This window comes from Bradyrhizobium sp. CSA112 (assembly GCF_029051645.1).
Lineage (GTDB): Bacteria > Pseudomonadota > Alphaproteobacteria > Rhizobiales > Xanthobacteraceae > Bradyrhizobium.
The window spans coordinates 1-162338 of sequence record NZ_JAACFS010000014.1 but is presented as its reverse complement, the minus strand read 5'-3'; the positions used below and the strand labels follow the sequence as shown (position 1 = coordinate 162338).

General features: G+C 62.7%; 162 protein-coding genes, 1 tRNA gene and 5 pseudogenes. 84 read left to right on the top strand and 84 right to left on the bottom strand.

The window, feature by feature from the left end; genetic code table 11:
- Positions 1-1349: 1349 nt before the first annotated feature.
- The 12 genes and pseudogenes from GWE18_RS23145 to GWE18_RS23085 all read right to left on the bottom strand — a co-directional run bounded on the left by GWE18_RS23145 (position 1350) and on the right by GWE18_RS23085 (position 12257).
- Positions 1350-2192, bottom strand: a pseudogene (locus GWE18_RS23145) (sigma-70 family RNA polymerase sigma factor).
- A gap of 56 nt (positions 2193-2248) precedes the next feature.
- A complete protein-coding gene (locus GWE18_RS23140; RefSeq protein ID WP_275188009.1) occupies positions 2249-2719 on the bottom strand; it encodes a carboxymuconolactone decarboxylase family protein in 471 nt (156 codons plus the stop codon).
- Between the two features lie 560 nt (positions 2720-3279).
- Entirely contained in the window at positions 3280-3468 is a 189-nt protein-coding gene (locus tag GWE18_RS23135) for a nucleotidyl transferase AbiEii/AbiGii toxin family protein (RefSeq protein WP_275188008.1), read from the bottom strand.
- A 141-nt stretch (positions 3469-3609) separates the two neighbouring features.
- A complete protein-coding gene (merB, locus tag GWE18_RS23130; protein WP_275188016.1) occupies positions 3610-4173 on the bottom strand; it encodes an organomercurial lyase MerB in 564 nt (187 codons plus the stop codon).
- Between the two features lie 296 nt (positions 4174-4469).
- A complete protein-coding gene (locus GWE18_RS23125; protein WP_275188007.1) occupies positions 4470-5129 on the bottom strand; it encodes a DUF3859 domain-containing protein in 660 nt (219 codons plus the stop codon).
- A gap of 207 nt (positions 5130-5336) precedes the next feature.
- Positions 5337-6542 carry an OpgC domain-containing protein gene (locus tag GWE18_RS23120; protein ID WP_275188006.1) on the bottom strand — a complete coding sequence of 402 codons (1206 nt, stop codon included), beginning with the start codon at positions 6540-6542 and terminating at the stop codon, positions 5337-5339.
- A gap of 79 nt (positions 6543-6621) precedes the next feature.
- A complete protein-coding gene (locus GWE18_RS23115; protein WP_275188005.1) occupies positions 6622-7608 on the bottom strand; it encodes an FkbM family methyltransferase in 987 nt (328 codons plus the stop codon).
- 77 nt (positions 7609-7685) lie between these two features.
- Entirely contained in the window at positions 7686-7988 is a 303-nt protein-coding gene (locus GWE18_RS23110) for a copper-binding protein (protein ID WP_275188004.1), read from the bottom strand.
- Positions 7989-8024: 36 nt separating this feature from the next.
- The gene (locus GWE18_RS23105; protein ID WP_275188003.1) at positions 8025-8516 is read right to left on the bottom strand and encodes a cupredoxin family protein; all 492 of its coding nucleotides are present in this window, start codon (positions 8514-8516) and stop codon (positions 8025-8027) included.
- 39 nt (positions 8517-8555) lie between these two features.
- A complete protein-coding gene (locus GWE18_RS23100; protein ID WP_275188002.1) occupies positions 8556-9935 on the bottom strand; it encodes a copper oxidase in 1380 nt (459 codons plus the stop codon).
- 12 nt (positions 9936-9947) lie between these two features.
- Positions 9948-11351: a TolC family protein gene (locus GWE18_RS23095; protein ID WP_275188001.1), complete on the bottom strand. Its 1404-nt coding sequence runs from the start codon at positions 11349-11351 to the stop codon at positions 9948-9950.
- Positions 11352-11798: 447 nt separating this feature from the next.
- Positions 11799-12257 (bottom strand): hypothetical protein, encoded by a 459-nt coding sequence (locus GWE18_RS23085; RefSeq protein ID WP_275187999.1) that lies wholly within the window; start codon positions 12255-12257, stop codon positions 11799-11801.
- 475 nt (positions 12258-12732) lie between these two features.
- Here GWE18_RS23085 and GWE18_RS23080 point away from each other — a divergent pair, with 475 nt between their 5' ends.
- A complete protein-coding gene (locus GWE18_RS23080; RefSeq protein ID WP_275187998.1) occupies positions 12733-13080 on the top strand; it encodes a hypothetical protein in 348 nt (115 codons plus the stop codon).
- A gap of 79 nt (positions 13081-13159) precedes the next feature.
- Here GWE18_RS23080 and GWE18_RS23075 read toward each other — a convergent pair whose 3' ends face one another.
- Positions 13160-13645: a pyridoxamine 5'-phosphate oxidase family protein gene (locus GWE18_RS23075; RefSeq protein WP_275187997.1), complete on the bottom strand. Its 486-nt coding sequence runs from the start codon at positions 13643-13645 to the stop codon at positions 13160-13162.
- Between the two features lie 215 nt (positions 13646-13860).
- Here GWE18_RS23075 and GWE18_RS23070 point away from each other — a divergent pair, with 215 nt between their 5' ends.
- From GWE18_RS23070 to GWE18_RS23060, 3 genes are all read left to right on the top strand, one after another.
- Positions 13861-14472 carry a class I SAM-dependent methyltransferase gene (locus tag GWE18_RS23070; RefSeq protein ID WP_275187996.1) on the top strand — a complete coding sequence of 204 codons (612 nt, stop codon included), beginning with the start codon at positions 13861-13863 and terminating at the stop codon, positions 14470-14472.
- A 210-nt stretch (positions 14473-14682) separates the two neighbouring features.
- On the top strand, positions 14683-15447 hold the full coding sequence (locus GWE18_RS23065; protein ID WP_275187995.1) for a DUF899 family protein: 765 nt from the start codon (positions 14683-14685) through the stop codon (positions 15445-15447).
- A gap of 652 nt (positions 15448-16099) precedes the next feature.
- Positions 16100-16279, top strand: a complete 180-nt coding sequence (locus tag GWE18_RS23060) for a hypothetical protein (RefSeq protein ID WP_275187994.1) — start codon at positions 16100-16102, stop codon at positions 16277-16279.
- Positions 16280-16932: 653 nt separating this feature from the next.
- Here the strand turns inward: GWE18_RS23060 and GWE18_RS23055 are convergent.
- Together GWE18_RS23055 and GWE18_RS23050 are read right to left on the bottom strand one after the other, a co-directional pair.
- On the bottom strand, positions 16933-17142 hold the full coding sequence (locus tag GWE18_RS23055) for a PRC-barrel domain-containing protein (RefSeq protein WP_275187993.1): 210 nt from the start codon (positions 17140-17142) through the stop codon (positions 16933-16935).
- A 45-nt stretch (positions 17143-17187) separates the two neighbouring features.
- Positions 17188-17388, bottom strand: coding sequence for a hypothetical protein (locus GWE18_RS23050; protein WP_275187992.1), 201 nt, complete (start codon positions 17386-17388; stop codon positions 17188-17190).
- 801 nt (positions 17389-18189) lie between these two features.
- Between GWE18_RS23050 and GWE18_RS23045 the strand changes: the two genes are divergently transcribed.
- Both GWE18_RS23045 and GWE18_RS23040 read left to right on the top strand, forming a co-directional pair.
- Positions 18190-18645: a DUF3237 family protein gene (locus GWE18_RS23045; protein ID WP_275187991.1), complete on the top strand. Its 456-nt coding sequence runs from the start codon at positions 18190-18192 to the stop codon at positions 18643-18645.
- 345 nt (positions 18646-18990) lie between these two features.
- A pseudogene (locus tag GWE18_RS23040) lies at positions 18991-19371 on the top strand (tyrosine-type recombinase/integrase); the annotation flags it as partial.
- Between the two features lie 67 nt (positions 19372-19438).
- On the opposite strand, the pseudogene GWE18_RS23035 reads toward GWE18_RS23040, so the two are convergent.
- Positions 19439-19735, bottom strand: a pseudogene (locus GWE18_RS23035) (DUF2285 domain-containing protein).
- 512 nt (positions 19736-20247) lie between these two features.
- On the opposite strand from GWE18_RS23035, the gene GWE18_RS23030 reads away from it, so the two are divergent.
- The 8 genes and pseudogenes from GWE18_RS23030 to GWE18_RS22995 all read left to right on the top strand — a co-directional run bounded on the left by GWE18_RS23030 (position 20248) and on the right by GWE18_RS22995 (position 28432).
- Entirely contained in the window at positions 20248-20445 is a 198-nt protein-coding gene (locus GWE18_RS23030; protein ID WP_057852832.1) for a hypothetical protein, read from the top strand.
- A gap of 30 nt (positions 20446-20475) precedes the next feature.
- Positions 20476-21187: pseudogene (locus GWE18_RS23025) on the top strand (SOS response-associated peptidase family protein).
- Complete coding sequence (gene dinB / locus GWE18_RS23020; protein WP_275187990.1) at positions 21184-22284, top strand: DNA polymerase IV; 1101 nt, start codon at positions 21184-21186, stop codon at positions 22282-22284. Before GWE18_RS23025 ends, dinB begins: the two are co-directional and overlap by 4 nt.
- A 297-nt stretch (positions 22285-22581) precedes the next feature.
- Positions 22582-23649: an ABC transporter ATP-binding protein gene (locus tag GWE18_RS23015; protein ID WP_275187989.1), complete on the top strand. Its 1068-nt coding sequence runs from the start codon at positions 22582-22584 to the stop codon at positions 23647-23649.
- A gap of 116 nt (positions 23650-23765) precedes the next feature.
- Positions 23766-24743: an oligopeptide/dipeptide ABC transporter ATP-binding protein gene (locus GWE18_RS23010; RefSeq protein ID WP_275188015.1), complete on the top strand. Its 978-nt coding sequence runs from the start codon at positions 23766-23768 to the stop codon at positions 24741-24743.
- A gap of 90 nt (positions 24744-24833) precedes the next feature.
- Positions 24834-26447: an ABC transporter substrate-binding protein gene (locus tag GWE18_RS23005; RefSeq protein ID WP_275187988.1), complete on the top strand. Its 1614-nt coding sequence runs from the start codon at positions 24834-24836 to the stop codon at positions 26445-26447.
- Between the two features lie 94 nt (positions 26448-26541).
- The gene (locus GWE18_RS23000; RefSeq protein WP_247836593.1) at positions 26542-27513 is read left to right on the top strand and encodes an ABC transporter permease; all 972 of its coding nucleotides are present in this window, start codon (positions 26542-26544) and stop codon (positions 27511-27513) included.
- Between the two features lie 16 nt (positions 27514-27529).
- Positions 27530-28432 carry an ABC transporter permease gene (locus GWE18_RS22995; RefSeq protein ID WP_275187987.1) on the top strand — a complete coding sequence of 301 codons (903 nt, stop codon included), beginning with the start codon at positions 27530-27532 and terminating at the stop codon, positions 28430-28432.
- 12 nt (positions 28433-28444) lie between these two features.
- On the opposite strand, the gene GWE18_RS22990 is transcribed toward GWE18_RS22995, so the two are convergent.
- Positions 28445-29332: an isocitrate lyase/PEP mutase family protein gene (locus tag GWE18_RS22990; protein ID WP_275187986.1), complete on the bottom strand. Its 888-nt coding sequence runs from the start codon at positions 29330-29332 to the stop codon at positions 28445-28447.
- Positions 29333-29457: 125 nt separating this feature from the next.
- Here GWE18_RS22990 and GWE18_RS42330 point away from each other — a divergent pair.
- The 4 genes and pseudogenes from GWE18_RS42330 to GWE18_RS22975 form a co-directional block, all read left to right on the top strand.
- Positions 29458-29565: pseudogene (locus tag GWE18_RS42330) on the top strand (JAB domain-containing protein); the annotation flags it as partial.
- 829 nt (positions 29566-30394) lie between these two features.
- On the top strand, positions 30395-30610 hold the full coding sequence (locus GWE18_RS22985; RefSeq protein WP_275187985.1) for a ribbon-helix-helix protein, CopG family: 216 nt from the start codon (positions 30395-30397) through the stop codon (positions 30608-30610).
- The gene (locus tag GWE18_RS22980; protein WP_275187984.1) at positions 30604-30969 is read left to right on the top strand and encodes a type II toxin-antitoxin system VapC family toxin; all 366 of its coding nucleotides are present in this window, start codon (positions 30604-30606) and stop codon (positions 30967-30969) included. Before GWE18_RS22985 ends, GWE18_RS22980 begins: the two co-directional genes overlap by 7 nt.
- A gap of 444 nt (positions 30970-31413) precedes the next feature.
- Positions 31414-32661, top strand: coding sequence for a tyrosine-type recombinase/integrase (locus GWE18_RS22975; protein WP_275187983.1), 1248 nt, complete (start codon positions 31414-31416; stop codon positions 32659-32661).
- A gap of 8 nt (positions 32662-32669) precedes the next feature.
- Here GWE18_RS22975 and GWE18_RS22970 read toward each other — a convergent pair.
- Positions 32670-32746: transfer RNA gene (locus GWE18_RS22970), tRNA-Pro, on the bottom strand.
- A gap of 69 nt (positions 32747-32815) precedes the next feature.
- Between GWE18_RS22970 and GWE18_RS22965 the strand changes: the two genes are divergently transcribed.
- The 4 genes from GWE18_RS22965 to GWE18_RS22950 are packed head-to-tail and all read left to right on the top strand — an operon-like array spanning position 32816 to position 36360.
- Positions 32816-33808: an L-threonylcarbamoyladenylate synthase gene (locus GWE18_RS22965; RefSeq protein WP_275187982.1), complete on the top strand. Its 993-nt coding sequence runs from the start codon at positions 32816-32818 to the stop codon at positions 33806-33808.
- Between the two features lie 28 nt (positions 33809-33836).
- Complete coding sequence (locus tag GWE18_RS22960) at positions 33837-35288, top strand: FAD-binding oxidoreductase (protein WP_275187981.1); 1452 nt, start codon at positions 33837-33839, stop codon at positions 35286-35288.
- Positions 35285-35749 carry a GNAT family acetyltransferase gene (locus tag GWE18_RS22955; protein ID WP_275187980.1) on the top strand — a complete coding sequence of 155 codons (465 nt, stop codon included), beginning with the start codon at positions 35285-35287 and terminating at the stop codon, positions 35747-35749. Before GWE18_RS22960 ends, GWE18_RS22955 begins: the two co-directional genes overlap by 4 nt.
- 29 nt (positions 35750-35778) lie before the next feature.
- Positions 35779-36360 (top strand): NUDIX domain-containing protein, encoded by a 582-nt coding sequence (locus GWE18_RS22950; RefSeq protein WP_275187979.1) that lies wholly within the window; start codon positions 35779-35781, stop codon positions 36358-36360.
- Between the two features lie 287 nt (positions 36361-36647).
- Here the strand turns inward: GWE18_RS22950 and GWE18_RS22945 are convergent, their stop codons facing one another.
- Complete coding sequence (locus GWE18_RS22945; RefSeq protein ID WP_275187978.1) at positions 36648-37415, bottom strand: SOS response-associated peptidase; 768 nt, start codon at positions 37413-37415, stop codon at positions 36648-36650.
- Positions 37416-37519: 104 nt separating this feature from the next.
- Between GWE18_RS22945 and GWE18_RS22940 the strand changes: the two genes are divergently transcribed.
- The 5 genes from GWE18_RS22940 (at position 37520) to GWE18_RS22920 (ending at position 40010) form a co-directional block, all read left to right on the top strand.
- Positions 37520-37990, top strand: coding sequence for a hypothetical protein (locus tag GWE18_RS22940; protein WP_275188014.1), 471 nt, complete (start codon positions 37520-37522; stop codon positions 37988-37990).
- A 98-nt stretch (positions 37991-38088) separates the two neighbouring features.
- On the top strand, positions 38089-38508 hold the full coding sequence (locus tag GWE18_RS22935) for an NUDIX hydrolase (protein ID WP_275187977.1): 420 nt from the start codon (positions 38089-38091) through the stop codon (positions 38506-38508).
- Positions 38509-38569: 61 nt separating this feature from the next.
- Positions 38570-38947, top strand: coding sequence for a TIGR02301 family protein (locus GWE18_RS22930; protein WP_057849523.1), 378 nt, complete (start codon positions 38570-38572; stop codon positions 38945-38947).
- Positions 38948-38953: 6 nt separating this feature from the next.
- Complete coding sequence (locus GWE18_RS22925; RefSeq protein ID WP_275187976.1) at positions 38954-39592, top strand: HAD family hydrolase; 639 nt, start codon at positions 38954-38956, stop codon at positions 39590-39592.
- Between the two features lie 151 nt (positions 39593-39743).
- Positions 39744-40010 carry a hypothetical protein gene (locus GWE18_RS22920; protein WP_275187975.1) on the top strand — a complete coding sequence of 89 codons (267 nt, stop codon included), beginning with the start codon at positions 39744-39746 and terminating at the stop codon, positions 40008-40010.
- A gap of 159 nt (positions 40011-40169) precedes the next feature.
- Here the strand turns inward: GWE18_RS22920 and GWE18_RS22915 are convergent, their stop codons facing one another.
- Positions 40170-41504: a dihydroorotase gene (locus GWE18_RS22915; RefSeq protein WP_275187974.1), complete on the bottom strand. Its 1335-nt coding sequence runs from the start codon at positions 41502-41504 to the stop codon at positions 40170-40172.
- A 137-nt stretch (positions 41505-41641) separates the two neighbouring features.
- On the opposite strand from GWE18_RS22915, the gene GWE18_RS22910 reads away from it, so the two are divergent.
- From GWE18_RS22910 to GWE18_RS22890, 5 genes are all read left to right on the top strand, one after another.
- The gene (locus GWE18_RS22910; protein WP_275187973.1) at positions 41642-42523 is read left to right on the top strand and encodes a folate-binding protein; all 882 of its coding nucleotides are present in this window, start codon (positions 41642-41644) and stop codon (positions 42521-42523) included.
- On the top strand, positions 42520-43146 hold the full coding sequence (locus GWE18_RS22905) for a DNA-3-methyladenine glycosylase I (protein ID WP_275187972.1): 627 nt from the start codon (positions 42520-42522) through the stop codon (positions 43144-43146). The genes GWE18_RS22910 and GWE18_RS22905 overlap by 4 nt, the downstream gene beginning before the upstream one ends.
- A complete protein-coding gene (locus tag GWE18_RS22900; RefSeq protein ID WP_275187971.1) occupies positions 43143-43754 on the top strand; it encodes an HD family hydrolase in 612 nt (203 codons plus the stop codon). The genes GWE18_RS22905 and GWE18_RS22900 overlap by 4 nt, the downstream gene beginning before the upstream one ends.
- Before the next feature lie 149 nt (positions 43755-43903).
- Positions 43904-44410 carry a protein-tyrosine phosphatase family protein gene (locus GWE18_RS22895; protein WP_275187970.1) on the top strand — a complete coding sequence of 169 codons (507 nt, stop codon included), beginning with the start codon at positions 43904-43906 and terminating at the stop codon, positions 44408-44410.
- A gap of 248 nt (positions 44411-44658) precedes the next feature.
- Complete coding sequence (locus tag GWE18_RS22890) at positions 44659-47370, top strand: DUF2339 domain-containing protein (protein ID WP_275187969.1); 2712 nt, start codon at positions 44659-44661, stop codon at positions 47368-47370.
- Between the two features lie 16 nt (positions 47371-47386).
- Here GWE18_RS22890 and GWE18_RS22885 read toward each other — a convergent pair whose 3' ends face one another.
- From GWE18_RS22885 to GWE18_RS22855, 7 genes are all read right to left on the bottom strand, one after another.
- Positions 47387-47620, bottom strand: coding sequence for a hypothetical protein (locus GWE18_RS22885; RefSeq protein WP_057849533.1), 234 nt, complete (start codon positions 47618-47620; stop codon positions 47387-47389).
- 231 nt (positions 47621-47851) lie between these two features.
- Entirely contained in the window at positions 47852-48469 is a 618-nt protein-coding gene (locus tag GWE18_RS22880; RefSeq protein WP_275187968.1) for a hypothetical protein, read from the bottom strand.
- A 162-nt stretch (positions 48470-48631) separates the two neighbouring features.
- Complete coding sequence (locus GWE18_RS22875) at positions 48632-49618, bottom strand: MDR family oxidoreductase (RefSeq protein ID WP_275187967.1); 987 nt, start codon at positions 49616-49618, stop codon at positions 48632-48634.
- Between the two features lie 149 nt (positions 49619-49767).
- Positions 49768-51027 carry an MFS transporter gene (locus tag GWE18_RS22870; protein WP_275187966.1) on the bottom strand — a complete coding sequence of 420 codons (1260 nt, stop codon included), beginning with the start codon at positions 51025-51027 and terminating at the stop codon, positions 49768-49770.
- A 348-nt stretch (positions 51028-51375) separates the two neighbouring features.
- Positions 51376-52812, bottom strand: coding sequence for a cell wall hydrolase (locus GWE18_RS22865; protein WP_275187965.1), 1437 nt, complete (start codon positions 52810-52812; stop codon positions 51376-51378).
- 435 nt (positions 52813-53247) lie between these two features.
- Positions 53248-56118: a pyruvate, phosphate dikinase gene (ppdK, locus tag GWE18_RS22860; protein WP_275187964.1), complete on the bottom strand. Its 2871-nt coding sequence runs from the start codon at positions 56116-56118 to the stop codon at positions 53248-53250.
- A 92-nt stretch (positions 56119-56210) separates the two neighbouring features.
- Positions 56211-56366, bottom strand: coding sequence for a DUF3096 domain-containing protein (locus GWE18_RS22855; RefSeq protein WP_275187963.1), 156 nt, complete (start codon positions 56364-56366; stop codon positions 56211-56213).
- Between the two features lie 231 nt (positions 56367-56597).
- On the opposite strand from GWE18_RS22855, the gene GWE18_RS22850 reads away from it, so the two are divergent.
- Positions 56598-56954 carry a DUF1236 domain-containing protein gene (locus tag GWE18_RS22850; RefSeq protein ID WP_275187962.1) on the top strand — a complete coding sequence of 119 codons (357 nt, stop codon included), beginning with the start codon at positions 56598-56600 and terminating at the stop codon, positions 56952-56954.
- 225 nt (positions 56955-57179) lie between these two features.
- Here the strand turns inward: GWE18_RS22850 and GWE18_RS22845 are convergent, their stop codons facing one another.
- From GWE18_RS22845 to GWE18_RS22815, 7 genes are all read right to left on the bottom strand, one after another.
- The gene (locus GWE18_RS22845) at positions 57180-57782 is read right to left on the bottom strand and encodes a class I SAM-dependent methyltransferase (protein WP_275187961.1); all 603 of its coding nucleotides are present in this window, start codon (positions 57780-57782) and stop codon (positions 57180-57182) included.
- 3 nt (positions 57783-57785) lie between these two features.
- The gene (gene glyS, locus GWE18_RS22840; protein WP_275187960.1) at positions 57786-60029 is read right to left on the bottom strand and encodes a glycine--tRNA ligase subunit beta; all 2244 of its coding nucleotides are present in this window, start codon (positions 60027-60029) and stop codon (positions 57786-57788) included.
- A complete protein-coding gene (locus GWE18_RS22835) occupies positions 60029-60964 on the bottom strand; it encodes a glycine--tRNA ligase subunit alpha (protein ID WP_275187959.1) in 936 nt (311 codons plus the stop codon). Before GWE18_RS22835 ends, glyS begins: the two co-directional genes overlap by 1 nt.
- Positions 60965-61189: 225 nt before the next feature.
- The gene (locus GWE18_RS22830; protein ID WP_057849531.1) at positions 61190-61381 is read right to left on the bottom strand and encodes a hypothetical protein; all 192 of its coding nucleotides are present in this window, start codon (positions 61379-61381) and stop codon (positions 61190-61192) included.
- A 120-nt stretch (positions 61382-61501) separates the two neighbouring features.
- The gene (locus tag GWE18_RS22825; RefSeq protein WP_275187958.1) at positions 61502-62413 is read right to left on the bottom strand and encodes a S49 family peptidase; all 912 of its coding nucleotides are present in this window, start codon (positions 62411-62413) and stop codon (positions 61502-61504) included.
- A gap of 258 nt (positions 62414-62671) precedes the next feature.
- Positions 62672-63439, bottom strand: coding sequence for a methyltransferase (locus GWE18_RS22820; protein WP_275187957.1), 768 nt, complete (start codon positions 63437-63439; stop codon positions 62672-62674).
- On the bottom strand, positions 63432-63659 hold the full coding sequence (locus GWE18_RS22815) for a DUF2007 domain-containing protein (protein ID WP_057849503.1): 228 nt from the start codon (positions 63657-63659) through the stop codon (positions 63432-63434). The genes GWE18_RS22820 and GWE18_RS22815 overlap by 8 nt, the downstream gene beginning before the upstream one ends.
- A gap of 141 nt (positions 63660-63800) precedes the next feature.
- Here GWE18_RS22815 and GWE18_RS22810 point away from each other — a divergent pair, with 141 nt between their 5' ends.
- Together GWE18_RS22810 and GWE18_RS22805 are read left to right on the top strand one after the other, a co-directional pair.
- Positions 63801-64808 (top strand): polyprenyl synthetase family protein, encoded by a 1008-nt coding sequence (locus tag GWE18_RS22810; protein ID WP_057849530.1) that lies wholly within the window; start codon positions 63801-63803, stop codon positions 64806-64808.
- A gap of 143 nt (positions 64809-64951) precedes the next feature.
- Positions 64952-65581 carry a LysE family translocator gene (locus tag GWE18_RS22805; RefSeq protein ID WP_275187956.1) on the top strand — a complete coding sequence of 210 codons (630 nt, stop codon included), beginning with the start codon at positions 64952-64954 and terminating at the stop codon, positions 65579-65581.
- 106 nt (positions 65582-65687) lie between these two features.
- Here the strand turns inward: GWE18_RS22805 and GWE18_RS22800 are convergent, their stop codons facing one another.
- The 3 genes from GWE18_RS22800 to GWE18_RS22790 form a co-directional block, all read right to left on the bottom strand.
- Positions 65688-66572, bottom strand: a complete 885-nt coding sequence (locus GWE18_RS22800) for a 4-(cytidine 5'-diphospho)-2-C-methyl-D-erythritol kinase (protein ID WP_275187955.1) — start codon at positions 66570-66572, stop codon at positions 65688-65690.
- Between the two features lie 27 nt (positions 66573-66599).
- Complete coding sequence (locus tag GWE18_RS22795) at positions 66600-68381, bottom strand: tetratricopeptide repeat protein (RefSeq protein WP_275187954.1); 1782 nt, start codon at positions 68379-68381, stop codon at positions 66600-66602.
- A gap of 280 nt (positions 68382-68661) precedes the next feature.
- Positions 68662-70320, bottom strand: a complete 1659-nt coding sequence (locus tag GWE18_RS22790; protein WP_275187953.1) for an electron transfer flavoprotein-ubiquinone oxidoreductase — start codon at positions 70318-70320, stop codon at positions 68662-68664.
- Positions 70321-70453: 133 nt separating this feature from the next.
- Here GWE18_RS22790 and GWE18_RS22785 point away from each other — a divergent pair, with 133 nt between their 5' ends.
- Positions 70454-71275, top strand: a complete 822-nt coding sequence (locus GWE18_RS22785; protein WP_275188013.1) for a uracil-DNA glycosylase — start codon at positions 70454-70456, stop codon at positions 71273-71275.
- A gap of 123 nt (positions 71276-71398) precedes the next feature.
- Here GWE18_RS22785 and GWE18_RS22780 read toward each other — a convergent pair whose 3' ends face one another.
- From GWE18_RS22780 to GWE18_RS22760, 5 genes are all read right to left on the bottom strand, one after another.
- Positions 71399-72907 carry a glycosyltransferase family 39 protein gene (locus GWE18_RS22780; RefSeq protein WP_275187952.1) on the bottom strand — a complete coding sequence of 503 codons (1509 nt, stop codon included), beginning with the start codon at positions 72905-72907 and terminating at the stop codon, positions 71399-71401.
- A gap of 79 nt (positions 72908-72986) precedes the next feature.
- Positions 72987-73766, bottom strand: coding sequence for a ribonuclease HII (locus GWE18_RS22775; RefSeq protein ID WP_275187951.1), 780 nt, complete (start codon positions 73764-73766; stop codon positions 72987-72989).
- Between the two features lie 58 nt (positions 73767-73824).
- Positions 73825-74493 carry a GNAT family N-acetyltransferase gene (locus GWE18_RS22770; protein WP_275187950.1) on the bottom strand — a complete coding sequence of 223 codons (669 nt, stop codon included), beginning with the start codon at positions 74491-74493 and terminating at the stop codon, positions 73825-73827.
- Complete coding sequence (locus GWE18_RS22765) at positions 74462-74914, bottom strand: VOC family protein (protein WP_275187949.1); 453 nt, start codon at positions 74912-74914, stop codon at positions 74462-74464. The genes GWE18_RS22770 and GWE18_RS22765 overlap by 32 nt, the downstream gene beginning before the upstream one ends.
- Positions 74915-75033: 119 nt before the next feature.
- Positions 75034-76194, bottom strand: a complete 1161-nt coding sequence (locus GWE18_RS22760; protein ID WP_275187948.1) for a PA0069 family radical SAM protein — start codon at positions 76192-76194, stop codon at positions 75034-75036.
- Positions 76195-76384: 190 nt separating this feature from the next.
- On the opposite strand from GWE18_RS22760, the gene GWE18_RS22755 reads away from it, so the two are divergent.
- The 3 genes from GWE18_RS22755 (at position 76385) to GWE18_RS22745 (ending at position 78255) form a co-directional block, all read left to right on the top strand.
- Positions 76385-76957, top strand: coding sequence for a glycosyl transferase (locus GWE18_RS22755; protein WP_275187947.1), 573 nt, complete (start codon positions 76385-76387; stop codon positions 76955-76957).
- Between the two features lie 216 nt (positions 76958-77173).
- The gene (locus GWE18_RS22750) at positions 77174-78103 is read left to right on the top strand and encodes a helix-turn-helix domain-containing GNAT family N-acetyltransferase (protein WP_275187946.1); all 930 of its coding nucleotides are present in this window, start codon (positions 77174-77176) and stop codon (positions 78101-78103) included.
- Positions 78100-78255, top strand: coding sequence for a hypothetical protein (locus GWE18_RS22745; RefSeq protein ID WP_275187945.1), 156 nt, complete (start codon positions 78100-78102; stop codon positions 78253-78255). Before GWE18_RS22750 ends, GWE18_RS22745 begins: the two co-directional genes overlap by 4 nt.
- On the opposite strand, the gene moaB is transcribed toward GWE18_RS22745, so the two are convergent.
- Positions 78230-78793 carry a molybdenum cofactor biosynthesis protein B gene (gene moaB / locus GWE18_RS22740; RefSeq protein WP_275187944.1) on the bottom strand — a complete coding sequence of 188 codons (564 nt, stop codon included), beginning with the start codon at positions 78791-78793 and terminating at the stop codon, positions 78230-78232. The two genes, GWE18_RS22745 and moaB, sit on opposite strands and share 26 nt — an antisense overlap.
- A gap of 125 nt (positions 78794-78918) precedes the next feature.
- Positions 78919-79851 (bottom strand): neutral zinc metallopeptidase, encoded by a 933-nt coding sequence (locus GWE18_RS22735; protein ID WP_275187943.1) that lies wholly within the window; start codon positions 79849-79851, stop codon positions 78919-78921.
- Positions 79852-80129: 278 nt separating this feature from the next.
- Here GWE18_RS22735 and GWE18_RS22730 point away from each other — a divergent pair, with 278 nt between their 5' ends.
- The 3 genes from GWE18_RS22730 to GWE18_RS22720 all read left to right on the top strand — a co-directional run bounded on the left by GWE18_RS22730 (position 80130) and on the right by GWE18_RS22720 (position 82674).
- The gene (locus GWE18_RS22730) at positions 80130-81263 is read left to right on the top strand and encodes a site-specific DNA-methyltransferase (protein ID WP_275187942.1); all 1134 of its coding nucleotides are present in this window, start codon (positions 80130-80132) and stop codon (positions 81261-81263) included.
- 275 nt (positions 81264-81538) lie between these two features.
- Positions 81539-81835: a hypothetical protein gene (locus GWE18_RS22725; RefSeq protein ID WP_245310926.1), complete on the top strand. Its 297-nt coding sequence runs from the start codon at positions 81539-81541 to the stop codon at positions 81833-81835.
- A 152-nt stretch (positions 81836-81987) separates the two neighbouring features.
- Complete coding sequence (locus GWE18_RS22720; protein ID WP_275187940.1) at positions 81988-82674, top strand: glutathione S-transferase N-terminal domain-containing protein; 687 nt, start codon at positions 81988-81990, stop codon at positions 82672-82674.
- Positions 82675-82844: 170 nt separating this feature from the next.
- On the opposite strand, the gene GWE18_RS22715 is transcribed toward GWE18_RS22720, so the two are convergent.
- Positions 82845-83279 carry a nuclear transport factor 2 family protein gene (locus tag GWE18_RS22715; protein WP_275187939.1) on the bottom strand — a complete coding sequence of 145 codons (435 nt, stop codon included), beginning with the start codon at positions 83277-83279 and terminating at the stop codon, positions 82845-82847.
- A gap of 52 nt (positions 83280-83331) precedes the next feature.
- A complete protein-coding gene (locus GWE18_RS22710) occupies positions 83332-83889 on the bottom strand; it encodes a carboxymuconolactone decarboxylase family protein (RefSeq protein WP_275187938.1) in 558 nt (185 codons plus the stop codon).
- 92 nt (positions 83890-83981) lie between these two features.
- Here GWE18_RS22710 and GWE18_RS22705 point away from each other — a divergent pair, with 92 nt between their 5' ends.
- The gene (locus tag GWE18_RS22705) at positions 83982-84902 is read left to right on the top strand and encodes a LysR family transcriptional regulator (RefSeq protein ID WP_275187936.1); all 921 of its coding nucleotides are present in this window, start codon (positions 83982-83984) and stop codon (positions 84900-84902) included.
- A gap of 91 nt (positions 84903-84993) precedes the next feature.
- On the opposite strand, the gene GWE18_RS22700 is transcribed toward GWE18_RS22705, so the two are convergent.
- The 3 genes from GWE18_RS22700 to GWE18_RS22690 all read right to left on the bottom strand — a co-directional run bounded on the left by GWE18_RS22700 (position 84994) and on the right by GWE18_RS22690 (position 87002).
- Positions 84994-85611, bottom strand: a complete 618-nt coding sequence (locus GWE18_RS22700; protein ID WP_275187934.1) for a glutathione S-transferase family protein — start codon at positions 85609-85611, stop codon at positions 84994-84996.
- A gap of 85 nt (positions 85612-85696) precedes the next feature.
- Positions 85697-86173 (bottom strand): nuclear transport factor 2 family protein, encoded by a 477-nt coding sequence (locus GWE18_RS22695; protein WP_275187933.1) that lies wholly within the window; start codon positions 86171-86173, stop codon positions 85697-85699.
- Positions 86151-87002 (bottom strand): helix-turn-helix transcriptional regulator, encoded by an 852-nt coding sequence (locus GWE18_RS22690; protein WP_275187932.1) that lies wholly within the window; start codon positions 87000-87002, stop codon positions 86151-86153. The genes GWE18_RS22695 and GWE18_RS22690 overlap by 23 nt, the downstream gene beginning before the upstream one ends.
- Before the next feature lie 129 nt (positions 87003-87131).
- Here GWE18_RS22690 and GWE18_RS22685 point away from each other — a divergent pair, with 129 nt between their 5' ends.
- Complete coding sequence (locus GWE18_RS22685) at positions 87132-87524, top strand: nuclear transport factor 2 family protein (protein ID WP_275187930.1); 393 nt, start codon at positions 87132-87134, stop codon at positions 87522-87524.
- Between the two features lie 93 nt (positions 87525-87617).
- Positions 87618-88904 (top strand): flavin-dependent oxidoreductase, encoded by a 1287-nt coding sequence (locus tag GWE18_RS22680; RefSeq protein ID WP_275187928.1) that lies wholly within the window; start codon positions 87618-87620, stop codon positions 88902-88904.
- On the opposite strand, the gene GWE18_RS22675 is transcribed toward GWE18_RS22680, so the two are convergent.
- Positions 88873-89328 (bottom strand): PaaI family thioesterase, encoded by a 456-nt coding sequence (locus GWE18_RS22675; protein WP_275187927.1) that lies wholly within the window; start codon positions 89326-89328, stop codon positions 88873-88875. The genes GWE18_RS22680 and GWE18_RS22675 overlap by 32 nt on opposite strands.
- A 276-nt stretch (positions 89329-89604) precedes the next feature.
- Between GWE18_RS22675 and GWE18_RS22670 the strand changes: the two genes are divergently transcribed.
- Positions 89605-89874 carry a DUF2798 domain-containing protein gene (locus tag GWE18_RS22670; RefSeq protein ID WP_275187926.1) on the top strand — a complete coding sequence of 90 codons (270 nt, stop codon included), beginning with the start codon at positions 89605-89607 and terminating at the stop codon, positions 89872-89874.
- A 38-nt stretch (positions 89875-89912) separates the two neighbouring features.
- On the opposite strand, the gene GWE18_RS22665 is transcribed toward GWE18_RS22670, so the two are convergent.
- On the bottom strand, positions 89913-91037 hold the full coding sequence (locus GWE18_RS22665; protein ID WP_275187925.1) for an A/G-specific adenine glycosylase: 1125 nt from the start codon (positions 91035-91037) through the stop codon (positions 89913-89915).
- Positions 91038-91241: 204 nt separating this feature from the next.
- On the opposite strand from GWE18_RS22665, the gene GWE18_RS22660 reads away from it, so the two are divergent.
- The 9 genes from GWE18_RS22660 to GWE18_RS22620 all read left to right on the top strand — a co-directional run bounded on the left by GWE18_RS22660 (position 91242) and on the right by GWE18_RS22620 (position 101530).
- Positions 91242-91721, top strand: coding sequence for a DciA family protein (locus tag GWE18_RS22660; protein ID WP_275187924.1), 480 nt, complete (start codon positions 91242-91244; stop codon positions 91719-91721).
- 117 nt (positions 91722-91838) lie between these two features.
- Positions 91839-92495, top strand: a complete 657-nt coding sequence (locus GWE18_RS22655; RefSeq protein WP_275187923.1) for a DsbA family protein — start codon at positions 91839-91841, stop codon at positions 92493-92495.
- Between the two features lie 239 nt (positions 92496-92734).
- The gene (smc, locus tag GWE18_RS22650) at positions 92735-96199 is read left to right on the top strand and encodes a chromosome segregation protein SMC (RefSeq protein WP_275187922.1); all 3465 of its coding nucleotides are present in this window, start codon (positions 92735-92737) and stop codon (positions 96197-96199) included.
- A 167-nt stretch (positions 96200-96366) separates the two neighbouring features.
- Positions 96367-97338, top strand: a complete 972-nt coding sequence (locus GWE18_RS22645; RefSeq protein ID WP_275187921.1) for a small ribosomal subunit Rsm22 family protein — start codon at positions 96367-96369, stop codon at positions 97336-97338.
- Between the two features lie 229 nt (positions 97339-97567).
- On the top strand, positions 97568-98128 hold the full coding sequence (locus GWE18_RS22640) for a LemA family protein (RefSeq protein ID WP_275187920.1): 561 nt from the start codon (positions 97568-97570) through the stop codon (positions 98126-98128).
- Positions 98129-98252: 124 nt separating this feature from the next.
- A complete protein-coding gene (locus GWE18_RS22635; RefSeq protein ID WP_275187919.1) occupies positions 98253-99449 on the top strand; it encodes a M48 family metalloprotease in 1197 nt (398 codons plus the stop codon).
- Positions 99450-99619: 170 nt separating this feature from the next.
- Positions 99620-100372: a hypothetical protein gene (locus GWE18_RS22630; protein WP_057850561.1), complete on the top strand. Its 753-nt coding sequence runs from the start codon at positions 99620-99622 to the stop codon at positions 100370-100372.
- A gap of 59 nt (positions 100373-100431) precedes the next feature.
- Positions 100432-101100 carry a hypothetical protein gene (locus GWE18_RS22625; protein WP_275187918.1) on the top strand — a complete coding sequence of 223 codons (669 nt, stop codon included), beginning with the start codon at positions 100432-100434 and terminating at the stop codon, positions 101098-101100.
- A gap of 97 nt (positions 101101-101197) precedes the next feature.
- Positions 101198-101530 carry a GIY-YIG nuclease family protein gene (locus GWE18_RS22620; RefSeq protein WP_275187917.1) on the top strand — a complete coding sequence of 111 codons (333 nt, stop codon included), beginning with the start codon at positions 101198-101200 and terminating at the stop codon, positions 101528-101530.
- Between the two features lie 150 nt (positions 101531-101680).
- Here the strand turns inward: GWE18_RS22620 and GWE18_RS22615 are convergent, their stop codons facing one another.
- The gene (locus tag GWE18_RS22615; RefSeq protein ID WP_057841738.1) at positions 101681-102220 is read right to left on the bottom strand and encodes an adenine phosphoribosyltransferase; all 540 of its coding nucleotides are present in this window, start codon (positions 102218-102220) and stop codon (positions 101681-101683) included.
- A gap of 16 nt (positions 102221-102236) precedes the next feature.
- A complete protein-coding gene (locus GWE18_RS22610) occupies positions 102237-104402 on the bottom strand; it encodes an anthranilate synthase component I (RefSeq protein ID WP_275187916.1) in 2166 nt (721 codons plus the stop codon).
- Between the two features lie 336 nt (positions 104403-104738).
- Here GWE18_RS22610 and GWE18_RS22605 point away from each other — a divergent pair, with 336 nt between their 5' ends.
- Complete coding sequence (locus GWE18_RS22605; protein ID WP_275187915.1) at positions 104739-105740, top strand: VOC family protein; 1002 nt, start codon at positions 104739-104741, stop codon at positions 105738-105740.
- A 140-nt stretch (positions 105741-105880) separates the two neighbouring features.
- On the opposite strand, the gene GWE18_RS22600 is transcribed toward GWE18_RS22605, so the two are convergent.
- The 5 genes from GWE18_RS22600 to GWE18_RS22580 form a co-directional block, all read right to left on the bottom strand.
- Positions 105881-106780, bottom strand: a complete 900-nt coding sequence (locus GWE18_RS22600) for an NAD-dependent epimerase/dehydratase family protein (RefSeq protein WP_275187914.1) — start codon at positions 106778-106780, stop codon at positions 105881-105883.
- Positions 106781-106881: 101 nt separating this feature from the next.
- Complete coding sequence (locus tag GWE18_RS22595) at positions 106882-107556, bottom strand: dienelactone hydrolase family protein (RefSeq protein WP_275187913.1); 675 nt, start codon at positions 107554-107556, stop codon at positions 106882-106884.
- 212 nt (positions 107557-107768) lie between these two features.
- Entirely contained in the window at positions 107769-109838 is a 2070-nt protein-coding gene (locus tag GWE18_RS22590; RefSeq protein ID WP_275187911.1) for a cytochrome c1, read from the bottom strand.
- Between the two features lie 65 nt (positions 109839-109903).
- On the bottom strand, positions 109904-110434 hold the full coding sequence (petA, locus tag GWE18_RS22585) for a ubiquinol-cytochrome c reductase iron-sulfur subunit (protein WP_057850568.1): 531 nt from the start codon (positions 110432-110434) through the stop codon (positions 109904-109906).
- A gap of 190 nt (positions 110435-110624) precedes the next feature.
- Entirely contained in the window at positions 110625-110885 is a 261-nt protein-coding gene (locus tag GWE18_RS22580; RefSeq protein ID WP_275188017.1) for a hypothetical protein, read from the bottom strand.
- On the opposite strand from GWE18_RS22580, the gene GWE18_RS22575 reads away from it, so the two are divergent.
- From GWE18_RS22575 to GWE18_RS22545, 7 genes are all read left to right on the top strand, one after another.
- Entirely contained in the window at positions 110784-111212 is a 429-nt protein-coding gene (locus tag GWE18_RS22575; protein ID WP_275188012.1) for a TrmH family RNA methyltransferase, read from the top strand. The two genes, GWE18_RS22580 and GWE18_RS22575, sit on opposite strands and share 102 nt — an antisense overlap.
- Entirely contained in the window at positions 111209-111841 is a 633-nt protein-coding gene (gene queE, locus GWE18_RS22570) for a 7-carboxy-7-deazaguanine synthase (protein ID WP_275187910.1), read from the top strand. Before GWE18_RS22575 ends, queE begins: the two co-directional genes overlap by 4 nt.
- A 15-nt stretch (positions 111842-111856) precedes the next feature.
- A complete protein-coding gene (locus GWE18_RS22565; RefSeq protein WP_275187909.1) occupies positions 111857-112222 on the top strand; it encodes a 6-carboxytetrahydropterin synthase in 366 nt (121 codons plus the stop codon).
- A 190-nt stretch (positions 112223-112412) separates the two neighbouring features.
- Positions 112413-113300 carry an oxygen-dependent coproporphyrinogen oxidase gene (gene hemF, locus GWE18_RS22560; RefSeq protein ID WP_275187908.1) on the top strand — a complete coding sequence of 296 codons (888 nt, stop codon included), beginning with the start codon at positions 112413-112415 and terminating at the stop codon, positions 113298-113300.
- A 69-nt stretch (positions 113301-113369) separates the two neighbouring features.
- A complete protein-coding gene (locus tag GWE18_RS22555; RefSeq protein WP_275187907.1) occupies positions 113370-113624 on the top strand; it encodes a DUF2158 domain-containing protein in 255 nt (84 codons plus the stop codon).
- Positions 113625-113768: 144 nt separating this feature from the next.
- Positions 113769-114497: an HAD family hydrolase gene (locus GWE18_RS22550; RefSeq protein WP_275187906.1), complete on the top strand. Its 729-nt coding sequence runs from the start codon at positions 113769-113771 to the stop codon at positions 114495-114497.
- Between the two features lie 138 nt (positions 114498-114635).
- Positions 114636-115703 (top strand): hypothetical protein, encoded by a 1068-nt coding sequence (locus GWE18_RS22545; protein ID WP_275187905.1) that lies wholly within the window; start codon positions 114636-114638, stop codon positions 115701-115703.
- Positions 115704-115708: 5 nt separating this feature from the next.
- Here GWE18_RS22545 and GWE18_RS22540 read toward each other — a convergent pair whose 3' ends face one another.
- From GWE18_RS22540 to GWE18_RS22520, 5 genes are read right to left on the bottom strand one after another with little or no spacing between them, the layout of a single operon-like run.
- Positions 115709-116470, bottom strand: a complete 762-nt coding sequence (locus tag GWE18_RS22540; protein WP_275187904.1) for a TSUP family transporter — start codon at positions 116468-116470, stop codon at positions 115709-115711.
- A complete protein-coding gene (locus GWE18_RS22535) occupies positions 116467-117726 on the bottom strand; it encodes a CCA tRNA nucleotidyltransferase (RefSeq protein ID WP_275187903.1) in 1260 nt (419 codons plus the stop codon). Before GWE18_RS22535 ends, GWE18_RS22540 begins: the two co-directional genes overlap by 4 nt.
- Positions 117723-117986, bottom strand: coding sequence for a DUF6111 family protein (locus tag GWE18_RS22530; RefSeq protein ID WP_275187902.1), 264 nt, complete (start codon positions 117984-117986; stop codon positions 117723-117725). The genes GWE18_RS22535 and GWE18_RS22530 overlap by 4 nt, the downstream gene beginning before the upstream one ends.
- Positions 117983-118657, bottom strand: coding sequence for a CoA pyrophosphatase (locus GWE18_RS22525; protein ID WP_275187900.1), 675 nt, complete (start codon positions 118655-118657; stop codon positions 117983-117985). The genes GWE18_RS22530 and GWE18_RS22525 overlap by 4 nt, the downstream gene beginning before the upstream one ends.
- Positions 118654-119265: a DUF1285 domain-containing protein gene (locus tag GWE18_RS22520; protein ID WP_275187898.1), complete on the bottom strand. Its 612-nt coding sequence runs from the start codon at positions 119263-119265 to the stop codon at positions 118654-118656. The genes GWE18_RS22525 and GWE18_RS22520 overlap by 4 nt, the downstream gene beginning before the upstream one ends.
- A 259-nt stretch (positions 119266-119524) precedes the next feature.
- Between GWE18_RS22520 and GWE18_RS22515 the strand changes: the two genes are divergently transcribed.
- The 4 genes from GWE18_RS22515 to GWE18_RS22500 are packed head-to-tail and all read left to right on the top strand — an operon-like array spanning position 119525 to position 126347.
- The gene (locus GWE18_RS22515; protein WP_275187896.1) at positions 119525-120526 is read left to right on the top strand and encodes a MoxR family ATPase; all 1002 of its coding nucleotides are present in this window, start codon (positions 119525-119527) and stop codon (positions 120524-120526) included.
- On the top strand, positions 120526-121470 hold the full coding sequence (locus GWE18_RS22510) for a DUF58 domain-containing protein (protein WP_057901175.1): 945 nt from the start codon (positions 120526-120528) through the stop codon (positions 121468-121470). Before GWE18_RS22515 ends, GWE18_RS22510 begins: the two co-directional genes overlap by 1 nt.
- Complete coding sequence (locus GWE18_RS22505; RefSeq protein ID WP_275188011.1) at positions 121470-124280, top strand: DUF4159 domain-containing protein; 2811 nt, start codon at positions 121470-121472, stop codon at positions 124278-124280. The genes GWE18_RS22510 and GWE18_RS22505 overlap by 1 nt, the downstream gene beginning before the upstream one ends.
- 3 nt (positions 124281-124283) lie before the next feature.
- Positions 124284-126347, top strand: coding sequence for a hypothetical protein (locus GWE18_RS22500; protein ID WP_275187895.1), 2064 nt, complete (start codon positions 124284-124286; stop codon positions 126345-126347).
- 29 nt (positions 126348-126376) lie between these two features.
- On the opposite strand, the gene zigA is transcribed toward GWE18_RS22500, so the two are convergent.
- Positions 126377-127585 (bottom strand): zinc metallochaperone GTPase ZigA, encoded by a 1209-nt coding sequence (gene zigA / locus GWE18_RS22495; RefSeq protein ID WP_275187893.1) that lies wholly within the window; start codon positions 127583-127585, stop codon positions 126377-126379.
- 483 nt (positions 127586-128068) lie between these two features.
- On the opposite strand from zigA, the gene GWE18_RS22490 reads away from it, so the two are divergent.
- The 3 genes from GWE18_RS22490 to GWE18_RS22480 all read left to right on the top strand — a co-directional run bounded on the left by GWE18_RS22490 (position 128069) and on the right by GWE18_RS22480 (position 132893).
- Positions 128069-128464: a DUF2946 family protein gene (locus GWE18_RS22490; protein WP_275187892.1), complete on the top strand. Its 396-nt coding sequence runs from the start codon at positions 128069-128071 to the stop codon at positions 128462-128464.
- A 106-nt stretch (positions 128465-128570) separates the two neighbouring features.
- Positions 128571-130961, top strand: a complete 2391-nt coding sequence (locus GWE18_RS22485; protein WP_275187891.1) for a TonB-dependent receptor — start codon at positions 128571-128573, stop codon at positions 130959-130961.
- A 132-nt stretch (positions 130962-131093) separates the two neighbouring features.
- On the top strand, positions 131094-132893 hold the full coding sequence (locus GWE18_RS22480) for a cation:proton antiporter (protein ID WP_275187890.1): 1800 nt from the start codon (positions 131094-131096) through the stop codon (positions 132891-132893).
- 36 nt (positions 132894-132929) lie between these two features.
- Here GWE18_RS22480 and GWE18_RS22475 read toward each other — a convergent pair whose 3' ends face one another.
- The 4 genes from GWE18_RS22475 to GWE18_RS22460 all read right to left on the bottom strand — a co-directional run bounded on the left by GWE18_RS22475 (position 132930) and on the right by GWE18_RS22460 (position 136178).
- A complete protein-coding gene (locus GWE18_RS22475; protein WP_275187889.1) occupies positions 132930-133442 on the bottom strand; it encodes an N-acetyltransferase in 513 nt (170 codons plus the stop codon).
- A gap of 68 nt (positions 133443-133510) precedes the next feature.
- Positions 133511-134446 (bottom strand): glycosyltransferase family 2 protein, encoded by a 936-nt coding sequence (locus GWE18_RS22470; RefSeq protein WP_275187888.1) that lies wholly within the window; start codon positions 134444-134446, stop codon positions 133511-133513.
- Between the two features lie 46 nt (positions 134447-134492).
- Complete coding sequence (locus tag GWE18_RS22465; RefSeq protein ID WP_275187887.1) at positions 134493-135626, bottom strand: hypothetical protein; 1134 nt, start codon at positions 135624-135626, stop codon at positions 134493-134495.
- Between the two features lie 63 nt (positions 135627-135689).
- Positions 135690-136178 (bottom strand): NUDIX domain-containing protein, encoded by a 489-nt coding sequence (locus GWE18_RS22460; protein ID WP_275187886.1) that lies wholly within the window; start codon positions 136176-136178, stop codon positions 135690-135692.
- Between the two features lie 95 nt (positions 136179-136273).
- Here GWE18_RS22460 and GWE18_RS22455 point away from each other — a divergent pair, with 95 nt between their 5' ends.
- Positions 136274-137164 (top strand): metallophosphoesterase, encoded by an 891-nt coding sequence (locus GWE18_RS22455; RefSeq protein WP_275187884.1) that lies wholly within the window; start codon positions 136274-136276, stop codon positions 137162-137164.
- A 3-nt stretch (positions 137165-137167) separates the two neighbouring features.
- Here the strand turns inward: GWE18_RS22455 and GWE18_RS22450 are convergent, their stop codons facing one another.
- From GWE18_RS22450 to GWE18_RS22435, 4 genes are all read right to left on the bottom strand, one after another.
- Positions 137168-137866 carry a hypothetical protein gene (locus GWE18_RS22450; protein WP_275187883.1) on the bottom strand — a complete coding sequence of 233 codons (699 nt, stop codon included), beginning with the start codon at positions 137864-137866 and terminating at the stop codon, positions 137168-137170.
- Between the two features lie 33 nt (positions 137867-137899).
- Positions 137900-138454, bottom strand: coding sequence for a hypothetical protein (locus GWE18_RS22445; RefSeq protein ID WP_275187882.1), 555 nt, complete (start codon positions 138452-138454; stop codon positions 137900-137902).
- 285 nt (positions 138455-138739) lie between these two features.
- The gene (locus GWE18_RS22440; RefSeq protein WP_057850593.1) at positions 138740-138949 is read right to left on the bottom strand and encodes a hypothetical protein; all 210 of its coding nucleotides are present in this window, start codon (positions 138947-138949) and stop codon (positions 138740-138742) included.
- 19 nt (positions 138950-138968) lie between these two features.
- Entirely contained in the window at positions 138969-140606 is a 1638-nt protein-coding gene (locus GWE18_RS22435) for an isocitrate lyase (protein WP_275187881.1), read from the bottom strand.
- A gap of 372 nt (positions 140607-140978) precedes the next feature.
- On the opposite strand from GWE18_RS22435, the gene GWE18_RS22430 reads away from it, so the two are divergent.
- The 3 genes from GWE18_RS22430 to GWE18_RS22420 all read left to right on the top strand — a co-directional run bounded on the left by GWE18_RS22430 (position 140979) and on the right by GWE18_RS22420 (position 143451).
- Positions 140979-142424: an XRE family transcriptional regulator gene (locus tag GWE18_RS22430; protein WP_275188010.1), complete on the top strand. Its 1446-nt coding sequence runs from the start codon at positions 140979-140981 to the stop codon at positions 142422-142424.
- A gap of 267 nt (positions 142425-142691) precedes the next feature.
- A complete protein-coding gene (locus tag GWE18_RS22425; RefSeq protein ID WP_275187880.1) occupies positions 142692-142940 on the top strand; it encodes a hypothetical protein in 249 nt (82 codons plus the stop codon).
- Positions 142941-143160: 220 nt separating this feature from the next.
- A complete protein-coding gene (locus GWE18_RS22420) occupies positions 143161-143451 on the top strand; it encodes a hypothetical protein (protein WP_275187879.1) in 291 nt (96 codons plus the stop codon).
- 179 nt (positions 143452-143630) lie between these two features.
- Here the strand turns inward: GWE18_RS22420 and GWE18_RS22415 are convergent, their stop codons facing one another.
- Entirely contained in the window at positions 143631-144044 is a 414-nt protein-coding gene (locus GWE18_RS22415) for a VOC family protein (protein ID WP_275187878.1), read from the bottom strand.
- Positions 144045-144215: 171 nt separating this feature from the next.
- Here GWE18_RS22415 and GWE18_RS22410 point away from each other — a divergent pair, with 171 nt between their 5' ends.
- Positions 144216-144428: a hypothetical protein gene (locus tag GWE18_RS22410; protein WP_275187877.1), complete on the top strand. Its 213-nt coding sequence runs from the start codon at positions 144216-144218 to the stop codon at positions 144426-144428.
- 97 nt (positions 144429-144525) lie between these two features.
- Here GWE18_RS22410 and GWE18_RS22405 read toward each other — a convergent pair whose 3' ends face one another.
- From GWE18_RS22405 to GWE18_RS22390, 4 genes are all read right to left on the bottom strand, one after another.
- Entirely contained in the window at positions 144526-145086 is a 561-nt protein-coding gene (locus GWE18_RS22405; RefSeq protein WP_275187876.1) for a DinB family protein, read from the bottom strand.
- A gap of 115 nt (positions 145087-145201) precedes the next feature.
- Positions 145202-147475: a xanthine dehydrogenase family protein molybdopterin-binding subunit gene (locus GWE18_RS22400; protein ID WP_275187875.1), complete on the bottom strand. Its 2274-nt coding sequence runs from the start codon at positions 147473-147475 to the stop codon at positions 145202-145204.
- An 18-nt stretch (positions 147476-147493) separates the two neighbouring features.
- Positions 147494-147970, bottom strand: a complete 477-nt coding sequence (locus GWE18_RS22395; protein ID WP_275187874.1) for a (2Fe-2S)-binding protein — start codon at positions 147968-147970, stop codon at positions 147494-147496.
- A 17-nt stretch (positions 147971-147987) separates the two neighbouring features.
- On the bottom strand, positions 147988-148860 hold the full coding sequence (locus GWE18_RS22390; RefSeq protein WP_275187873.1) for a xanthine dehydrogenase family protein subunit M: 873 nt from the start codon (positions 148858-148860) through the stop codon (positions 147988-147990).
- 356 nt (positions 148861-149216) lie between these two features.
- Here GWE18_RS22390 and GWE18_RS22385 point away from each other — a divergent pair, with 356 nt between their 5' ends.
- Positions 149217-150575 carry a lytic murein transglycosylase gene (locus tag GWE18_RS22385; protein WP_275187872.1) on the top strand — a complete coding sequence of 453 codons (1359 nt, stop codon included), beginning with the start codon at positions 149217-149219 and terminating at the stop codon, positions 150573-150575.
- A gap of 232 nt (positions 150576-150807) precedes the next feature.
- On the top strand, positions 150808-151311 hold the full coding sequence (locus tag GWE18_RS22380; protein ID WP_275187871.1) for a DUF1993 domain-containing protein: 504 nt from the start codon (positions 150808-150810) through the stop codon (positions 151309-151311).
- Positions 151312-151413: 102 nt separating this feature from the next.
- Here GWE18_RS22380 and GWE18_RS22375 read toward each other — a convergent pair whose 3' ends face one another.
- Positions 151414-151854, bottom strand: a complete 441-nt coding sequence (locus GWE18_RS22375) for a hypothetical protein (protein WP_057854415.1) — start codon at positions 151852-151854, stop codon at positions 151414-151416.
- A 415-nt stretch (positions 151855-152269) separates the two neighbouring features.
- On the opposite strand from GWE18_RS22375, the gene GWE18_RS22370 reads away from it, so the two are divergent.
- Positions 152270-152659, top strand: coding sequence for a RidA family protein (locus tag GWE18_RS22370; RefSeq protein WP_275187870.1), 390 nt, complete (start codon positions 152270-152272; stop codon positions 152657-152659).
- 113 nt (positions 152660-152772) lie between these two features.
- Here the strand turns inward: GWE18_RS22370 and GWE18_RS22365 are convergent, their stop codons facing one another.
- Positions 152773-153321 (bottom strand): DUF2380 domain-containing protein, encoded by a 549-nt coding sequence (locus GWE18_RS22365; RefSeq protein WP_275187869.1) that lies wholly within the window; start codon positions 153319-153321, stop codon positions 152773-152775.
- A 230-nt stretch (positions 153322-153551) separates the two neighbouring features.
- Here GWE18_RS22365 and GWE18_RS22360 point away from each other — a divergent pair, with 230 nt between their 5' ends.
- Both GWE18_RS22360 and GWE18_RS22355 read left to right on the top strand, forming a co-directional pair.
- Positions 153552-154319 (top strand): SDR family oxidoreductase, encoded by a 768-nt coding sequence (locus tag GWE18_RS22360; protein WP_275187868.1) that lies wholly within the window; start codon positions 153552-153554, stop codon positions 154317-154319.
- A 139-nt stretch (positions 154320-154458) separates the two neighbouring features.
- Positions 154459-155631 carry a cytochrome P450 gene (locus GWE18_RS22355; RefSeq protein WP_275187867.1) on the top strand — a complete coding sequence of 391 codons (1173 nt, stop codon included), beginning with the start codon at positions 154459-154461 and terminating at the stop codon, positions 155629-155631.
- Positions 155632-155941: 310 nt separating this feature from the next.
- On the opposite strand, the gene GWE18_RS22350 is transcribed toward GWE18_RS22355, so the two are convergent.
- From GWE18_RS22350 to GWE18_RS22330, 5 genes are all read right to left on the bottom strand, one after another.
- Positions 155942-156154 (bottom strand): hypothetical protein, encoded by a 213-nt coding sequence (locus GWE18_RS22350; RefSeq protein WP_275187866.1) that lies wholly within the window; start codon positions 156152-156154, stop codon positions 155942-155944.
- A 312-nt stretch (positions 156155-156466) separates the two neighbouring features.
- Positions 156467-156694, bottom strand: coding sequence for a hypothetical protein (locus GWE18_RS22345; protein ID WP_275187865.1), 228 nt, complete (start codon positions 156692-156694; stop codon positions 156467-156469).
- 99 nt (positions 156695-156793) lie between these two features.
- Entirely contained in the window at positions 156794-157843 is a 1050-nt protein-coding gene (locus GWE18_RS22340) for a tetratricopeptide repeat protein (protein ID WP_275187864.1), read from the bottom strand.
- Between the two features lie 452 nt (positions 157844-158295).
- A complete protein-coding gene (locus tag GWE18_RS22335) occupies positions 158296-158850 on the bottom strand; it encodes a hypothetical protein (RefSeq protein ID WP_275187863.1) in 555 nt (184 codons plus the stop codon).
- A 274-nt stretch (positions 158851-159124) separates the two neighbouring features.
- A complete protein-coding gene (locus GWE18_RS22330) occupies positions 159125-159391 on the bottom strand; it encodes a DUF2277 domain-containing protein (protein WP_275187862.1) in 267 nt (88 codons plus the stop codon).
- Between the two features lie 130 nt (positions 159392-159521).
- On the opposite strand from GWE18_RS22330, the gene GWE18_RS22325 reads away from it, so the two are divergent.
- The 4 genes from GWE18_RS22325 (at position 159522) to GWE18_RS22310 (ending at position 162273) form a co-directional block, all read left to right on the top strand.
- Positions 159522-159761: a DUF2188 domain-containing protein gene (locus GWE18_RS22325; protein WP_275187861.1), complete on the top strand. Its 240-nt coding sequence runs from the start codon at positions 159522-159524 to the stop codon at positions 159759-159761.
- Positions 159762-159855: 94 nt separating this feature from the next.
- Positions 159856-160917 carry an alpha/beta fold hydrolase gene (locus tag GWE18_RS22320; protein WP_275187860.1) on the top strand — a complete coding sequence of 354 codons (1062 nt, stop codon included), beginning with the start codon at positions 159856-159858 and terminating at the stop codon, positions 160915-160917.
- Between the two features lie 184 nt (positions 160918-161101).
- Positions 161102-161455, top strand: a complete 354-nt coding sequence (locus tag GWE18_RS22315) for a hypothetical protein (protein WP_275187859.1) — start codon at positions 161102-161104, stop codon at positions 161453-161455.
- Positions 161456-161676: 221 nt separating this feature from the next.
- Positions 161677-162273, top strand: coding sequence for an MSMEG_1061 family FMN-dependent PPOX-type flavoprotein (locus tag GWE18_RS22310; protein ID WP_275187858.1), 597 nt, complete (start codon positions 161677-161679; stop codon positions 162271-162273).
- Positions 162274-162338: the final 65 nt, after the last annotated feature.

Here is a 162338-nt window from a genome sequence, read left to right as displayed (position 1 = left end):
CGTCCAATGTCACCCGAAAGAGGGCGGTCGCATTTTCACTACATCGACGACCCCGCCAACCACTCAATGCAGTTTTGACCAAAGCATGGCGGCACGATGGTGCCGCGTGGCAACGTTCGGAACTCGGTGCCTCGGGCAGCACCATTGACCTAATAGCGGAGGTACAGGAAGAGACGAAAGAGTGCACGGCGCCACCCGAAAACACGAACAGGTCCGATCCCGCTGTATACGATGAGATTATCAGCAATCATTTTCTCTGGTAATGCAAGGGATCAGCTTTCGCTGCCGCTCTAATGACAGCTTTGGGTCAACAGGCGACATTCGAAAAAGATGGGCACCCGCAACTGAGGCAGGCCTTACTGCTCTAGTTCAAAGCGTTCTATGAAGCGGTCGGCTTGCCAAAGCTCAATGGCGTGGCCATCAAGGGCGACCTTTCGAGCCGCCGCGCCTCTTTCTCGTCAGAGCAGCGGATATCGACCCGATTGATAATGTGGCCGTCCGGCCCGATAACATGGGCCCGGTATTCTTCCATCAAACGCTCTATCGTTGATCCGCCTGAACCTGCAGCCCTAACGTTAAATGGGCCTGATGACCCGGTGTCCCAGAGAAGCCCGCTGGCCAGTCATCCGGTCCGGAGGCCTCAAGAAGGAAGCGCGGGAGCCGGACCACCGCACAGGCGGCGCGTGTAACCGCCCGCTGGACGGCTGGGTTTTGGCTATTAGTATATGTGCGGGAAAACGAGGGGAAGCCAATGGTGTTCAAGAGATTTCGACGGGCCGTTGAACCTAGTCCCAGCTAATGGAGGCGAATTGAAGAAACGCCTATTCCGTTGAGCCTCGGTCGGATTTGGCTCGTTGATAAAGATGGCAGTATCACGCGCGCGATGGCATTTACTTGGCCGATCCTCAAACGCCGCGAGCCGCGCAAATATCGGTTTTGGATGTCTCGCGAGCCTCACGCACGAGAACCTGCGGCTGAGGCTATTGCGGCTCTCAGAGCGCTTAGAGCCAAATAGGCCGGAGCCCGCATCCTATTGGCTAAAACGAGTGCGTGATAAGGGAAGGGCAAGTCTGGAGCTGGATTCGCGTGCGCCACATCTTCGATCGTCACGATAAAGTCAAATAGCTTATTAAGTCCGGATGTCTGAGTTGGAAGTCCCGCGTGTTGAGGGCCACGTCTGGCTTGCCGCAATGAGCGGACATGTCAGCTCGACCCGTTACTTCGACAAGTGCCAGGTTCCGGACTTGTGCAACGTTGCAGGCGCTTCGAATGACGGCGACCGCCCCCTAAGATTCCAAACTGCAATGGAGTGCCATGGCGTGCCCTTTGCGGTCGTTCGTAGGGGCTGCTTAGTGCAGATGTCTCAGCTTATCGGGGTTCCCAACTACGTAGATTGCGGCGATTTTCCCGTCCTCGAATTCGAGCGCAGTCGTCAAGAGTTCACCATCGGCCTCGAGCGAGACGAACCCGGGCAATCCGTTGATGAAACCGGTACGAACAAGTTTCGAATTATTGTTCCGGACGAGAGTCGCCAGAAATTCATGAACCGGGTCGCGACCAGCAACGGCCGCTTCACGCCCGCCGCCTTGACCGCCTGAACAGCATCGAAACCGAGGATCGGCTCTATGGCCGCGGGACGTTTGCCGCCGCCGTCGGAATAATAGCTGACATCGGCCGCCAACATCGCACCAAGCCTCTTCATATCTCCGCTGCGTGAGGCGGCAAAAAATGCCTCGGCAAATTCGAGTCCGCGCTGTTTTTCTACCAAGAACCGTGGCCTGGCCTCGCGGACATTGGCGCGCGCGCCTTGCTAGTTGGCGACAGGTTGCGGAGTCGCGCTGGATTGTCTCTGCGACTTCCGCGAATCCCAACCCGAAGACGTCGTGCAGTAAGAAGGCCGCCCGTTCAAGCGGCGACAACCTTTCGAGCGCAAGCATCAGCGGCAATGTGACGTCTACTTGTTCCTCTTCCACAACAGGATCTGGAAGCCAGGGACCAACGTAAGTCTCTCGCTGCCGCCGCACCATCTTCAGTCTATCGAGACACAGGCGCGTGACCGTTCGGCGCAAGAACGCGGCCGGCTCGCGCACCTCGTTGCGGTCAGTGCTCATCCAGCGGAGGAAGCCATCCTGGACCATGTCCTCGGCGTCAGCCACCGACCCCAGCATCCGGTACGCGACGCGGACAAGCATCGGACGCAGCGGCTCGAATACGGCCGCTGCATCCTCGGATGCTGGTTGGGGGGAGGTCAAGCGACGACGGCCTTAGATTTCACAGACGCCGGTTCAGTCCAACCGCCGAAGCCAACGGCAACGCGGTTCCACCCGTTGATGACATTGATCGTCAGCGTCAGGGCGACCTGCTCTTCCTCGTTGAACTCCGATTTCAGCGCCTCATAAGCGCTTTCAAGCCCGGGTCCTTCGGAGAGCCGCGTGAGAGCTTCGGTCCAGCCGAGCGCAGCGCGCTCACGATCGCTGTAACACGGCGCCTCTCGCCACACGGGAAGCAGGTAGACACGCTGCTCCGTTTCACCATGGTCGCGAGCGAACGTCGAATGCATGTTAGTGCAGACCGCGCAGCCGTTGACCTGGGAAGCCCGCGTTTTCACGAGTTCGACGAGCTTCGGATCAAGGCTCTTGGAAATGGCAATGGCAGCGTCGAACCAGAGCTTCATCAGCGCGGGAGCTGCGACGGCCGGATTGAGTCGGGGAGCTGTCATGAGGGACTTCCTTTCTGGTGGAGACAGCGTCATGACGATCCAGAATCCCCCAATGTGACCTACACGCCAGATTTTTGATGCACACGTCTCTGATCTCGAAAGCTCAGGCCGAGGGGTCACCGATCTCTTGATTGAGCTCGCCCGTGAGCCTCCGCCGAGAGGCCTCTGAACAGGCCGTTCAAACCGGCCGGCTCGCAGAAAAAGTCGCGCCAAATACTTCAATGGTTTGAGAGACTTCCAAAATCGAGTCGCTCTCAAAACGAAAAAGAGGGTGATCGAGTCGTTCTTAAAGTCAAAATCGAGTCGTTTTCAAAATGGCGGACTCAGGAGATTCAAGCACTTAGCCGAATCGTTCTTTCGTGGTCCCCACATGCGGACAACGAAAGAACGACTCGCTTTCACTTTAAGAACGACTCGATCTGCACCTCTAAGAACGACTCGATTTCTCCACCCCATTGAATCCGCGATGAAATTCGCTCCAGATTCGGTGCATCTGGATTTGTGCTGCGAAAAAATTCGAGGGGTATTTTTCCCATGCTGTCGACGTCCTAGGCTGAATTTCAGACCTCAATAATCGTCGCCGAAAACGGAAGCGATCTTGAGCGCCAAGTCGTTGGCAACGATTCCGTCCGCCGAAGGACCACGAAATCCAGGTCGGTCGACAGGCGGCCTGCCTGCCCGAAGATCATCTTCCGCAGCATCGTTCCGCCCTTGAAGACCAGATGGCCAATCAAGCCCGCCTCGCTCATCCGCTGAGTGAGCCCGCTCCTGCCGCCCCATCATCGCCGACTCTCCTGGCGCCTCTGAAGCAGGAATCACTGTTCGCTCGGCTTCTCAAGCCCCCTTTTTCGACAGCATCGACCCAACACCGATCTTCAGCGATCTCCGGATCATTCTAAACCGTGTTGAAGTGGCGGAGCGCTGTCATCGAGAAGCATCTCGCTGAGGGGGCTGCTCGCTCGGTGGGCATCGACCACGCTGAGCACGTCCATTCCTGGATACTTGCGTTGCCAGGCGCGCGCTGCATCGGGCGTGGCAAAGAAGCGGCCGGGGTTGCAGAAGGCGGTGCGGACGGAGCTCACCTGTTCCGGCGTGACAATCGAGACGACGGCAGTGGGCGGGTCGAGCGCGCTGACGCCGGATGTCGGATCGACCGTGAGCTTGATGGGAATGCCGGTGGCCGCGCAGGGAGATTCGATACGCGCCGGACGGCCAATCACGGCCGGGAAGAACAGGGTGTCCAGCGCACACCACGTATACAAGTGCGCGCCGTCGACGCTGAAGCTGTGCGGAGTGGGACGCAGGGTCAGGCCCCAGCCAACGATGCGGCCTTGCCGATCGTATTCGGTGTCGTTCCAGCCAGCTACCCCGCGTTGCACGACATCGGAGGGGTGTCCTGCGGCAGCCGCAAGTTCGGCGATGATGACAGGCTCACCATGGGAGAGGAGCCGCAGCAGTGCTCCGCCTTGAGTTCCGTTTCGCTGGTCGTCACCCGGCGTCTCCCCAGTTGTTCGCTGCCGGAGCGGTTTCGGTTACAGGGCGCCCGCCCCTTGGTAAAAAATCATACCGCCTCACGCCGACGTGGCATCTGGATGACGGATGCGCGAGATCCCCTCCGGCGACTCAATGCCCGAGCCATCGCTATCGTATCCTGTACGTCGTGCATCATGATGCCGTAGCGCCGATCGGTCGGCGTGATTTCGAGTTTTGGAACTGCGCTTCTGTCGGCGTCGTCATCTGATGCGCAAATTCAACTGCCCACTTCCTCACAGCCGGAGGCGAGGCGGCGCTGTTCGTTCGGGCCGAAGACGCAGAACGCTTCCTCGGCGACCTTCCTTCCCTCAATCCAGAACTCGAACACCCACTTGCCCGGGACAAACTCTTCATCCTCGATGAACTGGAAGTCGCGGTAGACGACTACGCCCGTGGTGATTTCAAGCCTATGACTGCTTTGCAGACGGTGCTCGCCGGTTGCGCGATCCAGTATTCCCGGCGATGGGTACCGTGTGACCAACTCGACGGGCACACTATGCCGCCCGCCGCTGCCCGCAATCAAGTATCGCAGACCGAACCGTAGGTTGCGGCGCAGCGGAATGTTCGAGGTCGCTTTCACCAGCCTTGGGTTCTGCACGCGCCAGATGCCGCTGACTGGTGCGTGCGAGACGACTTGTGCATCGAAAATTCCTTTCTGCAAGATCTGATGCTTGTAGCTTTTATGAGGCTGAGCAAACGCTGTGCCGCCTGCGACCAGCGCAGCGAGCAACGGGATCGACATTCTTCGAAAACCCATGACCAGCCAGCAGCAATATTTGGTACCCGTCGCCTTCTTGGAAGGTAACATCCGGACGAAGAACGCGGCCGCTCTCTGGTCAAGCCAACGTATTCGCTTTCGCCGGATGGTAGACGTCATGCTCGTCCGTCGAGGCAGACGAGAAAAGTCGTCAGAGCATCCAGCGGGAAAATTTCGCACCATCAGTTACCGTGGTTCGAGTTCGTCGATATTGCGGGGCCCCCGCGAAGCGGCAGGCCCGATTGCGGTCCTCTTTCAACGCCGTCGCGCGGTTCAGTACCGTTCTCGCTGTCCGATGCCCCACGTCCCATTTCGTATTGTGAGCCTTCAGCTGCCGCGATCTGGCGAGCGCTGCCATCTCCGTCGCGCACCGCCAGTTGGCTCCAGCGAAGAGGATCTCGGCACCGGCGGACTCGGCCGTTTGTCCAGTTTCTTCGACCAGGATCGATAATAGGCAACGGCCGTCATCAGTCCAATTCCGGCAATACTGACAAGGATTTGCGTGAAAAGTGTCTCGGAGACCACATCGAGCAGGAAGTGGCCGACGAACGAAAGCAACAAGCCGACGCAGAATACTTCAAGCGAGCGCTGGCCACAGACAACCAACGGCCGAAGCCAGCGCGATTGCAGACCGGGCCAATCGATGGGCAGAAACCGGATGACGAAGGCCGCGATGACCATAAAATGCACGACCCGGTAAGGCGCGAGGTTCGTCTTGTCGTTCGGATTGAACACGCGCACAAGCCATTCAGGAAAGAGCTGCCCGAGCGCCTCAAAATGACCCGCCAGTGTCATCAACAGCGCGAAAATCAGGTATGCAGTTCCGATGACGACGACCGCCGGTGACCGGATGATCGTCCGCATCCTCGTGGCGCCACCGAGTGCGCTCCAGGCGCCTAACATGAAGAGAAATTGCCATGTAAAAGGATTGAAATACCAGACGCCCGACGGATAGGCGGGAAGATTCCACTCGAACTGTCGGGCTGCGAAGTAAAGTACGAGCGACCCAGCGATCGTAACGTCAGGTCGTCGGAGCATCAGCCACAATGCCGGCGGACAGGCCGCCAACACCACGATGTAGAGCGGAAGAATATCGAAGTTGAAGGGTTTGTATTTCAGCAGTAATCCCTGCGTTAGCGTGTGGACCGGATCATCGGTAAGCCCCGCCACGTTAAATTCACCCAGAAGATGCGGCTCGTTGTAAGTTTGTGCGGCCCAGTTGATCACCGCCAGGTTGATGACGAGCAATACCACGTGAGCAACGTATAATTGCCAGGCTCGCTCCAACAAGCGGGTCGTTCCGGCAGTGAACCCTTGCGTCACCATGCTTTTGGCATAGACGATGGCCGCCGCGTAGCCCGCAATGAACACAAAGAGCTCCGCGGCATCGCTAAAGCCGTAACTTCTCGTGGTGATCCACATCACGGCGTTGTTCGGGATGTGGTTGATAAAGATTGCCCAGTTCGCAACACCACGAAAAAGGTCGAGGCGTAAATCACGTCCTTCGGCAGGAAGAATTGCACGAATAGTCATGAGATTGCTGACAAGCTTTCTAGTAATTTTCTTGGAGGTCTGGAAGGAATGCTTATGCCAAGCGCGGCGATCGATCTCATCATCGGTGCTTCCAGGTCGCCGACAGCAATCGTTCCTCCCATAAGGCGCTCGACGTAGCGGAGACGTTGTACCCGACCCACGCGTGCTTCTTGATCCGGTCTAGCCTCTCGATGCCATCGAGCCGGATGAACCGGCACCGGAAAGGATCAAACACGAAAACACTGAGAGATAGTTCGGTGGCCAGGTGGCGCGTGATGCCATGCGTGCGGTCGGACCCGTGCTCTTCACAGATGACCACACAGTCCCGCTGCATCAGCCCTTTGGCACCACTCAACGCTTCGATTTCGACGCCTTCCACGTCGAGCTTGATTACGACCGGCATCGTTGCGTCAATGAGCCCCTCGGCGGCAAGGCTATCCAAAGACACGATGGGCACGGCGTCAGGCTCGTTCTGTGTCAGGGCCAGCGTTTCCATGGCTTCGTGTCTTGCGCCCGTGATGCGCGCGAATCCACCCGACTTGCCTCCGATGGCGGCATTGAGCCAGCGGAAACGCTCGCCATTCAAGAGAGCATTGGTCCCCAGCCGTTTAGCATTTTCCGAGGACGCTTCGATTGCTAGGGTCTGCTGTCGGCCGCACGGCCTGCTTGAAGCGAGGACGGACCAGTACCCGAAATTTGCTCCGCAATCGATGAACGAGTATCTGTGGTCTGCTGCATTCCTCAAGAAGGCCTCGATCTCTTCTTCATAGTCGTATCGCGGGTTGAGCATTCTGCTCCAATATCCGTCGCAGAAGGGAAACGCGAAGGCGGCATCCTCGTTCAATTTGATGGTAATGTCGCGCTCCGCGACGGCGGTCGCAACTAGCTTGCAACCCAGCCTGTAGCCGCGATGTCCGTACGGCCGCGTGAGGACGGACCCCGCCTGCAAAGCCAGCACTGCGATGCGGTCGATCACGCTGGATCCAGTCAGCATCCCGCTTCCACGATCGAAAGTGAGCACTCGTTGGGCCGCAACTCCGTCAGCCTGGCGCAACGACGTCTCCATCCGTTTTCCTCTGCCCCATTTGCTTCGCGATCGGCGCCACCAGCACGTCAAGTGAGGCGGCGCCGATCGTTTTCCGCTTACTTGCCCTTCTGAATCTTGGTGACGGTGATGCCCGCTGGGGCTCTTTCCGCGTCGAACTTCACCCTGTCGCCGACTTTCACCTGCTTGAGCATCGCAGGATCCTGCACCCGAAATACCATCGTCATTTCCTCTTCCATATCGAGGCTCTTGATGGGACCGTGTTTCAGCGTGATTTTTCCCGCAGCTTCGTCGATCTTCTTGACCTCGCCGTTGGCCATCGCCGCTTGCGCGAATGCGCTGGCGCTCGACAAAATGAGCGACAGCGCGAGGGCAGCGGCTGCGACTTTACTAGCATTCATGTTCAACTCCCTTCCTTCGATTGATCCTGACTCACGTCACTTGACTGTAACCGTGCCGACCATCCCGGCTTCGCGATGTCCGGGGATCAGGCACGAATATTCGAACTCGCCGGCCTTGGTGAATTTCCAGACCATCTCGTCCGTCTTCTTCGGGGCAAGCCGCTTGCCGTTCGGGTCGTCATGCTCCATGTCGGGATTCTTCTTCATCGCCTCGCCGTGCTTGAGATTTTCCGCCGTCGTCGCGAGGATGAATTCGTGGTCCAGTTCGCCATTGTTACGGAGCATGAACTTCACCTGTTCGCCCTTCTTCACCTGGATTTTCTCCGGCATAAAGATCATCTTGCCGTCCGTCTCGCTCATCGTTACCTGCACGATCCTGGCCGGCTTCTTTGGATCGCCCGGCACGCCGGCGGAAAACGCCTCGTCATGGCTGTGACTGTGTCCTGCAGGGCCCGCTCCGGCCCAGGCCGAGGCGGAGAGAAGCAATGTTGCGACGAGCGCGATGCCGGTTCGATTGAGAGTCTTCATAGTCGGTTCCTTGCTGTTGGGTTTGGATTGATGGTTTCGTTAGTGTGACATGCCCTTCATGCCTTTCATTCCCTTCACCGCCTTCATCTCGGTCGGCTTTGCCGACTCCTTCTTGTTCTCCCGCGGTGCTTCCGTCTTCGGTGTATCGACCTCCCAGGCGACCGTGCCCTTCGGAAACTTGTACGGACCCGGATCCTTGTAATCGTCACGCGCAAGCCCTTCGCGGATCTTCATGACCGTAAACATGCCGCCCATTTCGATCGGGCCGAACTGCCCGGTCCCGGTCATCATCGGCAGCGTGTTGTCGGGGGCCGGCATTTCCATGTCGCCCATCGCCATGCCGCGCTCTCCCATGACCATGGTATCGGGCGCCAACTTGCCGACCGCTTTGGCCAATTCCTTTCTCGATACGCCGATAAGGTTTCTCACGTCGTGACCCATCGCGTTCATGGTGTGATGCGACTTGTGGCAGTGAAACGCCCAGTCACCGGGATTGTCCGCGAGAACGTCGAAGGCACGAATGGAGCCGACGGGAACGTCGATCGTGGTTTCCGGCCATTGCGCGGTTTCGGGGACCCATCCGCCGTCGGTGCAGCTCACGGCGAAATTATGCCCGTGCAGATGAATCGGATGATTGGTCATGGTGAGATTGCCGATGCGGACACGCACGCGGTCGCCAAGCCGAACCGACAGCGGATCGATGCCAGGAAACACGCGGCTGTTCCAGGTCCACATGTTGAAATCGGTCATCTCGTTGACCTTCGGCAGATAGGTGCCGGGGTCGATCAGGTACGAACTCATGATGAAGACGAAATCGCGGTCGACCGGACGGAATTTGGGATCGCGTGGATGCACCACGATCATTCCCATCATGCCCATCGCCATCTGGACCATTTCGTCCGAATGCGGGTGGTACATGAACGTCCCGCTATGCTTCATCTCGAACTCATAGACAAACGTCTTGCCCGGCTGAATATGCGGCTGCGTGACTCCACCGACGCCGTCCATGCCGCTTGGCAGGAGCACCCCGTGCCAATGCACGGTCGTATGTTCGGGCAGCTTGTTGGTGACGAAGATGCGGAGCTTGTCACCCTCGACCGCCTCAATGGTCGGACCCGGCGACTGGCCGTTGTAGCCCCACAGATGGACCTTCATGCCTTCCGCAAATTCGCGCACCACCGGTTCTGCAACGAGATGGAATTCCTTCCAGTCGCCGTTCACGCGCCACGGCAGCGTCCAGCCGTTGAGCGTTACGGCGGGCCGGTACTCCGGCCCGCTCGAGGGGTAGAGCGGCGGCTGCATCGTCGCCTTCTCCATCATCGGCGCTTCCGGGATATTTGCCGCCTGCACGCGGCCGCTGATCGCCGTTGCGCTTGCGAGTGCCGTTGCCGTGCCAAGGAAACTTCGTCGGGATAACATGGCTTTCTCCATTCAGTGTCCGGCGCCGCCTGCTTGGGCGGTGGCCGATGCACGGGGTTCTGGTTGACTTTCGCTGCCGCCGCCCCCGCCGTAGATGGCTGTCTTCAATTCGGACTCTGCCAGCCAGAAGCCCCGCTTGGCTTCGATGGCCGCACGCAACGCCGCTATCCTCTGCCTCGCTTCCGTCAGCAAAGCGAACACATCGACCTGCATGCTGCTGAAACGCAGTTTCATCTCGTCGGAGATGATCTCGCGGAGCGGAAGGACCTCGCGCTGGTAATGACCGGCGATGTCATACCTGGAGCGGTAGACCCGGAATGCATCGCGCGCTTCCGAACGCACGTCCACCGCCTTTTCGGTCAGACGATTGAATGCCTGATTGTAGGTTTCCGCGGCCTGCCGGACGCGCACCTCGCCGCCGTCGAAGATCGGAATCTGGAACGCAATGTCGAAACCCCGTTCCCGGAATGGAGCACCTTCCGGCTCGCGGGTTTTCTTGTCGATCCCCGCAAGATCGAGAAGCGTGACGAATCGTGTTGCCTCCGTGAGCTTGAGCGACTTCGCAAGAAGACCCAACTCGATGCGGGCCATCTGCAGATCGATACGATGTGCGACGGCATCCACCTCGATGCGCGGCAGCGACAGCGGCCGGCGCGGCAAGGCCGGCAATTTCTGTGGCAGCCGAAAGTCGAGGTCGCGGTCCCACAATCCGAGCAGGCGGATCAGGCGCTCGCGGGAACTTGTGGCATCCTGACGAAGCGTCGCAAGGTCGGCCGTGATCTCCGCGTAGAAGACTTGTTCGCGGGCCTGGTCGAGCTTGTTCAGCGATCCGGTCTCTCCGAGCTTCAAGGCAAGCTGCGCCGTGGATTCCGCTGTGGACTTTGCATCGGTAAGCAAGACGACGAGTTCGTTGGCCCCGACCGCACGATAATAGGCGCGCCTGACCTCGGCCGCGAGCCGCAGCGTCTCCTCTGCCGCACGCAACTGAGCCTTTTGGAAGCGCTGCCGGGCGATCTCCGAGCGGAACGGCAGGGTGGCCAGCGCCAGAATGTCGCCGACAACCTGACGCTCGATCTCGTACCCGCCGTTGCCTGTGACGCGAGAAATCGCAAAGGTCGGATTGGGCGGCAGGCTTTCACCGACAAACTCGGCTTCGGCCAAGGCCAATTCGTTGTACGCCGCCTGCAGGCCGCGATTGTTGAGGAGCGCGATCTGGACGGCGGTGCCCACCGTCAGGGCTCGACGAAGAAGGCCTTGGACGGCGTCTCTCGCCCGTCCTGCGTCGTCGGTCGTGCGAATGGATACCACGTCTTTATTAATGGTCTCACTGGCAACGGTGGCGACGACGTTCATTCCGCCATCTGGCGAGAAGGACGCGCATCCCGTCAAAGCAACAGTTGAAAGAAGCGCAGCCATGTACGCAGGCTTCAATCGAAGCCGATCTGCTGGGAACAGAGCGATCCGAAAATTTCGACTCATTGTTCGCGCTCCTATCGGCCAGACTTGGGCGCCGGAGCGACGCGTTCGTTCTGCTGGCGCCACGGGGCTGGAGCGGTTGGGCGAAGGCTGGCGTAAGGAGCAATTGTCGAACGATAGCCCGCTCCGGCTACCTTGGCGCCGGGGTCCGCGGGATCGGCGCCAATTAGCGCAACAGTCGCCGGCATGCATCCTCCCAGGGTGACGGCCGCGACGGCCACTCCCGCGAGGAGGATTCCGGATCTACGTCTATTGAATTGTCCCACCACCGAATGAACGGCGGCGAAGTTCGCCCCAAACTGCGCAAGCATGGCTTTTCCCTGAACTGCCGATGGATCACAGGCGCGCGTGCCCTTAATGGGCGCGGCACCACGTCGTTCCGTCAGGTCAGGAAATGGGAGGGCGGTAATGTCGTGGGGGAGTGTTATCGGCGGCGCTTCGATAATTCTCGGAAGCACAGATAGAGGTCGGCGCCGAAGGCTTGACGATGTCAACAATAGTGGCGGGCAACCCACTCAAGCATACCACGCCGCAGCATTGCGCTCCCGAGGTCTGATGCGGTCCGCTGGAAGGAGCCGGCGCTTCGTCGGCGACGTACGCTACATCCTTGTGGCCGTCATGCGCATGACTGGCGGAATGTTCGTGCACATGCCCGCCTTGGTGGGCGTGTTGCGCCGAAGCCTCGCTAAGCTCATGAACATGCACGACGCCCAGACCGTGGGCCGTCGCCCGCAACCCGTCCGAAAACGCGAAGGAGATGCCCGGCGCAAGCACGCAAAGCATATAGACCAGGGCGAGCAGCCACCCTGCCTTCAATCGCTTCGCTCTGGTCAAACGCACGAACATTCAGTTCTAAATCTCGCAAATCAGAACACGCGGCGCAGGCAGCCTACGCGGAAACGCTTTCACCGCCAAGTGCGAACATTCCCCTCTCTGGAAAAGTTCCGGGGCGCAGGTCAGCGGTCTGCGCGGCCGACGGCCGCCATCAGTCCCGCAATCTTTTTCCTTGGTCCGATTTGTCGCCGCTTGCTGCCGGTCCTCATAGGCATGCTGCATATCCTTGCAGGGAAGGGAAAAAGCTTGCGGTGCGCGGAAGAATTCTTACGGCGGCGAGATCCTCTGCACTGCCCGCCGGATTAATGAACAAACGATGAATTGATCCGCCATGCCTTGTTCAGAGTCGCGCTGCGACAATCAGACATAATGCAAAGCGCGGCCGAAACATAGGTTGGACCTGCCGTTCTGGCGTGGTTGCGCTGAAGCGCCAAACGGCTCGAAGTAACGGGCTCTAGGAGAGTCTTCGGCCCAAGAGGAAGAAAAAATGCGTCGTTTGATTTTGGCAGCTACAGCTGTGGCGGCACTCGCCGGCGCAGGATCGCTCGTCAGCACGCGGGCAGACGCGATGCCGGCAAATGGTGGATTGGGCGCATCTGTTGCACGTGAGCTTACCGAACCGGTGGCTCTGGTATGTGAGCGAAGATGGAACGGCTATCGCTGGGCCCGAGCCTGCTATGAAACGGGCCCTGACTACTATTACGGCGGACCGAGCATTGTCTTCGGGTTTGGTGGCGGAGGACTCCACCATCATCATGGTCATCATGGCCACCACTTCGGCCATCACGGCCATCACTTCGGCCATCATGGCGGGCATCACGGCGGCCGTCACTAACGCCACGTGCGGCGGGGTGGAGCACAACCACCCCAGCCGCGGGACCGAAGAGCCTCCGTGTTTGGCAGCGTAAGCCGCGCTAACTCCCTTCGCGGCGGAAATGAACTGACTTGGATTCGTCGATTTCGTCCGGAGACGGACTCTGTCCTGTTAGCCTGGTCCTCACGTAGGCGAAAGCATAGGTGACGATGGAAGCCGGGTCCGCCCAATAGTCCGCCTTCTCGACTTCAATTGCGAGAAGTGCAAGTTCGGGGTCGTCAGGCCCTTTTGGAAACCAAACGCGCAACCCCTCGAACCAAAGCTCTTTCAATTTCTGTTGGTCCTCGACGATTCTCGCCCGGCCCGAAATCGCGACATATTCGTATTTCTCGGGTTTGACGTAAGCGACGAGTACATGGTCGTCATCGCGGATTTGGCGAAGCTTCGATGAGTGGCGGAACGTGAGGAACCAGAGGGTGTGCCGTCGAACTGCTTTTGAAGGCAGCCCATCGGCCGCGCCCGGAGCGCGCCATCCTCCTCGACGGTTATAAGCAGCGCAGTATGAGCGTCCTTGATGAGGTCCCATACCTTGGCTTGGTCACTTTGAGACGATGTATGCTCCATGTCCCGACGCGCTCGCGACGTCCGCAAACTGTCGCTTTGATCAACTGCTGACCGCCGGCGCCGTCGCGTCCGGCGAATGGCCGTTAGCAAACGGTTTTCGCACCGCTTGCTGGCCTATCGGACGCTACTAAATTGAAGGTTCGTCCCTTGGGAGGAAGAACCGTGAGGAGCTCTATGATGGCGGTCGCACACCACGACTTTATTCCAGCGGCGGGGCGCCGCTGGCTGCTGCCGCTTTATGACCCGATGATCGCTCTGCTGACACGCGAGCGGCGCTGGCGCGGCGAAATTCTCAAGTCGCTGGACCTCGAGCCCGGCGACATCGTTGTCGATGTCGGCTGCGGTACCGGCACGCTTGCGATCATGGCGAAGGAACAGGTGCCGCAGGCGCAGGTCGTCGGCGTCGATCCCGATCCTGACGCCCTGGGGCGCGCGCAGAAGAAGGCGGCTCGCAAGGGAATCGGCGTCACCTTTTATCGCGGATTCGGCAACGAGACCGCGAAACTCATAGGCGCCGCGCGCGCGACAAAGCTGGTGTCCTCGCTTGCCTTCCACCATATGCCGCGCGAGATGCAGGCCGAGACGCTGGCTTCCATGCATGCGGCGCTGGCGCCCGGCGGAGCGTTGCGGATCGCGGATTTCGTCGGCGGACATTTCGGCGGACCCGGCGAAGGAATGTTGGCCCGCGACTTGACGGCGGCGGGCTTCGAGAATGCGCGCACAATTGGCCAGTTTCGCTTGGCCTTCGGCAAGGTCACCCTTGTCGGCGGGGAAAGGCCCCGCGCCTGATCAGGGCCGGCGCCGCAGACCGACCGATCACGAGGTGAGCGGGAACTGGGCGAGCCGGCAAGGCGTGCCATTCAACACATGGCGCGGCAGGGATCTCGCACCTGGCCGATCTAGGTGGGCCGGCTGAGCTGCTGCGAACGTTCCCATGGTGCGGATGGGCTCAGGTTCGCTGGAGTCGTGCTATACTTAGTCGCCTCGACGGAGTCGTCCATGGGCGTGACCTTTCCAAATGAAAGTCCGGCGTATCGCGCCGCTCGGAACAGGCTGCTGCAGCGCGAGGTAGCACTCAGGCGCGAAATGGAGGCAGTGGCCGCGGAGATTCGAGCACTCCCGCCGGGTGGCGCCGTTCCCGAGGATTACGAATTTGACCACATTGACTCAAAGGGGGCACCAGCGAAGGTGCGGCTATCCGAACTGTTCCGGCCCGCTACCGATACTTTGATCCTCTATCATTACATGTTCCCCCGGCACCGCGGCGACAACCGGCGGGGACCGAGCAGTGGGCCAATGGCAGAGCTTCCGGTTGAGGAGGGGCCGTGCCCCTCTTGCACTGCTTTGCTCGACAACTGGGAGGGAGCGGTGCCGCACGTTGAGGGGCTGGGAGCAAACATCGCGGCCGTGGCCAAGGCACCGATCCAGCGGGTCGCGGCTTGTGCAGCGCATCGCGGCTGGCGCAATTTGAAGGTGCTTTCAGCCGCCAACAACAGCTTCAAGCGCGACTATCATGGCGAGGATGAGGAGGGACAGCAGGTGCCGATGCTCACCGTATTCCACAAGGGCGCCGATGGGTTGATTAGGCTGAGCTGGGCCTCCGAACTGTTGTTCTTGCCGACCGAACCGGGGCAGGATCCACGACATGTCGGCACGGTCGAGCCGATGTGGACCCTCTTGGACCTCACTCCTGGAGGGCGGCCCGACGCGTACGAACAAATCGAATACGAATGCTGTCGGCCCGAAGCGCCAGCGAGTACTTAGCGAGTATACAGCAACTTCGAAATCGCGCGCTCGTGCTTCAGAACAGTGGCTTTGCCGACGCCTGTGCAGAGTTGCCAGGGTCTGAAAAGAGTCGACTCTAACCGTAGCCCGAATGGGCGCTCTGGAGAGCCCCGCGAATGTCTGGAACTCCCCGATAGTGTTGAAAACGTCTCGTTGGGGTGATGACCAACACCAAGCCGCCGTCGCGGCTATCGTGGCGCTTGCGAAGACACAATGATTGTTGTCGAAGTGCAAAAAGAAAATGCTAGTTTCCGTCGCGACTATCGACGTGGGCACTTTGCTCTGGCCTCTTTGACGCCTGATCACGCGCTGTCTGCGTTGTGGTCATATCGTCGTAATTGTCCGCAAGACGCAACAGCCGTCCTTTGATCAATGGGTCTGCCTCCGTCGCAAGTTCCCGGAGGACGCGCGCTCTATTCCTGTAAAATCTGTCGTCCATGCTAGGTCGTCCCCTCGAAAAGAGAGGTACATGCCCGCTTTCTCCGACCAATAACAGTAATGTAGATCACATATCTCGTTTTTCACGTAGCGAGGTCGCATTCACATTCTCGCAATGGAAGTTTGGTCTTGCTCGCCAACGCAGACAGTCATGATAGAAGCCCGGCACTGCCCAATATGATTCGGAGTAAGAATGGCAAAAGCTAAGAAAGTAGTTCGCCGCGCCTGGACAAAAGACGATGTTCGGACAATGAAGACGATGGCAAAATCCAAGTCAGGCGTCGCCAAGATCTCAAAGGCGTTGAAGCGAACTCCCGGTGCCATCAGCGTCATGGCTGCAAAGCTTGGTGTGTCTCTTTCAACGCGCGTTTAACCCACAGTGCGATGGGGCCGGGGTACGGTCTGTCCCAATTTTCACAATTCTTTCGTCCGCAAATAGATCGAGCCACGCGGCTGCACGATTCCTGACGCGACCGCGTGGCCGAATTTGTCGAGCGATTTACTGTTGGTCACGCTGCGCGCGGATTGACTACGGTGTAGCCTCGCAGTGAGCGCGCGTGAATTCTCGTTGCGCGGCCGCCCGAGTTAGCATCATACGCCATCCAGGCGTCACCTTCGCCGCCGCGCTGCGCCAACAGACGATCACCTGCCCGTTGCGGGTGGGCGCAGACAGAGCCAATAGCGTTGCATCACCGCTCATTACGCGAACGGCCGCTTTGCGCCAGAAGCGGTCGTTCGCCAGAGGGCAGCTTTTGACCCTACGCGGACTTCGCCTTAGGCCGCCTCGGATGCGGCACGCTCGCATCTCGCGTCGTCTGCGTTTGGAAACATTTTCTAGCCTGAATGATTTACTCCCGAGGGCTTTGCAAGATGCGAGGCATTCATGAACCCTCTCTCGGCGAGCGACGTGTTCCTTACGGTCGCGATCATGAGCGCCACTTTCCTGACCGAGGTCGGGCTTTTCATTTTGATTGGAATGCTTTGAGAGGAGCGCTGGATCTGGGCAACGCGTAGCTGATGCGAGGTCTAGGACTCCGCAAGCTTAATGGTTGAGACTGGCCACCTTCCATCATGACCTTCGATGGAAATCCGAAGCCCGTGCAATTCATCCAGCCAAACGTTCTCGACCCTACCTGCCTTTCCGTCGGTAAGCACGACGGCTTTGCCGATCAATTCGGATTGGGCCGCACCGTACTCATTCAAAATCTTTGACGCGCGGCGCTTCACCGACGGCATTGCTCGTCCATGTTCGGCCGAGCCGTCTGTGCTGTCCAAAGCGGCTCAACGCCGAAGTTTGTTCCAGCGCTCAGCACTGGGAATGATTGATGGTGACTGCTCGTCCAATTCGCGCAGCCGGTCGATTTGCGTTCTAAGGCTTCCCGGCAATTCCGGCTCTTCTTTTAGGAACGCGCGTAGCCTCTCACCGATCTCTTGAACGATTGCTCGGCTGTGTTTGGGGTCTATGTCAATGCGGTTGCGCATAACGAAGCCTCGTTCGGGGAAGAAGGCGCCAGCATCAGCGACCCAGCGCCTGCGCCACCTACCCCTCCCGCAGCTTTCCCGCTTGCGAGCACGGCTGGCAATTCTGAACGGAACCGAAGACCGCCGCTTTTGGCTATCTGCGCGAGCGCTTTGAGAACAGCGGGCCCCGCAGTAGGAACCTTTGGCTATCCGCGACATGCGCCATGTAGTTAACGGCGAGCGACGGTCTCGTGGTTTTAAAGTCTTGACCGGAGCTTTCGTTCCCTGACTTCTGATCGTGACGCCGTTCGGAACGAAAGGGGAAGCAATTGGAGCGCCGGGCCGACGCATTGAGGAACTTGCCGCGCGCTCTGGAACCATTTCAGAGAATGTCCGGTTAGTCCTGTGGAGCCGATGGAGGAACCATCGCCATGAGGATCGAATATCTTGCTGCAATCGCAATAGCTGCCGTTGCCGCTGGTACTGGACTGGCGGTCCATTCTGTCGGCTCGCTGCCGCCCGAAAAGCAGTCCACGCCTGCCGCCGCCCAATTGGCGGCCCTGTTAGCTGAGTCCGTGGATCCGTTTTTGCTTCGGTCCGGTCGGCCGACGCCCGCGCGCGACGATACTTAGCGCCTCGTCCGGCAAGGAACGCTGTAACGCCTTTGCCTCACATCCCATGGCGCTCGCATCCATACGTCCGTTCCTCGTATGTCGGATTGAACGCGAGAATAGTTCCGCTGCTTCAGCCTACGCCGCAACGTCGTCGGCGCGCCGATTCACTTCGCAGCACATGGCGGATGCCAGTCATCAGGAGGCCTCCATGCCGGAGATCAACACCAGGTTTCTGTTCACGCTCGCTCTCGAAATTCAAGTATCCAGTCTCGGCGATACTCCATACGGCCGCCGACGCATGTTTCATTTTGATGGCGGCAGCTTCGACGGGCCGAAGCTTAAGGGCAAGGTGTTGCCAGGCGGCGGGGGTTGGTCGCTGATCCGCCGCGACGACGTGATGGAGGTGGACGCGCAGTTGATCCTCGAAACCAACGACAACCATCAAATCTACGCGGCCTGGAAGGGACTTCGCCATGGTCCGAAAGAGGTCATGGATCGCCTTTATCAAGGCGAGATTGTCGACCCGGGAGCCTACTATTTCCGCACCACGCCATACTTCGAGACGAGTTCAGAAAAGTACAGTTGGATGAACTGCATCTGCTCGATCGCCAGCGGCTCGCTTTCTACGAATGCACGAACGCTGGATGTTTTTCAAGTGTTGTAGTCGATGCATCAGACGTCCGCTGCTGGCAGATATTGTTGCAAAAGGCTATTTGGGGTGGCGATCGAAATTTTTCAGGACCACTGATGCGTTTCGCTCGAGGCGATATGATAGACCACATCGTTTCGCACCAAAACGACCAGGGAGCTTCGTATCGGCGTTACGGAATATTGCAGTGGCCACGTCGGCCAAAAATCAACTTTTGCGAGATTTTTGACGTCGTTCGATTTTCGACTTTTGCAACAATATCCTTCCAACAACAGACATCCCCGGGTCGGACGTGCCAACCCTGTACGATTGCCTCTGCCGATTACTATCCAACGTCCTGATGAGCTTCAGGAGGTTCACGTGTCATTGGGAAAACAGGCTAAAACACTGACCAAGGGGCAAATCGATGCCGCCTTAGGCTCAATCGTAAGAACGAGATATCCGACCAGAAGTCGTGTCATCCTCCTGCTGTCCGTGAGAGCCGGACTCAGAGCGAAAGAAATTGCCTCGCTCACGTGGGCCATGGTCACGGATGCCGAAAGTCAAATAGGCCGGTCCATCTACCTCCATGACAATGCCAGCAAGGGTCAGTCCGGAAGAATAATTCCGATGCACACGGAGCTTCGATCAGCGCTCGCCGATTTGCGCAACGCGTCACAGCCTAGTTCGAACGACTTCGTCATAGGAACCGAGCGATCAAAGCGAACGTCGCCGCAAGTAATCGTGAATTTGTTTGCTCGCTGGAGCGCCGGGACAACTCCTAGGGCAACGTCTAGATCGCGCGTGTCAGAGGCAGGCGTCGCGATGATCAGGCGCCGATTCGCAACAGATGGCGATAACCTTGCTCGCTCATCCATCTTGCACGCGATACATGGCTTTCGAATGCGATTCGCGCGCGGTCGGCCTCGGTGTCTGGGTCAATGTGCAGGACGATACGAGAGACATCACGCCAATCGGCGCCTTGTTGATCAGCATCAAGCACCCGCATGTACGTGATGATGTGCTCCTCGTCATACTCAGTGAGGGCTGGTCCGGTTGGCGCTACGTCAGCGAGCGCCTCAAGCTATGTGCCGCTGAGAACTACTCGAATGCCTGAAGAAGGCATCAAGGCTCACAGGTTCGCCGCTGTCTTGCCAAAGCAGCTTTTGACCGAGGCTAGCTGCCACCGCGATGCGGTGGTGCCCGCCGACCAACGTGCCGTCATGCGTTGTCCTTGGCGAGGATCTCACCGGTCTCGTTCACGATGTTTCTCATAGCCGAATAGCCCTGTCAGGATCGACTTCTGCCATTCAGTGATCAACTTACGGCTTTCATGTCTGTTCCTATGCCCGCGATAGTGCGCAGCGGGTCATGCCTTGTGCCGAGCGGCTGCGCATTGCAAAGCACGTCATGCGCCCATGGCAGAGGGCTATAAGCTCGTCCATCACCAACGTCCCGACCAATCCAACTCGCCGCGCTTATAGTGAGGTATTAGAATAGCCGTTGATCCGCGCGCCTCTGCCGTGCGCACTCTTGCTGGTGGTAAATCGCGAGCGCACAATAGGGCTCGGTGTTGCACTTTGGTAACCCATTATTTTGCTCGCAAGCGATACGTTCATCGCTTTGGGAGAGAGGCATATGGACGTGTATTTCAACACCAAACGTGATCTGCTCGTTGTGAAGACGGGATATCCAATGCCGCCCGCTGCGGCGCAGGGAAAATGGCGTAAAAGCAAAAAGAGGGTCACAAAAGTCAGCGACGAGATCAGCTCCGCGCTCCAGAGGCAGGGCTACTACATGCGAAAGCTAAGGGACCTGCATAGTAATAGAGACTAGCGCAAGAATGATCCTTCGCGGCGGCCTTCGATGTGCAATCTCTATTCGATCACGACAAACCGGGCCGCCATCATCGCGCTGTTTCGCGTCGTGAACCAATACGTTGGCAATCTGGCGCCGATGCCCGGGGTTTTTCCGGACTACAAGGCACCGATCGTGCGCACCGGGGCCGAGGGCCGCGAACTCGCTACGGCGCGGTGGGGAATGCCGTCGTCGCAGCACGCCCTGATGGAAGCAACCAAGAAGCGTGCCGCAAAGCTCGAAGCGAAAGGTAAACCCGTCGATTTCAAGGAACTGCTGCGGATGGAGCCGGACGGCCGCACGACTAACATCCGCAACGTAAGAGCAAGCACTGGACGCCGAAAACCGCTGCGTGGTGCCGTTCAACTCCTTCAGCGAATTCAACAAGGCCGAGGGCGGTGATATCTGGTTCGCGCTCGATGAGACCCGTCCCCTCGCCTGCTTCGCCGGCATCTGGACCAACTGGACGTCCGTCCGGAAGGTCAAGGAAGGTGAGACGACCAACGACATCTTCGCGATCCTCACGACGGAGGCGAATGCCGAGGTTGGCGCTATCCACCCGAAGGCGATGCCGGTGATCCTGACAATGCCAGACGAAGTCGAGACCTTGATGAGGGCCCCTCCGGACGATGCCCTGAAACTCCAGCGGCCGCTGCCGGACGAGGCACTTCGGATCGTCGCCCGCGGCGTCAAGGAAGATCCGGCCGGGCCAGCAACGTGACGATCGAGGACGACGACCAGGCGAGGCCCTCGCCCCGTCAGCGCAAGATTATCCACATCGACATGGATGCGTTCTACGCATCGGTCGAGCAACGTGACAATCCGGATCTCCGCGGCAAGCCGGTAGCCGTCGGCGGATCCCGCGAGCGAGGCGTCGTTGCGGCAGCCAGCTATGAAGCAAGGACATTCGGGGTGCGCTCGGCCATGCCGTCCGTCACGGCAAAACGGCAATGCCCCGATCTGATCTTCGTGAAGCCGCGCTTCGAGGTCTACAAGGCGGTCTCGCAGCAGATCCGCGAAATCTTCGCCGAGCACACACTGATCATCGAACCGTTGTCACTGGACGAGGCCTACCTCGACGCCACGGAAAACCTGCTGGGGATTCCGCTGGCGCGCGACATCGCGCTCGCTATCCGTGCCAAGATCAAGGCCGAGACCGACCTCAACGCGTCGGCCGGCATCTCCTACAACAAGTTTCTGGCGAAGCTCGCCTCCGACTACCGCAAACCAAACGGCCAGTACATCATCACACCGGAGATGGGACCGGCGTTCGTAGAAAACCTGCCGGTCGGCAAGTTTCATGGCATTGGGCCCGCGACCAGCGCCAAGATGAATTCGCTCGGTTTGTACACTGGCCTCGACATGCGCAATCAGTCGCTCGAATTCATGCAATCCAATTTCGGCAAGGCCGGACTCTACTATTATTGGATCTCGAGAGGCGTCGATAACCGAGAGGTACGCGCCGACCGGATTCGAAAATCTATCGGAGCTGAAAACACCTTCTTGAGCGACCTCTCCGAGTTCGAGGCGATGCTTTCTGAACTGCAGCCGCTGATCGACAAGGTCTGGCGACATTGCGAAGACAAAGGCAGGCGGGGCCGGACAGTGACTCTGAAGGTGAAGTTTGCCGATTTTGAACTGATCACGCGGAGCCGAACGGTGGCCGGCACGGTCGGCAGCCGCAGCGAGTTGGAGGGTCCGTCGGCCGAACTATTGAAGGCCCTCTTCCCGATGAAGAAGGCGGTCAGGTTGCTGGGAGTTTCGATTTCCGGGTTTCTCGGTGAAAACGTAGCGTCGCCGCAAATGCCGCTTTTCTGAAGCCGTTAGAGTATCTCCCTATGCAGCATATGTGCTCCGCTTGCTCTCGGGTTGATCGTTCGCAAATGCAGCAATGCTCAACCGGGACGTCGTAGAACGCCAAGAGAGCGTCGCGATCCTTGATCGGGCAATCGACGGCCTTCCGGCAGCCCTCCGGCGTCGCGCCAGTGATGACGAGGATGCATTGCGGCTGGTCGCCAGCCGGGCCGATGCATTCAAGACTTTGGTCTAAATTGTCGCAGTACCATAGGATTGGGTTTGACTTGCGGCCGATAGGCTCGAAAGATCAAGACGTAAATGGAGGCGGGTCAGGTCAAACGGCTGAAGGGCATCTGTACAGTGACGGATGACGAGAGGCGCGAGGTGTCCAGGCTTCTCGAGATAGACAGGTTGCAAACCTATTTCTTCTCGGCGGCCGGTGTGGTCAAGGCCGTCGACGGCATCAGCTTTGATATCAATCAGGGCGAGACGATCGCCATCGTAGGCGAGTCCGGATGCGGCAAGTCCGTCAGCGCGCTCTCGATCCTGCGGCTGGTCGCCGATCCGCCTGGCCGCATCATCGGTGGCAGCATTCGCTTCCAGAACAGAGACCTGCTCAAGCTGAGCGATGAGGAAATCCGGGAGGTCCGGGGCAAGGACATTGCCATGGTGTTTCAGGAGCCGATGACCTCGCTCAATCCAGTCCTGACGATCGGCCGACAGCTTACCGAGACCATGGAGCAGCATCGCGACATGAGCCACGACCAGGCGGTCGCGCGTGCGATCGAGCTGTTGGGCATGGTGGGGATTTCGGATCCTGAGCGTCGACTGAGGCAGTACCCGCACCACTTCAGCGGCGGCATGCGCCAACGCGTGATGATCGCCATGGCCTTGTGCTGTGAGCCCAAGCTGATCATCGCCGACGAGCCTACAACCGCGCTCGACGTGACGGTTCAGGCGCAGATTCTCGAGCTGATGAAGAATCTGACGCGACGCATGGGCGTGGCGCTGATTATCATCACCCATAATCTCGGTATCGTCGCGCGCTATGCCGACAGGGTCAACGTCATGTACGCGGGCAAGATCATCGAGAGCGCACCCGCGCACGATATTTATCACCGTCCCCGCCATCCCTACACGCTGGCGCTGCTGCGTTCAGTGCCGCGGATGGATCAGCCGCGCCGGGCACGGCTCGATCCGGTGCAGGGCCAGCCGCCCGACCTTTCGCGCCTCGGCGCGGGCTGCTCGTTCCAACCGCGCTGCGGCTTTGCCGTTGCGCGCTGCGCCAGCGAGTCGCCTCCGTTGGAGCGGGTCGATGGCGGCGATCATCTCGCGGCATGCTGGGAGGCAAACACAGTAGCCAGATCTCTCACGAGGTCGTCATGACCCCCATCGAACCAACCGGCGCGGCACGGCAGAGCGCCCAGGCAGCGGTACGGGTATCGCCCGTCGCGCAGGACGTCGCGCTCGAGCATAGGCGCCAATCCGAAAGGCGCGTCCACCTGGCGCCGGAGTTGGTCACGATCCGCGACCTGAAGATGCATTTTCCGGTGACCGAGGGCGCTCTCTTCTCCAGACAGGTCGCCCAGGTGAGAGCTGTCGACGGCATCAGCTTCACCATCCGCAAGGGTGAGACGCTCGGATTGGTCGGCGAGTCGGGGTGCGGCAAGACCACCACCGGTCGGTGCATCCTGCGGCTCGAGCGTCCGACCGCAGGCGAGATCCTGTTCGACGGCAAGAACCTGGTCGACCTCGATCAGAAATCGATGCGCGCGCTGCGGCAGAAGATCCAGGTGATCTTTCAGGATCCTTATAGCTCCCTCAATCCGCGGATGAAGATCGGCGAGATCATTTCCGAGCCGATGATGGTGCACCGGACCGAGCCGAACAAGGCAGCGCGTGATGCGCGGGTCATGGAATTGCTCCGCCTGTGTGGCTTGGATCCCAGGTTTGCCGACCGCTACCCCCACGAGATGAGCGGCGGCCAGCGCCAGCGTGTCGGCATCGCGCGTGCCCTGTCGGTGCGTCCGGAGTTCATTATCTGCGACGAGGCCATCTCGGCACTGGACGTGTCAATTCAGGCGCAGATCATCAATCTGCTCGAAGATCTGCGGGAACAGTTCGGTTTGACCTATCTGTTCATCGCGCACGATCTCAGTGTCGTCCGCCACCTGTGCCATCGAGTCGCAGTCATGTATCTCGGCAAGATCGTTGAACTGGCCGATTGTGACGAGTTGTACGGTAATCCGCTGCACCCCTATACGCAGGCGCTTCTCGGAGCCGTGCCGGTGCCGGACCCCGACATGGAGAAGGCCCGCGCCTACCGGATCGTGAAAGGCGAGGTGCCGAGCCCGATGAATCCGCCGCGGGGATGCGTGTTTCATCCGCGCTGTCCGCTTGCGATCGACAGCTGCGCCAAGAACGTTCCGGAGCTTCGGGAGCTGCGACCCGGCCATTGGGTCGCTTGCTCCGTCATTTGAAAGCCCCGTGCGAGGGGCGATCGGACCTTAAGGGCGCAAGACCCTCGGTCGTTTGAAAAAGGAGAATGCGTTTTCAGAGGAGGAGAGATCATGAAACTGTCGAGATATCTCAGACCTGTGTCAATCGCGGCGGTCACAGCGGCCGTCGCCATCGGCTTCTCGGGGCCTCCGGTTCAGGCCGCACCCAAGCAGGGTGGTACCCTGAATTTTGTGGTACCGGACGAGCCGCCGAGCTGGGACGGTCACCGCGAGACGACGTTCGCGCTGATCCATCCTTTTGCGCCGTTCTACAGCCTGCTCATCAAGGTCAATCCGGAAAATCCCTCCTCACCGACGGACTTCGTGTGCGACCTGTGTACGGGGATGCCGACGCCGGCCGATGGCGGCAAGACCTACACATTCGAGATCAAGCAGGGCGTGAAATTCCACGACGGTACGCCTTTGACGGCGCACGACATCGTCGCGTCATTCAACAAGATCATCTTCCCGCCGGAAGGCACGACCAGCGCGCGCATCGCCTATTTCGTCATGGTCGAGAGTGTGAGCGCGCCGGACGATCACACCGTCGTGTTCAAGCTCAAGTATCCATCGGGCGCGTTCATCCCGGCGCTGGCCACACCCTTCAACTTCATCTACTCGAAGGCAAAGCTCGACCAGGACATCCGCTGGTACGAGAAGAACGTCATGGGCTCGGGACCCTTCAAGTTCGCCGGACGCGAGGCCGGCGCCTACGTGCGGGGCGAGCGCAACAAGGACTTCCACGTTGCCGGGCAGCCCTATCTCGACGGCTTCGAAGCGATCTTCTCCAACAAGCAGGCGGTGCAGGTGCAAGCGATCCGCGGCGACCGGGCCGCAATCCAATTCCGCGGCTTCCCGCCGAAGAGCACCGAGGACCTCGTCAACGCGCTCGGAAAGGACATCACGGTTCAGGAGAGTGACTGGAACTGCGTGCTGCTGTTTACCCCCAACCACAAGAAGAAGCCGTTCGACGATGTCCGCGTTCGCCGCGCGCTGACGCTGGCGGTCGATCGCTGGGGCGGATCGCAGAACCTTTCACGCATCGCGATCGTCAAGGCGGTCGGTGGTGTCGCGTTCCCGGGTCATCCGCTGGCGGCGACAAAGACGGAGCTCGAGCAGCTTCCCGGCTACTGGCCCGACATCAACAAGTCGCGTGCCGAGGCCAAGCGGCTGTTGCAGGAGGCCGGAGTCCCGGGCCTGAAGTTCGAATTGTCCAACCGCGCCGTCGACCAGCCCTATACGATCGTGGGCACGTGGCTGATCGACCAGTGGCGGCAGATCGGGGTGACGGTCGAGCAAAAGATGGAGCCGACCGGTCCATTCTACGCGCGGCTCAGGTCGGCTGATTTCGACGTGACGGTGGACTTCAACTGCCAGTCGGTCATCAACCCGCTGCTCGACATCGGCAAGTTCCTGTCGGAGGACATCGGCAACGAAAGCTACGGCGCATACGTCGATCGCGACCTCGACAAGATGTTCGAGGCGATGAACCGCACGTCCGACGAAGCCGAGCAGCGCAAGCTGATGCGGCAGTTCGAGAAGCGTGTGCTCGATGAGCAGGGGCATTCGTTCGTCACGCTGTGGTGGAACCGGATCATCCCGCACCGGTCCTACGTGAAGGGCTGGAAGATCAGTCCGAGCCACTACCTCAATCAGGACCTCGCCAACGTATGGCTCGACAAGTAAGCGCCCGACGGCGGTCGTTTCCGTGTCCCCTGCCATAGCAAGGTAGTGAACGGGAAACGGCCGCGGGGCGGGCAAGAGTGGTGCAGGAACGATCATGTACCAGTACGTCCTAAAGCGACTCCTGTTGATGATCCCGACGCTGCTCGGCGCCGCGCTGCTTGTCTTCCTGCTGCTGCGGCTGGTGCCGGGCGACGTCTGTGTGCTGCGCATGACGGGCGGGGCTGGATACGTCGATCCCAAGGCGATTGCTCTCTGTCGCTCCGAGCTTGGTCTTGATCGTTCCTATGTCGTGCAGTTCCTGACCTTCATCTGGGACTTCGTCCGGTTCGACTTCGGAAAGTCGATGTGGACCGGACGTCCGATCACGGAAGAGGTCGGGCTCCGCTTCGAGCTCTCGCTGCAGATCGCGATCATGGCCACGATCACCGCCATCATGCTCGCGATCCCGCTCGGAACGATATCCGCGGTCAAGCAGAACACCTGGATCGACTACGTGGTGCGCGGCTTCAGCATCGCCGGGATCGCAATGCCTTCGTTCTGGCTCGGCATCCTGATCATCCTCGGCCTGCTGATCACCACGAAGTCGGTGTTCGGAAGCCCGTGGATGCCACCGATCAAGTATGTGCCGATCTGGGTCGACCCGTTGTACAACCTGAGCATGACCATCTTCCCGGCGCTCGCGACCGGCTACCGCTATTCCGCCGTCGCGACACGCATGACGCGTTCGGCGCTGCTTGAAGTGCTGCGCGAGGACTACGTCCGCACGGCGCGCGCCAAGGGGCTCGTCCAGAAGCTCATCATCCGGCGGCATGCGCTCAGAAACGCGCTGCTTCCGGTGGTCACCATCATCGGCATCGAATTCGCATTCCTGATGGGCGGCCTGGTGGTCACCGAGCAGGTGTTCAATCTCAACGGGCTCGGCAAGCTGTTTGTCGCGTCCGTGAGCAATCACGATTACACGATGACACAAGCGCTGGTCATGCTGGTGGTGACGATCTTCGTCGTCACCAACTTCGTGGTGGACATCATCTACGCGTGGCTCGACCCGCGGATCCGGTACAAATGACGGCGAGAGGCTTTGCATGACTATCGCGACCGACCTCGGAACGAGCATCGAGCTGACGGATGAGCGCAAGCCGCGGAGCCGGCTTGCGGCGACCGTCCGGTTCGCACGCCGCAACCCGCTGGGCGCCGCCGGCGCCGCAGTCATCATCGTCATGGTGGTGGTTGCCGCGTTTGCCGACTTCATCGCCCCGTACAACCCGGTCGCCAACGCCTTCGACCGCATGCACGAACCGCCGAGCCTCGAGAACTGGCTCGGCACGGATCAATACGGACGCGACGTGTTCTCGCGCATCGTCTATGGATCGCGCACGGCCCTGCTGGTCGGCTTTGCGTCGTCGTTCGTCGGCGCCACCCTCGGCCTCGTGCTCGGCGTAGCGAGCGCCTACTTCGGCGGCAAGATCGATTTGATCTTTCAGCGTATCCTTGATGTATTCATGGCGTTCCCGCTGATCATCCTGGCACTCTCCGTGATCGCAATCTTCGGAACGGGAGCGGAGAACGTGATCATCGCAATCACTATACCGTTCATTCCGCGCTGCGCCCGCGTCGTGCGTTCAAGTGCGCTGGCGATCCGCGAACTCCCCTACATCGACGCCGCCCGCGCCAATGGCTTTAGCCATGCCCGCATCATTCTGCGGCATATGGTTCCGAACGTCATGGCGCCGTTTCTCATTATGATCACCGCCTTCGTAGGTCAGGCGATCCTGCTCGAGGCATCCCTTTCCTATCTCGGTCTCGGAGTGCAGGAGCCAACGCCGGCATGGGGCCTGATGCTTCAGGGCGGCGCCGAGGAATACGCCGAGAGCGCTCCCTGGATAGCGATCTTTCCGGGGATCGCCATCAGTCTTGCGGTGTTCGGTTTCAGCCTGTTCGGCGATGCGCTACGAGACGAACTAGACCCCAGGCTGAGGTCCCAGTAAGGCGACACTGCTTCAAGCCTCACCCGTCTTGGCCACAGCATTCGAGACGTCGCGGTAGCGGTCCCGCAATGAATCCCATTCGCGAGCGCGGAAGCGAGCAAAAGCCTCTTTAAGCGAGAGGTCCCTGGGCGGCGTCGGAAAGATGCCGGTCTTGAGCTCCGTCAGGAGCTCCTCACAGCAACCGATGACACCCTGGAATAGCAGGGTCGGCAGGATGGCGAGCTTGTAACCCATCGCCTCGGCGGCACTCAGTTCGATCGGCGGACCCTTTCCGCCGCGCACGACGTTGAGGAGACACGGCCCCCCGACCAGTTTGGGAACTGTCTTGACCTCGTCGATCGTCTGCGGCGCCTCGACGAAGGCCATGTCCGCGCCGGCTGCGAGCGCAGCATTGGCGCGTTTGATTGCTTCCTCGAAGTCCACGACTGCTCGCGCATCGGTGCGTGCGATGATCAGGAAATCGAGACTACGCCTTGCGTCCACGGCCGCCCGGATCTTGGCGATGTAGTCGTCGAACGAAATGATCTCCTTGTCGTCCAGGTGCCCGCACTTCTTCGGGAAGACCTGGTCCTCGATGTGAATAGCGGCAACACCGCTCCGTTCGAATTCGCGCACGGCGCGGACCACGTTGAGCTCATTGCCGTATCCCGTGTCGGCATCGGCGACAACGGGGACGTCGACCGCAGCGGCGATCCGCGCTGCATTTTCGACCATTTCGCTCATGGTCAGCAGCCCATAGTCGGGATAACCGTGGCTCGCCGCGGTGCCGGCTCCGGTCATATAGACGGCCGGAAATCCTGTCTGCGCGATCAGTGTTGCCGTGATGCAATCGTATGCACCCGGCGCGATGGTCACGCCGTCCTGCCGCAGCAGGCTCCGCAAATGCTTGGCTTTGCTCATGTCGCTCTCCACCGTCTCCAGCAGTCCGCGTTCAGGCAGCTCGACGCGATAGCTGAGGGGCCGCGTCCGCGGGCGTGGATATCCTATCCCGCCTCGTCAGCCGCAGTCATCGCGCCGCCTGCCGGTCGACCGCCGACATCCAGACGACAAGGTAGATCGCCGGGATCATCGGCACCCCCGGCATTTCCGTGCGCGATCATATCATCGTCGGTAAGAACGGCCACGCCAGCATGACCAATCGGGATGATCACGAACGGGCATCACCAACCACCCCCAATTACAGCCATCACCTAACTGGTGACGACTGCAGACTCCTTTGATTTCAAAGTCGTAGAACAGCACGTGGGTTCATGCACAACCATCCCTCGGGCGATCCAACGCCATCGCTCGCGGCTACGCGAAGACGCACGTCCGTGCGGTCGTGGGCGCTTGTAACTACCTCTGAATACTGACCGACCACCGCAGTGCCAAGCGGCGTATAAGCTGATGTTCGTTGAGGGCAACAAGAACGCGCGTACCGCACCAGTTTTGCACCAGAAACAATCGAAATGAGGTGCAACGAACGATACTAAACACAACGAGAATGCTGGAAAAATCAACGGCAGCGTCTTCTATCCGCCCGCTCATAACGGTCTGATTGCAGGTTGGAGTTGTGCCGGGCCAGTAATTTCGATGTCCTCTGCTGAGGAACGGGTGGGCCTGCGCAAATCGGTTATGGAGGATCTATGCGCCCGCGGGTAAACGTCCCTTCGATCACAATTGAGCCATTGCGTCTCGCCCGCGCCCCGCCGATTTCTGCGACTTTCCTCCTGCCGCTTCCACGAACCAAATTTGGGGCCAAAATTCGGACAGCAAAAGCCCTCGAAAATGGCGCGTTTTCAAGGGCTTAAAACTTGGTTGCGGGATCGGATTTGAACCTATGACCTTCAGGTTATGAGGCCGAACATTGTCGGTAGAGCCGTCGCCCAGATGAGCCATCGCTCTTCGCAGATAGCGCGATTGGGTTGGCGTTTTCGGCGGTTAGATATATAATATCGATATCATATATCAGGAGCCCTAACCATGCGAACGCTGGTTGATCTCGGCGATGGCCAAATCCAAGCGCTGGACGAACTGTCGAAGAAAGACAAGCAGTCGCGCGCGGCGCTTATTCGTCAGGCGATCGACGACTACCTCGCGAAGCGGCATAGCAAGCAAGAAGGTGATGCGTTTGGGCTCTGGGGTAAACGCAAGGTGGACGGCTTGGCCTATCAGGAGAAGGTGCGTCGCGAATGGTGAAGGCACTGTTCGACACCAATATTCTGGTCGACTACCTCAATGCTGTTCCCGAAGCCCGCACAGAACTTCAGCGCTATACGGAAAAAGCAGTCAGTATCATAACGTGGATGGAGGTCATGGTTGGTGCCGATCATGAGCTTGAAGCCGCGACTCGCAGCTTCCTGAGCGGCTTCAATGTCGTCGCAGTCGATGAACTGGTCGCGGAACGCGCCGTTAATCTTCGTCGAAGCCATCGGATCAAGTTACCAGATGCGGTGATCTGGGCGACAGCACAGGTGCATGCCATGTTGCTCGTCACGCGCAACATCAAGGATTTCCCGGATGGCGATCCCGGTGTCCGCGCACCTTACAAGCTATGAAGATAGCGATCGAGATATCCAATGTTGAGAGTGTCTGTGAAACACGCAAGTAATTCTGCTACGCTACGCTTTGCTGACTCAGATTTCTCTGCGAGCGGGCTCGCAAGACTACGCTGGCGTGCGACGCGGGTTACTCAATCTGCACCGAGAGCGTCGTTTTCTTTGGTCGCGAGAACAGGCAACATCGCTGGGATGCACAACTGGCTGCGCAACGTCGAGGAAATCCAGCGAGTCTGCGACCATGGGCGCACCAACAAACCGTCGAAGCGAAATTGCTCCCAACGATCCAATTCGACTATCCACCGCAGCTTCGCTGGCATTTCCCGATGGGTCGATGACGAGTTCTGGGCTTCGCAAGGAAGCCTTGCGCGGTCGCCTCATCATCGAGCGCATCGCCGGTAAGGATTTTACGACGCTGGCACATATCGAGCGCATGAGGGAGCTATGCCGCGTATCAGCAAAGGCCCGAGACTCTACAAACGCAAGGCCAAGAGAAGAAATGGACGTCTCATCGCCAACGCCGTCTGGACCATCCGCGATGGAGACCGCGAGGTTGCCACAGGAGTCTTTGCGAGCGAGGCTGAGCGAAAGCCGCCGAAGGCCGCCGAAGACGCCCTAGTAAAGTATATCACCTCGAAGTACCGTCCCCCGCGTCGCGTCCGCGACATTGAAGACATCGATGTCGCCGATGTGCTGGCAATCTATCACGCCCATCGCGAGGCGACTTACCTCGAACGAGGCTCCCCTCAGTCTGAAATATCCGAGTTCGCCGACCGGATCGGTCGCCTGAACGATTTCTTCGGCGGCAAAATGCTGGCTGAGGTGAATGCGCAGACATGCGGGCAGTATGTGAAGGCCCGCGGGCGATCCGGGGGAGCCCGGCGCGATCTGGAAGATCTGCGTGCAGCAATCAATCATCATGCGCGGGAAGGTCTGCACCGCGGGTTGGTTCGCGTCGCGCTTCCTGCAAAAGGACCAGGTCGTGATCGATGGCTGAGCCGCAGCGAAGCGGCCGCGTTGTTATGGGCGTGCTGGCGGTACCGCGAAGTCCAGACACGCCATCGCGGACCTCTCAAGAATCAAAAGATTGAAACCGGCAAGCGCCCGCTTCGCCATATCGCGCGCTTTATTCTGATTGGCCTCTATACCGGCACCCGGGCCGGCGCTATCGCGTCAGCGTCGCCGTACCGTGACACGGGCCGATCGTATGTCGATCTTGAAAACGGCATCTTTTATCGGCTCGCCCAGGGACGGCGCCCGACCAAAAAGCGGCAGCCGCCGGCGCCAATTCCTGACCGGTTGCTCGCCCATATGCGCCGCTGGGTCAGGACGGGCGCGATCATCTCGCACTTTGTCGAGTTCAACGGCGCGGCGATCAAATCCGTCAAGTCGGGTTTCCGAAGCGCTGTTGGACTCGCCAAACTATCCACCGAAGCAGGCAAGGTCACTCCGCATACCTTGAGGCACACGGCCGCGACCTGGCTGATGCAGCGGGGAGCAGACCCGTGGAAAGCGTCAGGGTTTCTTGGAATGTCGGTGGAGGTGTTGCTTGATACCTATGGCCACCACCACCCGGAGTTCTTGCGCGAAGCGGCCGCGGCGATCACGACGAAACCAAGCAAGAACATCGTATCTGGGGTTGATCGCGGGGTTGACTTGGCCGCCTATCGTGAAAGAAGACGAAAAGCGTAAGAAAATCATGGTCGGAGTGGCAGGATTCGAACCTGCGACCCCTGCGTCCCGAACGCAGTGCTCTACCGGGCTGAGCCACACTCCGACTTGGAACGCGGCTTATAGCCTTGGGTTTCGGCAACCGCAAGCAGCCGGATTAAGGAAATTAATCACAGTGAATGTTGGCCTGAAAACCCAGATTTTGCCCGCCGGCGAGGCCGCCGTGGCGGCCGCAGCGCGTGCGCTGGCTGAAGGCGGGCTGGTCGCGTTCCCGACCGAGACCGTCTACGGCCTCGGCGCGGATGCCACCAACCCGGGTGCGATCGCCCGCCTCTACCAGGCCAAGGGCCGGCCGGCCTTCAATCCGCTGATCGCCCATGTCGGCGATATCGCCGCCGCCCGGGCGATCGCGCGCTTTGACGTGCCGGCGATGGCGCTCGCCGAGGCGTTCTGGCCCGGCCCGCTGACGCTGGTGCTGCGGAAAACGCCGGATTGCGCGGTGGCCGACCTCGCCACCGCTGGCCTCGACACGGTCGCGATCCGGATACCCGCGCACAGGATCGCGCGCGACATCCTGCGCGTGTTCGGCGGCCCGGTGGTGGCGCCGTCGGCAAACATCTCGGGTCATGTCTCGCCGACCACGGCGGCCCATGTGGAGAGCGACCTCTCGGGCCGGATCGACCTGATCGTCGACGGCGGCGCGGTCGACGTCGGCGTTGAATCGACCATCGTCGGCTGCTTTGACGAACCGATCCTGCTGCGCCCCGGCGGCCTGCCGCGCGCGGAGATCGAACGCGTGCTGGGCCGCGCGCTGGTGCAGCCGCCGGCAGATACCGAGAGCGACAGCGGGCAACCGCTGGCGCCGGGCATGCTGGCGTCCCATTACGCACCGCGCGCGCGCGTGCGCCTCAACGCCGAGCGGCTCGAGCCCGGCGAAGCATTGCTCGCCTTTGGCCTCGGAGCAATTTCGGGAATTGACGCCGCGTCCACGGTGATGAATCTGTCGGAGCGCGGCGATCTTGCAGAGGCCGCCGCCAATCTGTTCGGCCATCTTCGCGCACTCGACGGCAAAGGCGTGCACACCATTGCGGTGATGCCCATTCCGGACGAGGGATTGGGCGAAGCCATCAACGACCGGCTGCGCCGCGCAGCCATGGGGCGAGAATGAACGGGCGGGAATGAAAGAGAACAAGAAAATGAATATCGTCCAAGAATCCGTTCAAGGGTCTTCGCAAGCTTCCGTGCCGCCGCTTCCCGCCGAGTTGATCGCAAAATTTCGCGCTATTGTCGGCGACAAATACGCGGTGACCGACGCGGCCGATATCGCGCCTTATGTCACCGAGGAGCGCGATCTGTTCCACGGCCGTTCGCCGCTGGTGTTGCGGCCCGGCTCCACGGCGGAAGTGTCCGCGATCTGCAAGCTCGCCAGCGAACACAAGATCGCGCTGGTGCCGCAGGGCGGCAATACCGGCCTGGTCGGCGGCCAGACCCCGCATAATGGCGAAGTGGTCGTCTCGATGCGGCGGCTGGACAAGATCCGCGAGATCGATCCCGCCTCCAACACCATGACCTGCGAGGCCGGCGTGGTGCTGCAGATCGCACAGCAGCGTGCGGCCGAAGCCGGTCGTCTGTTCCCGCTATCGCTCGGCGCGGAAGGAAGCTGCACCATCGGCGGCAACCTCTCCACCAATGCCGGCGGCACGGCGGCGCTGGCCTATGGCGTGGCGCGCGAGATGGCGCTCGGGCTCGAGGTCGTGCTCGCCGACGGCCGGATCCTGAACGGGCTGTCGAAGCTGAAGAAGGACAACACCGGCTACGACCTGCGCAATCTCTTCATCGGCGCCGAAGGCACGCTCGGCATCATCACCGCGGCGACGCTAAAACTGTTTCCGAAGCCGCATGCGGTGGAGACCGCCTATGTCGGTCTCAAATCGCCGGCAGAAGCGCTGAAACTGCTGTCGATCGCGCAGAACGAGGCGGCCGGCAGCCTCACCAGCTTCGAACTGCTCGCCGACATCGCGGTCGATTTCAGCCTGCGCCACGGCATCGACATCCGCGATCCCCTGACATCAAAGCATCCCTGGTACGTGCTGATGGAATTGTCGTCTCCACGCGACGATGCCCGCGGCGCGCTGGAATCCATCCTCGCCAAGGGCATGGAGGAAGGCATCGTCGACGACGCCGTGATCGCGGCAAATCTCTCCCAGCGCGCCGGGTTCTGGAAATTGCGCGACGAGATGTCGGCGGCGCAGAAGCCGGAAGGCGGCTCGATCAAGCACGATATATCCGTGCCGGTTGCGGCCGTGCCCGCCTTCATCGAGGAGGCCAATGCGGCGGTGGTGAAGCTGATTCCGGGCTCGCGGCCGGTGCCGTTCGGCCATCTCGGCGACGGCAACATCCACTACAATGTCAGCCAGCCGATCGGCGGCGACACCGCCGACTTCATGTCACGCTGGCATGAGGTGAACGAGGTGGTGTTTGCGATCGTGCTGCGGATGGGCGGATCGATTTCGGCCGAGCACGGCATCGGCGTGCTCAAGCGCGACGAACTGCCCGACGTCAAGGACAAGGTCGCGATCGAACTGATGCGCGGTATCAAGGCGATGCTCGATCCCCTCGGCATCATGAATCCCGGGAAAGTGCTGTGAATATTCCTCCTCCTGCTACGACCGTCGACGGACTTATCATCACGACGATTGAAGACCGCGATATCGCTGAGGTGATCGCGCTGTGGCAGCGTTGCGGTTCGACGCGACCATGGAACGATCCGGCCAGCGACATCGCTTTGGCGCGTAAGGAAACCAACTCAACCGTGCTGTTGGGCCGCAACAACGGAGCGCTTGTCGCGTCGGTGATGGTCGGCCATGACGGCCATCGCGGCTGGGTCTACTATGTCACTGTCGATCCGGATCGGCGCTATGAAGGCTACGGTCGAGTAATCATGAACGCCGCCGAAGAATGGCTTCGTGCTTGCGGCATCTTGAAGCTTCAACTTATGGTTCGCAAAGACAATGCGCAGGTCCACGCGTTCTACCAGTCGCTCGGCTATTACAACCAGCAGACCGTGACGTTCGCCAAATGGCTCGACGGCCGCGAGCCGACGCCTTAGCCATCACGATCACGACCAGGCAAACAAATATGACCATCTCCGATCGTGTCCGCGTCAAGAACGTCAGCGTGCTCTCCGACCGGCACTATCGGTTGAACGAAGTCGAGTTCGACTATCGCCGCGGCAACGGCGAATGGCAGACGCAGAAGCGGGAAGTTTTCGACCGTGGTCATGCCGCGACGCTGTTGCCGTATAATGTCGCAAGCCGCACCGTCGTGCTGACGCGACAGTTCCGCCTGCCGGCCTACCTTGCCGGTCATGACGATCTCCTGATCGAGGCCGCCGCCGGCCTGCTCGACGACGAGACTCCCGAGAAGCGGATTCGCGCGGAGGCGGAAGAGGAAATCGGCTATCGGCTTCACGATGTGCGCAAAGTGTTCGAGGCCTTCATGAGCCCGGGCTCGGTCACGGAGAAGCTGCACTTTTTCGTCGCCGAATACGAAGCTGCGATGCGCATCAATAGCGGCGGCGGCATTGCCGAGGAAGGCGAAGACATCGAAGTGCTGAAGCTGCCGATCGAGCAGGCGCTCGCGATGATATCAGACGGCCGCATCGTCGATGCCAAGACCATCATGCTGCTGCAATACGCGGCGCTGCATATTTTTCGGTGAGGAATTATTGAACCCTCATGGTGAGGAGGCGCCAACGGGTCCGCGCGTAGCGCGTCCCGATGACAGGGCTCCGCGCCGTCTCGAACCACGAGGCCCCGCTAGTGCCATTCATCCTTCGAGACGCGCGAAGACGCGCTCCTCAGGATGAGGTCTGGCAGGGGATTGCGAAGACTGTAGGGTGGGCAAAGCGCAGCGTGCCCACCATTGCGAGCGGGATCGCGTGGTGAAAATGGTGGGCACGCTTCGCTTTGCCCACCCTACGAGAGAACGACGAGATTGAATCCCCGTCAAAACAACGAGCCCTGCCCGTCATCCTCAGGCACCACCGATGCCGCCTTGCGCGGCGCGGCCTTCCTCACAGGCTTCGGCTCCTCCGCCGCGCGCTCCTCGTCCGTGATCGGCAACAGCAGTTGCGCGTCGTCATTGACCACGCGATTGACGCGGGTGGAAATCTCGTGCCAGGCGAACTCGCCCTCAGTCGGCCCGCGCAGCAGCGGCATCACATCCTCGGCGTCGTGGGTGCGGCCGTCGAGCCAGCGCTCGAATTCCTCAGGCGCGATCGTCACCGGCACGCGGTCATGCAGCGTGGCAAGGTCGCGGCTGGCCGGTGCGGTGACGATGGCGACGCTGTCGGTCTCCTCGCCGTTCGGCCCCATCCAGGTCTCCGCGAGCGCGGCAAAGCCGACCGGCCGGCCGTCGCGGCGATGGATGAAGAACGGCCGCCTGCGGCCGCCGGCATCCTGCCACTCGTAATATCCGTCCGCCGGAATCAGGCAGCGCCGCCGCTTGATGGCATTTTTGAAGGCAGGCTTATCGAGAACCGTCTCGGAACGCGCATTGATCAGGAGCGTAAATTTACGGGGATCCTTCACCCACGAGGGCACCAGTCCCCAGCGCATCAGCCGGAAGTGGCGACCGCCATTTTCCAGGATGACAACCGGAACCGGCTGAGTCGGCGCGATATTATACCGCGGCGGGAAATTGGGCTGCTCGATATAGCCGAAGATCTGCCGAAGCGCCGCCGGCGGCGAGGTAATGACGAAACGTCCGCACATTATCTGACCAAGATAAGCCGCCGTTTAATGGCTGTTAACCCCAGATGTTAACAGTGGAACAGATGACCTGTACGGCCGCCACCGAATTGCGATCCGATCTTCCGATGCCGCCACCGACGGGCCGTATAGACGAGGCCCGCGCGGAGCAGTTGCGCGCCGCCAATATCAATCCGCGCACCGGGCTCGCCACCGACTACCTGAATCATTTCAACGAAGCCATCATGCTGCTCGAAATGGTTCCGGACATGCCGGAATGCGCGGAGGATTTCCTCACCTGGACTCCGCTGTCCTACGCCGAGCATTTTTGGGCCTCCAACTTCAAGGCCCGCGACCTCGCGATCGAGGCCTATGAATGCGCCGATCCCAAGGTCCGCGCCAATTTCGACCATCTCACTGCGACCATGACCTCGATCCTGACCGCGGTGGGCAAGGCGATGCGCGAAGCCCAGCAGGACAGGACGCGCGCCACGCTGGCCGAGCAGGCCACCGCCTGGGTCAAGCCGCTGGTGGCGCTGGCCGGCGGCATCATCAACGGTAACGCCGAGGCCGACGTCGAAGCGGTGATGTCGAACTAGCCGCCTCCCGCTTGACGCCACGCTGCCGCATTAGACCTGCGCGGACCGATCGGGCATGATCGCTTCCACCGCAAGTTCCCTGCTTACCCGGATCACCCTTGGCTTCCCCAGTTCAGCCGACCCGCCCCCAGCTCGCCGTCAGCGGCGCGATCTTCCGCGACGGCAAGGTCCTCCTGGTCCGCCGCGCCCGCTCGCCGGGCAAGGGTTTTTACTCGTTCCCCGGCGGCCGGGTCGAATTCGGCGAATCCCTGCACAGCGCGCTCCACCGCGAGGTGGACGAGGAAACGGGCCTAAGAATCGAGATTTTGGGCCTGGCAGGCTGGCGCGAAGTGCTGCCCGGCGCCTCTGGCGGCGGGCATTACGTGATCATGTCGTTCGCGGCGCGCTGGGCGGCCGGGGAGCCGGTCCTGAACGACGAGCACGATGATTACAAATGGCTGTCGCCGGATGGGCTTGGCGATCTCAAGGTCACCGGCGGCCTTCTGGAGGTCATCGAGGCCGCCCGGAAGCTGGTCTAGGCGGGGCCCCTCAGCGCCTCACGCCTTGCCTCGGGCGTCTTGAGGGGGCATATCGGCCCCAATGCTCAAGCACGCCCTCGCCGCCCTCATCCTTATCTCGGCATGCCATGTGGCCCCCGTGCGGGCCCAGGATGCCGCCGCGCCGTTTGACGGCGAACTGCAGCGGCTGGCCGAGATTCTCGGCACCCTCCACTACCTCCGGGGCATTTGCGGTGCCAATGAAGGGGCGAAATGGCGCAACGAAATGCAGGCGCTGATCGACGCCGAAACCCCTTCCGGCGACCGCCGCGCCCGCATGATCGCAGGCTTCAACCGCGGCTATAACGGCTTTCAGCAGACCTACCGGACCTGCACGCCCGCAGCTTCGGTCGCGATTCGCCGATATATCGAGGAAGGCTCAAAGATCTCGCGCGACCTCACCGCGCGCTACGCGAACTAGGCAACCATGGACGCGATCTATTTCGACCTCGACGGAACGCTGACGGACCCCAAGCTGGGCATCACCCGCTCGATCCAATACGCGCTGCAAAAGCTCGATCATCATACAATTCCGACCGCGGACGAGCTGACCTGGTGCATCGGCCCGCCGCTGCGCACGAGCTTTGTGAGGTTGCTCGGCGGCGATCACACCGCCGATCGCGCGGTGGCGCTCTACCGCGAGCGATTTTCCGAAATCGGCCTGTATGAGAACAGCGTCTACGACGGCATCGGCGAGGTGCTGGCGTCGCTATGCGCTTCCGGCCACCGGCTGTTCGTCGCCACAAGCAAGGCGCACGTGTTCGCCGACCGCATTATCGACCATTTCGGCCTGCGCAGCCATTTCGAGCGCGTGTTCGGTGCCGAGCTCGACGGCACGCGCGCGGACAAGTCGCATCTGCTGGAATACGCGCTGAAGGAGACGTCAGTCGATCCGGTCAAAACCCTGATGATCGGCGACCGTAGCCACGACATGGTCGGTGCGAAAAACAACGGCATGAAGGGCATCGGCGTGCTGTACGGCTACGGCAGCCGGGACGAGTTGCTGGAGGCCGGCGCGCACCATGTTTGCGCTACTCCGGGCGCGATCCTCGGTTGCATTACGTGAAACGAGCGGGAACTTTTGTCACCGCCTGAAATTCGGCAGCGCCGTTAACCTTTCTTAAAGATGTGGCCTAGGCGGGCTCGCACCGCATGCTACAGCTTATCGCGTTAGGATGCGATCCGCCCTGGTTCGCGCGCAGATTTCGTTGAGCTTCATGAGCCGCCCAGCCTCCTTCTCGATCGCCCGCGAGCCGCTTCCCGATCACGAACAGAAGCAGACTGCCCTGTGCTACCTGAACGAGGCCTGGGCGGAAGCGCGGCACGAAGGCGTCGATGGCGACTGCCTCGCACAGGCGAGCCTGTTCACGGCGCTGGCCGAACTGGTCTCGACCTATGGCGAGGACGCGGTGGCGAAATTCGTCGAGGGTCTCTCGGTTCGCGTGCGCAACGGCGAGTTTTCGCTGTCGCTGGCGAAGCAGTAGATTTACTCCGCTGTCATCGCCCGCGAAGGCGGGCGATCCAGTACGCCGAAGCCTCTCGATTCAATCGCTATCGTCTCTGGAATACTGGATCACCCGCCTTCGCGGGTGACGACGACTGTGATGGGGCACGACGCCGCGCCTCTCGCACAGCAGAAACTCTCACGCCGTCAACGTCTCCAAGAACCGCACCGGCTCGCCGGTGGAAGGCGCCGTTACCTCACCCTGCCACATCACACGCTTGCCGCGCACGAAGGTGCCGACGGGCCAACCCGTGACACGCATGCCGTCATAGGGCGTCCAGCCGGCGCGCGAGGCTACCCATTTGTTGGTGATGGTCTCGGAGCGCTTCAGATCGACGATGGTGAAATCGGCGTCATAGCCTGCTGCAATGCGGCCCTTGCAGGCGATGTTGTAGAGACGCGCAGGGCCCGCGCTCGTCAGATCGACGAAGCGTGCCAGCGACAGCCGCCCCGCATTGACGTGGTCGAGCATCAAGGGCACGAGCGTCTGCACTCCGGTCATGCCCGAGGGCGAGGCCGGATAGGTTTTCGCCTTTTCCTCCAGCGTATGCGGAGCGTGGTCGGAACCAAGCACATCGATGATGCCTTGCTCGATGCCGTACCAGATACCGTCGCGGTGATCGGCCGAGCGCACCGGCGGGTTCATCTGCGCGCGGGTGCCGAGCCGCTCGTAGCATTCGGGTGCGGCCATGGTGAGATGATGCGGCGTCGCCTCGCAGGAGGCGACATCCTTGTGGTCGCGCAGATAGTCGATTTCCTGCTTGGTCGAGATGTGCAGGACGTGGATGCGTTTTCCCGTTTCGCGCGCAAGATTGACCAGCCGCTGGGTCGCCATCAGCGCCGCGGTCTCGTCGCGCCATACCGGATGCGAGCGCGGATCGCCCTCGACGCGGAGCGGCTTGCGCTCGTTGAGGCGGTATTCATCCTCGGCGTGAAAGGCAGCGCGGCGGCGGATCACCTGGAAGATGCGGCGCAGGCTCTCGTCATCCTCGACCAGCAGCGCACCGGTGGAGGAGCCGATAAATACCTTCACGCCGGCGCAGCCCGGTGCGCGTTCGAGTTCAGGTAAATCCTGAACATTCTCGCGCGTGCCACCGATGAAGAAAGCAAAGTCGCAATGCATGCGGTGACGGCCGCGCTTCACCTTGTCGGTGAAGTTGGCTTCCGTGACGGTCAGCGGATCGGTGTTCGGCATTTCGAACACAGCCGTGACGCCACCCATCGCGGCACTGCGCGAACCGGTTTCAAGATCTTCCTTATGCGTCTGGCCCGGCTCGCGGAAATGCACCTGCGTGTCCATCACGCCCGGCAGGATGTGCAGGCCCTTGCAGTCGATTGTCTCGGCGGCGGAGGCTTGTCCCAGCCCGCCGATCGCGGCGATCCGGCCGTTGGAAATGCCGATGTCGCGGATGCCCTCGCCGTCCTGATTGACCACGGTGCCGGATTTTAGAATGGTATCAAATCGTTGATTCATCGGTCCTCGACGCCCGCGTCAGGCTTTCGCACAGGCCTTGTTGGCGGCACCTTAGCGCCTTAACTTCGCATGGGATATCCGTCACCTGCGTTTTCTCCGGAACTTCAAAAACACGTCAAAAGAGGCCGATTTAGCTTATGAAAGCAGCGTTTCTTCCGGACCGGGGCGTGGTCAAGGTCAGCGGCGAGGATGCCCGCAGCTTCCTCAACGGCCTCGTCACCACAGACATCACGCTGCTCGAGCCCGGCCTTGGCCGGTTCGGCGCGCTGCTGACGCCGCAGGGCAAGATCACGGCCGACTTCCTGATCACGGAAGCCCCGGCCGGCCATGGCGGAGGCTTCCTGATCGATGCGCCCCGCGCGCTGGCGCAGAACCTCGCCGACAAGCTCGGCTTCTACAAGCTGCGCGCCAAGGTCGCGGTGGAAAATATCTCGGGCAGCATGGGCGTGCTGGCAGCGTGGGACGGCGAGCCTGCGATGAAGCCCGATCTGGCGTTTGCCGATCCGCGGCAAGAGGCGCTGGGCTGGCGCATCCTCGTGCCCGAAGAGCTCAAGCAGAAGGTGGCCGATCTGATCGGCGCCGATCTCGTCGACAGCGAGGCCTATGAGGCCCATCGCATCGCCATGGGCGTGCCGCGCGGCGGGCTCGATTTCATGTACAGCGACGCGTTTCCGCACGAGACGAATATGGATCGCCTGCACGGCGTCGACTTCGACAAGGGCTGTTATGTCGGCCAGGAAGTGGTGTCGCGGATGCAGCATCGCGGCACCGCGCGCACACGGATCGTGCGGATTACGCTCGAAGACCTTTCGCCGGAGACGGGCGCTGCCGTTCTCGGCGGCGACAAGCAGGTCGGCACCATGGGATCGACCGCCGGTGGCCATGGCCTCGCGTTGGTCCGGATCGACCGCGTTGCAGACGCGCTCGATGCCGGACATGCGTTGACGGCCGGCGGCCTTGCGATCCGGCTGACCGACCCGAACGATGTTCGCACCCCACCGAAGCAGACCGTCGCATGAGCAAATCTGCGCGCCTGCACCCCGACGGCAAGATACGGTGCCCGTGGCCCGGCGAAGACCCGTTCTACATGGCCTATCACGACACCGAGTGGGGCGTGCCAGAATATGACGACCGGGCGCTCTATGAAAAGCTGATCCTCGACGGCTTCCAGGCCGGGCTGTCGTGGATCACGATTTTGCGCAAGCGCGAAAATTTTCGCAAAGCCTTCGACGACTTCCAGCCGGAGAAGATCGCGCGTTACAACGCCAAAAAGATTCACGCCCTGATGAACGATGCCGGCATCGTGCGCAACCGCGCCAAGATCGAAGGCGCCGTCAACAGCGCCAAGGCCTATCTGAAGATCATGGAAGAAGGTGCGGGCTTCTCCAAATTCCTGTGGGACTTCGTCGACGGCAAGCCCCTCGTCAACCAGTTCAAGACCACGGCCAGCGTGCCGGTCTCAACGCCGGTCTCGATCAAGATTTCAAAGGAGCTCGGCGCGCGCGGTTTCAAATTCGTCGGCCCGACCATCGTCTACGCCTTCATGCAGGCCACCGGCATGGTCAACGACCATCTGGTCACGTGCTTCTGCCACGAGGCCTGCTGCGGCAAACTTCGCAAGCCCCGCCTCAAGGCCAAATGACGACGCGAAAATCGTCCAGCATCGCCAACCGCGCCTGGCAGCGGATGCTGTCGGGGCGGCGGCTCGACCTGCTGGACCCCTCCCCGCTCGATATCGAGATAGCCGACATCGCCCATGGCCTGGCGCGCGTTGCGCGCTGGAACGGGCAGACCAGCGGCGCGCATATTTTCTCGGTGGCGCAGCATACGCTGCTGGTGGAAACCGTGATGCGCGAGCAGATGCCGCGCGTCGACGTCAGCTTCCGGCTCGCTGCGCTGCTGCACGACGCACCGGAATATGTCATCGGCGACATGATCTCGCCGTTCAAGGCGGTGCTCGGCGGCGACTACAAGGTGGTGGAAAAGCGCCTGCTGGCGGCGATCCATATTCGCTTCGGCCTGCCGCCAACTCTCGCCGATGAAATCACCAAAGCCATCAAGGCGGCCGATCGCGGCGCGGCCTATCTCGAAGCCACCCATCTGGCAGGATTTTCACAGGCCGAGGCGAAGCGCCTGTTCGGCAGAGATCCCGGCCTGCCCGAGGCCACGGTGCGTGATTATCTGACGCCGTGGACTGCGGCCCGGGCCGAGAAGCAGTTTTTGGCCCGATTCAAGCTGCTGCTTGGTTGAATGGAGGCCGTTGTAGGGTGGGCAAAGCGCAAGCGTGCCCACCATTATTTCCCTCGGAAACAAGATGGTGGGCACCGGCGCAAACGCGCCTTTGCCCACCCTACAAGCAGCAGCTATAATCTCGGCAACCAGGAATACCAGGGATCGCCATGCTTCACGTCTGTTCGCTTGCCGCACTTCCCGAGATCGTCAAAGCCACTGGCGCCAGCCACATTCTCACCGTAATGGCCAATGTCGATCAGGTGCTCCGCCCGGCATCGGTGCTCGAGGCCAACCATCTGAAAGTGTCGATGGACGACATCACCGAGCACATGGACGGTTTTGTCGCGCCGGCAGATCATCATATCGAAAGGGTGCTGAATTTCGTCCGTAGCTGGGACCGCAACGCGCCGATGGTGGTGCATTGCTATGCCGGCATCAGCCGCTCCACCGCGAGCGCCTTTGCGGCCGCCTGCGCGCTCAATCCGCACCGCGACGAGATCGAGATAGCGAGGCAGATTCGCGCCCGCTCCCCGATCGCCTCCCCCAACCGGCTGATCGTCAGTCTCGCCGACAAGGCTCTGGGACGCGAGGGGCGGATGCTGCGCGCACTCGACGAAATGGGCCCCGGCAGCATGACCGTCGAAGGCCGGCCGTTCCGCGTCGATTTGGAATGACGCGATGTTCCCCGGATGCTGCGCATCACGCCGCGCTTGCGGCGTGATGCGCTGCTGATCCGGGGCCCAAGCGATCATGGGTCCCGGCTCTGCGGAGCAGCGCTGCGCGCCGCACCGCGTCCGGGACACGATGACTGCTGATGGCGAATGCCCCATTTGAACTTTTAGCGGACAAAGGCGCACACAGGATTGCAACCGGGCTGCCGACGTGGCCGGTTAACGGTCTGACGCGGCCGCCTGGAGGCTCCATGTTCGACGACCCCTTCTTCTTCTTCGCGCCGCTCGCGATCGCGATCGTTGCTCTGATCTTCGCGCGGAAAGCCATGAATGAAGTGGCGGAGTTGCGCCAGCGCCTGGAGGCCATCCAGGCGTCACCGGCGACCGCGGCTGGGCCCGTGCCCCCGCCGCTCACGCCATTTGAAGCCTTCGAGCAGACCCTGCCGCCGGCCTCGGCCGGAGCCGCGCCAACACCACCGCCCATCGTCCCCGACGTAGAACCCGCCGCGCCCGTTGCGCCCTCCGAGACTCCAGAGCAGGCCGCAGGCGGTGCGCCGCCACCGCCACCACCGCAGCCCGATCGCGGCTTCGAGGAGACGATCGGCACCCGCTGGGTGGTGTGGGTCGGCGGGCTGACGCTTGCGCTCGGCGGATTCTTCATGGTTCGATACTCGATCGAGGCTGGCCTGCTAGGTCCAGGCGTGCGCACCATGCTGGGCGGGTTGTTTGCGGCGGCCCTTCTGCTGGCTGGTGAATGGACCCGCCGCAAGGAGAGCGTGTCTTCCATTGCGACCCTGCCGATTGCCAACATTCCGGCCATTCTGACTGCTGCCGGAACAGCAGTGGCGTTTGCTACGGTGTACGCCGCCTATGCGCTGTATGGCTTCCTGGTGCCCGCGACTGCGTTCATCCTGCTCGGGCTGGTGGCGCTCGGCACGCTGGCCGCAGCGCTGCTGCATGGCCCGGCGCTCGCCGGCCTTGGCGTCGTCGGCGCCTTCGTAACCCCGATCCTGGTCTCATCCGACAAGCCGGACTTCTGGGCGCTCTACATCTATCTCGCGATCGTCACCGCAGCCGCCTTCGGTCTGGCGCGCGTCAGGCTGTGGCGCTGGCTCGCAGTCACCGCGATTGCGTTCGCGCTGCTATGGACGTTCCCCTGCCTGCAATGCGGCCCATCGATGGTCGGCCCGCATGCGTTCCACGTGCTCGCCGGTTTCATTCTCGCCGCCCTGCTCGTGGTGTGCGGTTTCATGTTCGGCCCGCCCGCCGACGAGGGGCAGGTCGAGCCGATCTCATCCGGCTCGCTTGCGGCCTATCTGCTCGGCGCGACCTTGATCGTGCTGAACAGCTTCCATGCCGACACTGCGATGATCGTGTTCGGCCTGCTGGTGGCCGGCAGCCTGCTTGTCGCCTGGCGCAGCGACGCCGCCGCCGGCGCTGTCGGAGCCGCCGCCGCGTTGGTCTTTGTGGTGTTCGCCGAATGGGCCGTTCGCGCCAATCCCGATATGCTGGTGCTGCCCGGTGGCCCGTTGTCAGACATCGGGCCGCGTGCCACCGACGGATCGGTGTCGCTGCACCTGATCTCGGCTGCGATCTTCGCCGTGGGCTTCGGCGTGGCGGGATTCCTGGCGCAGGGCCGCTTCGCGGGGCCGGTCATACCGGTGATCTGGTCGGCCGCGGCGGTCTTCACGCCGCTGGCGCTTCTGGTCGCGCTCTACGCCCGCATCGCGCATCTCGACCGCTCGATTCCGTTTGCGATTCTCGCGGTGATGCTGGCCGCGGCCTATGCCGCCGCAACCGAGATCCTCAGCAAGCGCGATGACCGACCGGGATTGCAGACCTCGATCGCGTTGTTCGCGACCGGCGCGCTCGCAGCGCTGGCGCTCGCGCTGACCTTTGCGCTGGAAAAAGGCTGGCTGACAATCGCGCTGGCTTTGATGTCGGCAGGCACGGCGTGGATTTCGACGCAGCGGCCGATCCCGTTCCTGCGCGCGCTCGCTGCCATCCTTGCCGGCATCGTGGTGCTGCGGATCGGCTACGAGCCGCGCATCGTAGGCAGCGCCGTCGGCACCACGCCGATCTTCAACTGGCTGTTGTGGGGCTACGGCATTCCCGCTCTCTCGTTCTGGGCCGGCAGCATCTTCCTGCGCCGTGGCGGCGATGACGCACCGCTGCGGACGGTGGAGGCGGCAGCAATCCTGTTCACGGTGCTGCTCGCGTTCATGGAGATCCGTCATGCCGTCAATAATGGCGACGTCTATCGCCAGAGTGCCGGCCTGACCGAGGTCGCGCTGCAGGTCTGCGTGGCGCTGGCGATGGCGATCGGACTGGAGCGCCTCCGCATCCGCACCGGCAGCGTTATCCACAATGCCGGCGCGATCCTGCTGACGGCGTTCGCCGGCCTCGCGGCGCTGTTCGGGCTGTTGCTGCTGGAAAACCCGATTCTCTGGCACATCGACGTCGGCGGCATCGTCATCAACCTCCTGCTGCTTGGCTACGCCCTGCCCGCGGTACTCGCGCTGCTATTGTCCTATGCCGTGGCAGGCCGCCGACCGGTCGCCTACGCCAACACGATCGCGGCGGGCGCGCTCGTTCTCGCGCTTGCTTACGTGACGTTTGAGATCCGGCGAATCTATCACGGCCCGGTCTTGTCCGTCGGTCCGACCACCGGCGCCGAGCAATACACCTACTCGATCGCGTATCTGGCGTTCGGCGTCGTACTGCTCGGCATCGGCATTCTCTTCAACTCGCAGCGCGCGCGGCTGGCGTCCGCGATCGTCATCGCACTAACGATCCTGAAAGCCTTCCTGATCGACATGTCGACACTGACCGGCGTCTACCGCGCGCTGTCGTTCATGTGTCTCGGCCTGGTGTTGGTGGCGATCGGCTGGCTTTACCAGCGGATCCTGTTCCGCAGGCAAGCGGCCGCGCCGGCCGCGCCCGCCGCACCGACAGGGAGTTGATCTCTCAGATGGAGCGTCAACTAACGGATTCCGCGACAAGGCGAATCCTGAACACCGGCTTCTTGGCTTCGTCGAGAAGCTCCATCTGCCATTCGGCGTTCTGTTTCAGGCTGCGCGAAAGGCTGCCGAGGAGGTTGCCGCAAACCTTGGTCATCTCGGTCCAGGCGGCCTCGCGGCTTTCGAATTCGGATCCTTGATCGGACGCGCCTGCGTAGCGACCGTGGCTGATCCGAAAAAAATACAGCGGCATGATTGATCTCATGTGTTGGGCCGCCTCCCGGCCTGCTCTGCCGGTCACCACTTGGAATGAGATTCGCTGCCAGCGCGTGAATCCGCTAGCCCGTATGACTACGGGATCGGGTATGCCGGATGAGGCTGGATGCGGGATGATTCAGCGGCCGCGTGATGGCTCTCGGACCGGCCGCACGCCCATTCGATCTCGAGCTTATTTGCCGTCCTGGCCCAGGCGCCGTTTCCGCGATCAATCGGTCGAGCGGCGCAGCTCCGGGGCGCTCTCGGCCTTAGCCGGTTCAGACTTGGCCTGCTCCGCCTTCGGCTCGGATTTCACCGGCTCGAGCTTGGCGCTTTCGACCGCCGGTGTTTCGACCCGCGTCGTTACCTCGGCACGTGCGTCAGCCGCCGCGCGCGACGGCTCCTCCCGACGATGCAGCGAACGCGGTCGTGCCACAGAGCGCGCCATCAGCATCTGCGAGGCGCCCTGATGGCGGAAATCGCAATAGGCAAAGCCCATGCCCGAGACGGAGCCGCGGAACGAGCGATCGTCGCGCTTGTCGAGATTGAAGCACGGCTCGAACGGAAGACCCTTGATCGAAGCGCAAACGGCCTGGCCGCGAATCTGCAGCGTGTTGCCGGGCAGGCGCACATGACGGATCGGGCCCGAGCCGCTGAATTGGATAGAACCGGCTGCACCGAGATCATCGAGGATGCGGCCGGCGCCACGGGTGCCGTCGAAACAGGTAAAGGCGAAAACCTTGCCGCTCACAAACCTGCGCGCCTCGTCGGCATTCATGCTCCCGGCCAGCGCAGGAACGATCATCGCACTGGCCGTGACGGCCCCCAGAACCAAACGCGCAAGCATGCAGCTACTCCAACTTAACAAGAGCGCGGGCGCCCGCCTTGGCTTGAGCATGAAAACCGGGACCCCAATCTACCGGATCATGCTGCAGGCCTCTTTACCCGCTGCTTACCATATCAACAGTGGCAACATTGGAGCAGCTTAGTTGGCAAAGTCTGAACGCCGTTAGACAATTTTTACCACGATTCGACCGCGGACCTGTCCAGCGAGAATTTGCGCGCCCGCCCCGATGACCTGGTCAAGGCCAATTTCGTGAGTAATTTCAGCGAGTTTACCCTTATCCAAATCGCTGGCAAGGCGGTTCCATGCAAGCTTGCGCTGGGGCAACGGACACATCACGGAATCGATGCCCAGAAGGCACACTCCACGCAAAATAAACGGCGCGACCGAGGACGGCAGATCCATGCCTGCGGCAAGGCCGCAGGCCGCGATGGCACCGCCATATTTCGTCATCGAGAGCAGGTTGGCGAGTGTGGTCGATCCGACGCTGTCGACGCCGCCCGCCCAGCGCTCCTTGGCCAACGGCTTGGCGGGTCCTGCGAGCTCGGCACGGTCGATCACCTCGGCCGCGCCGAGGCCTTTGAGATAATCGGCTTCCGACGTCCGCCCGGTGGACGCGATGACGTGGTAGCCGAGCTTGGAGAGCACAGCGGTAGCGACCGAACCGACGCCGCCGGCGGCGCCGGTCACCACGACCGCGCCGCTCGCAGGCGTCAGGCCGTGTTTCTCCAGCGCCAGCACCGACAGCATCGCGGTGTAGCCGGCGGTGCCGATCGCCATCGCCTCACGCGTCGAAATTCCATCGGGCAGCCGCACCAGCCAGTCACCCCTGACGCGCGCCTTCTCGGCGTAGGCGCCGAGATGGGTCTCGCCCATGCCCCAGCCGTTGCAGACGACCTTGTCGCCCGCCTTCCACTCCGGATGCGAGGATTGTTCGACGGTGCCTGCGAAGTCGATGCCGGCGATCATCGGGAAGCGCCGCACCACTGGGGCCTTCCCGGTGACGGCGAGACCATCCTTGTAGTTCAGCGTCGACCATTCGACCGCAACGGTGACGTCGCCTTCCATCAACTCGGCTTCGTCGAACTGCATCAGCGCGGCGGTGGTGCCCTTGTCCGCCTTGTCGATCCTGATGGCCTTGAACGTTCCCATGGCAACCTCCCGGACTTGACCACCCACGCGTCATCGCCGGGCTTGTCCCGGCCATCCACGTTCTTGGTTACCGCTGACAGTAAAGACGTGGATGCCCGGGACAAGCCCGGGCATGACGAAAAGTTGCTTCTTGGAAGTCGTTTACCGCATCAGGCGGGTTGTGCAACCGGGCGCGCGACCGGCTGCTCGACGATCGGCAGGTTGATCAGCGCCGACAGCACACCAAACAAGATCGAGAGCCACCAGATCGCCGTGTAGGAGCCGAACTGCTCGAACACGATGCCGCCGAGCCAGACGCCAAGGAAACCGCCGACCTGATGGCTGACGAAGGCAAAGCCATAGAGCGTTGCGAACCAGCGGGTACCGAACATCAGCGCCACCAGCGCCGAAGTCGGCGGCACTGTCGAGAGCCAGGTCAGTCCGCTGATGGCGCCGAACGCAATGGCCGAGAAGGTGGTGATCGGGAACGAGATGAAGGCGATGATGGCGAGCGCGCGCGTCAAATAGATCAGCGACAGGATATAGCGCTTCGGATACAGATTCTGCAGCCAGCCGACGCCGAGCGAGCCGATGATGTTGAAGAGGCCGATGGCCGCGACCACCCAGCCGCCGGTCTGCGCCGAGACGCCGCGATCGGCAAGATACGCCGGAAGATGCACGGTGATGAAGGCGAGCTGGAAGCCGCAGGTGAAGAAGCCCAGCACCAGCAATACATAGGAGCGATGGCCGAACGCCTCCGCCAGCGCCGTCTTGAACGATTGCTGGTCCGCGGCAGGAACGTTCGACGACGATGACGTCGGTGCCGGTGGCGTCGCGATCGCAAGCGACAGCGGTATTATCAAGAGCATCAGCAAGGCGAACACCGTCAGCGCCGCCTGCCAGCCGAAATTGTCGATCATCGCGACGCCGAACGGCGCGAACAGGAATTGCCCGAACGAGCCGGCCGCGGTGCCGGCGCCGAGCGCAAAACCGCGCCGCTCGGGCGGCAGCAGCTTGCTGAATGCCGACAGCACCAGGTTGAACGAACAGCCTGATAGACCGAAGCCGATCAGGACGCCGGCGCCGAGATCGAGCGAAAGCGGCGCCGTGGAATAACGCATCAGGAGCAGACCGCCGGCATAGAGCAGCGCGCCGACGATCATCACTCGCAGGATGCCGAAGCGATCGGCGATGGCACCCGCGATCGGCTGGCCGAGGCCCCACAACAGATTCTGCAGCGCCAGCGCGAGGCCGAAAACGTCGCGCCCCCAGGCGAACTCGCGGCTCATCGGCTGGACGAAAAAGCCGAGGCTCGAGCGCGGCCCGAAGCTCAGCAGCGCGATCGCGCAGCCGCAGATGATGATGACAAGCGGGGTGCGCCAGGTACCAAGGCCGGAGGATGGACGAAGCTCGCCGCTGGTAACAGCCATCTATTTCCCCCTGGACAATCCGCGCCCGGAACCGCCAGGCGAAACGTTACGCTGAGTTAATGCAGATGCATGAAAAGCCCAAGGGGGCGCCATAGAAAAATTTTCCGCTGCAGGGCAGCTCTGCAAAATTGGCGAGGGCAATGAGTACAATTTTGCAGGGGCGACGGTTCGCCATGATGTCGTCCCTGCGAACGCAAAGGACCCATACGCCGCGGCCGCCGGAATGGGCAGGAGGGGAGACGGCTTTACAAGCTATGGCGGTGAGTTGGCTGACGCAGAGCGTCTGCCATCGCGCTTCATCGAAAGATCACGCGGTATGGGTCCCTGCGTTCGCAGGGACGACAGACGTCACCGTTTCGCGCTGGCCTGCTCGGCCGAGCTTTGTGCGGCTTCGGCGAGCTTGGCGGAGATCGCCGCGGTCTCGGCGGCCGTGCCCCAGCTCGGCGCATCGCTGCCGTTGCCCCAGGCGCGCGGTCGGTAGAACGTGTGCACGCCGAACTTGGACATCTTCTTCATTTCATTGACCCAGGACGGGCGCACCCAATAGGCGTGATAGTGCGTCGACTTGTCGACTTCCGGCAGCCAGAGCTGGCCGTCGAGTATCGCTTTCGCGATTCTTTGCGCGCGCTCCCACATCTCGGGCTCGCGAATGACGTCCTTGTTGTTGTCGCAGGCAAAGGTGAACTGGCACGCCAAATGACGGTGCTTGTTCTGGTAGACCACGCCGCACACGGTTTCGGGATATTTGCCGGAGAAGGCACGGTTCAGCACCACCTGCGCCACCGCGATCTGGCCCCGCACCGCTTCGCCGCGGGCTTCGAAGTAGACGGCTTCAGCCAGGCACTTCTCCGACTTGGCGCGCGACTTTTCGTCGAACAGGCCGAGACGCTCGGCCGGCGTCTTGGCGCGCTGGTTGTCGGCGTTGACTTCGCCCTTCGGCGCGACGCTCTCGCCCATGTCGCCGGCCCGCACCGGACCGTCGGCGTCGACCGGCAGCGAGGCCATCACCTTCATGTCGGGATCGGAACGCGCGGTCGGCATCACGATGACAGGCTCTTCGCCGGGCTGCCATCGCTCGATGCTTTCGGGCGAGCCGAGCGACGAGCCAAAGAACAGGCTCGAGGTTTTGAAGGAGAAACCATCGCGCGGTGGCTCGGCGGCCTTCGGCGCGACCTTGAAGTCATCATGCGGTTTGGTTTCGAGTGAGAGCGACATATCATATTGTTCAAGCGGCGGCGCGCTGAGCGCGGCCTGCAACTCGGGATCGAGCGGCGCGCGCTCGATCGACGGCATCGTTTCGGCGGTCTTGGCGCCCTTGACCGAGGCATTTGATGTCGCGGGATCCTCGGTCACCGGCGCGCGCTCGGCAGGGACTGCCGTTTCCGCAGGCGGTGGCGGCGTCACGATGAGCCGATCACCCTTCAGCGTGCGATCGACCTTGGGAAAATCGGCGGCGTGATAACGCGGCGGCGGAGCGACGAGCGGGTTGCGCGTCACAGATCCCGTGATGTCGATGCCTTGATTGTCGAGGCGGGCCAGTCGGTAGGTCGCAGTTTGCGGCGAGAAGGTTCCGATCGGACGGCCGAAACTGAACGTTGCGACCTGGATAGTACCGGCGGACGAGAACACCCGCTTCTGCCAGCGCTCGGCGACGCCGGGCTGGCGCGCCAGCAGCGAGGCAATATCCTGATATCCGATCTCGGTCGGCATCAATGCGAAGACGCAGAGACCGAGACCGAAGGACGCAAACCGCGCGCCCTTCGGCTGGTTACGCAACACAAACATCGGTACGCTCACGCAACGCTTACAAAGGGTCGAATGTCAGTACATCCGTGCAATTCGACCTTTATTGTTGGTATCGAATTTAGGTTGCCGGGGAGTTAATCGGCGTGGCCTGCGCGTTACACGCAAGACATCGCGCGGGTTTCGCCTGACGCATGAGAAGGGTTGGTAAACAGGCGCGTGATGAAAGTGGTAAACATCTCGTCAACGAAGATGATGAAGAAAATCGGCGCGTCCGTGTGACGACTGGAACTCATGATCGCGACCGTCATTCCGGGGCGATGCGAAGCATCGAACTAAGGTGCGCAATTGCGCACCTGAGAATCTCGAGATTCCGGGTCTGGTCCTTCGGACCATCCCGGAATGACGCCTCGCATTATGTGCAAAAGAAAATGGCCGGGAAAATCCCGGCCACTCCAATCTCTCTGGCTGCGAAGCTTACGCTTGGCTTGCGACCGTCTTGCCGAGCGCGGCCTGCGCGGCGGCGAGGCGTGCGATCGGCACGCGATAGGGCGAGCACGAGACGTAGTCGAGACCGATCTCGTGGCAGAACGCCACCGATGCGGGATCGCCGCCATGCTCGCCGCAAATGCCGACCTTGAGGCCGGGCCGGACTTTACGGCCGCGGGTGACGCCGATCTTCACGAGTTCACCGACGCCATCGCGATCGACCGAGATGAACGGATCGATTTCCAGGATTCCCTTGCTGACATAGGTGCCGAGGAAGCTTGCGGCGTCGTCGCGGCTGATGCCGTAGGTGGTCTGGGTCAGGTCGTTGGTGCCGAACGAGAAGAACTCCGCGGTCTGCGCGACGTCGCCGGCCATCAGGCAGGCGCGCGGCAACTCGATCATGGTGCCGACCTGGTAGGCCAGCTTCTTGCCGGTCTCCTTCATCACCGACTGCGCGGTGGCGTCGATCCGCGCCTTGACCAGGTCGAACTCGGCCTTGGTCGCGATCAGCGGCACCATCACCTCGAGGCCTACCGCCTTGCCGGTGCGCTTCTCGGCTTCGACCGCCGCCTCGAAGAGCGCGCGCGACTGCATCTCGGCGATTTCGGGATAGGCAATGGCGAGGCGGCAGCCGCGGAAGCCCAGCATCGGGTTGAACTCGGCGAGATCGCGGGCGCGATCGGCGAGCCTCCGCGGATCGGTGTTCATCGCGCGCGCGACTTCCTCGATCTCGGCCTGGGTATGCGGCAGGAACTCGTGCAGCGGCGGATCGAGCAGGCGGATCGTGACGGGTAGTCCCTTCATGATCTCGAACAGCTCGACGAAATCCGCGCGCTGCATCGGCAGCAGCTTCGACAGCGCGGCACGGCGCGACTGCTCGTCCTCGGAAAGGATCATCTCGCGCACGGTGCGAATGCGGGTTTCCTCGAAGAACATGTGCTCGGTGCGGCACAGGCCGATGCCCTCGCCGCCGAATTTTATCGCAGTTCGCGCATCTTCCGGCGTGTCTGCGTTGACGCGAACGCCGAGCTTGCGAACCTGATCGGCCCAGCCCATCAGCGTGCCGAATTCGCCCGACAGTTTCGGCTCGATCATCGGCATCCGGCCGGCCAAGACCTGGCCGAGCGAACCATCGATGGTGATGACGTCGCCGGTCTTGAAGGTGCGGGAGCCGACGCTCATCGTGCCGCGGCCGTAGTCGACGCGAATGGCGCCGCAGCCGGAGACGCAGGGCTTGCCCATGCCGCGCGCGACCACAGCGGCGTGCGAGGTCATGCCGCCACGGGTGGTCAAAATGCCTTCGGCGGCGTGCATGCCGTGAATGTCTTCCGGGCTGGTCTCGACCCGCACCAGAATGACGTTGCGGCCGTCGGCCTGCAGCTTGGCCGCTTCATCCGACGAGAACACGATCTCGCCCGATGCGGCCCCCGGCGAGGCCGGCAGGCCCGTCGCGATCACGTCGCGCTTGGCGGCGGGATCGATGGTCGGATGCAGCAATTGATCCAGCGACGCCGGATCGATCCGCATCACCGCATCCTTCTTCGAGATCAGGCCTTCATTGGCGAGCTCGACCGCGATGCGCAGCGCCGCTTTCGCCGTGCGCTTGCCGCCGCGGGTCTGCAGCATCCACAACTTGCCCTGCTCGACCGTGAACTCCATGTCCTGCATGTCGCGGTAGTGCTTTTCGAGCAGTGTGTAGAACCGCGTTAGTTCCTTGAACGCCTCCGGCATCGCGCTTTCCATCGACGGCTTGTCGGAGCCGGATTCCTGGCGCGCTTCCTCGGTAATGTCCTGCGGCGTGCGAATGCCCGCCACCACGTCCTCACCCTGCGCGTTGATCAGGAATTCGCCGTAGAGCTTGCTCTCGCCGGTCGAGGGATTGCGGGTGAACGCGACACCGGTCGCGGACGTCTCGCCCATATTGCCGAACACCATGGCCTGCACGTTGACCGCGGTGCCCCATGACTCCGGGATATCGTGCAGGCGGCGGTAGGTCACCGCGCGCGTATTCATCCAGGATGAGAACACCGCGCCGATCGCGCCCCACAATTGCTCGTGCGGATCCTGCGGAAAATCCTTGCCGGTCTCGCGCGCCACCGCTTCCTTGTACTTGCCGACCAGTTCAACCCAGTCGTCGCCGGTGAGATCGGTGTCGAGCGTATAGCCCTGACCGTCCTTGAAGGTGTCGAGGATGTCCTCGAAGTGATGATGCTCGAAGCCGAGCACCACGTCCGAATACATCGTGATGAAGCGGCGATAGCTGTCATAGGCAAAGCGACGATCGCCGGATAATTCGGCGAGCGCTTCGACCGTGCGATCGTTGAGGCCGAGATTGAGCACGGTGTCCATCATGCCCGGCATCGAGGCGCGGCCGCCGGAGCGGACCGACACCAGAAGCGGATTCTTCGAATCGCCGAACGCCTTGCCGGTCAGCTTGCCGACGTGATCGAGCGCCTTCTCGACCTGCACCTTCAATGCGGGCGGATAGGATTTGTCGTGCGCGTAGAAGTATGTGCAAACCGAGGTCGGAATGGTGAAGCCGGGAGGCACCGGCAGGCCGAGATTGGCCATTTCGGCGAGGTTGGCGCCCTTGCCGCCGAGCAGGTCGCGCAGGCCCGCTTTGCCCTCCGCCTTGCCGTCTCCGAAGGTATAGACCCACTTTCCGGATTTTAGCGCCTCGGCGACGGGCTTACCGACCGCGGGCTTCTTGGCGGGCTTGGCCTTGGCGACCGGCTTGGCCGGCGCCTTCTTCAGCGCCTTGCGGGCGGAAGGAGAAGCAGCGGCTTTTCGGGCCGATGGCTTTGATTTTGCTACAGATTTCGCTGCAGCCTTCTTGGACTTCGCGACGGCTTTGGCCATGGATTCCAACTATCCGAAAAAGGGGAGAAAGATGCGCGCCTTACACCATTTTGAGGGGTTCCGCGCAAGCTGCGAAACCCTGCTTTCCTGCGCTAGAACCGAAACATCTTGAGCACGCCGAGACCGACCAGGCCTACGAAGATCAGGTAGATAGCGACGATGTAATTGAGTAGCCGCGGCATGATGAGGATAAAAATTCCCGCAACAAGGGCGACAATAGCGGGAACGTTCGCGGCGGTGATGGTCATTGAAATCTCCGGCTGATGGGGAATCGAATCGAGGGGAGCAACTTAACCGCTGGCGCGGTTCCGGAATAGCAAGACGCTTACCGCTTCAATGGGTTCCAGCCTCCGCAACAATTCCCCAGAAATGCCTCGGATGAGGCCGCGGTTTTCAGGAACAATGCAGGCACGGGATGAATTGGCCCGCATTGTATGCGCTGGCGGAAGCCGGCGCCTCTTCCCGCGAAGGAGTTGACCATGCGGAACAGACTGTTTGCCATTGCGGCGATCGCCGGCGCAATGGCTGCCCCGATCGCGGCTCAGGCGCAGACCACCACCGGTACCGTCGGCCGCAGCACGACCGTCATCGGTGAACACGAAGGCATCACTGCCGACCAGCGTCCGGCCTTCCGCGAATACGTCGTGCGTGAACGCGTACCGAACTACACGATTTCCGAGCGTGTGACGGTTGGCGCCGTGCTGCCGGAAGCCGGCGTGACCTATTACGACGTGCCGCAATCGTTTAGCATGACGCCCTATCGCTACACCGTGGTGAACGGCCAGACGATACTGGTCGAACCGCGCTCACGTCGTATCGTTCAGGTGGTCGATTGACCTTCAGTAGCCTGAACGATTGGTCCGGGCGCCGCGCAAGCGGATGTGCGCGAGATACGACCGGACAAAGACCCCGCCCGGCGTCCCCTCCGGGCGGGGTTTTGTTTGTGTACGCGGCCGCAGCTGTAGGGTGGGCAAAGGCGCTCTTCGCGCCGTGCCCACCATTCCATCGGCATGCTTCTCGGGACCCTTGGTGGGCACGCTTCGCTTTGCCCACCCTACAATTTATTCCCTGATCTCCAGTCCCGGCTTCTTCACCACGAGCCGGTGGGTCTTCTTTCCCGATGAGGCGCTGACCGCCTCTTCATCGAGCAGCACCGTTACCGTCTTCAGTTCCGCCAGCACCAGGGCGGCATCGAACGCCACGTAAAGCCGTCCCTGTGCATCGCGTTGATCGGCGCCCTCGGTGACGCGCCAGCTCAGATAGAGAATGCCGCTGGGCTTGACGATATCGAGCAGACGGCGAACCGATGCCGCAATCTGCTTGCGGTCGAGATGCATGATCACGGTTTCGCACAGGACGTTGTCGAACGTGCCGACGCCGCGCAGGTCGGGCAATTCGGCATGCGCGAACTTGAGCGAAGGATATCGCCGGCGTGCTTCGTTGAGCAGGCCTTCCGAGGCATCGAAGCCCACGGCCGAAAAACCATTCGCGTGGAGCCAGGCGACCTCACGGCCGCAGCCGCAGCCGATATCGGCCGAGGTGCCGCCGCGCACGAAAAACCGCTCGACGATTTCCTGCAGGTCGACGGGCGCCGGCTGATCGACCCAGTCCTTCGCGAACGCTGCCGCATCCAAGTCATAAGCGGCGAGCGTCTGACGATCCATGATCTAGCCTTCGATCTTCGAAAAATCCGCAACCGCACGGGTCGCCGCGCGGATTTCATTCAGAAGCTTTAGTCGGTTCTCGCGCACCTTGGGTTCATCGTCATTGACCTTGACCTTGTCGAAGAACGCATCGACTGCCGGACGCAGCTTTGCCATCGCGCTCATCGCGGTGGCAAAATCTTCCCTGGCAACGGCGCCGCCAGCTTCGCTCTTGACCTGGTCGATCGCCTGAGCCAGCGCCTTTTCCTCAGGCAAATTGTACAGCCCGGCATCCGGCGCGCCGTCGAACGTGCGTTTGTCCCGCTTCTCCTCGATCGAGAGGATGTTACTCGCACGCTTGGTCCCTGCAAGCAGGTTCTTGCCGTCGTCGGTGTCGAGGAACTTGCCGAGCGCCTCGACGCGGCGGACGATCGTCAGGAGATCGTCTTCGAGCAGCACCGAAAATGCAGCCTTAACTAGATCGTGTCGTGCACCGACAGCACGAAGCTGTATCTCCAAGCGATCTACGAGAAAGTCCAGCAGATCGAAGACCCTATCCTTTGCAGTCTTTGCCTCTTCCTCGACAACCGCATCAGCAAAAGTCTTGTCGACAAGCCGGTGCCAAAGACGTTCGACATTTCCTTGCGATAGTCCGCCTTGTTCTTCGAGTCGCACAAGCGCAAGTCTTGGCCCTTCAAGCCTTGCGCTCTTGATATCCAAGAAATTCTCGATGTCTGAGGTTGTAAAGATGTCAACCAATGGAAGATGAATTTGGTTCTCAAGGATAATGCGTATGACGCCCAGCGCGGCGCGTCTCAGTGCATATGGATCCTTACTGCCCGTCGGCTTTTCGTTAATCCCCCAAAACCCGACCAACATGTCGATCTTATCGGCGAGAGCCACGGCAATGCTCACCGGATTAGTCGGCAAACCATCGGACTGCCCCTGAGGCTTGTAGTGCTCTTCGCTCGCCGCTGCGACAGAGGGGTCCTCGCCTTGTGCCAGCGCGTAGTATTTTCCCATTAAGCCCTGAAGTTCGGGAAACTCACCGACCACTTCACTGAGCCGATCAGCTCGTGCAAGCCGGGCCGCGCGCCTAACCGTTTCCTTGTCGGCCCCTACCAATGGGGCGATTTCGACCGCAAGATGCTCAACGCGCCTTATGTGTTGGCCCTCTGATCCGAGCTTCTCGTGAAACACGATCTGCTCGAACTTCGGCAAGCGAGATTCGAGCTTCGTCTTCAGGTCGGTCTCATAGAAGAATTTCGCATCGCTCAGCCGCGCGCGGATCACGCGCTCGTTGCCGCCAATGATGGTCTTGCCGCCGTCCGTAGCCTCGATGTTGGCGGTGAGGATGAACTTGTTGGTGAGCTTGCCCGTCTTGGGATCGCTGACCACAAAACATTTCTGGTTGTTGCGGATGGTGGCGCGGATCACTTCATCCGGGATCGTGAGATACTCCTCGTCGAAAGACCCCATCAGCGCGATCGGCCATTCGACGAGGCCTGCGACCTCGTCCGCCAGTGCTGGATCCTCGACCAGCTCAAAGCCTTGCGCGAACGCCAATTGCTTGGCGTCGGCGAGGATAATGTCCCTGCGCGCCTGCGGATCGAGCACGACCTTGGCGGCCTTCAGCTTCGCTTCATAGTCCGCAAAGCGGCGCACGGAGATTGCAGCGGGCGCCATGAACCGGTGGCCGAACGTGGTCTGGCCGGCCTCGATGCCGTCGACGGAAAACTTCACCACGTCGGGCTCTTCGGTCTCGGGCCCAAAGGTCGCGATGATCGAATGCAGCGGCCGCACCCAGGAGAGCGAACCCGATTTGACAGAGCGTTCGCCCCAGCGCATCGATTTCGGCCACGGGAAAGTTCTGATGATGACCGGCAATATCTCGGCGAGCACGTCGATCGTTGCGCGACCGGGCTTTTCGATCAGCGCGATGTAGAAGTCGCCCTTCTTCGGGTCGGTTTGAATTTTGGCGTCTTCGATCCGGGCAAGCCCGGTCGCTTTCAAGAATCCCTGGATCGCGGCATCGGGGCCGCCGACGCGCGGGCCGCGGCGTTCTTCCTTCAGGTCGGATTGCCGTATCGGGATGCCGTGCACGGTCAGCGCCAGCCGCCGCGGCGTCGCGAACGCTTTGGCGCCTTCATAGACGAGGCCCTCAGCGACGAGCTTGTCGGTCACCACGCGGCGCAGATCGTCCGCCGCCTTCGCCTGCATGCGCGCGGGGATTTCCTCGGAGAATAGCTCCAGCAGAAGATCAGGCATCAGACCGCCCTGCCCGCTTCGGTGTGAACCCAGGCATCGCCGCAGGCCTTTGCCAGTTCGCGCACCCGCATGATGTAGCTCTGCCGCTCCGTCACCGAGATCACGCCGCGGGCGTCGAGCAGGTTGAACACGTGGCTCGCCTTGATGCACTGGTCATAGGCCGGCAGCGCCATCAGATGTTCTTTCCGATTGCTTCCTTCTTTCCATCCCGCGGCCAGATATTTCCGGCAGGCTTCTTCCGCCATCGTGAACTGCTTGAACAGCATCTCGGAATCGGAATGCTCGAAATTGTGCCGGGAATATTCCTGTTCGGCCTGCAGGAACACGTCGCCGTAAGTCACTTTATCGGCACCCTCTCGACCATTGAAATTGAGATCGTAGACGCGGTCGACGCCCTGCACATACATCGCCAGGCGCTCCAGCCCGTACGTCAGTTCACCCGCAACAGTCGCGCATTCAACGCCCGCGACCTGCTGAAAGTAGGTGAACTGGCTGACTTCCATGCCGTCGCACCAGCATTCCCAGCCCAGTCCCCATGCGCCGAGCGTCGGGCTTTCCCAATCGTCCTCGACAAAGCGGATGTCGTGCAGGCTCGAATCGATGCCGATCGCGGCCAGCGACTTCAGGTACAGATCCTGAAGGTTCGGCGGCGACGGCTTCATGATCACCTGAAACTGATAATAGTGCTGCAGCCGGTTGGGATTTTCGCCGTAGCGGCCGTCCTTCGGCCGGCGCGAGGGCTGAACATAGGCCGCGTTCCAGCGCTTGGGCCCGAGCGCGCGCAGCGTCGTCGCGGGATGGAACGTGCCAGCGCCCATTTCCATGTCGTAGGGCTGCAGGATCACGCAGCCCTGCTCCGCCCAGAACCGCTGGAGAGCAAGGATGAAGCCCTGGAACGAACGTTCCGGGCGCATATGGGCAGGCAGAGCGTCCATCGGCAGAATCGGTCTCGCAAAGGGGGATTTAAGAGCGCGGGACCGTATCGACGCGGAGGCAGGGAATCAAGGCGATCGGGCCTTGTATTCCTCGTGGTGAGGAGCGCGGCAGCGCCGCGCGTCCGGACGATGCCAGCATCGCCGAGCGAACCATGAGGCCCCGAACGGGTGGCCATTCTTCGAGACGCGGGCTTACGCCCGCTCCTCAGGATGAGGGCCGGCGGGCTAACCCGGCCGATAAGCTCCCGTGACGGGGTCGCGGCGCAGCGTCGGAATATCGGCCGTCTGGGCCGCCTCGGTGACGCGCGCCAGGCGCGCCTCCTCCAGTTCCCTGTTGATGCGGACGGCGGTCTTGTAGGCCCAGCGGACCACGGCAAGCCCACCCAGGGCACCCGCAAATGCGATCAGCGGCGGCATCGGTCGATCCTTGTCGTTCACGTGTCAGCCCCCAATGCCCACATTGTCGCCCAAGCCAGCCTGCGCCGCAATTCCGCTTTTGGGACTAAATGGCACGGCTCGTTGACCTCCAGTTGATCGCTAGAACCCGAATTTGGCCCAAATTGCCCGGGTTTCGAGCGCCGAAATCAGTTCATCCGGCAATCCCCCGATACCATCAAAGGCGGCCAACGCGCCCGCCCCCGGCGACTTCCGGCCCAACAGCCCGGCCAGCATCCCGCTTGCGGGCGCGATGACGGGCGTCAGCACCTTCTCGCCATAGCGCTCACGGAGCGTCGAGCGGAGATCGCCGATCTTGTCCGCAAGGCCCAGCGACACGGACCTCTCGCCCGCCCAGTACTCGCCGGTGAACAAGACGTCGTCGGTGTCCTTGAGGCGCGCACCGCGGCTGCCTTTGACCAGGGCGATGAAGATAGCGTGGATCTCGCGCTGAAGCGCCTTCAGACGTGCGACATCATCGGGGTCTTCCGGCAGGAACGGATCGAGCATCGCCTTGTGCTCGCCTGCCGTGTAGAGGCGCCGCTCCACTCCAATTCGCTTGAGCAGGTCCTGAAAACCGAAACTGCCGCCGACCACGCCGATCGAGCCGAGGATCGAGGACGGATCGCAGAATATCTCGTCACCGGCGCAGGCGATCATGTAGCCGCCGGATGCCGCGACGTCCTCGACGAACACCAGCACCGGCAATTTCTTTTCTGCGGCAAGCTGCCTGATCCGCAAATAGATCTGGCGCGATTGCACCGGCGAGCCGCCGGGAGAATTGATCACCAACGCCACCGCCTTGGCGTGTCTGGTGGCGAATGCGCGTTCGAGCGTCCTGGCGACGCCCGCCAGCGTCAGGCCCGGCCGCAACGGCGTCACCGCACCGATGACACCCGACAGGCGCACCACCGGAACAACTACGGCGTCGCGCCGGAATCTTGCCGGGATGAATTGCTTCACCCTGTCAATAAGGTTCGGCAATCCCGTGCGATCACTTGTTTGTTGAGTCATGCCGTTACCTCGAATTAACCATTTTTTATCGCACCACTGTCATGCAAAGGCCGAAACGCCTTTTGGGCCGGAACGCCTTTTGCCTTGCAGACGTTAAAGCTGCAATGGCGCAGCGGAGACTGACATGAAAATCTACCTGCTGATCATGCTCATCGGCAGCCTTCTGGCCGCGATCCACTTTACATCGGCGCCCAAGCAACAGTCAGAGACGCTTCCGCAATAGCGTCCTGTTCCAGGAATTGAGCGTGCGAGCCACCTTTACGGGTTCGCGAGCAGTAAGCTCCCCTTCCCGGCCAGAACCTCCTGCACCCTTTTGTTGGGTACCCCTTGCTCATCATTGAGCATCAGGGCGGGAAGGATTTGCGTCGGCGCCCGCCCACCCTTGGTGGCGCGAATCAGAATGCGGTTGGCAGGCCCCTGTGCGTCGCCATGGACCGCCAGGACCTGCAAGCTCCCGAAACCGTGATCGAGCGCCGAGAACACCTCGGCGATTCCGTCGGCGCGCCAGAGCAGCGTCAGCGTTCCCCTCGACCTGAGAATGCGCCGCGCCGCGTGAACCCATTTTGAGAGCGTCGTTGCGGTCGCCATATGCGCGGTCCCGCGCGCCGTGTCCGGCGAGATGCGATGCCGCACGGGATCGTTGAAGGGCGGGTTCATCAGCACCGCATCGACGCTATCAGGACCAAGTCCGGCCGCGGCATAGGCTGTGGCATCAGCTTCCACATCGAGGACGATCACGTCGGCTTGAATCGCATTCGCATCCGCGTTGGTGCGCGCAAGGCCCGCCAGCGCCGCATCGATCTCGACCAGGACCAGGTCGATGCCGGCCACGCGCCGGGCAACCGCCAGGCCAGCAACCCCGACGCCGGCGCCGAGATCGACGACGCGGTCGCCTGAACGGGCTGCGGTCGCCGCCGCCAGCAGCACCGCATCGTGACCGGCGCGGTGTCCCGATTTCAGTTGCATCAAACGCAATTGCCCCCCGAGAAACGCATCCTCGGTGAGGTCGAGTATGGGGTCAGTCATCGGCGCGTAATTCGTGAGCCAGGCCCGCCTCGGTCAGTAGCTGGCGCGCCGCGCGATTGTCGTCCTCATGGACCAGGATGCGGCGCGGCAGGATGCCGATCGATCCCTCGATGACGCTCATGTTCTGGTCCAGCACCAGATGATGGATATTGGCACCGTCGAGCAGCGCACCGACCGCGGAAACCAGCACGATATCGTTGGTCCTGACCAATTCCCGCAATTTGCGCTCTCCTTGTCCTGGCTGGAGGGCAATGCGGCTCCTGTCAACCGCTATGTGCCCTCTACGTGCCCTTGCCGCCATTGCCCGCACTTTCTATTGTAGATTAAGGATAGTGCGAATTGGCGAAATTTGGAGACCCGCGTGGCGGTTATTGTACCTTTCGAGAGCCCGAACGCTTCGATAGATGCGCTGGTCGGGCTCGTCGCCGCCGACATGGAGCGGGTCAACGCCACGATCCTGTCGCGGACGGGGTCGGAAGTCACCATGATTCCGGAGGTCGCCAACCACCTGATCTCTTCCGGTGGCAAACGTCTCCGCCCGATGCTGACGCTGGCGATGGCAAGCCTCACCGGCTATTCCGGCGATGGTCATATCAAGCTCGCCGCCTCCGTCGAGTTCATGCACACCGCAACGCTGTTGCATGACGACGTGGTCGACGAGAGCGAACTGCGCCGCGGCAAGCTGTCGGCGCGGATGCTGTGGGGTAATGAGGCGAGCGTGCTGGTCGGCGACTTCCTGCTCGGCCAGGCCTTCCGCATGATGGTCGAGGTCGGCTCGCTGCGCGCGCTGGACATCCTCTCCTCGGCAGCCGCCACCATCGCCGAAGGCGAAGTGATGCAGCTTGCGGCAGCCAAGAACACAGCGACCACCGAGGACGAGTACCTTGCGGTCATCAGGGGCAAGACGGCCGAACTGTTCGCCGCCGCCTGCGAGGTCGGACCGGTGATCGCCAACCGGCCGAAGGCCGAGCAGACCGCATGCCGCTCGGTCGGCATGAATCTCGGCATCGCATTCCAGCTCGTCGACGACGTGCTGGACTATGGCGGCAAGGCCGCAAAACTCGGCAAGAACATCGGCGACGATTTCCGCGAGGGCAAGATCACGCTGCCGGTGGTGCTGGCATTCCGCCGCGGCAATGACAGCGAGCGCAAGTTCTGGATCAAGGCATTGGAGCGCGGCGAGATCGGCGACAGCGATCTCGATCATGCAATCGGCCTGATGACCAAGCACCGCGCGCTGGAAGATACGATCAGCCGCGCCCAGCATTACGGCGCGATGGCCGTCGACGCGCTGGCGCTGTTCCCGGCCTCGCCCATGAAAACCGCGCTCGAACAGGTCGTGGCGTTCTGTCTGGCAAGGTCGCATTGATTCCGCTTCCGTCATACCCCGCGAAGGCGGGGTATCCAGTACGCCGCGGCCTATCGATTCAATCACTGATGTCTCTGGAATACTAGATCACCCGCCTTCGCGGGTGATGACAGCGCTCTGCCCATCCTACGAAAGAGATCGCATTGATCAGCACTAACTTCACATTGTTTCTCCTGGCCGCGCTCATTGTTGCCGCCGTTCCCGGTCCTGGAATCCTTTACGTCGCGGCACGGACGCTATCGGGCGGCAAGAGCGCCGGCTTCGCCTCGACATTTGGAACGGCGCTCGGCGGGCTCGTGCATGTGGTCGCGGGCGCGCTTGGAGTCTCGGCGATCATCCTTGCCAGCGCCGAGCTGTTCACCGCGCTCAAATTCGCAGGCGCGCTCTATCTGATCTGGCTTGGCCTCAAAACGTTTCGCGAGGCACGCGATCTGCTGTCGCAACCGGCGGTCGCTGTCGGTACCCAACGGGCGTTTCGGGAGGGCGTGCTGGTCGAAGCGCTGAACCCGAAGACCGCGGCGTTCTTTCTGGCCTTCATTCCGCAATTCCTCGACCCGGCCGGCAGCCACCCTGCGCTGCAGTTCATCGCATTCGGCCTGATTTCGGTGGCGCTCAATACACTGGTTGACGTCGTCGTTGTGATGATGGCCGCCACGGCGCGCACCGGTCTCACGCGCAATCCGAATTTGCTTCAACGATTGCGACAGGGCTCGGGGCTGTTCATCGCCGGGCTCGGTATTTCGCTGGCGCTGGCGCGGCGGCCGGCGAGCTAAGCCGTAGGGTGGGCAAAGGCGCATTTGCGCCGTGCCCACCAACTTCACCTATTTTGAGGACAGGCTTTGGTGGGCACGCTTCGCTTTGCCCACCCTACCAGATGCCTCAGCTCAGCGTTCCCGCATGCACCCACCACCCCGGGTGATCGCGCCGGATTTTCTCCGCCGCACGGCCGGCCTCGGCGGTGTTCTCATAGATCGCAAAACAGGTGGCGCCCGATCCGGACATCCGCGCCAGCCAGGCGCCATCGGTGGCGTTGAGCGCCGAGATGACCTCACCGATCACGGGCTGGACGCGCATGGCGGGCGCCTCCAGATCGTTCGAACTGGCGGCAAGCGCCTCAACCCAATCTTCGAGCGATGCCTTCTCGTCAGGCCACCGGTCCTGCAACAGCACGTCGGTGGCGCCGACCAATAGTTCGCCATTGCGCAAGCCGAGCGCATTGAAGACGTCGCGGGTCGCGACGGGAACGCCGGGATTGACCATCACGCAGGGCATTTTCGGCATGCTGAGCGGCTGCAGCGTCTCGCCGACGCCGGTCATGACGCAGCCGCGCGACTTGACGCAGACCGGCACGTCCGCGCCGGTCAGCTGCGCAACCTCGATGATGCGGGGGTCGTCGAGCGCGAGCCCGTTCAACTGCGAAAGCAGCCGTAGCGCCGCCGCGGCGTCAGCCGAACCTCCGCCGATCCCGGCGGCAACCGGCAAGACCTTGTCGAGCGAGAAACTGCCGGCCTTCATGTTCGGTACGCGCTCGGCCAACAGACGCGCGGCCTTGAGCACCAGATTGTCCGACGTCTCGCCGCAAGCCTGCGCCAGCGGCCCGGACATTTTCAGATCAAGATCGGGACCGGGCGTCAGCGTCAGCCGGTCGGCGCAATCGGCGAACGCCACCACGCTTTCGAGATCATGATAGCCGTCCGCACGACGACCATTCACCTGCAAGGTCAGGTTGACCTTGGCGCGCCCTTCATCACTCAGTCGCGGCATTGCCGAACAGCCCCCAAAGTCCTTGCCTTAGCCGCCCCTGCCGTCTTCTTTCTTCTTGTCGGCGGAAGCCGCAGAAGACGTGTCTTCGGGCAGACCGTTGGCAATCTTCGCCTCGATCTTCGGCAACTCCTCTGCCTCGGGCTTGAGGTCGCGGGCATGGGCCCACTGGAATTTGGCTTCCAGCGTCCGCCCGACGCGCCAATAGGCATCGCCGAGGTGGTCGTTGATGGTCGGATCCTCGGGCTTGAGATCGATTGCGCGCTCGAGATTCTTCACCGCGTCTTCAAAGTTACCGATCCGGTAAAACGCCCAGCCCAGCGAATCCACGATGTAGCCGTCGTCCGGGCGCTGGTCGACGGCGCGCCTGATCATCTTCATGCCTTCATCGAGATTGATGCCCTGGTCGATCCAGGAATAGCCGAGATAGTTCAGGACATGCGGCTGCTCGGGCTGCAGCTCCAGCGCCTTGCGCATGTCGGCCTCGGCCTTGCTCCACTGCTTGGAACGCTCCTCGCATATGCCGCGATAATAGTAGGTGACCCAGGTGTTCTTGTCCGTCACGCCGGGCATCGCGTCGATCGCCAGCGTATAGGTGTTGGCGCAATCGTTGAATTTCTTTCGGCCGCGCTCGATGTTGCCGAGCGCCATGATGGCCTCGATATCCTTCGGCGCCTCGGCGGTGACGCCCTTCAGGATCTTGATCGCCTCGTCGCTGCGGTCGGCGGCGTCGAGATTGGTGGCAAGCTGGATCTGCGCGTTGCGCTTGAGCGGCGAACTCGCCGGCATGCGCTCGTAGACCTTGATCGCCATCTGCGGCTTCTTCACGGACTCGTAGAGATCGGCGAGCGACAGCAGCGCCAACGGATGATTGGGCTGCAGGTAGAGCGCGAGCTGCAAATAGACCAGCGCCAGATCCTCGCCGCCGCGGCGGGTCAGCGTAGCGCCGATCCCGTAGAGCGCCTCGGCCGCGCCGGCTTGCGCCGAATCGACCAGCGCCGGCAGCTTCTTGCCGGCCCGGGTGTCGCGCAGGCCTTCCAGCACCAGCGGATGCCGCGGCAGCTTCTTGTCGAACGCCTCGTAAATGCCGGCCGCCGCCGCTCCATCCTTGTTGCGCGACAACCAGCGCGCATAGGCGTCGGACACGCGCAGCATCGAATCGTCGAGCTTGTAGGCGCGCTCGAACCGCGCGCCGGCATCCTTGTCCTTGCCCGAGATCTCGAGGATCATGCCGGTGTGGAGATCCTTGAAGATCGGATACCATTCGGGGCCGGTCAGCTTGTCGATATTGGCGACCGCCGCCTTGGCATCGCCCGCGCCGTAGCTCGCCCATCCCGACAGCAGCGTCGCCACGAGGTCGGTGATCGGTCCGCGGATCGACTGGTTGATGTTGAGCTGCGCGGCCGCATACTTCTTCTGCTTGAGATCGCGGACGCCGACCACCAGCCGCGCGACCCGGTTCGCCTTGTCCATCGTCAGGATGCGATCGGCGAGCTTGACCGCTTCATCGATGTCGCCATCGGCGAGCGAGGAGATGAAGGCGCGGTCCAGCAGTTCGTTGTTCTTCGGATCGGTGCGCAGCGCGGAGCGATAGAACGCCGCCGCCGAAGCCGCATCGCGCTCGACGCTGGCATGGCGCGCGGCCAGATAGCTGCCGGACGTCGTCAGCGATTTCAGATCGGACTTGGTGGGGAATTGCGCGGCGTTATCGGCCGTGTGTTCAGGCGTCTGCGCCGAAACCGCGGCCGGCGCGGCCAGTGCGGCGAAGGTAATTGCGGCGAAGGTCCAACGATTCATACGAGTGGAAAGCATCACGGTTCGCCTAGCTCCAGGATGTATGGCAGGATCTTTACGATCAGTTGCGCGATCGGTCTCGAATGCAAACCCAAGCGGCGGCATCTCGGGCAGCGACAATGCCGCTTTTGGCCCTCAACCGCAAGGATACGGGTTGGCGAATCGATTGGCAGATTAGGCCCTTAGGGCTCCGATTTAGCCAGCCCAACCCGGAAACGCTTTTACTGTGGCGGTATCGTGGCCGAAGGCGGTATCAGCCTCCTCCAGCTCACGCAATCGTGGTCAATACAGCCTCTCTCTACATACCTTGATAGTTGGGTCCGCCGCCCCCCTCCGGAGGAACCCAGGTGATGTTGCCGTTCGGGTCCTTCACGTCGCAGGTTTTGCAGTGGACGCAGTTCTGGGCGTTGATCTGGAAGCGCGGGCCTGCGGCCTCCTCGACCCACTCATAAACGCCGGCCGGGCAATAACGGTTCGAGGGCCCGGCATAGACATCGTACTCGGACGCCTTTTGCAGGTTCATGTCGGCGACCTTGAGGTGAACCGGCTGGTCCTCTTCATGGTTGGTGTTGGAGAGGAACACCGAGGACAGCTTGTCGAAGGTCAGCTTGCCGTCCGGCTTGGGATAGGCGATCGGGGTGTGCGCCTTCGCCGCATCCAGCGTCTTGCGGTCGGGCTTGGCGTGCGACTGGGTTCCGAACAGCGAGAAGCCCAGCGTGTTGCACCACATGTCGAAGCCGCCCAGCGCCACGCCGATGATGGTGCCGAATTTCGACCATAGCGGCTTGACGTTGCGGACCCGGTACAGGTCCTTACCCACGGCGGAGTCCCGCCAGGCGTTTTCGTATTCGACTAGCTCGTCATTGGCGCGGCCGGCGCCGAGCGCTGCGGCGACATGTTCCGCCGCGAGCATGCCGCTGCCCATCGCGTTATGCACGCCCTTGATGCGCGGCACGTTGACGAAACCCGCTGCGCAGCCGATCAGCGCGCCGCCCGGGAAACTCAGACGCGGCACCGACTGATAACCGCCCTCGGTGATGGCGCGCGCGCCATACCCGATCCGCCTGCCGCCTTCGAACACGGTCCGAATCGAGGGATGCGTCTTGAAGCGCTGGAATTCGTCGAACGGCGACAGATAAGGATCGTCGTAATTGAGATGCACGACGAAGCCGACCGCCACCTTGTTGTCGTCGTAGTGGTAGAGGAACGAGCCGCCGCCGGTCGAATTGTTGAGCGGCCAGCCGAACGAGTGCTGGATCAGGCCCTTCTGGTGCTTGGACGGATCGATCTCCCAGACTTCCTTCAACCCGATGCCGAATTTCGCCGGCTCGCTGTTGGCATCGAGCGAATATTTCGCGATCAACTGCTTGCTCAGGCTACCGCGCGCGCCTTCGGCGAACAGTGTGTATTTGCCGAGCAGTTCCATGCCGCGCGTGAAAGAATCCTTGAGACTGCCATCCCTGGCGATGCCCATGTCGCCGGTCGCGATACCCCGCACCGCGCCGTTGTCGTCGTACAGCACTTCGGCCGCGGCAAAGCCCGGATAGATTTCGACGCCGAGCGCCTCCGCCTTCGGCCCCAGCCAGCGGCAGACATCGCCGAGCGAGCCGATATAGCAGTGATGGTTGTTCATCAGCGGCGGCATGGCGAAGTTGGGCAGCCGGATCGCGCTGGTCGCCGTGGTCCAGTAGAAACGGTCGTCCTTCACCTGGGTCTTCAGCGGGCAATCAGCGTCCTCGCGCCAATCGGGGATCAGCTTGTCGAGGGAGACCGGATCGATCACTGCGCCCGACAAAATATGCGCGCCGACCTCGGAACCCTTCTCCACCACGACGATGCTGAGGTCGGCATTGAGCTGCTTCAGCCGGATCGCTGCAGCCAGGCCTGACGGTCCGGCGCCGACGATCACGACGTCGAATTCCATGGATTCGCGGGGAGGAAGCTCTTCTGCGCTCATGATCTGATCTCAGCCCAATTGAGAACGGCTCTAAAGGCTCGTTGTTTCCGATTTTTGCGGGGAGGACAACCATGGAAATGCAATGCGAGGCGTTTCACGCCGGCGCGATCCATATTAGATTGGCATAATGGATTTGATCCCCGAACCCGCGCCTAATATCCGGCAATTGCTGGCCTTTTATCTGGAGGCCGGGGTCGATTGCGCGTTGGCGGAGGAGCCGGTCGATCGGCTTACCGAGCCCGACATCCCTGCCGCCCCTACCCCGGCCCGCGAGGCTGCGCCAACCCGCCCGGCGAGGGAAATGCCCGCAGCGATGCCGACGGTTCCGCGTAGCGAAATAGCGCCGGCGCCGGAAGCGGCCATCGCCATCGCGCGTGAAGCGGCAAGAACGGCCCCGACGCTGGAAGCGCTGCGCGCGCTGCTCGAAAATTTCGAGGGCTGCGCGCTCCGAACCACCGCGACGCGGCTGGTGTTTGCCGACGGCAATCCGCAAGCCCGCATCATGTTCGTCGGCGAAGCGCCCGGGCGCGACGAAGACATCGAGGGCCTGCCGTTTGTCGGACGTTCCGGCAAGTTGCTTGACCGGATGATCGCCGCGATCGGGCTCGACCGCAGCAAGGCCTACATCGCCAACGTAATCCCCTGGCGGCCGCCCGGGAACCGGACGCCAACGCCGCACGAGACGCAAATCTGCCTGCCGTTCATCCAGCGGCAAATCGAGCTTGTGAACCCAGATGTGCTGGTGACGCTGGGCAACCCCTCGACACAAACGCTGCTATCGACCCGCGAGGGCATCATGAAGACGCGCGGGAAATGGTTCGACTACGACACCGGCACACGCACCATCCGCGCCATGGCGACGTTCCACCCGGCCTACTTGTTGCGCTCTCCGTCCTACAAGCGAATGTCGTGGCAGGATCTGCGCGCGATCGCGAAGGCGCTGGAGGCTTCGTAGGGTGGGCAAAGGCGCGAACGCGCCGTGCCCACCATCCTGTCCGTGCTCGTGATGGTGGGCACGCTTCGCTTTTGCCCACCCTACAGATTCGGCGCGGCGCCTCGGCGATGCACCGCAGAAACGTTATGGCGCCTTCGGCCGCACGATGGCCCAGCCGATGCGCAATAGCGGCTGACGGCCGTTCACCATCCATTCGAAGGCGCGCGGCACTTCCGGTACGAGGCCCGGAAACCGCTGCGCGATATCGGGCGGTGGCGCCCCTGATGTGTCGGAGGCGCGCCAGACCACGACGCCGCCGGTCTGGTTGAATTTTGCCACCGACAGCCACGGCGTTCGTTCCGGCGTAGCATCGAGCAACAGATGCGGGCGCCCGGCGCTCATCGCGATGAAACTCGCCAGTTGCGGATCGCCGGCCACGGCGCGCAGCCGCTGATTGGTTCGCCGTTCGAAATTGTCGCCGAAGAAATGCGCAATCGCTTTCGCCGGCAGCGAGGTCGGCACTTCGGCCGCGCCGGTCCACGGCAGAAGAAGCGTGGTTGCAATCACCACAAGGGCGGGAACGGCGACCGCCGCTGCCCAGACCGTGCGCAACACGCGCTGACGCCGCAGGTGGATCAGATCGCCGGTCGCCACGATCACGGCAAGCCCGGACATCAGCAATGCAACGCCCGCGCCGCCCACGACGTGGTCGAGATTGAACAACCCGGCCAGCAAACTTCCAAGCAGCGCCGGAGCGATGGCGAAGAAGAAGACGAAGTCGCGCGCCAGCGGATCGACCGGCGGCCGGTAGATGATCGGCGCTTCCCCGGCATGGCTGGCGAACCAGCCGGAATTGAGGATCACCAGCAGCACGATGGCGGATGTTGCAAGCACCAGCCCGACGAGCAGCCAGCCCCATTGCAGGGCGCGCGCGCCGAGATCGGAGATCGCCGGCCACGGCGGCATCGCCAGTGCATCGGCGCGGAGCAGCCAGATCAGATAGGGCAGCACCAGGACGGCGATCACGAGCAGCGCATAGAGCGGATCGAGCGACATCAGCACCCGCCGTCCCCGCGCAGTGGCAACGGCAAATCCGGCGAGCAGCAACAGTAGCCCGGGCGCGGCCGACGTCGTCAGCAACAAAAGTCCCGCCTCGATCGACCAGGCGAACCACGCGTTGCGCCGGTTCTGGCCGATCAATTGCCAGGAATGCAGCAAAAGCAGCGCCCATAACGGGCGTGCCAGCACCAGCGGGCCGAACTCGACGCCGGGCGAGCTGAAGGCCACCACCGTCATCGAGAGCAGTACCGCGAGCACCGCCTGCTGCCCGCCGACAATCGCGCGGGCAAGTTGATAGTAGATCCAGAAGGTGGCGACCGCGCAGACCTGGGCCAGCAGGTAGACGCCGAACATGTTGTTGCCGGCGGCGCGGAAGGCGATGTCGGCGAGCCAGAACGCCAGCGGCGGACCGAGCCAGGTGCCGACCTGGTATTCCCGGCCGAAGGCCAGCACGATCGCAAGGTCACCGGGTGGGCTCGGATAGAGCAGCAACGGCAGGACCAGCCACAGTCCGGCCTGGACCAGCACCACGATCCAGACCACCAGCCGCGGCCGGGCGCGGATCAGTTCGACAACGAGCGAGGTGAAGCGCATGAAACGTCCGAATGCCCGGGCCGAGCAGCCCTTCCCCAGGACGTTTGATAGAGGGCACGAGCCGCCGAGGCAACCGGCCTCAGATCGCGGCGGAGATATCGGAAGTGACCTCCTCGTCCACGGCGAAGAGATCAGGTTCGATCGTCTCTTCGACCGTCTCGGGATAATGTTTCAACCGCGCGGCAATGACGGGTGCGAAAAAGCGGCGGTGGTGGATACTCGGGCCTAACCGGTCCAGCGCCTCGCGGTGTTCCGGCACGGCATAGCCCTTGTGGCTTTCGAAGCCGTAGCCCGGGCAATCCAGCGCCAATGCGCTCATCAGGCGGTCGCGCGTCACCTTGGCGATGATCGAGGCGGCCGCGATCGACACGACAAGTCCGTCGCCGCCGATCACCGCATCGCAGTCGCAAGGCGCATCGATCCTGTCGCGGCCGTCGACAAACACATGTTTCGGCATTTCGGGCAGCGCACGGACCGCGCGCGCCAGCGCCCAGAGCGAGGCGCGCAAGATATTGTCGCGATCGATCCGCGCCGGCGAGGCAAAGGCGACCGCAAAGGACGATGTCGCGCAGATCTTCTCGAATAGTTCCTCGCGGCGCTCCGCCGTCAGCCGCTTGGAATCGTCGATGCCTTTGGGGATTCGCTTGGGATCGAGCACGACGGCGGCTGCGACCACCGGCCCCGCCAGCGGACCGCGCCCGGCCTCGTCGCAGCCGGCCACCGGCCAGACGCCGCGTTTGATCAGCGCCCGCTCGCGGCGAAAGCTCGGCGGCGCGACCGCGATAACGCCCTTGGGCGGCTCGGCCTGTTCCTTGCCGGCCTTCTTGTCAATTTTCTTGGCGGACCTGTCCCGAATCATGCGGGGATCCTGCGAAAGCGCGCGCCCGGGCGCAACCGGGAACCTAGCACAATTCCCGTTATTCAGCGTGGCGCCGTCGCCAATCCCCGGCCCCGATCACATAAATGCTCCGGTTTCCGCGCTTGGGCTCCGCAATCGTCTCCAGATAACGCATTCCGAGTTTCTCGAGCGCATGAATGGACGGTGCATTTCGCGGATCGACCAGCCCCAGCAATCTGCTGCATTTGAGTTGGTCGAATCCAAAAGCGAGTTGCGCCTCGCCGATTTCGGTTGCAATCCCCTTGCCCCATGCCCATCGAGCAAGGACAAACCCGATCTCAAAATCGTCGGCTTTCAGCGCGTGGCATGGAGACAAGCCCGCAAAGCCGATCGCTTCGCCCGCGGGCTTTTCGGACAGAACCGCCATCCGCGTGAGGCTTTCGCCGAAGGTGAACGATCTCCGGATGAAATCCTCGGCGGCGTCCTTTGCCATCGGTGCTCCGGCAAACGCAAAGCGCATTACTTCGCTATCGCCGAAAATCAGATTCTGCAGAATCGATATATCCTCTTCGACCGCAGCGCGCAGAATCAGGCGCGACGTCGTCAAAATGACGAGCGGCTGCTCTTTTGATGCTGGCGCGGGCTTCTGGTTCATCATGCCTGAATACGGCAATTCACCAGCAGATAGAAGTGGCACGGCCCCACTATCAAGGGTTCTAGTCCGGCAGGTGAACCCGCCGGTCGTCACCGACCTCGATGCCGGGCGCGACCACGACTTCCCAGGGGTGGTTGTCGGGATCGCCGAAATAGCCGGAGTAACCGCCGTAGTCGGTCCTGTGTGCGGGCTTCAATAGCGACGCGCCGCAGGAGATTGCGAAATCCAGCACCGTATCGACCTCCTCGACCGAGCTGCAATTCCAGGCGAGCGTCGATCCGCGAAAGGTTTTCGGCCGCGGCTGATCCGGCAGCGTGGCGTCGCCGGCGAGTTGATCCCACGGGAACAGCGCGATGACCGTGCCGCCGGTGTCGAAGAAGGCGACGGCCTCGCCGGTTGCGCGCATTTTTCGGGCAAAACCGAGCGCTTCATAAAAGGCGATACTGGCGTGCATGTCGCTGACGCCGAGCGTGATGACCGTGAAGCGGGGGACAGGTTTTGGCTTCTTACTCATTTCGCTCCCTCCCCGTCATTGCGAGCGAAGCGAAGCAATCCATAGCACAGCATAACGGATGGATGGATTGCTTCGTCGCTATCGCTCCTCGCAATGACGACCACAAAGATCGGTTCGACCTAGAACAAACTAAGCTGCTGTCCGCTTCGCTTCGGCTTGACGAAATGATCGGTCGTCAGTTTCGGGCGGCGCTTGTTAAGGCCGAGCTTTTCGCAGGCGATCTCGAACCGCCTTCCGATCATCCAGGCCATCGGGCCAGTTCCCTTCATCCGCGTTCCCCATTGCGAGTCGTAATCGCGCCCGCCGCGCATGTCGCGGATCAGAGTGAAGACGTGGCGGTAGCGGTCGGGATAGTTCGCCATCAGCCATTCGCGAAACAAGTCGCGAACTTCCAGCGGCAGCCGCAACAGCACATAGCTTGCTTCCTTTACGCCGGCATGAGTAGCGGCATCGAGAATGCGTTCGATCTCGGAATCGTTCAGCGCGGGGATGATGGGTGCGACCATTACGGTCGCGGGAATGCCGGCCGCCGACAATTGCCGCAGCGCCTCCAGCCGCTTCGGCGGCGTCGAAGCGCGCGGCTCCATGGTGCGCGCGAGCTTGGGATCGAGCGTGGTCACCGATATCGCGACCTTGGCCAAATTGCGCTTCGCCATCCGCTGGAGAATATCGATGTCGCGCGTCACCAGCGCCGACTTGGTAACGATGCCGACGGGATGGCCGGCTCTATCAAGCACTTCGAGAATGCCGCGCATGATTTTGTATTCGCGCTCGATCGGCTGATAGGGATCGGTGTTGGTGCCGATCGCGATCATGCGCGGCTCGTAACCGGGCGCCGCCAATTCCTTCTCGAGCAGTTCGGGCGCGTCCGGCTTTGCCAGCAGCTTGGATTCGAAATCGAGCCCGGGTGACAGACCAAGAAAAGCATGCGTCGGCCGCGCGAAGCAGTAGACGCAGCCATGCTCACAGCCGCGATAGGGATTGATCGAACGGTCGAACCCGATGTCGGGCGAGTCGTTGCGGGTGATGACCTTGCGCGAGGTATCCAGCGATACCGTCGTCTTGAACGACGGCAGGTCGTCCAGGCTCTGCCAGCCATCGTCGAACGCGACCCGCGCCTCGGCCTCGAACCGGCCGCTGTCATTGGACTGCGCGCCGCGGCCGCGCCGCCGCTGCCGTTCGATGGCGACCTCAAGCTCGGGAAAAGGTGTCGCACCCGCCGGCTCGGAGGGCGCCGTGACCGGCGGGTGCTTGAGGGCATGAGAGGATGCTCGGCTCATGAAGCGAACATAGCACGTCAAAAGAACAAATCAAGAACATCATCGACAACAATTCACAACGAAGCACACACCTCGGAAAAGGAGCCGGCGCCGCGTGCCGAAAAAAGCTGCACGCACACGGCTGCTTTGATTGTGACAAGGTGATAACAGTGCGGCGTTTTTCACCGTCTGAGCCACCGAAGCCTCATTCATGCTGAGCGTAATCATCCCGACCGAAGGAAAAGAACAGCCCGCGGTCGCAACATTGGCGGCGCTGGTGCCGGGAGCCGCCGCCGGCGTCATCCGCGAGGTGCTGCTGGTCGACACGGCCGGCAACGGCGTGATCGAACGGGTGGCTGACGTGGCCGGCTGCCGCTTTCTGAGGTTTGAAGGAACACGTGCGGCGGCGCTGGCTGCCGGCGCGGGGGCGGCGCGCTCGCCATGGCTGATGTTCCTGCACGCCGGTGCGGTGCTCGACAGCGGCTGGATCGAAGAGACCACGCAGTTCATTCAGAACGTATCGAATAGCGGCCGGCCCCGCGCGGGGGTCTTTCGCTATGCCCGCTCGCCCTACGCCGACACGCGGCTGCGCGACGGCTTCAAATTCGTGGCACGCATGATTGCCGGGCCTTCGGCGGAACAGGGGCTTTTGATCGCGCGCGATCATTATGAGCGGCTGGGCGGCTACCGGCCGGATTCCCGCCGCTCCGAGACGCGGCTGTTGCGCCAGCTCGGCCGCTCGTCGCGCACCCAGTTGCGCAGCCGGATCATGGTCGTCGCCTAGCTTCGGCAGTACGGCGGTAGATCGCAGCGCCCACACCCAAAATCGCGAAAACAACCCCATGCAAAGTAGCGACGCGCGCGGCTCGCGTCGGCGGCACAAGAAGAAAATGTTCCGCCGTCACGGCCCCTCACCCTGCTCGCAACCGTCTTTCGCAGCACAAATATACTTGCCAAAGTCAAATATATATTTGACAATGGCAAGTATCGAGGTGCCGCCATGTCTGAACTGGATTTCGAGCAAGAAGTCGCGGCGGTTCGCGCCTTCAACCGCTTCTACACCCGCAAGCTCGGCGTGCTGGACCAGCATCTACTGAAGAGCCCCTTCTCGCTGAGCGAGGCGCGGGTGCTGTACGAACTCGCCCACAGTGAAAATCTCTCGGCGAAGGAGATCGGAGCCGAACTGGGTCTCGATGCCGGCTATCTCAGCCGGATCGTGCAGAATTTCGATGAAGCCGGCTTGATCACCCGCGAACCGCTGCCGTCCGACCGCCGGCAATACCGGCTCGGATTGACGGCCAAGGGACGGCAGGCGTTCGCCAAGCTCGAGCGCAATACGAAGGACGACATCGCGGCGATGCTCGGCTCGCTGCCTCGCGGCGGCAGGGAGCGCTTGATCGGGGCGATGGCCGACATCGAACGGCTGCTTGGCAATGCCCGTGCCCCGTCCCGACCGGCGACACTGCGCGAGCCGCGACCCGGCGACATGGGATGGGTAGTGCAGAGCCACGGCGCGCTCTACGCCCGCGAATACGGTTGGGATTCCTCGTTCGAGGGCCTGGTCGCGGAGATCGCGGCAAAGTTCCTCGCCTCATTCGATGCGTCGCGCGAGCGTTGCTGGATCGCCGACATCGATGGCGCGCAGGTCGGCTCGATATTTCTGGTGCGCCATACCGATGACGTAGCGAAGCTGCGATTGCTGCTGGTGGAACCGGCCGGACGCGGACAGGGTCTGGGTCATCGGCTGGTCGCGGAATGCATCGCGTTCGCGAAGGCCTGCGGTTATCGCAAGATCACGCTGTGGACCCAGAGTATCCTCGTCGCCGCGCGCAAGATCTACCAGGAAGCCGGGTTCAAGCTGGTCGCCACCGAGCCGCACCGCAGCTTTGGCCGAGATCTGGTCGGCGAAACCTGGGAATTGGAACTGTGAAGCCCGCGCGTCGCGATAGTCCGCGGCGCGTCACGCCAGAACTCATCGACTTCCATATCGAGCGCGCGCGTCTGTTGCGCGCCGAAGCCTATCGCAACATGTGGCGCGCGTTATGGGCATTGCTGGTCAGGCTGAAGCGCCTTGTGCTTTAGGCCGCCGCAGGTGCTCGTCCAGCCGCGGCATGATCTCTACGAAATTGCAGGGGCGCGTGCGGTAATCGAGCTGGGCGGCGAGGATGCCGTCCCACGCATCGCGGCAGGCGCCCGGCGATCCCGGCAGGCAGAAGATGAAGGTCGCGCCCGCCACGCCGGCAGTGGCGCGGCTCTGCACCGTCGAGGTGCCGATCTTGGCGTGGCTCAGCATGTGGAAGGCGATGGAAAAGCCGTCCATCCGTTTTTCGAACAACGGCTCGACCGCCTCCGGCGTTACGTCGCGGCCGGTGAAGCCGGTACCGCCGGTGGTGATGATCGCATCGACGCCCTCGTCGGTGATCCATCGCTTGATAATGACGCGGATCGCATCGACGTCGTCGGCGACGATATCGCGCGCAGCGAGATGATGGCCCGCCGCGATCAGCCGGTCCACCAGCGTGGCACCCGATTTGTCGTCGGCCAGCGAGCGTGTATCCGAAATCGTCAGCACCGCGATGTTGAGCGGCACGAATTGTTTTGACTCGTCGATGGAGGACATGACTTTTTCTTCTCGTCATGCCCGGGCTTGTCCCGGGCATCCACGTCTTTAAACTCTCTCAGAAGTATAGACGTGGATGGCCGGGACAAGCCCGGCCATGACGTCAAATACTTCTCTGGCTCACGTCACAACGCACCCTGAGCAAACGTGTTGCAGGCCTGCACCGTGCCCTGCTTGTAGCCGGTCATGAACCATTGCTTGCGCTGTGCCGCGGAGCCGTGGGTGAAACTATCGGGCACCACCCTGCCCGTCGCCTTTCGCTGCAGCGTGTCGTCGCCGATCGCGCTTGCCGTGGTCAGCGCCGCGTCGATGTCGCCGGCTTCGAGGAAGCCCGGACGTTTCTTTTCCTCGCGGTTGACCCAGACGCCGGCAAGACAATCCGCCTGCAGCTCGACCTTGACCTGCAGCGCATTGGCTTCCGCCTTGCTGCCGGCCTGCTGCTGCAGCCGGGTCACGCGCGGCAGGATGCCGAGCAGGTTCTGGATGTGATGTCCCGCTTCATGCGCGATGATATAGGCCGCCGTGAATTTGCAGGCATTGCCCGAACAGCCGCGGAAGCGCGTTTCGACTTCGCGGAAGAAACTGGTGTCGAGGAAGATCTGCTTGTCCGGCGGACAGTAGAACGGTCCCATCGCCGACTGCGCCATGCCGCACCGCCCGCCATTGGTGGCGTTGCGAAACAGCACGATGCGCGGCCCGGTATAATTCTGGCCGCTGGACTGGAAGATCTCGCTCCAGCGATCGTCGATCTCGCCGAGAACGCCTGATATCATGCTGCCGACTTCGTCCTTCGGCGCACCGGTCTTGGCCGGTCCTGACCTGCGATCGGTCTGGTAGGTCGGCGCCTGGCCGCCGCCGCTCAGGATTTCGGCGCCGCCGATCAAAATGCGCGGGTCGATGCCGAATGCGTAGCCGACAAGGCCGAGCACGATGATGGTGCCGATGCCGAGCCCGCCGCCGCCCATCGGAAGCCCGAAACCGCCGCCACCCATTCCGCCGCCGCTATCGTCGCGACGGTCCTCGATGTCGTCGCTGCGACGGAAATCATCGTAACGCATGGCGGTGTTTCCTCATCCCGGCTGTTGGCCCGAATACGCAACTCGGCACAGACGTAAAATTTCCATTCCATTAATCAATAACCCGCCCGGCAAATATTGCCTAGTGCACCAGCCGCCGCAATCTCTGCTGGTATTTCTCTCGGCCATCTCTGTTCGCAATCTCTGCCCGCAGTATCCCGGGGTTAAGTCGATTTTTACTTTGCCCGGTCAATGTATCGCCAGTCGGTTGTTTAGTCCCGCGTCGCCGACAGCGTCGCCTGAGTCAGAGTAGTTGAGTCATGGTTGTGTCGCGTCGCGGGGCGTCTGCAAGGGCGCCCCGCACCAAATTCGAGTCTGATTCCAGCGTGCGTATCGTCGTCGGCGATTGCGTCGCCGAGATGTCGAAGCTCCCGGCCGGTTCGGTCGATCTGGTGTTCGCAGACCCCCCGTATAATCTGCAGCTCAAGGGCGACCTCAAGCGCCCCGACGAATCCCATGTCGATGCCGTCAACGACGACTGGGACAAATTTTCATCGTTCGCCGCGTATGACGATTTCACCCGCGCCTGGCTGCTCGCCTGCCGCCGCGTCATGAAACCGTCGGCGACGCTGTGGGTGATCGGTTCCTATCACAACATCTTCCGCGTCGGCGCGATCATGCAGGACCTCGGCTTCTGGGTCCTCAACGACATCGTCTGGCGCAAGACCAATCCGATGCCGAATTTCCGCGGCCGCCGCTTCACCAATGCCCACGAAACCATGATCTGGGCGGCGCGCGACGAGAAGGCCAAGGGTTATACGTTCAATTATGAAGCCCTGAAGGCCGCCAATGAGGACGTGCAGGCGCGCTCTGACTGGCTGATCCCGCTCTGCACCGGCGATGAGCGCCTCAAGGGCGCCGACGGCAAGAAAGTGCACCCGACCCAGAAGCCCGAGGGCCTTTTGGCGCGCGTGCTGCTGTCGTCATCAAAGCCCGGCGATCTCGTGATCGATCCTTTCAACGGCACCGGCACGACCGGCGCCGTGGCAAAACGCCTCGGCCGCCGCTACATCGGCTTCGAGCGCGACAGGACCTATGCGGAGGCGGCCGAAGCGCGCATCGCGGCGGTCGAACCGCTGCCCGAGGCGACGCTGGCGCCGTTCATGACCGCGCGCGACGCGCCCCGCGTGGCGTTCTCCGAACTGATCGAACGCGGCATGATTCCACCCGGCACCAAGCTGGTCGACTCCAAGAAGCGCCACGGCGCCCTGGTTCGCGCCGACGGCGCCATCATGCTCGGCGACAAGGTCGGCTCGATCCATCGCATGGGCGCGGTTGCCCAAGGCTCCGGCGCCTGCAACGGCTGGACCTTCTGGCATGTCGAGACCAAGAACGGCCTCAAGCTGATCGACGAGTTGCGCGCCGAAATCCGCTCCGGGATGGCGGCGGGATAAGCCTCGTTTCGCATCACCGCGCCACGCCCAGACGCGGCCTATGGCATGGCCGCGCCAAAGCATCGCACCGTGCGTATGGCCCGCGGAGAGGCGATGGCGCGAAATTCGGCTTTGCCCATACCCCGCGCGGCCGGCGCGGTCCGCCGGCATGGCAGCCGTGCCGTGTACGCGGGTGGCGATACGCCTTTTCGTTCTTATTTTGGGGGATACGTGCTACATTCATTTCTGCATAAGAGATTTCTCCCATGCGCACCCGAGGCTCCGAGTCGCTCATCGTGCTGCCGCTGCTGCCGGTCTTCCTGATCGGCGTATTTCCGATGCTGCTGTTGAGTTTGCTGGGCCCTGCCGGATTGGTCATCCTCGGCATCCTGATTGCCAGCGCGGGCTTGACCGACATTCTGGACGCCAACGGCACCTTCACCGAGCAGATCATCGTCCACGGTTATGCGCGAGGATCGGAACGCACGGGGCAACGCACCGCTTTGCGTTCGGAAATCCGCTTTGCGTCGGTGATGATTGCTGCCGGCGTCGCCCTTGCGGTGACCGGTATAGGCGGCCTGCTCATATCGTAAGGCCTCGCTTTCTCATAAGGCCTTGCATTTCACGAATTCGTCGCTTGCGCGGCCCGCAAAAATTTGAGCATGGACGTGCCCTCCGGCGGCATTCGCGCCGTGTCCGGAGTCCACAATAAGCTTCCTGCAAGAAGCAATGGGGAAATTCCAAAATGCTCAAATTCTACTTCAACGGATCGCCCAACCCGACCAAGGTCGCCCTCTTCCTCGAGGAAGCCGGCATCGCCTATCAGCCGGTCGCGGTCGACACCCGCAAGGGCGACCAGTTCAAGCCGGAATACCTCGCCATCAATCCGAACGCCAAGGTGCCCGCGATCGACGACGACGGCGTCAAGGTGTTCGACAGCAACGCCATCCTGCTCTACCTCGCGGAAAAGACCGGCAAGTTTCTCCCCGCGAACACACCGACGAGCCGCGCGGAGCTGCTGTCATGGCTGATGTTCGTCGCCACCGGCGTTGGCCCATATTCCGGCCAGGCCGTCCACTTCAAGCACTTCGCGCCGGAAAAGATCGACTACGCGCATAACCGCTACCAGTTCGAGGCGCAGCGGCACTTCGGCATTCTCAACGACCACCTTGCGAACCGCCGTTATATGGTCGGCGACACCTACACCATCGTCGACATGGAAGTCTGGGGCTGGGGCCGCATGATGGCCTTCGTCGTGGGCGATGATGCAGCCGCCAAATATCCCAACGTCAAGCGGCTGGTCGATGAGATTTCGGCGCGGCCTGCGGCGGCAAAGGCGATCGCGCTGAAGGATAACTTCAAGTTCAAGGCCGAGATGGACGACGAAGCCCGCAGCAACATGTTCAAGCATATGTCGGTGAAGGCGGCCTGATCAACGCCGAGAAAATCGTAGGGTGGGCAAAGGCGCACTAGCGCCGTGCCCACCTTTTTCTTTTGAGGCTTGAGGAATGGTGGGCACGCGGAGCCTGTCATCGGGCGCGCATTCGCGCGACCCGGTGGCTTTGCCCACCCTACGAGACCAGCTCGCAGCGCCTCCATGACTCAAACCGCCACAGCGAGTTTTCGCTCTGCCGGAAACGGCCCGAGCACGCGCTCGACCAGCGCGGAATCGCAATATTCCTTGATCTCCTTGATCTTGCCGTTCTCGATCCGCCAGATCATGCAGTAATGATTGTCGTAGCGCTCCTCGGACTTGGTGACATTGTCGCCGCGGGCCTCGACCACGACGTAATCGCCTTCCGCAATAAAGTTGAACGCCAGCGTGCGCGGCCGCCCGGCGGCGAGCAGTGATCGCAGATAACCCATCAGGCCGTTGTTGATGGCATCACGACCTCTGAATTCGCCCGACCAGGAATATTGGCCGGTGACGATCCAGGTGACATCCTCGGCGATATTGTCAAGAAAGGTTGTTCCGCTGCGGTTCGCTGAGTCTGCATAGATCTGCTGCACCAGTTTCTTGTTGTCGGCTGCACTCATGGATTGTCTCCGTTGTTGAAAGAGGAGACCGCGTTTCCGCGATCGATAGACGTCAGGCCGCCGGAAAGCGCCGGCTGACGTTGGGCTCGGGCGGCAGACGCAGGCCGTTGGCTAGATAGCCGACCGTCCGGTAGTAGCCGGCGAGCAGCAGCAGCTCGAGGATGGCCTCATCCTCGAATGCCGCCCGCAATGCGGGCCACAGTTCGTCGCTGATATCGCAGGTGTCGTGCAGGTCGTCGGCGAGACGGACCAGAAGCGCATCGTTGGGATCCCAGCAGCCGCTGTCGGCATTGCCATGTACCGTGGCGCTGACCTGCGCCGCGGTTAGTCCCGCCTCACCCGCAAAGTAGTGTACGCGCATGCCCCATTCATATTCGCAGCCGCACCGCGCGGTGACGCGATGCAGCAGAACCTCGCGCTGCCGTACGCTGAGCCTTGTCCCGGGAAGATAGCTCGACGCGCCGCGAATGAAGCGCTCAAACAGCTCGGGATGGCGCGCGAGGGTGGTGAACAGGCGAAAGGGCGGCATCCAGGATCGCGGCATGCGATCGAAGGCGGCCTGAACTTTGTCGGGATAGGGCGCGGTGGCCGGCTCCAGTCGTGCGGTCATGCAGGCGGGTCTCGACGTTGCGAATGCCCGTCATTCTCGGCTGCCTTTCCTCATTCTTCCAATTGATAGTCTGTATAGTATATATTCAGCTCATGAATTTGAATTCGCTTGACCTCAATCTGCTGGTCGCGCTCGACGCGCTACTCAGGGAAGCCAATGTCAGCCGCGCTGCGATGCGGATAGGCCTGTCGCAGCCGGCGGCCAGCCACGCGCTGCAGCGGCTGCGCGACCTGATCGGCGATCCGCTCCTGGTTCGTAACGGCGCACGCATGGAGCTGACGCCGCGGGCCCAGGCGCTGCGCGCGCCGCTCGCGCAAACGCTGGATCAGGTGCGCGCGCTGTTCATCGCCGACGAGTTCGACGCCGCAAGGAGCGAGCGCCAGTTTCGCCTGATGATGCCGGACCTCGCGGTCGAACTCCTGATGCCGCCGCTGATGGAGAAAATCACCAAGGCGGCGCCGAACGTCCGTATCGACGTGGTGCCGTGGCGGGGCCCCGCGATTTTCACGCCGGAATTCGCCCGCACCATCGACCTGGTGATCTCGATCGGCAACGCCTTCACGGGATTCCACCGGCAACGGCTCTACACCGACAGCGACGCTCTCGCGGTCCGGCGCGGCCACCCTATCGGCGCGCGGCTGAAGCGGGTCGAAACCTTTCTCGATGCGCGCCACGTCGCGGTCGTGATCCGCGGCCAAAGCGACGACCTGATCGACATGTGGCTACGCCCCAAGGGCATCGAGCGGCGGATTGCGCTCGTGGTGCCCGGCTATATCGAGGCGCTGCACGTTGCCGCGCGCACCGATCTCGTCGCCTTCGTGCCGCGCCGCCTGATCACCGCACTGTCCAGGCAATTGTCGCTGACAACGATCGCGCCGCCGCTCGATCCCGGGATCGACGAGCAGTTCATGTTCTACCCGACCCGCGCCCAAATGGACCCCGGCTCGATCTGGCTGCGCAACATCATGCTCGGCATCGGCCGCGAGATGGAGCGCGGGAAAAAGGCTGCGTAGCTGCGTAGGGTGCGCAAAGCGCAGCGTGCCCAACATCTCTACATTCGCGCTCGTGACGGTGGGCACGCTTCGCTTTGCCCACCCTACGCGTTCAGGCCTTCTCTTCCGCCAGCACCTTCTGCACCGCCGGCCGGTCCGACATCCGCTTGCGGTGGGCCGTCACCTTCGGCAGCGTCGCAGGATCGACGCCGTCGGCTTCGAGCCAAAGCCCGATCGTAAACAGATAGGGGTCGCACACCGTGTACTGCTCGCCCATCACCCACGGCCCCTTCAGCATGTCGCGCTCGATCAGCGCGAAGCCCGCAGCCATGGTTTCCGGCACCTTGCGCTTCATGTCGGCGAACGAGGACTCCTCGGCCGCCCAGCGATAGCCGCGCATCTTGTGAGCGTGGGAAACATGCACCGTCGAGCAGAGATAGCTGTTGAAGGCCTGCGCCTGGGCGAACGCGAAAGGGTCATCGGGCATCAGTCTGGCCTGCGGAAAGGTGTGCGCAATGTAGGCGAGGATCGCCGGCGTCTCGGTCAAGGCGCCGCGGTCCGTCACCAGCGCCGGCACCCGCCCCTTCGGATTGATCGCGAGATATTCCGGCGTGTTCTGCTGGCCGTTCTTGAAGTCGAGCCGCTCTGCCGTGTAGGCGGCGCCGGCCTCTTCCAGAGCGATATGCGATGCGAGTGCGCAGGTACCGGGGGCGTAGTAGAGCTTGAACATGGCTGTCCTCACGGGAAAGCCGGACGTTAACGGCATGCTCATCCGCCGTCCACGCCCAAGTGGGTGGAGCGGCGGCCTTCGCAGTTCAATTCGCCCGCGGCTGAAGCGTTCCCTCGATATAGACGCTGACGATCGTATCGTCGGCGGGATAGTGCTCGGGAGCCACCGCTGTTAGCTGGGCCTGGATGCACTTCCACACGCCGTTCTCGAACAGATATGTGTCGGTGTACATGGTCATGCCGGTCACTTCGTTGCCGTCGCGGCGGCGGATGTGCTTGTTGGTGGAGCGCACCAGCGCCACATCCCCGATCACCGTGATGAGTTCGTCACGGACGTCCCAATAGACGACGACGTCCGGGTCGAACGCGGTCGCCCAATATTTCAGATAGGTCGCGCGATCCCACCGCTGGCCGGTCGGCCAGATATTAATGAAGTCCGGGTGAAGCAGCGCGTCGTGCGCGGCTACGTCCCGCGTTACGAAATTATGGATGAAGCGGGCGTTCAGGGCACGCAGTTCGTCCATCGTCCCGCCCGATGGATCATTCCGCAGGGCATGCTGCATTTTTGTCTCCCGAGCTTTGTGAAAGGGCCAGTTGGTGCGCCTTCCTGGCGGTCGCATCATCAGCCGGAAAGAAGCACTCGATCTTGATTTGCTGCAGCGCCGCGTCCATCGGCATCGCCAGCGTCGTGAAGGTGGAGAAGAAGGCCAGGCGATAGTCGCCCTTGGCCAGGTGCATCGTCATGACCGGAGACGTCGTCGACGCTTGTCGCGGCAGCCGCCATTCGGCCGACAACCCGGGATAGGCCATGATTTCGTCGAGAAGCTGCGCCGCAGCCCGGCTGCCTTGCGCGACATCGCGGTGCAGGATCTGGATCAAATGCCGCGCGAACTCGTCCCAGTTCAGCATGAACTGGCGCAGGCCCTTTGGGTGAAAAACGACGTGCATGGCATTGTCGGCAAGGTGGTTTTTCATCTCGTATGAATCGCGAAACGGCTTGAGCAGGCGCGCCGACGCCTGATTGCGGATGCGAACGTCCCAATGCCCGTCGATCACAATGGCAGGATAGGGCTCCTGCTGCCTTAAGATGAAATCCAGCGCCTGCCGTACCGGCTGCAGATTTTCAGCGGCCAGCCCTTTGTCGCCATAGGGCGGCACGAAGCCCGCCGCGACATGCAGGGCATTTCTTTCTTCGAGCGGCAGGTCGAGCGCGCTGCCGAGGAGCTGCACCATCTCGCGGCTCGGCTGCGACCGGCCGGTCTCCAAAAAGCATAGATGCCGGGCCGACACATTTGCGTCCGCCGCCAGTTCGATCTGGGTCAGCCGACGAACGCTGCGCCAATGCTTCAGCAGGCGGCTGAAATGTCCAGCCGGGATTTCGTGCGAGTTCATGTCTGAAGCATCCATGCCGACAATCTAGAGCACCGCATCAGAACGGCAATTACCTCTGATGTAAGTGACGAACTCCGTAATTCCTTGCAGAGTGAACCCTGTAGAGACCGAAGTTCAAGGACAGCACGGATGGACAAGAGCGCAATCGCGAAAACCGTAACGCAGTACATGGCAGCGTGGAACGAGCCGGATGATACGGCCAGACGCACCTTGCTCGATCAATGCTGGAGCGACAGCGGCGTTTATCTCGATCCGAACGTCTCGTTCGCCGGACGCGGCGCGCTGGCGACAAAGATCGGCGAAGTGCTGGCCAGCCGGCCCGGCGCGCGGCTTGAGTTCATGAGCGGCATCGATGTGCATCACCATGTGGGCCGCTTCCTCTGGCGCCTGGTGCGTGCGGATGGAACCTTTGGCGACACGTCGATCGATTTTGGCGAGGTCGGCCCCGACGGCCGGCTGGTCAAGATCGTCGGGCTTCTTCGGTGCTCCGCCACCGCTCGGCTGAATCGTCTGACGCCATGAGCCTATCCGCCGGCAACCTTCGCAGTTGCCCACTGCCGCCCCTCATGCCATGACGCCCAAGGAATAACAGGGGTGTAGTAACAGGGGCGTAACATGACCGTACTTATCGCGGGCGGCGGCATCGGCGGGCTGACGCTGGCACTCAGCCTGCACCAGATCGGCGTTCCCGCCAGGGTCTTTGAAAGCGTGTCCGAGCTGCGGCCGCTTGGCGTCGGCATCAACGTTCTGCCGCATGCGGTGCGCGAGCTGATCGAACTCGGACTGCACGATCGGCTCGATACAGCCGCCGTGCGCACCAAGGAGCTCGCGTATTTTTCCAAGCACGGCAAGCCGATCTGGAGCGAGCCGCGCGGCATCGAGGCCGGTTACAAATGGCCGCAATTCTCGATCCATCGCGGCACATTGCAGCAGATCCTGCTCGACGCCGCGGTCGAACGGCTGGGAAGAGAGAACATTCTCACCAGCCATCATCTCACGGGCTGGCAAGAGACCGAAAGCGGCATCCGCGCCGAATTTATCGACAGGGCGACCGGCAAATCAAAGGGCCATCACGACGGCGCGCTGCTGATTGCCGCCGACGGCATCCATTCGGCGGTTCGCGAAAAACTCTATCCCGATCAAGGCCCGCCGATCTGGAACGGGCGCATCCTGTGGCGCGGCATTACCGAAAGCGACGCCTTCCTGTCCGGCCGCACCATGATCATGGCCGGCCACGAAATCCTGAAATTCGTCTGCTATCCGATTTCGAAGCAGGCAGATGCGTCCGGCAAGTTCAGGATCAACTGGGTGGCCGAGCGGCATATGCCGCCGACCTATCAGTGGCGGCGCGAGGACTATAACCGCACCGCAAAACTCGAAGAGTTTCTGCCCTGGTTCAGGGACTGGAAATTCGACTGGCTCGACGTGCCCGGCCTGATCGAGAATTGCCCGCACGCCTACGAGTATCCGCTCGTCGATCGCGATCCGATTGCGCAATGGACGTTCGGCCGGGTCACGCTGATGGGCGATGCCGCGCATCCGATGTACCCGATCGGCTCCAACGGCGCGTCGCAGGCGATTCTAGACGCCCGCGTCATCACGCGCGAGATCCTGGCGCATGGCGCGACCAACGCTGCACTTGTGGCTTACGAAGCCGAGCGCCGGCCGGCCACCACCGACCTCGTGATGCTCAACCGCCGCAACGGTCCCGAACAGGTCATGCAGATGGTCGAAGAGCGCGCGCCTGATGGCTACAATGTCGTCACTGACGTGTTGTCGCTGCAAGAACTGGAAAACATCGCCGCCAACTACAAGCGTGTCGCCGGCTTCCAGGTCGAGGGGCTCAACGCGAAGCCGCCAATCGTCCAGATCACGCGGGAAGCACCGCAGGTCGCAAGCTAGCCGAAGGGGCGATGGCCTTCGCGGTCTCGACCAGCCGCGCGCTGGTCGTGGCGGTCGCCAGCAGCGTGCCATCCGCGGCCGTCAGCCGCCCTTCCACGAAGGCAACCGTCTTGCCGAGCTGGGTGACATTGGCCTCGCCGGTGATCGGCCCCGGCTTGGCCGGGCTGAGAAAATTCACAGTCATGGTGATGGTCGCCGTGTAGAGTTTTCCCTCGCTCATGACGAAAACGGCCGGCCCCATGGTGTCGTCGAGCATGGCCGAGAGAATGCCGCCCTGCACGAAGCCGGCTGGGTTGCAGAAATCCCCCTTGCCATCGAAGCCGATGCGGATCCAGCCATCCTTCGGGCGTGCGTCGAGCACGTGCCAGCCGAGCAGTCTGGAAGACGGTGGCGTGGGGATACTGTCGAGAGCAGTAGCAATCATGGGAACCTCCGTGAGGCTTCTTCCTAATGCAGGCCTGCTGCCAGCATGGTGTCAGCAGGCTGCGCAGATTGCCCACTGGCCCCGCTGGCCGATTTTGACAGCTTCTAAGTTAGAGGGCTGGCGCCGGCCCTCCGCCTTCGTTAGGAAACGGCTGTTGCGCCATGCGCACCGTAAGCGTCTCACGTCAGGCAACGCATTCAACCGGTCAGCTCGACCCCGGAGGAATGCATTGTGCGCCACTCGTGATCGACCGACCGAATTCCAAAGAGTGATATCATGACTAGGTTTCATGCTCCGCGCCCGCGCGGAAAATTGCCTGCGCGCTATGCGGCGATCGTCATGCCGCTGGTGCTGTCGGTGCTGATGACTTTCGTCGTATCCGCGATCTCGACCTTGCGGAGTCTCGGTCCAACGCCTGCTTTCATTGCGACCTGGCCCGCCGCATGGGGGATTTCGTGGCTGGTGGCGTTTCCGACCTTGCTGACGGTGCTGCCGCTGGTACGGCGGATCGTGGCGTTCGCCGTCGAGACACCGCCATCAAACTAATCCGATACAGGCGCGCGTCGCCGCGAGGTGGTGCGCGCTCATCCCCCCAGCCCGTGCGCGATTGCCTTGCGCATCACGTTGGGCAGCGCCTCATCGGCCAGCGTCGCGATCGGCACCCAGCGCATGCCTTCCGGCGGCCGTGTGCGCGCGGCGACCTCGGCGGTGTAGATCACGAGTTCGAGCGGAAAATGCGTGAACACATGGGTGACAACGCCCGCCTTGCGATGCCAGCGCGCAACGCTTTTGACCGCGGGGGCCTGCTTTAATGCCGCCTTGTCGTCCTGCCCGACGAGCCAGTCCGAGCCTGGTACTTCGGTCATGCTGCCGAGCAGGCCATTTTCCGCCCGCGTTCGAACGAGGAGTTCATCGCCGCGCGTGACGATGAAAGCGGCGCCGCGGCGTAGCGTCCCCGTCTTCTTCGGCGCCTTGCGCGGAAAGGTCTCCTGATCGCCGCGCAAGCGGGCGGCGCAATCCTCATTCAGCGGACACAGCGCGCAGGCCGGCTTTTTCGGCGTGCAGATCGAGGAGCCGAGGTCCATCAAGGCCTGGGCGCTGTCGCCGGCGCGAGAGTTCTCGTCGCCGGCGCGAGACGGGCCGAGCAGCGTCGACGCCAATTCCTGTATGAGCGGCTTGGCCTGCGGCAGCGGCTCTTCCACCGCGTAAAGCCGCGACACCACGCGCTCGATATTGCCGTCGACCGGCATGGTTCTGATGTCGAAGGCGATCGCGCCGATCGCCGCCGCCGTGTAAGGGCCGATTCCCGGCAATTTGCGCAGGCCTTCCTCGGTCTCGGGAAACACGCCGCCATGGTCGCGCAGCACGGCGACTGCACAGGCATGGAGATTGCGCGCGCGCGAATAATAGCCGAGCCCGGCCCACATCCGCAGCACGTCGTCGAGAGAAGCGCGGCCGAGCGCGGCGACATCGGGCCAGCGCGCCAGAAACTTCTCGAAATACGGCCCGACCGTTTTGACGCCGGTCTGCTGCAGCATGATTTCCGACAGCCAGACCCGATACGGATCGGCCCGCTCACCCGCTGGCGGCCGCCACGGCAAGCGGCGGCGATGGCGGTCGTACCAGTCGAGCAACAGCGCGGGGCGATCGTCGCTGCTTTCGGCAGGTGCTGCCTGTCGTTTGATTTTGGCGGCCGTGGAAGAAGACATTCCCGTACTCTAGTGACCGAACACAAATCTCTCTACGTCATGCCTGGGCTTGTCCCGGGCATCCACGTCTTTCTTGTTTGCGGGAATCCAAGGCGTGGATGGCCGGGCATAGGCGAGCGGAAGCGACGCCGTCCTTCAGGCGGCTATGCCCGGGCATGACGGCTGAAGGTTACTCCTGCACCTCGCAAGGTGATACAAGGCCCCATGTCCAAACCCGGCCCGATCTCGGCAAAACCCCTCTCCGTCCTGCTCAGCGACGTATTTTCGGATGCCTATGCCAAGCAGGGCTTTGCCGCGCGCGAACTGGTGACGCGCTGGGCTGAGATTGCCGGCCCCGAAATATCAGCTCATTCCGAGCCGCTGAAGATGCAATGGCCGCGGCCGGTGGAGGGGCAGCCGCAGGAACCGGCCACGCTGGTGTTGCGGGTGGAAGGTCCGATGGCGCTGGAGATCCAGCATTCCTCCGATGTCATTCTGCAACGGGTCAATCGCTTCTTCGGCTGGAGCGCGGTTGGCCGGCTGGCGCTACGGCAGGCGCCGCTCTCGCGCCGGAAGGGCCCCGCCCCCACCCGCGCGCCGGACCCGAAATCGGTGGCGAAGGTCGCCGAAACCCTCTCCGCAGTGGAAGACGAGGAACTGCGCGCAGCACTGGCGCGGCTCGGCGCCGCGATCAAGCGAAATTGAGCCCGCAGCATGCCACGGCCGCTGCAACCCGCCATTGCCACAACTATCGTTTCAAGCTAGCGAAGGCTTCTTTTCGCACCTTCTTTCGGGCGTGAACGCGCCATTCGGGAGCAGACTTTGATGATCACGCGCCGCGCCTTCACCGCCGCCCTGTCGCTGACCGGGTTCGCCGCCCTCGCCGGCTTCTCGCCGCTGCGGCTGGTCACGGATGCCATGGCGCAAAGCGCCGCCGATATCGCCAAGCCGCAATCGCTGCCGGACATGGCGCTCGGACCCGCCAACGCATCGGTGACCATCACCGAATACGCGTCGATGACCTGCCCGCACTGCGCGGCCTTCGCTGAAAAGGTATTCCCGAAGATCAAGTCGGAATTCATCGACAGCGGCAAGATCCGTTACGTATTCCGGGAGTTCCCGCTCGACATCAAGGCGGCTGCGGGATCGATGCTGGCGCGCTGCATCGCCAAGGACGATGCCCCGAAATATTTCGCCGTGATCGACCTTTTGTTCAAGCAGCAGAACGACTGGGTGGCAAAAAACACGACGGAGACGCTGGCTCGGATCGGCAAGCAGGCCGGCCTCACCCAAACGCAGGTCGAGGACTGCCTGAAGGATCAGGCGCTGCTCGACAAGATCGCGGCCGACCAGAAATTCGCGGCCGAGGTACTGAAGGTGCAGTCGACACCGACCTTCTTCATCAACGGCGAAATGATCAAGGGCGAGCAGAGCTTCGAGGAGTTCTCGAAGCGCATCAATTCGCTGTTGAAGAGCTGATTCGCGCCGCCGGATTCATATCCAGCCATAAGTCCAGCAAAAGGCTCGACAAAAGCGCCTCGAGTCCCTTGCAAATCCCTTGGGAAAAGCCCTGCGGGCCCGTTGCCCTCCGGCCCCGCCCTCGCCATTGTCGCAGGCGATAAGAACCGCTATCGGCGGTTCGTCCACACACCGACATTGCCTTCTATGGTATTGTCACGGCAGGGAGATTCGCGCCCGGCCAACAGAGATTTGTGTTCATGAAACTCACGCGCCTCCGCCTCCACGGTTTCAAGTCGTTCGTTGAACCCACTGATTTCATGATCGAACCCGGCCTCACCGGCGTCGTCGGGCCGAACGGCTGCGGCAAATCGAACCTGGTCGAAGCGCTGCGCTGGGCAATGGGCGAAACCTCGCACAAATCGCTGCGCGCCGCTGACATGGACGCGGTGATCTTCGCCGGTTCCGGTAACCGTCCGGCGCGCAACCACGCCGAAGTCACCATGACGATCGACAATGCCGATCGCACCGCGCCGGCTGCCGTCAATGACAGCCAGGTGTTGGAAATCTCCCGCCGCATCGAGCGCGAGGCGGGCTCGGTCTATCGCATCAACGGCCGCGACGTCCGTGCGCGCGACGTGCAGATCCTGTTTGCGGATGCCGCCACCGGTGCGCGCTCACCGGCGCTGGTGCACCAGGGCAAGATCGGCGAGATCATTCAGGCCAAGCCCGAACAGCGCCGCCGCGTGCTGGAAGACGCCGCCGGCGTCGCCGGCCTGCATGCCCGCCGCCACGAAGCCGAGCTGCGGCTGAGGGCGGCCGAAACCAACCTCACCCGTGTCGAGGATGTGATCGGGCAGTTGTCCGGCCAGATCGACGGGCTGAAGAAGCAGGCGCGACAGGCCATTCGTTTCCGCGAAGTCGCCGCCAAGGTGCGCAAGGCGGAAGCCACGCTGTTCCATCTGCGCTGGCTGGAGGCCAATGCCGACGTTGCGGAAGCTGGGCATACCCACGACATCAACGTTCGCGAAATGGCCGAGCGCACCCGCGAGCAGGCCGAAGCCGCGCGCATCCAGGCGATCCGCGCCTCCGAACTGCCGGCCTTGCGCGAAGGCGAAGCCCGCGCTGCGGCGGGACTGCAGCGGCTCACCAATGCGCGCGAACAACTCGACCGCGAGGAAGAGCGCGCCAGGGAGCGCGTCGCCGAGCTCGACCGGCGGCTGACGCAGTTCGAGGCCGACATCGCGCGCGAGCAGCAGCAGACGTCCGATGCCGAAGTGGCGCTGCAGCGGCTCGACACCGAAGACGCCGAGTTAAAGGAAGAGATCAAGTCACGCGTCGAGAAGCGCTCCGGCGTTGATGAACGCGTTTCTGAAGCCGAAGCGACGCTGGCCGCTGCCGAGCGCATGTTCGGCGAGCTGACCACCGCGCTGGCCGATCTCTCCGCCAAGCGCAACCAGTTTGAGGCCGGCGTGCGCACCCATCGCGACCGGCTGGCCCGGCTCGATCAGGAAATCGCCAGCGTCCAGGCTGACGAGGAGAAGCTCGCGCAGGAAACCGGCAGTCTCGGCGACCTCGACGTGCTCGCCGCGGCGATGGAGACCGCGCAGGAAACGCTGGCTGCGTCCGAAGCCGCAGCGCAAGCCAGCGAGACCGGCCACGTCGCCGCGCGACAGAAGCTCGAAGCCTCCCGCGCCCCGCTCACCGAGGCCGACAAGCGCGTGCAGCGGCTGGAGACTGAAGCGCGCACCATTTCAAAGCTGGTCAATGGCGAGACTAAAAACCTGTGGCCGCCGATCATCGACGGCGTCACCGTCACCAAGGGCTATGAAAAGGCGATCGGCGCCGTCCTCGGCGACGATCTTGACGCCCCCGTCGACCCTTCCGCACCGATGCGCTGGACCAATGCGGGTGCGAGCTTCGACGATCCGGCGCTGCCGGCCGGCGTCGACCCGCTTGCCGCCCATGTCGAGGCGCCATCCGAGCTGGCGCGCCGCCTTGCGCAGATCGGCGTCGTGTCGAAGGAGCGCGGCGCGGAACTGGTGTCGCAATTGAAGACCGGCCAGCGGCTGGTGTCGCTGGAAGGCGACGTCTGGCGCTGGGACGGTTTTGTCGCGGCGGCGCATGCGCCGACCGGCGCGGCGCGGCGTCTTGCCGAACGCGCGCGGCTCGTGGATATCGAACACGAGCTGGAGCAGGCCCGCGCCGACGCTGCCAATAAGCGGCAGGCGCTGGAAGATGCCGAAGCTGAATTGAAGGCGGCGTCCGCCGCCGAGTCCGCCGCCCGCGAGGCCTGGCGGGCCGCGCAGCGCGAGGCTGATGCGGCGCGCGAACGCCATGCCGCGACTGAGCGCGAGATCAATCGCCACGCCACGCGCAAATCCGCGCTGACCGAAGCCCATACCCGCCTCGCCGCGGATCGCAGCGAGGCCGAAGCAGCGCATGAGAGCGCCACGGCCGCGCTGGCCGAACTGCCGCCAACCGATGAGACCGAAGCCAGACTCACCGCCGTTCGCGCCGACATCGAAGGCCATCGCCGGTTCGCCGCGCAAGTGCGTGCCGAAGCGCAGGCGCTGGCGCGGGAAGCCGAACTCGCCGACCGCCGCGTGCAGGCGATCCTGGCGGAACGCACCGAATGGCAGAACCGCAAGCAGAGCTCCGCCTCGCAGGTCGCCACCGTCGAGGCCCGCATCACGGAAGTGACCGCCGAACGTGCCGAGCTCGAAAACGCGCCGGCGTTGTTCGCGGAGAAACGCCGCGCGCTGATCAACGAGATCGAGTCGGCCGAAAGCGCCCGCCGCGTCGCCGCGGACGCGTTGGCCGCCGCCGAAAGCCTGATGGCGGAAACCGATCGCGCCGCCAAGGCCTCGCTCGAAGCACTCTCCTCCGCCCGCGAAGCCTGCGCCCGCGCCGAGGAACGCATGGAGGGCACCAAGCGCCGGCTTTCCGATATCGAGCGCGAAATCCACGACATGCTCGAAGTCGAACCGCATGCGGTCGCCGCGCTCGCCGAGATCGAGCCGGGCGCGGAACTGCCGCCGCTCGGCGAAATCGAAGAAAACCTCGAAAAGCTGCGCCGCGACCGCGAACGGCTTGGCGCCGTCAATCTGCGCGCCGAGGAAGAACTGCGCGAGGTCGAGACCCAGCACACCGCGCTGACCACCGAGCGCGACGACCTTGTCGAGGCCATCAAGCGGCTGCGCCAGGGCATCCAGAGCCTCAATAAGGAAGCCCGCGAGCGGCTGTTGACCTCGTTCGAGACCGTCAACGAGCATTTCAAGCGGCTGTTCGTCGAACTGTTCGGCGGCGGCGAAGCGGCGCTTCATCTGATCGAAAGCGACGATCCGCTGGAGGCCGGTCTGGAAATCATCGCAAAACCGCCCGGCAAGAAGCCGCAGACGCTGTCGCTGCTCTCCGGTGGCGAGCAGGCGCTGACCGCGCTGGCGCTGATTTTTGCGGTGTTCCTCACCAACCCGTCGCCGATCTGCGTGCTGGACGAAGTCGACGCGCCGCTCGACGACCATAACGTGGAGCGGTTCTGCAACCTGCTGCACGAGATGACGTCGTCGACGGAAACCCGCTTCATCATCATCACGCACAATCCGATCACGATGGCGCGGATGAACCGGCTGTTCGGCGTCACCATGGCCGAGCGCGGCGTGTCGCAACTGGTCTCGGTCGGCCTCGACGATGCGGTGAAGATCCTGGATCAGGACGTGGCGTGAGCTTTCTTCCCTTCTCCCCTTGTGGGAGAAGGTGGCGCGAAGCGCCGGATGAGGGGTATCTCTCCACGAAGACACAAACCGCGGAGAGATACCCCTCACCCGTCACGAACGCGCTTCCGCGCGTCCGTGCCACCCTCTCCCACAAGGGGAGAGGGAAAGAACAAGAGATGACCTCACCCGATCTCCCCGCTGAACTGAGAGCCGCGCTCGACAGCAAGCTGCGGGGCTTTTCGCGCAGCGATGCGGCCGGCCGCGCAGCGTCGATCTCGAAAACCTACCGTGACGGCGGTGGCTCCGGCGCCATCCGCTCGGAGGCCGATGCGCTGGCTTACGCGCTGGCGCGGATGCCCGCGACCTATGCCGCGGTCACTGCGAGCCTGAACGCACTCGTCGAGATCAGGCCGGACTTCGCGCCGACAGACCTGCTCGATGTCGGTGCCGGGCCAGGTACCGCCACGTGGGCAGCGGCTGAGGCCTTCTCGTCGCTGCAGGATTTCACACTGCTGGACGCCAACGAGGCGCTGCGCGCGCTGGCGCTGGATCTTGCACGGGACAGCACGCGGCTGCACGACATCGACTACGAACGCGGCGAAGCGCGCGCCGCACTGGCCAAAGCGGATACGGCCGACCTTGTCGTGGCGAGCTACATGATCGGCGAGATCGGCGAGGCCGAGCAACGCGCGCTTGCCGGGCTGATGTGGCAGAAAACCCGCGACACGCTGCTCGTGGTCGAACCGGGTACCCCGGCGGGCTATGCGCGGATCATTTCGCTACGCGCACACCTGATCGCTCTCGGTGCGCATGTCGCCGCTCCCTGCCCGCATGACGACAAATGCCCGCTGCTGTCACCCGACTGGTGCCATTTCACGCAGCGCCTGCAGCGCTCGCGCGCGCACAAGCAGGTCAAGGGCGCCGAGCTGCCGTTCGAAGACGAAAGGTTCTCCTATGTCGCGCTGACGCGCGCGCCGGTTGAAGGTCGGCGGCCTTCCCGCGTGCTGGCGCAACCGGCCGTCAGCAAGGTCGAAATAACAGCCAAGCTCTGCACTCCGAATGGTCTCTCCTTCACGAAAGTGCCTCGCCGCGCCAAAGCGGATTACGCCATCGCCCGCCGTTGGCGTTGGGGCGATGCTGTTAGTTGATCCTGTCATTCCGGGATGGTGCGCTAGCACCAGACCCGGAATCTCGAGATTCCGGGCTCGATGCTTCGCATCGCCCCGGAATGACTGCAGCGCGTTGCCTTGAACTTATCCCGCTCCACTTCCGACTAAAGCCAAGCCCTAAGTCGCCTCCCACCTCGCGGGCGGGCTGCCGCACGCCCGGTTTTTCGTCTAGTTTCCCCGCCTCTTCGTCCCACAGGAGTTGTCCGTCATGTCGACCGGCTGGATCGTTCTCGGCGTCATCGTCATCATCGTGCTGTTTGCCTTCGCTGCGTATAACCGCCTGGTCGCGCTCAGCCAGCGTGTCAACCAGGCCTTCGCCGACATCGACGTTCAGCTCAAGCAGCGCCACGACCTGGTCCCGAACCTGGTCGAGACCGTGAAGGGCTACGCCTCGCACGAGCGCGGCACGCTCGACGACGTGATCAAGGCACGCAATTCCGCGATTTCGGCACAGGGACCGGCGCAGGTATCCGCCGCCGAAAACCAGCTCAGCGGCGCGCTCGGGCGCCTGATCGCGCTGTCGGAGGCCTATCCGGACCTCAAGGCCAACGCCAACTTCCAGCAGCTTGCCAGCGAACTGTCCGATCTCGAAAACAAGATCGCGGCCAGCCGCCGCTTCTTCAACAACGCGGTCCAGGAATACAACACCGGCATCCAGCAGCTCCCCGCGGCGCTGTTCGCCGGCATGTTCGGCTTCACCCGCAAGGAATTCTTCGACCTCGGCGCCAGCCGCACCGAAGTCGAGGTCGCGCCGTCCGTGAAGTTCTGAACGGATGAGAACTCACTACCGCCGTCATTCCGGGGCACGCCAAAGGCGTGAACCCGGAATCTCGAGATTCCGGGTTCGCCGCTTCGCGGCGCCCCGGAATGACTGCGCCTAGCGAAATCCCATCATGGCCGCGTATGGTCTCTACACGCATATCGCATCGAACAAGTTTCGTTCGATGCTGCTGCTTGCCGGGCTTTTCCTGCTGATCTACGTGCTGGTCTTTGCCGGCGCATTAGTTGCGGAAGTGATGCTCAACAGCGGCGCTTCACTCGACTACTATCTGATGCGCGCCTCGCGCGACCTGATCGCAGCCTCCCCCTACGCCACGATCGTCGCCGCGCTGTGGATCGTGATCGCCTATTTCTTCCACCAGAACATGATCGACGCCGTGACCGGCGGCGAGAGCGTGACGCGGCAGCAGCAGCCGCGGCTCTATAATCTCCTGGAAAATCTCTGCATCTCGCGCGGCATCCCGATGCCGAAGCTGAAGGTAATGGACAGCCCGGCGCTGAACGCGTTCGCCACCGGCCTTAACCGGCGGCAATATTCCATCACGGTGACATCCGGCCTTCTGCGGACGCTCAACGACCAGGAGATCGAGGCCGTGCTCGGCCATGAGCTCACGCATATCCGCAACGGCGACGTGCAGTTGATGGTGGTCGCCGTGATCATCGCCGGCGTGGTGGGCTTTTTCGGCGAATTGTTCTTTCGTATGTTCACCAACCTGTCGTGGAACTCGACCGGCAGTGATTGGTCTTCATCTTCATCCTCCTCATCATCGTCGTCCTCCTCTTCGTCGTCCGACCGCGGCAAGGGCGGCGGCGGTGCCATCATGGCGATCATTATCGCGGTCGTGCTGATCCTGCTGGCCTGGCTGTTGTCGCAGGTCGTCAAGCTGGCGCTGTCGCGGTCGCGCGAATTGCTGGCCGACGCCGGCTCTGTCGAACTGACCAAGAATCCCGACGCCATGATCACGGCACTGCGCAAGATCGAGAATCGCGGCGAGCTTCCCGGCGCAACGTCTGCGGTCATGGAACTCTGTGTCGACAATCCGCGCGAAGGATTTGCCGACCTGTTCGCGACCCATCCGTCGGTCGATAGGCGCGTCAAGGCGCTGGTGCAGTTTGCCGGCGGCCACGATCCCGGCCCGCTCGCCTTGCCGTCGGATACGGCGGACCAAACGGATGAGCCCGAGGAATCAGGCACCGAGCAACTCCCGCCGCCGGTTCCCCGCGGCCCCTGGGGCGATGCCAGCGAGCCCGCCGGTGTCCCGGGTACGCGCCCCGGCCCGTCAAACGGCCCTTGGGGGCCGCATCGCTAGGCAGCCGCCCAATTGCCGTGCCGGATTAACGAAATTCCGTATGAATAATGATGGCGACGGCCGTCTAATGAATTGAATTATCCCTTGTTTCTGCCATGTTCGCGCCCAAAGCAGGGTATGGGGCGTGCCGGCCGCTCCCCGCGGTCGGAGCTGCAGTTCAAGGGAATTCCATGGCAAAGCCAGTCGTGATTGTGGTGGGCGCGGACAAGGGCGGGGTCGGCAAGACGACCGTGTCGCGAACGCTCCTGGATTACTTCAGTGCCAACAACGTGCCGACCCGGGCGTTCGACACCGAATCGCCGCGCGGCACCTTGAAGCGCTTCCACCCCGACATCACCGAGATCGTCGACATGACGACGACGTCGGATCAGATGAAGATCTTCGATACGCTGAACGCGGTCAGCCCCTCCGTCACCGTGATCGACGTCCGCGCCGGACTATTGTCGCCGGCGCTGGCCTCGCTGCGCGACATCGGCTTTCTCGATGCGGCGAAGGCCGGACAGATCACCTTCGCCGTGTTCCATATCCTGGGCCCCTCGATCGCCTCGCTGGACGAAATCGCCGAGACCGCGAACTTCATGCACGGCGCCAAATATTTCCTGGTGAAGAACTTCATCAACGACACCCAGTTCTTCCAGTGGGACCAGTCGACCTACAACTCCTACTTCCACCGCATCAAGGACGCTACCGACCTCACGATCCCCAAGCTCAATGAAATGGCCTATGAGCAGGTCGAGGTTTCCTCGGTGCCGTTCCTCAAATTCGTCGCCAACAAGGGCAAGGAGGACGAAGCCGCGAACTATTCGTTCGTGCTGCGCGGCTATGTCCGGCACTGGCTCGCCAACGTCTGGAGCGAGTTCGACCGCATCAAGCTGACCGATCTCGTCGGCGCAAAGCCTGGCGTGCGCGGCGGCGAAAAATAGTCGCGCACTCGCTGCGATGGGGCTGGAATAGGCAGAAAATTCCTTTGATATAGCGGGTAATGAGCTCAACACCCGTCTACATCATCTGCTCGCCCCGGCCGCTGGTCGGCAAGACGCTGCTCGCGCGGCTCTTGAGCGAGTTCCTGCTGCTGAAAGACGGCACGGTGTCCTCCTTCGACATCAACCTGAAGGAGCCGTCGCTGCTCGAATATCTGCCGCGCGTCACCGAGACGGCCGACATCATGGACACCTACGGCAAGATGCAGCTCATGGACCGCCTGATCGTCAATGACGGTGTCGCCAAGGTGATCGACCTCGGCTTTCATGCGTTCGACGAGTTCTTCAAGATGACCAATGAGATCGGTTTCCTGAAAGAGGCCGCGCGGCGCGGCGTCGCGCCGATTATCCTGTTCATGGCCGATACCGATCGCGTTTCCGCGCGCGCCTATCCGACGTTACGGGAGCAGATCCCGCTGAAAGCGCTGATTGCGATCGACAACGAGTATGTGGTGCGTGGCGAACTGCCCGAGGCGATGGGCCTGGGGCGAGTGCTGCGAATATCGGCCCTGCCCTCGTTCCTGAGGACCTATGTCGACCGGCTGACCTTTTCCTTCACCGACTACCTGCGCAACGAGCGGGATTCGTCGACCGAATTGCACCAGTGGATCCGCAGGAACTACACCAGCTTTCGCGAACTCGAGTTCAGCCTAATCCCGCAGCGGTCGTGAAGCCTCTGCAGGGCTTTTAATATTACCCGGGTAATATTGACGTCGCACGGCTGGCTTGTTACTGCCTCATCAAACCCGATCCACTGCGAGGCATCCCGTGACATCAGCGAGAAAGGCAGCCATCGCCGCCTACAAGGAGCGGAAAACCATCGGGGGCATCTATGTTATCCGATGCAAGGTCTCATCAGAGGTATGGGTCGGCCAGACGCCCAATCTGGAGAAAATCCAGAACCGGATCTGGTTCACGCTGCGCCAAGGCAGCCACACCTGCCGCAGCCTGCAGGCGGCATGGACCACGCATGGGCCGGACAGCCTGACGTTCGAGGAATGCGAGCGGCTGGAAGAGGAAGCAACGCCCTATATCCGAGACGCGCTGCTGAAGGAGCGCGTGCTGCATTGGCGGTCGCAGCTCAATGCAGAGGCGGTCTGATGTTGTTGTCGTCCCTGCGAACGCAGGGACCCATACCGCGTTGCTCTCACCATGAAGACGAGATGGCTGACGCCTTTTTCTACCAACGACCGACGGTGGCTATGGGTCCCTGCTTTCGCAGGGACGACGGCGGTTGAAGTGAAGAAAAACTCAGTGCCCCTCAAACGCCATCAGCGTGCGCACCGGCACTTCCATCGCGCGCAATTTGGCGGCGCCGCCGAGATCGGGCAGATCGATGATGAAGCAGGCTGCGACGACGTTGGCGCCGATCTGGCGCAGCAATTTCACCGCGCCTTCCGCGGTGCCGCCGGTGGCGATGAGATCGTCGACCAGGATGACGCGTTCGCCGGGATGGACGGCGTCGGCATGCATTTCCATTTCATCGAGGCCGTATTCCAGCGAATAGGCGATGCGCACGGTGGTGTGCGGCAGCTTGCCTTTCTTGCGGATCGGCACGAAGCCGGCGGACACCTGATGCGCCACCGCGCCGCCCAGGATGAATCCCCTCGCCTCGATGCCGGCAACCTTGTCGATCTTCAATCCCGCCCAGGGCTGCACCAGCTCGTCCACCGCGCGGCGGAAGGCACGGGCATCCGCCAGCAACGTCGTGATGTCGCGAAACAGGATGCCCTTCTTCGGGTAATCCGGAATGGTGCGGACGGTGGCCTTGATGTCGTGATCGAATGTCATTGGTATCTCGCAATCCTCAATTGACTGGCACGTTCAGACGAAAGGCATTCTCGACAATGCGCAGCCCCACCTCGCCGCCGAGCGACATCAGCGATTCCGGGTGAAACTGCACGCCGCCGACCGGCAAGGTCTTGTGTTCGATCGCCATCGCGACACCGTCCTCGGTGGTCGCGGTGACCTGCAGCACATCGGGCACGCTGTCGCGCTCGACATAGAGCGAATGATAGCGGCCGATCACGATTTCATTGGGCAGGTTCTGCATCAGCCGGCCGCCGCGCACCTGTACCCGCGACGGCCGCCCGTGTGCGGGGTGGGTGAGTTGGCCGAGCTGGCCGCCGAAATATTCACCGATCGCCTGCACGCCGAGGCAGACCCCGAAGATCGGCAGCTTCCTGTCGAGCGCCGTGCCTATGGTTTTCGAAATCCCGAAATCCTCGGGCCGGCCCGGGCCCGGCGACAGCACCAAGAGATCCCAGTTCTTCTGTTTCAGCATCTCCTGGGCGTGAATGTGCCGGACCACCGTTACGCTTGCGCCAACCTGCCGGAAATAATCTGCCAGCATATGCACAAAACTGTCGTCGTGATCGATCAGCAGCACCTTGCGGCCGGAGCCGGTGGCATCCGGCGCAAACGCCGACAGCGGCTTCGGCGCATCGCCGCGCAGCGCCTGGAACAACGCAGCCGCCTTGACCTGGCACTCGCGATCCTCGGCGGCGGGATCTGAATCGAACAGGCAGGTGGCGCCGACGCGCACTTCGGCGAGGCCGTCCTTCATGCGGATGGTGCGAATGGTCAGCCCGGTATTGATGCTGCCGTCGAAATTCACCGCGCCGATCGCGCCGGCATACCAGCGCCGCGACGAGCGTTCATTGTCCTCGACGAACTGCATCGCCCACAATTTCGGCGCACCTGTTACGGTGACCGCCCAGGCATGGGTCAGGAAAGCGTCGAGCGCATCGAAACCCGGACGCAGCATGCCCTCGACATGGTCGACGGTGTGGAACAGTTTCGAATAGGTCTCGATCTGCCGCCGCGCCAGCACCTTGATGGTGCCGGGAATGCAGACCCGCGCCTTGTCGTTGCGGTCGACATCGGTGCACATGTTGAGTTCGAACTCGTCTTTTTCCGAGTTCAGGAGCTGCCTGATCTGCTCGGCATCGCCGATCGCATCGACGCCGCGCGCGATCGTGCCCGAGATCGGGCATGTCTCGACCCGGCGACCGTCGGAGCGGACGAACATTTCCGGCGAGGCCGACACCAAAAATTCGCCGTCGCCGAGATTCATCAGCGCGCCATAGGGCGACGGGTTGATGCGGCAGAGCCGCTGGAACACTTCGGCCGGCGAGCGTTCGCAGGGCTCGGCGAAGAGCTGCCCCGGCACTGCCTCGAACAGATCGCCGCGCGCGAACGCCGCCCGCGCGACCTCCACTGTCGCCTGGTATTCGCCGGGCGCGTGATCGGCAAACCCCTGCCGGGGCGTCTTGGCATAGGCGCTCTCGGCGGTGTCGCGCGGCAGACCCCTGGTCGATTTTTCCTTCCAGGAGAAATCATAGCTCAGCACCACGCCGCGGCCGGTAGCGCGATCATAGGCCAGCAGGCGATCCGGGACGTACAGCACAATGTCGCGCTGGTCGCTCTCCCGTGCCCGCTTCTGCACGAGGTCTTCGATCTGGAACACGAGGTCGTAGGCGAAGGCGCCGAACAGGCCGAGCAGCGGATCGTCATTGGCTGACAAGGCGGCGACGAGATCGCGCACCAGCGACATCACGCTGGCGCGGCGCGTGCGCTGGTCTTCCTCGACCGGCGCCGCGCCGCGGATGATGTGACCGGCCAGCCGCGTCGGGCTTTTTTCAGAAATCACCACGCAGGGTTCGCGCAGCACATCGCCCAGAAACTCGATCAGCACCTCGCCCCGCGCATTCAACGCCGAAAGCGAAAAGTTGGAGCCGGCGGTTTCCAGCACCAGCGGCGGATCGGCAAAGCCGAGGTCGAAACTCTCGTAGCGGCCCGGCACGGTGGTGCCGGAGGACAGCACCACGCCGCGGCGGCGATCGAGCAGTTCGATCAAATCGTCAAGGCGTTTGGCATTGCCGGTAAACTGCTCGACGACGCGCGAAATCGCCAGGCCGCCGCTGGTCCGGTATTCGCTGTGCTCCGGCAGGGAGAAAGCTGTCCTGTTCATGTGATCCTCTTACGAGACTTCGGGAGGGAGCGCCACACAGGACAAACGAAGGGACCGTCGCACTGCGATGGCGACCTTCGACGATTGAAAAATGAAATCGCACCGGCCACCTCTCAGGAGGTGCGCCACCACAGACGGGATGGGCTGATTGCGGTGCTCATGGCAGCTAAACACCATCCGGCGGGAACGATGTCAAGAGAGGGGACCGGCCAGGACGTCCCGTCCTGAGCCTGTCCTGGGCCTGTCTTGGGGTGTCGGAAAGCAGAAAACTTGCGTAGGATTTGAGCAAGCAGCGGCGCATTCGACGCGCAAAGATTGCAAATGACGGAGGCAAGGATGGCATTGCTGGGCCTTGGATATGCCGGTTTCGGATCTGATAACCTCGAGGACTGGCGGCAGTTCGGGACCGGCCTCGTCGGGCTGCAGGCCGTGGAGCGCGGTAATTCGCTGCTGGCGTTCCGGATGGACGACCGCAAGCAGCGCATCGTCATCGACCGCGCCATGGGCGAAGGCGCGCGCTTCTTCGGCTGGGAGGTCGCCGACAGCACGGCGCTCGATGCGCTGGCGGCCCGGCTGGAGGCGGCCGGCGTGCATGTGGTGGCCGAACCGCAGGCACTGGCCGATGCCAGGCGCGTCCGCAGCCTGATTTCGTTTCATGATCCCGCCGGCAACCGGCTGGAGGCCTTTTACGGCGCAGAGAGCGACGAAACCCCATTCGTCCCGGGCCGTTCAATCTCGGGCTTCCGGACCGGCCCGCTCGGCCTCGGCCATGCCGTGCTCACAGTCGAGAACATCGATCTCATGATGGCGTTCTATGTCGACGTGCTCGGCTTCGGGCTCTCCGACTACATCTCAAAACCGTTCCGCGCCTACTTCTTCCACGTCAACGCGCGGCATCACAGCCTCGCGCTGATCGAGACCGGCAGGAACGGCATGCACCATCTGATGGTGGAGCTGTTCTCGCTCGACGATGTCGGCCAGTGCTACGACATCGCGCTGACGCAGGAGGATCGCGTCAGCGTGACGCTCGGCCGGCACACCAACGATTTCATGACCTCATTCTACGCCAAGACGCCGTCGTCCTTCATGATCGAATGCGGCTGGGGCGGCCGCGAGATCGATCCCGCGACATGGCAGCCGGTCGAGATGCACGACGGCCCCAGCCTGTGGGGCCACGAGCGCGTCTGGCTGCCGCCGGAAGATCGCGCAGTCGCGCGCGAGATGCGCATGCGCGCGGCGGCATCAGGACTGCGGGCACCGGTGCAGGTGATGGAGGGCAATTACAAACTGATGTCGGGCACGTGCGCGTGGTGGGACGGGGTGCGTGGGAAGAATTGATTGATGGCGTCGTCCCTGCGAACGCAGGGACCCATAACCACAGGCAGCAGTTGATTTTGCGCGAAGTCATCGAACGGCGTCATCGAAATCGACAGGCCGCGGCGTATGGGTCCCTGCTTTCGCAGGGACGACGGAGAGATTTACTCCCTGTAACACCCCTGCTCGATCTCTTCGATCAGCCCGCGCGCCCTCGGCTGCCAGCCAAGCTGCCGCGCGCGCTTTGCCCGCACGCGGCTGTTCGAGGCCATCGTATCCTCTGCCGTGCCCTCTCCCCACTCGGCGGCGGCCTCCTGCATCGACATCGCCGTTGGCGGTCCTGCAAAACCCAGCATGCGGTTGATGGCCTCACACGCCTCGCGCATCGAATTCTCGCCGTTCTCGGCGAAGTAGAAGCTGCCTGCCGGGGCCTTCGCGATGGCAAGCGCGTAGAGCGTCACGAGGTCGTCGATATGCACGTTCGACCAGATGTTCTCGCCGGGTCCGGCATGCGCCGCGTTGCCGCGCTTTTTTGCGAGGCTGATCAGGAGCGGCACCTGCACGCTGTCAGGCCCGGCGCCAAGGCCGAGGCCGTAGATCAGGCTCGGGCAGATGATGGCCGGTCGGCAGCCCTTGTCGCGGTGTGAGAGAATGAACTCGTTCAACGCGACCCGCGCCACGCGCGCAGGCGATGGCGTGATCGGCGCGTCTTCGTCGAAGATTTCGTCCGACCGCTGGCCCCTGGCGCGCGTGCCGACGATGCTCGATCCCGATGTGTGGATGAACGGCTTGCCGCTCCCGGCGAGCGCGCCGAGCAGGCTCTCGACCGCGCCCCTGTGATCGGCGCTCGCGGCATTGACGACGACGTCGGCGGCCCGCGCCGCTTGCGCCAGAGTTTCCCCGTCGTCGAGCGTGCCCAGCACGGGTTGGATGCCCCGCGCGCGAACCGCCTCAGCTTTCTCGGACGAGCGAACCAAGCCTGTCACGTGATGCCCGGCCGCGATGAGATGGGCTGCAACCGATCCGCCGATATAGCCCGACGCGCCCGTACAAAAGATTTTCATTCAGGTATCCCAGCGAGAAGCGACAGCGACGAAGCAATCCATCGCGCCGCAAGCGGAAACATGGATTGCTTCGCTGCGCTCGCAATGACGGGTGAAGCATCTCATCCGAGATGCTTCCTGAAAAAATCCGTCGCCCTGCCCCAGGCCAGTTCGGCGGCCTGCCGGTCATGCACGGATTGCCGCTGCTCGTTGACGAAGGCGTGCTCGGCGTCATAGCGGAAAAGCTCCAGCGACTTGCCGGCGGCCTTCATGCCCTGCTCGAAGGCATCGACGACCTGCGGCGTGCACCAGTCGTCCGTGTTGGCGAAATGCGCCTGCAGCGGAATCTTCACGTCCGCAGGCTTTGCCGCCTGCTCTGGCGGAATGCCATAAAACACCACGCCGGCCGCAAGCTCCGGAATCTTGGTAGCACCGATGATGGTCACCGCGCCGCCGAGGCAGAAGCCGGTCAGCCCGACCTTGGCGCCGTTGCGCGACAGATACTGCACGGCGCCCCGCACGGTCTGCGTGGTGGCATCCATGAAGTCCAGCGAGTTCATCTCTTTGCCGGCCGCATCCGTGTCGTGATACGGCACCACCGTGCCCTTGTAGAGGTCGGGTGCCAGCGCATCGAAGCCCGCCAGCGCAAAGCGATCGCACATGCCCTTGATCTGGTCCTGCAGGCCCCACCATTCCTGGATCACGACCACGCCCGGTGCATTGCCGCGCGATGCGTTGGCAAGATAGCCGGCGGCGTCGTTGCCGTCCGGACGCTTGAAAGTAATGCTGGTACCCATAGGTTCCTCCGCGCTGATTTCCGGATGATTGACCGGCATTTTGTCCGCAGTGCGGTTGGGACGCAATCGGGTTGCTCAGTCATTCCGGGATGGTCCGAAGGACCAGACCCGGAATCTCGAGATTCCGGGTTCGATGCTTCGCATCGCCCCGGAATGACGCACCCAACAAAAAAGCCCCCGCAGGGGCTTTTCCGAAATCGCGGGCACCTTGATCAGTGGGCGTTGGCCCAGACCTTCTTCTTGGTGAAGTACAAGAGGACGGTGAGCAGGATCAGGAACACGAACACCTGCAGGCCGAGCTGCTTGCGCGCCTCCATGTGCGGCTCCGCAGCCCACATCAGGAAGTGGGTGACGTCCTTGGCGTATTGCGCGACCGTCGCCGGCGAGCCGTCATCATAGGTGACCTGGCCGTCGTTCAACGGCTTCGGCATCTTGATGGCATGGCCGGGGAAGTAGGTGTTGAAGTAGGAACCTTCCGGCAGATTGAAGCCGGCCGGCGGCTTGTCTTCATAGCCCTGCAACAGCGCCGTGACGTAGTCCGGTCCCTGCTCCTGATACTGGGTGAAGAAGTCGATCAGGAACATCGGGAAGCCGCGGCCGTAGCTGCGCGCCTTGGTGATCAGCGACAGATCGGGGGGAAACGCGCCACCATTGGCCGCGCGGGCCGCCTGCTCGTTCGGGAACGGCGACGGGAAATAGTCCGCCGGCCGGCCCGGCCGCTCGAACATCTCGCCCTGGTCGTTCGGGCCGTCCTTGACCTTGTACTCGGAGGCAAACGCCTGGGCCTGAGCCACTGAATAACCAGGACCGCCGGGTTCAGCGAGATTGCGGAAGGCGACAAATGAGAGGCCATGGCAGGACGCACAGACTTCCTTGTAGACCTTCAGGCCGCGCTGCATTGCGCCGCGATCAAACTTGCCGAAGGGACCTGAAAACGACCACTTCTGCGCAGGCGGCTTGTTGCCACCTTCGGCGGCGCGGGCGCTGTCGGCGCCGCCCACGAGCAGACCACCGGCCATCAGCACCGCGATCACGGCCGACACCATCGGCGCCTTGCCGCCCGACTTCGCCAGCACGTCGTCCGCAATCGAGTTTGGCACAGGACGCGGCTTCTCGATCCGGGCGAGCAGCGGCAGCAGGATGAGGAAGTAGGCGAAGTAGAGGAAAGTCAGGATGCGGCCGACGATGACATAGATGCCTTCCGGCGGCTGCGCGCCGAGATAGCCGAGCCCGATGCAGACGACGACGAACATCCAGAAGAACTGCTTGGCGAGCGGCCGGTATTTCGACGACCGCGTCTTGGCGCTGTCGAGCCAGGGCAGGAACGCCAGGATGAGGATCGCGCCGAACATTGCAATAACGCCGGCAAGCTTGTTCGGGATCGAGCGCAGGATCGCGTAGAACGGCAGGTAGTACCATTCCGGCACGATGTGCGCGGGCGTCACGGCGGGATTGGCCGGGATATAGTTCTCAGCGTCGCCGAGATAGTTCGGCATGTAGAAGATGAACCAGGCGAAGAACAGCAGGAAGCAGGAAACGCCGAACATGTCCTTCATGGTCGCGTAGGGCGTGAACGGCACAGTGTCCTTTTCGGTCTTCGGCTCGACGCCGGCCGGGTTGTTCTGACCCGCCACATGCAGCGCCCAGATGTGCAGCACGACGACGCCCGCGATCACGAACGGCAGCAGATAATGCAGCGAGAAGAAGCGGTTCAGCGTTGGATTGCCGACGGCGTAGCCGCCCCACAACAGCGTCACGATGCTCTCGCCGAAATAGGGCACGGCCGAGAACAGGTTGGTGATGACGGTGGCGCCCCAGAAGCTCATCTGTCCCCACGGCAGCACGTAACCCATGAAGCCGGTCGCCATCATCAGGAGATAGATGATAACGCCGAGGATCCACAGCACTTCACGCGGCTCCTTGTACGACCCGTAGTAGAGGCCGCGGAACATGTGGATGTAGACGGCGAAGAAGAACATCGACGCGCCGCTGGCGTGGATGTTTCGCAGCAGCCAGCCGTAATTGACGTCGCGGACGATCAGTTCGACCGACTTGAAGGCCATATCGGCATGCGGCGTGTAGTGCATCGCCAGGATCACGCCGGTCAGGATCTGCACACCCAGCATAAACGAAAGGATGGCGCCGAACGTCCACCAGTAATTCAGGTTACGCGGCGTCGGATACGCCACGAACGAGGAGTGCATGAGTCCCATGATCGGGAGGCGCCGTTCGATCCACTTCAAGGCGGGATTGGTCGGCTGGAAATCGGATGGTCCGCTCATTGATGCGATCCTGAGGAAGTAAAACGACGCGACGGATTAAGGGTCTCGGACTGGCGCCCGAGCCCTTAGCCGATCTGGATTTTGGTGTCGGAAACGAAGGTGTAGGGCGGAACCGGCAGATTCGTCGGCGCGGGTCCCTGACGGATGCGGCCCGAAGTGTCGTAAACCGAACCGTGGCAGGGGCAGAAGAAGCCGTCGTAAGCGCCCTCATGGGCAATCGGGATGCAGCCGAGATGCGTGCAGATGCCGACCACGACCAGCCACTGGTCATGGCCCGGCTTGACCCGCTGCTCATCGCTCTGCGGATCGGGCAGGCTCGATACCGGCACCTTGCGCGCCTCTTCGATCTGCTTCTTGGTCCGGTGGCTGATGTAGATCGGCTTGCCGCGCCAGAACACCTTGATGTCCTGCCCTTCGGCGATCGGGGTCAGGTCGACCTCAATCGGCGCACCGGCCGCGACCGTCGAGGCATCCGGATTCATTTGGGAAACCAGCGGCCACACTGTGGCAGCCGCGCCTACGGCGGCGACGGCTCCCGTTGCAACATAAAGGAAATCACGGCGTGTCGGATGGTCCGCCGAAGACGCTGTCGTCACGATTCCAAGCCCTTTCTTATCTGCAGCCAGCGGAACCGCCCCGGACCCGCCAGAAGCGCGATCCAGAAGAGGCTGCCGGCGCCCGCGGCCCCCGCGGCGGCAGAAAAACCGCCATTCCTCCCCCAATCCTGGCGGAACAAGCAGTCCAGAATCGTTCTATTGGCACCCTTGCCGAGAGAGCGCAAGCCCGCTATCGGCCCGCAAGCGTGCAATGCACTAAATCCGCGCCCGACCGTGATTTATTCAATACATTCACCCGCACATTCACCCGCGCTGCCAAAGCCACGACACCATGCAGATTGCGCTTTTCCAACCCGATATCCCCCAGAACACCGGAACGATTCTGCGCTTGTGCGCGTGCCTGGGCGCGGCCGCCCACATCATCGAGCCGGCCGGATTTCCGACTTCCGACCGGCATTTCCGCCGGGCGGGAATGGACTATCTCGATCATGTCGCCCTTACCCGCCATGACTCATGGCAAAAATTCGAGCGATGGCGTAACGAGGCGGGTTTCCGGCTGGTGCTATTTACGACCAAGGGGGCCGGCTCCTATCTAGATTTCAGCTACCGGCCGGACGATGTCCTGCTGTTCGGGCGGGAATCGATAGGGGTGACCGCCGAAGTTGCTGCCGCTGCCGATGCGCGGCTGGCGATCCCGATCAGGCCGGGCTTGCGCTCACTCAATGTCGCCATAGCGGCGGCCATGGCATTGGGCGAGGCGCTGCGGCAGACCGGTTCCGCGATCCAGGCGGACGCGGTTCTCAAGGAGAGACAGTGAGTTACGCGGTCAAAGAGATATTCCTGACCCTGCAGGGGGAAGGCGCGCATGCCGGCCGCGCGGCAGTGTTTTGCCGTTTTTCCGGCTGCAACCTCTGGAGCGGCCGCGAACAGGACCGTGCCAGCGCCACCTGCAAGTTCTGCGATACTGACTTTGTCGGCACCGACGGCACGCTGGGCGGCCGCTACGCCTCAGCCGACGAACTTGCCGATACGATCGCCGGGCAATGGACCGGCGAGAATACCAACCGCTACGTGGTCCTGACCGGCGGCGAGCCACTGTTGCAGGTCGATAGCCCGTTCATCGATGCGCTGCATGCGCGCGGTTTCTCGATCGGCATCGAGACCAACGGCACGATCGAACCGCCCGACGGCATGGACTGGGTCTGCGTCAGCCCGAAAGCCGGCGCCGACCTCGTGGTGCGTCGCGGCCACGAACTGAAGTTGGTCTATCCGCAGGCCGGCGCGGCGCCGGAAGATTTTGCGGGGCTCGACTTCGAACGGTTTTCGCTGCAGCCGATGGACGGACCCGACGTGATCGAAAACACCGCACGCGCGGTCGACTACTGCCTGCGCCATCCGCAATGGCGGCTCAGCCTGCAGACACACAAGACACTCGGCATCAGATAGGACCAGATTTTCAAGATGTGGGAATTGACGAAATCATTTCGCTTCGAGGCCGCGCATTCACTGAAGGGAACGACCTTCGGCGCAGCCAGCGAGGAAATTCACGGCCACTCGTTTCGCGCCGAAGTGAGCGTGCGCGGCACGCCGGATCCCGCCACCGGCATGGTGCTGGATCTCGGCCTGCTCGAACGCAGCATGGAAGAGGTCCGCAAGACCCTCGACCACAAGCTCCTGAACAACATCGAGGCGCTTGGGACGCCGACGCTGGAAAACCTGTCGCGGTTCATCTGGGAGCAGGTCCAGCACGCCGGCGAGATCACCCGCGTCACCGTTCATCGCGATAGCTGCAACGAGAGCTGCACCTATTTCGGGCCGCAGGGCTAGGTATTCACTACACTACCGTCATTGCGAGGAGCGAAGCGACGACCGCGTCCGCCGATGCTCGAAGAGCGAAGGCGGAAGCAATCCATACTTTTCCGTGGCATGATGGATTGCTTCGCGGAGCCTGTCATCGGGCGGGCATTCGCCCGACCCGTTGGCTCGCAATGACAGAAAGTAACGTTGGGAATTCCGAATGGATATGTCGCTGATCGAGGATCGCAAGACGCGCGCGAGAGCCTGGTTCGAAGCGCTGCGCAACGACATCTGCGCGGCCTTCGAACGGCTGGAAGACGACGCCCCGGCCTCGCTCTATCCCGGCGACCCCGGACGCTTCGTGCGCACGCCGTGGGAGCGCACCGACCATACCGGGAAGCCCGGCGGCGGCGGGGTGATGTCGATGATGCGCGGGCGGCTGTTCGAGAAGGTCGGCGTGCACTGTTCCACCGTGCACGGCGAATTCGCGCCCGAGTTCCGTGCGCAGATTCCGGGCGCGGCCGACGATCCCAGGTTCTGGGCGTCGGGCATTTCGCTGATCGCGCATATGCGCAATCCGCACGTGCCGGCGGTGCATATGAACACCCGTTTCGTCGTTACCACCAAAGCCTGGTTCGGCGGCGGGGCTGACCTGACGCCGGTGCTCGACCGCCGACGCACCCAGGAAGACCCGGACACGATAGCCTTCCATCAGGCGATGAAGGAAGCCTGCGAGAGATCGAACGGCGTCGCCGACTACGACAAATACAAGAAGTGGTGCGACGAATATTTCTACCTGCCGCATCGCAAGGAAGCGCGCGGCATCGGCGGCATCTTCTACGACTGGCACGATTCCGGCGACTGGGACGCCGACCTCGTCTTCACGCAGGACGTCGGCCGCGCCTTCCTGAAAATCTATCCTGAACTCGTGCGGCGCAATTTCGCCCGTCAGTGGGATGCCGCGGACCGCGAGGAACAGTTGATCCGGCGCGGGCGCTATGTCGAGTTCAACCTGCTCTACGACCGCGGCACTATTTTCGGGCTGAAAACCGGCGGCAATGTGGATTCCATTCTCTCGTCGATGCCGCCGGAGGTAAAGTGGCCATGATCGCATGATCAGCTTGTCATGACCGATCGCTAGAATGCGATTCGTGTCATGCATTCCAAGGAGTAGATCATGGATTTGAAACCAGGCGATGTCGTCATTCTAAAGTCCGGCGGCCATCCGCTCAGCGTTGTGGATGTCAACGACGACAAAGTTGCGTGCGTGTGGATGGGCAATGAAGGCGATCTCTTTCGCGAGACGCTGCCATTAGCCGTCCTTGAACTCGCCGAGCCCGATACGTCGGATGACGAAGAGGAAGATGAGGAAGACGACGAAGAAGACGATGAAGAAGAAGAAGAGGAAGAGGACGCCAGCAAAGTCGCCTAAGCGAATTTCGACGTCGCCCGGCATCCACAGCCCGGCGACGTCATTTCCTGGAATTGGACCCCGTGCGGGGGATCTGATATTCGCGGCCAATCGACCGCGGCTTGCCACGGTCAAAAGCGCTGGAAGCGAAATGGCCGTGAAAAGATGACCCACCTGCCCCGCGCCATGCTGATCGACATGGACGACACCATCCTGTCGGCCTATGGCCGCCCCGAGATCGCCTGGCACAACGTCGCGGCGGAATTTGCCGGCGAGTTCGGGCCGCTCACCTCGCAGCAGGTTGCCACCGCCGTTCTGGATTCGGCGCGCAAATTCTGGGCTGTTGCCGAGGCCGAATGGCGGCTGAAGCTGGACGAAGCGCGGCGCGTAACCGTCCGGAACGGATTTGCTGCCCTTGCCGCCGGCGGCCACGCCCTGCCCGAAGACCTGGCGATACGGCTCGCCGACCGCTTCACCGCCTACCGCGAAGAGGAAATGTTCGTCTTCCCCGGCGCGCATGATGCGATCGACGAGCTGAAGGCGCGCGGCGTCAAGCTGGCGCTGGTGACCAACGGCGCCGCCGGCGCCCAGCGCGCCAAGGTCGAACGCTTTGCGTTGTCGGACCGTTTCGATCACATCCAGATCGAGGGCGAGCACGGTTTCGGCAAGCCGGACGAGCGTGCCTATCTGCATGCCATGCAGGTGCTCGGCGTCACGGCATCCGAGACCTGGATGATCGGCGACAATCTGGAATGGGAAGTCGTGGCGCCGCAGCGGCTCGGCATCTACGCCATCTGGATCGACGTGCATGGCGATGGCCTGCCCGCTGATACCACCGTGAAGCCCGATCGCATCATCCGCTCGCTGACGGAACTGCTGCCCCGCGAGCGCTGATAGACCGACTGAGGTTCCGTTATCAGGCTAGCCGGGGCCCATCGCACGATCGCGTGTTGTGAGCTTCCTCACAGTGCGGAAGCCGGCAATTCCAGATTGTGTCGACGTTGCTTCAAGGTTGAAACCCAAGGTTCACCGATGCCGAACGACGACACGCACAAGCCGCCGCCTGCGGCGGATGACATTGCAACGAAATCCGCCCCGCTCAGGTGGCTCTGGAAGTTCAATCACGGGCTCGACATCGTCAAAGGCCTGTCGCTGGTCACCGTGCTGAGCAGCCTTGTGGTCGGCTATTTTCAGTACCTCAACGCCTATCAGGAGAAGGTAGGCAGCCAGGCCAAGGAAGACATGGCCGCGGCGACGGCGACCTTCACGGAGATCTCACGCGCATTCTCCGAAGTACAGGCATTGCAGCAGACGCTTTATTCCGATTTCACGCGCGCCGTCCGGGACAGATCGGACGGAAGCGACCAGGCGCTCCTCACCAAGAACGCGCGCGCGATTTCCGATCGTTACGAAAAAGCGCGGATCGCACTCCGCGAAAATATCGACGTGCTGACGCGAAAGGCCGAAATCTATATCGATTGGGCAAGCAACACGTATCGCGATCCGGCCGAGAAGCATAACGTCGATGCCGATCCGCTGTCACGACAGGTGTTGCGCGACTATGCCTTCGACTGCTCCGACAAATACAATTTCCCGGCGTTCGGAAACGTGCATGTCGAGGACGACGATACGCCCGCCAAGGACGTTGCAGATGACGCCTATTGCGCAATCGCCGAGAAACGGGGCGTTGACGACAAGACCCAGCCGAAAGATGCTTTCATCCGGATCTGCGCCGAACCTCATACGCATAACAGGGTAGCCAAGAGAATCTATTGGTACAGCGCCAAGCACCACGTCCTGACGATGCACTACTGCTTCGAGGCCGCGCACAACAAACTGGCGGCCGCGCGGCAATGGGCCTCCCGGAGCGACCGGGACGCCGCGAAGGAAAGGGAAATCGTCGAGCGCGAGAACGAAATCAACGCCCAACTGGATGATCTGGCCGGGCGGGTCGGCGCGTTCAGCAGCCTGGCGCTGCATCAGATGGAGCGAATCCGGGTGAAATATCGTCCGGTCGGCTTTTTGTGCAGCGTGCCGCTCGTCCGCAACATACCGAGTTTAAACTGCTTCCCGATCCGCACGGCGTCGATCACTCATTAATCCGATCAGTGCCGCAGCACCGCCGTGATCATGACGACGCCGCCAACCATCACGGCGGCGTCGAGAATTGCTGTGTGGATATGCACCGGCATGCGCTCGATGAAAGCCTTGGCGAGGAACGCGCCGGGAATTGCGATGGCGCCGATCAGCAGCGCGAAGGCCAGCACCTGCGGGGTGACGACGCCGGCAATGCCGAACACCGAAATCTTGATGAGGCCGGTCACGACCGAAATCACGGCGTCCGTGGCAATCACGGCGGCCCCTTCGAGTCCGGACGCCATCAATAGCGACAACAGGATCACGCCGGACCCCGACGTGCCGCCGACCACCGCGCCATAGCCTACCGCGCTGATACCGAGGCCGGCATCGCCAATCCTGATATCGCGGTGCTTGGCCAACCGGCGCAGCGGCACGCTCAGGATCAGCATGCTGCCGATCACAAGCGCCGCGCCGGCGCTGGTAAGCCGCGTGTAGCCATAGGCGCCGAGCGCGGTGGTCAGCGCGGCGGCCGCGATCACGATTAGCGCGCGGCGCCGGTCAGCGTAGCGAAAATAGGCCACGAAGCGGCTGATATTGGTGAAGATCGCCGATATCGCGATGATCGGCACCACCGGCTCGGCGCCGACCAGCGGCACCAGCACCAGCGGCATCAACGCGCCGGTGCCATAGCCGGCAAGACCGCCGACGATGGAGGCCAGCAGCGCCATGCCGCCAACCAGCACGAGTTGACCGAGCGAAATGTCGGCGAAGCCGGCAAGAATATTCACAGCCGGTGATCGCGGGCGAAACGGGCGGCGGTCTGGTCGGCGATCGCGGCAAGCGCGGATGCATCCAGCGGAAAATCCGCGGCCAACCAGGCGTCTTCCGCAAGTGTCAGCACATGGCCCAGCGCAGGGCCCTCGGCAATGCCGCGGGAGATGAAATCGGCCGCCTTCAGCGGAAATTTCGGCGCGCTCCAGCGCTGCGGCAAAGTTGCGAGGTCGTGCCAGCGCGCGGCGCCATTGCCGACGCCGCCTGCCCGTGCCCACGCCAGCATCAGCCGGTCGCGGTAAGGATCCTCGCCGAGCCGATAGAGAAGCTGCCGCGCCCGCGCTTCGTCCTTGCTGGCGAGCCGCCACCAGCGATGGCCCATCGAGTCCAGTGCCTTGGTTTCCGCGTTGGAAAGGCGAAGCCGCGCCGAGACGCGCCTGGCGTCCTCAGTGACGGCGACCGTGAGCGCGGCGAGCCGGCGCATGGCGTTCGGCGGCAGCCCTAGCGCGCTTTCAGCCGCTATCATCGCCGCGAACGTTCCGGTGTAGGCGACACCGCCGAAGATCGGCAGCAGCAGCCCGGCATCCGCCATCGCCTGAACCGCAACCGCGGCTCCTTCCGCGATCAACAGCTTCAACATCTCCATCCGCACGCGTTCGGCGGAAAGGCCTGAGAGCCCCGCGCGCCCGTCAATGCAGGCGAGATATCCGGCACGGTCCGGCTCACCCGCCCCGTAGGCGGCATGCATGCGGAAGAAGCGCAGGATGCGCAAATAATCCTCAGCGATCCGCTGGCCGGCATCGCCGATGAAGCGCACGCGTTTGGCTTCGATGTCGGCCAGCCCGCCGACATGGTCATGCACGATGCCGTCGGCATCGACGGACAGCCCGTTGATGGTGAAGTCGCGCCGTTCCGCATCGCGAACCCAGTCGCGCCCGAACGCAACCTTGGCCTTGCGGCCAAAGGTCTCGGTGTCCTCGCGCAAGGTCGTGACCTCGAACGGATGCGATTCGACGACCAGTGTGACCGTACCGTGGTCGATGCCGGTCGGCACGCATTTGATGCCGGCCGCCTTGGCGCGGCGGACGACCTCGTCGGGCAGCGCCGTGGTCGCGATGTCGATATCACCAAGGGGAATTTTCAGAAGCGCATTGCGCACGGCGCCGCCGATCACGCGGGCCTCCTCGCCGCCGCCATTGAGCAACGCGAGCGCGCGCGCGGCCGGACCGGATCTGAGCCAGGGCGCGTCCGCCAGCACGCGGGCCTCGCTCATTTCTCGTCTCCGTGAACCAGCTTGCCGTCTTCCATGTGCGCGGGAACGTAGGTCGAATCCGGCGGCGCGCCGGAGAATTGGGCGAGCAGGACGAAGCTGATCACGACCAGTAGCAGCGATCCCAGCACCAGTTTGGCGACAAGATGAGCCGGCCATGACGAGGACGCGAACACGCCGGCACGGGTGGCGATCAGAAACAGCGCATAGGCCACGAACGGGATCAGAAAAATCGCAATCTCGGTCAGAATCGGACGGATCATGCGAGATAAATCCGCTCATACAACACGCGCAGAATTCCTGCGGTCGCGCCCCAGATGTACCGTTCGGCGAACGGCATGGCGTAATAGGAGCGCTCCATGCCGCGGAATTCCTTGGCATGAATCTGATGGTTTTCGGGATTCATCAGGAACGCCAGCGGCACCTCGAAGGCGTCAACCACCTCGCCTTCGTTGATCGTCAGTTTGAAGCCGGGCTTCACGCGCGCCACCGTCGGCAGGATGCGAAACCCGAAGGCGGTTCCATAGAGGTCGAGATAGCCGATCGGCTCGATGAACTCACGTTTAAGGCCGACTTCCTCCTCCGCCTCGCGCAAGGCAGCGTCGAGCGGGGAAGCGTCGGTCGTATCGATCTTGCCGCCCGGAAAGGAAATCTGGCCCGCGTGGCTGGAGAGATGCGGCGAGCGCTGCGTCAGCAATACGGTCGGCTCGCGGTGATCAACTACCGGGATCAGCACCGCTGCCGGGCGCACCGGCTGCTCCCGCGCCACGATCTCGAGCATGTAGTCGTTGCCCGCGTCACCGGTTTTCGGAATGATTTCGGGATCAACCAGGCCGGGGGGCACGTCGAAATTCAGCCGGGCCTGGCTCCGCGTGAAGAACTCCGCCGAGTTGATCGGAGCCGCCTCCATCTTTTTCAGCATCGGCTCGTTCAAACTGCGTCCCTCACCTGCTGCGCGTCCGCCATCGCAAAGAACTCACCGCCGGACTCGATGCCGAACATCGGCTGACCATCGACCACCCGCTCTTCCCCCATGTCAACCAGATCGTAATAGAGCGCGCGGGTCACCTTCGCCCACAGATCGGCGCGGACGTGCAGATAGGGCGCCAGCCCGCCGTCGGCGGCCGGCTCGAACCGCAGGCGATGGGCAGAATCGCATGGCACCCAGTCGTCAACGTTGGTGCGAAAGCGCAGCAGCCGGCCGCGATCGCCGGCTTCGTTTTGCATCTCCACCGCCAGGAACGGCGCATCGTCCACGCGGATACCGACCTTCTCGACCGGGGTCACGAGAAAGTGCTTACCGTCCTCGCGCTTGAGAATGGTCGAAAACAGCCGCACCAGCGCCGGCCGCCCGATTGGCGTGCCCATGTAGAACCATGTGCCATCGCCGGCGATTCGCATGTCGAGATCGCCGCAGAACGGCGGATTCCACAGGTGGACCGGCGGCAACCCCTTGCCGGCCGAGGTGGCGTTGGCGGCTTCCCTCGCAGCGACAGTCAGTCCTTCGAGGCCTTGAGCGCCGGTTTGCCCTTGCTTCGCCATTGTTTGCCCTGAGTCTAGCGCTCGATCTGGCACGATTGGTGCACATATACCGAGATATGTGTTCCCGACGATTTGTGTCCGTACTATTGCGGATCAAGTCGCCACATCGTGATGCCGTTCATACCCCGAAATACCGGTAATGTGGGGATAGTTTAATTCAACGAATACATGGCCTTTGCACAGGTTTAGCATGAGGTTCGTGGCATGACGACGCAACCAGCGGCGTCATGAAGCGGTTAGATGGTTGAAGGAGAAAGACATGGCGAGTGCAGACGGTGTCGAGAAACTCGAGGACGCGATCGTCCGGTCGGCCGAGCAGGTCGCCGACCAGATCCGCGCCGCGAAGGAAGCAATCTCCACCGTCATCTTCGGCCAGGACCGGGTGATTGAAAACACCCTGGTGACGATCCTGTCCGGCGGCCACGCGCTGCTGATCGGTGTGCCCGGCCTCGCCAAGACCAAGCTCGTCGAAACGTTGGGCATCACGCTCGGGCTGGACACCAAGCGCATCCAGTTCACGCCGGACCTGATGCCCTCAGACATTCTGGGCGCCGAGGTGCTGGACGAGAGCACTACCGGCAAGCGGTCGTTCCGCTTCATCGCGGGACCGGTGTTCGCGCAGCTCCTGATGGCCGACGAAATCAACCGCGCCAGCCCGCGTACACAATCGGCGCTGCTGCAAGCCATGCAGGAACAGCACATCACTGTTGCCGGCGCGCGGCATGATCTTCCCAAACCGTTCCACGTGCTCGCCACGCAAAACCCGCTGGAGCAGGAAGGCACCTATCCGCTGCCCGAGGCGCAGCTCGACCGCTTCCTGATGGAGATCGACGTCGATTATCCCGACCGTGACGCCGAACGCCGCATCCTGTTCGAAACGACCGGCGCGGAAGAGACGCTGGCCAAGGCCTCGATGAACGCGGAAATTCTGATCACGGCGCAGCGGCTGGTGCGGCGCCTGCCGGTCGGCGACAGCGTCGTCGAGGCGATCCTGTCGCTGGTGCGCGCCGCGCGTCCGAGTTCCGAGGACGGCGGCGACAAGCTGATCGCCTGGGGGCCGGGCCCGCGCGCCAGCCAGTCGCTGATGCTGGCGGTCCGCGCCCGCGCGCTGCTCGACGGCCGCCTCGCGCCCTCGATCGACGACGTGCTCGATCTCGCCGAACCCATTCTCAAGCACCGCATGGCGCTAACCTTCTCGGCGCGGGCGGAAGGCCGCACCATTCCCGACGTGATCAGACAGTTGAAGACGCGGATCGGTTGATGGCCGCAGAGACCAGCCACGAGACCAGGGAGATCCTAGCAATCCGACGTGCCGATGGCGAAAGCCGAACGCTCGCCGCATCGCTTCCCCGTCTCGTGCTCGAAGCCCGCCGCATCGCTGCCAACGTCATCCATGGCCTGCATGGCAGACGCCGCGCAGGCGCCGGCGAGAGCTTTTGGCAGTATCGCCGCTTCGTCTCCGGCGAGCCGTCGCAGAATGTCGACTGGCGGCGCTCGGCGCGTGACGATCATCTCTATGTCCGCGAGCAGGAATGGGAGGCCGCGCATACGGTGTGGCTGTGGCCCGACCGTTCGCCGTCGATGGTGTTTGCCTCCAAGGGTGCGCGCGACTCCAAGTTGGAGCGCGGCCTGATCGTAACGTTTGCGCTCGCCGAACTATTGGTTTCGGGCGGCGAACGCGTCGGCATTCCCGGCCTGATGAACCCGACCGCAAGCCGCAACGTGATCGACAAGATGGCGCAGGCGATGTTGCACGACGATGCAGTGCGCGCGAGCCTGCCGCCGTCGTTTGTCCCGTCGGCGCTGGCCGAAATTGTCGTATTGTCCGACTTCTGGTCGCCGATGAGCGAAATCAGGACGATGCTCGCCGGCCTGTCATCCTCCGGCGCCCATGGCACGCTCATCCAGGTCGTCGATCCCGCCGAGGAAACCTTTCCCTATGCCGGCCGGGTCGAATTCGTCGAGCCGGAAGGCTTTGGTGTCATCACCGCGGGCCGCGCCGAAAGTTGGGCCAGCGACTACGTCACGCGCGTAGCACTGCATCGCGACGAGATCCGCAGCGAGACCAACAAGCTCGACTGGTTGTTCTCGACCCACACCACCAGCCGTTCCGCCGCCGAGCTCCTGCTGTTTTTGCATTCGGGCATGATGGTAGCTAAGGGAACCGCGCGCGGCTCAACCGTCAAGGCGGGGCGCAGCGCATGATAGCGGGTCTTCCCCTCACCTTTGCGCAACCGCTGCTGTTGCTGGGCCTGTTGAGCCTGCCGGTGCTGTGGTGGCTGTTGCGCGTCATGCCGCCGCGGCCGAGGCGGATCGAGTTTCCGCCGACGCGGCTCTTGTTCGACATCAAGCCGAAGGAAGAAACCCCGTCGCGGACGCCGTGGTGGCTGACGGCGCTGCGCCTTGCCGCCGCGGCGCTGGTCATCCTTGCCGCCGCAGGCCCGATCTGGAATCCGCAGACCGCGGTCGGCGGCAGCAACGCGCCATTGGTGATCCTGCTCGACGATGGCTGGAGCGCGGCTGCAAGCTGGGACACGCGGATCAAGGCCGCGGACGAGCTGATCGCCAATGCCGAGAACGACCGCCGCGGCGTCGCGCTCGTTCCGCTTTCCGAGCCCGCGCGTGATGTCACGCTGATGCCGGCCGGCACCGCGCGGGTCGCGCTGCGTCAGATCGCACCCAAGCCTTATTCCATCGATCGCGTCGACACCCTTGGCGCGCTCGACCGCTTCCTGAAGACAACTGGAGACGCTGAGATCACGTGGCTGTCCGACGGCGTCGATACCGGGCGCGGCGCCGAATTTGTCGAAAATCTCGGCAAGACCATCGGCGACCGCAAGCTGACGGTGTTCGAGGGCGGCGCAGCTCCGGCGCAGGCGCTGGTTGCCGCCGAAAACGCCGCGGCGAAGATGACGGTCAAGGTGCTGCGCACCACCGGCGGCGCCGCCGCGGGCGTAGTTCGCGCGATCGATGCCAAGGGCTCGCCGATCGGCGAGGCGCGCTACGCGTTTGGAATGCAGGATCGCGAGAGCGAAGCGGCGTTCGATCTGCCCGTCGAACTACGCAACGATATCTCGCGGCTGGAAATATCGGGCGAACGATCGGCCGGCGCGGTGCAACTGCTCGACAAACGATGGCGGCGGCGCGCCGTCGGCGTCGTCACCGGCGCGACCAGCGATACTGCCCAGCCGCTATTGGCGTCGACCTTCTATCTGACCCGCGCGTTGTCGCCATTCGCCGACGTGCGGCTCGGCGACCGCGGCGCGGCGCAGCAGGTGATCGCGCAATTCCTCGATCAGCGGCTGCCGATGATCGTACTCGCCGATGTCGGCACGCTGTCGCCGGAAATCCGCGAGCGGCTGAACGCGTGGATCGATCAGGGCGGTGTGCTGGTGCGGTTCGCCGGCCCCCGTCTGGCGCAGGCCGATGATGACCTGGTGCCCGTGAAACTGCGTCGCGGCGGCCGCATCCTCGGCGGCAGCCTGACTTGGGAAAAGCCGCAGCATCTGGCTTCCTTCGCCGCCGACGGCCCGTTCGCGGGACTTGCGGTGCCCAAGGACATCACAGTGAACCGGCAGGTGCTGGCCGAGCCGGATGCAGTGCTCGCAACCAAGACCTGGGCGTCGCTGGAAGACGGCACTCCGCTGGTCACCGGCGAGCACCGCGGCAGGGGTATTGTCAGCCTGTTCCATGTCGGCGCCGACTCGCGCTGGTCGGACCTGCCGATGTCCGGCAGCTTCGTCGAAATGCTGCGCCGGCTGGTCGACATGTCCGGCTACACCTCGAAACCCGGTGCGGGCGTTGCGAGCGAGGCGACCAATGTCGAGACCGTGGCGCCGTTGCGCACCCTCGATGGTTTCGGCGCATTCGGCCCGCCGCCTTCGACCGCCAAGCCGATGCCGGCGGATTATCGCGACCGCGGGACCTCAGAACATCCGCCGGGCTTCTACGGCCCAGCCGACGGCCCGATCGCGGTCAACACGCTGGCCTCGGCCGATCGCATCGCGCCGCTCGATACATCCTCCTTGCGCGCGCAACGCGCCAGCTACACCAATGCCGAACCGCGCGATTTGCGCGGCATCCTGCTGTCGTCGTCGCTGGTGCTGTTCCTGATTGATGCCGTCGTGGTTGCGATGCTGGGCGCGGGCCTTGCGGCGTTGTGGCGGCGACGCACGGCGACGGCCGCCGTTCTGTTGGCCCTGATTCTGTCGGCGGCCTCGATCGCGCCTTCGCCGACGCGCGCCCAAGGCAACGATGAGTTCGCCATCAAGTCGGTGTCGCAGACGCGCCTTGCCTATGTCGTCACGGGAAATGCCGACGTCGATTCCATCGTCAAGGCCGGCATGACCGGACTGACGCTGTTCCTGGCGCAGCGTACCGCGCTGGAGGCCGGCGATCCCGTCGGCGTCGATCCTGCGCGCGATGAACTGGCGTTCTTTCCGCTGATCTATTGGCCGGTAGTGCCGGGCGCTCCGAAGCCGCCGCAGGATGCCATCAACCGCATCGACGCTTACATGAAACAGGGCGGCACGGTGCTCTTCGACACGCGCGATGCAGTCGAGGCGCCGCCGGGCGAGAACGGCGCGTCGCAGACGCCGGGCATGCGCACCTTGCGCGAAATTCTCTCCTCGCTCGACGTGCCTGAACTGGAGCCGGTGCCGCGCGAGCACGTGCTGACCAAGACGTTTTACCTGCTGCGCGATTTCCCCGGCCGCTTCAATTCGGGCCAGACCTGGGTCGAGACCCTGCCGCGCGAGGATGACGACGATGCAGCCTCGCGGCCGGCACGCGGCGGCGACGGCGTCTCGCCCATCATCATCACCTCGAACGATCTCGCCGGCGCCTGGGCGCACCGGCCGGACGGGCAGCCGATGCTGCCGCTGACGCCGGGCGAGCCGCGCCAGCGCGAATTCGCGTTCCGCTCCGGCGTCAACATCGTGATGTACACGCTGACAGGCAACTACAAGGCCGACCAGGTCCACGCGCCCGCCCTGATCGAGCGGTTGGGGCAATAGGCCATGCAATACGGTATCGCGTTCACCCCCCTCGTTCCGACGCTCGTGCTGTGGATCGCGCTCGCGGCCATCGTCGCGATCTCGGCGCTATTGCTGCTCGGGCGTTCGCGCGGAGCTGCGGTGCGCGTCGCGGCGCTGGCGCTGATCCTGCTGGCCCTCGCCAATCCTTCCTTCACGCGCGAGGACCGCGAGCCGTTGTCCTCGGTCGCCGCCGTCGTAATCGACAAGAGCCCGAGCCAGAATTTCGGCACCCGCAATCAGGAGACGGCCAAGGCGCAGGAGGCGCTGGTCGATACGCTGAAGAAGATCAAGGGGCTGGAAGTTCGGGTCGTCGAAGCCGGACAGGCCGACGGCGAGACCGACGGCACGAAGCTGTTCGGCGCGCTGTCCTCGGCGCTGTCGGACGTTCCCGTCGACCGCGTCGCCGGCGCGTTCCTGATCACCGATGGCCGCGTGCATGACATTCCCGCCAACGCCGCCGCCCTCGGCTTCCAGGCGCCGGTACATGCACTCGTCACCGGACGCAAGGACGAGCGCGACCGCCGGATCGCGATTTCGGCCGCGCCGCGCTTTGGCATCGTCCGACAGCCCCAGACCATCACCTACCGGCTCGACGACCAGGGCGTCACCGGCCAGCGCGCCAGGATCGTGGTGCGCCGCGACGGCGAAGTGATCAGCGAGCGCACGCTCTCGAGCGGCCAAACCGCCAATGTCGAGGTCGACATCAAGCATGCCGGGGCGAACATCGTCGAGATCGAGGCCTCGCCGCTCGATAACGAGCTGACGCTAGTGAACAATCGCGCTGTGGTCGCGATCGAAGGCGTGCGCGACAGGCTCCGCGTGCTGCTGGTATCCGGCGAGCCGCATTCCGGCGAACGCACTTGGCGCAATCTCTTGAAGTCCGACGCGAGCATTGATCTCGTGCATTTCACGATTCTGCGCCCGCCGGAGAAACAGGACGGCACGCCGATCAACGAATTGTCGCTGATCGCATTTCCGACGCGGGAATTGTTCCAGCAGAGGATCAATGATTTCCAGTTGATCATCTTCGACCGCTACGCCCGCCAGGGTGTGCTGCCGATCCCCTATTTCGAGAATATGGCGCGCTATGTGCGCGCCGGGGGCGCGGTGCTGGTATCCGCCGGACCAGACTACGCCTCGACCAGCAGCATCTGGCGCACGCCCTTGGATACGGTGTTGCCAGCAGAACCGGTCGGCGTCACTGAAAAGCCGTTCTATGCGCACCTAAGCGACGCCGGTAAGCGCCATCCGGTGACGCGCGGCCTCGAAGGCTCCGCCAGCGAGCCGCCGCGCTGGAGCCGCTTCTTCCGCACGGTGGACACGCGCAACGCGATCGGCGCGCCCGTGATGACCGGCGCCGACGGCAAGCCGCTGCTGCTATTGTCGCGCTTCGGCGAAGGTCGGGTCGCGCTTCTACTGTCGGACCACATCTGGCTGTGGGCGCGCGGCTACGAAGGCGGCGGGCCGCATCTGGATCTGCTGCGGCGGACGTCGCACTGGCTGATGAAGCAGCCTGACCTGGATGAAGAGGCGCTGCGCCTGCAGATCCAGGGCAAGGACCTCGTAGTGCTGCGCCAGACCATGGCCGACAACGTGCCGCCGGTGACCGTGACGTCGCCGAGTGGCGCCACGAAAGAACTCACGCTGACGGCAAGCGAGCCCGGCACCTGGCGCTCCACCCTTCCCGCCAACGAACTCGGGCTGTGGCAGGCAACCGACGGCGCGCTGAAAGCCCTGATCAATGTCGGGCCGACCAATCCGAAGGAATTTTCGGAGGTCACATCGACGACCGAGATGCTGAAGCCGCTGGCGCAGGCCACCGGCGGCGACGCGCGCCGCGTGGCCGATAGCGGCAGCATCGATCTTCCGCGCGTGGTGCCGGTGCGCGCCTCCGGCATCTTCCATGGCGACGGCTGGATGGGCGTGAAGATGCGCGACGCCAGTGTCGTCAAGGGCGTCGGCGTGCTGCCGATGTTCGCCGGTCTGGTCGGGCTGTTGCTGCTGCTCGGCGCGTTTGCGGCAACCTGGGTGCGCGAGGGGCGCTGATCCCGACGATGATCTTCAGTACCGCCGTCTTATGCGGCCTCGTCGGCGCGGCGCCATCTGGGGAACGGATCGGCCAGTCTGGCCCACGCCTCGATGTGCATTCCCGGTTTTCCCGGAACAAGGCAAGCGTCCAGGCGTGCCTTGATCGCGTCCTGGTCCATGGCCGTGCCGATGAAGACGATCTCCTGTCGGCGGTCGCCATATAGCTCGTTCCAGTTCTTCTTGAGCGACTGCCGCCAGAACGGATCGTTCGGCCAGCGCTCTGCAGGTACGTTGGCCCACCAAAATCCCAGACCTTCGGTCCGGACGATCGCGCCCGCCTGGCTCAATTCGCCCAGCCACTGCGGACGCGTAGCGATCCAGAAATGCCCCTTCGCCCGGATGACTCCGGGCCAAGTCTCCTTCAGGAACTGATGGAACTTGGCGGGATCGAACGGCCGGCGCGCGCGATAAACGAAATTGCTGACACCGTATTCTTCGGTCTCGGGCTTGTGGTCTGCAAAGCCGTACAATTCCTTGAACCAAAGCGGATGTTGCTGCGCCTTCTCAAAATCGAAGCGCCCGGTGTTGAGAATGCGCTCGAAGGGCGCATTGGCGAAATTGGTCTCGACGATATCGGCGGCGGGATTCAGCGCGCGGATGATGTTGCGGGCGGCTTCCAGTTGGTCTTTGGAAGCATCGTCGATCTTGTTGAGCACCACCACGTCGGCGAACTCGATCTGCTCGACCAGCAGATCCACCATCGTGCGCGTATCGTCAGCCCCGAGCGATTCGCCCCGATCGTTCAGGAAATCCGTCGATGAGTAGTCCCTCAGCAGGTTTACCGCGTCGACCACCGTCACCATCGTGTCGAGCACCGCCACGTCGGAAAGACTGTCTCCTTCTTCGGTACGGAAATCGAACGTCGCTGCAACGGGAAGCGGCTCCGAAATGCCGGTGGATTCGATCAGGAGGTAGTCGAACCGATTGCCTTCGGCGAGCGCACGAACTTCCTTGAGCAGGTCGTCGCGCAGCGTGCAGCAAATGCACCCGTTGGTCATTTCGACAAGCTTTTCGTCAGTCCGCGACAGGTTCGCACCTCCATCGCGCACGAGGTCTGCGTCGATGTTGACCTCGCTCATGTCGTTCACAATCACCGCCACCTTCAGGCCGTGACGGTTGTTCAGCACATGGTTTAGCAAAGTTGTCTTTCCAGCCCCGAGGAAGCCGGACAAGACGGTGACGGGGAGTTTGCGCATGGAGATCAAAGAGCCTGTTCAGTTGACGGAGTCCCAGTCGGGGATGGCGAAGCATTTGGGACTCCAGAAGATGTTATGTTATAACATAACATATAGGATCGAGCGGCTGTCAACCGGGAAAATCGGAGCCCGACCAACCGAGGCGGTCGATCAATTACTCTGCAGGTGGCATGCGCTTTGTTCGTCGGCGTAGGAGCATGCGTCAGATGTGTTCGGCCCTTATCGATTCGCGCGGAGTGGTCGGCTCGCGAGACGAGACGGCGTCCAAGCGCATTCGGTCATCCGACCGAGCCAGGGAGCGGTACGGCGGCGCGCGCGCACTCATGAAGCTCGTCCACCGTTGCACTTTTCACACAGGCCGTTCAGATTGTGCTGCCACGCGAACGGGCCAAGGTTGACCGGTCCAGCGATGCCTGATGTTATAATATAACATCGAGGGGGCCAGGTGTGCTCTCGGCCCTTCGATGCGGGGCGCCTGTCGGCATGAAGTGGTTTCGGTCGAACATCAAAACTGGCTCGCGGCTGGCGCTGCTCGCGCTCGCCATCCAGTTTGCGCTGTCGTTCGGGCATTTCCACCAGGCTGCCGCGCAGACGCCACGACCCGGACTGGCGGGCGCCGATCTTGCCCACGCCGCGCTTGATGCGGCCGGCGAGGTACAGCAGCATCAGCCTTCCGATCACGAGACCGATCAGCATACGGCGCATGCCTGTGTCATCTGCGCCGTCACCTCGCTGGCCAACAATTTCCTGTTTGCCAGCTCGCCTTTGCTGGAGCTGCCACAGGCGATCGAACTCCTCCATCTGACAACCGAGGCCGAATTCGCGCATCTCGGCTCGCTCCATCCTGCATTCCAGTCCCGCGCGCCTCCCGCCGCCTAACATCGATTGATTGATGCACTCCCGAGGGGTTGCCGCGCCGGACGCGGCTCTCCGAGGGAAAATCGGAATCGATCCGTCGCACATCGACGGGATCAGGATCGGGACAATGACATTCAAGAAGAAACGAGCGTTCCATTTCGGTGGGGCAAGCTGGCTATTGCTATGCGCGATGGCAGACGGGGCACTGGCGCAGGACGCACCATCCTCCTCGACACAACTGCCTGGGATCACCGTGACGGCGCCAAGCCCGATCGTGCGACGCAGGGCAGTCGTTCCCTCGCAGACGCCAGTGCGCGTCGCCCGCACCGCGCCCGGCCGCACCAGGGAGCGCGCGCCGCAGCCGCCACAACCGGCGCCGGCTGCTCCCGCGCCTCAACAGGGCGTGCTCCCGATCGTCACGGATCAATTTGCAACCGTCACGGTGGTGCCCAACGAGGAGATCCGCCGCCAAGGCACCGCCCAGCTTGGCGATCTCCTGTTCTCGAAGCCCGGCATTACCGGCTCAACCTTCGCGCCCGGTGCCGCGAGCCGGCCGATCATCCGCGGCCTCGACGTCAATCGCGTCGGCATCCTCGAGAACGGCACCAACGCTGGCGGCGCCTCCGATCTCGGCGAAGATCATTTCGTGCCGGTCGATCCACTGGCGACAAACCAGGTCGAAGTCATCCGTGGTCCGGCGGCGCTGCGCTACGGATCGACATCGATCGGCGGCGTCGTCAGCGCAACCAACAATCGCATCCCCGACGCCCTGCCCTCATGCGCGGCGACACCGTTCCAGACCTACGGACTGCCGGCGAAAGCGCCGCTCGCAAACGTGGGATCTCCTGCCTGCGTCACGGTCGAAACCCGAACGGCCGTCAGTTCCGTCGACCGCGGTGTCGATGGCGGCATCCTGATCGATGCCGGCGGTGGCAATTTCGCTGTTCATGCCGACGCCTATGGCCGCAAGGCCAGCGATTACAGCATTCCGAGCTATCCGTATTTGTTCGACCAGACCCGGCCGGTCAACGGCCGGCAACCGAATTCGGCGATGCAGGCGGCTGGTGCATCGATTGGCGGCTCCTACATCTTCGATGGCGGATTTATCGGCGCGGCGGTCACGCAGAACGATACGCTCTATCGTATCCCTGGCATCGACGGCGCCGATCACCAGACCCGTATCGACGCGCGCCAGACCAAATTTACGGCCAAGGGTGAATACCGGCCGGATGCGGCCGCGATCGACGCCGTCAGGTTTTGGGCGGGCGCCACCGATTACAAGCACAACGAGATCGGTCTTGCCGATCCCGCCGATCTCTCGTCGGCCGGCGTGCGGCAGACCTTTACCAACAAGGAGCAGGAAGGCCGCGTCGAGGTGCAGATGGCGCCGTTCAACGCGCGCTTTGCCGCTGTTACGACCGCCTTCGGCCTGCAGGCCGGGCATCAGGAACTGACGGCATCAAGCCCGGACGATCCGACCAGCCCGCTCAACGGGTTGTTCGATCCCAACAAGAATAACAGGGTCGCCGGCTACGTCTTCAACGAGTTGAAGTTCACTGACTCAACCAAGGCGCAGATCGCGGGCCGTATCGAGCATGTCAGTCTCAGCGGAACGACGCCGGCATTTGTTCCGGAGCTGTTCGACCTCAACGTCGACCCTGCCGCGATTGGTCCTGCCACACCACGCAACCTGAACTTCACGCCGAAAAGTGCGAGCGTCGGTCTGCTCCAGGATTTGCCAGGGGGTCTTGTCGCAAGTATTACCGCCCAGTACGTCGAGCGCGCGCCCAAGCCGGCGGAATTGTTTTCGCGCGGACCGCACGATGCGACCGCAACGTTCGATATCGGCAATCCCAATCTCGGCATCGAAACCGCCAAATCGATCGAGATCGGACTACGACGCGCCACCGGCCCCTTCCGATTCGAAGCGACGGCTTACTACACCAAGTTCAATGGCTTCATTTTCCGTCGTCTCACCGGCAACACCTGCGAGGATGTTGCCTGCGTCGGTCCTGCGGACCCGGCTTTTCCCCTCGAGCTGAACCAGGCGATCTATTCGCAGCGCGACGCCACCTTCCGCGGCGGCGAGTTCCAGAGCCAGTTGGACGTAGGGCCGCTCTACGGCGGCATCTGGGGCATCGAGAACCAGTTCGACGTCGTCCGCGCAACCTTCGACGACGGCACCAATGTCCCGCGCATCCCACCCGTGCGCGTGGGCGGCGGCCTGTTCTGGCGCGATGCCAATTGGCTGACGCGGATCAACCTGCTGCACGCCTTCGCCCAGAACGATATCGCCCCGATCGGCGAGACACCGACCGCGGGTTATAATCTGTTGAAGGCAGAAGTCAGCTACAGGACGAAGCTCGATCCCACCTGGTTCGGAGCGCGGGAAATGATCGTCGGCCTCGTCGGCAACAACCTCTTGAACGAGAACATCCGCAATTCGGCGTCCTTCAACAAGGACGAGGTCCTGTTGCCGGGCATTGGCGTGCGCGCATTTGCCAACCTGAAGTTCTAGAGCGCGGACGGTACGGCTTCCCAGGGGTGGCGTTAGCTGGTGCCACCAGCTAACGTTCATTTGGAATGACGGTGGATACCGCGTATCCACCGTCGTGTTCCCAGCCCGTGGAAGCAGATGCACAACCGCTAGATGACTGCCCCTATCAATATTCACGTCTACAGCGACGCGCTCGTTCTGCTCGGCACTGCGGGTGTCATCATTCCGCTGGTCCGGCGGTTCGGCCTCAATCCCGTCCTCGGCTATCTCGGCGCCGGCGCGATCCTGGGGCCTCTTGGGCTGGGATCGTTCATCGAGCATTTCCCGTTTCTCTACTGGTTCACGGTTGTCGATCCCAAGAACGTCTCCGGCATTGCGAACCTTGGCGTCGTTTTCCTGCTGTTCCTGATCGGCATGGAATTGTCGTACGATCGATTGAAGGCGATGCGCCGCCTGATCTTCGGGCTAGGCACCTTGCAGATCGTCCTCTCCACGGTGGCGATCGGCACGGCCGCCGCCCTTGTGGGGAACAAAGCTCCGGTAGCACTCATCCTCGGCGCGTGCCTGGCCTTGTCCTCGACCGCCATTGTCGTCGAGATTCTTTCCCGGCAAAGGCGACTCAGCACAAGTGCGGGACGGGCGAGCTTTGCGACGTTGCTGGCGCAAGACCTGGCAGTCGCTCCTCTCCTGCTCTTTATCTCCATTTTTGGCGCGAGCGAGTCTGGCTCGGTCGTCGTCACACTCGCTCTTGCGCTCCTCAACGCCGCCATTGCACTCGGCGTGATTGTCATCGTTGGCCGCGTGGTAATGAGACCTCTGTTTCGTCTGGTCGCATCGGTGGGCATGAGCGACCTGTTCGTCGCAACAACGCTGTTCGTGATCGTCGCAACCGGGGTGGCCGCCGCCCTGGCTGGATTCTCCATGGCTCTTGGCGCCTTCGTCGCTGGATTGCTGCTTGCCGAGACGGAATTCCGCAAAGCAATCGAGACTGCCATCGATCCTTTCAGAGGTCTCCTGCTTGGCCTGTTCTTCTTCACGGTCGGCATGAACATCGATTTCCGGGAACTGGCCCGCGATCCGGTCTGGCTGATCGCGGGTGCGGCCGGGTTGATCGCGGCAAAATCCATCATCCTGATCTTCCTGGCCCGAATGTTTCGGCTCTCCTGGCCGGCAGCGCTCGAGGTCGGTCTGTTGCTCGGTCCCGGCGGCGAGTTTGCTTTTGTCGGCATCGGGATGGCGACAACGCTCGGCCTGATCGACACTAATGTATCGAGTTTCGCCGTCGCGCTGACATCGCTGACGATGATGCTCACCCCCGCTCTGTCCCATGTCGCACGACGGCTAGCGCCGATGGTGCGCGAAGATAAGCCGCTCGCCCCCGAGCTCGCCGTCGCGCCAACAGGAGGGAGCGGCCATGCCATTGTCGTCGGACATGGCCGAGTTGGACAGGTGGTCTGCGCGATGCTCGATCACCATGAGTTCAAGTACCTTGCCGTCGACAATGACGCTGCCGCTGTACCGGAGCAGCGAAGACAAGGGCGCACCGTCTTTTACGGTGACGCGACAAATCCGGAGTTTTTGAAGAGCTGCGGCCTCATGGAAGCCGCGGCGGTCATCGTCACGATCAATGAACCTGCAGGCATCGACGAAATCGTCGCGCAGGTTCGCGCGCTGCGGAAAGATATATTGATCGTTTCGCGCGCTCGCGACGCCGACCACGCACGGCATCTCTACAGGATCGGCGTCACCGACGCAGTGCCGGAAACCATTGAGGCAAGCCTGCTGTTATCAGAAGCAGCCCTGATCGGCCTGGGAGTGGCGATGGGACTGGTCGTTGCGTCCATCCACGAGAAGCGTGAGGAGTTTCGGCACGAACTGCAGCAGGCGGCCGGAAATGCAGGATCCGAGCCGAAGCCGGCGGCCGGCACCAAAAAGCGTCGACTTTTCCTATAGCCACGGGCCCTGCAGAGCTGCACCGCCGCGCCGGGCCTACGTCGCCTTGCTCCAGTCCGGCCGGATGTCGCCGGAGACGCCATCGAAGGCGCCCTCGACCAGTTCTGCCACCAGCAGGCGGCTGTAATCGACGGGACCCGGCATGATCACGCGTCCCTTCGGTATGACCTTGAAGCCGACGCGGCCGTAATAGGGTTCATCGCCGACCAGAATGACAAGGCGATGGCCCTTGGCCTTGGCGTCCTGCAGCGAGCGATCGAGCAGCATGCGGCCGACGCCGCGCTTCCGGAACGGCGGCTCGACCGTCAACGGCCCAAGCATCAGGGCCGGCGTATCGCCGATGCAGATCGGCAACTGGCGCACGGAGCCGACCAGCAATGTGCCGATCCGCGCCGTAAACGAGAGGTCGAGCAGATGATCGACATGCTCGCGCAGGCGGTAGGCGCTCAGCACGAAACGGCCGGGACCGAACGTGCGTTCGTGCAAGCGTTCGATCGCCTGCGCGTCTTTCGGTGTTTCGGGGAGGATGGTGACGTCAAGTTCGCTCATGATGGGGCGCGGGATAGCATCTGGCGGCGGCGCGGTCCATCGCTGGAAGCGGCCATCCCTGTATTGCCTCAATCCCTGCCAATGGCGGGCTGGGACAAATAGGACAGCAGCTTTATTTCACGGCGGCCGCGCGTCACCGTATCCAACACCAGCCCCGAGGCTACCGACAACACCGCCACGATCATCAAGCCCATCGACAGCACCGCGGTCGGTAGCCGCGGAACGAGGCCTTCCTCGAGATAGGTGATGATCACGGGGATCGCGAGGCCGATCGAGACCAGCATCAGGAAGACGCCGATGAGCGTGAAAAACCGCAGCGGCTTTTCCGACCGGTACAGCTTCAGGATGGTGCTGAGAATCCGGAAACCGTCGCGCCAGGTGTTGAGCTTGCTGAACGATCCTTCGGGGCGGGCATAATAAGGCGTCTCGACTTCCATCACCGGCAGCGCCAGTTCGAGCGCGTGCACGCTCAGCTCGGTTTCGATCTCGAAGCCGTCGGACAGCACCGGAAAGGACTTGACGAAGCGGCGCGAGAACACGCGGTAGCCGGAAAGGATGTCCTTGAACGCCTGGCCGAACACCGAGGAAAGGAAACTTGTCAGCATCCAGTTGCCGGTGCGATGGCCGGGCCGGTAGGCAGCGACCGATTGGTCGACGCGGAATCCCACCACCATATCGAGGTGGTCGTTGACGAGCACATCGATCATGCGCGGGGCGCTTGGCGCGTCATAGGTCGCGTCGCCATCGACCAGCACGTAGACGTCGGCATCGACATCGGCGAACATGCGCCGCACCACATGCCCCTTGCCCTGGCGGCGCTCGCTACGCACGATGGCGCCGGCCGCGCGCGCCACCTCGACGGTTCGGTCCCTGGAATTGTTGTCGTAGACAAAAATCTCGGCTGTCGGCAGAGCCTTGCGGAAATCGGAGACCACGGTAGCGACCGCGGCTTCCTCATTGAAGCACGGCACCAGAACCGCAATCCGCAGCGCCGGTACCGTCATCGCACGCTCACCGAATCAAGTCTGTCCATGGCGCGTTATATCGCAATCAGGCGCTGGCCGGTTTAGGGAAGGCCGACTTGTCCGCTTGCAAATCGAGCGTTGCGAACAGCAGGGTCCACAGGGAGAGCATGTCGATCGGAATAATGTAATAATGCGTAAAGATCGGATGGGTCATGAAGAAAATCAGGTTCACGGCGAGGTTTGCAGCGAGCAGCAGGGCGACTCCTCTGGCTCGACCCCGATCGGACCGCCACAACCAGGCGGTCCAACCGGCCGATATCGCCAGCAAGGTGAATTGAACGTCAACAAGATAGCTCAAGAGCACGCTCGCATTCAGTTCAGGCGGCACGGCATCGACGCTGCCATAGGTGGTCGAGAAAGGACTTCCCGCATTGATCGCATTCGCGATCAGGGTCGGCGCAATGCCGATCAGGAACGAACTACCAAACACGAGCCCCTGCAGGAAAGTCTCCTTGCTGCGCGCTATCAGGAACGCGCCGGCAAGACACAGGCCATAGCCGGCCGCCAGAAATAGATTCGGCAGGCGAAAGTTGACAGAGAGACCGATCAGCAGGCCCACCAGCGCGATGATCAGAAGCCGGCGCTGTTGCCGGACCACGAACAGCTTTGCTGTCAGGAAACCCGCAGCCGCGCAGACCATCATGGTCGGCGGCACCGAATAGCTCGCCTTGCTCGGGTTGATCATCAGGTAAAGCGCCGCAAAGCCGAACACCGCCGCCAGCGCGAGCGATGCCGGTTCGCGTGCGCGGAACAGCGCAAGCAGCGCAAACGCGAAGATCGTGACATTCGCCAGCACGTAGAGCGGGATCGCCTGAAATCCAGTGGGAAACAGCGAGAGGACGAAGCCGGTCCCTGGCGGATACTGCAGCACATACTTGTTCACTGCGGGAATGAAGGGGTGGCAGGGCGCGCGCTTCACGTCATGCCATTCCGCGTAGCCGATCGCCTTCAGGCCGTTCTTGTGATCGTCGTCGAAGGTGACGTTGGTGTCGATGCCTCGGAGGCCGAACCTCTCGAACAGATGCGCCTGCCGGAGATAGCAGATGTCGTCATAGACACCGCGGCTTTCGCTCCAGCGCGAAATGCTCCAGACGTTGCTAGCCAGCACCGCCAAGAAGCCGATAGCGCAAAGCAGCTTCAGGACCCCCATCCTGCCCATGTCGAACCCCCGCCCCGTTTCTCCGCTTCTATGCGTTGCAGGGACGGGAAGCAACTGGCGGCGTCAACGCCAGGTGGCGATCGGCGTCGTGCCGTCGAGCACTTCGGCGATCCGGAGCCGCGTGCCCCTGGTCGTCTCCGCCGGCAGCGCACTTGCCGCATAGAATCCGCACTCGACGATCTCGTGGTTGGGATCCGGCGGGCGGTCCTGCCGGAATTGCCTGATGACATAGACCGCGACATGGTCGCGGCGGGAGACGTGGCCGTTGAAGAACAGGCCGTGCAGGACCGGCTCCCCGGTCAGTTCGATCCGCCCCTCCTCCACCAGCTCCCGCCGCAAGGCTTCGAGAAAGGTTTCGCCGACCTCGACCCCACCGCCCGGCAGATGCCAGCCCGCGACATAGCTATGCCTGACCAGAAACACCCTGTGGTCGCCATCGAGCACGACGCCGCGGACCCCGAGCGTCATGCCGCGAGCCATCCGCCAATAAAGGTGGAAGGCCCGCCGCAATTGCGGTTCGAAACGTTCTCGCAAGTGCTGAAGCGCAGTCACGCCAACCTCGGATGGACAGTTGTCACGTTTGATCCTTATATCGCCGACATGATCATGCGGCGGCTCTATATCACAGAGAATGCGGCGGAGCGCGAATGACCGATACCTTCACGCTGGCGCATCTGTCCGATCCGCATCTGCCGCCGCTGCCTGCGGCGCGGCTTCGCGATCTCGCAGGCAAGCGTGTGCTCGGCTATCTCAACTGGATCCGCAATCGCCACAAATATCACCACCGCGAGGTGCTCGACGCGCTGGTCGCCGACATGCAGGCGCAGCGGCCGGACCACATTGCGGTAACCGGCGATCTCGTCAACCTGGCGCTCGAGGCGGAGTTCGCCCCGGCGCAGGCCTGGCTCGAAAGCGTCGGCACGCCGCAGCAGGTCACCGTCGTTCCCGGCAATCACGACGCCTATGTGCGGGCGACGCGGCATCATTTCGCCGGCACGTTCGAGCAATATCTGCGCGGCGATGCCGAGACGAACGGAACGCGGTTTCCGTTTGTTCGCCGGCGCGGCCCGCTGGCGCTGATCGGGGTGTCCTCGGCGGTGCCGACGCTGCCGCTGATGGCCACGGGTCGGCTCGGCCGCGCGCAGCTCGATGCGCTGGATCGCCATCTGGCGCAGATGTCCGCGGATGAGGCTTTCCGGGTGCTGCTGGTGCATCATCCCCTGTATTCGAGTTCGCGTATGAAGCGCCTGACGGACTCGATGGCGCTCCGGGCCGTGCTGAAGCGGCGCGGCGCGGAACTGGTCTTGCACGGCCACGACCACATCCATTCGACGATGTGGCTCGAAGGCGCCGGCCGCCAGATCCCCGCGATCGGCGTGCCGTCGGCATCGGCGCTGGCGCACCGGCATTATCCCGCCGCTGCCTACAATTTGTTTTCGATCTCGCGCGAGGACGGCAAATGGCGCTGCGTGCAGACCGTGCGCGGCTTCGGAGATCACGGCGATATCAGCGAATTGCAACACGTCAGATTGTCCTGACGCCTAGTCCCCGCCGCCACAGCCACCACCCCCATCGCCACCGCCACTGCCGTCTCCGCCGCCATCACCGCTGCCGGCATCGCCAAACCCGTCCGAACTGCCGTCGAACGACGTATCGGCGAAATCGCCGCCGCAATACGCGGCGCCGCTGCCGTTCTTGCGCAGCTCATCGCAGTCGGGGTGGTAGACGAACCCGTTTGCGATATTGAACTTGCTGTCGAGCGCAAACAGCAGCGGCAGGCGCGTGGGACGGACCGGATCGATGTTCTCGTATTTGCAGCAATACCACCAGACGCGGCGCAGGCCCTCATTGCTCTTGCGGTGCTCGCTGAGGACGACGGCGGGCGTGTGGTGGAGGAAGCCACCGAAGGCGCGCCGGCAGAACGCGTCGTACTCGCGCGTGTACAGGATGAACTCGTGCCAGAGATCGTCGGCGACCTGCGAGGGCATCGAGACGTAGCGCTTGCCGCTCATGAGGTAGGCGAGGAAAAACTGCCGCAGGCCCCGCGAGACGAGCGCGCTGTCCTTGCGCTGAAAGCCGGGGTGATGCTTCTCCAGCCGCTCGAGCAGCCCGCGCGGCCAGCGGAAGGTGCGGATGAATTCGGCGCGCCGCAGCGTGCGCCACTTGCCGTACAGCCAGGACGTTCCGAACAGCGCGCCGACAAGCAGGGCGAATAACGGTATGGATGAAGCGGCTGCCACGATGCCCCCGAATAACCGAGCCGCCGGCTCTGGCTAGAAATTCTTCAGACTCGCATACAGCGCCAATCCGAACAGCGCCACCGCGCCCAGCACGAAGCCGAGCACGAAGGCCCCGAAGCCGCGGCGGCGGGGCTTTTTTTCCACGGCCGGCTCGGCCACGGGCGTTGCCACCATCGCATGCTCGCGCTCGATCATGCGGCGCGCAACGTAGCCGGTGACGGCATCGACGATAACGGGCACGTCATGCGACTCGGCGATCACGATGCGGCCGAAGCGGGTATCCTGCACGAAGCGGTAGATGCGCTTGTCGCGCCCCATCACCACATGCGCCACCACGTCGATCCACAGCCGCGGCGTCTCGCCCTGGCTGACGCCGCGATCGAACAAGTCGATCTGCTCCGGCACCTCGGCGAACAAGGGATCGAGCGCCTCATTCAGGATCTCGAGCCGGGCGACTTCGGCATCACGCAGTTCGACCACGACGCCGGTGCGATCGGCGGCCTCGATGCGGGCCTGCCGCAGCGCGTCGCGCAGCCGCGTCGGTCGCATGTCACGGGCTTCACTGGCGGTGTTTTGCGCGTCTGACATCGGTAGCCGCCTTTATCCTGAAGGGGGGTTTGGCCCGGTTAACCTAGCAGTAACTATGTTGCGCGCAATGGCTGTTTGTTTGCAATGGGTTAGCGATCCACCGGGTTCTGCGTCTGCGACGGCACCCCCACCCGCCCCTCCCGGAGCGAGCTCAGCTCGTCTCCCGGAGCGAGCTCGGCTCGTCTCCCGGAGCGGCTCGTCTCTCCGCCGCTTTGCAAACGCAAACGGCCCCACCCGGAGATCCGGATGGGGCCGCCTGTCCTTGGGCCGTTTCCTTAGGTTTTATCAGGCCGAGACGCGGGAGGGCTCTTCGACGATCGAAAAGCGTACGCCGGCCTTGTGGCGGTTCTCTTCCGAGACCGCGCGCCAGGCATCTTCGGCCTCTTTGCGGGTCTTGAAAGGTCCCTGTACCTGAGCCGAACCTTCCACGAGCTTGTGGAAGTTCATCGATCCGAACTCGCCGCCAATCACCCAGAAATTGCTGCCTTTGGTCATTGTCAGTCTCCTTCCAGCGCTAGCCGAACTGGTTCATCGTGTTGTGGGCGCCGCCCGCCTTCAGAGCGGCTTCACCGGCGAAATATTCCTTGTGATCGTCACCGATATCGGAGCCGGCCATGTTCTGATGCTTGGCGCAGGCGATGCCCTGACGGATCTCCTGACGCTGAACATTCTTCACATAGCCCAGCATGCCCTGCTCGCCGAAATACTCCTTCGCGAGATTATCAGTCGACAGAGCTGCCGTGTGATAGGTCGGCAACGTGATCAGATGGTGGAAGATGCCGGCACGCTTTGCTGAATCGGCCTGGAAGGTGCGGATACGCTCGTCGGCTTCAATAGCCAGCGGCGTATCGTCGTATTCCGGCTTCATCAGTTCGGCCCGATTGTACTTGCTGACATCCTTGCCGGCTTCCTTCATCGCGTCGTACACCTGCCAACGGAAGTTGAGCGTCCAGTTGAACGAAGGCGAGTTGTTGTAGGCCAGCTTCGCGTTCGGGATGACCTCGCGAACGCGGTCAACCATCTTGGCGATCTGCTCGATATGCGGCTTCTCGGTCTCGATCCAAAGCAGGTCGGCACCGTTCTGCAGCGAGGTGATGCAGTCGAGCACGCAGCGATCTTCGCCTGTGCCGGCACGGAACTGATAGAGGTTGCTGGCAAGCCGCTTCGGACGCATCATCTTGCCGTTGCGGTTGATGATGACATCGCCGTTCCTGGCGTTGGCGGCAGTCACTTCCTCGCAATCCAGGAAGCTGTTGTACTGATCGCCGAGGTCGCCGGGCTTGTGGCTCACGGCGATCTGCTGCGTGAGACCGGCCCCCAGCGAGTCGGTGCGGGTCACGATGATGCCGTCTTCGACGCCCAGTTCGAGGAAGGCATGGCGGCAGGCCCGGATCTTCGCCAGGAACACCTCGTGCGGCACAGTCACCTTGCCGTCCTGATGGCCGCACTGCTTTTCGTCGGAGACCTGATTCTCGATCTGCAGGGCGCACGCACCTGCTTCAATCATCTTCTTGGCGAGCAGGTAGGTCGCCTCGGCATTGCCGAAGCCGGCGTCGATGTCGGCGATGACAGGCACGACATGGGTCTGGAAGTTGTCGATCTTTTCGATCAGCGCCTTTTCCTTCGCCTTGTCGCCTGCCTTGCGGGCCGCGTCGAGCGCGCGGAAAATATCGTTGAGCTCACGGGAGTCCGCCTGACGGAGGAAGGTGTAGAGCTCTTCGATCAGCGCCGGCACCGAGGTCTTCTCGTGCATCGACTGATCCGGAAGCGGTCCGAACTCGGAGCGCAGCGCCGCGATCATCCAGCCGGAGAGATACAGATAGCGGCGATCGGTCGTGCCGAAATGCTTCTTGACCGAAATCAGCTTCTGCTGAGCGATGAAGCCATGCCAGCAACCGAGCGACTGGGTGTACTTGGTAGGATCGGCGTCATAGGCAGCCATGTCGCTGCGCATCAGCGCCGCCGTGTACCGGGCGACATCCAGGCCGGTCTTGAAGCGGTTCTGCAGACGCATGCGCGCCACGGCTTCGGCGGTGACGCCGTCCCAGGTCGGCTTGGTCTTGAGGAGCGCCTCGGCAGCTTCAACCTCGCCCAGATAGGAAGCCGGTCCCTGGATAGCCTGGTCGCTGATCCCACGTGGCTGGTAGTTCATGTGAATGATCCTTTCGGTGACGACAGATCTGCAGCGTTTATATTCGCCACTTCTCTGCCGACATTCTTGACAGTGCATTGCGAAACGTACTGAGAGCTAAACGCGAAAACCCGGATTTCGTATAGCCTGCTTGATTTCGAATGGTGATGTCATGTAACATCCATACTTGTCGTAAATGTAACTTTGTAAACTTTGTCACAAAATTGGGTCACGGTACCTGCCGGGTTCATACGGGCTTTCATCCTTCGAGACGGCGCTGCGCGCCTCCTCAGGATGAGGTCTGGGACCATGGCTGGGGGCGTGAGGAGCGCGGCGAAGCCGCGCGTCTCGAACCACGAGGCCACCGGCAGCGCGAACATCGGGAACAACGTCATGGCCACCGAGTCCGGAAAGAAACTCTTCGTAGGCCCCCGCTTCCGGCGAATCCGCCAGCAGCTCGGGCTGTCGCAGACCCAGATCGCCGAGGGACTCGGGATTTCGCCGAGCTACATCAATCTGATCGAGCGGAACCAGCGGCCGGTGACGGCGCAGATCCTGCTGCGGCTGGCCGAAACCTATGACCTCGACCTCCGCGATCTCGCGACCGCCGACGAGGACCGCTTCTTTGCGGAACTGAACGAGATCTTTTCCGATCCCCTGTTCCGGCAGATCGACCTGCCGAAACAGGAACTGCGCGACCTCGCCGAACTCTGCCCCGGCGTCACGCATTCCCTGCAGCGGCTCTATGCCGCCTATACCGAGGCCCGCCGCGGCGAGACTCTCGTGGCGGCGCAGATGGCCGACCGCGACGAGGGCGCGCGGTTCGAGGCCAATCCGATCGAGCGCGTGCGCGACCTGATCGAAGCCAATCGCAATTACTTTCCGGAACTCGAACAGGCCGCGGAGAACCTGCGCGACGAGCTCAACGTCTCCGCCGAGGAGCTGTTCGCGGCGCTTTCTGCGCGCCTGCGCGAAAAGCATTCGATCGTCACCCGCATCATGCCTGTTGACGTGATGCGCGAGACGTTGCGGCGGTTCGACCGCCATCGCAGGCAGCTTCTGATCTCCGAACTGGTCGACGGCTCGGGACGCGCCTTCCAGCTTGCGCTGCAAATCGGCCTTGCCGAGTGCGGCGCCTCCATCGACGCCATCGTCAACCGCGCCGGCCCGCTCGACGACACCCCGCGGCGGCTCTATCGCATTACGCTCGCGAACTACTTCGCCGCCGCCGTGATGATGCCCTATCAGCCGTTCCATAGCGCAGCGGAAAACCTGAACTACGACGTTCACGTGCTGGCGCAGCGCTTCAATGCCGGCTTCGAGCAGGTCTGCCACCGCCTCACCACGCTGCAGCGGCCGAATGCGCGCGGCGTACCGTTTTTCCTGCTGCGCGTCGACAATGCCGGCAACGTCTCCAAGCGGTTTTCCTCCGGCACGTTTCCGTTCTCGAAATTCGGCGGCACCTGTCCGCTGTGGAACGTGCATTCGACCTTCGACACACCGGACCGCCTGCTCAAGCAGGTGATCGAACTGCCCGACGGCACGCGCTACTTTTCGATCGCGCAGATGGTGCGCCGGCCGATCGCCCCGCACCCGCAGCCGCAGCCGCGCTTTGCGATCGGTCTGGGCTGCGAAATCCGCCATGCGTCGAAGCTCGTCTATGCCGCGGGGATGGATCTGGAGAAGGCCGAGGGCACGCCGATCGGCGTCAACTGCCGGCTCTGCGAACGCGAAAACTGCAGCCAGCGCGCCGAGCCACCCATCACGCGGACGCTGATCCTGGACGAGAACACGCGGCGGGTGTCGTCGTTTGCGTTTACGAATGCAAGGGAGGTGTGAGAGCCACGCTCTCTCAACACGTCGTCCCTGCGAAAGCAGGGACCCATACGCCGCGGCCATGGTTGTTGAAACACGATGGAACGATGAGCGAGCAAAACTACTGCTCCCTATGGTTATGGGTCCCTGCGTTCGCAGGGACGACGGATGAGGTCTGACAGAAGATGAAGGCTTGTTCATCAACTCTGCATTGCCGCGGTTACCGCCGGGAAAACGCGGAACATCACCGCAAACGAAGCGTTGCTTGGCTGCCTGCAACAGGAGAGACCAATGTTGAAAACGTTGATTACCGTTTCGACCGTGCTGCTGACGACCGCGGCGTTTGCGCAGGGCACCGCGAAATCCCCGGGTTCCTCGGAAGTCACCCCGGGACAGAAGATGCAGAAGAGCAAGACTTCGACCGCGCCAGGTGCGTCGGAATATGCACCAGGACATCAGAAGAAGACGGCGAAGGGTCATTCGGAAAGCGCGCCCGGCAAGCAGACGACAACCGGATCGGCTGCGAAGAAGAAGTACTAGTTCTCCAACAGCGCGGCCCGGCATCGATGCCGGGCCGTTTTCGCTTGCGCAGTGCAGTGCATCAATGGACCGCTTTCTCCGCCGAAAAGCCGCTTCTGTGTCCCGCTGGTGACGATCACATTTAAAACGTGGGTATTCCGCAATTTTGCGATGGAACGGCCAAGCCGATTCGCTAGTTTGAAAAGTGGCGAATCGAAGACTCGCAGATGGATGTAGACCGATGTTGCGACGTGTGAAGCTGATGAACCCGTTCGAAATCGTCCAGGACCGGATCAGTCAAGACCGGATCCCCCAGGACCGGCCGCCGCCGATCGAGCGGAAGGTGACTAGCCGTGCCGCCCGTTCCACGCCGGTCTGCGCCGCCTGCGGTTCCGACGACATCATCTGCCACGCCACGGCGCAATGGAGCAACGAAGCGCAGGAATGGCAGCTCGCCAACACCTTCAACCAGCCGGCGCACTGCAACACCTGCCAGCACGACGGCAATCTGGTGTGGCTGACGCTGAACTAGGGCGCGGCAACTCCGGCGGCAAAAGCTTCGGGATCGCCACGGATACTCTCTTGAACCCTCATGGTGAGGAGGCGCGTAGCGCCGTCTCGAACCACGAGGCCCCGCTAGTGCCATTCATCCTTCGAGACGCCTGCTTCGCAGGCTCCTCAGGATGAGGTCTGGCACGGTCATCAGCGGCATCAAATCACCGCATACACCTCCAGCAAATTCCCATCGGGATCCCTGAAGAACAGCGTGCGATGGCCGAACGGCTGGTTGGTGGGCGGTTCGAGCAAATCGATGCCGTGCCGCACCAGCTCGTCGGCGCAGTGATCTACATCATCAGCGCCAACCTTGAAAGCGAGCTGCAGCGAAGCGCTCCCCGTCGGCGTCGGCGCATCCTTCGCCGTCCGGCTCGGCCGCGCCAGCGCGAGCGTGTTGCCGCCGATCTGGTACTCGATCCAGCCCGCCGACAATTCGCGCGTCAGGGATAAGCGGAGCACGCCTTCATAGAAGCGGCGCATCGCCGCCATGTCGCGCACGAAGATGACGGTGTAGTCGACGGCGCGGATGGACTGGAAGGGTGATGGGGTCGGTGTGTTCTGATCGGCCATGATGGCGTTCACTTTCGGCAGGCAGCGCGTAGCCCGCATGAGCGCCGCGATATGCGGGAAAAGTGGTTGATGAAAGTCCCGGATCGCTACGCTCATTCGGGCTACGGCTTATCAATCGTTAATTGTATCCAGAATAGGCTGCCCTATCATTGGAGAACAGAGTGTTCGATCATGGACTCGCTTGAAGGCGTTTTGCGTCTTGCCGGTTGGATACTCGGCTGGCTGTTTGGTTGGCCGCTTGGCCTCTTTCGCCGCTGGCTGGATCGTCAACCGCACCGTGATCCTTCACAGATATCGTCGCTAGAGAGATTTGGACGGCTGGCGCTTGGCGTTTCCTTGACGTTGTGCATTCTGCTGCCGCTAGGTTGGCTGATCTTCAAGTGAGCACAAACAGTAACCCGTGTGAGCGCTGCGACATGCTGCGATAGATAGAACCCCGGATATCGCTCCGCTCATCCGAACTTTCTGTTGCTCTTGCGATTCAAGCTGCGCCCCACACCCGCTCCTCCGTCCACCCGAGCTCCGCGAATTCCGCCGCCCGCAACGGCGCCTCACCCACCGAGAAAAACTCGTCGAGCTGCGGCGGGCTCACCGACGTGCTTGAGAGCATCACGTGGGCCTGGCCGCGATGGTGCACCTGATGCTGAAACAGATGCAGGAGCAATCGATCCATCCGCTCGCGCTGGATGGAGGTGCCGCGATGCACCGATACGATGCGCTGCAAGCCTGCGCCGTCGAGCGCTTCGACGACGTTGAGCAAGCGTCGATCAACCGCGGCCTGCGCTTCTTTCAGCACGGCAACCGTTGCACAGGGTTCGTCATCCGCGAAGGCGGCCGGGCCGAGCGTGCCGCCTTCCATCGCGTCGACGTAGAAATGGTCGATGATCAGGATGTGATTGAGGGTGGCGCGCAGGCTCGGAAAGAAGCCGGTTCGTTTTGCGGTGAACTCATCCTGCGACAGCCCGAGACAGGCGGTGAGGAGGCGGTGGTTTGCCCAGGCGTTGTTGTACGCCATGGTGCGGTAGGGAAGCACATCACTCATTTGCGTTGCCGGGTCTGCGCAAATCTGTAGGGCGGATTAGCGACAGCGTAATCCGCCGTTGTTGCAGCAATTGATGGGTTTCGCTGCGCTCTACCCATCCTACGAATCCCGCTCCTTACTCCGCCGCTTGCTGCGTCGGGGCTTCCAGCACCTCCAGCACCTTCGGCGGCGACATCGGCAGGGCGTAGAAGCGTTTGCCGAGCGCGTTGTAGATCGCATTCGCCACCGCGGCCGTCACCGGCACCAGCGGCACTTCGCCGACGCCCTTGACGCCTTGCGGGTGTTTCGGGTTCGGGATCTCGACCATGATGCAGTCGATCATCGGCAGGTCCGAGCAAACAGGCATGCGATAGTCGAGGAAGCCGGGGTTATCGACCTTGCCTTCCCGCGTGTAGATGTATTCCTCGTTCAGCGCCCAGCCGATGCCCTGCGCGACGCCGCCCTGGAGCTGACCCTCGACATAGCCGGGGTGGATGGCGCGGCCGACATCCTGCACGGCGGTGTAGCGGATGACACGCGCGATGCCGAGATCGACATCGACCTCGACGTCGCAGACATGCGTGCCGAAACCGCCGTCGGCACCCTGCGTGTTGAGCTGCACGCCGGCGCCAATGGGTCCGCCCATCGCGGGCGCCTTCTCGGCGAGCTGCTCCAGCGTCAGCGGCTCGAACTGGCCGGCGTTCGGGCTCACCGGATGCGCCGCGCCGTTCTCCCACTTCACCGCTTCGGGATCGATCTCCCAGATTTTTGCCGCGCGCTCGCGCAGCGTCTGGATGATCTTTTCGGTCGACTGCGTCACCACCATCGAGGAAGCGAACAGCACGCGGCTGCCGCCGGTCAGGTTGGAGAAGCCCACCGTCTGCGTGTCGCCGATGATGACGGAGACGCGGCGGTAGTCGATGCCAAGGAGTTCGGCGCAGATGTTGGCGATGCCCGCGCGCGATCCGCCGATATCAGGATGCCCAGTCGTGACGACGACGTTGCCATCCTCGGTGATGTTGACCTGCGCGGAGGATTCACCGCCGGCGTTGAACCAGAAGCCGCTAGCCACGCCCCTACCCCTCAGCTTGCCGTGTCCGTCGCCGAGCGGCGCGGCATAATGCGGCGAGCTTTTAGCTGCTTCCACCGTCTCGATATAGCCGATGCGCGGAAACACTGGACCGTGCGCGGCTTTGGTACCTTCCTTCGCGGCGTTCTTCAGGCGGAAGTCGAGCGGGTCCATCTTTAGCGCTTCTGCGACTTCGTCCATCACGCATTCCACCGCATAGGCGCCGATCGGCGCGCCCGGCGCGCGATAGGCCGCGACCTTCGAGCGGTTGGAGCAGACGTCAAAGCCTTCGGAGAGCAGGTTCGGGATGTCGTAGGGCGTGAAGCTGCAGCCGGCAGCGCCGCGGATCGGCGAACCCGGGAAGGCGCCGGCCTGCAGATAGAACGTGCCGTGCGCGGCGACGATCTTGCCATCTTTCGTCGCGCCGATCTTCACCGTGCTCTTCGAACCCGAGGTGGGGCCGGTCGCGCGCATCACTTCCTCGCGCGTCATCACCATCTTCACCGGGCGGCCGGATTTTTTTGCAAGCAAGGTCGCGAGCGGTTCGAGATAGACGATGGTCTTGCCGCCAAAGCCGCCGCCGATCTCGGCGGGGATGGCGCGGATGTCGCTCTGCGGGATGCCGGTGAGATAGGCCGTCATCGCGCGCACCATGAACTGGCCCTGGCTCGAGCTCCAGATCGTGGTCTTGCCGTCGGGGGCGACCGAGATCAGGCAGGCATGCGGCTCGATATAGCCCTGGTGAACGGGACGCGTGGTGAAGGTGTGCTCGATGACGATGTCGGCCTTCTTGAAGCCTTCTGATATGTCGCCCTTCTTGTGCTCGAGGCGGCCGACGATGTTGGAAGGCTTGCCGTCGAACTTGTTGAACTCGTGCAGGATGGGCGCGTCGGGCTTGATCGCATCATCGATCTCGATCGACCACGGCAGCACCTCGTAATCGACCTCGATCAGCTTGCAGGCTTCGGCTGCGATCGCTTCGGTGGTCGCGGCCACGGCAGCTATGGGGTGACCAGGGAACAGCGCCTTGTCGCGCGCCATCACGTTGCGGCACATCCAGCGCATGTCCTGGATGCCCAGCATGACAGCGCCTTTCTCGATCGGGAAATCGACGATGTCGCGCGAGGTGACGACGGCTTTTACGCCCGGCAGTTTTTCCGCCTTCGAGGTGTCGATCGACCGGATGCGCGCATGCGGATGCGGGCTGCGCAAAACCTTGCCCCAGATCATGCCGGGCATCGTGGTGTCGGCGGCGAACTGGGCGCGGCCGGTGACCTTGTCCATGCCGTCAGGGCGAATGGTGCGCTGGCCGATCCATTTGTTGTTGGTGACGAGGTTCATTGGGCTGTCTCCCGCAAATTATTGCGCGCGCATTTCGGCGGCAGTTTCCATCACCGCGCGGACGATCTTGTCATAGCCGGTGCACCGGCAGAGATTGCCGGCGAGCCAGAAGCGGACTTCCTCCTCGCTCGGCTCCGGATTTTTCCGGAGCAGCGCGTCGGAGGCGACCAGCATGCCCGAGGTGCAGATGCCGCATTGCAGGGCTGCCATCTCGAGAAACTTCTGCTGCAGGGGATGGAGCTTGTCGCCCTGCGCCATGCCCTCGATCGTCTTGATCTCGTGGTCTTGCGCTTCGACGGCGAGCATCAGGCAGGAGCAGATCAGGCGATCGTCGAGCGTGATCGAGCAGGCGCCGCAATCGCCGGAGGCGCAGCCTTCCTTGGAGCCGGTTAAGGCAAGCGGCCCGCGCAGTGCGTCCAGCATGGTGTCATCAGGCTCGCAGAGAAATTCCATCGGCTCGCCGTTGATGGTGGTCGTGACGTGAACTTTGGCCATGAAAACTATTTCCCGATTCAGTTCTTCTGGGTCGCGCGTTGGGCGGCGATCGCAACGGTGCGCTTGAGCAGCACGCCGGCCACCCTGGTGCGGTAGGCGATGGTGCCGCGCTTGTCGTCGATCGGACGACAGGCGGCGGAGCACGCGGCGGCGGCCTTTGCCAGTGCGGCGTCGTCGAGCTTTGAGCCGATCAGCGCCTTGGCGGCGTCTTCGACCAGCAGCACCGTCGGCGCGACGGCGCCAAGACCGACGCGGGCGGCGGTGACGGTGCCGTCCTTCACGGTGAGGCTGACGCCGACGCCGACCACGGCGATATCCATTTCGGTGCGCGGGATCATGCGCAAGTACGCATCGCTCGAGCCGGGCGGACGCGGCGGCAAGGTGAAGCTGACGAGGATCTCGCCGGGTTTTAGGTTGGTGCGGCCGGGACCGGCGGGAACGTCTTCCACCTTCATCTCGCGGCGGCCGTCCGGGCCCTGCACGGTGACGATGGCGCCGGCCGCGACCATCGCGGGCACGCTGTCGCCGGCGGGCGAGCCGTTGCAGAGATTGCCGCCGGCAGACGCCCGGCCCTGCACCTGCTTGGAGCCGATCAGATTGACGGCTTCGAGCACGCCGGGCCAGACCCTGCCGAAATTCTTGTGTTCCGCGAGCGCCATGCCGGAGACCGCGGCGCCGATGCGAAAGCCGCCATCGGCGGTCTGTTCGATCGCGGTCATCTCGGGGATCTTCTTGATGTCGACGATCACGCCGGGCTTCAGCAGGCCGGATCGCATCTGCACCAGAAGATCGGTGCCGCCGGCCAGGATGCGCGCGGCGCTGCCGGCTTTCGCAAATGCGCCGACCGCTTCGTCAAGCGTGCCAGGCGCCAGATATCGGAGTTCCGTCATGGTCTTCCCGCCATCTCCCTTTTGTCTGCCCGCCCCATATGGACGATGGGCTTATGCCGCCCCCGCAGTGCGGCCAAGCCTACACGGCAGGAGGCGGTTGGAACAGCCTGCGAGATCAGGTTCATACGGCAGGCTCCTATGCGCGTGGCGGGGGCTTGCGCGGCCAATTGCTCCGAGGCGCGCCGGAAATCCCGCTCTATCCGCCGTCATTGCGAGCGCAGCGAAGCAATCCACGCCTCGGCACGGGGATAGATGGATTGCTTCGCTGCGCTCGCAATGACGGAGCTTAGGCCGTTGGCTAATCCGCCCCGCCGGTCTAAAACTCGCCTTTCGGATTCACGATTGCGGGGACATTGATGCCGTCTTTCCGATTCTTCATTGCTGCCACGGCGTCCCTGACACTTTCATCACTCGCCATCGCCCAACCAGCCCCCGCACCGGCCCGGCCGGCCGCGGTGGCGCCGAGACCAGCTGTCGCGCCGCTACCGGGTCAGCAGCCACCGGCTGCCGCTCCGCGCGCGCCGCGTGGGGCGGCCTGTCACAACGGCATGTCGTTCGACCGATTCCTCGCCGACCTCAAACAGCAAGCGCTGGCCGAAGGCGTCTCGCAGCGCGCGCTTGCCGAAGCCGCCTCGTACCTCGTCTACGACCAAAGCATCGTCAACCGCGACCGCGGCCAGCGCGTATTCGGCCAGGTGTTCACCGAATTCGCACGAAACAGGGCGTCCGACGGCGCGGCAAAAAATGCGCAGGCGAGAATCCGCAATCATGCGGCGGCGTTCGCGCGCGCGGAAAAGGAATATGGCGTGCCGCCAGCGGTGATCGCCGCGTTCTGGGGGCTGGAGAGCAGTTTTGGCGCCGAGCTAGGCAAGCTGCATACGCTGCCGTCGCTGGTGTCGCTGGCCTATGACTGCCGCCGCTCGGAGATGTTCCAGAAGGAAACCATCGCCGCGCTGAAGATCATCGACCGCGGCGATCTCACGCCGTCCGAGATGATCGGCTCATGGGCCGGCGAGCTCGGCCAGGCGCAATTTTTGCCGACGCATTATTTCAACTATGCGGTGGACTATGACGGCGACGGCCACCGCGACATGCTGCGCAGCGCGCCCGACGTGATCGGCTCGACCGCGAACTACATCGCCAACGGATTGAAATGGCGGCGCGGCGAGCCTTGGCTGCAGGAAGTGCGCGCGCCGGCGAATTTCCCGTGGGATCAGGCCGACCTGACCATCAAACTGTCGCGCGCAAAGTTCGCGCAGCTCGGCGTCACCTATCCCGACGGTAGGCCGCTGCCGAACGACGACATGCCGGCCTCGCTGCTGCTGCCGATGGGCCGCACCGGGCCTGCGTTCCTGGCCTATGCGAATTTTGCCGCCTACACCGAGTGGAATAACTCGCTGATCTATTCGACCACCGCGGCCTATCTCGCCAGCCGCATCGCCGGCGCCCCGCCGATGCGGCCGCCGTCAGCACCGGTGGCGCAACTGCCGCTCAATGAGCTCAAGGAGCTGCAACAGCTTCTGGTGCGCGCGGGCTTCAATGTCGGCAAGGTCGACGGCGTGATGGGGCAGCTCAGCCGCACGGCTGTCAAGACGATGCAGGTGAAGTATGGCCTGCCGGCGGATTCCTGGCCGACGGCGGAATTGCTGGCGCGGATGCGCGGACCCGGCGTGCAGGCGCAGCCCGCCGGCCTGGTGATGCCGCCGGCGCGGTAGCGCCACTGTCATTCCCCGCGAAAGCGGGGAATCCAGTACAGCGCGCCGTTGGTTTCTTCGCAACACGAACGCCGCGGCGTACTGGATCGCCCGCCTTCGCGGGCGATGACACCGAGGGAATAATCGAACGCTATTATCACGTCGCAAGCGTTGTATTTTCCCTGCCGCTCCCCATGTCGGAAAGCGCCTCGTTATCACGAGGCCTCATTCCACATCATGAAAAGAGCATCACATGTCTTTCCACGACGCAACCGTGCCCGCCTTCCTGCAGATTCTCGGCAGCCTTTCCGGCCTGCTCGCGAAAGCGGAAGCGCATTGCAAGGCGAAGAACATCCAGCCCGACGTGCTGCTCAATGCGCGGCTTTACCCCGACATGTATCCGCTGACGCGGCAGGTGCAGACCGTCTGCGACTTCGCGGGCAAAACCTGCGCGCGGCTCACCGGCAGCGAGGTGCCGTCCACGCCCGACACGGAAAAGAGCTTTGAGGAATTGCAGCAGCGGATCGCCAAGACAATCGACTATGTAAAATCGTTCAAGCCGGCGCAGTTCGAGGGCGGCGACACGCGCGAAGTGACCTTTCCCATCGGCCCGAGCAACACGATGACGATGAAGGGCCAGCAATATCTCGTCAATTTTGCGTTTCCGAATTTCTATTTTCATGCCGCCACCGCCCACGGCATTTTGCGCCACAACGGCGTGGAGATCGGCAAGCGGGATTTTCTCGGGGTGAGGTAACCGACGGGCCGTAGGGTGGGCAAAGCGAAGCGTGCCCACCATTTGTCGCGACGTGCCGGATGGTGGGCACGGCTCTTCGCGCCTTTGCCCACCCTACGGACCCTACCGCATCGTAATCGCCAAGCCGCTCAGATCTGCGTTCGCCATCAGTCCGACCTGGTGCCCGGTCAATTCGAGCACCGCGCCCTTCTGGTTGGTCAGCACGATCGCGCGTGCGCCGCGGCCCACCGCGAGGCCCGCGCCGGCCGCGCCGTAGACGCCGGCGACGTCGGAGGGGCGATAGATGTTGCTGACGCGGCCGCGCAGCACCGTCTTCGAGCCGCCGAACACGAAGCCGTAGTCGAGCCCACCGGTCGAAAGCGGGTAGCGCCGTCCGTGGAAATTCAGCACGCCGCTGCCGCCGGAGCCGCCGATCACCCAGCCCGCCTTGTAGATAGTAAGCTGCACGAAACCTTCGTCGGCACGCGCGGCGGAGGACAGCGTAACGCCCGCAACGGCCGCAAGCGCGAGCACGGCGGCACGAAGGGCGGATGGCATCTTCATCGATATTTTCTCCAAGGAAAATTGGCGGGGGAAATTGGCAAACCAGCGCGCGGCGCCGTTTGAGTCGTGACAGGCCGATTGTACCTTATCGGCCGGAGGGGAAAAGCGTATTGATGGCCCGCGTGGCCAGCGCATGATGACGGGCATGACACAATTTCATCAAAATATGGCCGAGATGCCGATCTGGCAAACGTGCAAGCGAACGAAAATTATCGCGCCTGTGAACTGCATTACGTTCGCCGCGATCGGATTGCGCTAGTACTCGCCCGGCGATCTCCTCCGGCGCTCGAGTGGCGATCGTACCGGCATCATGCTTTCCAATCTATCGGCGGGTCGTAGGCGCCGCGCCGCTGCCTTTCCAGCGAGGCAGCGGCGCGTTAGGCTTGGGGCAACGAACCGCTCACGAAGGTGTCCCATGCCCCCGATCCAGCACTTCGCTCCGCCCGCCGGCATCAAGTCCCCGCCGCTCTCGTTCGCCACGCGCACCGGCGATCTGCTGTTCGTCTCGGGCATTCCGGGGTTCGACGACAAGGGCGCGCTGGCGGACGGTTTCGAGGCGCAGTTCGGCTTCGTCGTCGCCAACATCAAGCGCATACTGGACGAGGCCGGCGCGACGTTCCGCGATCTCGTCAAGGTCAACGTGCTGCTGACCCGCGCATCCGACGTCGCCACGATGAACGTGCTCTACGCGTCGGCGTTCGGGCCTGCCCCCTACCCTGCCCGCACCACCTGCGTGGTGCAGGCGCTGCCCGACCCGAAGATGCTGATCGAGATCGAATGCGTGGCGCAGCTTCAGAAGGCGTAGGGCGGATTAGCGACAGCGTAATCCGCCGATCTCGCTCATCGGTGGGTTACGGCTTCCTCCTTCGCTCTCGGAGCTACGGCGGACAGGTCGCCTAACCCACCCTACAGGACATCTCACGGCTTCGGCATCGTTTCCTTCAGCGTATCGCTGACGAAATTGGCGGCATGGCGATAGGCGGCATCGTTGTCGCCGCGGAACGTCACCGTTCGCCGCATCAAGAGTTTCTCGGCTTCGAGGTCGAGCAACTGAACTTCGCCCCATTGCACCAGCGTGCTCATCTTGCGGATGCCGCCATAGACCACGAGGCGCGCGCCGGCCTTGCGCGCGGCGGCGATGAAAATATCCTGCGACATGCTGGTGGCGGTGCAGGGACGATCGGGACATTCGATCGACACCACGCGATAATCGCCCTGGGCCGCGAGATTATCGCGCAGCAACGCGGCAAACGATGCCACGCGGGCGCGATGCTCCGCGCTCTGGTCCGCGACCTCTCCGGAGGCGTCGAAATAATCGAAATCCGCCACCGCCACCGCGAGCGGCGCGGCGGCCGGCGATCCGCCCGATGGAAACGACACTGCGGCAAGCGTGCACAGCATGGTCAGCACGGCGCTTGCGCGGCGGCGCAGGCCGAACCCGCGCCATCGGGTTGCTGTTTGCATCATGCTGTCTCCTTACCGCGACGTCGACATCGCCCCGCTGCCGCCGGGAGCAAATTGTAACCGACATGTGTAGGGTGGGCAAAGGCGCGCAGCGCCGTGCCCACCTTTCTTATGTCTTCGCGATGGTGGGCACGCTGTCGCTTTGCCCACCCTACGAAATCGTCCCTCTTCTATCTTGTACAAGCGGGCGCGCTTGCTATCCTCTGGCAAAATCAAGCAAGAGGAAACGCGCCATGCCCCTTCTCCAGAATCATATCGCAGTCGTCACCGGCGCAGGTTCCGGCATCGGTCGCGCCATTGCGATCGGCTATGCCCGCGAGGGCGCACAGGTCGTGCTGCTCGACAGAGAGGAGAAAGCGGCGGCCGAGGCCGCGCGGGAAATTCGTGACGCCGGCGGCAAGGCCGAAAGTTACGCGCTCGATGTCGCCAACCGCGAAAATTGCGTCGCGATGGCGAAGCAGGTCGCCGACAAGGTTGGCCAGGTCTCGATCCTCGTCAACAATGCCGGCATCGTCCGCCGCAACGGCATGCTGGGCGCCGCGGACGCCGTGATCAGCGATTGGGAAGATATCATCGCAATCAACCTCACCGGCGTCTTCAACGTGACGCATGCCTTCCTCGCGCCCTTGCGCGCCAGCAAGGGGCGCATCGTCAACATCGGCTCGATCCAGTCCTTCGTACATGTGCGCACGCCGAGCTCACCGGCCTACACCGCCTCCAAGCACGGCGTGCTCGGCTTCACCAAGGCGCTGGCCGCCGAACTTGGCAAGGAAGGCGTCCGCGTCAACGCGATCGGTCCGGGCTTCATCGCAACGCCGCTGAACGCCAGCGCCCGCGCCAACAATCCGGATCTGGTGAAGACGTTCATGGATCACACGCCGCTCGGCCGCGCCGGGACCGCAGAGGACATCGTCGGCCCCGCCATCTTCCTCGCCTCGGATCTCTCGGCCTACGTCTCCGGATCGATCGTGATGGTCGACGGCGGCTACCGGGCTGTGTGATGCGGTCGCCACTCACTCCACTCGTCATACGCGGGCTTGACCCGCGTATCCATCCCGCTTTGCAAGACTCCTTGCGAAGAGGATGGATTGCCGGGTCAAGCCTGCTACCTCACTGCCGATCGCTGTAACGGAGCGCCTCATGTCCAACGCCCCGCATTTCGACATCGACGTCCCCTCCTTCTGGGCCGATCCCTATCCTGCGCTTGCGAAGATGCGGAAGGAGGCGCCGATTGCGTTCGTGCCGCAGCTCGGCTCGACCGTGTTCACCCGGCGCGACGACATCTTCACCCAGGAGAAGCGCATCGACGTGTTCTCCTCGCACCAGCCCGCCGGGCTGATGAATGTGCTGATGGGCCACAACATGATGCGCAAGGATGGCGAAGCGCACATGACGGAGCGGCAGGCGATGTTTCCTGCCGTTTCGCCGCGCACGGTGCGCGACACCTGGGTCCGGCAATTTCAGGCCCACGCCGATCGCATTCTCGACGAGCTGGCGCCAAAGGGATCTGCAGATCTCTGCAAGGCGTTCGCGCTGCCGCTGTCTGCCGAATGCCTCAAGGACGTCACCGGACTGACCAACATGCGCTACCAGGACATGGACGCGTGGTCGCAGGCGATGATCGACGGCATCGCCAATTACACCGGCAACAAGGAGGTCGAGGCGCGCTGCCATGCCGCCACCGCGGGGATCGATGCCGCCATCGACGACATGATCCCTGTGGTGAAGAAGCAGCCGAACACCTCGATCCTCAGCGTGCTGCTCGCCGCCGGCCAGAACATGGAAAGCATCCGCGCCAACATCAAGCTCGCGATCTCGGGCGGGCAGAACGAGCCGCGCGATGCGATATCAGGCGCGACTTGGGCGCTATTGACGCATCCAGAGCAGCTCGCGCTGGTGCGCGAGGGCAAGGCGAAGTGGATCGACGTGTTCGAGGAATATGCACGCTGGATCGCGCCGATCCAGATGTCGCCGCGGCGCGTCGCCAAGCCGTGGACTTATCGCGGCGTCGACTTCGAGCCTGAGGACCGCGTGTTCTTCATGTTCGGCTCAGCCAATCGCGACGAGGCCTCCTTCAGCGATCCGGATCGTTTCGACATCACCCGCGACACCCAGAAGAGCATCGCCTTCGGCGCCGGGCCGCATTATTGCGCCGGTGCGTTCGCCTCCCGCGCCATGGTGGCCGACGTCGCGCTGCCGAGTGCATTCGCGCGACTGAATGGCCTGCGGCTGGACGAGCGCGAACCGGTGCGGATCGGCGGCTGGGCGTTTCGCGGCCTGCTCAATCTGCCGGTGAAGTGGGAGGCGGGTTGACCGTTGAATCCATTTTCGGCGCAAAAGGCGTTGCTGACGGCGCAACTACATTAGCGCGGGCTCGCATGCGAAAGCCCGGCACAATGTGCCGGGCGAACGCAAATATACGCTTGGTGAGAAAGCCGCATTTTGACCAATGATTCGCCATGGTCCAGTCCGGGCAAATACCGTCAGGCTTTCTGACGAAACATATTTCCGCCGGCTTGCAGGATCGATGAGCGCCGGAAGATGCGCTCGCCGTCGTGACGCGACGAGGATTGCAAGATTGCGATTCTTTAGGCCGGGCCGTTGCATCGTTCCTAAGTAGCGATCAGGCCGACCGTTGCTTCGTTATCTCTTTGAGCGCGCTATGTGCGACAGCCCTCAATCCGCCCAAGGTGGCGTTTCCCCTCTTCGCACTGAGCTTCAATTTCCGTGCGATGTAGCGGCGGCGTTCGTGGTCGCCGCCGTTAGGGAAGACGCGGCAGGTCTCTTCTAGAACGAAGCTCATGTTTGCAATCGTCCGATCATCCAGTTTGGTCATGGCACTACCTCTCCGGGCGCCTGCGCTAAACCAGCATCCTCTACGAGCGACAAGGACAGTTTTGATCATACCAAATTCGGGAAAAAGTGGAATGAAAACTGGAATCGCTGCGCTGGGCAGCACTCGAATCGCTCGAACACTGGTCCGAAGATGTGCCTTCGGACATAGCGGCTGAAATCCAGCTACGCTGCGATATAGACGGTGTGCCGGTGCCAGGGCATTTGACTGACTTCACGCAAATCCATCCATCCCGTGCGTCAGTTGACCCTTCGGCTGGTTTAACTGGCAGCAATCAATGAAGGCGTCACTGCCTCACCGCGCCTCGCGGCCACCGCCTTGATCGCCGTTCAGCGGAAGCAGGCGCATGTGCTGAAACACCCAGCGCATGGCGAGGTACCAGAGGTAGCCTCCGATGGTCCCGCAAACGGCAAGAAGAATGATGTAGGCGGGATGATACTCGCCGCTCCACCACAGCATCCCGCCGATCCAGAAGATGGTGAAGAAAATTGCGCCGAGCTTCAATCGCCTGGCCTGATCCATGACAGTGCTCCGGTGGCTGACATCCGATGCCATCATGGACGCCACTGCCTCGCCGGCACCGTGAGGCGCATCACGACCAGCTTAGATCTTCGCCTCGCACTATTGGTCCTCTATTCCGGCGACGCTTGGGTCAATTCTCTTCGCCGCGGCGATATCGGCGGTGCCGCCGGCCTTGTCGCCCTTCCTTTGCTTGGCGACGCCACGCAGATGGAGGGCCATCGCGCTATTGGGATTGAGTCTGATCGCCTCGCTGTAGTCGGCGATGGCGCGTTCGTTGTCGCCCTTGTCGCCCCAGGCGTTGCCGCGGTTAAGGTAGAAGAAGGCGACGTTCGGGTTAAGGCGGATCGCCTCGCTATAGTCAGCGATGGCGCGATTTTTGTCGCCTTTGTCCTTCCACTCGATGCCGCGGTTGTTGAAGGCGACGGCGTAATTCGGGTTGAGGCGGATCGCCTCGCTGTAGTCGGCGATGGCGCGATCTTTGTCGCCTGTGTCGCTCCAGGCGGCGGCGCGGTTGTAGACGGCGTAGGCATCTTTCGGGTTGAGGCGGATCGCCTCGTTGAGGTCGGCGATGGCGTGGTCGGTGTCGCCCTTGAGCTTCCAGGTGGCGCCGCGGTTGGAGAACCCGTCCGGGTCGTTCGGTGTGAGGCGGATCACCGCGCTGAAGTCGACGATGGCCCGGTCGTTGTCGCCCTTGGCCAGCCAAGCGGCGCCGCGGTTGTTGTAGGAGTCAGCGTAATCAGGGTCGAGGCGGATCGCCTCGTTGAAGTCGGCAATAGCGCGATCGTAATCGCGCTTGGCTTGCCAGGAGTTGGCGCGGCTGTAGAAGGCCAGGGCGTAGTTCGGATCGAGACTTATGGCCTCGCTGTAGCTGACGATGGCTCGGTCCACGTCGCCCTTGGCGTGATACTCAAACGCTCGATCGTAATGCAGCTTTGCAAGGTCATGCCCTTGGTATGCGCCCGACGCGATCGCCCGCGTACACGCCGCGATCGCCTCGTCGCCGGACGCCTGCTCGCACGTCTGCGGATCACCAGCTGCCGCGTGCGCGGCAGATAGCGTGTGGGCTGCTATCGATGCGGTACTGGCGATCAAGACCGCACCGAACAGCAGCAGGATGGAGCGCGACAGGCGAGGGGCATTTCGGCGCATGGGCTATCCGCACTTTGCTCGACAGGAACCGGAGGACGTTCGATCGATTGGTCGGTATCGTAGCTCAAAAGGTTCGAACCTCGGCTTCTGAACCGGCCTGGCGAGTACCCATTGGAGGTAATGCGGATGTCCGGCAGCTGTCGGGCCCAATGTCCGAGTTGGGGTCATTCCGTCGCTTTGACAGTACTAATCACTTCCGGACTGCCCCGGTTAACGGACATCTTCAGAACCGGTCGGCATGTCTCAAACGTGCCCCAACAGCAGTCATGGCACGCATCCCGAGTTGGAAGCGACGGTCGCAGAGGAGAGCGCCACCGATGTTGCGTGAGCGCGGTGATAGCCCCTCAAAATGAAGCTCGAAGTGAACTGAGGCGGGAGGTTCGGTCGCCATACGTTGACCGGGTCACAAAAGGAAAGGCGTTGACCAATTTCGCCGCCGGCAATCCGGGCCGTCAGCGTGAGAGCTGTGGTCCGCCGGGAGGCGGCGGGCGAAGCACCGACGATGACTGTACGGCCGATGATTGCGCCTTGGGTTGCGGAGGTTTGGGCTGCGGGATGGAGGCCGCCTGCTGCGCCGGGGCCGGGGTCGGAGGCGTGGATGATATCTTCTGTCTGATGTCCTCCTCGATAGCCCGTAGTGCCGCAATGTTCTGAGCCATCTGTTCTTGCTTGGCAGCGAGTTGTTCTACGCTGCGCCGCACGACATCGAGATTGGACGTCAGCGGCGCAAGCTGCTGCATCGGGTCAGCGGAAGTTGCAGCGACGACTGGCGACTTCATCGTCGAAACGGATAACACCCAGGCCAGCGCCGGAGCCTGGGCTACGAGCATCTCCTTTGCTGCATCGCCGTAGGACTGCCAGCCAAGCGTGGCGCTGACACCGATGAGAACCGCAATGGAGAACCGGGTAAGGGAGCGGAGTATTCGCCTGCCAATCGACGGCCGGCCGCTCGCCGGCGGCCCCTCCCCGAAGCGGTAGTGATGGGGAGGATCGATCGACGGCTTCATGCGCCGTCTACCAATGCGCTGACCGGATCGGGCGTCCGGATCGCGCGCAAGCCCGCCGGACGAAGGTTCTTCGGCTGTCAGTGGTGGGCTTTGCGAGTATAACATTGGTACCTCCACCGACGGTTCTTCCAAATTCTTGAGGGAAGAGGCGATCCTGGTTTGGCGGAAGGGAGGCAGGAGCACAGCAGACCTAGGGCGTTTGTGAGATCCTCGCACGATAAGAGAATCGGACTTGTTTGAGATCGATCAAGCGTCAACCGTTAGGCGGGCGCCTCTAGCCGAACCTCGCCCGCGAGCGCTCCCTCGCCTTCTCGGCCTCGACCTCGCGATCGCGCGGCGGCGAATTGGTCTGCAGCGAGGCCAGCAAGCGCCGCGCGCTGTCGGAAACTTCGGAAACCGCGCGGTTGAACGCCTCGGCATTCGCCTGCGACGGCGAATTGAAGCCAGAGAGTTTTCGTACGAATTGCAGCGCGGAAGCGTGGATCTCCGCATGCGTCGCGGGGGGATCGAAATTGAACAGGGTCTTGATGTTGCGGCACATGGTTTTCTCCTTTGCTCCGGCTGCAATCACAGGACGAACGGCCGGTGCAAAATCCGACAGCATGGCCTATTCTGTCATGGATCGCGCGGCGCGTTCACCCCTGCCGGCACCTGCGAACAGCGAGTTCCCGATGGCTCATGTGACCTACAAGATCGTCGAGCATGACGGCGGCTGGGCCTACACCGTCAACGGCGTGTTCTCCGAGCCGTTTCCGAGCCGCGCCGCGGCGCTGGCAGCCGCCCGGCGCGCGGCGGCCGAGCAGCGGGTGCCGGGCCGCACGGAGGTGATCGAGTACGAAACCGAGGATGGCCGATGGCGCTCCGAAACCGCCGCCGGCAACGACCGGCCGGAAACCGAAGTGGAGGGATAGATCATCGTCGCCGATCTGGTGACGGAAATAGCCGGTGTGATAAGGTTCCCCGCAAGCGGCGCACAAGACAGCCGCGGCCCTTGGGGAGACCATCATGAATCTGTTGCGCGCAGCCTTGTCGGCAGCCTTCGCCTTGACCTCCATTACGGCCTTCGCGGCCGATTATCCCGCACCTAGGCAGGGCGACTGGATCGCCAAGGATTTCAAATTCCACACCGGCGAGACGATGGGCGAACTGCGGCTGCACTACACCACCATCGGCGAGCCCACCGGACAGCCCGTGCTGGTGTTGCACGGCTCGGGCGGCTCGGCCGCCAGCATGCTGACGGCCGGCTTCGGCGGCGAATTGTTCGGCCCCGGCCAGCCACTTGACGCGACGAAGTACTACATCATCATTCCGGATAGTGTCGGCCACGGCAAATCGTCAAAGCCCTCCGACGGCATGAAGACCGCGTTTCCGAAATACAATTACGAGGACATGGTCGACGCGCAGTATCGCCTGGTTACGGAAGGGCTCGGCATAAAACGTCTGCGGCTCGTCATCGGCAATTCGATGGGCGGCATGCATACCTGGATCTGGGGCGGCAAGTATCCGAAATTCATGGACGCGCTGGTGCCGATGGCGTCGCAGCCGACCGAGATGGCGGCGCGCAACTGGATGCTGCGGCGGATGATGCTGGAGACCATCAAGAACGATCCCGACTACATCAGCGGCAATTACATCACCCAGCCGCGCATGATGAAATACGCCATCAACGCCTATGGCATCGCGACCGCTGGCGGCACGCTGGCCTATCAGGCGCAGGCGCCGACGGCGGCGCAGGCCGACAAGATGGTCGATGACCGGCTGGCGACCGCAATCACCGCCGATGCCAACGACTTCATCTACCAGTGGGAAGCCTCGCACGATTACAATCCGGCTCCATCGCTTGAGAAGATCGAGGCTACGCTGCTGCTGATCAATGCCGCCGACGACGAACGCAATCCGCCGGAAACCGGCGTCACCGATGCCGCGATGAAACGCGTCAAGAACGGCCGTCTCTTCCTGATCCCTGCCTCGAGCGAGACGCGGGGCCACCTCACGACCGGCAATGCGAAGTTCTACAAGAAGCAGGTGGAAGAACTGTTGCAGACCGCCCCGCGGCGGGCGATGTGAACCGAAGGCCAACACAAGCGACTCGAAGAAGCCCTGATTTCGCGCCGCATCAAATTTGCATCGCGCACATCGCTCATTATTTGAGCGTGCATCCACAGGCCGGCTCCGCTTGAATTGTCCTGAGATTTGCGAATCGTGGGTGGCATGCTCGCGAGGAACAAGACAAACGCAGCGGAGGAATCGGATGCGAAGGCTCGCGCCATTCGGCTTGCTCGTCTGCCTTTCGATGTCGGCCGGCGCAGCACTCGCCGTCGACAGGGGCCAGTTCGATCACGTGCCGCCTGATATCCGCGCCTGGTTCAAAAGCGTGATCGCGCCGAACGGCGTGCCCTGCTGCGATGTTTCCGACGGCCATCGCACCAGCTACGATGTTCGCGGCGGCGTCTATTGGGTTCCGATCGAGGGCCATTGGATGCAGGTGCCCGAGCGCGCGGTCATTCGCGACCAGGGCAACCCGATCGGCGAGGCCGTGGTGTGGTACGTGCATCACCGCGGCAGCATCATCATTAGCTGCTTCGTGCCGGCGGATGCCGTCTGACCATAACAGACGTCATTGCGAGCCAACGGGTCGCGCGAATGCGCGCCCGATGACAGGCTCCGCGAAGCAATCCATTTATCCCCGCGCGGAGAGGTGGATTGCTTCGCTGTCGCTCGCAATGACGGAGATACTCGCAATGACGGAGATAAAAGCCTTCCAACCCGGGGATGACGCAAAACTTGCGGGATGATAATCTCCGGCGCAATCGAAAGGAGCCGCCCTTGTCCGATCTTGCCCCGAGCGACCTCGCCACGATCTATCCCGCTCCCTCGCCTCGCGTGATCGCCAAGGCGCGGCCGGAGATCGACGCCCACGCGAAGAAATTCATCGGCATGTCGCCGTTCTGCGTGCTGGCCACCTCGGGCTCGGACGGCAGCGTCGATGCATCGCCGCGCGGCGGCAATCCCGGCTTCGTCCATGTCGGCGGACCGAACCTGCGGCCGGATCGCTCGGGCAACAACCGCATCGACAGTTTTCGCAACATCGTCGAGGGAAGCGGCTTCGTGCAGTTGATCTTCTTCGTGCCCGGGATCGACGAGACGCTGCGCGTCGGCGGCAAGGGCAGTGTCTCGGTGGATCCGGAGCTGATGGCGTCGATGGTGGAGTTCGGCAAGCCGCCGCGCGCGGTGCTGCGCATCGACGTGAGGGAAGCCTATTTCCACTGTGGCAAGGCGCTGATGCGCTCGAAGCTGTGGGCGGGCGAGCGGGTCGAGCGTTCGGTGATGCCGAGCATCGGCGAAGTGATCCACGACCAGACCGGCCTCGGCGAGCGCGAGAGCCAGGAAGTGATTTACGAGCGCTACAAGACGCAGTTGTAGGAAGATTGTCTCGGCGGGATCGGCCCACCCTCCCCTGGAGGGGGAGGGTCGACGCGCGTGTAACG

Bases quoted from the DNA above. Each gene is read 5' to 3' on its own strand.
- GWE18_RS23140 (WP_275188009.1), bottom strand. From the start codon at position 2,719: ATGACAGCTCCCCGACTCAATCCGGCCGTCGCAGCTCCCGCGCTGATG.
- GWE18_RS23135 (WP_275188008.1), bottom strand. From the start codon at position 3,468: ATGAGCGAGGCGGGCTTGATTGGCCATCTGGTCTTCAAGGGCGGAACG.
- GWE18_RS23125 (WP_275188007.1), bottom strand. From the start codon at position 5,129: ATGACGTCTACCATCCGGCGAAAGCGAATACGTTGGCTTGACCAGAGA.
- GWE18_RS23120 (WP_275188006.1), bottom strand. From the start codon at position 6,542: ATGACTATTCGTGCAATTCTTCCTGCCGAAGGACGTGATTTACGCCTC.
- GWE18_RS23115 (WP_275188005.1), bottom strand. From the start codon at position 7,608: ATGGAGACGTCGTTGCGCCAGGCTGACGGAGTTGCGGCCCAACGAGTG.
- GWE18_RS23110 (WP_275188004.1), bottom strand. From the start codon at position 7,988: ATGAATGCTAGTAAAGTCGCAGCCGCTGCCCTCGCGCTGTCGCTCATT.
- GWE18_RS23105 (WP_275188003.1), bottom strand. From the start codon at position 8,516: ATGAAGACTCTCAATCGAACCGGCATCGCGCTCGTCGCAACATTGCTT.
- GWE18_RS23100 (WP_275188002.1), bottom strand. From the start codon at position 9,935: ATGTTATCCCGACGAAGTTTCCTTGGCACGGCAACGGCACTCGCAAGC.
- GWE18_RS23095 (WP_275188001.1), bottom strand. From the start codon at position 11,351: ATGGCTGCGCTTCTTTCAACTGTTGCTTTGACGGGATGCGCGTCCTTC.
- GWE18_RS23085 (WP_275187999.1), bottom strand. From the start codon at position 12,257: ATGTTCGTGCGTTTGACCAGAGCGAAGCGATTGAAGGCAGGGTGGCTG.
- GWE18_RS23080 (WP_275187998.1), top strand. From the start codon at position 12,733: ATGCGTCGTTTGATTTTGGCAGCTACAGCTGTGGCGGCACTCGCCGGC.
- GWE18_RS23075 (WP_275187997.1), bottom strand. From the start codon at position 13,645: ATGGGACCTCATCAAGGACGCTCATACTGCGCTGCTTATAACCGTCGA.
- GWE18_RS23070 (WP_275187996.1), top strand. From the start codon at position 13,861: ATGGCGGTCGCACACCACGACTTTATTCCAGCGGCGGGGCGCCGCTGG.
- GWE18_RS23065 (WP_275187995.1), top strand. From the start codon at position 14,683: ATGGGCGTGACCTTTCCAAATGAAAGTCCGGCGTATCGCGCCGCTCGG.
- GWE18_RS23060 (WP_275187994.1), top strand. From the start codon at position 16,100: ATGGCAAAAGCTAAGAAAGTAGTTCGCCGCGCCTGGACAAAAGACGAT.
- GWE18_RS23055 (WP_275187993.1), bottom strand. From the start codon at position 17,142: ATGCCGTCGGTGAAGCGCCGCGCGTCAAAGATTTTGAATGAGTACGGT.
- GWE18_RS23050 (WP_275187992.1), bottom strand. From the start codon at position 17,388: ATGCGCAACCGCATTGACATAGACCCCAAACACAGCCGAGCAATCGTT.
- GWE18_RS23045 (WP_275187991.1), top strand. From the start codon at position 18,190: ATGCCGGAGATCAACACCAGGTTTCTGTTCACGCTCGCTCTCGAAATT.
- GWE18_RS23030 (WP_057852832.1), top strand. From the start codon at position 20,248: ATGGACGTGTATTTCAACACCAAACGTGATCTGCTCGTTGTGAAGACG.
- GWE18_RS23015 (WP_275187989.1), top strand. From the start codon at position 22,582: ATGGAGGCGGGTCAGGTCAAACGGCTGAAGGGCATCTGTACAGTGACG.
- GWE18_RS23005 (WP_275187988.1), top strand. From the start codon at position 24,834: ATGAAACTGTCGAGATATCTCAGACCTGTGTCAATCGCGGCGGTCACA.
- GWE18_RS23000 (WP_247836593.1), top strand. From the start codon at position 26,542: ATGTACCAGTACGTCCTAAAGCGACTCCTGTTGATGATCCCGACGCTG.
- GWE18_RS22995 (WP_275187987.1), top strand. From the start codon at position 27,530: ATGACTATCGCGACCGACCTCGGAACGAGCATCGAGCTGACGGATGAG.
- GWE18_RS22990 (WP_275187986.1), bottom strand. From the start codon at position 29,332: ATGAGCAAAGCCAAGCATTTGCGGAGCCTGCTGCGGCAGGACGGCGTG.
- GWE18_RS22985 (WP_275187985.1), top strand. From the start codon at position 30,395: ATGCGAACGCTGGTTGATCTCGGCGATGGCCAAATCCAAGCGCTGGAC.
- GWE18_RS22980 (WP_275187984.1), top strand. From the start codon at position 30,604: ATGGTGAAGGCACTGTTCGACACCAATATTCTGGTCGACTACCTCAAT.
- GWE18_RS22975 (WP_275187983.1), top strand. From the start codon at position 31,414: ATGCCGCGTATCAGCAAAGGCCCGAGACTCTACAAACGCAAGGCCAAG.
- GWE18_RS22960 (WP_275187981.1), top strand. From the start codon at position 33,837: ATGAATATCGTCCAAGAATCCGTTCAAGGGTCTTCGCAAGCTTCCGTG.
- GWE18_RS22950 (WP_275187979.1), top strand. From the start codon at position 35,779: ATGACCATCTCCGATCGTGTCCGCGTCAAGAACGTCAGCGTGCTCTCC.
- GWE18_RS22945 (WP_275187978.1), bottom strand. From the start codon at position 37,415: ATGTGCGGACGTTTCGTCATTACCTCGCCGCCGGCGGCGCTTCGGCAG.
- GWE18_RS22940 (WP_275188014.1), top strand. From the start codon at position 37,520: ATGCCGCCACCGACGGGCCGTATAGACGAGGCCCGCGCGGAGCAGTTG.
- GWE18_RS22930 (WP_057849523.1), top strand. From the start codon at position 38,570: ATGCTCAAGCACGCCCTCGCCGCCCTCATCCTTATCTCGGCATGCCAT.
- GWE18_RS22925 (WP_275187976.1), top strand. From the start codon at position 38,954: ATGGACGCGATCTATTTCGACCTCGACGGAACGCTGACGGACCCCAAG.
- GWE18_RS22920 (WP_275187975.1), top strand. From the start codon at position 39,744: ATGAGCCGCCCAGCCTCCTTCTCGATCGCCCGCGAGCCGCTTCCCGAT.
- GWE18_RS22915 (WP_275187974.1), bottom strand. From the start codon at position 41,504: ATGAATCAACGATTTGATACCATTCTAAAATCCGGCACCGTGGTCAAT.
- GWE18_RS22910 (WP_275187973.1), top strand. From the start codon at position 41,642: ATGAAAGCAGCGTTTCTTCCGGACCGGGGCGTGGTCAAGGTCAGCGGC.
- GWE18_RS22905 (WP_275187972.1), top strand. From the start codon at position 42,520: ATGAGCAAATCTGCGCGCCTGCACCCCGACGGCAAGATACGGTGCCCG.
- GWE18_RS22900 (WP_275187971.1), top strand. From the start codon at position 43,143: ATGACGACGCGAAAATCGTCCAGCATCGCCAACCGCGCCTGGCAGCGG.
- GWE18_RS22895 (WP_275187970.1), top strand. From the start codon at position 43,904: ATGCTTCACGTCTGTTCGCTTGCCGCACTTCCCGAGATCGTCAAAGCC.
- GWE18_RS22890 (WP_275187969.1), top strand. From the start codon at position 44,659: ATGTTCGACGACCCCTTCTTCTTCTTCGCGCCGCTCGCGATCGCGATC.
- GWE18_RS22885 (WP_057849533.1), bottom strand. From the start codon at position 47,620: ATGCCGCTGTATTTTTTTCGGATCAGCCACGGTCGCTACGCAGGCGCG.
- GWE18_RS22880 (WP_275187968.1), bottom strand. From the start codon at position 48,469: ATGCTTGCGCGTTTGGTTCTGGGGGCCGTCACGGCCAGTGCGATGATC.
- GWE18_RS22875 (WP_275187967.1), bottom strand. From the start codon at position 49,618: ATGGGAACGTTCAAGGCCATCAGGATCGACAAGGCGGACAAGGGCACC.
- GWE18_RS22870 (WP_275187966.1), bottom strand. From the start codon at position 51,027: ATGGCTGTTACCAGCGGCGAGCTTCGTCCATCCTCCGGCCTTGGTACC.
- GWE18_RS22865 (WP_275187965.1), bottom strand. From the start codon at position 52,812: ATGTTTGTGTTGCGTAACCAGCCGAAGGGCGCGCGGTTTGCGTCCTTC.
- ppdK (WP_275187964.1), bottom strand. From the start codon at position 56,118: ATGGCCAAAGCCGTCGCGAAGTCCAAGAAGGCTGCAGCGAAATCTGTA.
- GWE18_RS22855 (WP_275187963.1), bottom strand. From the start codon at position 56,366: ATGACCATCACCGCCGCGAACGTTCCCGCTATTGTCGCCCTTGTTGCG.
- GWE18_RS22850 (WP_275187962.1), top strand. From the start codon at position 56,598: ATGCGGAACAGACTGTTTGCCATTGCGGCGATCGCCGGCGCAATGGCT.
- GWE18_RS22845 (WP_275187961.1), bottom strand. From the start codon at position 57,782: ATGGATCGTCAGACGCTCGCCGCTTATGACTTGGATGCGGCAGCGTTC.
- glyS (WP_275187960.1), bottom strand. From the start codon at position 60,029: ATGCCTGATCTTCTGCTGGAGCTATTCTCCGAGGAAATCCCCGCGCGC.
- GWE18_RS22835 (WP_275187959.1), bottom strand. From the start codon at position 60,964: ATGGACGCTCTGCCTGCCCATATGCGCCCGGAACGTTCGTTCCAGGGC.
- GWE18_RS22830 (WP_057849531.1), bottom strand. From the start codon at position 61,381: ATGCCGCCGCTGATCGCATTTGCGGGTGCCCTGGGTGGGCTTGCCGTG.
- GWE18_RS22825 (WP_275187958.1), bottom strand. From the start codon at position 62,413: ATGACTCAACAAACAAGTGATCGCACGGGATTGCCGAACCTTATTGAC.
- GWE18_RS22820 (WP_275187957.1), bottom strand. From the start codon at position 63,439: ATGACTGACCCCATACTCGACCTCACCGAGGATGCGTTTCTCGGGGGG.
- GWE18_RS22800 (WP_275187955.1), bottom strand. From the start codon at position 66,572: ATGCCGCGACTGAGTGATGAAGGGCGCGCCAAGGTCAACCTGACCTTG.
- GWE18_RS22795 (WP_275187954.1), bottom strand. From the start codon at position 68,381: ATGCTTTCCACTCGTATGAATCGTTGGACCTTCGCCGCAATTACCTTC.
- GWE18_RS22790 (WP_275187953.1), bottom strand. From the start codon at position 70,320: ATGAGCGCAGAAGAGCTTCCTCCCCGCGAATCCATGGAATTCGACGTC.
- GWE18_RS22780 (WP_275187952.1), bottom strand. From the start codon at position 72,907: ATGCGCTTCACCTCGCTCGTTGTCGAACTGATCCGCGCCCGGCCGCGG.
- GWE18_RS22775 (WP_275187951.1), bottom strand. From the start codon at position 73,766: ATGATTCGGGACAGGTCCGCCAAGAAAATTGACAAGAAGGCCGGCAAG.
- GWE18_RS22765 (WP_275187949.1), bottom strand. From the start codon at position 74,914: ATGAGTAAGAAGCCAAAACCTGTCCCCCGCTTCACGGTCATCACGCTC.
- GWE18_RS22760 (WP_275187948.1), bottom strand. From the start codon at position 76,194: ATGAGCCGAGCATCCTCTCATGCCCTCAAGCACCCGCCGGTCACGGCG.
- GWE18_RS22755 (WP_275187947.1), top strand. From the start codon at position 76,385: ATGCTGAGCGTAATCATCCCGACCGAAGGAAAAGAACAGCCCGCGGTC.
- GWE18_RS22750 (WP_275187946.1), top strand. From the start codon at position 77,174: ATGTCTGAACTGGATTTCGAGCAAGAAGTCGCGGCGGTTCGCGCCTTC.
- moaB (WP_275187944.1), bottom strand. From the start codon at position 78,793: ATGTCCTCCATCGACGAGTCAAAACAATTCGTGCCGCTCAACATCGCG.
- GWE18_RS22735 (WP_275187943.1), bottom strand. From the start codon at position 79,851: ATGCGTTACGATGATTTCCGTCGCAGCGACGACATCGAGGACCGTCGC.
- GWE18_RS22730 (WP_275187942.1), top strand. From the start codon at position 80,130: ATGGTTGTGTCGCGTCGCGGGGCGTCTGCAAGGGCGCCCCGCACCAAA.
- GWE18_RS22720 (WP_275187940.1), top strand. From the start codon at position 81,988: ATGCTCAAATTCTACTTCAACGGATCGCCCAACCCGACCAAGGTCGCC.
- GWE18_RS22715 (WP_275187939.1), bottom strand. From the start codon at position 83,279: ATGAGTGCAGCCGACAACAAGAAACTGGTGCAGCAGATCTATGCAGAC.
- GWE18_RS22710 (WP_275187938.1), bottom strand. From the start codon at position 83,889: ATGACCGCACGACTGGAGCCGGCCACCGCGCCCTATCCCGACAAAGTT.
- GWE18_RS22705 (WP_275187936.1), top strand. From the start codon at position 83,982: ATGAATTTGAATTCGCTTGACCTCAATCTGCTGGTCGCGCTCGACGCG.
- GWE18_RS22700 (WP_275187934.1), bottom strand. From the start codon at position 85,611: ATGTTCAAGCTCTACTACGCCCCCGGTACCTGCGCACTCGCATCGCAT.
- GWE18_RS22695 (WP_275187933.1), bottom strand. From the start codon at position 86,173: ATGCAGCATGCCCTGCGGAATGATCCATCGGGCGGGACGATGGACGAA.
- GWE18_RS22690 (WP_275187932.1), bottom strand. From the start codon at position 87,002: ATGAACTCGCACGAAATCCCGGCTGGACATTTCAGCCGCCTGCTGAAG.
- GWE18_RS22685 (WP_275187930.1), top strand. From the start codon at position 87,132: ATGGACAAGAGCGCAATCGCGAAAACCGTAACGCAGTACATGGCAGCG.
- GWE18_RS22680 (WP_275187928.1), top strand. From the start codon at position 87,618: ATGACCGTACTTATCGCGGGCGGCGGCATCGGCGGGCTGACGCTGGCA.
- GWE18_RS22675 (WP_275187927.1), bottom strand. From the start codon at position 89,328: ATGATTGCTACTGCTCTCGACAGTATCCCCACGCCACCGTCTTCCAGA.
- GWE18_RS22670 (WP_275187926.1), top strand. From the start codon at position 89,605: ATGACTAGGTTTCATGCTCCGCGCCCGCGCGGAAAATTGCCTGCGCGC.
- GWE18_RS22665 (WP_275187925.1), bottom strand. From the start codon at position 91,037: ATGTCTTCTTCCACGGCCGCCAAAATCAAACGACAGGCAGCACCTGCC.
- GWE18_RS22660 (WP_275187924.1), top strand. From the start codon at position 91,242: ATGTCCAAACCCGGCCCGATCTCGGCAAAACCCCTCTCCGTCCTGCTC.
- smc (WP_275187922.1), top strand. From the start codon at position 92,735: ATGAAACTCACGCGCCTCCGCCTCCACGGTTTCAAGTCGTTCGTTGAA.
- GWE18_RS22645 (WP_275187921.1), top strand. From the start codon at position 96,367: ATGACCTCACCCGATCTCCCCGCTGAACTGAGAGCCGCGCTCGACAGC.
- GWE18_RS22640 (WP_275187920.1), top strand. From the start codon at position 97,568: ATGTCGACCGGCTGGATCGTTCTCGGCGTCATCGTCATCATCGTGCTG.
- GWE18_RS22635 (WP_275187919.1), top strand. From the start codon at position 98,253: ATGGCCGCGTATGGTCTCTACACGCATATCGCATCGAACAAGTTTCGT.
- GWE18_RS22630 (WP_057850561.1), top strand. From the start codon at position 99,620: ATGGCAAAGCCAGTCGTGATTGTGGTGGGCGCGGACAAGGGCGGGGTC.
- GWE18_RS22625 (WP_275187918.1), top strand. From the start codon at position 100,432: ATGAGCTCAACACCCGTCTACATCATCTGCTCGCCCCGGCCGCTGGTC.
- GWE18_RS22615 (WP_057841738.1), bottom strand. From the start codon at position 102,220: ATGACATTCGATCACGACATCAAGGCCACCGTCCGCACCATTCCGGAT.
- GWE18_RS22610 (WP_275187916.1), bottom strand. From the start codon at position 104,402: ATGAACAGGACAGCTTTCTCCCTGCCGGAGCACAGCGAATACCGGACC.
- GWE18_RS22605 (WP_275187915.1), top strand. From the start codon at position 104,739: ATGGCATTGCTGGGCCTTGGATATGCCGGTTTCGGATCTGATAACCTC.
- GWE18_RS22600 (WP_275187914.1), bottom strand. From the start codon at position 106,780: ATGAAAATCTTTTGTACGGGCGCGTCGGGCTATATCGGCGGATCGGTT.
- GWE18_RS22595 (WP_275187913.1), bottom strand. From the start codon at position 107,556: ATGGGTACCAGCATTACTTTCAAGCGTCCGGACGGCAACGACGCCGCC.
- GWE18_RS22590 (WP_275187911.1), bottom strand. From the start codon at position 109,838: ATGAGCGGACCATCCGATTTCCAGCCGACCAATCCCGCCTTGAAGTGG.
- GWE18_RS22580 (WP_275188017.1), bottom strand. From the start codon at position 110,885: ATGATCGAGATAGTCCATTCCCGCCCGGCGGAAATGCCGGTCGGAAGT.
- GWE18_RS22565 (WP_275187909.1), top strand. From the start codon at position 111,857: ATGTGGGAATTGACGAAATCATTTCGCTTCGAGGCCGCGCATTCACTG.
- hemF (WP_275187908.1), top strand. From the start codon at position 112,413: ATGGATATGTCGCTGATCGAGGATCGCAAGACGCGCGCGAGAGCCTGG.
- GWE18_RS22555 (WP_275187907.1), top strand. From the start codon at position 113,370: ATGGATTTGAAACCAGGCGATGTCGTCATTCTAAAGTCCGGCGGCCAT.
- GWE18_RS22550 (WP_275187906.1), top strand. From the start codon at position 113,769: ATGACCCACCTGCCCCGCGCCATGCTGATCGACATGGACGACACCATC.
- GWE18_RS22545 (WP_275187905.1), top strand. From the start codon at position 114,636: ATGCCGAACGACGACACGCACAAGCCGCCGCCTGCGGCGGATGACATT.
- GWE18_RS22535 (WP_275187903.1), bottom strand. From the start codon at position 117,726: ATGAGCGAGGCCCGCGTGCTGGCGGACGCGCCCTGGCTCAGATCCGGT.
- GWE18_RS22530 (WP_275187902.1), bottom strand. From the start codon at position 117,986: ATGATCCGTCCGATTCTGACCGAGATTGCGATTTTTCTGATCCCGTTC.
- GWE18_RS22520 (WP_275187898.1), bottom strand. From the start codon at position 119,265: ATGGCGAAGCAAGGGCAAACCGGCGCTCAAGGCCTCGAAGGACTGACT.
- GWE18_RS22515 (WP_275187896.1), top strand. From the start codon at position 119,525: ATGGCGAGTGCAGACGGTGTCGAGAAACTCGAGGACGCGATCGTCCGG.
- GWE18_RS22510 (WP_057901175.1), top strand. From the start codon at position 120,526: ATGGCCGCAGAGACCAGCCACGAGACCAGGGAGATCCTAGCAATCCGA.
- GWE18_RS22500 (WP_275187895.1), top strand. From the start codon at position 124,284: ATGCAATACGGTATCGCGTTCACCCCCCTCGTTCCGACGCTCGTGCTG.
- zigA (WP_275187893.1), bottom strand. From the start codon at position 127,585: ATGCGCAAACTCCCCGTCACCGTCTTGTCCGGCTTCCTCGGGGCTGGA.
- GWE18_RS22490 (WP_275187892.1), top strand. From the start codon at position 128,069: ATGAAGTGGTTTCGGTCGAACATCAAAACTGGCTCGCGGCTGGCGCTG.
- GWE18_RS22485 (WP_275187891.1), top strand. From the start codon at position 128,571: ATGACATTCAAGAAGAAACGAGCGTTCCATTTCGGTGGGGCAAGCTGG.
- GWE18_RS22480 (WP_275187890.1), top strand. From the start codon at position 131,094: ATGACTGCCCCTATCAATATTCACGTCTACAGCGACGCGCTCGTTCTG.
- GWE18_RS22475 (WP_275187889.1), bottom strand. From the start codon at position 133,442: ATGAGCGAACTTGACGTCACCATCCTCCCCGAAACACCGAAAGACGCG.
- GWE18_RS22470 (WP_275187888.1), bottom strand. From the start codon at position 134,446: ATGACGGTACCGGCGCTGCGGATTGCGGTTCTGGTGCCGTGCTTCAAT.
- GWE18_RS22465 (WP_275187887.1), bottom strand. From the start codon at position 135,626: ATGGGCAGGATGGGGGTCCTGAAGCTGCTTTGCGCTATCGGCTTCTTG.
- GWE18_RS22455 (WP_275187884.1), top strand. From the start codon at position 136,274: ATGACCGATACCTTCACGCTGGCGCATCTGTCCGATCCGCATCTGCCG.
- GWE18_RS22445 (WP_275187882.1), bottom strand. From the start codon at position 138,454: ATGTCAGACGCGCAAAACACCGCCAGTGAAGCCCGTGACATGCGACCG.
- GWE18_RS22440 (WP_057850593.1), bottom strand. From the start codon at position 138,949: ATGACCAAAGGCAGCAATTTCTGGGTGATTGGCGGCGAGTTCGGATCG.
- GWE18_RS22435 (WP_275187881.1), bottom strand. From the start codon at position 140,606: ATGAACTACCAGCCACGTGGGATCAGCGACCAGGCTATCCAGGGACCG.
- GWE18_RS22430 (WP_275188010.1), top strand. From the start codon at position 140,979: ATGGCCACCGAGTCCGGAAAGAAACTCTTCGTAGGCCCCCGCTTCCGG.
- GWE18_RS22425 (WP_275187880.1), top strand. From the start codon at position 142,692: ATGTTGAAAACGTTGATTACCGTTTCGACCGTGCTGCTGACGACCGCG.
- GWE18_RS22420 (WP_275187879.1), top strand. From the start codon at position 143,161: ATGTTGCGACGTGTGAAGCTGATGAACCCGTTCGAAATCGTCCAGGAC.
- GWE18_RS22415 (WP_275187878.1), bottom strand. From the start codon at position 144,044: ATGGCCGATCAGAACACACCGACCCCATCACCCTTCCAGTCCATCCGC.
- GWE18_RS22410 (WP_275187877.1), top strand. From the start codon at position 144,216: ATGGACTCGCTTGAAGGCGTTTTGCGTCTTGCCGGTTGGATACTCGGC.
- GWE18_RS22405 (WP_275187876.1), bottom strand. From the start codon at position 145,086: ATGAGTGATGTGCTTCCCTACCGCACCATGGCGTACAACAACGCCTGG.
- GWE18_RS22400 (WP_275187875.1), bottom strand. From the start codon at position 147,475: ATGAACCTCGTCACCAACAACAAATGGATCGGCCAGCGCACCATTCGC.
- GWE18_RS22395 (WP_275187874.1), bottom strand. From the start codon at position 147,970: ATGGCCAAAGTTCACGTCACGACCACCATCAACGGCGAGCCGATGGAA.
- GWE18_RS22390 (WP_275187873.1), bottom strand. From the start codon at position 148,860: ATGACGGAACTCCGATATCTGGCGCCTGGCACGCTTGACGAAGCGGTC.
- GWE18_RS22385 (WP_275187872.1), top strand. From the start codon at position 149,217: ATGCCGTCTTTCCGATTCTTCATTGCTGCCACGGCGTCCCTGACACTT.
- GWE18_RS22380 (WP_275187871.1), top strand. From the start codon at position 150,808: ATGTCTTTCCACGACGCAACCGTGCCCGCCTTCCTGCAGATTCTCGGC.
- GWE18_RS22375 (WP_057854415.1), bottom strand. From the start codon at position 151,854: ATGAAGATGCCATCCGCCCTTCGTGCCGCCGTGCTCGCGCTTGCGGCC.
- GWE18_RS22370 (WP_275187870.1), top strand. From the start codon at position 152,270: ATGCCCCCGATCCAGCACTTCGCTCCGCCCGCCGGCATCAAGTCCCCG.
- GWE18_RS22365 (WP_275187869.1), bottom strand. From the start codon at position 153,321: ATGATGCAAACAGCAACCCGATGGCGCGGGTTCGGCCTGCGCCGCCGC.
- GWE18_RS22360 (WP_275187868.1), top strand. From the start codon at position 153,552: ATGCCCCTTCTCCAGAATCATATCGCAGTCGTCACCGGCGCAGGTTCC.
- GWE18_RS22355 (WP_275187867.1), top strand. From the start codon at position 154,459: ATGTCCAACGCCCCGCATTTCGACATCGACGTCCCCTCCTTCTGGGCC.
- GWE18_RS22350 (WP_275187866.1), bottom strand. From the start codon at position 156,154: ATGACCAAACTGGATGATCGGACGATTGCAAACATGAGCTTCGTTCTA.
- GWE18_RS22345 (WP_275187865.1), bottom strand. From the start codon at position 156,694: ATGGATCAGGCCAGGCGATTGAAGCTCGGCGCAATTTTCTTCACCATC.
- GWE18_RS22340 (WP_275187864.1), bottom strand. From the start codon at position 157,843: ATGCGCCGAAATGCCCCTCGCCTGTCGCGCTCCATCCTGCTGCTGTTC.
- GWE18_RS22335 (WP_275187863.1), bottom strand. From the start codon at position 158,850: ATGAAGCCGTCGATCGATCCTCCCCATCACTACCGCTTCGGGGAGGGG.
- GWE18_RS22330 (WP_275187862.1), bottom strand. From the start codon at position 159,391: ATGTGCCGCAACATCAAGACCCTGTTCAATTTCGATCCCCCCGCGACG.
- GWE18_RS22325 (WP_275187861.1), top strand. From the start codon at position 159,522: ATGGCTCATGTGACCTACAAGATCGTCGAGCATGACGGCGGCTGGGCC.
- GWE18_RS22320 (WP_275187860.1), top strand. From the start codon at position 159,856: ATGAATCTGTTGCGCGCAGCCTTGTCGGCAGCCTTCGCCTTGACCTCC.
- GWE18_RS22315 (WP_275187859.1), top strand. From the start codon at position 161,102: ATGCGAAGGCTCGCGCCATTCGGCTTGCTCGTCTGCCTTTCGATGTCG.